The sequence below is a fragment of the Fibrobacter sp. UWT2 genome (assembly GCF_900142545.1).
Taxonomy (GTDB): Bacteria; Fibrobacterota; Fibrobacteria; order Fibrobacterales; family Fibrobacteraceae; genus Fibrobacter.
Window position 1 is genome coordinate 115,344 of record NZ_FRBF01000002.1, and the last position, 164,216, is coordinate 279,559.

The window sequence follows — 164,216 nt, forward strand, 5'->3', positions numbered from 1 at the left end:
CTAGAAAGTGGCATGCGGTCTTCCAAATTTTCTTTTGCTTTAAGGCGTTTACGCGTGCGGCAGGATTCCCTTGCTGGTTGTTCCATACGGATTTGACTTCTACAAAGACAATCGTTTCTCCGTCGCGAGCGACAATGTCCAATTCGCCGCCTTGGTAGGCGTAATTGCGGGCGAGAATCTGGTAGCCTTCGCGACTCAAGTATGCCGAGGCTAGAGTCTCGATGTAGTTGCCTTTGGGGCGATTCAATTTTTTAGGTGTATCTTGAAACATAGAGTTCCTTTTCTAAGGGTGTCTCTATGTATATACGCCGATTTTTGAAAAAGTGGCGATTTTAGGGAAGTTCCATGCCCAACAGGCGAATTTCCGAGATAGCGAAGTCTTCGTTTTCGGCTTCGTAGACGTCGTCAAGGTAGACCTTGAGTTCGCTCGTTTCCATAGCCTGGATGTTGGGGTATTGCATGCCGCGGATGTTTTCAAGCTTGACCTTCTGCTTGAATCCGTCCTTAGTTTCAAGCGTAATCATCTTGGGCTTCTTGAAAATGCGGAAGCGGTCGCCGAAGGCGTCGTCTACAGACTTCTGGTAACCGATTGCGATACCGAAGTGTGTTACGATGGCGTTGCCGTCAAAGTAGAGCGTGAGTACCGGATTCTGCGGCTTTTGCGGCATCGTGTAGAGCCACGCCGTCTTAAGGTCGTTGTCGTTTAAGTTGTCTAACGGGTAGCCACCGGAAATGTCGATTTCCAACTGCTTCGTTTCAAAATTTCCGAGAGCGTCGTTCCATTCCAGTTCGCGCAAGGTACTTTCGGGCTTGTGCGTCAGCATCAGCAAAATTAAGAGCATGATGATGAGCGGGAAAATGAAGATGGCAAGAGCCGTGAGCTTTTTTTGGAGCATGCGGGCGCGCGGCGTAATGATGTTTGCCATTTCGGCAATGGAAGCCGTGCGGCGGCGGAGCGGCGTGTGGCCCATGGTGGGGCGCTGAGCCGTCTTTTCGGTAGGGAACACTTGGTCGCAGGCGTCCAAAAATTCTTGCATGTCGTGGAAACGTTCGTTCAGTTTTTTCCTTAAGCACTTGAGAATCAACTTCGAAAGTCCGGGGGGCATGTCCTTGCGGAAAAGTTCCGGTGCAGGCGGCTGTTCCTGAACGTGCTTCAAGGCGATTTCTACCGGGCGATTGCCTTCGAAGGGGAGACGGCCGCAGGTCATTTCGAAAAGAATCACGCCCATGCTGTAAATGTCAGACTGAATGGTCACGTTATCGCCGTGGCACTGTTCAGGGCTCATGTATTCGGGCGTGCCCATAGTCATGCCCGTGCGCGTGAGTCTGTCCTTTTCCATTTCCTGGATGTAGGAAATGCCGAAGTCCATGATGTAGACTCGGTTGTCGCGGGTAAGCATGATGTTCGAGGGTTTTACGTCGCGATGAACAATGCCCTTGCTATGAGCGTAAAGAAGTCCGCGTGCAATTTGGCGGATAATGACTTCGATTGCTTCGAACGAAAGCTGTTCCTTCTTGTGCAGAATGTCGGCAAGGTTAATGCCTTCCACATAAGTCATGGCAATAAAGAGCTGGTTCTTTTCTTGACCGAAGTCGAATACGTGAACGATATTCTGGTGGTCCAGTTCCTTCATGGCTTGCGCTTCCATATAGAAACGCTTGATCGCTTCTTCATCGGAAGAGGCGTCCAAAATCTTGAATGCGACTTCGCGTCCGAGCCTCTTGTCTAGGGCTTTGTAAACATTTCCCATGCCCCCCTTACCGAGGGTGCCAATGAGGTCGTAGTTTTCGTTAAAAGGACGCGGAAATACTTCAGACTTTTGCGGGGCGATCATTTTGCTTTCTTAGACCAGTTTAGTTTTATTGCAACCACAATATAAAAACATAATGTGATGCCGAGGGCAAGAATTGTGTTTTCGATAGCGTCTTTGCGCTCTAGGAGCAGATTCAAAAGGCTTGCCTGGTTGTAACGGGACCAAATGACGGTTGAAAGGGCGCGGCCAATGGCTTGCATTTGGTCCAAGGGAACCAAGGCTCCTGCCAAGGCGACCTGCGGAATAATCAGGAGCGGGAGCATGGCGTTTGCCTGTCCGGCGTTTTTGGAAAGCGAACTCACGGCAAGTCCCACGGCGACAGGCGGGAGAACCATCAGCAAAACAACGGCCAAAAGCATCGGGGGAGTGGGCCAAATGTGTGTACGGAATCCGACAAAGGCAAATACAATCAATGTTTGTATGAAGGCGACTAAGGTGGGGAGCACCGCTTTGGCTAGGAGTGTTGAAAGAATGGGTACGCCTTTACGGAATTCGGCCTGCAAGATTTCTTTTTCCTGTACGATTTCTCGGATCGAAAGGGAGAGCGAAAGCCAGTTTGCCGAGAGGATGATGGCAAATGCCACAATCCAAAGCGATGTCAAGTTCGAGAATATCTGCGAGAAAAGGAATCCGATAATGAGGGGCTGCAAAAGGAGCGTGAGGAACTTGCCCTTGTCCCTAAACCATTGCTTCGCGGTAATCGAAAGCTTGTACAGGAACACGGGAGACAATCGGGTCTTGGGAAAATAGCTGGGAATCAGCGTTTCAAGAGCCGAGGTGCTTCTGATTGGTGCGGTAACGCGCTTTTGCTGGACCGTTTTCCACTGGGTGGCTGTTTCGTCGTTCAGATTCGTGAGGATCGTTTCGGGATCGTCACTTTCGAAGTAGTTGTAGGCTTCCTTGGGGCTTCCGAAGAAGGCCTGCTGCCCCTGGTGCAGAACGAGAATCTTGTCGGCGATTTCGAGGGCCTCGTAGCTGTGCGTCGTCAGGATAATCGTGTGTCCGAGGAAGGCGAGCTGCTTTAAGTGGGTGCAGAGAATCTTGGAATTGTAGGGATCGAGTCCCGAAAGCGGTTCGTCGAGAACAATCAGCCCCGGATTCCCCATAAGTTCCTTGGCGAGGGCGACTCGGCGGCATTCGCCGCCGCTGAGCGTGCGAATGGGGTTATCGAGTCTTGCGCTCAGCCCGAAAAGTTCGCTGAACTTTTCGAGTCGCCCCTGAGAATTCCGCCTGAAGTCAAGCTTCGACATCCCGACGCGGGCACCGTCCAAAAGCGTCTCCCTGACGGTCAAGTCGCGGCGCAGTTCCGGGTCTTGCTCCAAGAAGGCAATGTGCTTTCGGATTTCTTCGTTGCGGTAATCGAGTTTTCCGATACTGACGAAGGAATCTTTTCCGCTCTTATGCTTGCCTTGCAGCAAACGCAAAAGGGTAGACTTGCCTTGGCCCGAGCGCCCGATAATCGCAAGAATTTCTCCGGCGTGCAGCTTGAAGTCGATGCCCTTGAGCAACTGCTTTTTTCCGGCAAAGACATCCAAGTTTTCGACTTCTACGTCGAATCCGAGCGGCAAGTTCTTGCAGGTGAGTTCGCCTTGGGCAAAACTCATGGTACAGCCCGGAAGGCGAATCATTTTGCCTTCGTCCAGCTGGAGCAGGCGGGTAGATTTTCCTTGGATGTTGACGATCTTGTCCTTAAAGCTGATTTCTGCTTTTCCGGCATGGACTCTGGCGGAGCATCCTTCGGGAATGTCCATGTGCAGACTGTCCAGAGTTTCCCAGTTGCCGTTCAGGCTTTTGGTCTGCACCAGGTCCCGTTCCACCGATTCCATGAGCAGTAGCTGTAGGCTTCCGTGCTTGAGGGTGGCGCGGAGCTGCAAGGGGCCAATGAGAATGGTGTCGCCGTCTTCGAGGACAGCGGATTCTACATCGTTGCCGTTCACCTGAGTCACGCTATTTTGCGTAAGGCTCTTTAAGTTCCAATGCTTGTCTTCGAATTCCAGCACCGCATGGTAGCGCGAAACCATCGGGTTGTCCAGCACCAGAGAGTTGTCTGGCTTGCGACCGATGGTAAACGGCTCGCCAATCTGCGGAGTGATGATTCTAAAAGACTGCATAATAGAAGTGAGGTCAGGCTTCGCCTTTTGAGGTTTGAGTTCGGTCGCGAGCGCTCCCTTTGAGCTTGATAATCGCGCCCATGGCGCCAAATTTTTGCTCAAAGCCTTGCTTGCAAGGCGACCTCATTGCTCAAAGTGAGCCGAAGGCGAACGTGCTGAATGCTAGTTTAATTCCTTTAACCCTCCGATAAATCGGTCGCAGGCTTTCTGCAAGGTTTCGTCGCTGGCGGCATAAGAGAATCGCACGCAGCTGTCGTCACCGAAGGCTGCACCCGGCACAATCGCAAGTCCCTGCGACTGCAGCAAGTATTCGCAGAGTTCAATAGAACCGTTGATGGTCTTGCCTTCGGGCGTCTTTTTGCCGTAGAAACTCTTGACCGGAGCGAACAGGTAGAATGCGCCTTCGGGAGCGCGGCAGGGTTCCGGCAGAATTTCGGCGGTGCGCTTCAGCATATAGTCGCGGCGCTTGCGGAAGGCTGCTTGCATGGCGTGAACGTTGCTCTTGTCCATTTGCAAGGCACCGAGGGCGGCGTACTGAGCCACGTTGCTCGGGTGGTGCGTTGCCTGACCTTGAATCTTTCCGATAATCTTTGCGATTTCGGCAGGAGCGGCATCGTAACCGATACGCCAACCGGTCATGCAGTGCGACTTGGAAAATCCGTTAATCACGATGGTACGTTCGGCCATGCCGGGGAGGGCTGCTGCAGAGCAGAATTCCGTGTCGTAGGTGAAGTATTCGTACACTTCGTCCGAAATGCAATAAATGTCGCCTTCGACAATCACCTTCGAAAGAGCTTCCAGTTCGGCCTTGCTGTAAACGGCTCCCGTCGGGTTGCAGGGGTTGTTCAAGAGAATTGCCTTGGTCTTTGCGGTAATGGCTGCTTTCAAGGCTTCGGGCTTAATCTTGAATCCATCTTCAATCTTGGTGTTCACGATCACCGGCTTTCCGCCGAGCCACTTCACCAGTTCCGGGTAAGTCACCCAGTACGGAGCCGGAATAATCACTTCGTCGCCTTCGTTTACCAGGGCGGCCAGCGAATTGAATACGGCGTGCTTGGCACCGCTCGTCATGATGATTTGTTCTGGCTTATAGTCCAGACCATTTTCGACTTTCAGCTTTTCGGCCACTGCCTTGCGCACTTCGAGAATGCCTACGGGAGCGGTGTAGCGCGTCTTGCCTTCACGAATGGCGTTGACCGCAGCATCTTGAATCGGGGTCGGAGTCGGAAAATCGGGCTCGCCGGCACCGAGGCTTACAACGTCCTTGCCATCGGCAATCATCTGCTTGGCCAATGTGTCGATAGCGACTGTTAAAGAGGCGGCGATATTAAGAGTTCTTGTGGATAAGTCTTTCATGTCTGAGTTTAGCCTTTTTCAAAATGCGGTAGGCGTCCAAGGTGCTTGCCACCAAGGGGTAAATGGTAAAATGCGAAATAAAGATGCAAACCAGCCCGAGGGCTGCAATGAGTCCCAGGCCGTTGATTCCCGGATGCGACGAGAACAGCATGGCGATTGCGCCGATGAACGATGCTCCCTGTGCAATCATGACCGAAATCAATTTCGTCTGCAACACGCTCCAGGCGTTTCCGTTCTGCTTTTCGTAGTACGAAGACCAGAGCTGTAAAGAACCGTCCACGCTGGCGCCTATCAAAAGGACGAAGGCGATGGAACTGTAAGCCGAAATCTGGATGTTGAAAACGTGAACCAGAATAGTCACCCAGCTCATGGCGAATAGCGACGGCAACAGCGTAAAGAAAGCCCTGCTCAGTCTGTTGTAGAACATCAGGAGAATAATCCAAAGCAGAACCGTTCCCAAGAGAATCGACTTGTTGATGTTTCCCAGGATGGTGTCGAGGAGCGATGCTCTCAGAATGGGCGTTCCGCAAATCTTGAAAGTCTTGTCGTGGATGCCATCAATTTGCTGCAATTGCTTTGCAATATGGCGACAGGTGAGTCCGTTATTCGGGTCGGATCGAGGAATGATGAATGCGAATACGCCCGGATTGTCCCTTTTGTCTGCGAATTTACGACGAATGTTTTCGGACAGAATAAATTCCTTGATGTCGTTTTCGTAGTTGTCGAACATCTCGACAATGGCGGCGCTGTCCTTGGGGTTGAGCCTTGCCAGAACATCGTCCGAAATCAGTTTTCTTAGGGTCTCGATTTTATGTTTCTTTTCGATGCTGATTTTAGGCAAGAACTGGTATTGTGTATAAATCTTGCCCAAATCCTTGAGTCTGCCTTTCTTTTGCAAATGCTCGAAGTTTTCGACTAGGTCGTCGTTGTAAGACGAATCGGGGAGCATGACGATAATGGGGTCGTAGGTGGAAAAGCCCGTTTCTGCAATCAGGGCTTTTGCCTCGCGTTCTTCGGTTTGCAATTCCGTCTTCTTGAAATCGTAAAGGAAGGAAAGATTCTTGCCGCTGTAGAGCCAGGCCGCCGCGCTCACGATGCTGATGGTTACGATGATAATCCAGTTCGTCTTGAACGAGAAAAGGCGCTTGCGGTGGGTGGGCGTGATGCTTTCGAATTGAATCTGGAAAGGTTTCTTGCGCTGCAGTAGCAATAAGAGCGAGGCTGTCAACAACGGACAGACAATCAGGTTGAGCACGCTTCCGATAGCGCCAAGAATTCCGAATTCGCGAAGTCCGGGCAGGGGAACCAGAATAAAGGCGATAAACAGGCTCGCCATCACAAGCGACGATGCGGCGACAACTGGCCCGATTCCAAGCAAGGCACTTTCGATACAGAGGGCGGGGCTCAGCTTCTGTTCGCGCTCATGGAAGTATCTGGTGTAGACGTGCGTCAGAACCTGGCAGGCATGCCCAGGAAGCAAAAGTCCGAGAGAAAGCGTAAACAGGTTGATTCGTCCGAACAGCAGGTAGGCGCAGGCGAGCGTGAATAAGGTCGGAAGGGCTAGCGGAACCGCCGAAATGAAGATCAGCTGCGGCTGGCGATAGAAATTGATGATTAACAGAACGAGGATAATGAGTGCAGCCATGCCGCCGGCAAATTTTGCTTCGGGGAGGAGCGCCTTTCCGACTTTGATGGAGTCGTAGACTTTGCCGGTGTAGTAGACGTTAATCCCTTTCCCGTTTTCTTCGACAAAGCGTTCCACTTTCTTCAGCAGTTCCCTGTTGGCTTGCAAGTCCGAAACAGAGGTGGCGGGGTAGATGTCGATAACTCGGATGGACCCTTGCTGGTTGGAGAAATCCTGTTGCAGGTTTTTGAAGTATTTGGCCTCGATTTGCGAAATGATTTCGATGGTGTCACGGGTGACAGGCGTTTCTTGCTCTGTCTCGGACAAGTCTACCAGTAGAGGATTGTGTTTTTTAATCTCTTCTTCTTTGATTTTGTCCAGTTTTTCGATGACTTGATCCAAGTCGTTTTCGTTGGCGTATAGCAGTCTGTTTTTCTTGAAGAATTCCAGGTCCGTGTCGTATTCGGTGTAGTGGACTGCGGGATCTTTCTCTAGATGCTGGGCGAGATTTTGGGCAAAAGCATAGTTCGCGGCGCTATCCTTGGATTGTATGACTACAATAAGGCTGCCGAGTCCACCGAAAGCTTTTTCGATCGTCTGGTAGTCCGCTTGAACTTCATGACCTTTAAGAGTGTCTTGCAGCTGGATTTCCCAACGAAGGTTTTCGATGGGATAAATGCTCAACAAGGTAATCGTAAGAAACAGCCCGATCATCATTTTGGGATAGTGGGCTATCTTTCGAATTAATTTGGCAAAAGCCGAAAACATATAAATAATATAACTATTATATTCCTTGTTCGAATTAAAAAACTAAATTAGGGGTATGGTAAAAAGGGAGTCGCGATGTCTCTTTGTTTGGGTGCTAGCTGCGCTATGGTTCTTTGGCGCTGTTTCGCTCTATGCAGAAGATGATGTTGTTGCAGATAGTACCTCTGCAGAAGCTCCCTCGAAATCCCCTTGGATGTGGCCGGTAGAACATATCATCCAGCCCTTTTTGAATGGCCTTATTTACCCGATTGCCCAACCTGTGGACTACGCCTTGAAGAACGGCATTATCGATAAGTCGGTTCAGTTGATTTCTTTTGGCGAAGACTACAAGATCATGGTTTACCCGAGTTTCAATTTCAAGCCGGGTTCGCGAACCATGGTGGGGGCGAATTATAGACACCGTAGCGTATTTCTCGAAAAAGACTACCTGGTCATGCAGGGAGAATACTACGCCAATGGTGACGTGGGCTTGACTGCCCGCTATGTAAAGCATTCCCTGTTTGGAACGCGCCTGTTTGGCGGCTTCAGGTACGATATCGATCTGGACCGCGATAAACGATTCAATATTCCTGAAACCAAGGAAAGTTACCTACAGCCCGATTCCAGCTACCAGTTTACCTGGCGCTTGGGCGCTCCTATTACCAATACGGCAAATTGGAATGCGGAACTTTGGACGTCCCTGTATTTCAGCCGGGCAAGTCACCCCGATATTCAGGATTCGGTGCTAATCAGCGATGACTTTAAAATTGAAGACCGCGGCTTGTACCAGAATGCCACCCAAGTGCCGGTGGGGCTTTCCCTGGTGTATGACAACCTTGACTTGCCCTATGCCCCTTCGCGTGGCAGCCGCGTGGTGTTGAACGGAACCTATACCTTTGTGGGCAAGTATTCCGGGGTGCGCTACGATGACTTGGGCATTTCTGTTGAAGATGGGCAAGATGAAGTTATCAAGGATGGCGGAAAGAAGCATGACTTCTATACCACGGAGTTCATTTTCCAGCATTATTTCTTGTTGGGTTCTTCGCACCAGTACGTGCTTTCGGCAAAGGAAGCTCGTGAAAATCGCCGCTTCTATACGGACTTTTCATGGGACGAGGCGGTGCGTGTTTGGCGACCGGAAAATATGCGTAACACCCTTTTTGAACGCAGGGTGATTGCCATGCAGTACCGAATGGTTTCCCTGTGGGAAGTCGAAGAGGGGGGAGCTCCTCACGATGCCTTTATCAACCTGAATTCAAAGGCGCCTCTGCGTGGCTATGACGACAAGTGGACGACACACAACCTGATGTCTTTTAGCGTGGAATACCGCTGGCCGGTGGACCGCTTGGTAGACGGCGTAATTTTTGACGAATATGCCCTGATTGCACCCAAGATCGATAAGTGGAGCTTGGACCATTATTACAATTCGTGGGGCTTCGGTATCCGTGTTCGCCAGCCCGATCTTTATCTTTTCCGCCTGCAGTTCGGCTTCCATGGCTTGCACGGCGTGAATATGATTATGACCATCGCTCCGGAATTCAAGTAATTTTCTATCTTTGTCCCTGTAAAATTTCAACAAGGACAAAAATATGCGTGATCAATTTGAAAGCCCGCTCATCAAGCGTTATGCTAGCAAAGAAATGAGCTTCCTCTTCAGCCCCCAGTACAAGTTCCAGACCTGGCGCAAGCTGTGGATTTACCTCGCTGAATCCGAAATGGAACTGGGTCTCCCGATTACGCAGGAACAGGTGGACGAACTCAAGGCTCATGCCACCGATATCAACTTTGAAGTCGCCGAAGAAGAAGAAAAGCGCCGCCGTCACGACGTGATGAGCCACGTTTACGCTTACGGTGTGCAGTGCCCCAAGGCCAAGGGCATCATCCACCTCGGCGCAACTTCCGCTTTCGTGGGTGACAACACCGACCTTATCCAGATGCAGCAGGGCCTCATCATGGTCCGCAAGCGCCTTTGCCGCGTGATGGACAAACTTTCCAAGTTTGCGATGGAATACAAGGACATGGCCCAGCTCGGTGCCACGCACTTCCAGGCCGCCCAGCTCACGACTGTGGGTAAGCGCGCTTGCCTCTGGCTCCAGGACATGCTCATCGACCTCGAAGAATTGAATTTCCTCATCGAAGTTCTCCCGTTCCGCGGCGTGAAGGGCACGACCGGTACGCAGGCCAGCTTCATGGACTTGTTCAATGGCGACGAAGAAAAGATTATGGAACTCGACCGCCGCGTGACCGCCAAGGCTGGCTTCAAGCGCGTGCTCACTATCACCGGTCAGACTTACACCCGTAAGTGGGACAACCGCGTGAACCAGGTGCTCAGCTCCATCGCTCAGTCTCTGCACAAGTTCGCTACCGACATGCGCCTCATGCAGGGTGTGAAGGAAGTCGAAGAACCGTTCGAAAAGACCCAGATCGGCTCCAGCGCCATGGCTTACAAGCGTAACCCGATGCGCAGCGAACGCATTTGCTCCCTGGCCCGTTTCGTGATGGCCCAGGTGAACAGCACCGCCTTCACGCAGGCAACGCAGTGGTTCGAACGTACGCTTGACGACAGCGCCAACAAGCGCCTCGCTATTCCGGAAGCATTCCTTGCCATGGATGCCATGCTCATCATCGCTGAAAACGTGACCAACGGCCTCGTGGTTTACCCGAAGGTTATCGAAAAGCGCATCATGGCTGAACTCCCGTTCATGGCTACCGAAAACATCATCATGGAAGGCGTGAAGAATGGCGGCGACCGTCAGGAACTCCACGAAGAAATCCGCGTGATGTCTATGGAAGCAGGCAAGGTCGTGAAGGAACAGGGCAAGGACAACGACTTGCTCGAACGCGTCTTGAAGAACGAAAAGTTCCAGAAGCTCGGCATCACCGAAGCGAAGCTCAAGGAAATCCTCGACCTCCGCAAGTTCGTGGGTCGCGCTCCGGGACAGGTCGTGAAGTTTGTGACCGAAGAAGTCCGCCCGGCTATTGAAGCCATCGAAGGGTGGAGCAATATCGACGCCGGCGAACTGAAGGTGTAAAATCGCTTTATAACACATCGCAATACTTTGTCACGCGAGCTCTCGCTGTATGTTTTATACAGCTTCGGCTCGCGTTTCGCGTCTTGCTCGGTTCTAAAGCGATTTTTGTTTTTAAAAAGGGCGCGTTATTCGTCTTAAAACATCTCGACGCAGGCGATCGCAATGCTGATGGGGTACATCAGTAGTCCCGCATAGATTCCGCCGAGCAAGTCATCGGCCATGACGCCCCATGCTCCGGGGAATTTTTCGAAACGGTGAATGCCAAGCGGCTTAAGGATGTCGAAAAAGCGGAAAAGACCGAACCCGATAAGAAGCACAATGGGACTGTCCAGTATAATGAAGGGGTTTACGAGTGCGAACGTCATGAAGATTCCGCAGACTTCGTCTATCACGATCCAGCCGGGATCTTCGGTACCCGTATCCTTCATCGCCTTGTTCACGAAGGGGATTGCCCCGAAAAAGACGATGACCGCTGCAATAAAGAATAAAGGATTGAAGTGTATGTCGCCAAATATCTTTAGCGCTAGAATGGCCATGGGGTAGGCGACAATTGCCGCAGCCAAGCTTCCCATGGTGCCCGGAGCCTTCGGGCTCATGCCTGAACCAAAGAATGTGGTGACCACTATAGACAAGAAATCGGTGCCCCGCCATTCGTGGGGCACTCGCTTTTTACCATATTTTTCTTTAAGTTCCTCGCGGTTCACGAGAAATTAGTTATCCTCGTATTCGGAGCTGCCCCAGCCGTCGAGGTCACCTGCAGCACGGCCAAGAGTTGCACCGCCGAGGATTTCGTCGATGCCCTTGTCTTCGGAATCGTCGTCCTCTTCGTCGAAGATGGAAGTTTCTTCCATTTCAAGGTCGTCGTTCGGAATGATCGGATCGTCATCCAGCGCGTTCTTGCTCTTCTTTCCAGCCATATTTTCTCCTTGCTAAAGGCGTTTTCGTATTCTTTATCGCTATATTATAAAATTTTTTGTAAAAAAGGAGATTTTTTTCAAAAAAAGTGAAAAAAAATCATTTTTTTGTACAAAATGTCCTAATTTGCTATAAATGGCCGTATTTAGGCTTCTTGATTTTGCTCAAATTGCGGCAGGTCAGCACAAACGAAGTCCGGCTTCCTGTTCTATTGAGGAACTTTACTGCGACAATCAATTTGCAAGAATAAATGGTCATGGCGCAATCTATAGGGATTTTTTGTTCCTCCGTGTCAAGCATGGCCTGTCGTAGCATGGCGCGTTCTTCTGGGAATTTGTCAATAAATTCGCTAATGATTTGCTCATGCGTTCTAGCGCCGATGGATGCCATGAAGTCAGAGAAGGCTTTGTTTGTATAAATGAACTGGAACCTCCCGTCGATCAGTTCGAACAGGGCGGTTGGCATAAAGTTGATTATCGTATTGCGGTTAATAATCAGGGGACAGTTGTCCAAAAGGTTCACGGTCCCTATCGTATCGTAGTATTTCTTGAGTTCTGATGGCTCGCTTACTTCATATCCGCAATACTTTTCCCTGTTGTTCTGATATTCTTCGACAGGCATGGGCTTACCAAAATAGTACCCCTGGATAATTTCGCAGCCGATCATTTTAAGGTATTCATACTGTTCCTTGGTTTCGACGCCTTCGGCAAGCGTATGGATGCCGAGTTTCTTGGCCATGTCGACAATCGAGGCGATAATGAGCTTGGATTTTGGGTTTGTGTCGAGTGTACGCAAAAAACTCATGTCGATTTTCAATAGATCGAAATCGTAGGACTGCAGGTTGCCGAATGAGCTGAAACCTGAACCAAAGTCGTCAAGCCAAACCTCGTAGCCGTCGGCCCTAAAAGCTTTAATGGTCTCGGCAAGGTTTGTATTTTGCGACGGAAAGGCGCTTTCGGTGACTTCTAGGTTCAGATACTTTTTGGGGATGTTGTACTTGGCGACCGCATCGTCAACAATTTTTTTGATATCACTGAGTTCAAAATCCAGTCGTGACAGGTTTACTGAAACGGGTTCGTAGGCGTACCCGCTATCCATGTCGTCGCGAATGTCTTTGCAAGCCTGTTCGATAATAAGAGCATCCAGCCTGTGAATCAGGTGGAATTTTTCAAAAATTTCGATAAAAATGAATGGCGGAATGATGCCGCGCACGGGGTCTATCCAGCGGGCGAGGGCTTCGTAACCACAGACTTTGCCTGTAAGTGCTCGAACAACGGGCTGATAAAAAACCTTGAAGTATCCTTTTTCGAACGCCTCTTCAAAATGCTCCAGCACATATTGCTGCTGTTCATGTTTCTTGTTGAGTTCGTCGTCGAAAACGGCATATTCTTTGTTGAACATCCCATGAATTTCGCGACAGGCAAGAGAGGCTCTGTCCATCATCACGATGGGTTTTTGCGGAGTTCCGTCAGCAACGTAAATACCGGCCTTAATTTGGTTGCGTAGTCCGCCTTCAAAGCGGCCCATCACCAGGTTCAATTCTTTGACTCGGGTGGCGATATCTTCAACGGTAAGATTCAAGCTAATGACGACCAGGTGGTCTGCCCCGGCGCGTAAAACGGTTTCTCCTTCGAAAAGCCCCTTGAGCACGTCCCTGAATTTGCAAAGGTAGGTGTTTCCGCCCGGGTAAGAAAATCTTTGGTTAATGGTCTTGAAGTTCATTACGTTAAAGAACGTAATGGTCGATTTGTGAAGCGGGTAAAAATTAGGGTCTTTTTGAGTTTGAGCAAAAAACCACGCCACAAGGTCCAGACCGGTTATGGGGTCGACTTTTTCGGGCTTTGGAAAAGCGGAGCCACCAGGACCTGGCCCACCTGCATATTGAGGGGGATTTGCTCCATTTGGAGGTGTCATATTGGGACCACCTTGCATCACTACCATTTTCTCCTGTATTATATCGTCAATTTAACTAAAGAAAACAGGAAAAGGGACTTTCCCTTGAAAAAAGTCCCGTTTTATTACGATTTTCTTACTCCAATTTGGAATATTCGGATTATTTGTCCCGCTTTTTAGAATTTCGGGTAGCCGTCCTTGAGACTTTCGTCATAGTGGGCGCGTTCTCCGCCGATGAATTTGGGGCGGGTGCGGGCGGCAATCAGGATTGCCTTGCCGACATGCGTCTGCTGCATGTGCAGGGGGACAGCGACTTCTTTCAGGTGCATGCCGATGAGCGTTCCACCGATGTCGAGCCCCGCATCTGCCTTGATATGCTCGATGGCGACCGGATGCTCGAATGCGCTGTAGCAGGCCGTAGCAAAAGAACCGCCTGCCTTGGGCTGCGGCACCACGTTCACGATTTCGGCGAAGGGGACTGCGGCGTGCTCGACGATGATGGCTCGGTTTAGGTGCTCGCAGCACTGCGCCGCGATGTAGATGCCGAGTGGCTTGAAAACGGACGAGAGCCCTTCGAGAATCGCCTTGCCGATTTCGGGCACGGAATGGCTACCGATGTCGTTTCCGAGCGTGGAACTCGTGCTGCAACCGATAACCACAATATTGCCCGCCGTGAGGTGAGCCTTTTCCACAAGTTCCTTCGCGGCGTTCATCGCGTCGTTACGAATCTGCTCGACAATGTTCTTGTCGTCTATTTCGTATGTAATGCCAGCCATATTAATTTACTCCCATTGCGGCGAAGCTCGCCTTACTGACGCTTACGCCTACGGCTTCAGCGTCTGCTTGTTCGCCTCGGTCATAAAAATGAGCAAGCTCATTTTTGCGACACTCGGCTCCGCGCTACTCCCACGGCGCTTTCACTTTGTTCAAGCGCGTGTTCGCGCGCCTCGGCTATGAAAACATGCGAGCATGTTTTCGCAGCACTCGGCTTACTCCCACTCAATAGTTCCGGGGGGCTTGTGGGTCACGTCGTACCACAGGCTGCCAGCACCTTCGGCTTCGAACTTGCGCCAGAGACCGGCGAGCATTCCCTGGTCGATTTCGGCGAAGTTTGCCGTCATGGCTTCGGTGGAGTTCACCGGGCGCATCACGATGCAGGGCTTATTTGCCGTGCGGAGCGGAACGAGTACGACCGGCATCTGCCAAATCTTTTCGTACAAGTCGTTTGCCTGCAGGAATTCGGTGCAGATGTTGTCGAACTTGCGGAGTGTATCGAAGTTTTCGCGGGTGGCGTACTGTTCGACAAGCTTCGGATCTTCGTCGGCGACGCTGCCAATCTGGTAGATGACGCGGTTGATTGCCTTGAAGCGGTTGGCAAGTTCGGTCGAGAACTTTTCGCAATCCTTCCAGGAAAGGCCTGGAGTGGTGATGAGGAACGGCTGTGCGTAAGTACGGCCGTCGCCCTGCACGCCCACGCTCTTGATGGGGAGCAGGCGGCCTGCAATGTTGTTTGCCTTCAGGTAGTCGGCGAGGCTGTTGCCTGCGGTGTCCTTCACATCTTCGAACTTGACCATGTCATCGGAGAGCTTGCCTTCGCTGCAGAGCAGGCGAACGCCGAGGCCCGGACCCGGGAACGGGTGACGCCACACGAGGTTGTGCGGAATGCCGAGTTCTTCGCCGAGGGCGCGGACTTCGTCCTTGTACAGGTCGGCGAGCGGTTCGAGCACGAGGCCCTTTTCCATGAGGTCCAAAACTTCTTGCACGCGGTTGTGGTGCGTCTTGATCTTGTCGGCGTTCTTGGTGCCGCCGCTTTCGATGGTGTCGGGGTAGATGGTTCCCTGAGCCATCATCCACTGGTTCGGATCGAGGTTGAGCTTCGCCATTTCCTCGTCCTTCACTGTCAGGAATTCCTTGCCGATGATGCCGCGCTTGGTTTCCGGAGCGGTCACGCCCTTGAGCTTTGCAAGGAAGTGCTCGCTAGCGTCGCGCACCTTGAGGTTGTTCATGCCTTCCTTTGTGAGGAAGTCCATAATCTTTTGGGATTCGCCGAGGCGCATCATGCCGTTATCTACGTGCAGGCCCAAGACCTTTTCCGGTCCGAGCACGCGGTTCAGGAGCACGAATGCTACGGTGGAGTCCACACCGCCTGACACGAGCAGGAACACCTTGCGGTCCTTGACCTGATCCTTGATGCGCTGCGTGATGAGCGGCAGGTAGCTCTTCATGTTCCAAGTCTTCTTCGCGCCCGTGAAGTCGATGAAGTTTTCGAGCAACTTCATGCCGAACTTGCTGTGCGTGACTTCCGGGTGGAACTGGATGCCGAAAATCTGGCGTTCGGGCTTGTCGCTATCGAAGGCGACAGCGGCGATTTCGCAGTCCTTGGTGCTGGCCACAATCTTGTAGCCCTCGGGGAGCTTCGTCACCTGGTCGCCGTGGCTCATCCACATGGGAGAGGCTTTCGGGAGGTCCTTCAAAATCGGGCACTTTTCGTCGCCCACGATAAGGTCGGCGATGCCATATTCCTTGACCTTGCCCGGTTCAACGTGACCGCCCAACTGCTGGGCGATGAGTTGGTGACCGTAGCAGATGCCAAGCTTCGGCACCGGGAGGTCCAAAATTTCGGGATTGTATTCCGGGGCGTCGGCCGCATACACGCTAGAGGGGCCACCACTGTAAATGATTCCCTTCACGCCTTCCAGTTCAGAAACCGGAGCGGCAGGGGAGTGGATTTCGGTAAACACGCCCAAACGGCGCACACGGTTCGCAATCAGGTGGGCGTACTGCCCGCCAAAGTCCAAAACGGCAATCGTATCAACGTTTTTCATACAATCCAAAAATAGAAATTTATTCTGCGGAGCTCATTTCGCGGGCGAGTTCAATCAGCGTCTGTACGCCAAAGCCGGTGGCACCATATTCAGTGTACTTCCACTTCTTATCGACGAAAGCGGTACCGGCAATGTCCCAGTGCGTCCAGGCGGTGTTTTCGGGCACGAATTCCTGGAGGAAGAGTGCTGCAGAAATGGCGCCAGCGTCGCTACCCGTATTCTTGAGGTCGGCGAACTTGTCCTTGAGGGCGTCGGCGTATTCTTCTTCGAGCGGCATGCTCCAGAACTTTTCGCAGCAGGCTTCGCCGCAGTTGATCACCTTGAGGCCAAGATCGTCATCGTTGCTGAAGAATCCCGTGACTGCATAACCGAGGGCGCGGACCATGGCGCCCGTAAGGGTGGCGAGGTCCACAATGTGCGTTGCGCCGATGAGGCCGGCTTCGGCAAGTCCGTCGGAGAGAACCAGACGGCCTTCGGCGTCGGTGTTGTCGACCATGACGGTCTTGCCGTTCTTCGCGGTAAAGATGTCGCCCGGCAGCACCGACTTATTGCCAATGGCGTTTTCGGCGAGGCAGCAGACGGCGCTCACGCGAATCGGGAGCTTGAGGGTGGCGATAGCCTGGATGGCGGCGAGCGCGGTCGCAGCTCCACTCATGTCGCTGATCATTTCGGGCATGGATTTAGGCGGTTTCAGGCAGAGGCCACCGGTATCGAAAGTAAGGCCCTTGCCGACAATCACCAAATGGTCCTTGGAGGTACGCTTGGCGGGCTTGTATTCGAGCGTAATCATGTGCGGCTCGTGAGAGCTGCCTTTACCGACTGTCACGTGGCCCATGAAGCCTTCCTTTTCGAGCTGCTTCATGTTGCGAACCTTGATGCTCAAGCCTTCGGTGTACTTGGCGACGGTCTTTGCGCGTTCCACGAATTCGGCGGGGTAGAGGTCCGAAGCACTTGTGTTGATCAGGTTCTTGGCGAGCGTCACGGCCTTCTGTTCCACAGCCACGTCTTCGGCGATTTTCTTGAAATCCTTGACATGTTCGCCGGCGACGATTTCGTAGGTCACCAGGAAGTTCGGCTTTTGCTTGCTCTTGTAGGCATCGAACTTGTAGTCAGCGTAATGCAGGCCGTGCAAAATGGCCTTGAACTGTTCATCGGCTGCATCGGCGAGGAACAGGCTCACGGTGGCAATCTGCTTCTTCATGGCGCGCTTCGCCAGGCGGTAGGCTGCCATACGCAGGTGGTCGAGGGCGGAAAGGCCGCGTTCCTTGGCTGCGTCTACAAAGAAGGTGTTGCAGCCGTCGATTTCGAGATATTCCAAATCTTCGAACGGGCCGTCATTCATGCCCTTGAGAATGGTATCGACCTGTTCTTCGCCTTCTTCGGTAAGAACGGTGGAAAATTGAATAGACTGCTTGACAAAAAAGAGGGCGTAAGCCTTGTTGTCAGTGTTTTTGAGATTTTCAGAGGAAACGATATTCAGATTCATGCCTTAAATGTAGTAAATGTAGGAAGTAGGCGGTAGGAAGTAGACAGTAGGCAGTAGGAAGTAGACGGTAGGAAGTAGGCAGTAGGAAGTCGGAAGTAGGTTGGATTATGCTTCGGGTTCTTGGTGACGCTTGATACCTTTTTATTGTCACCTCGTCACTTTTTTGGGGAGTCCTTTTGCAATTTAAATGAAAAAATGCTATAATGAAGTTGTAAAAAATGGAGGTTCAAATGAATCGTAAAATTACTGGTATTCTTAGCGTTCTTGCCCTTTCGGCATTTACCTTTGCTCAGGAACCCGCTGCCGCTACTGCAGCTCCTGCCGCTGCTCCGGCCGAAGAAGCCGCCCCTGTCGCCGTCCGTGGCGCAGATGCCGCTGCTCCCGCTGCAACTGAACAAGCAGCTCCTGCTGCCGCCGAAGCTCCCGCTGCCGCTGTTGCTGAAGCTCCTGCCGCTGCGGAACCTGTCGCAGAACCCGCTGTTGTCGTAGCCCCCAAGGCTGTGCGTGGTGCCGATAACAAGGATGTCGGTCCTTCTTCTGAAGCCGCCCAGCGTTTCCGCGATGCTCGCAATACCGTTTATTACGAAACCGTCTATACCCGTGAAGATGGCGTTCCCGTTCGTACCGTTTATGTTGCCGAACGCGAAGGCAAGGACACGGTTACCATGGATGAACTTAGGGGCCTTTATCCCATGAGCTTCAAGATTGGAGCCCATGCCTCTGTTGGTGCTTACCAGCTGGCTGGCAGTGATTGGGATAGCGACCAGTACAATGGTATGAACTGGAAAGCCGGTATCATGTCCATTATCCCGTTGAACGCCTATACAATGGGTATCAAGCTCGGTGTCCTTTTTGAACAGAGCCGCGCCAGCGAATCCTACTACGTAAACGAAGTCCCGACGAACTTCAAGTTCAGCCAGAAGAAAATCGATATCCCGGTACTCTTCACCTTCAAGGCTGCCACATCGAGAATCTTCTTCGACCTCGGTGCCGAAATGTCTATCCCGCTTTACGACAAGCTTCGCGTGTCTTATACCGACAGCAACGACAAGAAACATTCCAGCAGAACGGATATGATGGATGATTACCGTAATAACCTGGATTGGGCTTTTGTCTTTGGATTCTCGGTGATGGCTAACAAGTACATTTCTCTCGACATCTCCGCTAACCTGGGTATGTCCGATTTGTACGACGGCCACATGAAGAATCTGAACCTGAATCTGGATGCTTCTTCCTTCAACGTCGGAATTTCCGTCTACCCGTTCTAATATATGATCCTTGCCATTGTCGCTGTAATTCTTGGCCTAGCGGTTCTCGTCTGGAGTGCTGATAAATTCGTAGACGGAGCCGTAGGTATTGCCGAATTTTGCGGCATGTCTACACTTTTGATTGGTATGGTAATCGTAGGCTTTGGGACCTCTGCTCCGGAGCTTACGGTTTCTGCTATTTCGGCATCTCAAGGGAATCCCGAGCTGGCGCTCGGTAACGCCTACGGTAGCAACATTGCAAACATAGCCTTGATTCTTGGCGCAACGGCCCTGATTTCGCCTATCTTGATGCAACGTTCGGTTATCCGTGACGACTTGCCCATATTGATAGCAGTCTCCATTCTTTCGATTATCTTGGTGTGGGACGGTAGCGTGGTGCGCTGGAACGGCATCTTGCTGCTGGTGGTCTTTGTATTGGTGATGGGGTATAACAGCTGGCGCGAAATGAGGAAGGCTCATTCCGAGGCGGCTGAATCTGTCGAAGATAATTCTTCTGAAAAGGGCTCTTTGGGCAAGTCCATCTTGTGGCTTGTGCTTGGGCTCGTTTTGCTGGTGGCTAGCTCGCGCGCACTCGTGTGGGGGGCTGTCGAAATAGCCCGAACTCTTGGCGTGAGCGATCTTTTGATTGGTCTTACGATTGTGGCGGTGGGAACGTCTCTGCCGGAACTGGCCAGTTCCATTGCCGCAGCCCGCAAGGGTGAAAACGATCTTGCGTTGGGAAACATTATCGGTTCCAACCTGTTCAATACGCTGGCCGTCGTGGGCCTTGCAGCGACCATTTCTCCGATGGATGAAATCGAGAATGTGGTGACGACCCGCGATATGCCGCTTATGATTGCGTTGACTGTAGCCTTGATTGTTCTTGGCTTTAGGCGTAAGGGCGACGGTCGCTTGAATCGTATTGCCGGCGCAATTCTTTTAGCCGTCTATGTCGGCTACCTTACCCTGCTTGTTGTCCAAGCTACCTAAGCGGTAGGCGGGAAGAACAGGTACGCAATCGCGATGGCTGCAACTACGCCTGCGGCGTCTGCAATCAAGGCGCAAGTGACGGCGTGACGCGTCTTTTTAACACCTACAGATCCAAAGTAAACGGCGATGATGTAGAACGTCGTGTCGGCGGCTCCCTGGAACATGCAGCTCAGGCGGCCTGCGAAACTGTCGGGGCCTAGAGTCTTCATGGCATCGATCATCATGCCGCGGGCACCGCTACCGCTCAAGGGTTTCATGATGGCGGTGGGGAGTGCGGGAACAACGTCGTTACCTACACCGCAAAGTCCAAGAATCCAGGAAACGCCGTTCAGTAACAAGTCCATGGCACCGCTAGCGCGGAACACGGCCACGCCCACAAGAATGGCGACCAGGTTCGGGATAATCATCACGGCGGTATGGAAACCGTCCTTGGCGCCTTCTACGAAGGCTTCGTAAGCTTGAATCTTCTTGTAGACAGCCAGCCCGAGGAAGGCCACGATAATTCCGAACAGGGCGATACCGCTAATCAAAAGACTGGTGGTGCCGATGGCTTCGGCGGTCAAGTGGCTGAAGTAGACCATGATCGAAATGACGCAGGCCGAAAGACCGGCCAGCCAGGCGATCGTCACGGGGTCTTTAAGTTTGACTTTCTGGAAAAAGCTCAAGGCAAAGATGCCTGCAATGGTGCTGAAGAACGTAGAAAGCAAAAGGGGCAGGAAAACATCGCTGGGGTTAGATGCGCCCATCTGCGCACGGTAAGTCATGATGCTTACGGGAATCAGCGTAAGGCCGCTTGCATTCAAGACCAGGAACATAATCTGCGAGTTGCTCGCGACGGTCTTGTCTTCGTTCGGGTTGATTTCTTGCAGCTGCTTCATGGCCTGCAGGCCCATGGGCGTTGCGGCGTTGTCGAGACCCAGCATGTTCGCGCTGATGTTCATGAGCATGGTTCCAATCACCGGGTGGTTCTTGGGAATCTCGGGGAAGAGTCGGCTGAACAGCGGCGAAACAATCTTTGCAAGAATCTGTACGGCTCCCGCTTTTTCACCAATCTTCATGATGCCTAGCCAAAGGCTCAAGATGCCGGTAAGGCCGATAGCGATTTCGAATGCCGTCTTGGACATATCGAATGCACCGAGGATTGCCTTGTTGAATATGCCCGAGTCGCCAAAAGCGAGCCACTGGACCATGCAGGCGACAAATGCGCCAAAAAAGAAAACAAGCCAGATAATGTTTAAAACCATGGCTTGAAAAATAAAAAAAAGGCGAACCGTTTGATTTTCTCAAAGGTTCGCCTTTAATAGTTGATGGGTTTGTTTTCGACTTAGTCTTCGTCGTCGTCCATAGACATGAACTGAATCAACATTTCGCAAGTCATTTCACCTTGATAAACGTAGAAGGTGGTACTCTTGTCGCCAATGTCGCACTTCTTTCCGCCAGCGGGACACTTGTCTGTGAGGATACCATCGTTTTCTGCGTTGCATTCGCTCTTCAGCGACATGTCAGTCGTTTCGGCGCAGAATGCTCCGGACACGTCTTTACAGGCAATAATGTTGCCTGTAGGACCAGCGGGGGTATCGTCATCGATAACGGAGGGAGAATCGTTTCCGTCGTTATCAACGTTGTTGATACGTGATTCGCCAGAGCCCTTGCCGGAGCAAGCTGCCAAGGCAAGCAGGCTGAATCCCAAAATAATCTTTGCAACGGATTTCATGTTAGCCTCTCTTAGAACACGAGGAAGATGCCGAGGTTACCGACGAGGCCGGACCATGTATCGTTGTTCAGGTTGTCAGCAACAGAAGCTTCGATAACCAGGTGGTCGTAGCTGAAGCGGAGACCGGCGCTGGCGTTCGTCGTGTTGGTGCGCATAGAGATGATGGAGGTGTCGTTGTTGGCTGCACCTTCTTCGATGGATTCGGTCTTGTAGTCGATGACCTTCCAAACGAAGGCTGCGCTACCGAAGAGGATCCAGTTTTCGTTGAGGGCCATTTCGGCGAGGATGTTCGGTGTAGAGAACAGGCCGAAGTCGTAGGTGTTGGTGGTCTGGTTGCCATTTTCGATTTCATCGAAGATGTAGACCGGCAAGCGGTTGTTCAAGCCAAGGAACACCTGGGCGTTTTCAGCAGTGAAAACCGGGAAAGAGAAGTCGAAACGCGGCTGGATGAGGATGAAGGCGTTGTTGTTGGTGGTTTCGGTAGTGGTGTTACCGGCCTTCACGCGGCGGTCGCTCTTCTGGCGCAAGAAGTCGAGGCCAGCAGCCCAAGCAAAGTTCGTAGCGGACGGACCGTTAGAGAGGGTCACGCTAGCACCGAGATCCCAGAAGTCCGGATCGTCTTCGGTCTTGTTGCCGTTGTTGTCGGTTTCGACGTCGGTTTCTTCATCGAAGGTGAGCCAGTAGACGTTAGCAACGATGTCGAAGGTTCCGAGAGGAGCGCCGAACTTCACGTTGATGTAGTCGCCTGCAGCGGTCGTGGATTCGTCGCGGGTGTTCTTGACGTTGGCGGCCTTCTGTTCGTTAGAAGTCCAGGTCTTGTCGATGGCGAGGTCAACAGCTACACCGAAAGCGGGAGTAGCGATACCGGCAGTGAACATGCCGAGACCAGCTCTGTTGTCAAAAGCGAGGAGGTAGGTCATGCTGCTGGAGCCGAGAGCAAGAACGCCTTCTTCGCCAGTCGGTTCAACGTAGAACAGCTTGCGGCCGTTCATCTTGTAGACAGCGTTCATGTCGCCGTCGATGGTGGAGGCGCCGAACTGGTTGTTGACGGTGTTGTAAGCGTTACCGTGGAGAACGTTGAACTTGCCTGTAGCGGCCGGAGTCGGAACGCTTTCGGAGGCGGCAGGAGCTTCGAAGCTGGTAGTAGAAGAAGTTTCAGCTGCGGGTGCCGGTTCGGGTTCCGGTGCGGCAGGAGCTTCTTCCTGAACGCTTTCAGTAGAGCTGGTGGATTCTTCGTATTCGTCATCATAGTCCTGAGCGACGGCAGCAGACACTGCGAGCGCAGAGACGACAGAAATAAGCTTAATATTCATTCGTATCTCCTTACGAGAGTTAGGTTGGTTTTATGGCCAATATAACAAAAAGGTTACGGCGGTTCAAGCCGTAACCAAATTGTTGTACTTTATTTTCAATATGTTGTATTGAAAAAAGTTTACTTATGAGACCGCTCGTGCTAGAGTCAAATGAAAAAATATGATAAGCACTCGCTCTCGCCACCACGACTGATTTGAATCAGTCGCTTGTGGCTCACGTAAAACTACTTTAACGAATTACTTCTTCGGTTCGATCACTTCCATGCCGCCCATGTACGGACGTAGCACTTCAGGAATGACGAGAGAGCCGTCTTTCTGCTGGTAGTTGTCGCAGATACCGACCATTACGCGCGGCGTTGCAAGGCCAGAACCATTCAAGGTGTGAACGTAGACGTTCTTGCCACCGATCTTGGTCTTGATGTTGGCGCGGCGAGCCTGGTAATCTTCGAAGTTGGAGCAGGAGCTGACTTCGAGCCACTTCTTTTCGACCGGAGCGTAAACTTCGAGGTCGTAGCACTTGGCGGCACCGAAACCGAGGTCACCCTTACAGAGGGCGAGACGGTGGTAGGGGAGGCCGAGCTTTTCCAGAAGCATTTCACCGAAGCGGGTGAGTTCTTCGTGGTCTTCGTAGCTGTGATCCGGATGGGCGAAGTAAACCATTTCGACCTTGTTGAACTGGTGCAGGCGGAGAAGACCGCGGGTGTCCTTGCCGTAGCTACCGGCTTCGCGGCGGAAGCAAGCGGAGTAGGCGCAAATACGCTTCGGAAGTTCAGATTCCGGAATCACTTCGCCGGAGTAGAGGTTGGTCAGAGGCACTTCTGCGGTCGGGATGAGGAACAGGTCATCGTCCTTGTCGCAGCGGTACATGTCTTCTTCGAACTTCGGGAGCTGGCCCGTGCCGCGCATGGTATTGCGGGTCACGAGGTACGGCGGCGTGAATTCTTCGAAGCCGTTCTTCATGTGTTCATCGAGGAAGAACTGGATGAGGGCGCGTTCGAGGCGAGAGCCCCAGCCGCGGTAAACCGGGAAACCGGAACCGGAAATCTTGGCACCGCGTTCAAAGTCGAAAATGCCGAGGCGTTCGCCGAGGGTCTTGTGGTCCACGCGGGCGAAGTCATCGTTCTTGGTGTAGTAGTCGGCGGGAATCGGGCCGTCTTTTTCAACAACGTTGTCCGAACTGTCCTTGCCTTCCGGAGAACGCGGAGCGATGTTCGGCACGTGCATGAGCATTTCGGTCTGCTTGTAGTCGAGATCCTTGAGCTTCTTGTCGAGTTCGTCGATCTTGTTGCCGAGTTCGCGCGTGGCGGCCTGGGCTTCGTCGGCGTTTTCGCCCTTCTTCTTGAGTTCGCCAATCTTCTTGGACTGGGCGTTGCGTTCACTCTTGAGGCGTTCGACTTCGGTGAGGAGCGGGCGGCGTTCGTTATCGACAGCCAGCACGTCACGAAGGCTTACGGTCGTATATTTCTTTTCGGTTTCAGCAATATAATATTCCGGATTTTCGCGGATTTTCTTGATGTCAAGCATTTGATGCCTCGGTTGGAAAAATTTACGGGGGAGAATATAGCAACTTTTTGCCTGTTGTGTTTTGGTACAACGCTATTTATATGGGACTCGGCGAATTCCTGCAATTTCAGTATATATTGGATTTTAGCACATATTATCAAGAGGAGTGATTTATGAAATATGTACTGCCGCTTTTAATTGCAGCGTCGATGTCTTTTGCCCAATGGGGCGGCTGGGGCGGAGGCGGTGGAAAATCCATCAATGACTATAAAAAGGTGTCTGTTTCGGGCCGAGATGTCTACGTCTATGCTCCGTCCGGTATCGCCGACAATAGTCCGTTGCTCATGTCGTTCCACGGCATGGACCAGGACCCCAATTATCAGCAGTCCAATACCCACTGGGAAGCCGTTGCCGATACGGCGGGCTTTGTTGTAGCCTATCCCAAGGGCGCAACGGGTTACAGCACCTGGGATATCAGCGGTGACCAGGATACCAAATGGATCACGCAGATTATCGACCAGTTGGCCAACGACTACAAGATCGACAAAAAGCGCGTGTATATGTCGGGCTTCTCCATGGGTGGCATGCTCAGCTACCATGCCATGGGTAAGATCGCCGACAAGATTGCTGCCTTTGCTCCTTGCTCCGGCTACCTGATGATGGGTGCCGGCACGGCTCAGCGCCCGGTGCCTATATTCCATACTCACGGAACCAGCGATAACGTGGTGGGCTATGATGGTCTCGAAAACAACCTGAAGAGCTACCGCGACCAGTTCAAGTGCCCGTCTCAGGCGGAAGTCGAGAGCAATCACCCGAACAGCGAGAACAGGGCTACGCTTTACACCTGGGGCCCGTGCGAAAACGGCATCTATGTGAAGCACCTGAAGCTCGAGGGTCGTCAGCATAGCCCCTCCAAGGCCGATGTTTCCGATATTTGGAACTTCGTGAAGCAATGGAACTTGAATGGCCTTATCAGCGACAAGCCTGAACCGGAATCCTCTTCTAGTGAAGTCGCTTCTTCGTCTTCTGTAGCCTCTTCTTCGTCTGAAGCTCCGAAGTCTTCTAGCAGCAAAAATCATAAGCACTCTTCTTCTAGTGAGGGCACCGAAGCTTTGGCCTTAGATGTTAGCTTGGCATCGGTCTCTGTCTTCAAGTCTTCCGACAACAGCATCATGGTTTCCAATGCTGAGGGCAAGTCTATCACGGTGTTCAACAGCCTCGGCCAAATCGTCCGTACTACCCGCGGTATCGGGAACGTGCAGAAGGTATATACCGGAGCCAAGGGCGTGTACATTGTAAAGGTCGGTTCTAGGACGTTTAAGACCTCGCTCTAGGATTTAACATAATTGTTGCCTTAAAGACACTCCCTCTGGGAGTGTTTTTTTTAAATTTGCAATATGCCTTTTAGAAACGTGTCTCGTATACTTTGTTTTGTTGCAATTGCCCTGTTTGCGGGGCTTTTGAGTGGCTGCTACAGCTTTACGGCGTCGACACTTCCGAGCCATATCAAGACGGTCAAGATTCACGAAGTCGAAGACAAGACGCTTGATCCGGTGCTTGCCAACAACATCCGCGAAGGCGTGGTCGAAATGTTCCGCAAGAATGCGGGCGGCGTTCGCCTTGTGACCGGCGAAGCCAATGCAGACTTTGAAATGACCCTTTTGAGCTACACCAACAAGCCCGAAAACTATAACAGCAACAGCGATGTGGAAACCTACCGTGTCACCATTCGAGTTAGCGTGAAGTTCTTTGATAATGTCAAGGAAAAGGTTATCTACGAATCCAAGTCGCTGAGCGCCGAAGGCACCTACGATGTCCAGGCAAATGAAACCGAAGACCGTCATGGTCAGGCCCGAGCCATCGAAAAACTCCAAGACTTGATTATCACCAATGCGCTAGCTAAGTGGTAGCGTTATGCGACGCTAAAAAAAATACACCGCCTTCGATGTAATCTCGGGCGGTGCTAGGGGTTGGTTTGGATATCTATAAAGTAAACTTATTACACCGAAATCGTTGCATAAAATCGTGTAAAATATTTTTTCACAACGACTTACGTGTTTTGTTCATGCGCAAATGTAACTTTTTCCCCCGATTTTTAAAGGGAAAAAATTAGCCTTGTGTGACATCGCTCACAGTTACGGGTTCTTCGTTCAGTAGGGCTTCGGTGAGGGTGCTGCCCTTGTAGGTCAGCTTGAGTGAAAAGAAAGGCTCGCCCCTTTCAAGTAACGCAAGGAAAATCAGGTCGCCGTCCCAGTGGGGGAGCTTTGCCACGTTTTCCTTGGGTACCCATTCGAGCGTGCCTTCGTCGCATTCCTTGAGTTCGCCGGTGAATTCGGTCGCCGTGAACAGGTGCATGAACTCAGTCTGGTCCATGCCGTCGCCAATGAAGGTGACAATCCCTCTGTACTTCGGGCGAATCAGCGTGAGGCCCGTTTCTTCGAGAGCCTCGCGCTTGATGCAGTCCTCGGGAGATTCCCATTCCTCGAACTTGCCGCCAATGCCGATCCACTTGTCCTTGTTGATGTCGTTTTTCTTCTTGACGCGGTGGAGCAGCAAGTACTTGCCGTCTTGTTCGATGTAACAGAGGGTTGTGTTCAGCATTTTAGTAGACAGTAGGAAGTAGACAGTGATTAGTGTGAGCAAAAAGCGACCGGTATTAACCGGTCGTGTTTGCGATTAGCCCAAAGCCTTGATCCGTGAGCCACAAGCGGCTCGTCTTAACGAGCCGTGGTGGCGAGAGCACTTGCCAATCGTAGGTTCTATAGTAGCACTTAGGCAAGTGCGGCTATGATAGCGTCACCCATGCCGGTCGTACCGACCTTGGTGCAGCCTTCCTGGTAGATATCGCCAGTACGGAAGCCCTGGGCAATCACCTTTTCGCAAGCAGCTTCGATAGCCTTTGCAGCTTCTTCTTCCTTAAAGGTGTAGCGGAGCATCAATGCCACGGAGAGGATCTGGGCGAGCGGGTTTGCGATACCCTTGCCAGCGATGTCCGGAGCGGAACCACCGGCCGGTTCGTACAGACCGAAGGAACCTTCGGCGATAGAAGCGGACGGGAGGAGGCCCATGGAACCGGTGAGCATGGCGCATTCGTCGGTGAGGATGTCGCCGAAGAGGTTCGGGCAGAGGAGCACGTCGAATTCACGCGGGCGCTTCAGGAGCTGCATGGCAGCGTTGTCCACGTAGAGGTGTTCGAGAGTCAGTTCCGGATAGTCCTTGATGACTTCGTTCACGACTTCGCGCCAGAGCACGCTCGTGGTGAGCACGTTGGCCTTGTCGATGGAGGCAACCTTCTTGTTGCGGAGCATGGCGGCGTCGAAAGCGAAGCGAGCAATGCGTTCGACTTCGTAGCGGCTGTACTTCATGGTGTCAAAGCCGATTTCTTCCTTGGAGCCCGGAACGCCTTCGCGGCCTTTCGGCTGGCCAAAGTAAACGTCACCCGTCAGTTCGCGGACGGTGAGGATGTTGAAGCCGTCACCGACGATGTCAGCGCGGAGCGGGCAGGCGCCTGCGAGTTCCTTATAGACGCGGGCCGGGCGGAGGTTGCAGAAAAGCTTGAAGTGCTTACGGAGCGGCAGAAGTGCACCGCGTTCCGGCTGCAGGTTCGGGGGGAGGTGTTCCCACTTCGGGCCACCCACGGAACCGAAAAGAATACAGTCAGAAGCTTCACCGAGCTTGAGGGTGCTTTCCGGAAGCGGAGAACCGCTTTCGTCATAGGCGGCACCACCGACGTTTGCCCATTCGGCGTTCACGTCGAAGCCGAACTTCTTGGAAACCACGTCCAGCACGCGGACAGCTTCTTTCATGACTTCGGGGCCGATACCGTCGCCCGGAAGCACTGCAATCTTGTAATTCTTGCTCATTGTTAATCCTTGGTTTAAATTTTGACCAAGGCAAATGTAGAAAAAATGCGTCTACCGTGCAATCCGCACTTGCTTTACGGTGCCGTTCTTCACGGAGCGGAGCATGTAGATGCCCTGGACCTTGATGTCGCTAGTATTCTTGAGTATCGAAACGGCCTCGTCCATGGTGTAGGCGCGCAGACGGCCAAGGCGGACCCCGTTCAGGTCAAACACGTCGTATGCCTGGAGGGTATTCGCTTGCAGGTGGAGGCTGCTGCCGATTGCAATCGTGGAATCGGCAATAGTCGTGTCCCTCGCAGTGGTATCTTCCTGAAAATTGAAATATTCCTTGAGCCATGTCATTGCCGGGCGGTCTTCGCCATCCCTGATGAGGCCGCAACAGTTAATCCCTGGGTTTGTGATGCATTGCATTAAGGATTGCCCATAGAGATAGCCCCATAGGGTGACTCCTACTACATATTCGGTTTCCATGAAAACAGGAATATGTTCCGCGAAGCAGTTTTTTTGAATACTGTCTATTTCATTGCTGATGTTGTATTCAGAAATGAGTAGAGGAGTTTCTGTTTTCTCGTAAATCTCCTGAAGGGCGTTCTTGAGCAAGTCTGGATTGTAGCATTTCATGGGGCCGGTTCCCATCACAATCAAATCGTTGCCTTCAAGTCCGTAGGCGTCAACTGGGGCTCCGTTGTTCTTGATCGTATTGATTAGGTCGATCCCTTCATTTCTTTCCCACTGGATTGTGTTGTAGTCGTTGTAAATGAGGATTGCTTGGGGCCAGCGTTCGCGGGCCATCTTGAATGCGGTGGTTATGAATTTATAGTCTTCGTTGTCGCCGCCAAGGGCTTCGATAATTTTGTTGTTGCTGCCTATTTGTGAATGGATTCGCCTGGCTTCACTGACCACGTTGATGTATTCTAGATCCGGATAACGCTCCGCAACGGCATCGAACCACGCGGTAATGGCTTCTTTTGCTTCGTCCGCACTAAGGTCTCTAAGCCAAGAAGGGTTTCCCGAAGCCCATAATAGGGCATGAAATTTGAATGTAGCCTTGTTCTCTTTTGCCCAGTTGTAGGGGATGTCGCATTCGGAAAAATCGAAGGTGCCGCGAGTTTGTTCGACGGTTCGCCAAGTGCATTGCCTTTCTGGGGTAATCTGATTCCAATAAGTCCCGAAGTCAGAAGGGACAGGCCCTTCGACAGTTGTACTGCCGAGGAACTTTGCCGCACCGTCGGCAAGGCCAAGGGCGAAAACGCTACTCACGGCCACGCACAAAAGGGCCACAGGCGCAATTTTTAAAATTCTAGAACTCATGCTCCTCCTAAATAAATTTTTTTAGCGAGCAAATCGCACTTGTTTTACAGAGCCGTTCTTGACGGAGCGGAGCATGTAGACGCCCTGGACCTTGATGTCGCTAGTATTCTTGAGTATCGAAACGGCCTCGTCGATAGTGTAGGCGCGCAGGCGGCCGAGTCGGACGCCGTTCAGGTCAAACACGTCGTATGCCTGGAGGGTATTTGCCTGCAGATGGACTCTGCCATTGATTGCAGTTGTGCTATCTTCCTGAAAATTGAAATACTCCTTGAGCCAGGTCATTGCCGGACGGTCTATGCCATCCCTGATAATGCCGGAACAGCTGATGCTAAGGTTCGTGATACATTGCAACGTGGACAAATTGTAGAGATAGCCCCACAGGGTGATCCCCTTTACATACTCGGTTTGCATGAAAACAGGAATATGTTCTGCAAAACATTTTTTTTGTGTGCTGTCAACATCAGTGCTGATATTATATCCCGTAATGAGTAGAGGCAGTTCTGTTTTCTCGTAAATCTCCTGAAGGGCGCTCTTGAGCCGGTCTGAAGGGAAACATTTCATGGGGCCTGTTCCCTGTGCAGTCAGGTCACCGGCGTCAAGCCCATAGGCGTCAATTGGAGCACCATTCTTTCGAATCGTATAGATTAGATCGATGCCTTTATCCCTTTCCCACTGGATTGTATTGATGTCGCTGTAAAAGAGAGCCGCTTGGGGCCAGCGTTCACGAGCCATCTTGAAGGCCGTGGTTATGAACGTATATTCTCCGTCATCACCGCCGAGGGCTTTGATAAGGGTGTCCAACTGATTGAATATTAAATTAGAACGCTTGACATCACTGAACACGTTAATCAGTTCCAGGTCTGGATAATGCTCTGCAACGGCGTCAAACCAGGCGGTAAGGGCTTCTTTTGTTTCGTCGGCATTTAGGTTTCTAAGCCAAGCCGGGATTCCATAATTACACCACAATAGGGCATGAAACGTGAATGTAGCCTTATTCTCTTTTGCCCAGTTGTAAACGATATCGCATTCAGAAAAATCAAAGGTGCCGCGAGTTTGTTCGACGGTTTTCCAAGTGCATTGCCTTTCCGGAGTAATCTGATTCCAGTAAGTCCCGAAGTCAGAAGGAACCGGCCCTTCGACAGTTGTGCTACCGAGGAACTTGGCCGCGCCCTCAGCAAGGCCGAGGGCAGAAACGCTACTCACGGCCACGCCTAGGATGGCCGCAGACGCGATATTTAAGATTCTAAATGACATAGTTACCCATTATAAACATACATCAACTTTGCGGATAAATTCCCAAGGGGAGGCTGTTTGTCGTGGACAATATGTCAAAAGTGGATGTGCGGACGGTTATTTTCCGGCCAATTCTCTAGGATGGAACTGTCTATGTTCCTGCTTGATGAATTCCTTGTCGATATGCGTATAAATCTGCGTGGTGCTGATGTCGGCGTGCCCGAGGAGTTCCTGCAGAACGCGTAGATCCATGCCTGCTTCGAGGCAGTGGGTGGCGAAGCTGTGGCGGAAGGTATGCGGTGAGACTTGTTTCGAAAGGTGCATCGTATGCTGTTGCACGATTTTCCAAGCTCCCATGCGACTCATGGGCTTACCGCGGGAATTAAGGATTATGTTGTCCGTAGTCGGATGGGTGAGAGGCCTGCCAAGTTCAATCCAGGCTTTCAGATTCTCTTTCGCCTTGCTGCCGAGCGGTACCAAGCGTTGCTTGTTGCCTTTGCCGATGGGAGTAAGCCATTCGTTGTCTAGATCCAGTTGCGAAAGCTTGATGCCGAGGGTTTCCGAAATGCGGAGCCCTGCACTGTACATGAGCTCAAATAAGGCGGTATCGCGCAGCGGGTTCTTGCCGTTGGCCGCACTCTCGAACACGCTGTCGATTTCTTCGCGTGTCAGGTACTGTGGCAGGTAGCGCCCGAGTTTGGGTCGTTCGAGCATCGATTCGGTGCTGTAGTCATATTCGCCTTGGCTCTGCATGTATTTCAGGAACCCGCGCAGGCTCGAAAAATGCCTCGCGATCGATGTGGGGGAGTATTCCACCTGTCCCGCGGTGAGCGTCAGGAATTCGTCCAGCTTTTCGGGAGTCAAATCCTTGAGATCCAGGCTGATTTCGTCGAGCCAGTCTATAAAATGCCGCAAGTCCTCCTGGTAGCTCTGGATGGTGGCGGGCGAAAGGTTCCGCTCCACTCCCAGAAACGCCAAATAGGCATCCATGCGGTTTGAATTTAGGCTCATGGCCATAATATAGATTAGACGAGAGACTTGAGACGGGTGACGAGAGAAATTTTTTTGAAAAAATCCGCTTTCTCCCTTGACAACGTCCCTTTTTTATTCTATAATTGAGCCCGTCCTAAGCGACTATGGATGATTAGCTCAGTTGGTAGAGCAGCTGACTCTTAATCAGCGGGTCGCAGGTTCGACCCCTGCATCATCCACGAAAAACCGTCTCACCCCGAGGCGGTTTTCTTTTGCCTACATGTCATTCCGGCCTTGTGCAGGAATTTGCAGCTTTCACCAATAGTCATTCCGGCCTTGTGCCAGAATCAGCTTTTATGCCTTATATAATGTATTAGTTTACAACAATATTATTATTTTCGCATACCCCCGCTCTATATAAAATGCTATATTGCGAGTGTAAAGTTTTGTTTTTGAGGAATTGGATTTAATGAAGATTGTTCTGCCCGTCGCCGGTAACGGACTGCGTCTGCGTCCTTACACAGAGAATGTGCCGAAGTGCCTTCTCCCTGTTGCCGGTAAGACTATTTTGGATTGGATTGTTGAAGATTCTTTAAGCCTTAAGCCCACGGAAACGATTTTTATTACGGGTTATAAGGCCGAAGCTGTAGACTCTTTTTTGGAGAAGCGTTCTGCCTGGGGCAAGACCCGCACGGTGGTGCAGTCTAATCCGCAGGGCCTGGGTGAGGCAATTAGCCTCGCACTGCCATACGTGGATGACGATGAACCTCTCCTGATTATTCTGGGTGACACGCTTTTCGAAGCGGATCTTTCCATTCTCCATAATGTGGACGAAAATATCCTCTACACGTTCAAGGTCGAGGATCCGCGCCGTTTTGGCGTGGCCGTGACTGACGCCGATGGTCGAATCACGCGCCTGGTTGAAAAACCGCAGGAATTCGTGAGTGACGAAGCCATTGTGGGCATCTATTACATCAAGGATACCAAGGTGCTCAAGCAGAGCCTTAAGTACCTGATGGACAATGATATCCGCACCAAGAACGAATTCCAGCTGACTGACGCCCTTGAAATGATGCTTGAAAAGGGTTGCAAGTTCCGTACCGCTCCGGTGCAGAAGTGGCTGGACTGCGGCCTTGCCGAAACGCTCCTCGAAACCAACGCCCACGTGCTTAAGCGCATCGACAACTCCGCCTCGGTGAATCTGCCGGGCGTCAAGGTGATTGCTCCATGCTACATTGGCAAGGACGCAAAGATTTCGAACAGCACCATCGGCCCGAATGTGTCGGTGGGCGACGGCTGCGTCATCGAGAACAGCACCATCAGCAACGCCGTGCTGTGGGATTCCGTCAAGGTCAGCGGTCAGACGCTCGATAACGTCATCCTTCACGAGTAAATTGTATTACATTCGTCCTGAATTTTAAAAGCACCCTTTCGGGGTGCTTTTTTATGCGCGTCATAAAATGCGTAATCGTCTAGTCTTTCACGCAACGAACGCTTAGGCCTGTTGCTTTAGATAAGGAGTACGCTGAATACGATTTGGAGTCCTTCGGATCTACTTTGATATAATTGAGGGTTGGTGTAAAGTTTTGCGCCCCTTCAACTCCGTAAACGATAGCGAATGCCGAGTCGGCACTGGTGGTCGAAGAATCTCTTAGCCAGAAACCTGCCACGCGCTTCTCATACTCGAAAGAGCCGTTGACGCGGATTCCTCCGCCCCTGAATTCAAAGCCTTTGAAAATGTCCTGGGTGGTTGGAGATGATTGCCAATAATCGTTGTCTTTCAATTCTATTCTGGGCAAAATATCGTTTAGGGCGCGGTATTCGGAAATGTCGGCAGGGTGCCAGCCCGTGGGGCATGCGGCTTGGGCGGCATCCCACGTGTAGAGTCTTCCGTAGGTACCGCATTTATCTGCAGAGCCGCCGTAGCACCAGCTGTCTGTGGTGCTGTAGTTCATGTTGTCGACCATCCAAGTTTTTTCGCCCACCTTGAGAGTCCTGTATGTTTGCTGCGGTGTGCGGGTGTCGGTATAGCTCCCGTAGGTAGGCGTCCAGACGTCGTTCTTGCAGGTGTATTTGAGTCCGCTCATAGAGATTGTTTCGCTACACGGGATGCTTTTAAAATATTCTTCTTGTGTTGTGATGTCCCAAAAATGGTTCTTACAGACTCTGAAGTATTTATTGTACTGGACATACATTCCTTCTCTTTTTTGAGTACATATACCGTAAGAGTATATGACGTCTTCAAGGAGTTCCCATCTACTGTTTCCTATACACGAATAGAGACTAAAGTCGTTGAATTTGATTCTTCCGTAATCTTCTGCATTGCTGCAAGAACCGATAGAGAGGGGTTGTGTCCATTTGCCTTCGGAGCATATGTAAATGAACGAATTGGTCTTTACGACCATGCTATCATTCTCTTCGGTGCAGGGGGTGTTGAAAAGGGTGTAGTCTTGTTCCGAAATTTCGCTCCAGCCTTCCCAATAGCATCGGTAATATTTTGAGCCGGAGGCGAGCATGTCGCCGATGTTATTGTCGGTGCATATTCCGAGTTTTTTCTCTTCGGCTTTTAGCTCTCTCCATTTTCCCTTGTCGCAAATGTAGGACAGAAATATACTGTCTTGTATGCTTGCTGTGCATTTCCCTGCATCTTCTTCGAGGGTGAGCTTAACCCAACTGTATTCGCCGCTAGAAGATTGTCTGCATTGATACCCAAGAGAATCTGAGCTTGGATGCCTGATGTCATTGAGCGATTTTTCGTTGCAGTATCCATAGAGGTAGATGATTCTATCAACCTTATTCCATACGTAGTCTTCGCAGATATAATACTTTGAACTCGAGATCTTTTTTGCGCCGTTGTTTTTCTTGGTGCAGTAGGGGAACGAAGATACAGGGACTGTCAGTTTTTGCCATTGCAGGTTGTTGCAGGCGTAGGTGGCGGTATCTACGTAGACCGTGTCTTGGAGTGCCGCGGTGCATTTGCCCATAGCCTCTTCGACAGATGCCGTGCGCCAAGTTCCCTTGTCGCAAACGTATGTCGTCGTGTCCGTATGCTTGACGGTTCCTTGCGTCTTGCCGTTACAGACGCCGAGGGCGATTTCCTTTGCGTTTGCCGAAACCCAGGTTCCTCCCTTGCATATATAATCGTAGTATCCAAGATTGTAGACGGAATCGGTCTTGGTGGTGTCGCATTTACCGTAAACATCTTCGGGGTCGTAAGTCGATTTCCACTCATAGTCTTTGCAGATCAAGTAGGAATCGTTTTCGATAACAAGTTCGCCTAAGCGTTTCTTGTTGCAAAGCCCTAATCTTTTTTCCTTGTCGTTGAAGGTCAGCCAGTAACCGCTCTTACATACATAGTTGGTGCCTTCATAGTAAATGGAATCACCTGCTTTGGCATCTGTGCATTGGCCGTGAGCGTCATTAAGCGTTCTCTTGCGCCAGGAGAGCGTGTCGCAAATATAGGTGGTGTCTTTGTAGGCGATGGTATCTTTCAGGTTGGCTTTGCTGCAGTAGCCGATTCTTGCTTCGAGTTCGGTAATTTCGCGCCAATCGCCATCTTCGCAGACGTAGGGACGATTCTTGTAGTAGGTGTCACCTTCGTTTGACTTGCCACATTCGGGTTCCCTGTAGACTTCCTTGAACCATTTGCCGTAAACGCAGGTGTAGGTGCTGGAATCTTCCTTAACGAACACCTTGTTTTTCGTGTCGCAAACGCTGAGGTCGGAACCCTTCAAGACTTGGAAGGTTTCCCTGACGCAACGGACCGAGAAGTAAGAGGAATCCGTGAATTCGGATATGGGCTTTATGGTGTAGCCGTCATCGCCAATGATGTAAATCTTTGAGTCTTTGCTGGAGTTTCCTTCGCCGATGTAGTATGCTTTCTTGCCGGCGTCGGTACAAGTGGAACCGTTACATGTCCCGCCGGGTACCAGATTCAGGGCGTAGGTGCCATTGGCGCTGCCGTTCCACAGGGTGCTGGACTTGATGTATTTTAAGGATGAACCTACGTTTTCAAGGAGCGATTCCCAAGCGGTGGTGGAGGCAATCGAGAAACTGTCGGGGCATAAGGTTTCGGATTTCCATTCGCGGTAAAGGTAACCGTATTTGTCGCAATTGCCGTTTTCGACATCGTAGCACTTGCTGGTTTTCCAAGTGGGGTAGTAGTTCGCGTTTTCGGTAGTCCAAATGAAGTTGCCGACTTGGATGGTCTTGGTGTAGTTGCCTTTGTACCACACCGAGTCCAGTTTTACCGTGGCGTTCAAGTTCTTGTCGAATTCCAGATCCGGAACGACCTTGATTTCTTCACTCGAAGAAGATTCGTCGAGGTCCGGGTCAGATTCAGAAGAACAGGAGCCGGTTGCGCTAGAAGACGAGGAACCGTTGCTACTCGAGGAACTGCCCTTATAGCTTGAAGAACTGTCGTAGCTGTAAGAATCCGAAGAAAAGATTTCTTCGGTGTAGTCGGAACCGTAGCCGCTACAGCCAACAAACAGGACGGTTAAAAACAGAATGAAACTGGCGAGAATAATGGAGATCTTCATAAATTTACCTAGCCCTAAAATTTAATCATCTTTGATGCAACGAACGGAATACCCGTAGCCTTTCTCGTTTGCAAAGACATCAGGAGATTCGGGGAGAGCGTTGTACCCTTCGGTTTTAGAACCGCAGCGACTGGAAGTAGAATAGTCGGCAGGCATGCTTTCGTCTTGGAATTTCATAAAACATCCCCTATTAGTATCGTCTTCGGGGGTATCGGTCAGCCACAAGCCCGTAAGACGGTGTTCATAATCAAATGTTCCTCCCTCCGTTCTGATTCCTGCAGCCAAGATTTCAAAACCAGGGTATTTATTATTGTATCTTTCGGTCTGCCAGTTACCGTTATCGTGGTTTGAAAGGTAAATATGAAGAGAATTACTCCTTAACGAGTTGAATTCTTCGTGGCTTGGAAGATGCCAACCCTTGGGGCATGCTGTTTGGGCGGCATCCCAGGTGTAGAGCCTTCCGTATTGGGCGCAGTATCTGTCGGCGTTGTTGTAACACCAGCTGTTCTCTGTTTTATAGTTCAGGTTTTCTACCATCCAGGTTTGCGTACCTACCTTAAGGGTCTTGTAGGTGTTTTTATCGGAATCCGTCATTGAGCCATAAACCGGCGTCCATTTGTCTCCGGAGCAGGTGTATTCTTGGCCGTCAATATTAATGGTTCCACATTCGCTTTTGCTCAAGATTAAGGAAAGGTCCGGTACTCTCCACCAAGAGTATTGGCACATATAGTACTTGTCGTTCAATTTAGCGAGTTCGCCTTCGCGCGCATTGGTGCAGAAACCGAGCTGGATGGCTGCATCGTTTAGGCGAACCCAGTTGTAATATCCGCTATTGTATTTGCATATGTAAATTTTGCCCTTGTAGGCGCCGGTCTTTCCGGACTGGCCGCTATTCAAGCCACTGCAAGACGCCGTTGTATCCGTAATCGCATTGGGCGGTGTAATCCAATTGCCGTCGGAACAATAGTATTCGACGCCATCTAAAACGGAAATGATGCTGTCGCGTGAGCATTCCCCCAGGTAATACATGCTCTTGGTAATGCTTGTCCAACCGGTTGATTCGCATTGATAGTATTTAGAAGAGGTGGTTGCTTTTTCGCCAATATTCTTTTTCGAGCAATATTTGCCAATCGTTTTTTCGAGCGAAGTGGGGGTTCTCCAGGTGCCGTTGTCGCAGAGCCTGCCGACAACCATGGTATCTTGGGTCGACTCGTCGCAATCCAGGCCAAACTGTTCCTTGATGGTCATCTGAACCCACTGGTATTGGGTTCCAACCGACTTGCATATATAGCCAAGGGAATCTTTCTTCGGGTAAATCTTGTTGCCGACACTGTCGATGTTACAGGTGCCATAATTGTAGGAGAGGGAGTCGATGCTGACCCATTGATAATTGTTGCAAAGCCAGTAACTCTTGGGGGAGTTTATCTTGGCTTTTGACCCTTGATTCTTCTTTGTGCAGTACGAAAGCGAAGCGTTGGGCTTTGTCAGCCTGCTCCAGGTCAGGTTGTTGCAGACGTAGGTGTTGGAGTCCGCTGCATAGACGTATATTGTATCTTGGAGTTCTGCGGTGCATGCACCATAAGCCTCTTGCAAGGTGGCGTATCTCCATGCGTTTTTGTCGCAAATAAGCTTGTAGTTGCCCGATTTGATAAGGGTGTCCTGTTTTCTGGCGTTGCAGCGTCCGTATACAATTTCGTTGTTGGTGGCGCTACGCCAAGTGCCGCCTTCGCATACATGGTAGTAGTTCGATATAATGTAAATGGAATCGGTCTTGGTGGTGTCGCATTTGCCGATGACGTCTGCAGGATTGGTCGTCTTGCTCCATGCGTTGTTGCTGCAGATGTAGTAGTAGTTTTGTTCTGAGATGACTTCGCCGAGGCGCTTCGAGTTGCAGACGCCATACTTGTTTTCCATGCTGGTGAGCGTCTGCCAGGTGGTGCCGCGGCATATGTAGCTTACGCCGTTATGGTAAATGGAGTCGCCGGCCTTTTGTTCGTTACATTCCCCTTGGGCATCGAGAAGTGTCTGCTTTCGCCAGGTGAGGTTATCGCAAATGTAGGTGGTGTCGTTGTAGAATGCAGTTGCGTTTTGCGTGGCGCTGGTGCAGTAGCCCAGCCTGATTTCCAGTTCCTCGAGCTCACGCCATTCGCCGTCTTGGCAGACATAGGGGCGAATCTTGTAGTAGGTGCTTCCTTCGGTCGACTTGGAACATTCGGGTTCCCTGTAGACTTCCTTGAACCATTTGCCGTAGATACAGGTGTAGGTGCTGGAATCTTCCTGTACCGTCATCTTTTCCTTGGTGTCGCAGGCGCTGAGGTCGGAGCCTTTCTTGACTTGGGTCGACTGCTTGGCGCAGCGGACCGAGAAGAAAGAGGAATCACTGAACGAAGAGAGCGGCTTGGAGGTATGGCTGTCGCTGTCGATAATGAAAATCTTGGTGTCGCTTTTGCTCGTGCCTGCACCGACATAGTAGGCCTTCTTGCCGCCGTCGATGCAAGTGAATCCGTCACACATGCCGCCGGGAACCAGGTTCAGGGCGTAGGTGCCGTTGGCGGTTCCGCTCCATAGGGTGCTAGAAAGAATGTACGTATTGGAGCCTACGGCTTTAAACAGGGATTCCCATGCGGTGGCGGTTGCAATGGAGAAACTGTCGGGGCAGAGGGTGGCGGCGTCCCACTGAAGGTAGAGGTAACCGTATTTTTCGCAGTTCTCGTCTTGAACGTCGTAACATTTGCTGGTTCTCCAGGTGGGGTATTCCTTGGCGTTTTCGGTGAGCCAGATGTAGCTGCCGATCTGGATGGTCTTGGCGTAGCTGCCTTTGTACCACACGGAGTCCAGTTTAACCGTGGCATTCAAGTTCTTGTCGTATTCGAGGTTGGGAATAAAGATGGATTCCGAGCTGGAGGAATAGTAAGAAGAACTGTACGCGCTGGAATAAGCGGAGCTGGAAGAGCCACTCTTGTAACTGGAGGAGTAGAAGAAACTGAAGGAATCAGAGGAATATTCTTCTGGGGTGTATTCTGAGCCGTAGCCGCTACAGCCAATAAATATGGCGTTCAAAATCAGTACAGCACTGGCAATGACGATTGTTAACCGCATATATCCTCCTAAGCACAATGTAAATTATAGAAAATATTTGGAGGATATAACTAAAAAGCCTCTCTTTTAGAGAGGCTTTTTTAGCGGGATAGACGAGGCTTGAACTCGCAACCTCCGGCGTGACAGGCCGGTGCTCTAACCAAAATTGAGCTACCACCCCAGTGGTTTTTCGTTTGGTCAGTTTCCTAACCGAACGAGCCAAATATAAAAAGAAACCAGACGACTGTCAAGGGATATTGGCGAAAAAACTTGATTTTTAATAAAAAAATGCAGTGCGAATAATCACACTAGGGGTCAGTACGCCTTGAAATCATTATAATGATTACCTAATATTGTGTTGGTGTTTTTTTAAGAGGTGTTTGTTATGTTTGGACATCCAAAATTTGGTGTCGAAGTTTCTGAAAATAACGGTACTTTGACTCTTTCATTACATGGTGTAATCGAATCTACTACAGCGGATGCTTTTGAAGCCGAAATGGCTTCGGCTTGTTCTAAAAGCAAGAATCTCATAGCTGATTTCGCTAATGTCAATTTTATTTCGTCTGCCGGTCTGCGTGTGCTTTTATCTTCCCAGAAGAAGATGATTGCCGAGAAAGGTAAAATGACGCTCATCAACTTGCAGCAGGGTGTTCGCGAAATTCTGGAAATGACCGGCTTTATAACCATGCTGAACATTGCTTAACGATAAATTAATCTTGCACCTCTTGGTGCTGAAAATTTGAAAAACAAAACACCCCGCCACTCATCGTGACGGGGCGTTTTAATTTACCTAAAAGGCCGTAAGGCCGACCTCATCGCTCAAAGCGACGAAGTCGCGACCTCATACCTCTTACAGGCTAATCAGCCCTTCGGTATCCTTAGACATGGCGTCGTAGAATGCGTAGCGGGCGTCCACTTCCTTCTGGAGGTCGTCGGCGAGCTTCTTGGCCACTTCCGGATTGTTACGGGTGAGCTGCTTGTAGCGGTTTTCGGTGTAGATGTATTCTGCAACCGGGATCGTCGGCTTCTTGGAGTCGAGGATAAGCGGGGCCTTTCCTTCGGCGGCGAGAGCCGGGTTGTAGCGGAGCAGAGTCCAGTAACCGGAATCCACGGCCATCTTCTGGTGCTGAAGCTGGCTGTTGAGATCGAAACCATGGTTGATGCAGGGGCAGTAGCAGATGATTAGGGACGGACCATTGTGTGCTTCTGCTTCCTGGAGAACCTTCAGGGCCTGAGCGTCGTTTGCACCGAGGGCGATACGGCCCACGTAAACGTTCTTGTAGCTCATGGCGATAAGGCCGAGGTCCTTCTTGCCGGCGCGCTTACCGGCGGCAGCGAAGAGGGCGACGGCGCCACGGTTCGTGGCCTTGGAAGCCTGTCCACCGGTGTTGGAGTACACTTCGGTATCGAGGACGCAGATGTTCACGTTTTCGCCCGTGGCCCTATGATGACCGTTCGCGCTAAACTCTTGTAAGACACTCCGATCGGCGCTCACTCTCGCCTCCGACGACTCGTTAAGACGAGTCGCCTACGGCTCACAGCGTGGTCGAGACCACCGTAACCGATATCTCTTGGGCGTTCCCGCACATATATGTGCGGTCGGGCTATATTTTAGGGGCTGCCGCCGTCGCTTCGCTTGCCACCAGCCTCCTAAAACCAAGCCCCGCTGTGCGGGTCTTGTCCCCAAAGGGGTCACTATCCCTAACGCGAATGCGGTTATGAAATTTTCCTTCCCTATTCGTCGGGAGTATTCGCAAGCCTGATGAACTTGTCGAACGCTTCTATTATCATTGCCGTATTACCGTAGGACTTGCGGATTATCAGGAGCGAATAGGACTCGGAACCGCTGACGGTGATTTCTCTGGGTTCTATGATAAAGTCGTCGCTGGCAAATGTGCTGAACCAGGACTTGAACAGGCGGCTTCTAGCCTTGCCCTTGTTGTCGGTCGAGGTGTCGATGAATGCGACGAGAGCGCAGTCGAACTTGTCAAAGAAGCCCTTGATTATGGAAACAATTGTGTCCCTGGTCGCAGACCCGGACAACTCGTTGGTATGGCTGCTTGAAACAATCTGGTTGTAGATGTCCACGCAATAAATCGGGAATGCAGTCCCGAAAGTGTCGGTCAGTTCGGTGAATTCGACCGAGACCCTGTTTCCTGTCTCTATCTCGAAATAGAAGACGCAGTTTTCTTCGTTTATGGGATAAAGCACGAAAAACTACTTTGCCGAAACAAAGCCCTTCAATGTGCCGTTCGCCTGAAAGTATTCCGCCTTCTTCTTTTTCTCGGCGAGAATATCCTTTATCAGTTTTTTGGCTTCTGATGGCGTAAACTGCTTCATATCTGTGTCTCCACACCACAATATACATAATTACTCGGGAGAAAGCAAGATTTGCCGTTCCCATGCCCGGTTTTCCCATATGTTTCACAGTGAGTCATATGGGGGAGTTTGGGTGGATGGGGGTGGCGTATGTTTACAGAAATTTACACTGGGGGGGGTGTCGGGGTTGAATGTGGGGTGGGGAATTATTTATTTTTAGGGGAGAGATTTAGTGTGGGGATGTCCTATGAAAAAGTTCAGCGTGTTGGTTGCCCTGTCGGTGTTCTGCCTTGGGCTGGTTGTGGGCTGCGATGATTCTTCATCGGCAAGTGATGATAACAATGAAACATCCGCTGTTGAATCGTCTTCAAGCGTAAAGGACTCTGATTCCACTGAAGAATCGTCCTCTTCGATTGATAAGAAGTCGTCGGGAAACGAAACCAAAGACAAGTCATCGAGTAGTGAGAATAAGTCTAGCAGTTCCGCAAAAGAAACAAAGAACTCATCTGATTCCAAGAGCTCCAGTTCTGTGAAAACTGATGACTCATCCAGCAGCAACAAGGATAAGTCTTCTTCAAGCGAAATGCAAAGTAGCAGTTCTTCCGTAAAACGGTCTTCTTCGTCTGTGGCTAAGTCTAGCAGTAGTGGGGAGTATGTTCCATATGCTCATACGGCGGATCTGGGACCCTTATGGTTTGATGACGTGTTTAAACAATTTGTGGACACAAGGAATAATCGGTCCTACTATTATTTAACCATTTACAACAAGGATCATTCAGATTCGTTGACTGTGTTTGCGGAAAATCTGAATATTGGTGAAATGGTTGAGTTTATAGATAGCACATCTTTTCAGTCAGACAACAAAAAAATTGAACGTTTTTGTTATGACAATGATACGACCAACTGTGACCGTTATGGGGGACTTTATCAGTGGGCGGAAATGATGGGATTTAATGACAGCTGCAATACCAAGAGTTGTGCTCATTTGATTCAAGAGGACCATCAAGGAATCTGTCCGAAAGGATGGCGCTTAATGACCTATGATGATTACAAATTTGTCGCTCAATCGGAAAATGTTATTCATAATAGCTATGAAGATATGAGAACGCAAAATGGCTTTAACGGCTATAATGCAACCGGATTCAGTCTTGTGCCAGCAGGGTATATTTGGTCAAATGGATTTAAAAATTTGCGAGAGGCAACATACTTCCATTATCCTGCAGAAAGTGTAAAATTTGATGCAAACAAGTTTTCAAGGGGAGGGTATGCAGGAATGTCAGGAGGAGGCCTTAACGAACAGAATACAAAAAAAAGATATGGTCTCTCGGTTCGCTGTGCTATGGTAACAAATAAAATCGGAAACAATTAATACGGGTAAAGGTTTCATATGTCTAAGGCAAACAATAAAAAGAACAGAATTAACAAAAAATCTACAAATAACTTCCGCATCGAGTCTCTTGAACCGAGGTTCATGATGGATTTTGCGGTATAAATTCCATATTCCATATTTCACATTGCTTGGTTTGTGGGTGGTGAAAATTTTTACAGGAGATAATGGTATGAAGTGTGTCAAGTGTCTTGGTTTCTTGTGGGTGGCGGTGCTCGCGGCATTCTTCGCCCTTTCCGCCTGCGATGACTCTTCGTCGGCTAGTTCCGACGAAACCGGTACTTCCTGTTCATCGGTAGAGTCGTCTTCTTCGAGTGTCACCCTGAGCGGAGCGTCAGCGGAGTCGAATGGGTCTAGTGACGAAAATATGGAAAAAGACAAGTCTTCCAGTAGTGTCAAGGGATCTGAGCCTGTCGAAGTATCTAGCAGTTCCGCGAAAGAAACAAAGAATTCGTCCGACTCCAAGAGTTCAAGTTCCGTGAAGTCGGGTGAATCTTCTAGCAGTAGTAAGGATAAGTCCAGTTCGTCGGAGAACTCGTCATCAAGCGAAAAGCAAAGCAGTAGTTCCTCCGAGAAACAGTCTAGTTCAAGTTCTGTCTTGCCTAAATCCAGTAGTTCCGTTTTTGAAGTTGACTCTTCCAGATTATGCACGCCTGGGTATGATTATTGTTATCGTCCTTTGGGAGCAGATAGTTTACAGGCGGGAGCGTATAAAAAATTTAAGGATACTCGCAATGGACGAGAGTATTTCTATTTGACAATAAATGGTAAAGATACAAGTGGAAAAAAGGCTTCTGTAACGGTATTTGCGGAAAATCTGAATATAGGTGAAATGGTTGACGGTTCAGAAAACCAATCGGATAACGATAAAATAGAACGTTACTGTTATAACAATGATACGACGAACTGTGTGGAGTATGGTGGGCTTTACCAGTGGGCGGAGATGATGAACCTTCCGTTCGAATGCAATAGTAAGAGCTGTGCCGACTCCATTAAGCCGAATCATCAGGGAATTTGCCCAAAGGACTGGCATCTTATGACATATAATGACTTTTATATTGTAGTTCACGCAGATGGAAATGATGCGGGTGTGAAAGGTGTTAGATCAATGGGTTTTGGCGGCCTTAACTATACAGGGTATAGTTTAATTGCCGCTGGATATAATTGGGCATATGAGTTTTCGGATCTTAATGATTACACATATTGGTTTTATCCTGAAGAATCAAAGAATTATGCACAAGAGGGGGCTGTTGCCGGGTCACAGGGAAAATCGTCTACGGGCAATTCTCGTTCCGATCAATATAAGACATATGGCTTTTCCGTTCGTTGCGCAAAAAACAAATGAAAAATAAAAGTAAGAGAACTCTTTAATCACAACATGTCAAAGGGCTTGAAATATGTCTAAAAACAACTATAAAAAGAGAATCGGTGAATTTAACTACAAGATCGAATCTTTAGAACCCCGGTTCATGATGGATTTTGCGGTATAAATTCCATATTCCATATTTCACATTGCTTGGTTTGTGGGTGGTGAAAATTTTTACAGGAGATAAAGGTATGAAGTGTGTCAAGGGTCTTGGTTTCTTGTGGGTGGCGGTGCTCGCGGCATTCTTTGCCCTTTCCGCCTGTGACGATTCTTCGTCGGCTAGTTCCGACGAAACCGGTACTTCCAGTTCATCGGTAGAGTCTTCTGATTCGAGTGTCACCCTGAGCGGAGCGTCAGCGGAGTCGAATGGGTCCAGTGACTCCAAGAACGCCGACAAGGACAAGGTAAATTGTTCAGCTCTTTTGGAAGAAACTGGTTGGAGTTGGGATGTGCCGAAAGAATGCCGCTTCAATCCCAATATTGACTATGGTTTCTTGAGCGACAGTCGCGATGGTCAAGTCTATAGGACGGTGAAAATTGGTGACCAAGTATGGATGGCGGAAAACTTGAACTTTGACCCTGGTCAGGGTGGTTCGGATGAAAATAAATATGATTGGTCTTGGTGCTACAACAATGAGCCGAAAAATTGCGATGTGGCTGGTCGTCTTTACACCTGGGCTGCGGCTATTGATTCGGTGAAACTCGCTAATGATATAGAAAAACCATGTGTTTGTGGTTTTTACAAAGAGTGCACTAACATTGAACCTATCCAAGGTATTTGTCCTAAAGGTTGGCATTTGCCAAGCAGGAGCGAGTGGGACACTTTGTTTACGACTGTTCACGGTTGGTCCACTGCTGCCGCCAAACTCAAGGCCCAGAGTGGTTGGAATGGTAATGGAAACGGCGATGACTCATTCGGATTTACCGCTATTCCTTCTGGCATCCGTACATTCTCTCAGAGATTTGACCAGGTTGGTCACTATGCATATTTTTGGAGTTCTACTGATGCCGGCGGCGCTTACTACGGTAACAGTGCATTTGGTATATACCTGATCGATTATGACAGATCAAGGTACGAAAAGCGATTCGGCAAGGATGGCGGGTACTCCATCCGTTGCGTTAAGGACTCTGACTAACCCGCCGATAAACAATCATCCCACACCACACACTACACACTCCACACTGAAATCGCGTTAGGGGGCGTCGCACCGCCACGTGGTGGCGAGACTTGCCGTGGACCCTATCGCTTCGCTCCAGGGTGACAGAGCGGCAAGGCTCGATGAGCCGACCCCGGATCAGGTCCGGGGTGACGAGAGGCGAGCAGCACCCGCCCCGGCCCCCCTTCGGCAGGCTCAGGGACCTGGCCGGGGAACGCCCAGGTCATTTCGGATTTAGAGAAAAGACTGCTTGTAATCGGTTGGCATCACAAAAAAAGACGGGTGATTGTTCATCACTCGTCTTTAAGTTTTAAAAGGAGATCCCCGCCTTCGCGGGGATGACATCCTTGCGGCTTACAGGCTGATCAACCCTTCGGTATCCTTAGACATGGCATCATAGAATGCGTAGCGGGCGTCCACTTCCTTCTGGAGGTCGTCGGCGAGCTTCTTGGCCACTTCCGGATTGTTACGGGTGAGCTGCTTGTAGCGGTTTTCGGTGTAGATGTATTCTGCAACCGGGATCGTCGGCTTCTTGGAGTCGAGGATAAGCGGGGCCTTTCCTTCGGCGGCGAGAGCCGGGTTGTAGCGGAGCAGAGTCCAGTAACCGGAATCCACGGCCATCTTCTGGTGCTGAAGCTGGCTGTTGAGATCGAAACCATGGTTGATGCAGGGGCAGTAGCAGATGATTAGGGACGGACCATTGTGTGCTTCTGCTTCCTGGAGAACCTTCAGGGCCTGAGCGTCGTTTGCACCGAGGGCGATACGGCCCACGTAAACGTTCTTGTAGCTCATGGCGATAAGGCCGAGGTCCTTCTTGCCGGCGCGCTTACCGGCGGCAGCGAAGAGGGCGACGGCGCCACGGTTCGTGGCCTTGGAAGCCTGTCCACCGGTGTTGGAGTACACTTCGGTATCGAGGACGCAGATGTTCACGTTTTCACCAGTTGCCATCACGTGGTCGAGACCACCGTAACCGATGTCGTATGCCCAACCGTCACCACCGAAGATCCACACGGACTTCTTCACGAGGTAGTCGGCGAATTCGTCGCGGAGGCTTACAGAAGCTTCGTCGGTTGCACCGGCGAGAGCAGCCTTAAGGGCGGCGACGTTTTCACGCTGGGCCTTGATGCCGGCTTCGTCGGACTGATCCTGGGTCGTGAGCTTTTCCTTGAGTTCGGCAGGAACGTTCACGGCTTCGAGAAGGCTGAGAGCCTGCTTGGCATGCTTCGTGATAGCGAGGCGCATACCGAGACCGAATTCGGCGTTGTCTTCGAAGAGGCTGTTGGCCCATGCCGGACCGCGGCCTTCCTTGTTCTTTGCCCACGGAGTGGTCGGCAGGTTACCGCCGTAAATGGAGGAGCAACCCGTAGCGTTGGCGACAACCATGCGGTCACCGAACAGCTGGCTGACGAGACGCACGTAAGCGGTTTCGCCGCAGCCTGCGCAGGAGCCGGAGAATTCGAACAGCGGTTCGAGGAGCATGGCCTGCTTGACGAGGTTCTTGTTGACCTTGGTGCGGTCGAATTCCGGGAGATCGACGAAGAAGTCCCAGCACTTGCCTTCCTGGACCTTGATGGGTTCCTGCGGCACCATGTTGATGGCCTTCTTGGTTTCGTCGGCCTTGTCCTTACCGATACAGGCCTGCGTACAAACGCCGCAACCCGTACAGTCGTAGCTGGACACGGAAATGGCGAACACCGGCTTTTCGGAACCTTCGAGCTTGAAGCCCTTGGCCGGGGTGTACTTGAAGCCTTCCGGAGCGTTCTTCACGGCAGCTTCGTCCACAACCTTCACGCGGATGGCTGCATGCGGGCAGACCATGGCGCACTTGCCGCACTGCACGCAAGCGTCCGGATTCCAGGACGGGATGTTGAGGGCGAGGTCGCGCTTTTCGTACTTGGTGGTAGCGGTCGGGAACACGCCGTCGCAAGGCATCTTGGAGACGGGGAGGAGTTCGCCGTTGCCCTTGATGATTTCTGCGGTGACTTCGTTCACGAACTTCGGAGCGTTGCCGTGGATCGGAGCGCGGAATTCCTTGGTGCTGGTGACAGTAGCAGGAACCTTGACTTCGAACAGGTTAGCAAGAGAGGCGTCGATAGCGTCCCAGTTCTTCTGGACCACTTCCATACCCTTCTTGGCGTAGGTCTTTTCGGCGTACTTCTTGATGTACTTGATGGCGGTTTCGGCATCGAGCACGTTACCGAGCTTAGAGAAGAAGCAGGTCTGCATCACGGTGTTGATGCGGCGGCCCATGCCGGTCTTTGCGGCAACGGCGTAGGCGTCGATTACATACACCTTGAGGTGCTTCTTGATGATTTCTTCCTGCACCGGACGCGGGAAGGTATCCCACACGGTGTCGGCGGAGTGCGGAGTATTCACGAGGAAGGTTGCGCCATCCTTCGCGTACTTCAGCATGTTCACGGATTCCAGGTGCGGAGTGTGGTGGCATGCCACGAAGTCGGCTTCGTTTTCGCCAATCAGGTACGGGGCGTCGATGATGCTCTTACCGAAGCGGAGGTGAGAGGTGGTCATGGAGCCGGACTTCTTGGAGTCGTAAACGAAGTAGCCCTGTGCGTAGTTGTCGGTTTCGTTACCGATAATCTTGATGGAGTTCTTGTTGGCACCCACGGTACCGTCGGAACCCAGACCGAAGAACATGGCCTGGAAGAAGTCGCTTTCCAGCTTGAAGTTCGGGTCGATGGTGAGGCTCGTGTGGCACACGTCGTCGTTGATACCGACGGTGAAACGTGCCTTCGGGTCGGCCTTGGCGAGCTCGTCGTAAATGGCCTTGACCATGGCCGGGGTGAATTCCTTGGAAGAGAGACCGTAGCGGCCGCCGATCATCTTCGGCATTGCCATCTTGCCAGCCATCACGGCTTCGCTGATTGCGGTCAGGGCGTCCTGGAAGAGCGGTTCGCCAGCGGAACCCGGTTCCTTGCAGCGGTCGAGGACGGCAATCTTCTTGACGGTCTTCGGGAGGGCTGCAACCACGGCTTCCATCGGGAACGGACGGTACAGGCGGATGTTCACGAGACCGACCTTTTCGCCCTTGGAATTGAGGTACTTGACGGTGTCACCGATGGTGCAAGTCGAAGAACCCATGGAAATGATCACGCGGTCGGCGTCGGGTGCACCGACGTAGTCCACGATGTGGTACTGGCGGCCAGTGTAGCTTGCGACCTTGTCCATGTACTTCTGGACAATTTCTGGAACCTTGGCGTAGAACGGGTTCACCGTTTCGCGGCCCTGGAAGTAGACGTCCGGGTTCTGGGCGGTACCGCGCATGGTCGGGCGGTCCGGAGTGAGGCAGCGTTCACGGCAAGCCTTCACGTACTTTTCGTCGATGACGTTACGGATAACGCCGTCTTCGAGAGCTTCGATCTTCATCACTTCGTGAGAGGTACGGAAACCGTCGAAGAAGTGCATAAACGGAACGCGGCTTTCGAGAGTGGAAGCGTGGGCCACGAGAGCGAGGTCCTGGCATTCCTGCACGCAAGAGGAGGCGAGCATGGCAAAGCCGGTCTGGCGGCAAGCCATCACGTCGGAGTGGTCACCGAAAATAGAAAGGCCCTGCATGGCAAGGGCACGGGCAGTCACATGGAAGACCGTGGGGGTCAGTTCGCCCGCAATCTTGTACATGTTCGGGATCATCAAGAGAAGACCCTGGGATGCGGTGAAGGTCGTGGTCAAAGCACCGGCCTGCAAAGCACCGTGAACGGTACCGGCAGCGCCACCTTCGGACTGCATTTCAAACACGCGGGGAACCTGTCCCCAAATATTCTTCTTGCCTGCAGCACTCCAGTTGTCGGCGTGCTCAGCCATAGGACTAGACGGTGTAATCGGGTAGATAGCCGCAACTTCGCTAACAGCAAACGCTACGCTAGCGGTGGCTTCGTTACCATCACACGCAATCATCTTTTTTGCCATGTGTGTCTCCAATTTTTAGGTTTTTTCGAAAAAATCTGATTTAAGTGCACTTTCGGCCCATTTGGAGCCAAAAGCGAAAAATCCAAGATGAAAAATATAAAGATTAAGGGGAATTGAACAAGGAATTTTTGAAAAATTGCGTAAATCTAGGGGGTGTTTTAAATTCTATATTAAGGCCGATGAACTACTTAGCCCTTGATTATGGTGAACACCGCGTCGGTGTCGCATTTGCCGATTCCGAGTTCCGCATGGCTTTTTCGCGAGAAACGATTGACCAGAAGACGACAAACCTGTTTGTTCGCCTAGACGAGTTGGTGAAAATCAACAAGGTCGACGCTTTTGTGGTGGGAATGCCGTATCACCCCGATGGCCGTAAAGACGGCAAGAACGTGGTGGTGGAAAAGTTCATCGAAGACTTGAAAACGCGTTTTCCGGGCATGCCCGTGTACACGCAGGACGAATCGTATTCCAGCGTGCAGGCGCAGGAACGCACCTCTTACTTTAGCAAGAAGAAAAAGCAAAAAAATAAGGCGGTCATCGATCAACTCGCTGCCGCCATTATATTGCAGAGGTGGTTAGACGAGCAGGCATAAACTGCCTACTGCCTACTGTCTACTTCCTACTTCCTACTTCCTACTCTCTATATTTCTTAATAATCACGACTCCGTTGTGACCGCCGAAGCCGAGAGAGGCGGAGGCGGCGACGTCGATGTTCCCTTCGACACCCTTGTTCGGGACGTAATCCAGGTCGCATTCCGGATCCGGAGTCTCGTAGTTGATTGTGGCGGGGTAGAACGAGTCGCGAATCGCAAGAGTCGAGACGATAGCTTCGCACACGCCGGCGGCACCCACGCAGTGACCCGTCATGCTCTTGGTGCTAGACACCTTGATCTTGTAGGCATGTTCGCCGAGGGCGACCTTGAGCATTGCGGTTTCGGTCGCATCGTTCAGGTGCGTCGAGGTACCGTGAGCGTTGTAGTAGTCAATGTCCGTCGGGGCTATGCCTGCGTCCTTGATGGCGCGGGTGAGAGCCTTCGCGCAGGTTTCTCCACCCGGGCGCGGGCTCGTGATGTGGTAGGCGTCTGCAGAAGCACCGTAGCCAGCGAGTTCGGCGTAAATCTTAGCGCCGCGGGCCTTGGCGTGTTCCAATTCTTCGAGAATCAGCACGGCACCGCCTTCACCCATCACGAATCCGGAGCGGTTCAGGTCGAACGGGCGAGAAGCCTTTTCAGGGCAGTCGTTGAATTTGTCGGTCAGGGCGTGCATGCCGGCGAAGCTCTTGATGCTGTAATCAGTAATGCCGCTTTCGGAACCGCCGGCAAGGCAGATGTCCAGGCGACCCGAGCGGATGGCGTCGAGGGCGACACCGATGGCGTCGGTGCCCGAGGCGCAGGCGGTGCAGACCGTGTGGGCCTGACCCGTGATGCCGAGCGCGATAGAGACGTTTGCGCCTGCTTCGTTCGGGATCAGCTGGGGCATGGCGAGCGGCGAAACCTTGCGCTTGCCGCCGTTCATGTACTGCGTATAGGTTGAATCGACGATGTCGAGGCCGCCGAGACCGGTACCTGCCACGATACCCGTGGTATCCTGGGCGAGGTCTTCAGGCGTAAGGCTAGCGTCTGCAACTGCTTCCTTGGAGGCGGCGAGCAGAAACTGCGTGAAGCGTGCCATGCGGCGGGCTTCCTTCGGGTCAATATCGTGTTCTTCGGGCTTAAAATCCTTGACTTCGGCAGCAATCTTTACCGGGCAATTGCTTGCGTCAAAAAGGGTGATGGGGCCGACACCGCATTTGCCTGCGCGAATAGCCGCCCAAAAATCGTTAATGTTCTTGCCAACGGGAGTCACGGCTCCCATACCAGTAATTACTACGCGTCTTTTAGTCATGACGGTGAATATAGAAAATATTCGTTGCCACTCCAAAGATGATTTCCCGTTTTTTATCTATACTTACAAGTAAGATTTATGTGAGGTTAAGAGATGTCGAGAATAAAGACGTTATTTGGTATTTTGATGCTGCTTGCTGTACTTGTGGAAGCCGCAGGAACGATTACCCCCAAAACACCTGTCACGCTCAATGGGTGCTACCATATTACGAGCAAGGAAGAACTTTACGGCTTTGCGGCTATCGTAAATGGTTCTGAAAATGTGGCGCCGAAGCAGGCGGTGTGCGCAAGGCTCAATAATGACATTGAAGTGAATAAAGATGTCTTGACATCCGAAGGTGATCTTAATGTAGCGGATACTTCGGAATTTGTCCCGTGGACGCCTATCATGAATTTCCAAGGAACCTTCAATGGACAGGGATTTACGATATCGGGTCTTTACTACAATGACTCCACTAGAGTCAATGTCGGTTTTTTCAGCAACATTGTTTCTGAAACAAATGACAGAGATGTTTCTGTCAAGAATTTGGGCGTTTTTAATTCTTACTTAAAAGGCGGCAATTCTGTTGGTGCCATTGTCGGTAATGTGAGTGCTTCTGAAAGCGCCCCGGTAGTTATTTACAATGTTCGCAATCATTCTCGAATCGAGGCAAAAGGGACTGTTGCGGGGGGAATCGCCGCTCTTGCAGTTGGGAATGTTCAAATTGGAAATAGCGTCAATACGGGATATGTCGCAGCAAAGCATGTTGTGGGTGGAATTGTTGGGCTCTTGTCTGGAACTTCGGCAACGATAACCAACGCCTTTAGTGTGGGTGTGGTGGAAGCCTTCAATGAACTTGAAGACAAGTCGATTGCAGGGGGAATCGTTGGCCAGGCGGGCGGCGAATTTGAACTGAAAAATGTCTATAACCAGGGGTATGTCGTTGGTTCCAACGTTATGGGGGGAATCGCGGGATCCTTGAGCGGAAGTTCCGTGTTGCTGGTGAACGCTTATAATGCGGGAATCATTTCGCCGTTAATAGAAGAATACGAAAATGTCGGCTCGATTTTAGGACTTTATGCGGGCAAGGACAAGGCTGAAAATTTCACCTATGCCAACGTCTATTATCAGAAAGATGGAATTAGTGACATTCACGGGATCGAGGTTCCTGAAAAAATGATGACCGATGGAACGGTTGCCTACCTGTTGCATAATTACTATTACGAAGGGTTGGACGCCTCCATTTGGGGACAGGTTATTGGAGAAGATCCTGCGCCCGATTTTTCTGGAAGCATAACGGGGGATTTGCCCCTGGTTTTTGAAAAAATGACCTTGCATACCTACGAGGGGGATGCCTCGGTCCTGCCGGAAAAATATGTTCCCGGTTACAGATATGACCTTCCCTCTGTCTCCCGTGAAGGCTATGAGTTTTCTGGCTGGTATGATAATGCCGAATTAAAAGGATATCCAACGAAATTTATTTCGGCCATTATCAGTGAGGAGCAGGAGTTTTGGGCGAAATACACTCCGGTTTATAAAATATCGTACGTGACCGGTAGCGGAACGGTCACCTTTGACGAGGAAGTCTTGTCTTATGTGGAGGGTGTAGGGGTCGTGTTGCCTAAAAATGTGACTTGCACCGGAGCCATTTTTAGAGGTTGGTACAAAGACAAGAACTTTAAAGGGGATCGCCTGTATGAAATTGGCTCCGAAGAATCAGGGGATGTGGTTCTGTATGCAAAATGGCTCGAGAAAAAAGAACCGTCAAAAGACGACGACGGATGCTATGTCATTAAGGATGAATCTGACCTGTATGGCTTTGCAGCGATTGTGAACGGTGCAGACGGCTTTTCGAAGAACACGTCTCCCTGCGCCTACTTGGATAATGATATCGTGGTGAACAAGAATGTGCTGAAGAGTGATGGCTCGCTCAATGTCGCTGATTCTGCGGGCTTTGCACACTGGGTTCCCATCAATGGGTTCAACGGCGTGTTTGACGGAAGAGGACATTCGGTATCGGGTCTTTATGTAAAGTGCGATTCGGTGCGGGAATCCTATGATGGGTATCGCGGTTACGGCTTTTTCGGGTCGCTTGGTATTGTTGGTTCGAACAAAAACTCTATTGTTGTCAAGAATATCGGTATCGATGCTTCGTACTTTGAGGTCAAGGGTGACTTTGAAAAGGTGGGGGCTTTGGTCGGTGTTGTCAATGGAAATGCTCGGACGGCGTATTCGAATATTGAAATCTCGAATTGTTATAATACATCAACGGTCAATGCGGTTAGCTATCCGGGTGGAATAGTAGGTGTCATTAATTCTTACAGCAATACGATTATTGAAAATTGCTACAATACCGGTTCAATTGAAGGCAAACATAACAATGCCGGCGGTTTAGTCGGTTCTATCAAGTATGACGCTAAGGTGAATATTGCGAATTGTTACAATGTGGGACGTGTCGTGTCTTACGGCACGCAACAGGACAATGATGCCTTGGTGGGAGAGGTGAAGTCGGTTGTTGATGTGGCGAATTGCTATTACTTGAAAGTTTCCGGCGTTAAAGCATCTTATGGAAAGTCGACCGAAATGACTCAGTTTGAAAATGGGGATGTGGCATACGCCTTACATAATGGGGAGAATGGCTCTATATGGGGGCAAGATGTGGGCGTTGATCCGTTGCCGAATTTCAGCGGAAAACTCAAGAATTACTCCTCTGAAGAATCTTCTTCAAGTGTGGTTTCATCGAGTTCAAGCAGTGCTGTAAAATCTTCTTCGAGCGAGGCGAAGTCTAGTTCGAGTGAAGCAAAATCTAGCTCAAGTACAGAAGCAAAATCCTCCTCTAGCGAAGTCAAGTCTAGCTCCAGCAACGCTGTAAAATCCTCTTCGAGCCAGTTGGAAATCTACTGTAATGGCAAGAAATGCAGCGAGGTGGTGCTTGATACTTGGGAAGCTCCGCGTTTCCAGGTGATGGTTTCTGGTAGAACGGTGCTGGTGACGGGTGCGCGTAGCGGTAGTCCGTATGCCGTGCTAGATGTACAAGGTCAGGTGCTGGCCACAGGCCGTGTAGACGGCAGTAATCTTTCGATTGTATTGCCGCATTCGGGAAATTTCCTGGTGCGTGTTGATAGGCAAATCCGACGAATCTCGGTTAAGTAACAACTTGCTTAAAATGCAAAAGCCCGCCTCGAAAGGCGGGCTTTTTCGCAGATTCTTTATCTTACTTCTCTGAATTTTCGGAGGAGGCGCTTTCGGCTTCCTTCGCTGCGTCATTTGCTGCGGCGTTAGCTGCGTTAGCGTCTTCCTTATCCTTGTCGCGGATAGAGGCGCGGCGGATTTTTCCGCTGATGGTCTTCGGCAATTCAGACACAAAGTCGATGATACGCGGACTCTTGTAAGAGGCGGCCACGTTCTTTGCGAACAGCTGGATTTCCTTGGCCAAGTCCTTCGAGGCTTCATAGCCCTTCTGGAGTACGACGGTTGCCTTCACGGCCTGGCCGCGGGACTTGTCTTCGACACCAGTCACAGCAACTTCCAAGACGGCGGGGTGCTTGTGGAGCACTTCTTCGACTTCGAAGGGGCTGATGCGGTAGCCGGAACTCTTTATCAGGTCGTCAGTACGGCCCACGAACCAGAAGAATCCGTCCTTGTCGCGAGTAGCGGTGTCGCCAGTGTGGTAGACGCCGCCCTCGAATACTTTTTCGGTGCGTTCTTCATCGCGGTAGTAGCCGCCGAACATGCCGAAGGGCTTGCCTTCGTCAATCTTGATGATGATTTCGCCGACTTCATCGGGGCCGCAGCTGTTGCCGTCGGCATCCACGATATCCATGCGGTAGCCGGGGGAGGGCTTGCCCATAGAACCGGGGCGCGGTTCCATCCATTCGAAGTTGCCCGTCGTAAGCGTCAGTTCTGTCTGGCCGTAACCTTCGTGCAGACGGAGTCCCGTCTTTTCGAAGAACTTCTTGTAAATGTCGAGGTTCAACGCCTCGCCTGCGGTGGTGCAGTACTTGAGGCTGGAAAGGTCGTACTTTTCGACGCCATGCTGCAAGATGTAGCGGTAAACGGTCGGTGGCGCACAGAAGGTGGTCACCTTGTATTCCTGCATCTTTTCGAGCAGCTTGCCCGGAATGAACACGTTCATGTCGTAGGTGAATACGGCAGAACCTGCAATCCACTGGCCATAAATTTTCCCCCAGAGCGCCTTGGCCCAGCCGGTTTCGGCAACGGTCAGGTGGCGGCCTCCGTCAATCACGTTCTGCCAGTACTTGGCGGTCACGATGTGGCCAAGCGGGTAGCTGAAGGTGTGGGCGACCATTTTCGGGTTGCTGCTTGTGCCGCTGGTAAAGTAGACGATCATGATGTCGTCGTTGTGCGTGGCGGCATCGCCTGTGGGGCGCGGGAAACTTGGCGGGCAGATTTCGTAGTCGTCGTAGAAGTTGATCCAGTTCTGACGGGACTGCCCGATGGTCACGAGGGTTTCGACAATGTGCGTGTGTTCGCAGGCGGTGTCGATTTCCTTTTGGAGCGCCGGATCGTCGTAAGAGACGACCATCTTGATGTCGGCGGCCTTAAAGCGGTATTCCAGGTCTTCGGCGGCGAGCATGTTGGTTGCCGGAATGGCAATGGCTCCGATACGGTGGAGCGCCAAGAGGAAGAACCAGAATTCGTAGCGGCGGCGCAGAATCAGCATCACGCGGTCGCCTTTCTTGATTCCCTTTTCTACCAAAAAGTTCGCGGTGCGCTGCGAGGCAATCGAAAGGTCCTTGAAGGTAAAAATATGGCTTTCGTCGTTGTCGTCGCACCAGACTAATGCTTCGCGCTTGGGTTCGGTCTTCGCGTATTCGTCGACCACGTCGTAGGCGAAGTTAAAGTCTTCGGGAATATTGAGCTTAAAGTTTTCGTAGAGGTCCTCGTAAGAGGAATACTCGGTTCGTGCTAGGAATCTATTGAGTATCATTTGTGTCTCTCCGGTCTCTTATAGATCCTGGTACATGATCTTTTCGCGGTGGTTCGAGGCAAATTTTACGAGCGAGAGAAGATTTTGTTCGCCCATGGCCTTCATGTCACCGGCGTGAATCACCAGGCGGGGGGTTCCGCGGTAGAGGAGTAGTGCAATGCGAGAAAAAACCTGCATGGCACCGAGGAGTGCCTGCGGGAAAATAGAGAAGGTCAAAATCTGCGAGAACGACGGCTTGACTTTTTTACCGACCTTGCGGTAAATGTAGAGCATGTCTTCGTAGAAGTTGAATTCTTCGAGCACCTGTTTTTTGAGGTGCTTGTTGTCGAGCCAGACTGGCGCGATAAATCCGGAGGGGCGGCCAAAACCGTGGGCCTTCCAGAGGGCGATGCTACGGTTTAAAAGCATCTGGGAAACTTTCTTGTTCAGGCCCGCAAATTCGGCACCATTGTGCGAAATGGCGAGAGCGAGTTTACCGATGGGGTTACGCTTGATGAACAGGTCTGCATTATGGCGCACGCCGTGGAGCAAGATTTCGTAACCTTCTTGCACGAATTTTCCGATTTCTTCACGGAAGGCGTCGGCTTCGGATTCAGGGACGCCCCCGATAGAGGGAACGACGGCAATCGAGATAGGCGAACCTGCGGCGGCGGCAATCTTTCGGATTTCTTCGGCAGATTTCTTGCAGTTCTTCACGTTAAAATTATGATAGCACAGCAGGTACTTCTTCTTTTTATGAAGAATAGCTTCGGCGGCGCGGATGTCGGCAATGTCCTTGTTGATTTCCATAAGGGTAACCTGTTTTGTTTTTTACGCCATATATATAGAAAATGTGGCTAGAATAGACTAGTTTGGACCGCTTCGGTTTGGTTGAGCGGTTGCGAATTTGGGGTATTTTCGGCGATTTGGGCAAGGAGCCAAGCTTCGTCGTGTACAGGAATCCCGAGTTCATTCGCCTTGGTGAGCTTACTTCCGGCGGCCTCGCCGGCCAAAACCCAGCTGGTTTTCTTGCTAACAGAACCGCTGACTTTACCGCCATTTTCTTCGATGAGCTTGCGGGCTTCATCACGGTCCATGGTCGGGAGCGTGCCGGTAATGACGGCGGTTTGACCTTGGAACAAGGTCTTTACGACGCCCTTGAATTCGGTGGGGCAGCCCAGCGCAATAAGTTCGTCAATTTCCTGCGTGTAGCGTTCCGTGTGGAAGAAGTCGTAGACGGACTTTCCGATGCGTTCGCCGACGTCGTTTACGTTCTGTAGGTCTTCGACGGTGGCGGTACGGATCGCTTCGAGAGTGCGGAAATGCTTAGCGAGGTTTCGGGCACTGGTGCGGCCCACGAACCGGATGCCGAGACCGTGCAACAGGTTTTCGAGGCTACGCTCCTTGGAGGCGGCAATAGCGTCGTAGACGTTTTTGGCGCTTTTCTTGGCCATGCGTTCCTGCGATTCCAGGTCTTCGAGCGTGAGGCGGTACAGGTCGGGTATGCGCTTGATTTTTCCTGTGGAAATCAGGCTTGCGATGAGAGCGGGGCCGAGGTTTTCGATATTCATGGCCTCGCGGCTCACGAAATGTTCGAACAGGCATTGTACCTGCGCTGCACAGTGCATGTTTTCGCAGCGGAGAATGACTTCGTCGTCGATGTGGGTGAGCGGTTCGCCGCAAACTGGGCATTTGTCGGGAGCGGTCACAGGGACGGCCCCCGCCGGGCGGAGTTCTTTTTTGACATCGGTGATTTTCGGGATGATTTCGCCGCCCTTCTCGACGCCGACGGTGTCGCCGAAGTGGAGGTCCAGTCGGGCGACTTCGTCAAAGTTGTGGAGGGTGGCGCGCTTGACGGTGGTGCCTGCGAGGCGCACGGGGGCAAGGTTCGCGACCGGCGTCACGGCCCCGGTGCGGCCCACCTGAAATTCTACGGAAAGGAGCGGGGTGTAGGCGCGCTCGGCCTTGAACTTGTAGGCGATGGCCCAGCGCGGGCTCTTGCTCGTGGTGCCGAGGGCGCGTTGCATAGCAAGGTCGTTCAGTTTCACGACCATGCCGTCGATTTCGAAGGGGAGGCTGTCGCGGCTCGCGCCAATCTGCTCCGAAATCTTCATGATTTCGTCGGTATTGTCTGCAGTCCAGTAGTCGTTCGTGTGGAACCCGAGCTTCTTGAGCTGCTGCAGGTTCTCTTCGTGCGTCTTGTTGTCGCTCTGCGGAATGTGGTAGGCAAAGAAACGCATCGGGCGCGTCTTGCATTCGGCCACGCTCTTGAGCTTGAGCGAACCCGAGACCGTATTGCGCGGGTTCTGGAAAATTTTCTTGCCTTCCAAGATGAACTGCTCGTTCAGGCGTTCGAAGGCCTCGCGTTCCATGTAGACTTCGCCGCGGACTTCAAAAGTGCCCTGCGGAATTTCGCTGGGGTCGATTTTTAGCTTCTTTGCGTCCAAGGTTTCGGGAATGTCTGCAATCGTGAGCGCGTTCAATGTCACGTCATCGCCCTGGGCTCCATCGCCGCGGGTGGCCGCCTGCTTCAAGCGTCCATTCTCGTACACAATCGAAAGACTTACGCCGTCAATTTTCCGCTCGCAGATCCAAGTATGAGGTGTGAGGTCGCGACCTTCGGTCGCTTTGAGGTTTGAGGTCTGTGTCTCGTCTAATGCAGCGATTCCTTCTTCGGCAGCCTTCACGAACTCCGCCATTTCTTCGGCGCTGTACACGTTAGCGATGCTGAGCATGGGCACGGCGTGTGCGACCTTTGCAAAATCGTTGGTCAAGTCACTGCCGACCCGCTGCGTGAGCGATGCATTGCCGCGAAGTTCCGGATACTTCGCTTCGAGCGCTTCCATCTCCTTGAGGCCAAAGTCGAAATCCTGGTCGCTCATGGGGGAGACGCCTTCTTTGTAGTAAAGGCGGCTTGCTTCTTCTAGCTGTTTCTTTAGCTCAAAATACCGGGTGCGGTCAATGTCTTTCTGATCCATAAAATGCAATATAGAAAGAGGTGCTGTACTACGATTCTTTTTTACTCAAACCTCATACCTCAAAGGGCGCTTTGCGCCCGTCCTCGTACCTATATAAACATTTTAATTCCAATCGCAATCAGGATAATCCCTGCGATGATTTCAGGAATCTTTGTTTTGAAACGTTTGGCGGCGTGACGGCCGATTTCGTAGCCGATAACGCCCATGATAAAGCTTGCAAGCGCAATGGCGCTGGTGGCAAGAACCATGTTCGCGTTCAGGAATGCAAACGAAATTCCGACAGCGAATGCGTCAATACTTGTCGCGACCGAAAGCAGCAAAATGTTTGCAATCGTCAAGTTTTTCGCGGCAATCTGTTCGCCTTCTTCTTCGCCCGCATCACCACGGACGGCTCCCCAAATCATGCGCCCGCCCAGAATGCAGAGGATGGTGCAGGCGATAGGAGTGCCCACGGAATTGATCCAGCGCTCGGCAAAACTCCCGAGAAAGTACCCGAGCAGCGTCATGCCGCCCTGGAAAACGCCGAAGCTTACCGCCTGGAGCATGGCGCGGCTGTACTTGATTCCTTTCTTTGAAAGTCCCGTGGCAATTGCGACGGCAAAGCAGTCCATCGCCTCAACAATCGCGATAATAATAATTTCGATAATGCCCATAACTACTTCGTAAACTTGTAGCGACCCAGCAAATCGAAGTACCTAGCCTTCGGCGAAATCTTTACCGCCGGACGCTGTTTGTGGATAGCGGTGGCGTTGTTTGGATCAACGAAAAAGAGTTCTTGAACGACTATATCGTTTTTAAAGACCTTTACAGAAAATCCCTTTTCATTCTTATTATAGACCATTACATGGTCTAAAGAGTCGTTACTATATTCATAGCATTTTAGGTCATCAGCAGGATCTTCTATAATGTAGGCATATTCTATTTCTCGATCTGCTTCGGAACTGTAGTTATCTATGTAGATATAAATAAGGGAATCATTTCTAGAAAGATATTCGTAATAGTAATCGAAGGTTGAATCCATGCAGGAGGAGAAGAATTCTGTTTCTTTATAAAACATAGCTTGGTCAAGTTTGCCATTGATATAGTGCTTTCGAACCCAAAAAGTGGTGTCTCCAACAGTTGAATCAGAAATTAGCCCTTCCAAGCCTTTTTTAGAAAGGACACTTTCATCTTTGGATACATGGATGTAATCAACATCAAGATAGATATTTACAATTTCCCCGACATAGCCGTTGATTATTTTTTCAAGGTAGCCATTGTTGTAAGAAAGTTTGACATATCGTTCTTCTCTTATAGAGTCCAAAGATCTATTCAAGTATGCAGAATATACAGAATCAAGGTATGGAGTATTTTGTGGGGTTGACAAAAAATGTGTTTGGGCATTGAACCACGCTTCGGTGCACGTATTCGCTGCGGCAAAACCCGCCAAAAGCATTAGGCAGAATAAGAAATTTTTCATTTGTGTCTCCTAAACCTAAAAATAGGAATATATTTGAAAAAAAATGTTTATATTTAAGACGAATCTTGTATTCAAAAGGATGGTGTTTTGAAACTGCGGGTGGTAGTCTTCGTTTTTGTGGCGGTATGTGCTTTATTTGCGGTGGAGGCTTTTGTGCTTCCGCCGGTTACGCCCGAACTCAAAACACAAGCTCACGAATATTTTGAAAACGAATGTCGCGGTTGCCACCGCTGGGCTCGCAAGTTTGCGGCACCCCCGATGCGCGACAATGTGGCAAATTATGCCGAAAATCCGGAAGGCATGGTGCGTTACCTGATGCACCCGACTCCGCAGCACCCCGAAGAATGGCCCGCCATGGAAATCACTCCGCTTACCGAAGAGCAGGCGAAAATGATGACGGCGTGGCTCTTGTACATTCTCAAGAATCCCGATGATCCAGGAAGGCCGAAGTAGGTGTGAGCGATGAGGTTGCTACGCTCTGAGCTATGAGAAGAGAAAAGGGAAAAAATACAAGAATATTTAAATGGTCGGCGATTTGTTTTGCCGTCGTGTTCTCTTTTTTCTTGGCGGATTTCTTAATGGGGGAGCCGCGCGTTCCTGAACGTGCCGTGGGCTCGATTCCTTTTGACCATGCGTTGCACGGCGATTCAATCGGCTTGGACTGTGCCGCCTGTCATACGGGCTCGCGCGCCTCGGCGAATGCTTTTATGCCCTCGAAGGCAGACTGCATGGACTGCCACAGGCTCCCGCTGACCGAAAATCCGGGAATCGAGACGCTGGATTCCGTACTTGCAAAAGCCGATGACCGCCCGTGGTCCCACAAGCGCCATTTGCCGGACCATGTGGTATTTCACCATGGTGTGCATGCTGCTGCTGGCGTCGCTTGCGCCGATTGTCACGGCAAGGGCTACATGCAGAACCGCTACGGCGCAGAATTGTTCAATATGCAAAGTTGCCTCAAGTGCCACAGGGGCGAAACTTTCAAAGAAAAAGGCTTTAAGCCGGCGGCCACGTACTGCGCCGCTTGCCATCGCTGATTCGTGAAGGTATCTTATGGGTATGGATCGTCGCGAATTCATCAAGAGTTGTTCTCTGGTAGCGGTAATGGGGCTGCTGTTTGGCTGCCGCAAGATTCCGCTCGAAGAACTCGCCGGCGATTTGCCTAGCCTCAAGCGTTTTGAAGACGAAGTCAAGCTTGCTCTGTCGCAGGCGAAAAAATCTCTCGACCTCGTGAAAATCCCGACTCCGGGGGCACTCAAGATTCCGGGGGCCTCGACCATCAACCGATTCGGTATGGCCATCGACCTGGATGCATGCGACGGTTGCGGCAAGTGCATTCTAGCCTGCAACCTTGAAAATAACGTGCCGCTGGTTCCCGACGAAGATGCTGCCCGCGGGCGTTTTATGCACTGGGTCGACATGCGCGGCAGCGCCCCCTTCATGTGTGCGCACTGTGGCAATGCCCCGTGCGAACGTGTATGCCCGACGGGGGCTGCGAATCACACGCCCGATGGCCTGAGCGCCATGATGTACAAGCGTTGTACGGGTAGCCGTTTCTGCGGCGCAAATTGCCCCGTTCAGGCTCGAAAGTTCAATTTTAACGACGCCCAGAAACTCGGACTTGCCCGACAGTTCAATCGTGAAGTTCCGCTCCGCGACAAGGGCGTCATGGAAAAATGCAGCCTTTGCCTGCACCGCCTGCAGAACGACCGCCTTAAATTCAAAACGTCGCTTACCGTTGGCGTCACCGCCGAAGAATGGCGAGGTCGCGGCGTCAAGACCGCTTGTGCCGAAGCCTGCCCCAAGAATGCTATCATCTTTGGCAACTGGCTCGATGAAAAGTCGCCGCTGGTAAAGCTGACCAAGGATCGTGTGCTGTATGCGCCCCGTGAACTGGCGAACCTTGATCCTTCCGTGGTATTTATACGGGGGAGGCGTTAATGTTTCGCTACCTGATGATTTTGGGACTGATGCTGTTTTTGCCGGGGCTTTACGCTCTGGGTTACTCAGTTTATCAGGGACCTTCGGCTTGGATGGTGGATTCCCGTACCTTCTGGGGAACGCCCATTAGCCTGTTTGTGTTCTGGATTGGCCTGGCTCATGCGGGTACGCTTCTGTCGGCGATTTTCCTTGCGCTCGATATCAAACTTGACCGCCGCACAGCCCTGATTGCAGAACTCTCGACACTGGTTTGCCTTGTATTTGCTGGAATTTTCCCGCTCATGCACTTGGGCGTCATCGACAACTTTTACATGGTGGCCCCCTTCCTCGATGCCCGCGGCAACTTCGCCAATGTGCGTTCGCCCCTAGTTTGGGACTTCTGCTGCATTGCGGTGTATGCGCTATTGTCGCTGCTGTTCTTTGGGGTGCATTTAAAGTCCCGCGAGAACCCGCTGCTGGAACGTTACCGCAAGCCGATGGCGTGGCTTTTGTTCCCGCTGGTGCTTTGGGTGCATACGGTGGTGAGCCTGGATTTTGCAACGACTTTTGTGCCGGAGTGGCGCGGCGCATTCTTCCCGGTCTACTTTATTGCTGGGGCAATCCTTTCGGGGCTTGCGCTCATGAACCTCCTGATTTGTGCTGAAGGCTACCGCGTGCGCCTCCTGGAACGCCTGCAGCTTATATGCACCTGGATTCTTTGCGCAATCTGGATCTGGGACTTGATGCTCAAGGGCTCCATTTGCACGTGGGCTCTAGTTTTCGCCGGAATTCTTCCTCAGTTCCGCATGGTTTCGATCATTCGCGAAAACAAGTGGGGTAGAATCGCTTTCTCCGTGAGCATTTTGATTGGCCTGTTCCTTGAAAGGGTTTACATCGTTTCGCCGGAATTTGGCCTTCAGGCATCTTCGCCCTTTAATTGGATTGACTGGGGGCTTGTAGCTTTCTCGGTGGGCGGCTTTGTGTTGCTTTTCTTTGGCATTCGCCGTTACCTGAATCGCAATATGGAAGGGGCCGGCTCCTATTTTGGCGAAGTCGACGGAACCGATTTGGCGGACGCCGAACAGCAGGAGCTTGAAAAAGAAAACTCTACAGGCTTGCGTGGCGTAGAAAAACTCAAAAAGGGCTTCTACATTCAGCCTTGGTCTTCGGAAGAATACCATGTGTTGCGTTTACCCTTGCTTGTGGGTTTTGCAGCAGCGATTCTTTTTGTGGTTTGGGCTTGGGGTCAAAGCGTTTTTGCTCAAGTAGAACTTTCCATTGCGAACGTGATTCCGCTATTGTATCCAATTATTGCGGCGGTGACAGCCATTACCCTGTGTATTCGTGCGTACCTCGTGGAAAAATCGTTCGCCATGACTCGCCGAGAAAAATCGCTGTGCGTGGTGTTGTTTGTGTTGCTGGCCGCCTGTTTGGGAGCTTTCTTTGCAGGAGGATCTTCTGAAAATTCAACGAAGACGCTAGATTCTCAGCCGATAGGTGTCGATGCTCCGGTTTCTTTGAATCAAGCCCGTTTGCTTTGGAATGCCCGCTGTGCCACATGCCACGGAGCCGATGGCCGTCTCAATGAAAAATTCGTGCGCGAATTTTACCCAGTGCCGCCAAAGCTGGATGCTCAACGTCTCGATAGCCTTGGAGCGGATTCCTTGGTCAAGGTGATTTTGAATGGTCGCAGCAATATGAATGCCTTTGCTGGCCGCTTGACTCCGAGTGAAGCTTTGGGCCTTGTGAATTATATGCGAACGCTTGCCGGAGAAGATGCTTCTGAATCGGTAAAGGAGGGCGAATAATGACTGCTTTAGCCAACTCGCTTTCTTGCCTGATTGCCCTCGGTTGCGCCTCGTTCTTGTGGCGCAAAGGGTCGTCACCGTACCGCAACGGCGCTCTTCTTGCCGGATTCCTGGTCCTGTTCAGCCTGTTCACTTATTTTGCGGGCGACATCTCCGTGGACCCGACGCTGGAGCATTACCCCTTCCGTATGTTGGCCTTATGCCTTTGCCTGTCGACGACATCGCTGCCTCTTTACCGTAGACGTTATTTGGTGCTGGCGCAATCACTCTGGTGCTGGATTGAACTCTTTGGCGGCATTGCCTTGTATTACCGCGGCATCGATATTGCCTGGACTCGCATTCTTGCGGTTTTGGGCATGACTCTTTGCAGTACATTCCTCTCGAAGATTTCAAAAGAGATGGAATTTTGCCTGATGGTCTTCTGGCTTGCTGTCTGGGTGTTCTTCTAAACCGAAATTTCTTTGAGATAATCCGCGGTTAGTTTCGAGAGCGATGTTGCTTTGTCACGCTTGAACTGACGGCGTTTTTTGCCTTTGTCGATTCCCAGGAATTTTAGCAACATGGTCGGGTGACGTAAGGTGAACCCCAGCAAGAAAGAGGCGGGGAGCGTCTTGTAATAGATTTCCCACAACGGTGCGACTGCGTTTTTATCGTTGAAATAAAGCCCGTTTACCAAACTTGCCGGATCGTTATCCAAAGTCGTCACCAGGTAAGGAACGCTGAACATCTTTCCGCCGGCATGAGCCATACGGAGGGCGTAATCCACCAATCTGAATTTTGGAGGCAATTCCAGGTCAAACAGGCCTGTGCGCTGGATAATCCGGCTTGAAAACACGGCTATCAAGGGGTTGGATGCCGACACGTATCGCATCTTCTCGTTTTCTGAAATCGGAACAAATCCCTTGGCCCCATGAAGCAACAATCCGCCGTAAAAATGCTCTTTGAATTTTAGTCGCGGCGCGAAGGCGTCTACCATGGGGAACCCTTCGGTGACTTCGGCCAAGTTGTTCAGAAAGTCGCGGTCAATTTTCACTGCGGGGTGAGTGACTACCACCCATTCGGCATCAATACTTTGCAGAGGCTGGTTCCAGTCCGAACAGTGAAACCACCCTAGAGCAGGGTCTTCAAAAGGAGGAATCCATTTGTCAGAAGGGGAGGTGTTTTCGTCGAGTACAATGACGTCAAACTGCCGCATCGCACACCTGAATTAGAAGTTCACGCGAACTCCGAGCCTGTGCTCGTGGCCCATTCCCTCGGCCAGGTACGAGAAACTGTAATCGAGGGCGAACAAGTCCATGGCATAGCCAAGACCAGCACTTAACATATGGGCGTTGTTCGTTTCGTCTGGGCGGTCTTCGGAAGCCATCAGTTCCTTGGCGTCGCGAATCAAGTCGAGCCAGGTGCGTTCAAAACCTGCGCGAATAAAGAAGTGTTGACCCAGGGCGTATTCGCCACCCAGGCTCAAGAAGGCTTCCTGGTAACGCGGAAAATCACTGTCCACAAAAACCGTCAGGCGGGGGAGCACCTTGGGTCTGAAGAAGCCTGCAATAGCAAACGTCTGCGACATCGGGTAGTATTCGTTTTCGCCGTCGTCCACGTAGTCACGCAGTAGGCATCCGAAATCGCGGCCCATGAGTGTAAGTCCGTAACGGTTGCTTTGGGACTGCCAAGTGATACCCCAGTCAAAAGCGGCACCGATAGCGGTACGGTCGCCAGCCTCATCAGTTAATTTGTCGGCTGCAAACTTAAGCGTTGCGCCGAAACGAATGTGCTTGAGCGGGAAGGCGATTGTTGCCGTAGCGAGTTGGCTGAACGGTTCGTAGGACTGTCCGGTTGGTTCGCCGTATTCGTTGTAGCCGTCAATGTTGCCGTAAGAAAGCCAGTTGTACGAAACTTGGTAAATGTACTTGTTGTAGTGCCCGGTGTAGTAGATGCTTCCCTGGTTGTCGGCCATGTCGCCTGTCTGCCAGTGAACCGATGCGATATGGTTCTTGCCTTCGGGCAAAATAACTGCGGCCGGGTTCAACTGCGTAATCGTCGGATCGGTAGAAACTCCGGCACTGGCGGACTTTTCCAACGCTGCATTACGGGGGCTATCAAAGGTATTGATAAACGAGAACACTTCTTGTCCGGCATCGCCTTGGCTAAAGTAGGCATGGCTTGCTGCAGGAAGGGTGAGCAGCGCAAAAGCCGTTGTCAAAAAGTGCTTGAAATTCATGATTGAAATTTACAAATATTGTGGCGGAGAGAGTGTGAAATTCCCTAAAAAAGCGTTAAATTTTACGAATAAATGGGAATTTTGCCTTTACAAAAGGCGAAACGTTTAATATATTTGGGTGCGTTCGGGCTACTAGCTCAGTTGGTAGAGCAACGCCCTTTTAAGGCGTGGGTCGAAGGTTCGAGCCCTTCGTAGCTCAGGAAACCGGTTCTAGATTTTCTAGAATCGGTTTTTCTTTTGAAAAACGCTCCTCAAACGAATCTTATTTTATTATATTTGTCGCACTCGGGGTGTAGCTCAGCCTGGTAGAGCGTCTGCTTTGGGAGCAGAATGTCATCAGTTCGAATCTGGTTACCCCGATATAGAAAAAAGCACCCCTTGTGGGTGCTTTTTCTATATCTTAGGTAACCAGATCAGCTTCACCGAAGGTGAAGCCCGAAGGGCAAGCCGGGCAGTGAGCGAAGCGAAACCGAAGCCGGCGCAGCAATCTGGTTACCCCGATATGAAAGTCGCACCCCAAACAGGGGTGCGATTTTCATATTTGTATAGCAATTCGAACTGATCAGTTCGACTAAAACCATCGAAAACGAAGTGAGTATTGCGGCAAGAACAATCTGGTTACCCCGATTCATCATTCAAATAAGTTTTATTTGTCCCCGTAGAGAAGCTTTGCTGCAGAGGGTGCCATTTTAGAATCGGAATGGCCGACTCCCTCCACAAGTTTCTTTTCCCAAAGGAAAGGTGTGTCGCGACTAGCTGCATCAGCCTTGCAGAATTCAAAGAATTTTTTCCCGCGTTCAAGTCGCGTAAGTCCTTGAGCGTCGGCTTTCTTTGATTGATTTAATGATTCTGTACGTAAGGTGTCTGCATCGCCAAGTAGAATAATCAGATTTTTTTGATAGTATGCCGCAACGTCGGTTCCGATTTGATCGGCACTTTGGCCAATTCCATAAGGGTAATCTATTGTATCTGTCGGAATGGTGTACCAGCCCGCATTGGCGGCAATAGCCCGATCTACTTCTGGCGTCTTGTTGAATAGTAGGTATCTGTGAACAAACTGAGCTCCGGCAGAATGTCCGTAGATATTGTATTTCGTAGCCTGTGAACCAGAATTTTCAATGAAGTAATGAAAAACCTCACTAATTATGGGGTAGGTCATTGAATCTTGGGGTACAAATTCACCTGATTCGTTCAAGACATTTCCCCTTTGGTAGGCATTTTCGGAAAAATCATCTTCGCTAAATTGTGGGGCTAGTACAATGAATCCGTATTGATCGGCCAAGTCTTTCCAGTCGTCGCGATATTTGTCGCCATTGCGGTCCATGCCGTGCATTATGATTTGCACAGGCATATTTTTAATGCTTCCATCGGGGATATGGTAATAGATGTTTATACTTTTGCCTGCATATGCACCCTTGCAGGTGTAGGTTTCCATACCTGTTTTCTTTGAGAAAAGCTGATTTTCATTATTAGAAGAGTCTTCTTCATCGCCGGAAGCCGTGGTGGAGCATGCGGAAAACGTGACGGCAACAAAAAAAATCGTAAGCAGACTATAGAATGTTTTCATTTCTCCCTCCGATTAATAGATGACTTCTATGAGCTTTTTTGAAATTAGCAATTTTGCTGCAAATTTTTTTATAAATTTCCTTTCAAAAGGGAGGATTTATGAATTTAGTCTACAAATCACTTATTGGTGTTAGCATTTTATCTCTTATTGCTTGTGGCGACGATAGTGCGTCATCTGCATCTAAAGATAGCGTCAAAAAGGGGCTTCCCTCTGAGGTTTCCTCGCCGGTTGATTTAGCCTATTACGAATGCGATGAAGAACTCGAGGGCGTTTCCGTATACGTAAAATCAGCCGAAATCGATTACGTTTGTAATGGCGACGGATGGTTTAGGGCCGATGACCCTGTAAGCGAAATCCGTTATTCCGAAATAAATGGCAATTCGAAGGATTCTGTAAAGACCGATTCTACAGAAGCGACGGATCCTGAAGAAGAACCGGATGTTTCCGAAAATACCTTCACGGATGCTCGCGATGGCCAAGTCTACAAAATGGTGAAAATCGGTTCGCAGGTCTGGATGGCGCAGAACTTGAATTACGATTATCAGGTGGATGGCGAAAGCTATGGCTCATATTGTTATACTCACATGGTATCCATGTGCAGTACGTACGGTCGTCTCTATACTTGGGCCGCGGCCATGGATAGCGCAGCTGTATTTAGCGAAGACGGCAAGGGTTGTGGCAATGATGCGGCTTGTTCTTTGCCTGAACGCGTGAGAGGGGTTTGTCCGGAAGGCTGGCACCTGCCGAGTGCTTTGGAATGGGATACCTTGTTGACCTTTGTCGGAAAAACCGCAGAAGGCTATTTAGCGCTTAAGTCGACAAGTGGCTGGAGTAATGGCCGCAATGGAACGGATTCCACAGGCTTTTCGATGAAACCGGCGGGTTATAGGGACACACAAAATGCGAATGATTCGTCTCCGTTTGCTAATAAAACTGCAGGTTTTGCTGGCGAAAAAGATGTCGCTCGTTTTTGGGTGTCTTCGGGACCCTATGATGATAACGAAATAGCTAAAAGCGATTTGCAGTTTGAAGTGAACTTCACGTCCGAAGAATGGGATGATGACGGTTTTGCTGATGAAGGTATTGGTTTTACTGCAAGGCGTTTTGCCTATTCGGTTCGTTGCGTAAAAGACTAGACCATCTTCCTATCGGCAATCCACTTTCGAACAGATTCTTCGGCGCGAGCCGCAAGAATCTCTTTTTTATTCTTCTTCTTGAGGCCTTCGTGGTGGGGGAGCAGCCCGAAGTTGAAATTCATCGGCTGGAAGTCCTCGTTTTCTTCCACGAGGCGGTTCATGAGCGAGCCGATACAACTCTCGTCGGGGAGCGGGTCGGCATGACCGTGCAGAATCGTCTGCGCCATGTTCCAGGCGGCGTACCAGCCGGTCGCAACAGCTTCGGTGTAGCCTTCGGAACCTGTAATCTGGCCTGCAAACCATGTAGGCGGAATGCCCTTGGCGCATTCAAGATCTGGACGCAGGCGGAGCGTCTTGTCCAGGAACTTGGGCGATTCAATAAAGGTGTTGCGGTGCATGCAGCCGAGGCGCGCAAATTTTGCGTTGCGCAAGGCCGGCACCATAGTGAAGATTTCTTTCTGCGTGCCCCACTTGAGGCGCGTTTGGAAACCCACCATGTTGAACAAAGTCTTTTGCTTGTTTTCGGCGCGGAGCTGAATAACGGCATACCACAAATGACCGTCGTTTCCAAGCCCAAGCCCTATCGGGCGCATGGGCCCGTGGCGTAACGTTTCGTAGCCACGACGCGCCATTTCTTCTACGGGCAAGCAGCCTTCGAACAGCTCGTTCTTTTCGAACGGGCGAGGTTCCGTGCTTTCGGCTTCGCAGAGCTTGCGCACGAATTCGGCGTAAGTTTCCTTGTCCAGCGGGCAGTTGATAAAGTCTGCCGTTTCGCCCTTTTCCCAGCGGTTGCGGTAAAAGGCGTGATTAAAGTCGATGCTGTCCGTTTCGATGACGGGAGCGATGGCATCGAAAAAGTGCAAACGGTTGCTGCCGAGACGCTTGAAAATGTCGTCGGCGAGCGCGTCACTAGCCAAGGGGCCTGCCGCTACAAGTGTGGGGCAGTCGCCTTCAAGGCTCGTAACTTCTTCGCGATGAAGTGTAATGTTCGGGGATTCCGCGATCTTTTTCTCGACTGATTCGCTGAAAATATCGCGGTTCACCGTCAGGGAATCGCCTGCAGGCACGGCTGCTTCGCGAGCAGAGTCCAGCAAAAAGCTTCCGAGCATGGTGAGTTCCTGCTTCAAAAGGCCATGGGCACTTGTGATCCCCAAAGCCTTAAAGCTGTTGGAACAAACTAATTGGGCCAGATGACCGTCCTTGTGGGCGGGCGTCGGCTTGACCGGACGCATTTCATACAAATCCACTTTAAAACCGCGGCTAGCAAGTTGCAAAGCCGCTTCGCATCCGGCGAGTCCACCACCGATTACACGTACGCGTTCATTCATCAGTTCATTATGGTCTTGCGATAGTTCTTCGCGTTACCAATCCAGAGCTTCACGAGCAGTTCTTCCAGCGAGGCCGATGTCACGAACTCGGGGTCGGCGTCTTGAATCTCGTCTGAAATCATATTTGCTTGCGTGGGGTTCAACATTCCGTAATAAAGCGCTTCCATGAGCTGTGACAGGAATTCCGGTGACACGCGTGCCACGTATTCCATGTCGTTCAGCGGAGGAAGCTGGCTTTTATCCGGGCTGAACTGGTCCAGGTTGTCCATGGTCCACAGATCAGCGGCCTTACCCATGTCGGCGGTCAGCGCAACGCTTTTAATAGCGGAACGGTATTCGTTCCACTCTTTGGCGGTCGTCTTGCCGGCTTTGCGAATCTTCTTCAGAAATCCAAGGACTGTGTAATACAGATCCTTTTCTCTCCGATTGATTTCTTTTTGAGACGTGGGCATCATAGGCAATCCTTAAGGATCTTAGTGACGGAAATGCCTCATGCCGGTGAATACCATGGCCACGTCGAGCTTGTTGCACGCGTCGATGGAGAGGTCGTCCTTCTTGGAGCCACCCGGCTGCACGATGTACTTCACGCCAGCCTTGGCTGCGGCTTCTACGTTGTCCGGGAACGGGAAGAAGGCGTCGGAGCCCATGACGACTTCGCCGAATACCTTCTGTTCCAGAGCCTTGAGACCGGCCTTGTCGATGCACTTGCCTTTTTCGTTGAAGAACTTCTGAGCTTCCTTCATGCGGGCAACGTTGTCGCGCACGCGGGGCTGGCAGAGGCGGAGGTTAGAGTCAATGCGGTTCGGCTGGCCGGGGCCGAGGCCGAGAACCTGGAAGTAGCCGCGGGCGTATTCGTAACCCATTACGATGGCGTTAGACTTGGTGTGCTTGGTAACAATCCAGGTGAAGCGGGCGAGGGCTTCCTTGTTCTTGGGGAACTTCTTCTTGGTGACGCATTCGAACTTCTCATAGACGTCCACGTCGCGGTCCTGGACGAGCATGCCGCCAATCACGTGCTTGTAAACCTTCATCTTGGTGGCCTTCTTGATTTCGCCCACTTCCAGGAGGCGGATGTCCTTGGACTTGTTCTTGAGAAATTCGAGAGCATCCTTTTCAAAAGCCGGAGCGAGGAGGATTTCTACGAAACGGCCCTTGAGGAGCATGGCAGTCTTCAGGTCAACCTTCTTGGTCACGGCGATCACAGAACCGAAGGCCGACACCGGGTCACCTGCCCAGGCGGCTTCGAAAGCCTTGTCGAGGGTCTTGCCGGTTGCAAGTCCGCAGGGGTTCATGTGCTTCACGATGACGACAGCGTTTTCTCCGGCGAATTCGCGGGCCATCTCGAGGGCGGCGTCTGCGTCGACGATGTTGTTGTAAGAAAGTTCCTTACCCCAGAGCTGCTTTGCGGTAGCGAGGCTTGCTTCGGTGCAGGTCGGGTCGCGGTAGAACACCGCAGACTGGTGGGAGTTTTCACCGTAGCGCATGGGAACGGGGTCAACAAATTTCAAGACGAGATCTTTGGACATAAGGTTTCCTTTGTTGTTTTCAAACTTTAATATAAAATTTTAGAAAAGGCTGGGGGGAGGATTGTTATCGTCTAATCCAGCCAAATTTCGGTCAGCATCAGACATTTCGTTCTGCTGAATGTTGTCGAGCGGGTCTTCGGGTTCCACAATCAGGTTGTAGTACACGTTGTTCTTGAGTTCGTCTTCGATATAGAAGAGCGTTCCGCCCATGGCAGAACCGCAACCGGCGCAGGCACCCTGGTAGCGGATTTTCAGGCGGTTGTCTTCGGTCAAATCGAGAATTTCAACGTCGCCACCGTCGCCCTGGAGCATACCGCGTACGGACTGGTGCAGCCAGGCTTCAACCTTTTCGATTTTCTGAATCTTGGTGAGGGCGTTCCATTCGGCGTCCGCTTCGGCACGGCCTTCGGCGGTTTGCGTGCGGTACTTGATGCGTTCCATCTTTTCGCGCACCAGAATGGCGGTTGCCTTCTTTTCGGGGTACACGTCGTAAACGCGCTTGATCAGCGTGTTCATCTGCTTGATTTCAGGAGCGTTTTCGGCAATGGCCGGTACGTCCGGCGTGTCGCGGAGCTCGAGTTCCAGACTTTCGGCGGTAATTGCGCAGGCTTCGTCGATGGTTGCCATCTGGATCTTTTTGCAGAAGGTGTCTGCAAGGGCGGTAAAAATCGGGCCGCCGTAGGTAAAGAATCTCGTTTCCAGAATCTTGTCGCATTCCGGATCAATCATCAAATAAACTTTAAGGCTAGCCTCTTTGACATCGACCAGGGCGAGGCCTTTTTCGTCGGCTTCGATTTGGAAGATGGCTCCACGGTATTTGGGGGCCTTGGCTAGTTCTTGTAACTTTTTCGATAAATTTGCGCACAGTTCTTCGCTCATATGCCCAAATTTAGAAAATTTAAGCCGTTTTGGAGTTCTTTTTAAGGTGTTGTTGGTGAGTTAAACAACAGATTTTCCTTTGCAAAAGGTCCTTTTTTCTTACGAAAAAATATTTTTCTCGTAGAATTCTCAAGGAGTGATAATATGAATTTCAAAAAATTTGGTCTTGCGGTTCTCGCCGCTTCCGTTTTCACTTTCATTGCTTGCGATGATTCCGCTTCGGCAAGCAGCGATGACGCCAAGGGCGATACCCCGCAGACGATCGTTTCTAGCGATTCGAATGCTGGTACCGACAATACCGCTGTCAGCTCTTCTAGCGAAGCAGGCGCTACGAATACGGAAACTCAGAATGCAGGTGGCGACAGCGAAACCAATCCGGGTACAGAAACTAATCCTGGCGCTGAAACGAATCCGGGAACGGATACGGAGCCTGCGGTCGCAAGTTCTTCGAGCGATGGCGGAGCCACTTTTACTCCGGATACAAGTTTCAATTACACGGATTACCTGAAGTGTGACGAAGAAGGCGCTACCCAGGAACAGTTCGGCATGACGCAGACTTGTAAGGATGGTCAGTGGACGGTGGACTCCACTGCAATCTTGGACATGATGAAGTGCGATGAAGAAGGTGCTACTCAGAACATGATGGGCATGGCAACGATGGTTTGCAAAAACGGCCAGTGGGAATATGATTCCACGGCAACTGCTGAAGCCAACAAGTGCACTGAAGAAGGTGCTACGAAGACTGAAACCATGATGGGCGCAATGGAAATGACCTATGTCTGCAAGGATGGTCAGTGGACTATCGATATGTCCAGCTTCGGCAACATGTTCGGCGGCGACAGCACCGGTGGCTTTAGCTTCGGTGATTTCGGCGGCGGTGATTTCGGTGGTGGCGACATCGACTGGAGCCAATTCGGCGGTGGAGACTTTGGTGGTGGCGCTGGCGAAATTCCTGAACAAACCCCTGGCTTAAAGTAATTTTCCTCACTCATAAAACCAAAGCCCCGACAATGTCGGGGCTTTTTGAATAGGTTTAGAAAGACGTTTATGCCTTAATAATGGTATCCTTTGCAAGAACCACGATTCCGGATTCGGTCACGTGGAAGAGCTTCTTGTCTCGTTCCAGGTCGTAGCCAATCTGGAAGCCGGCCGGAATGTGCAGACCCTTTTCGATGATGGCGCGGCGCACCTTGGCGCCAGGGCCAATCGTCACGTTCGGGAACAGTATCGATTCTTCGACCAGGGCGTCTTTCTGGATAGAAACACCGGGGGAGAGAATGCTCTTGACAACGGTACCGCCGCCAATGATACAGCCCGAAGACACGATGGAGTCGATGGCTGCACCCTGGTGGGCATTGCCGTCGCCAGCAAAGAATCTTGCAGGAGGCTGGTTCCAGTTGAAAGTACGGATCGGCCAGTAGTTGTTGTAAAGGTCAAACGGCGGGTTTTCGGAGCAAAGGTCCATGTTCGCTTCGAAGAAGGCGTCGAGCGTTCCCACATCGCGCCAGTAACCCTTGGTGCTGGCCTGTTCGCCGCGCACGATATTGGTGTTGAAGTCGTACACGTAAACGGGGTAGTCCTTGTACAGGCTCGGAATAATGTGCTTGCCGAAGTCGGTCGCGCCGTTTTCGGCACCCTTCAAGAGTTCACGCACCAGGAACTTGCTCGTAAAGATGTAGTTGCCCATGCTCGCAAGGCAGTAGCCGGGGTTGCCGGGCATTTCTTTGGGGTTCTTGGGCTTTTCTTCGAAACCGATCATACGGTTGTCGGCGTCCACTTCGATAATACCGAATTCAGAAGCTTCGGAAACCGGCACCGGAATGGCGGCAATGGTCAAAAGGGCGGCACGGCTCAGGTGGAAATCGATCATCTGGTTGATATCCATCTTGTAAATGTGGTCGCCACCGAAAATGGCCACGAGGTCCGGGCGTTCGTCGGTAATCAGGTTGATATTCTGGAAAATGGCGTCGGCGGTACCCTTGTACCAGTCATCACCAGTGCGCATCTGTGCAGGAACCAGGTCCACGTATTGGTCAAGACTTGCGTTCAGGTTCCAGGCTGCAGAAATGTGCTTGTTCAAGGAATCGCTCTTGAACTGCGTCAAAACCTTGATTTTGAAGATGCCGGAGTTGATAAAGTTGTTCAGCACAAAGTCGATAATGCGGTAGGTTCCGCCAAAATGGACGGCAGGCTTCGCGCGGTCGCGGGTGAGGGGCTGTAAACGGCTGCCTTGACCGCCGGCCATGATCATGCAAAGGATGTTTTTCTGGTGTTCTCTAGAATAAGACCAACTCATATAGCAATAACCTTATAATGAGGGCTAAAACGCCCTTTTCGTGTATACAAGCCTAATTTATGTAATTTTAGGCTAAATGAAAAGATTTTTACAAAAAAAATCGAATTTTTTTTGCACTTGTCTGTATAGGGCGGACTGCGTGTGGCGGATGGATGGGGTGATTTAGTTCAAAAAATTGCCAATGCCCCTGCAATTTGGACATTGTTTTTTGTAAATTTTACCGCGTTCGAAATTATCGAAACTTAACGTTAAACCAAACAGGAGCTCATAATGAGTCTTACCCTTAACGATATCAAGCACCCGAAGATCAGTACTTGGGTGAATGAAATGATTGCCATGTGCGAACCGGACAACGTCGTTGTCGTTGACGGCTCCAAGGAAGAATACGATGCCCTTATGCAGAAGTGCGTCAAGGCTGGCCTCGCCACGAAGCTCGCCAAGAAGGAAAACTGCTACCTGTTCCGTTCTCTCCCGTCTGACGTGGCCCGCGTCGAATCCCGTACCTTCATTTCCTCTGTGAAGGAAGAAGATGCAGGTCCGACCAACCACTGGATCGACCCGTCTGAACTCAAGCAGACGATGCGTAAGCTCTATAAGGGTTGTATGCATGGCCGTACCATGTACGTGATTCCGTTCTGCATGGGCCCGCTCGGCTCCCCGATTTCCAAGAACGGTATCGAAGTCACTGACTCCGAATACGTTGTTCTCAACATGGACATCATGACTCGCGCCGGTAAGAAGGTTCTCGACATCTTCAATGCAGACGTGAACGCTGAATTCGTTCCGTGCCTCCACTCCGTTGGTAAGCCGCTCCGCGAATGCGAAAGCGACAACGGCATCTGGCCCTGCGCTGACGTTGAATACAAGTACATCACTCAGTTCCCCGAAGAACGCCTCATTTGGTCCTACGGTTCGGGCTACGGTGGAAACGCTCTTCTCGGTAAGAAGTGCTTCGCTCTCCGTATCGCTACCGTTCTCGCTCGCGACGAAGGCTGGCTCGCTGAACACATGCTCATCCTCAAGCTCACCAACCCGAAGGGCGAAGTCAAGTACGTGACAGGCGCATTCCCGTCTGCTTGCGGTAAGACGAACCTCGCCATGCTCATCCCGACTATCCCGGGCTGGAAGGTCGAAACCATCGGTGACGACATTGCATGGATGAAGTTTGGTAAGGATGGCCGTCTCTATGCTATTAACCCGGAAGCCGGCTTCTTCGGCGTTGCTCCGGGCACCTCTGCAGAATCCAACAAGAACGCTCTTATCTCTGCAGAAAAGAACACCATTTACACCAACTGCGCCCTCACTGAAGACGGCGACATCTGGTGGGAAGGCATCGGCTACCCGGCTAAGGGCAAGCTCGTTGACTGGAAGGGCAAGACCCGTGACGCTCTCCCGAAGGACAAGGCTCCTAAGGGCGAAGAAATGGCTCACCCGAACGCTCGCTTCACCGCTCCGGCCAAGCAGTGCCCCTGCATCGCCAAGGAATGGGAAGATCCTGCTGGCGTGCCTATCGACGCTATCCTCTTCGGTGGCCGTCGTCCGTCTACTATTCCTCTGGTTCACCAGTCCCTCAGCTGGAACCACGGCGTGTTCCTTGGCTCCATCGTGGGTTCCGAAATCACGGCTGCCTCTACGATTGACGCCTCTCAGGTCGGTAAGATCCGTCGCGACCCGTTCGCCATCCTCCCGTTCTGCGGCTACAACATGGGTGACTATTTCAAGCACTGGATCGAAATCGGTAAGAAGTCTACCGAAGACAAGCTCCCGAAGATCTTCTACGTGAACTGGTTCCGTAAGGATGCCAACAACGAAAAGCTTCCGGGTGGCTTCATGTGGCCGGGTTACGGCGACAACAGCCGCGTGCTCGCTTGGATTTTCGACCGTTGCAACGGCGATAACTCCAACGTTGTTGAAACCGCTATCGGTTACATGCCGAAGACCCTCAACACTGACGGTCTCGCTGACTACTACAAGGAAACCCTCCCGGAAATCCTCAAGGTTGATGTGGAAGGCTGGAAGAAGGAACTCGCCGACGTTAAGGAAAATCACTATCCGAAGTTCGGCAAGCACCTCCCGAAGGAACTCTCTGACATCATCGACATGATCCAGGATCGTTTGAACAAGGCATAATAAGTTTCCTTAAGGAACTTTAAAATCCCTGCTACCATTCATGGTGGCGGGGATTTTTTTTCGTTATTTGAAAAATTATTGCCCCAAGCTTTCAATTTTTAGTTATATTCCAAGTTGGAATAGTCCAACAAGTGAATCTTAATGGATTTTTCTGGAATTAGAAGAAGGGTAATATATGAATCGTTATGACTTGGTACTTCTGGGACTGATCCTGGAGAAGCAACGCAGTGGTTACGACATCATTACCGAGGTTCGTAACCGCGAATTGGACCGCTGGGCGAACCTCAGCACCTCGACCGTTTACAACAGGCTAGCAACGCTAGAAAAACATGGCGACATTTCTGGTCAGAGCGTACGTGACGGAAACCGTCCTGAACGCGTGGTGTTCACGATTACCGAAAAGGGGCGCGACACCTTGCGCAAGGAAGTGCTTAAGCACTTGACTGGCTTTAACGATGACCCGAGAACGCTCGGCTTCGCTTTCCTTTTTGGTGCAGAGCAGAAAGAACTTATTCGATCACTTGAAGCGCATGAACGTCGCTTGGTGAAAGAGGTAGAACGCTTGGAACAGATGATTGCCGAAGAACCGCGCCCGACCCTTTTTGCAGAAGGCCCGTTCCTCAACTGCATGAGCCGCGACCACATTCTGGTGGAACTCAAGTATGTGCGCGCCGCTATCGGAATTTTGCGTGATCCGGTACGCAACAAGAAACTCGACGGCTACTTTTACATCAACTTTGGAAACCGCGATTTTGTGAATAAGAAAGACTAGTTTTTTTCTATATTTACACCCGGAATTTAACAACCCCCTCTTACGGAGAAACAATGGCTACAAAACAGACCAAGAAGAGCGCCCCGAAGGCCAAGAAGGTTACAGCTAAGGCTGCAGCTAAGTACGGCTACTTTGACGACGCCAAGAAAGAATACGTGCTCACCACGCCGGCAACCCCGATCAAGTGGTGCAACTATGTTGGTACTTTGAACTTTGGTGGTATCGTGGATACTACTGGCGGTACCCTCGTTTGCAAGGGCGACCCGGCCCTGAACCGTATCACCAAGTACATCGCCCAGATGCCTTGCTCTGACTTTAAGGCCAGCACCATCTATATCCGCGTGAAGAACGCCAAGGGTTACACCGTGTTCTCTCCGTTCGTGGTTCCGACTCTCACCAAGATGAAGAAGTGGGAATGCCACGTGGGTCTTTCTTACATGCGCTGGATCGCCGAATGCGAAGGCCTCCGTACGCAGGTGACGATTTTCGTTCCGACTGGCTCCAACACTCTCCTCCAGGACATCCAGGTCACGAACCTCGACAAGGCTTCCAAGGAAGTGGACATTATCCCGGTTTATGAATTCAGCCACTTCGAAGCTGAAAAGCAGCTCACCAACGCCGACTGGGTTCCGCAGACCATGACCCTCAAGGGCCACTGGGAAAAGGACGGCCACGTGGTGCTCGAACAGTACGCTTACATGAAGCGTGACTTCGCCGTGAACTACGTGACTGCTAACTGCAAGGTCGGTAGCTTCGATGGCGACCGCCGCGTGTTCCTCGGCGCAAACGAAATGGGTTCCTGGGCCGCTCCGCTCAGCCTCGCCAACAAAGAACTTTCCAACAGCGAATGCGATCGTGGCGACAACATTGCCGCTCTCATGATCCACGCTGGCAAGATTGCCGCCGGCAAGACCTTCCGCACCTGCACCCAGCTCGGTCAGGAACAGAGCCTGAAGGTTGCCTCCAAGGCAATCGCCAAGTACCGCGACTTGAAAAACGTCGACAAGGCTTTCGACGAACTCGCCAAGTTCTGGGAAAAGTACCTCTCTACGATCCAGGTGCAGACTCCGGATGCAGCGTTCAACTCCATGGTGAACGTGCACAACCCGCGTCAGTGCCACACCACCAAGAACTGGAGCCGCTACCTGTCCCTGTATCAGCTGGGCTACGGCACCAGCCGCGGTATCGGTTACCGTGACTCCAGCCAGGACCTTATGGGCGTGATGAGCCACATGCCGGAAGAAGCATTGGAACTCGCTCTGAACCTGCTCTCTGTGCAGCGTCCGGAAGGTAACGCTATGCACCAGTACGCTCCGCTTGCTCTTGCTGAAGACAACGGCAACGAAGCTAACGCCGGTGACTCCCGCGAAAAGAAGGGCGTGCTCGACGAAAACGGCAACCCGGCTTACGCTGATTGGTACGGCGACGACCACCTGTGGATCGTTCTCACTATTGCAAACTACCTCAAGGAAACCGGCAAGATGGACCTCCTCAAGAAGGAAGTTCCGTTCTACGAAGCCGGCAAGAAGCGCGCTCAGCGTGAAAAGGGCACTGTGCTCGAACACCTCAAGCGTTCTCTCAACTTTACCCGTACTCACCTCGGTAAGCACGGTTTGCCGCTCCTCGGCTTTGCCGACTGGAACGACTGCATGAACCTCCCGCTCGGTGCAGAATCCTCCTTCAACACGGGCCTCTATGCTAAGGCTCTCCTTGAAATGATGGACATCTGCGAAGCTCTCGGCGACACCAAGTCTGTCGAAATGTACAAGGGCTGGTACGAAGACGTGAAGAAGGCCTTCAATGACAGCGCTTGGGACGGCAAGTGGTGGGTCCGCTGGTTCGACAAGCAGGGCAACGCCTACGGCACCAACAAGGCCAAGTACGGCAAGATTTACTGCAACAGCCAGTCCTGGTCTGTGATTTCTGGCATTGCTACTGGCGATCGTGCCGTGATGGGCATGGACAGCTTGAACAAGCTCCTCAACACCGCCAACGGCGTGAAGAGCTCTACTCCGGGCTACCGCGGCTTCGACCCGAACGTGGGTGGCATTTCTACCTATCCTCCTGGAGCCAAGGAAAACGGCGGTATCTTCCTCCACACCAACCCGTGGGTGATGATTGCCGAAACGATTCTCGGCCGTGGCGACAAGGCCTTCCAGTATTACAGCCAAATTAACCCGGCTGCCAAGAACACCAAGCTCGACGAGTTCGAATCTGAACCGTATTGCTATCCGCAGAACATCCTCGGTGACGAACACAAGCAGTTCGGTATGGGCCGTAACGCATGGCTCTCCGGCACCAGCTCCTGGACTTACCAGGCTGCAACGCAGTTCATCATCGGTGTCCGCGCAAGCTTCAAGGGCCTCATCGTGAATCCTTGCATCCCGAGCACTTGGGACGGCTTCAAGGTGACCCGTAAGTTCCGCGGTGCTACCTACGAAATCGAAGTGGAGAACCCGAAGCACGTGTGCAAGGGTGTCGCCGAGATGATCGTGGACGGCAAGAAGATTGACGCCGACGTCGCTCCCATTTTCACCAAGGGTACTCATAAAGTAGTGGTTACCCTCGGTTAATTTGAATTAGAATTTAAGTTCTAATCCAAATTCTGTTTCTTGGATAAGAAATAATCTTTTAAAAAGTCTGCTTCATGCGAAGCAGACTTTTTATATTTGTGCGCATCATGAAACTCGATACGACGCTTTTTTTTATTACCGACAGCACGACAGTGCCGGAAGATCGTTTTTTGCCTGTGGTGGAGGCTGCTTGCAAGGGTGGCGCGACCATTATTCAGTTGCGCGAAAAGGATCGGTCTACCCGCGAATACTTGGAGCTTGCTAAGGCGACGCACGAGATTACGGCTCGTTACGGGATTCCTCTGATTATTGATGACCGCGTGGATGTGGCCTTGGCGATTGGTGCCGAGGGCGTTCATGTGGGGCAAAGCGACATGCCGGTGCGTTTGGCCCGTAAGCTCATGGGCGAGGGCAAGATTATCGGCGCTACCGCCAAAACGGTGCCGCAAGCGCTTGAAGCTTATGAGCAGGAGGCCGACTATCTGGGTTGTGGTGCAATCTATCCGACCACGACTCATGTAAAAACGGTGATTACTCCGGTTGAAACTTTGAAGGATGTTGTGAAGGCGGTGCCGATTCCGGTGAATGCCATTGGCGGGCTCAACAAGGACAACATCTTTGTGCTGAAAGGCTCGGGCATTGCGGGCATTTGCGCCGTGTCGGCGATTATGAAGGCGGCCGACCCGGAAAAGGCTACGCGAGAATTGAAGCAAGCTTTTCTAGAGCTTAAAAAATCGGTATAGATCCTTCGACAAGAAACCTATGGTTTCTTGCTCAGGATGACACAATGAGTCATTGTAATGACACATTGTGTCATTTACTGCCGCGGAGTTTCTGGCCAGCCTTGAGCGGAGCGCCTGGGACCAGCTTGTTAATGCGGCAAAGCGATTCGATTGAAATATTGAACCAGTTGGCGACATCCCCTTGGGAATCGCCTGCTTGTACAACGTAAAAGTTGTAGTTAATCAGCTTGCTCTGGATTTTACGGTGCTCGCTTCTAGCCTTTTTCATCGAGAATTTGTCGACGCCAGGCTGCAGCGCCCAATGCGGGAAATCGATGACGGTGGTGGGGTCGATGTTCACTTCGCCGTAGCGGATTTCAAAATGCAAGTGTGCTGCAGAAGACCTGCCGGAGTTACCCGCGAGGCCTACGATATCGCCGGGGAAAACTCGGTCGCCGACCTTGAGTAGGCGCTTGGAAAGATGCGCATACAGAGTCTCGATGCCGTTCGGGTGCTTAATCAGAATGTAATGGCCGTAGCCGCCCTTATTGTAGCGGGACATCGTGACTTCGCCGGGGTAGGCGGCCACGACGGGTTCATCCTTGATGACGTTCACGTCTACGCCACGGTGCAGGCGATGGCTGCGGATTCCATAGGGGGAGCCGATGAGCGCCTCGTGCGTGATGGGCGGGAGAATGGTCGAAAAGTCGAATGTCTCAATTGTTTCGTCTACTTGCGCGGCTTGTTCCGCCTGCTTTTTTTGCTTGGCCCTGGCGCGTTTTTTCTTCTTGGATTCTACGATTTCGTATTCGACGCCCTGCTTGTCGTAGAGGAGCGCCTTGGTGAATGCCTTCGGATCGTCTTCGCTGAGTTTTACCTTTTTAGACTTCTTGGGCTTAGGCTTTTTAGATGATTTCTTTGCGGATTTTTTGGAGTCGGACTTGCTTTTTGAGCTTTGAACAGAAGATTCTTTGTCGTTGTTTTTGGCTGCCGAGCTTTTGGCGTAAGTGGGAGCACTCGTAAAAGCGATTGCCACGAGAATCGTGACAAAGATGCCTGTCCACTTGTGAAGTCCCAAAAAGCTCATTTTATTTAAAGAAAATTCTAGTGTGAGAAGTTTACTTTAAAAAGGCGAAGAATACGGCTGCCACAATCAAAACGAAGGCGACAATGTGGTTCCATTGCAGGGCTTCGTTGTTGAAAACGGTCGTCGCAATGACGGTGAAGACCGTCAAGGAGATTGCTTCTTGGATGACCTTCAGCTGCATGAGGGTAAATGGCCCCCCGTTAATGCGGCTACCCATGGTGTTCGCGGGAATCATGAAGAAGTATTCGATGAGTGCCACGCCCCAGGAGGCCAGGATTACGAGAATCAGCGGCCAGTCGGTGCTGATGTGCATTTCTTTGAGTTTGAGGTTGCCGTACCAGGCGGCGGTCATGAAGACGTTACTGATAATCAGGAGAATGACTGTAAAGATTCCGGCTTTCATAATATAGTAGACAGTAGGAAGTAGACAGTAGTCAGTGGTTGGGGGTTAGTGATTGGCGCGCAGGCGGTAGGGTTTGCCTGTGCTGAGTTGGTAGGCGAGGCGTGCGCGGACTTGTTCCAGGTACTGGATGTACTTTTCGCTTTGATAGTCGCGGTAGGTCCAGTCGAAGGCGTGGAAATGCCCGTCTTGGAAGTACAGCGTGGGTTCTACAAAAATGCCTCGTTGCATGTACACGCGCTGGCGCTGATCCTTGGTGGTAGCCAAGAAGAACTGCCCGAGCGTCATGTAGCCTGGGTCAAGATTTACGGGGCGTAGTCCCGGCGTTCCATTCTGCTTGGCGATTTCCAGTTCCACGTCGTTGCTCCAGAGCTTGATATCGACGATGTTTTCTCGGTCGACTAGAGTCTCGTAGCTGAAAAAGGCTCGCACAGGGGCGCTGCCGATTTCGTCGACGTAGTAATTGGTAAAGGTGAACGGGAACGGCGGGAGGGCTAATTCTTCTTCGCCAAAATGGTCCTGAAGTATGCCTCGGACACCTTCAACCGCCTGGGCGTCCTTCGCAAGGATGCCCACGATGATTTTTACTTTTGCCGGTGTCCTTAACTCACCCATGGCGTGCAATTTAGAAAAAAAGACGAGAGAACGGACCTTCGGTCCTACAGACGAAAGACGAAAGAATTATTTTTGATCAAAAGAAATTCTAATTATGGTTATTAAACATCTCACATTCTCAATTTTTGTCCTCTCGTCTCTCGTCTTTAGTCTTTCGTCTAAATCCTTCGCAGAAGCTCCTCGTGTGGTTCCTGAAATTTTGGATTCCATTCCTCACGAAAAGACCCATTTTACGCAGGGGCTGTTTTTTGACGGAAAAGAACTGATTGAAACGACGGGGTTGTATGGGCAATCAGGCCTGTACCGCCGCACGCTTGATGGCAAGATCCTGGATTCAGCAAAACTTGCGGATAAGTATTTTGGCGAAGGTTCCATTGCCGTGGGTGACGATATCTTTTACTTGACTTGGAAATCCAAGAAGGCTTTCATTTACAGCCGCAAACCTTTCGCAAAAAAAGGCGAATTCAGCATTCCTACCGAAGGCTGGGGCCTCACTTATTGGAAAAGCGCCTTGCTCATGAGTAACGGCTCTAGCGAACTCCTGCAACTTGCCTTGGGCGGATTCAACGTGGTGGGAGTCATTCCCGTAACTGATGGTGGCCGCCCGGTAAAGCTCTTGAACGAGCTTGAAATCGTAGGGGATACCCTGTACGCCAATATTTGGCAGACGGGGGCCATTGCGGTTATTTCGCTCCCCAGCGGCAAGGTGGTTCGCTATCTGGACTTAAGCCGTAAGGTGGCTGAAATTCAGCGCAAGCACCCTGACGTAGACGTGCTGAACGGCATTGCCTATGACGGTAAGAACCTTTGGGTGACAGGTAAGAACTGGCCGTGGATTTATAGGCTTAAGTGAATAATGCTGATGCCGGATCGGAGTCCGGCATGACTGATGCTGAGACAAGCTCAGCATGACGAGTCGGGGGCCGGTATGACTTTAGTGGCTAGTTCCGGAAGGTCCAGACGATGCCGTAGGCGAAGCGGAGGCCTTCGGGGGTATAACCGCTGGCGGGCATGTAAATGCTGTGGTTGAAGTTCTCGATGCGGGTGTAGAGCTCGAACGAAAGGATCTGCATACGGGCTTCAAAGTCGAGCGCCAGGTATTTCTTCATGAGTTCCAGTTCGGGATTGCCGTTTTCGTTGATAGTGCAGTCGTAGCGTTCGCCGAACCACTGCCAATCCACACGCACGCTTACACCGAGGCGGTCCGAAACAAAGCGGTTCTGCCAGTGGATACTGCCCTTATAGTAGAGTTCCGGCGTATCCAGAAGCTTGAAGCTGCGATCCAGGGTTTCGCCGCGTTCCAAGTAGAATTTCCAGTTTCCGAGCCTGAAGCCAATCTGCAAAAGCCAATCCAAACTGTTCACATTATGGATATTGGTCCAGGTATAAACTTCGTCTATGGCGCTGGTGGAATCCACGGCACCCCATTTGACCCAGCGGGGCTTGATCAGGTTGTCCACGTTTTCGTAGCGTAGGCCAAGCCCATAGAAGACTTCTCGCTGCTGGTAACCCAAGTTCAAGGAATAGCGGTCACGTTCTTCGTATTGGAGTTCCTTGCGGTGGAATGCCAGACGGCCTGTTTCGTCGATTTTAAGCTGGCCCACGTCGGGGAACTTGTTGTCGTGACGCATACCGGCGCTTGCTCGTAGGTGGTACGGCAAGAAGGCGAGTACGTCGGCCGAGTAGGCGGGGGCATAATCAACAAGATTGCGAACAGAACTGTTTCTCTGCAAGCCGGTCTGGGTTCGGAAAATAACCTTGTTCCAGAGGGTGTCCTTCAGTTCCAGGTAACCCGTTTCACGGTCTTGGTAGTACGATTGTGTGGTATCGTTGTCGCCGGTGTTGTCGGTGTTCAAAAATTCGTACTTGAACTTGATTGCCGGGTTAAAGATGGTGTGGTAGGCGATGCCGAAATTACCCAGCATGGATTCGTAGGTCGTGGCTCGGAGGGTATCGTAGAAGAGCGAATCTTTTCGGGCGATTCCCAGAGTGTCTACGTATTCATGAGTTTCCCTATAAATGCGGGAAAGTGAATCCAGCTCGATTTCGTGTTCGTTATAAATGAAGTCTGTAGAGAGGGTGAGTTTTTTAGTGGGGTAGACCTCGATGCCGCCGCCGTAGCCGAAGGTGTGAATTTCCGTCACGTAGGGGTCGGTCTGGAAGGTGCGAATGGACTTGTCGAGCGTATCCAATAGAACCTTGTGGTTCGTATTGTCGGCGTTTCGAAGGTTCACGTAGTTCAATTTGGCGAATGCTTTACCGTACCCGAATCTCCAGGTGAGAATCGGCTGAATATGCATGCTGTTCATGGCGATGTTGCGACCGCCAAAAGGAATCTGCGTGGAGTCGCGACCCAGCGAGAAGTACGGCGAGTGGGTAACGTTCTGGTAGGTATATTCCTTGGAATCTACGTCGGAGTGGCTGGCAAGCCCGAATTCCAGGGAAACGGAATCGGTTACCAGTCTGCGGAAATCGAGGCGGAGGGCGTTGCCGCCGAAGGCGGGGCGTTCCCAGTTCAAGTCGGTAATCGGCGTGTCGACAGGGATTCCCTTGCGTTCTTCAAAGAGAATTCCGTTTTCGCCGTTAAGCCCCAAGGTGGTTGCATCGTAGCCGAGGCGAGTGGTAAATAGGCCTGCCAATTTGGTCGGGTAGCGGGTCTGGATCGAACCCATGCCCATGTGGTCGGGGTCCAGTTCGGGGGCTCCGAGAATGGAGGTTCCCAGCAACCACTCCGATTTTTGGCCGGAAATATCGTAGGTGCGCTGCATGAGTTCCCGATGGGGCAGCACCCAGCGGCCCGCATCAGTTTCACGAGCGGCAGGGTCAATACCCCAGGGAGTCTTATAGACGGAATCTTGAGCAGACGGTTTTGTGTACTGGTCCGGCTTTAGCGGTTCAGCAAACAGAGATGTCACGAAGAAAAGAACAAAGAGCAATGAACAACGAACAATGAACAATCCCATTTCATTTTTTTCATTATTAATTCTTAATTCTTCATTATTCATTGTTTTTTCCAAATCTCTAATTCCTCACACCTCATACCTCAAAGCGGCAAAGCCGCGACCTCATGCCCAACCACTTCCTACTGCCTACTTCCTACTTCCTACTCTTTAGTACCATTCCGCTCTCAGTTTTTCGCGGCGTTCACGGAGGGCGTTCACGACGGAATAAGGCATCTTCATGCAGTTGGGCGGGTAAGCGCCAGATTCGGTATGGAAGTCCGAACCGCCGGTGCCCACAAGACCGAATTTCTGGGCCATTTCCTTATACTTGCGGCCCACGGCTCCCTTCTGGGCGGGACTATAGACTTCAATCCCTTGCACGCCCCATTCCACCATATTCTCGATGAATTCATCGGAAAGGCCCGACTTGTAGGGGTGGGCGAGTACGGCGATTCCGCCGGCATTTTCGATGAGTTTGATGGTCTGCTGTGGGTTCAGGCCCTTCTTTTCGACAAAGGCGACACAGCCGTCACCTAGGTACTTGGTGAAGGCTTCCGAGAAATTGGAGATGTATTCTTCGTCCACCATGGACATGGCGATGTGCGGGCGGCCAATCACTTTACCCTTGCAGTAGCTCACGACCTTTTCGTAGGTAATGTCGATACCCAGGGCGTTCAGCTTCTTGATGATTGCCTTGGCGCGAGTGACACGCTGTTTGGCAAAATCCTGCAGTTCCATGTTCAGGGCGAGGTTCGTCGGGTCGCAGAAATAACCGAGGATATGAATGTCCTTGCCCTGCCACACGGCGGAAATTTCGATGCCAGGAATGATTTCGAGGCCGATTTCCTTGGCAGGTTCTACAGCCAGGTTGTAGCTGTCCAAGTTGTCGTGGTCGGTAATGGAAATGCAACGGAGCCCCTTGCGCTTGCAAAGGGTCAGCAGTTCTTCGACCGAAAGGTTACCATCCGAGAGCTTGGTGTGCATGTGGAGGTCCGCATAGCCACCGCTTTCGGTTATGATGGTGGAATACCCTTTTTGCATCACTTGGCCCCGTAGTAGTATTGGCTAATCAAGGCCGCTTCGCTGGATTGGGCAGGTTTCAGGCACACGTTCAAGAAGGGGAAACAGTTTTCGTCGGCAAAGCCGATTCTGCAACCTGCGCCACAGACTTTAGCCAAGTAAAGGGTGGGGAGGAAGGCTTCGCCCAGGTAAATGCATACATCCGGCTTGTAGGCCCTGAATTTGTATTCCAACTCTTCGAAGGCGTTTTCACCATAGCGACATTCCAGGTCGGTATAGTAGACAGCGGTTGCACGCCTAGCAGAAATCAGAACTTGCTGCGATTCGTGAGCGCAAAGGAGGGCGTTCTTGAAAAATACATCGGGCATAGCACGCACGAATGCGGCCGTTTTTTCCAAGTTACGGTCCAGAAAAACGAGAGTTTTCGGATTCCCTTTCAAGGATGCCGGAAAATCGAACACACCGGAGTCTTCGCCAGCTTGACTTAAAAACCATTTAAACAACGATTCCTTTTTGCTGAATCGTTTAAAAAAGTATTTAAAACTATCCTTAAAATACGGTGACGGTTTCACGTAAACTCCAGTACAAAATTCAACGAAAATATACTAATTTTGCGCCATGCCTAAACAGAAATTCTATGCGATAAAGTCCCCGAACGAAAGCAAAATCGTCATGACTTGGGCCGAATGCGAAAAATTGACCCATGGGGTCAAAGGAGTGCTCTTTAAATCCTTTGGTTCCCGTGCCGAAGCGGAAGCATGGATCTCTGGAATGGAGGCTCCCGTGCCCGAAGGCTTACGCGTTTTTGTAGACGGATCCTTCTCGCCGGGATTTGCGAAATCGGGTTGGGCATTCGTTGTGACCGAAAATGATAAAGAAATCGCCCGCGGTTCTGGCATTACGGCTTTTGATGCTGAAAGTCGTAACATAGACGGCGAAGTGATGGCCTCTTACCAAGCCATGCGCTGGCTCGATGCCAACGACAAATGCGGCGTCATTTGCCACGACTATGAAGGCATTGCGCGTTGGGCCAAAGGCGAATGGCAGGCCAAGAGCAATATCGCCAAGCGTTACGTGGCGGCGGCACAGCCTTACTTGCACCGTGTGAGTTTTGAAAAGGTGGAAGCCCATACCGGTGTCAAGTGGAACGAACTTGTGGACAAACTAGCAAAGGATGCCATTGCCCGCGCCAAGAAATAATTCTTGCAAACAAAGTTTGACGAATTGTAAAAAATGAAGAATCCTGCAAATACTTGTTTGCAGGATTTTGTGTTTTTTTGCAGTTTTGGCCGGTCTGTGACTAAATTTGTTTTGCCGATGTATGTCGGCAATTTGCTATCCACCCGATGGCGAATTTTCAGTTGGGAAGCTCCGCCAGATTCTAGATGCGGCGGGGCTTCTTTATTTCTTGCGGTCTTGCCAGGTGCTTTCGTTAAAGAGCTGACCTTCGGAAAGGCCGTACTTTTCTTGAATTCCGGCCTCGCGGATTGCGTCTTCGATGGTGATTTTTCCGCGAATGGCCTGCGTGTAAATGACAACCTTGCGGCGCACGGTTTCGGCGTCTTCGGTGAGCATTTCAAGGCGGTAGTGGTTGACTCCGGCGGCGTTGAGTTTTGGCAAAAGCTTTAGCGCCGATTGCGGCTTACCTACAAAGAGCGTGTTGCGGCATTCAGCGTCACTCTGCAAGAAGTGGCGTTCGCCCTTATGGTCCAGGATTTCCACCTTATGCTTGGTGCAAATTTTTCCACATTCGGGGAAGCGGCGACCCGTCGTGAGCGCGCGGGCGAAGGCGCAGTATTCCGAATGGAAGGCGGGCATGTACTGGTGCAATGTGAGTTCTAGGCGCTGTCCGTCGATGTTTTCGAGAAGGTCAAAGAGCTGCGTGCTGTTAAGGTCCCAAGAGGGGTGGAGCGTCGAAAGACCCTGCGAAAGGAGCCAGTCGTAGCTTGCGCTGTTGGCGGCGTTCAGGCTGTAGTCGCCCGTGAGCGGGATTCCGCTTTCTTTAAGGATGGAAAGCGCCCCCAGATTTCGCACCAGTGCAAAGTCCGGGCAAAGCCGCAGAATATTCTTGAGGTAATGGCTTTCGCCCGGCTTGTGGATGCGAAGCGTCGCCATGCCCGCCTTGAATCCGAAGTCGCGAATCTGCTGCAGGGATTCGTCGTATTTGACGCCCCAGTCGAAATCCATAATGACGCGGTCAATGTCGAGGCCCTTGAGGGCGGCAATCTGGTCGGGGTTGCGGACGAGTACGCTGATGATCGGGTGCTTGGCGTCGGTGACTGGTGTAGCGGACGCAAAAGTCGTGCCACTGGTAGATGCGCCGGACTTGAACTTGGCGCGGGTGCTTTCGAGGAATGCCTTGCCATCATCCGCCTTAGGCGAAAGAACCTTCCATTGGCAGCGAATTTCATCGAGCTTTTCGGCGGCATTTTGGCGCAGTGTCCTCAGGACTTTTCCCGGGATAAATGCGCCGCGGTCCACTTGAATGTCCAGGTGCTTTAGCTGGTAAGCGGTAGCACTAAGGCCCGAAAGTTCCTTCTGCGCCAAATCATGGAGGGCCTTGTCCGCTTCGTTTTTGCTGCGATTTTCACTGTTGCGTGCGGCTTCAAGGGGTGTTTCAGCCACGACTTCTGCGGAATGATGCAGCCCGTCGCTCATTGTAAGCTTCAGGGGTTCGCCGATTTTCCCGGAAAGAACCATGTTCACGGGGATGCGTTCTTCGAGATTGCGGTCCGTGAAAGTCTTTCGCAGTTCACGTTCGAGCGCAGGGGAGTCGTTGCGGTAAACCTGCATGCCGACAGCGATTTGGCGGGTATCGAAATCACGCCCGAATTCCATACGCAGGTACTTGGGCTCGCCGCGCTTCGGGTGCGGCAAATGGGTGACTTGCGCGGCGTAGAGTCTGCTGCCGATACTTACGCCCAATGCTGCATTTTCGAAGAGGATGCCGTCGCCGGGTTGCGGGTAGGTGGAGCCAACCGATTCATCCAGGGCGACGATAATCTGCCCGCGGTCGGTTTTTGCGACTTGCCCGAGGGCCATGCCATGGTGATTGCTGAAGGTTCCGTTCACCAGCTCCTGATGGTTATCACCATCGAGCCAGCCGGTATTGAGTCCTCGGCTGAAAAGCACTTCTAACGGTTCCATGTCCTTGGAATCGAGCGGAATCTGGTTCAAAGCCTTGCGGTAGGCGCGGGATACGGCAGCAACATATTCGGGGCTCTTAAGGCGGCCTTCGACTTTTAGCGAATTTACGCCGATTTCTTCCAATTCGTCCAATTTCGGAAGGGCGCACAGGTCGCGAGTGCTAAAGAGGTATTGGGCGTCGGTGTCGCGGAATTCCTTGCCGTCCACAAAAATGCGGTAGGGAAGGCGGCAACTTTGGGCACACTGGCCGCGATTGGCGCTGCGTCCGCCAAAATTTTCGCTGGTCAGGCACTGGCCCGAATAGCTCACGCAAAGGGCCCCGTGAATAAAAACTTCGAGTTCCAGGTCGGTTCCACCCTTGATGGCTGCGATTTCTTTGACCGAAAGTTCGCGGGCGAGAACGGCGCGGTTAAAACCGATGGATTTTACCAGATTGACGCCTTCGGCGCTTGCAAGCGTCATCTGGGTGCTGGCATGAATCTCTTGCTGCGGGGCAATGGCACGGATGAGTCTGGCCAGACCGATGTCCTGAATAATGAAGGCATCGGGCTCCAGGGAGATGATTTTCTCCAGAAATTCGGGCAATTCCCAAAGTTCTCGCTCGAAAACCAGCACGTTCATGGCCAAGAAGGTGCGGACCCCGCGAATGCGGGCGTAGCGGATCATGTCACGGACATCGTCGAACGTAAAGTCTTCGGTGCGGCCTCGGGCGTTCCAGTGGGGGACTCCAAAGTAAACCGCATCGGCTCCGTTTTTAACGGCGGCTTCGAGCATTTCACGGGTTCCCACCGGCAAAAGCAGTTCCGGCGATGTCGTTGCGCTAATCATATAGACAAAGATAGAAAACTTGGTATAATTCTTCTTTTTTTTTCTATATTCTGCGCATGAAATTCAAAATTACTTTATCTGCAATCCTCTTTTCTGTTTTCGCTGTTTTTTCCCTTTCTGGCTGCACCGACGAGGCCACTTTGGCCGAAATGAACCGTCTTGCACAAGAAAATGCGATTCTTTTGAATAAGGTGGATTCTTTAAAGAAAAACCTCGATTCTTTGACCGCTTACGGCGATTCTGTCAAAAAATCGCTCGAAAAGCTCGATATGCATCCTTAAACCGCCACCGGCAGAGCGGTTTTGGGGATATTTCTTAACCGTCAATCCCCAATCATTTAACAGTTTTGTTATATTTGCGCCCGTGGCTCACAATGGCCTTCTGCTGCGGCAGAGGCCCCTTAAATAGTTTCGCTGGCCCAATTTGCCCGAAACCTTATCGCCGTCAAGCCTCTCAGGAGGCGCTAGTAAGATGGCTTTAAGCACACACAAACACGAACCAGCCACACCGCCTGCGGGTTTATTTCCAGCCTGCACCTGCGGTCAACCCTTACTTATGAGGTGCCCCGAATGGAATACATCGCACTCGCACTCTCACTCGTTGCAGTGATTCTGTGCATCGTTATCCTCACGAAGGTTAACAAGCTCCTTACCATGCTTCGTACCCCGATTTTCAAGAAGCTCACCCCGGACATGAACTTGAAGCCGGCTTCCCGTCGCCCGATCAGCGCACAGGAAATGGCTCAGCGCGGTGAACGCAAGGAAAATCGCCAGAACAACAATGGCAAGGACCGTCCTGCTAAGGAAAATCGCGAAAATCGCGCCGCTGACAAACAGCAGCAGCCCGCTCGCGACCGTAATGAACAACGTGACCGTGGCAACCGCCGCGATCGTCGCGACCGCCGCGAAGGCCGTCGCGAACAGAACGTTGAAGCTCAGAACGTAGCTGCCGAAGCCCAGGCTCCCGCAGCTGCAGCTCCCGCCGTCGAAGCCGCTCCGGCCGCAGCTCCTGAAGCTCGCCGCCCGCTCGCTCCGCGTATTCCGGTTGAAACTCCGGCCGCTCCTGCCGTTGAAGCCCCGGTCGCTGCCCCTGCAGCACCTGCCGCTGAACCCGCAGTCGAAGCCGTCGAAACCACCTTCGATCCGTCCAAGGTCCGCTACGGCCGCCGCAACGTGATCAAGAAGGCTCCGGAACTCGCCGACGAAGACTAATTGAGCACGCGTTTATAACGCTAAAAAATCCCTCGGTTCTTACCGAGGGATTTTTAATTTATATAAAGCAGCGGCGCGACGATTATTCCTAACCACTAACCACTGTCTACTGCCTACTTCCTACTAGAATTCCACGAGGCCCTTGTCGGCGTCGGCGAGAATCACCTTGGTCGCCATGCCCACGAACAGGCCGTGGCCCACGATACCCACGATGTGTTCCAGGTCGCGGGCGAGCTTGTCCGGATTCTCGATAATGCCGAACTTGGCGTCTGCAATCAGGTTGCCGCTGTCGCTAATCACCGGGCCGTCCTTGCCGGGAGCACCCATACGCACCTTGAGGTCGCCGCCGAGCTTCTTCACTCGTTCGGTCACCACGGCGATAGCGCCTGGGATGATTTCCAGCGGTACTGCGAACTTTTCGCCGAGCTTGTTCACCTTCTTGCCGCTGTCCGCGATAATCACGTAGTTGTCCGTCATCGAGGCAACGATCTTTTCGAGCAGGTGGGCAGCGCCACGGCCCTTGATCAAATTGCGCTGGTCGTCGATTTCGTCGGCACCGTCGATCACCATGTCCAGGTGAGAAACTTCGCCCATTTCCTTCAGCGGAATGCCGAGGCTACGGCACTGCAGCGTGGTGCTCCAGCTCGTGCTTACGCCAACCACATGCAGGCCTTCCGTCTTGATACGCTCGGCAAGGCGGTTCACCATATGGGCGGCGGTGCTACCCGTTCCAAGACCCACGGTCATGCCGTCTTTGATCATATCTGCCGCGCGAACGCCTGCAGCCTTCTTGAGTTCGTCCATCGATGCCATTAGCGCCATCTCCTGTTGTGGTTGTTGTCGTCAAAATCTTCGCCGTCGGCTCCGTCGAAGCCGTCGTCAAAATGGTCAAAATCTTCTTCGCGGTCGGGGTAGCCGGTTTCGAGCTCGGTAAAACTCGGTTGCTCGATAGCGACCACCGTCACGTCAAAAGTCAGGTCCTTGCCCGCAAAGGGGTGGTTCCCGTCCACGACCACCGTGTCCTTCTTGATTTCCTTAATCGTGTAGATTCCGTCGGATTCCTCGTCGTCGTCCAGGTTCAGCCCGTCCACGAACTCATCGGCCGTTTCCGGCAGCTGGAATTCGCGCACGTCCTCGTCCATGTACATCTCGAGCTCCATGCCGAGCCAAATTTCGCCCACCTCGCGGAGTTCGTCCTTCGGGACCTCCATCACCAAGTCGGGGCGGTAGGGGCCATAGCCCTGTTCGAACGGAATATCGACAGAAAAACTTTCATTCAAGTGACGGCCTTCCAGCGCGTCTTCAAGCCCCGGAATAATGTTGTTGAACCCGTGAATGTACACGAACGGGTAGCTCGTGGGCACTTCTTCGAGAATCTTTCCGGTGCGTTCCTTCAAGGAATAGGCAATGCTGACCTTCAGCTTGTCTTGAATCATTTCCATACGCGCGCAAATATAGTTAAAAATGGGGGGGAAGAATCCGCCTGCTCCGCACGCCATATATGGAATCGGCGGCCTTTCGACCGCCACGTTTGTTTAAAGATTTACTTCAAGTTGCGAATTTTAGCTTCCGGAAGTCCCGTATAAGAAACAATCTTTTGAAGAGGCTCTTTATTTTCAAGCATTTTCTTCGCAATATCCATTTTCGTCGAATACTCGGCTACAGCCCGGTCGAAATCGCTCATGTCTACAGTCATAAGATACCTCGAACTGAAATTACATAATTTCACCTCGTTTTGCAAGAGCTTGAACACGGGATCGTTCGCAAATTCACTGAAATCGGCTTCGCGATTCAACGTGTCAATAGCACGGAGCCACTGAGCCAAGCGGCAGTTGTCGCCGACATAGTCCTTCGCGTTCTTGAGAAACTTCGCCACTTCAACCAACGTCACTGTCTGGCGGTCAAAGTAAACCTCCTGTTCCTGATTTTTTAGCTGCACCGTATGGCGATAATTCGGCGACTTCGCGAACGCGTCAAAGAACTGGAAACTGACCACGTGCAAGTTTTCGAGTTGCGGAACTTCGCCCTGTTTCACCATATTGTTTGTAAGGCGGGCCACGTAAAGGACAAGACGATCCTTGAACAAGGAATTGCTGTCCTCGTGTTGTACCTCAATCGAAATGCGGTCACGCGGTGCATCTGATCCGCGATCATTCGTCAGCAAAATGTCCGGTTCGATACTGTGGTAACCAAGCTCGCCAGGAATGAATGGGTTCACGAGCTTCGGATTAGCGATGCGGTCCGAGCCGATCAAGCCCAGAGCCGCATTCACAAGGTCCGTCGTGAGAATCAGGTTCTTTTCATTGGCAAGGATTTTCTTGATGCATCCGTCGTTGTAGAAATACACGTTCCTGTGTTCGTATTGTTTGACAAATGCGTCGATGTCCTGCCCGTTATCGTTTGCGTTCCTGAGTTTGCCGAGAAATTGAGCAAAATCGTTTCTTTCCATTATTTTTTCCTAAACCGGGGAACAGCCCCCGAAAAGCGAATAGAGAGTTGTCCCTATCTTTATATATACACGCTTTTTTAGGCAAAATTGAGACTGAATTCAATGTAAAAAGATGTTAAATCCAGTTCTAGCGAAGCCAAATCTTGCTCAAGCGAACATACAACCTTCGTTGGATTTTCTAATGGCCAGTTGCAAGTATCTGCAATGTATGAAACTGATGTACGAGTATATCCGCAAATCTATACTTCTAGCAGTTTTCGACCAATTTTATGGATTTCGTCACAAATCATTTTCTGACGTTCCGGTGATGGGTGCTTTTATTACTATATTACAGCCATGCTATACGGTATTTGTTCTGATATCCATTCTAACGCGGTGGCTTTCGAGGCGGTTCTTGCCTCTATGAAGGACAACGGGGTAGAACGGAGGGTTTGTCTTGGTGATTTAGTGGGTTATGGTGCTGATCCTGACGAAAGCGTTCGTCTGGCTCGCGAAAATATGGACATTTGCATTATCGGTAACCACGACAGCGTGGCGATCAAGCATGAGTCCAGCGCCGGATTCAACCCCTATGCCAAGCAAGCCATCGAATGGACGCAGAACCACTTGTCGGAAGATTCGATTTCGTATTTGCGTTCGCTGCCGTACATTTGCGAAGAAAACGATATTTGCTTTGTGCACGCCTCTCCGCTTTCGCCTGCGGACTGGGTGTACGTGACCGAACTCGAAGATGCTCTCGATGCCTTTGAGCATTTCAAGGGCCGCTACTGCTTTGTGGGCCATACGCACAGTCCGGTAATTGTGGCGAGCCGCCCGAACGCAATCCCCAAGATTCTGGACGAATACGAATACAGAATCGAGGACACGGAACGCCTGTTGGTGAACGTGGGCAGCGTAGGCCAGCCGCGTGACCGCGATCCGCGCTCCTGCTGGTGCCTGCTGGATACTGAGACCATGTGCGTGCGCTTGATTCGCGTCGATTACGATGTGTTCGAAACGCAGGAACGCATGAGAAAGGCCGGCATGCCGAGCTTCCTCATCGACCGCCTCAGTGTGGGCAGGTAAATAGTAGACAGTAGGAAGTAGACGGTAGACAGTAACTTCCTATTTCTAACTTCCAACTTCCTACTTCTAACTTCCTACTAAATCATGAAATGGGTTCTCGCTGTTTTTGGTAAGGCTGGTTCGCCGTTCATTGCCGACGAGGTCGACAAGTATGTCAAGCGTTTGCGTGGGGGAATGTTCCCGCTCGAAGTCGTGGAACTCAAGGAATCCAAGATAGACGACCGCGTGCAGGCGTTGGCGCAGGAAGCGGCCCTGTTCGACAAGAAATTCCCGAAGTCCGAATACAAACGCGTTATTTTGTCCGAAGAGGGCAAGTTGATGGACACGGTCAAGCTGTCGGATACGCTCCGGGATCGTTTTCCGGGAAATATCGTGTTCTTGATCGGATCGGCTTACGGCATCGACGAGAACCTGAAAAAGACGGCCGACTTGCTTCTTTCGCTTTCGCCGTTGACGTTTACTCATGACCATGCCCGCGTGCTTTTCGCCGAACAGCTTTACCGCGTTCAGATGGTCATGCAAAATCATCCTTATCACCATAGATAATCGCCTGCGCTAAACTAAATTTTTTTGATTTTTATCAAAAAATCCCTTGACAAGACCCCTAATTAATTCTATTATTGTGCGCGTCCTAAGCGACTATGGATGATTAGCTCAGTTGGTAGAGCAGCTGACTCTTAATCAGCGGGTCGCAGGTTCGACCCCTGCATCATCCACGAAAACCTCTCCTCACGGAGAGGTTTTTTACTATATTTGGCGCCATGAATTCCGAAATCGAAAAACGCCGCACTTTTGCTATTGTCAGCCACCCTGACGCGGGTAAGACCACCATCACCGAAAAGTTCCTCTGGTACGGAAACGTGATTCGCGAAGCGGGCCACGTGCGCGCCAAGGCAAACCGCAGCTACACGGTGAGTGACTGGATGAAGATCGAACAGCAGCGTGGTATTTCGGTTTCGAGTTCCGTGCTGAATTTCCCGTTCGAAGGTTGCATGTTCAACCTGGTCGATACCCCGGGGCACCAGGACTTCTGCGAAGACACCTACCGCGCCCTGACCGCTGTGGATGCCGCCCTCGTGCTTATCGATAGCGTGAACGGTGTGGAAAAGCAGACCATCAAGCTTATGGACGTGTGCCGCATGCGCCATACGCCCATCATCACGTTCATCAACAAGATGGACTTGGATGGCCGCCACGTGCTCGACCTGCTCGACGAAATTGAAAGCATCTTGAAAATCAAGGTCGCCCCCTTTACGCTCCCCATTGGCGTGGGTAAGCTTTTCAAGGGCGTGTATTCCATTGCCGAAAACACATTCCATACCTTCAATAAAGAAGAAGGCCATCAGGAAATCATCCAGATGGATGGCCCGGACGATCCGCGCCTCGTAGAAATGTGCGGCGAAAACTGGGTCGCTCAGTTCAAGGAAGAATACGAGATGGTGACCGGTGCCATGGACCCGTTCGACCACGAAAAGTTCCTGAAGGGCGAAATGTGCCCCGTGTTCTTCGGTTCTGCGGTGAACAACTTCGGTGTGCGCCAGCTGCTGAACGCCTTTGCGAAGCTTGCGCCGCCCCCGATGGTGCGCGAAACCGACAAGCGCCCGGTAAGCCCCGACGAAAACGCCTTCAGCGCCTTCGTGTTCAAGATTCAGGCCAATATGGATCCCAAGCACCGCGACCGTACAGCATTCCTGCGCATTTGCTCGGGTAGCTTTACTCGTGGCGAAAAGGTTTTCCATGTGCGTACGGGCCGCGAAATCCGCTTGGCTGCTCCGACAGCATTCCTCGCCAAGGACAAGGAAGTGATCGATCACGCCTGGGCGGGCGATATCGTGGGTATTAACGACCCGGGTCTGTTCCGCATTGGCGATACGTTGACTGACGGCGAAAAAATCAACTTTACCGGCATTCCGGATTTTGCTCCGGAACACTTCGCCCGCGTAACGCTCCTGAACCCGCTTAAGTCTAAGCAGATGGCGAAGGGCCTTGCCGAACTGAGCGAAGAAGGTGCAACCCAGCTGTACGAACCGCTCAAGTCCGCTATTCCTGTGATTGGCGTGGTGGGCGAGTTGCAGTTCGACGTGCTCAAGTTCCGTCTGCAGAGTGAATACGGCGCCGACGTGTCGCTGGACCGCGTGCCTGCTCACGGAATCCGCTGGGTGTCTGGCCCCGAAAAGGATGTCGCCAAGTTCGCCGAAGAATACGCGATGGACTGCATGATGGACAAGGAACGCAACCTCGTTTGCCTGTTCCCCAACGAATACCGTCTGAACCTCGCTATCAAGAACTACGAGAACTTGACGTTCGCCGCTACCTCGCAGGGCTAGATTTAAGGTAAAATTGAAAATTTTACTTGCATAGGCTCCGGTCTGAATATACATTTAGAATGGTGTTCGGATTGGAGTCTTTATGAATTTTACGGGGTCGCTTAAACTCCTTACTGTTTCTGCTTTTTTGACGGCTTGCCTTGCGGGCAATGCCTTTTCGGCTGTTGAATACACTTTGCACAAGTCTGCGAATCCGACTGCCGACGAGCAAGATGCCTACAAGCGAATCACGACGGTAATGGATTCTGCAGTCAAGCTTTACAATACCTATTCGAATCTTTCGAAGTACATCAACGTGTATTACGCACCGGGCGTGCCCACGGCCGAAGCCAGCAGCAACGGTGACTTGCGCTTTGGTGAAAACCGCAGCTACATGGTGGTACCGACAGCCATGCACGAGATGGGACACACGATGGGTATCGGGACCACGTCGGAATATGCGGCAACGTGTGTAGATGGAGTCTTCAGGAACGACAAAGTTCAGGCGAAACTTCGTGAGATGGATGGCCCGAACGCGGAACTCCATTGCGACCGTCAGCATATCTGGCCCTACGGTTTGAACCAGGCGAGCGAAGCCAAGTCCGAGCAGGACCTGATCAACCATGTGATTCTCGTGGAAACCATTTACCAGCAACTGTTCAAGGTGGCGTTTTTCAAAGAGGGGAGAATCAAGTCTCTTGGCGATACCAAGAAGTGCATGGGGATTACTTCGAGTAACGCTCTGGAATTGATGGATTGTAAGGATACGGCGACCTTCGTGAAGATTTTCTCGGTGGGCGACAACCCGGTTACATACTACATTCAGCTCGGGAACCGCGTCGTGGATATCCCGAACGAATCCACAGCGGCTGGCATTAGAGCGGCGACCTACGGTTACAATGGCGGCGCTCACCAGCGGTATGTATTTGAAGGCGCTCCGGTCAATACACCGAACGCATTCTACCTCAAGAATTACAAGAGCGGGCATTATCTGCAGTCGGTGGAAAATACCGTCGTGCAGAATCCGAAACAGCAGAACGATTCGTTCATCTGGCAGATTCAGGAAACTATCGAGGAAGATACTTCGGCTACAGACACTTCAGCTGCAGATACCTCTGTCGCGGATACGAGCAAGAAGGATACTTCCAAGACGGCTATTGCTGCAAGGCAAATTGTACACACGCAGCAGCTCCGGTTGCCGACGAGAACCTTCGACCTGAAGGGACGCGCCGTTCGCAAGCAGACGCTAAGCCGCGGGCGCGGAACGATTCTATTTAACAGGTGAAATCAATTTTAAAAGCTAATTCCGAACCAAGTTCAGGGTGACTTGAAAAACGAAAAAGACCTTTCAGAGAAAGGTCTTTTTTCGCGGGATAGACGAGGCTTGAACTCGCAACCTCCGGCGTGACAGGCCGGTGCTCTAACCAAAATTGAGCTACCACCCCAAATCGTTTCCGATTTTCGGTAGTGGGCGATAACGGATTCGAACCGCTGACATTCTGCTTGTAAGGCAGACGCTCTGAACCAACTGAGCTAATCGCCCGAAAGGGTTTACTTGTCCTGATTCTTGCCCTTCCAGAGGATTCCGACCGGAATCACAACCAGGTAGGCGGCAACCAAGATAAGCGGTGCAACCGTGAGGGAAACCGGATTGTCTGCAGGGCCAGTAGCGAGGCAGATGAAACCGATCACGAGGAGCAACACACCGAGAGCAATCAGAATGATATTCTTTTTATCCATCAGTAAGTCCTCATCTCAAGATTACGAAGCCAAATATACAAAGTTTACGGCGCTTGTCAACCGATTTACGGCTAAAAAACGCACTTTTTTTGCTCTGTGAGCAATAAACGCCTCGTATTAACGAGGCGTGGTTGCGAGAGCGAGCGCTCGGGGGACGTACTTAGTAGATTGGGCGCGAGCGGTCTATTTTTGTCCGGGGTACTTCACGCGAGTATGGTACGTTCCGTCCAAACTATCCAGGAATGCCCGTTCGAGCTTGAAAAGTTCCCTAATCGACAGGTTACATTCGTTGAACTGGCCTTCAGTAAAGCGGCTTTCAATGGTCTTGTGAATCATCGCAGCCAAGGCTTCCGGGCTAGTATCCGTCATGGAGCGGCTTGTAGCTTCAATGATGTCTGCAAGCATCAGAATGGCAGTTTCCTTGCTCTGCGGCTTCGGGCCCTTGTAGCTATAATCTTCGACCTTGACTTCTTCGCCGGTTTCCTTAGCGTTTTCAAGAGCCTTATGGTAGAAGTACTGAATAATCGAAGAGCCGTGATGTTCGCGAATACCGGCAGCCACCAGCGACGGAATGTTGTATTCATTAGCAAGGGCCGTACCCTGTTCTACGTGTCCGGTAATAATCTTCACGGACTGCAGCGGGTCGATGTTGTTATGCGGGTTGATTCCCTGCTTCTGGTTTTCAGTGAAGTATTCAGGGCGCATCGTCTTGCCGATATCATGATAAAGCGCCATCACGCGCACCAACAGGGAGTTGGCCCCGATGCTTTCGGCGACGTGTTCAGCAAGGTTCGAAACCTGGATACTGTGGTGGAATGTACCCGGAGCGTATTCGGAAATACGCTTGAGGGCCGGACGGTTAAAGTCCGACATTTCCATAAGCGTAAGCACCGTGGTGATACCGAAGATACGTTCCATCAAGTGTATCAAAGCCACAGAAGTGAGGGCGTAGCAAAGCACGATGTTGGCACTGGCAGCAATCAGGTTCTGGTAGAAGGCTTCCAGAGAAAGGCGGTTGCGCAGCAGGAACATGACGCTAATGGCAGCGGCCATGGCGAGAATACCCACGATAATTCCATACACGAACTGGACTCTGTAACGCATACGGGCAATAGGAGCCGTCGCAACAAAGGTCACGGCAATGGCGCAAATCATAGCGGCCAAGTCGTAGCCGTTCAAGATGCCAAAAATCATGGACGAGAATACGGCGAAGGCAATGCCGATGCGGCGGCCGTAAAGCACCGTAGCCGTAATGGGAGTAAAGGCAAAGGGGTAAAGCCACATGAAGTCCAGGTTCTCGGGAATAATCGAAATCTCGAGGCTTTTGATGCTTCCGGACATGTGGTGGAATCCCCAGAAAGTGAAAATCTGCAACAGGGCCAGCGCAATCAAGCTCCACAGCTGACGAGAGGTCCTGAACATTCCGCGAGACGGGGAATTATAAAGGAACAAGAAGAAGAACGTGACAATCAGAACGAAGATAAGTGCGTTACCGTAAATAGCGGTAAAGGTCTTGGAGTTTTCTTCTTTCTGCTGGGCGCGTTGCAAGGCGTCGATCTTTTCGAGGATTTCCTTGGTGATGGGCGCACCTTGTGCCACGATTTCCATGCCGCGCGGCACCATGCCCTTAATGAGGGTCACCTTGTTACGGGCTTCTTCGCGGCTAGCAATCGTTTCTTTTTCGAGGTAGAAAACGTTCGGCATCATGAACACGAACAGCGTTTCGTAGAAGGCACTCAAGAGGCCCTGTTCGTTCGGGAAACTCATCTGGAGCTGAGCGAAAGCTTCGTCGATGCGGCGGCGGAGGGGCTGGATGTTGCTTGCTTCGATGGTAGTCTTTTCGTTATCCTTGATTAAAGTAATGTTCGGCTTGGAATAGACGATGTACTTGAAATCTTGCAGGTTATAGTTATCGCGGTAAAGCTGGGCAGCTGTTTCGGTACTGGCGATAAAGGTATTCGAAACACCTGCCTGAAGCATGCGGTTGAATACGTTCATGAGCGAGTCACGGGCCTTGGAATTCAAGCTCAAGGGCTTAATTGCCGATGTAGAAATACGCTGCTTCAAGACTTCGTAGATGCGGGATGCCTGTACCACCTTGGACTGCAGCGTCGAATCGCTTTCGCCGCTGGCAGTCAGCTGGTTGATTTGAATCTGCAGGGATCCGTACTGAGCGAGTTTGTGCAGGAACAGTTTGAGATCTTCGGAAACGCGATTGGTTTCGTCGCTGTTGTAACCGAAAATGGCGTTCACCTTTTCGGCGGCGCGAGTCTTTTCGGCTTCGATTTCCTGTTCCGACTTGGGAACTTCGAAGTTGATGGGAGCGACAATGGTACGCGTACTCACCTGGCCCAAATGCGGGCGTTCAGACTGGAGCGCAATATTCTTATCGGGGAAAAGGAAGATTGCCGCGGCGACAACCAGGACCCAGCCGATAATTAAATGAAATCTCATCTGTTTCTTTTTCATAGGAGCTTATTTCTCCTTTTCATATGCGTTCAAAATATCTTTCACGAGCGGGTGGCGAAGCACGTCGGTGGCTGTAAATTCCACTTGCGCAATTCCATGAATTCCCTTCAGAAGTTTCATGGCGTGCATCAGGCCCGACTTTTGGCCCTTGCCCAAATCCACTTGGGTGGCGTCACCTGTAATAATAGCTTTGCTGTGCGGACCAAGGCGGGTAAGGAACATTTTCATCTGTTCCGGCGTGGTGTTCTGGGCTTCGTCCAGAATGATAAAGGCCCGTTTGAGGGTGCGTCCGCGCATGTAGGCGAGGGGAGCCACTTCAATGGCCCCGGTTTCTTCGTATTTGCGGAGCTTTTCCACAGGCAAAAGTTCCGACAGGCTGTCGTGGATGGGGCGCAAGTACGGAGCGATTTTTTCTTTCAAGTCACCGGGCAGGTAGCCCAGAGATTCTCCGGCTTCGACGGCCGGGCGGACAAGGCAGATTCGTTCTGCCTCGTGGCGTTCCAAGCTGGAAACCGCAAGAGTCACCGCCAAGAAGGTCTTGCCGGTTCCGGCAGGGCCTTTCGCGAAGATGATGTCATTATGTTCGACTGCCCGTACCAGTTCGGCCTGGGCTTTGGTCTTTGCAAAGACAGAAACTCCCATGCGGTTTCTGAAAATGGGCGTAGTGGGAATAGCCCCGCTATGGTCATCAAGAGAAACATCGGTGGGGTCAAGCATGCGTTCCAGTTCGGTGGCGGTAAGCACCTTGCCGTGTCGGGCAGCCATTTTCAGTTGATCTAGAACGGCAAATACACCCGTCGTATCGCTATTTTCGTTTGCGATAATCCTAAGCCCCGGAAGCCTTGTCTGTATTTCAACACAAAAACGGCTCTCCAATAAGCGGAAAACCGTTTCGTTTTCGCCTGAAATCGTTCGTTTCAGGTCGTCCGATAATGAATAGCGTAATTCGTTCATCGAGAACGTGTCAGCTATAAATTATTCCTCGGAAGCAGGAGCTGTAGAGATACCGAGCTTGTTTTTGGCTTCGAAGATTTCCTTGCGGAGCTTGTGGTTTTCTTCGGTAATGGCGACAGCTTCGTCTTCGGTCTTTTTCAGCTTGTTTTCGTCAATCTTTTCCTTCGGAGCAGATCTCTGAGCGGAGGGCGTTCCGCTATCGTCGCCATAATCTTCGTCGCTAGAAGAACCACCGGAAGAGCCGGCGCAAGCGGTGAACAGTGCTACAGTTGATGCTGCAAGGATCAATTTCCAATTTTTAAAAAGAGACATTTAATCAGGCTCCATTCTAGTCTGTGATGCCTCAAATGTATATAATTTAAAGCAAAAGCGGTGCGAAAAAGGTAAATTTATACCGAAATTTTACCTATTTAGAGGCAAAAAAATGGTCGAAAAGTCAATTTATAAGCCCTATTCGCAAGTTTTTATATCGTCTGACCGCTACAATTCCAAGAATTTGTACAGAAAACGCCGCAAGGCCATGCTCAAGGAACTCGATTCGTTCTGCGTTTTTGCAGGAATCCCCATGGATCCCGGTACTGAAGAAGCTTACGTGCAAATTTGGAATAAGATGGTGCAGGAACCGGCCTTCATGTTCCTGACAGGAATCAATCAGGCGGGTTGCTACCTGCTGCTCGATCCGATGACCGATGAAGAAATCCTATTCGTGCCGCCCAAGGACCCGTTCAAGGAATTCTGGAACGGCAAGCGCCTGGGCTTTTTGGAAGGCGATAACGAAGTTGCCCGCATTACGGGAATCCAAGATGTTCGCCCTGTAGATGAACTCATGGATACGGTGGTTGCCCGCGCGAAAAAGCTTCCGAAGGGGAGCTACGCTTACGCCTACTACTTTGAGAAGTTCAAGGAAGACCACAACGACCGGTTCAGGCACCAGCTGCTCAAGGCGCTCAAGCCTACAGGAATCAAGCTCAAGAGTGCAGCTGCTCTGCATTGGTCGCTTCGACTCCCGCTGGAACCTGAACGCATTATGGATGCCGAGGCGGCGCAGGCGGTAACGAATAACGCCTTCCGTAAGGTGCTCGCCGAAATGAAGACTTTCAAGACCGAACGCGATTTGGGCTTGAAGTTGGATTATGAAATGCAGCGTGAAAGCGACGGTGACTTGGCTTTCCCGACCATTGTGGCTGGCGGCGCAAATGCATGCTGCTTGCACTACGTCAAGAAAGACGAACCGTTGAAGGCGGGGGAGCTGGTGCTCTTGGATTTTGGCATTCGCATCGGAAGCCTGCATAGCGATATTTCCCGCACCATTCCTGTCTCCGGCAAGTTCAGCCCGCTACAGAAATTGCTGTATCAGATAGTGCTTGATTCTCAGGTTGAATACCAGAAGCATGTGCGCCCGGGCGTATCTCTCAAGGAAATCGGGATGGTTCCTTGGGACTACATTATGCAGGAATTGGAAACCCGCTTGGTTAAAGGCGCGAAGGGTTCGTACAAATTATTGTATGACAAGCGCCCGCACGGGGTAAGCCATTTTATCGGCGAACAGATTCACGAAGGCGAACCGGGAACCCGCTCCTTGGATACTGTCCTCAGACCGGGAATGCTGATTTCTTGCGAGCCGGGGCTCTACGGCGAATTCAAGGCGACCATTGCCGGCAAGACTTACCGCGAAAAAATCGGTATCCGTATCGAAGACGACCTGCTAATTACCAAGGACGGATTCAGGAACATTTCTGAAGATATCCCAAAAACGGTCGATGATTTGGAACGGCTGATGAAAGGTTGATTTTTTATCGGTTTCTCTCGTCTCTCGCCTCTCGTCTCTCGTCTAATTTCTAAATTTAGCCCGTAAAATTTTAAAAGGCAAAAACCATGAAACTCTCCAAGTACTTTTACGTGACGCTCCGCGAAACGCCGAGCGATGCCACCATGCCCTCCCACATCTTCCTCATGCGCGGCGGCTACATCAAGCCCGTCTCTACCGGTATCTACTCCATGATGCCCATGGGTTTCCGCGTGATCCAGAAGATTGTGAACATCATCCGCGAAGAAATGAACAAGATCGGTGGTATCGAAGTGGACCTGCCGGTGGTGCAGACCGCTGAACTCTGGAGCGAATCGGGCCGTTACCAGGCCATCGGCGAAGAACTGCTCCGCTTCAAGGATCGCAACAACCACAACATGGTGCTTGCCATGACGCACGAAGAGGCCATGACCGACCTCGTGCGCTACGTGCTCAACAGCTACAAGCAACTGCCGGTGATGCTCTACCAGTTCAAGACCAAGTACCGTGACGAAGCCCGTGCCCGCGGTGGTCTGATCCGCGTCCGCGAATTCTTGATGAAGGATGCCTACAGTTTCCACACCAGCCAGGAAGACCTCGACCGTCACTACCAGGAAGAATACGACGCCTACCTGCGCATCTACCGTCGCGTGGGCATTGAACCGGTGGTGGTGCAGAGCGATACGGGCATTATGGGCGGTAAGGTCGCTCACGAATTCATGCTCGACACTCCGAACGGCGAAGACTACTTGATTCTCTGCAAGAAGTGCGGCTACCAAGCCAACCGCGAAATCGCCAAGTTCCAGCGCGTGCCGTTCAAGGGCGACGAAAATGCAGCCCTCGAAAAGGTCGCCACGCCGAACAGCGAAAGCATCGACGAACTCACCAAGTTCCTGAACGTGCCTGCCGAATCTACTGCCAAGTGCGTGTTCTTCGACTTCGAAGGCAAGCTCATCACGGTGGTGGTTCCGGGCAACCTCGACGTTTCCGAAATCAAGCTCCACAACCTCTTGAAGGCCAAGGAACTCTACCCGGCCGAAGACAGCCTCATCAAGGCCTGCGGCATGGTTCCGGGCTTTGCTTCCCCGATTAACGCACACGACACCCGCATCATCGTGGACGAAGCGATTGCCGATTCCTTCGACCTCGTGACGGGTGCCAACGAAGAAGGCTTCCACTTCAAGCATTGCAACCCGAAGCGCGACTTCCCGAAGTTCGAAGTGGCCGACATCGCCGAAGCATCCGAAGTCTGCAAGTGCCCCTGCTGCGGCGAGCTCCTCACCGAGACCCGCGGCATCGAAATGGGCAACATCTTCAAGCTGGGCACCAAGTTCTCTGAATCCATGGGTGCGAAGTTCCTCACCGCCGAAAAGACCACCGCTCCCGCCATCATGGGCTGCTACGGCATCGGCGTGGGCCGCCTGATGGCATCCGTCGTGGAAAACAGCCACGACGACTTCGGACCGATTTGGCCCAAGTCCATCGCTCCGTTCCAAGTGGAAATCGTCCCCATCGGCAAGGAAGCTGAACTCGTTGAACTCGCCGAAAAGTTCGAGAAGGAACTCGAAGCAGCCGGCATCGACGTACTCGTGGACGACCGCGACGAACGCCCGGGCGTGAAGTTCAAGGACGCCGACCTCTGGGGTTCTCCGGTGCGCATCGCCATCGGCAAGAAGGGACTTGCCAACGGCGAAGTCGAATGGAAGTTCCGCAACGAAAAGGAATTCTCCATGGTCAAGGTCGAAGACGTTGTCGCCAAGGCCAAGGCTTACTTCGCTGAATAATCCTAATTTATAAGCAAACAACCCCCTGTAGTAGCCCGCTACAGGGGATTTTTCTATATTTCCTCTCGAAAAAATTTCTCTAAGGAGATTCAAATGGACATGAAGAAGATTGCTCTTGGTTCTGCAGCATTGGCTGCATTTGGTCTTATGGCTTGCAATGGTGAAAAGGCTATTGAAAAAGCTCCGGCCTCCATTAATGCCAATACGACTGATGACCAGAAATTTGCCTATATGCTGGGTGCCCAGTTCGGTGGCCAGAACTTCACGATTATTCCGCGCCAGATGGGTGAAGAACTTTTCCAAGACGCCGTTATCCAGGGTGTTCTTGACGATGTGAAGTCTAGCAAAGACACGAACTTCAAACCCCAGATGATTCCGGATTCCCTGCAGGCTATTAGCCAGCGCTACTCTACGATCGCTCGTAAGCGTTACGAAGAAACTCGCCCGGATAGCGCTATGATGGCCGAAGGCAATAACGAAAAGATCAAGGCTTACATTGATTCCGTGGCCCGCGCTCAGCCGATTGCAAAGGCTCCGGCTTCTACTGGTGCCGCTATTACTATTGCTGCCGATTCTCCAGACAACACCAAGTTCTCTTACCTGCTCGGTCTTCAGTTTGCACACCAATTTATCAATATCGGTAACCAATTCCAGACCGAATTCGATGTGGACTACTTTATTTTGGGTATCAAGGAATCTGCCGCCAAGGTTGCTGATTCTACTTACACGCTCCAGCTCCCGCAGGATTCTCTCAATGCCATTGGCCAGCGCTACCAGCAGAAGATGCAGGATTTGCGCGCTGAAGCCATCAAGAAGCAGCAGGAAGAAGAAGCCAAGCTGAAGGAAGAAATTGCTCCGCTCCGCGGCGATACGCTTGCTAACGGTATGCCGCAGAAGTTCAACACGAAGGTAAAGGCTACCAAGATTTCTGTGGACAAGACCATTGCAAAGGATCTTGAAAACCTCGAACCGTTTGCAGGCAAGCCGCTCCTGGTCATGTACTTCTCTGCCACTTGCGGTCACTGCGCTCACGCAGCACCCGAAGTGCTTGCCATGGCCAAGGAATTTGCTCCGAAGGGCTTGATTACGCTCGCAGTGGCTAGCGGCGGCAACCAGAAGGTCGGCATCCGCAAGTTCATGGACAACGCCAAGTGGGACGAAACCATCAACGTTGTTTGGGACGAATCCCGCCAGTTCGGCGAACTCTATAGCGATGGCTACGTTCCGAAGGTCTACGCTGTGAACCCGGACGGCACTTACAAGATGTATGCCGCCTTCGAAAGCGAAAAGGAACAGCTCAAGAAGGACCTCGCTGATCTTGTCGCTGGCAAGAAGGTGGAATGGAACCCCGAAGCTCCGAAGACTGAAGAAAAGAAGTAATCGCTTCTAATGTCTCTCGTTGCAGAATTTGACGTAGTCGTTGTCGGTGGTGGGCACGCTGGAATTGAAGCGACCCACGCCGCATGGAAACTCGGTGTAAAGACCGCCATGCTCACGATGGATATTAACGCCATCGGTCGTATGAGTTGTAACCCGGCCGTAGGCGGGGTGGCGAAGGGTCAAATTGTCCGCGACATCGATGCGCTCGGTGGTCTGATGGGACTTTTGACCGACAAGGCGGGCATCCAGTTCCGCATGCTCAATATGAGCAAGGGGCCGGCCGTGTGGGGCCCGCGTGCCCAGTGCGACATGAAGTACTACAGCGAAGTGGCCCGCGAAGTCATCACAAACCTTCCGGGGCTTTCTGTGATTCAGGGTGAACTCGCTGCCTTTACGCGCATGGCTGACGGTCGCCTGGAACTCACGCTCTTGAGCGGTGAACGCTATATTACCCGTTCGCTCGTGATTACGAGCGGAACATTCCTTGCCTCCAAGATGTTTACCGGGCTTGAAACGAGCATCGGTGGGCGAGTGGGCGAACCCAGCGCCGACAAGTTGTCGGAATGTCTGGCTCGCGAAGGGATTGCGCTCCGTCGCCTTAAGACGGGTACGCCGAGCCGCCTGGACCCCGATTCCATCGACTTTAACGAATGTGACGTGCAACGCGGAGATGATACTCCGTGGCCCATGAGCGACCGCCATTTGGCAGAAACCGTTCCTGGCCGCGATGCAAATTATTTCTGGGGCGACCCGGCAAATAAATTTATCCGTAACGATTGCGTGTGCTGGATTACCCGCACCAACCTTAAGACGCACGACATTCTGCGCAGCGGCTTTAAGGATAGCCCCATGTTCAGCGGCCGCATTCACGGCAAGGGTCCGCGCTACTGCCCGAGTATCGAAGACAAGATTAACCGCTTTGGCGACCGCGACGGTCACCAGTTGTTCCTTGAACCGGAACAGGCGGATATCGGTCGTGTCTACATCAACGGATTTAGTTCTAGCTTGCCGGCAGACATTCAGTTGGCCGCTATCCACACGATTCCGGGGCTGACCCACGCACGCGTGTTGCAGATTGGCTACGCCGTAGAATACGATTCTGTCGACGCCACGCAGTTGTTCCCGACATTTGAATGCAAGAAGGTTCCTGGGCTCTATTTTGCTGGCCAGGTCTGCGGCACGAGCGGTTACGAAGAAGCTGCCGGTCAGGGACTTTTGGCTGGCATTAACGCCGCCCTCAAGATCAAGGGCGAAGAACCTTTGATTCTTGGACGTTCGGATAGCTATCTGGGCGTGATGGCCGATGACTTGGTGAATATTTTGCTCGACGAGCCTTACCGCATGTTCACGAGCCGCGCCGAATACAGGCTGTTCCTCCGTAGCGATAATGCGGAAACTCGCCTGAAGGAACGCGCCCATAAGATTGGTATGATTTCGGACAGCGACTACTCCGATTGGAAGCGCCGTCAGGAATTGATGGCGACTGCCCGCACCCGCATGACCGAAGAATCGGCAACGCCCGACCAGGCAAATCCGATTCTCGAAGCCGGAGGTCAGGCTCTTTCGACCGAGCGCACCCGCTGGATTAACGTGCTGCGCCGTCCGGGAATCGATCCGGAGCAACTGTTCCGGACCGCGCTGCCCGACCTGAATCTGACCCGTCGCGACCAGTGGTTCATGTACGCCGAAGAAATCTACGCAGGCTTCTTCGACCGGCAGGCCCGCGAAATCGACGACCAGAAGAAGATGGAGTCCGTGCGCCTGCCCGTCGACTTCGACTACATGCAGGTGACCGCCGTCAGTATCGAAAGCCGCCAGCGCCTAAACGCCCACAAGCCCCTTACGCTTGGCCAGGCTAGCCGTATTCCCGGCGTCCGCCCGGCCGACATAACCGTGCTTGCCCATTGGCTCGAAAATAGGCGTTTTTAGCTTAAAAAAGCATAATTTTTAGTTGCAAAACCTAGGAACGGGCGAAAATTTTACTATTTTTGCGCCGTCAAATTAACAATATTTCCAAGAGGTCTATTATGTCAGAAGAAACTGAAGTCAAATCCACAGAAGAAGTCAAGCCTCAGGAAACAAAATCCCAAGAAAAGAAGGCCCCGGCCAAGAAGAAGCGCCCCCTGAACGCCAAGCGTAAGGGTCCTGCCGCTCCCAAGAAACCGGCTGTCTTTAGCGATTCCCTGGAAGAACGTTTCCCCGCCCTCGCCGCCAAGCTCAAGAAGCAGATTGAAGACGGTATCAAGCAGAAGATCAAGGATGCCCAGAACGACCCGAAGGTCAAGGCAGCCTCTAAGAAATTCGCTGATAAGTAATTCCGGATTTTCTTCGACAGATTTAAAATACCGTCGCTCTTTGGAACGGCGGTATTTTTTATATATTTGTAAAAAATTTTCAAGGAGAAATCTAATGCGTAAATTGTTTGCTATTCTCGCTCTCGGTTGCAGCCTCTGCATGGTCGCTTGCAGCAGCGGTGGCAAGACCGTCACTCGTATCGACACGAATTCTACAACGGACCTTTCGGGTAAGTGGAACGACACGGACTCCCGCCTGGTTGCCGACGAAATGATTACGGGTTGCTTGGGCAGCGCCAAGATCGAAAAGATTATCGGCGAAATGGGTCGTACCCCGACCGTCGTAATCGGCAAGGTCCGCAACAAGAGCCACGAACACATCAGCGTCGAAACCTTTATCAAGGACATGGAACGTGCCCTCTTGAATTCTGGCGCAGTTGACTTTGTCGCCAACTCTGCCGAACGTGCCGAACTCCGTGAAGAAGTCCGCGACCAGCAGGGTAACGCTACTGAAGAATCCGCCAAGGAACTCCACCAGGAAACCGGTGCTGACTGGATGCTGACCGGCACCATCAACACCATCGTGGACCAGGAAGGCGGCCAGTCCGTGATCTTCTACCAGGTGGACCTCGAACTCACCGACCTCCAGAGCCACAAGAAGCTTTGGATGGGCGACAAGAAGATCAAGAAGTTCATCTCTAAGGATTCTGTGAAGCTTTAATCTTCAAGCCTTCACGCGTAACCATTAAATAACCTCGGGCATCCGGGGTTATTTTTCTATCTTTAGGCCGTTCCCAAAAAAGTTTTAGATTATGATTAGTATTACCAAGCTCTTGATGGATACCCCAAACTATGGGGATCAGCTGCGTTACGAACCCAAGGCCCATGAATGCAAGAACGGCGTTGCGCCGGGTCGCGGCCCTGTGGTGGTGTGGAACTGCACCAAGACCTGCAACCTGAGTTGCGTGCACTGCTATGCCCGTTCCGAGGCCATCAAGTACCAGAACGAACTGACCCACGAAGAAGGCTTGGCTTTGATCGACCAGTTGGCCGATTTTAAGGTGCCGGTGATTCTCTTTAGCGGTGGTGAACCGCTTTTGCGCCCGGACTTTTTTGAATTGGCAAATTATGCAGCCTCTAAAGGCATTCGCCCGACCATCAGTACCAACGGTACCTGCATTACGCCCGATGTCGCTCAAAAGCTCAAGGACATGGGCGTGGGCTACGTGGGCATCAGTCTGGACGGCTGCGAGGCGACGCACGACAAGTTCCGCGGCAAGGAAGGCGCTTACAGGCTCGCTCTTCGCGGTATCCGCAACTGCGTGGCTACGGGCCAGAAGGTGGGCCTGCGCTTTACCATTACCCGTTACAATGTGCAAGACTTGAACGCCATTTTCGACTTGCTCGAAGCCGAAAACATCGACCGTGTATGCTTCTATCATTTGGTTTACAGTGGTCGCGGTTCTGCTATGGTACAAAACGACTTGAACCATGAAGAAAGCCGCAAGGCAATGGATCTGATTATCGACCGCACACTCGACTTCAAGAAGCGCGGAATCAATAAGGAAATCCTGACGGTGGACAACCACGCTGATGCAGTCTACCTGTACCGCCGCATGCTGCGCGAAGACCCCACCCGTGCCGAGAAGGTTCTGGAACTCATCCAGCGCAACGGTGGCAACCGCAGCGGCATGGCATTTGGTAACATCGATAGCATCGGTAACGTTCACCCCGACCAGTTTACGCAGTACATTACGCTGGGCAACGTGCGCGAACGTAGCTTCGGCGAAATCTGGAGCGACGAAAGCAACCCGATTATGGCGGGTCTTAAGAATCGTAAGCCGTTGCTGAAGGGACGCTGCCCCAAGTGCGCTTACCTGAACCTTTGTAACGGCAACTTCCGTACTCGCGCCGAGGCGGTCACCGGCGACTTCTGGGAACAGGATCCGGCCTGCTACTTGACCGACGAAGAGATTCGTTAGTAGACAGTAGGAAGTAGACGGTAGACAGTGGCTCAAACGAAACTCGAACAACAGCTTCTCGCCATCATCCAGGATGCCTTTCCGCTGGAAGATCGCCCGTACCAGGTACTGGCGGAGCAGCTTGGCTCCGACGAACAGAGCGTTTTCGCCGCGGTCGAGAATTTGCGCCGGTCGGGTATAATCCGCCGTGTTGGGGGAGTTTATGATTCCAAGGCGCTCGGTTTTATTTCGCGCCTGTGTGCGGGCAAGGTGCCGACGGCTATGACTGGGGCTGCCGACGATTCTGCTCTAGAAAAATTTGCTGCCGTTGTTAATGTGATTCCTGCCATTACCCACAATTACGTGCGCAGCCACGAATACAACGTGTGGTTTACGGTCATGGCTCAATCCGAAGCGGAGATTCAAAAGATTGTCGATGAAGTTTGTGCGAATACGGAACTGCACGATGTCCATATCCTAAATGCGACCGAGAAGTTCAAGATTAACACGGTGATGAAGGGCGCTGGAGCGCCAGTAGACAATAAACCGTTGGCAGTAGGTAGGAAGAATGCTGTTGAATCGTGTACGGAACTTTCCTCTTCCGACCACGTCCGTATTCGTATTGCTTGCAACGACATTCCGCATACACTTACCCCGTTCAAGGATTGGGACGTTTCTTGTGACGAACTACGCGAGGACTTGGCGTTAAGACGTATGCGTCGCTTCGGGGCGATTCTTCGACATCAAGAGGCCGGTTTTGCTTTTAACGCCATGGTCTGCTTTGCGGAAACAGTAGACAGTAGACAGTGGTCAGTAGACAGGAACTCGGTTAATCCTGCTGGGGCAATTCTTGCAAGCAAGCCTTACATTTCGCATTGTTACAATCGCCCGCCCTTCGAAGGTTTCCCGTACACGCTGTATGCCATGATGCATGCACAGTCAGCCGAGGAACTGGAAAGCTATATTAAAGAGGCTGCCGAATCGATTGGCAACCCTGATTTTGCCGTCTTGCATTCCATTCGTGAACTCAAGAAAACGAGCTTCCGCTTTTTTGCCTAATTGGGCGACTATCTAACTTTCATTTCGATTCCGATACGGTGGCCTGTTTCGAATCCGAAGAGCGTCCCGTCGTGAATTTCGTAATTGAGCCCGAATCCGGTAGAAAAACCTGCGATATTGAAGTAGCGCATGGCATCGAATTTCATTTTCATGCCGCGATACTTGTCCTTCATGCCGCAATAGCGTTTGTCTAGGTTCCTGTTTTCAGATTCTTTGAATCGTGCCTGGTAAAGAATGACTTCGCTGAATTCCCAGCCTTTTTTTAAAGAATCATTCCAACCCGGTTTCCATACAAATGAAGCCTTGAATCCGATTTCATCGCCGGGCTTATAGTTTTTGTCTTCGAGGAACGTATTGTAGCGAAACGCCGTGCCAATCGTCAGGCTTCTAGAAACCTGCAGCAGACTGAACGGCTCAACATTCAAGCGGTGAAAGCGGTTGTTTTGAGAGCCTTCGCCAGGCGGGAATCGCCAGCCGAGATTCAATCCCAAGTAAGGGAAAATCAACCCTTTTGCGCCCACATAAGTTTCGTTAAAGCCGTTCACATGTAGGTTGCAGTAATTGTGAACGTAACCGCCGGTGGCATACTCGTAGCTGTAGCTTAAAAAGCGGAATGCGCCGTCGACGTAAAGGCTAAAGCGAGGATGCAGGGCGTATTCAGCAGAAACTTCCAAGTCGCCGCTGTAGACGTCTTCATCGAGTTCAATGGTGCCTTGTACGCCAAAATTAGTTGCCGGAGCTATAATCGGATGCAGATTTTCCGTGGCAAAACTTGCCACAAAAGCAATAGATAAAATGCACCCGAAGAATTTGTTCATACACTGAAATATATAAAAGTATACAGTAGGCAGTAGGAAGTAGACAGTAGACAAGTGAATAAAAAAGTTTGTATTAATCGAAAAAGCAATTTCACGTTACAGAAATCACAGCCGTATGACCCGTAAAAGAATTATATTTCGGCTGATGCGTTTAATGGCCCGCAAAATAAACTTGTTCAAACTACTTGCCGCATTTCTCTGTTGCATCGGTTTGTACGCATGTTACTGGGCTGAACCAGAAAATGATCCCGAAAATTTGCCTATAGACGATTCCATGTATCCTTATGCCGGACTCCCGAGAATCGTAATTGAAACCGAAGACTTTGCAGGTGTTCGTGACCGAGAAACCGAGATTCCTTCGCACCTGCAAATCTATGGCGAAAAAGCCCCCGAAAGCGAAGTCTACGAACTGACCGTGCGCGGCCGCGGCAATTCCAGTTTTAAAATGCCCAAGTACGGCTTAAAACTTGAATTTAAAGACAAAGTAGAACTCTTTGGAATGCCCAAGAACCGCGACTGGGCTCTCATTGCCAACTATGGCGATAAAACCCATTTGCGCAATTACATGATGACCCGCCTTTCTGAGTGGTTGGGCGCGAAATATACCACAAAAATGCAATTTGTAGAGCTCTATTTGAATCGAAAATATATGGGGCTTTATTTGCTTTCCGAAACCATCAAGGTGGCCAAGAAGCGTGTTAACATCGAAGAAAACGACACCACATTCCTTGTCGAAAAAGAAGATTCCAAAAAATTTGATCCGCCCTACATTCAGACAGATAAAAACGGGTACTATTACCACATTAAATCTCCCAAGAATCCGTCGCCCGAAACAGAAGAACTTTTGAAAAACCACTTGAACGCTTTTGAAAATTTCATGGCGGAACAATACCTTCATAAGGCAAGCGAAATCAAGGACTGGATTGATATCGACGACTACCTTCTCTGTTACTGGGTGCAGGAATATTCTAAAAACGAAGACGGCAATTACGCCCGCAGCGTTTTCTTCACCTGGAAAAAAGGGGAGCCCATTCATTTTGGTCCCTTATGGGATTTTGACTTGGCCTTTGGAAACGCCTCGCGTGAACAGAATAAAAATCCGGAAGATTGGTATATTCGCAGGTACCGCTTAAATTATTACATCGTTCACAACTCTTTAGTCAACAATGCCGCTATCAATTATTGGAACGAGCATCGTGAAACTTTTAGGGAACTGATTGACAGCATTCCTGTTTACCGATCCATGATTGAAAAGGCCATTAAGAACGAATACCGTCGCTGGCCCATTATCCGGAATACAGAAAACTGGGCGCTCAAGGATCCGTACGATTCCTATGACGAGGCTGTTGAAACGATGACGGAATGGATGAAAAAACGTTACCAGTGGATTGACAAAGAAATCGGCTATTGAGATTTTTCTAAATTTAGTCCATGCGTAAAATCTATATGGCAGGCATGAGCCACAAGGTGGCCGAAATCGCAGTCCGCGAAAAGTTCTACATCCCGATGGATGTCAAGACCAATGCATTGAGTAATTCTCCTTTTGATGAACTTTTGATTCTTGCGACCTGCAACCGCACCGAAGTTTACGTGGCCTCTGACCGCGACCTGACTGACACTGAACTTGTCCAGTACGTTTGCAAATTGGCAGGGCAGTGCTACGACGATTTTGCGAAATTCTTTTATTTTAAGTCGGACGACGAGGTGGCGCACCACGTGATGAACGTGTGTGCGGGTCTTGATTCGGTGGCAATGGGTGAAGACCAAATCTTGCACCAGATTGGCCGCGCCTACGAAACGGCGCACCAGTTGCACGCAACGGGAAACACCCTGAACAAACTCTTTCAGAGTGCCATTCACACCACCAAGCGCATCAAGACCGAAACCAACTTGAGCAAGCTCAGCTGCAATATTCCGTTCCTGGCCATGAAACAGGTGCAGCACACTTTCGATGACTTGGAAAATCGAACGGTGTACATTGTGGGCCTCGGTGAAATGGGCTCGCTTATGCTCAAGTACGTGCAAGAAAATACGACCAAGATTTTTGCAAGCAGCAAGACTTTTGCAAATGCAGAAAAATTTGCGGACGTGCTCACGCCGGTTAAGTTTGAAGACCGATACCAGGTGATTGGCAAGTGTGACGTGGTGATTCTTTGTAGCGCATGCTCCGAACCGATTGTCACGAAAGAGGAATTCGCCGAGGCTTGCGGATTTGTTAAAAGTATCGATAGTTCTACCGCGAAAAAGGGTGCACTCGATGTCGTGTTCGAGCGCCATTGCAGCAAGGTCGCAGAACACCCGGGCGCAAGCGCTAACGCCAAGCGCTTGGTGATTGATTTGGGTAGCCCGCGTAATGCAGAAGCAAGCATCGGTGAAATTCCGGGTGTGCAATACGTTTGCGTTGATGATCTCGAAAAAGTTGTCTCTGAAAATCGCCGCCTGCGCATGATTGAGCTCGAAGCCGCCCAGAAGATTTTGAAAGAAGGCATCGACGAATTCTTGCAGTGGATGCGCATGGACGAAGTCTCGAAGCAGATTAGCGTGCATGCCGAAAGAATGTTGAAGTCGGCGAACGAAGAATCCGAAAAATTGCTGCGCTCGATGCCGGATTTGCCCGAAGAAGACCGCCACCGCGTGCAAATGATGTACGAACGTTTTGCCAAAAAGATGGCGAATGATTTTTTGTACAAGGTCAAGGCCGAAAATTCGCCCGAAGATGTGCAAGTGTTCCTCAAGTGCTTGGGGGCGAACAATGACTGAATGTAAGCTGCGTGTTGCAACTCGAAAGAGTGCGCTTGCCTTGGCGCAAACGACCATGGCTGCCGATGCCATTGTGGCGGTGAATCCGGGACTGAGCTATGAACTTGTCTCGATGACGACCGAAGGCGACCGCCGTCTTGATAAATCTTTGGCTAGCTTTGGCGGCAAGGGCGTTTTCATCAAGGAACTTGAAGTTGCCCTTTTAGAAGGCCGCGCCGACATTGCCGTGCACAGCCTGAAGGACATGCCGGCAGAAGTTTTGCCTGAATTCAAACTTGCCGCCGTATTGAAACGCGAAGACCCGCGCGATACCTTTATTGCACGCGGGGGAGTGGACGGTATCAAATTCATGGATTTGCCTGCAGGGGCCCGCGTCGGCACCGGTAGCATTCGCCGTGTGGTGCAATTGAAGGCGCTTCGCCCGGATTTGGAATACGTGCCGATTCGCGGGAACATCCAGACTCGCCTCGGTAAGCTTGCGGAACTCGACGCTGTCGTGCTCGCCGCCGCCGGCCTCAAGCGCATGGGCCTTGCCGACCAAGTGACAGAATACTTTAGCACCGAACAAGTGCTCCCGGCATCCGGCCAAGGCATCCTTGCCATCGAAACGCTTTGCTCGCCGTCCGATGAACTTGTCAGCCAGTTAGCTCGTGTCAACGATGCTGAATCGTATGCCATCGCCGTCGCCGAAATGGCTTACCTCAAGGCACTCAATGCAGGCTGCCAGTTCCCCGTAGCCAGTTTCGCTGAATTCGCCAACGCTGCCGCAACTGCCGACGACTCTAACTTCATAATCCGCGGCATCTACTGGGACGAATCCAGCAAACGCCTGCTCCGCGCTCAAGTTTCGCAGTCTCTTGACGTCCGCGCCGCCGACTCTGTTTCACAGGCCCGCGCCGCCGGCATCGCCCTTGCACAAAAAATCCGCGAACAACTTTAATTTCGGATTGTCTCGTGGAAAATCGCAACCCCTTCGAACTTCTGGCAAAATCGCCACGCAGCAAAGCCCGCCGCGGACGCATCCGCACGGCTCACGGCGACATCGAGACGCCGATTTTTATGCCGGTGGGGACTCTTGCGAGCGTGAAGGGACTTTCGTCGCGAGACCTGCGCGAAATGCAGGCGCAGATCATTCTCGCGAACACCTACCACCTGTACCTGCGCCCGGGCACCAAGCTCATTGCCGAGGCGGGCGGCGTGCAAAAGTTCATGGGCTGGAACGGCCCCATGCTCACCGACAGCGGCGGATTCCAGGTCTGGAGCCTCAAGGATTTTCGCCACATTACCGAAGACGGCGTGGAATTCAAGAGCTTGTTGGACGGCAGCCGCCACAAGTTCACGCCCGAATCCGTGATGCAGGCCCAGCGCGAAATTGGGGCCGACATCATTATGGCTTTTGACGAATGCACGCCTTACCCGAGCACCGTCGAGGAGGCCTCGCACTCGCTGGACCTGACGCTCAAATGGACCCGCCGCGCCATGGACTGGCTCGCCGCAAACCCGCCGATTCTTGGATACCCGCAATACTTTTTCGGGATCGTGCAGGGCGGCATGCACAAGGAACTCCGCAAAAAATCCATCGAGGCGCTCAAGGAACTCGCTCCCGACGGCTATGCGATGGGTGGCCTTTCCGTAGGCGAACCCGTAGAAACCATGTACGAGATTGCGGATTTTTGCACAAACTACTTGCCCGAGGACCGCGCCCGCTACGTGATGGGGGTGGGCACGCCCTGGAACCTGCTTTCGCTTGTTGCCCGCGGGGTCGACATGTTCGACTGCATTTTGCCCGCGAAAAATGCGCAGGACGGCCTCGTTTATACCAGCAGGGGTGTGCTCCGTTACAAGAATGCCAAGTTCGCGCACCAGCACGATGCGCCGCTCGACCCGGAATGCGACTGCTACTGCTGCCGCAACTACAGCCGCTCCTACCTGCGCCATCTATTCAAGAGCAAGGAGCCCCTCGGCTGGACACTTTCCACCATCCACAACCTGCATTTTTACCTGCACCTGATGCAGCAGGCCCGCGACCACATCGAAGCCGGCGATTTCGAAGAATGGTCTGCAGAAATGATCCCGCAATTACAGCGCGAAGCGGAATAATTTTAATGCGAACCAAGTGACAAGGCAATCTTCTTGCATTTGGCAATTTCTTTGGGCGTAAGGCCGGGCCTCTTATGAGTTGCACCTTTTTGAATCACGCTTGCAATCTTGAATCCGCTCCAGCATAGCACTTCTTTCAGGGCGCGGACGGTGCCCGCCGACTGCTTGAAAATGAGGTTGAAAGGCCATTGGGTAGTGCATGTCGTCACAATGACAGCTTTCTTCCCTTTTAACAGTGGAATCGGGTAATCGCGTTCGCTGTGGTCCATCATGCCGTAAACCCAGCGGTCGAATAGCATTTTGAGTTGCCCCGTCATGTTGCCCCAATAGCAAGGCGAACCGACCACAAGGGCGTCGCTTTCTTGCACCAAGCGCAGAATCCGCTTCGCATCGTCCTCCGGCATCACGCAATCGTGAGCGCTACGGCATTTCATACAACCGATACACGGGCGAAATTCCAATTTGCAGACATCAATGATTATCACCTCGGAGCCTTTTTCGAACAAGGTATCACCTATGATATTCAGCATCTGGCTGATGTTTCCGTCTTTGCGCGGGCTTGCATTCAAAATGACAACCTTTTTCATTGTGTCTCCATCCAAAAGAAATGTTCGTCTATAAACCATTCTCTTGTTAAACACCTCAGAATCTAGAAAATGTCACTCATGCGGAAATCTTTCAAAAAATATGGGGAAAAGCTTTATATGAAAGAAAACGCCGAGATTCCGCCGTCTATTCGTTACTTCAAACTGAACACCGCCACCGACAAACATAAAAAGTAAATTGGCCTGCAGACCAACACTTTCCATAAATCCCACTTCTCTCATATCCCGACCGCCATCCTTTACCCACCATTCAAATAAATGATTTTCAAATGCGGCTAGGCCGATCATGTTGTTCCCCAAAAATGCATAATAAGATGTACCCGAAGAAAGCCATAATGATCCGAAAACAATGTAGTAGGCAACAGATTTTTCTTCTTTTTCCTCTTTGTAGCTTTCATTGGCTTGCAATATTAGATTTGCCGTGCCTGCAATCGCAAAAACACTTAAGCTACCATAAGATGTCTCATCAGCATCTAACCTTAAATCTAACCGTGGGGAATATTCAAGATATAAGCCTATGTTTTTAAACGGCTGAAATCCATTTAAAATAAATCCTTCGATTGCAATTCTGTCTAGAGAGGAATATCCGAAACCTCCCAAAATAAGGGCGGGGTCAATTTGCCTTTTTCTATCTACTTCGGGGGCTACGCCATCTTCGTCCGCAAATGCGATGGTGCATATTAAAAGTACGATGGCGATGAATTTGTTCATGAATGTAATTATAAAAAAATCCCGGGCATTGCTGTCCGGGAGAATCTTTTTTGGGGATTTCGGGGCGACGCCCCGTCACTTCCTACCGTCTACTGTCTACTTCCTACTTGAAAAGATTCTTCATCTTCTCGAGGAAACTCTCTTCCTGCGCGGTTTCTTTGTCGTGCCTGAGTTCCGCGAGTTTCTGGTAGAGTTCCTTCTCTTCGCGGCTCAAATCCTTCGGGATTTCCACGCCGATGTTTACATAGAGGCTTCCACGGTCGCCGCGCTTGTTCAGCGGGTACAGGCCCTGTTCGCGCAGGCGCAAGATGCTCCCGGCCTGAGTGCCGGCCGCAATCTTGATCTGCACTTCGCCACCGTCCAGCGTCGGGATTCGCTGCGTTCCGCCAAGCACCAGCTTGTGGACCGGCACCTTGATTTCGCAGTGCAAATCGTCGCCTTCGCGGGTGTAGAAGTCGTCGGGCTTTTCGGCAATGACCGCCAGCAAGTCGCCGCAGGCACCGCCGCGAGGCCCGCAGTTGCCTTCGCCACGCAGGTTCAGGTACTGGCCCTCGGCAACGCCCGCCGGAATCTTGATGGAGATTTCTTCGGTTTCCTGCACGCGGCCCTCGCCGCGGCAACGGCTACACGGGTTCGCGATGACTTCGCCCATGCCGTTACAGGTGGGGCAGGCGCTCTCGGAAACCATCTGGAAGAATCCGCCAGATACGCGGCGCACGCGCCCCGTACCCTTACAGGTTTCACAAGTCTTGATGTCAGTGCCGCCCTTGCCGTTACATTCTGTACACGGCGTGTAGCGTTTCAGGCGAACCTTCTTGGTGCAGCCCTCGAAGATTTCCTTGTAGCTGAGCGCCACCTTGATCTGCAAATCGTTTCCGCGCGGAGGCCCGGCCTTGCGACCGCCTCGACGGCTGCCGCCAAAACCACCGAATCCGCCACCGAAAATATCGCCGAAGTTCGCAAAGATATCTTCGAAAGAGAATCCCTGGCCGCCGAATCCGCCGCCACCAAAGCCGCCACCGGGGGCGTTAAAGCCGAACTGGTCATACTGCTTACGCTTCTCGGGGTTGCTGAGCACGTCGTAGGCCTCGGCAGCCTCCTTGAACTTCTCTTCGGCTTCCTTGTCGCCCGGGTTCTTGTCCGGGTGATACTTGATGGCAAGTTTCTTATAGGCGTGCTTGATCTCGTCTGCACTCGCGTCCTTGCCGACGCCTAGAACTTCGTAATAATCTCTTTTTTCAGCCATTTTGCCCTCCGGGCAAACTCGTCATATAAAAAAACAAGAATCGTTACTTTACAACAAAAGGATTGCCCCTTTTTGAGAGGCGAATCCTGTTCAATTTTTTAAGGTTGAAATTAGTCAACCACTTCCGCGTCGACGACTTCCGGACCGTCGCCCTTCTTGTCGGACTTCGGCTGTTCAGAAGCACCCGGCTGCGGACCCGGCTGGGCCTGGTTTGCACCGGCGGCCTGGGCCATGGAGCTGATCATGCCCTGGAGCTTGTCCATAGCGGCCTTGATCTCTTCCTTGGTGCCGTTGTCCTTCTTGGCCTTGATGTCGTCGATAGCAGCCTGCAGCTGGCTCTTGGTGTCGGCCGGGAGCTTGTCGCCAAATTCCTTGAGCTGGCCTTCAGCCTGGTATGCCATCTGTTCGGCCTGGTTCCTGATGTCCACCAGTTCGCGCTGTTCCTTGTCCTTGGCAGCGTTGGCTTCGGCATCCTTCACCATCTTGTTGATTTCGTCTTCAGACAAGCCGCTGGAAGAAGTAATCTTGATGGACTGTTCCTTGCCGGTTTCCTTGTCCTTGGCAGACACGTGCACAATGCCGTTCGCGTCGATATCGAAGGTCACTTCGATCTGCGGCACGCCACGCGGCTTCTTCGGGAGGTCGGTCAGGTCGAACTTGCCGAGCGTACGGTTGTCGCGGGCAAATTCGCGTTCGCCCTGGAGCACGTGAATCGTCACGGCCGGCTGGTTGTCTTCGGCAGTAGAGAACACCTGGCTCTTCTTGGTCGGAATCGTGGTGTTACGGTCGATGAGCTTGGTCATCACGCCACCGAGGGTTTCGATACCCAAGGAAAGCGGGGTCACGTCGAGGAGCAACACATCCTTCACGGAGGAGTCTCCGCTAAGCACGGCACCCTGGACGGCAGCACCGATAGCCACCACTTCGTCCGGGTTCACAGTCTTGTTCGGTTCCTTGCCGAAGAACTTGCGAACAGCTTCCTGAACGGCCGGGATACGGGTAGAACCACCAACCAAGATGACTTCGTCGATTTCGCTCAGGGAGAGGCCGGAGTCCTTGATAGCCTTGCGGCAGGGTTCCATGGAGCGTTCCACCAGGTGTGCGGTCAGCTGGTCAAACTTTGCACGGCTGAGCGTGAGGTCCAAGTGTTTCGGGCCCGAAGCGTCGGCAGTGATGAAGGGGAGGTTGATGTTCGTAGAAGTCGTAGCAGAAAGGTCGATCTTGGCCTTTTCGGCGGCGTCCTTCAAACGCTGCAGGGCCATCTTGTCCTTCTTCAGGTCGATGCCCGGATTGTCCTTCTTGAATTCGTCGTTGATCCAGTCGATAATCACTTCGTCGAAGTTGTCACCGCCGAGCATCGTATCGCCGTTGGTGGCCTTCACGCTGAACATGCCGTCGTCGATTTCCAGGATAGAGATATCGAACGTACCGCCACCGAGGTCATACACGGCGACCTTTTCGCTCTTCTTGGAGTCAAGGCCGTAGGCGAGGGCCGCAGCCGTCGGTTCGTTCACGATACGGAGCACTTCGAGGCCGGCAATCTTGCCCGCGTCCTTCGTAGCCTGACGCTGGGAGTCGTTAAAGTAGGCGGGGACCGTAATCACGGCCTGCGTCACCGGCTGGCCCAGGTAGTCCTCGGCAATCTTCTTCATGGTCTGGAGAACCATGGCCGAAATTTCGGGAGGAGCGAACTGCTTGTCGTCCACCTGCACGCGCACCGGGTCGGAACCCGTGCCCACCAGCTTGTAGGGCATGTTCTTTTCGGCAGCGGAGCATTCGCCAGCCGTACGGCCCATGAAACGCTTGATGGAGTAAATCGTCTTTTCGGGGTTGGTGATGGCCTGACGCTTTGCCACGTGGCCCACCAGACGTTCGCCGTTCTTGCCGAAAGCGACAATGGACGGGGTGGTGCGGAAACCTTCCGCGTTAGCGATGACGACCGGCTTGCCGCCTTCCATCACGGACACGCAGCTGTTGGTCGTTCCCAAGTCAATACCGATAATCTTGCTCATAATGAGTCTCCTATTTTTAAATTCTTTAGCCCGTAGGCCTTTTTACGCCCATTTATAAGCAAAACCCGTGCCAAATGCTAATAACTGGCAAAAAACGGCCATTTTGTTTCGTTCTGAAACAAGAAAACGGCCTAAAAAGGGGTAAAACTGGCTTGTTTCATTATGAAATGGTAGGAAGTAGACAGTAGGAAGTAGACAGAGGATTGTCATTGCGAGGAGCGAAGTGACGAAGCAATCTCAAAAAAAGCGGGGAGCAGGATTGTCATTGCGAACCCCGAATAGGGGTGAAGCAATCTCTAAAAGGAGGGGAGGGGGAAGCCTCCCCCTGGTTCGCACTCCGTTGCTCACCACCCCCTCGCCTGATGTGAACCCCAAAAGTTGGACACAACTTTTGAGGATTTATGAATCACTATAAAGAAGCCGAATGGCAAAAAGCCTTTGATTTATGCAAGGAAGGCGTAAATCCTAGGTCCATATCAAGAATTGTGGGTCTTTCAGAGCGAGACGTCAAGCATAGGTGCCGGATGTATCATCTTACCGGCATATTCCAAGTCAAGCCCCGCATAGGGCATCCTACGGATTGGAAAACAAGAAAGTCCGCGGTTGATTCGGTCATAAAGAAATCGCTATCTTATGTGGAAACATGCGCCAAGTTCGAAATAAGCAGACATACGCTCAAAGATTGGCTGAAAAAATTTCGACAAGGCGGCTATGACAATCTTAAAGACAAAAAGCCTCAAAGGGGCCAACCAAGGATGCCAAGACCGAAGAAAAAACGTGACGGGATGACCGAACTCGAGCTGCTCAGGGAGGAGAACCAGTACCTTAAAGCAGAGGTCGCCTACTTAAAAAAATTGAAGGCCCTAGACCAAGAAGAAAGTACCAGGATGTTCGGTGTAGGGCCGAAATCGTCCGAAGACTGAGCTCCGAGCATGCCTTAAGACACCTGTTGAAAGCTAGCGGTCTGTCTCGTTCTACCTACTATTACCATATTCAAGAGAGAACGGATCGCTACGAAACCGAACGGGCGAGAATAAAGGCTGTTCATGCGGAGAATAAAGGCCGGTACGGTTATCGTCGCATTACGATGCAGCTTCGCAACGAGGGGTTCAAGGTGAATCACAAGACTGTCTACAGACTCATGAAAGAGGAAAGCCTGAAAAATGTTCGCAAGCGCTGTTCGTACCACTCCTATCGAGGGGAGACAGGAGTGGTCGCCAAGAACATATTGAACAGGAACTTCAGCGCTACTGCGCCAAACCAGAAATGGACCACCGATGTGACACAGGTAGACATCAACGGAAGCTGGTGTTACCTGTCGCCGATATTGGACATGTACAACGGAGAAATCGTGTGCTATACTTTATCTGACCGGCCAAACCTCAATATGGTCATGAAGATGTTGGAAAAAGCCTATGCAACCAGGGATATAAAGAAAGGCCTGGTGTTGCATTCCGATCAAGGATGGCATTACCAGCACTACAACTACCAAATGTCACTCAAGCAGCACGGCATTATCCAAAGCATGAGTCGCCGGGGTAATTGCCTAGACAATGCCATGATGGAAAATTTTTTCGGGATAATGAAGTCGGAACTCCTTTACCCGAACACATTCAAGAACATGGAACATTTTAAACAGGAGTTAAGGAAATATATCGAATACTACAATAATGATCGCATAAAACTGCGGTTAAAAGGAATGAGCCCGGTGCAATACCGAGTCTGCAACTCATTTTTATCCTAATTTTAAAATGTCCAACTTTTTGGGGTCAGTTCACGCCTAAGGGGACACCCCTTAAAAACCCCGGCTCCCTCATAAAAAATAACGCCGGGGGAGAGCCCAGCGTATTCTGTCGATTGGAATGTCGTCGTTTAGGATTGGATCGGAAGCCAATGGCCTTGTTCCTTGTAAACGTCGGGCCAGAAAAGGATTTTTTTCTTGTCTGCCATAGCACACCTCTAGAGTTTAATTATCCTTGACACAGCGAACAGGATATGCATATCCACGACCTACACTTTGAAAAAGAACATCGCTTGCATAGCATCCAAAATTAACTATACGTGCATGGATTGTGCTAAACCAAAACCCTTCTGCCCCCATGTTACCCATATTAGCATAAGTACCATACATTGACTTGTTTCCTCCTGGTAAAACTGAGAAATTATAAACATCATTTCCGACATCACAAGACTCATCCCATGGCGGTGATGACATAAGGTTGATTTTTCCTTCAACATATGAAAGTAATGTTCGCCATTCCGTAGAATCTGGAATGTGCCAATTTTCTGGGCAGATTCCCCGCGCGTTTTTTTTCAAAGTACAGTTATTTATATTTTCATCACCACAATTCTTACTAGTATTACTGTAAACAGCCGCGCTATCCATTGCAGCCGATTTAGTGTACAGCCTTCCGTAATTGTTGCAGTATTTTATTGAATCATTGTAGCAATAACTTTTAGCAGAACCTTTATTATATTTAAGGTTTAAATTCTCAGCCATCCATATTTGAGAGCCTATAGTAACGGTTCGGTAAACCTGATTATCTCGCAAATCGGTCAATGTGTTATTTTCTGCATCATAAATACTCATTACTGCTGGCGTTTCGGAACTTGATGACAAAGTAATAGAACTGGATGATTCTGTCTCTAAACTTGAACTGCTTTCCAGCACGCTTGAAGAAGATTCCTCTATAGATGACGAAGACGGCACCTCGCTAGACGAACTTTCAATCGACGAAGAGGATTCCGTCACGCTCGAAGAACTTTTTTCCGAAGAAGACGACCCCGCGACAACATCCGAAGAACTGCTGCCAGCCGTCCCCTCGCTCGACGAGGACTTTTCGCCCTTGCCGCTGCTGCTGGACTCAACTTTTCCGGAACTCGACGAGGCTTTTCCGTCGCTGGAAGAACTGCCATCGACCGCCTTCTCGCTCGACGAAGACCCATCCGACTCCGCCGACTGCGGAGCCTGCCCAGAACTAGTCGACGGGCTCTCGGTGACACTTGATGATGAACTGCTGCCAAGGGCAACATCGTCGCTGGAGGAGGAGAGGGTAACCTCGCTATCCGCAGGCCCCGCCGGGGAATCACTCGAACCGTCGTCCCCGCAAGCATTGCCAAGCAACGCCGCCACCACAACCATTCCCCCCAGAACAAACTTCTTCATCATAAAAAACCTCACCCCTAAATATAACCCAAAACCACCCCAAAATCAACCACCCCGCGACCCAACACGCCGACATCTCAAGAAAAATGCTATAAAAATGCGCTTTTACAAAGAATTCGGCATTTTTCTTCCAAAAATACAAAACAGAATTGAACAAAAATACAAAACAAAACTTGACAATTTTACAAAACAAATATATATTGGTAAATATGAAAACGTATTTTCCCAGAATGGTTGACGACGAACTGGACCTGAGGCTTCGTTCCTCGGGTGCCGTTCTTATAGTCGGTCCTAAATGGTGCGGCAAGACTACGACGGCAGAACAAAAAGCCCAAAGCGTTGTCAAGATGCAAGATCCCGACTTCAGGGAGAGTTATCTTGCAACCGTATCGATTAAACCGTCTTTATTGCTGAAAGGGGAAAATCCTCGATTGATTGACGAATGGCAGGACGCCCCTATTCTGTGGGACGCCGTCCGCACGGAAGTGGACCGTAGGGGAGAAGACGGGCTCTTTATCTTGACGGGTTCTTCCAGTTTTGATCTTTCAAAGACAATCCATTCGGGAACGGGGAGAATATCACGATTGAAGATGTTCCCCATGAGCCTTTTCGAATCACAGGAATCCAATGGCCAAATATCACTTTCAAAACTGTTCGACTCCCCCGAAAGCGATATTGACGGGATTACGTCAAGCCTTTCGATAGAGCAACTAATTCATGCCGCTTGCCGTGGCGGGTGGCCGGCCGCTCTTTTCAAGAAAGGCGATGATGCCCAGCTTGTCGTCGCGCAAGACTATCTTGAAAACATCTGCCAGACAGACATATCCACGGTTGACGGAGTCGAAAGGAACCCCAAATGGACAAAGGCTATCCTAAAATCGTACGCCCGGAATGTCTCAACCTTGGCAAAGACCTCCAGCATCCATAAGGATATTCTATCGGAATCGGACAATTTTTCCATAATAACACTGGATTCCTACTTAAACGCGCTACGCAGACTATTCGTCATAGAAGATCTGGACGCCTGGAGTCCCTCCATCCGTTCCGCCACATCTATCCGTTCAGGGAAGAAGAGGGAATTTTCCGACCCATCAATTGCCGTCGCTGCGATGGGCGTCTCTCCCGAATACTTCTACACAGACCTGAAAACTTTCGGTTTTGTTTTCGAGACGCTTTGCATCAGGGACTTGAAGGTCTATTCTCAAAAAATACGTGGCGAACTTTCTTATTATCGCGACAGGACCGGGCTCGAGGCCGATGCCGTGTTGCATTTGAATGACGGACGCTATGCCTTGATAGAATTTAAGCTGGGGAGTCGCGAAATTGAGGAAGGAGCAAAGCACCTGACGACTTTAAAGGAACTTATACGGGAACATAATAAGAAAAGCGACCAAATTCAACTTCGTGAACCGGACCTGCTGATGGTTGTCACGGGTGGGCAAATGGCATATACGAGACCTGACGGTGTAAAAGTCGTCCCGATTGGCTGCCTTAGGGATTAAATAACGCCGGGGGAGAGCCCAGCGCAATCAGTCAATTGAAATGTCATCGTGTAGGATGGAGTCGGGGGCCCGCGCCATTGTTATTTCGGGATGTCAGACCAGAGAAGGAAGGGGATGAACGTAGGATGGTTCTTTTCTAATTCTTTATGCAACGAACAGAGTATGCATTATAAGTAACATCGTATGCTACAGTATAATCATTTGTTTTGCTAGACATACTTATTCTATAAGCAGCATCTGGTTTATAAAAATCTGCCGTCCAATATCTGGTATTTTCACCTAAGCCATAAAATTCATAGCTTTGTCTATTTCCCGCAGGTTTTGCAGAAAAGCAGACTGCGTCTATTCCCTTGGTATCTTCTTTCTCTCCTATCCATTTTTCAGTACTTTTTAGCATTTTGGGCGCCTTGCCCATTCCTCCAACAGACGATGTTAAGGTATCCCATTCGGCCCTTGTTGGAATATGCCATCCTTCTGGGCACACACCTTTCCATTTTGAAGGCAATGAACAATTTTTTTCATTAAAACCACATTTTATACCATAAGCACTATCCAAGAAAATGGAATCAATTGCTACGGTCCATGGATAAAGTTGACCGTACTCATCGCAATTAGCATTTTCCCCATCGAAACAAACACTTCGAGACGAGCCCGTTTTTCCCTTTTTATAATTATAATTCAAATTCTCCGCCATCCATTCTTGATTTCCAATCTTCACGGTCTTATAATCTTTTTCATCTCGTGTATCGTGTATAGGTTCTCCATAAATACATCCAATAGAGCTACTAGAAGAACTTTTTTCAGATGATGAGGAACTGGTTTCTTGTACACTCGATGAACTTTCTTCTGACGAAGACGAATTTTCTATCGGCCCAAGGTTCTCGGAACTGCTGCTTGAATATTGAGTAACAATGCCAGAAGAACTGCTCTCCGACGAAGATGTTTTCGCCTTGCTGCTGCTAGATTCTACGGGTTTGTCAGAACTAGATGATTGAACATTCTGGGAACTTGATGACACATCATCCTTACTGCTGCTAGACTCTACCTTACTGGAACTCGATGATTCTTTCACGTTTACAGAACTAGAGGAACTCTCTATTTTAGTTGAACTTGAAGACACGTCTGTTTTTGAAGAGCTGGACGATTCAACCTTCTTGGAACTTGAGGACTTTTCGTCCTTGTCGCTGCTACTGGAAACAACGTCGTCGCTGGAGGAGGAGAGGGTAACCTCGCTATCCGCAGGCCCCGCTGGGGAATCGCTCGACGCGTCGTCCCCGCAAGCATTGCCAAGCAACGCCGCCACCACAACCATTCCCCCCAGAACAAACTTCTTCAGCATAAATAACCTCACCCCTAAATATAACCCAAAACCACCCCAAAATCAACCACCCCGTGACCCAACACACCGGATTTCACCCCATACCGCAAGGCTTGTCGCTTGTATAGGGATGAGTTATAAGTCTGATTATCTGCACCCATATGTGCAAAATTTGCACATATGAAATCCTTTTCCATAAAAAATGCCCCAAAAATTGCTTTTTTCAAAAATCAAGTATCGTTTTCAAAATTTAGGGACATTATTTCGTCTTTGAAATACTGCAAAGCGGAATACCGAATTACCGGTTTATCGAGATTTTCCCCAGTCTTTATACAATCGAGATAATACTTCAAGAACGCCCGGAACCGCGCTTCAATCGTTTTCATATTGTCGTGCATTTCGATGAATTCCGCATGGTCGATAACCGCATCCTTGCCGATATCCCGTTCAGTCACAACGACTGCTTTTGAAAAATCCAAAGCAGGAATTTTCCCTTCCTTGCTTAGACTGCGTCGGCCAGATGTCGAAAAGAAGAAACAGTGCGATATTTTACCAAGTTTTGGACGGTGTGCGCTGGTGCGAAATGGAACGGCAAAGGTGAGCGCCCCAACCTGGATAACCAGCACGAGATGAGGCCTTTCCTGCTTGCTTAATATTTCAGCATGGTCCTTATGACGTTCAAAAAACTCGGCGTTTAGCCGGACAAGAGAATGATTTTCTAGCATATTTTCCTCAAAAAAAAATGCCGTCTTTTATACTTTCATATAAAAAACGGCATCAAATTGGTCTTTCTTTTTTATCTCAGGCAGCGACCTACCGCCCTGTTTCATCAAATTGGTCTTTCTTTTTTTCTCAGGCGGCGACCTACCGCCCTGTTCTGTGCTTAATATACAAAAATTTCTCTGACAAAGCAAGTGAAATTTCGAAAAGGTTCTAAAAACGCAAAAATCCTCCGTAGGGGAGGTCAGCACAAAAAGGGCCTAAAATTTCTTCCTTACGTCTGCAGCATAAAGCCACCCGCCTTGCTCGGCGGATCGTTCGCCCTCGGCAAGAGCCTTCTGGAGTTTCATTTCTGATTGAAGAAAGTTTGCATATTCCTTTTCGAAAGCCACTTTCTGCTTCGGGTCATCCATAATTCTATCAAATGTCGATGTTGGTTTTATCATCATACCTCTAATCTATTTTCAGATTATCCCATTGTCAAGAGATTATTCTAATCACCCAAAAAATTTGGGGGCATCAAATTGGTCTTTCTTTTTTATCTCAGGCAGCGACCTACCGCCCTGTTCTGTATCAAATAAAAAAAATCTCCGTGGGGGAGATGTTCCCCTTTCGTTTTTTTTCAAGCATTGGTGCTTTCCTGTACTTTCTCGATAACCTCCTCAGGGGTCACAAAGTTCAGAACGCTATAAGCGGTCATTTCATTGCCCATATCTTTGAAACTAGCCCCAAAGTGATAGACTGTGTCATCAATCAGCAGGAACCGGTCGTGAATCGTCCGCATCGTCTTTAAATCTAGGTCAGGATATTGCTTTTTGTGCAAGGCTACAGCCTCCTTGAATTCGGGAGTGATTCTTGGAGAATAAATAACGGCCTTGACGCCCTTCATACGCATCGCCGCAAATTTCAGTACTTCGATTGTGGCATACGGGTCAATAAAAACTACAGAACGCTTCGCCGACTTCACGAGATCAGCAATTAAAACGAGCCCGTCAAAACGTGTTCCAGTCGCAAGTATGCCTCCTGTAGGAGTTTGCGAAGCCTTGACGAAGAAATCGATGCGTTGTTCGACCGCAGAAAGGCGGGAATCCTGTTCGGCTATGGATTTTTCCACACCTTCAATTTTTACATTTTGGTCCTCAATTAGCTGCCGCTGCTCATGCAAACGGTCTACAATTTGCAAGTCTGTTGCAATTTTTCGTTGGTTTACGGCGTACCATTTGCCGATTTTACACGATAACCCACAGACAAAATCATGTCTAAATCATAGTGCTCAACTTGATAAATTTTGCCGTCATCGGCAGTTGTCGCAAATTTTGCGACAACTGAATTTTGACATTCTTCCCTCAAAGCATTTGTGATATGCTTACCTACCGTTTTAATGTCACGATTGAACAATAGCGCCAATTGTTGACGATTCAGCCATACGGTCTCGTTTTCAACACGAACCTCCAACCGGACTTCACCATCCGGCTGGTAGAGCACAATTTCACCTTTTTCTTCTTTTTTATCCATTTTTTACTCCTATAAACAAAAAAAGCCGGCTTTTGATATATAAAACTCCCAGAGTCCTCTGGGGATATAACAAAAGTCGGCTTTTCTAGTTGAACGTGGCTTGTAGACGGAAATCCGCTACCAGTGCCTGTCTAGGATAATATACAAAATTAGCGGAAGGAAAAAAATATTTGGGGAGGAACTTGATCTCTATTTCCTTGACATTTCACTGTTATAAATGTACTTTAGACCTTGGTCTAGACTATGCTTCATGTGACTGACGCGAAATATATTGGCGATTACAAGATATCCGTCGAATTCAATGACGGATGCCGTTTTGTCGCTGATTTCGAAAGCGTCATCAAGTCGGACCACCGCCCCATCGTGCAGCAACTAGCAGACATCAATACCTTTAAGGATTTCACATTGCAAGCGCACACAATCACATGGTCAAATGGCGTTGATTTTGCCCCGGAATACATCAAGAGCCTTCAGAATTCCGAATCCTATCCAGCTTGATTTGTGGAATTTTTTCGAAATATATTGTTTTTTGTTAATGAATAATGTATATTTGGGTTAGATAGGGTGGCAGAGTATCCACCTGAGAAAAAAAGAAAACTCAAATTGATGACAGGGTGGTAGAGCGACCACCTGAGATAAAAAAGAAAGCTCATTAGATGAAGTCGTTTTTATATATCCATATAAAAACGGCTTCTTTTTTATTTGGATAAAAAAGGATAATTATGAAAAAAGAAGATGCTCCAAAAGTTATGTTGCTGTCACCAATATTTTATGAAAGGTATGCTGATAATACAGAAATTCTTGCGAAGAAAAATCGTCCGTATTTAGTCTTGCTTGTGGAATATCGTTCCCTAAAATTTGCGATTCCGTTTAGATCGAATATCCAGCATACGCATGCGTACAAATTTGAATGCGAAAACGCAAAGCGCACATCATCGGGTCTAGATTTTAGTAAAAGTGTCATCATATTCAATGAAGATGAAGTGGGGATGCCGGCGCATATTGACTCAAAAGAACATACGGAGCTGATGAAACGCTATGTGTTTATTGTGGAAAAATTTCAAAAGTATATAGATGATTTTATAGAAGGCTTGAACAAAGAGCCTTTGCCTCCTAAATACAATTTTTCGTCATTAACCTTTTATCGAAGTTATTTGATAAAAACGGCCAAATAGAGCAAAAAATGAAAAAATCCTCCGCAGGGGAGGATTTTTAATGCGGGGGAGGCTGCGCGCGGTTTAAGATCCGCGGGAACTTATTCCCCGACTTGCAATTTCAGGGTCTTTCCGGCGGGATTACGGACGACGTAGACGCCGCTCCCGAAGCCGGCAGTCTTGAGGCCGGCCTTGAGGTCCGTGAGCGTCGCGCCGGCGTTCAGGCGGATGTTCCCGAGCTCGGAGCCCATCAGGTCGAATACCCTGTAGCTGCCCGCGGCCCTCGCGAAAGCGTTTGCCATGCCCGCGGCTCCGGCGCCGTTTAGGGCGAACTTCGGCTTTATGCCCGTGGTCGGGCAGCGATCTTCCGCAGCGCCCTTCTCGCTTTCACCAAAGGCAATCCAGTCGAGGTTCACGTAGTCGCCGGTAATCAGCACCTTGAACACGTGCTCGCCCTTCGCAAGCGCCTTCGTGGTCTTGCCCTTCAAGGTCGTGTAGGTGTCCCAATCCCCGGTGCTTTCCAGTTTCAGCGTGTCGGTGACGGCTTCGCCGTCCATAAAGAACTGCACGCCAGAACTTTCGGAGCCAGATGCGTAATGAAGTTCGTAGGGGAGGGCTCCCTCGGCCTTGACGTTTACGGTATATTCCATCCATTCGCCCTTCTGGGTGTAGCCCACGGCGAGACCCTTGCCGCACCCGTCTTCCATGGTGACAATATCTACGCGGTCTTCGCGGTATTCGCCGCCCTGGTTCTTGGTGTCCATGTCGTAGTAAGCCTTGCCCGCACCGCCCACATCGTAGTTCTCGAAGTCGATGAAGTTGGCCGTGCCCTCGACCTTCGCGCCCACAACCGGCAAATTGCATTTTGCCTCGGGGTCGTTGAGTTTCGCCTTGCAGAACGGCCCCTGAGGAACTGCGGTCTTGCTGTCTTCAAATTCCCAGTAATCGGCTTCGAAATCACCTGCGAACATGAAGAATACATCATGCTTGCCAACTGCACCTTCGGCAGGCACGGTCACCAGACCGTCCTTACTGAATTCAGCCTTGGCAACCACGGGGCCATCCACCTTGTCCAGGCGAACCGTAACGGAGGATGCCCTCTTAACGCTCAAAACGGAAGCCGAGAAGGATTCTGCGCCGGCGTCACCGAATTCCACGCCGCTAATCTTGGTGTACTTGCCTTCGGTAAGGTTGGTGAGAACCGTATTGCCGGCAGCACCGCTCTTACGGACCCTCACTTCTTCGCCCCAGGACATGGTTTCCGCTTCCACGCGCTTGTACGGGTCAAAATCTTCCAGCTGGGCCACACCATTATCCGGCCACCAGTCAATCTTCTGGATGGTTCCGTCGGCATTATACTTCATCTCGGCAACGCCAACAGAACGGCGTTCCTTGTGCTGGAACTTAAGGCCCATTTTATCGGATTTCTGGTGCCAAAGCTGGTAATGATGGCCAAAAACGTATGATTTTCCCTTGTAATCGATGATTCCCGGGTGGTTTCCATTACTGCGGGAGGAATGAGGCATAATGTCGCCCTTGTAGGTCCAGGGGCCCGTGGGGGAGTTGCTCATGGCGTAACCGATGCCTTCGGCACAGCAGGTGGAAGCAAAAGCCATATAGTAATGGTTACCGTGCTTGTAGAGCCAAGGGCCTTCCTGGTAATCCTTGATCTTGGGGTAGGTAACAATATTGCCGGAAGTACTGATCATGTCTTCGTTAAGCTTGATCATATAGAGGTCGGGATTTCCCCAGTACAAATAGGCCTGGCCGTCATCGTCAATCCAGACGGTGGGGTCGATGTCGTTCCAATGTTGCCGCTGCCAAACCAAGGCCTTGTTCAGAGGTTCCTTGAAGGGGCCGTAGGGACTATCTGCCACCAGGACAGAAATTCCGTTACCATGAATGGGGACGTACATGTACCATTTGCCATTGCGAAACACAACCTGCTCGGCCCAAGCGCCATTGGTCTTAGTACTCCACTTGATATCGTTCAGGGAGGCCACAGCCCCGTGGCTAGTCCAGTTGACCATGTCTGTAGACGTGTGTAACAGCCAGTCGTACATGACGAACCCTTCGGCATTGTCCTCGTCGTGGGTCGTGTACAGGTAAACCGTATCCCCATGGACATAGGGCGCCGGGTCACACGTGTAGTTGGTTGTAATGATTGGTTGCTGGGCAAAGGCCATTCCAGCCAAAGCCAATACAGAAGTAACGGATAAAATATTTTTCATCTTAATCTCCAAACATGTTTAACACCAGAGATAAAGATATATTGCGAAAAGCCCCGCGGAACGCCCCGGGATTAACTTATCATTGACATTTTTACAAAAGTGGGCGGGGGAGTCTCGTGGAATTACTTGCCGGACGAGACAATCACCTTCGCGGTCTTCAAGATTTTGTTCTTGAGCTTGTAGCCCTTCTGGAACACGGTCACCACGTGGCCTTCGGGCACGGTCTCGCTGGGCTGCTGCATCAGGGCTTCGTGCATGTTCGGGTCGAATTCGGCACCCGTCGGGTCGATTTGCTCGAGGCCCGCATCGGTCAAAATCTTTGCGAACTGGTTGTAGATCATCTGCATGCCCTTCTCGAAGGCTTCCAAATCCTGGGCCTTGTTTTCGCTCGCGAAAGCGCGCTCGAAGTTGTCCTGCACTTCAGAGAGCTTTTCAAGGAGCTTGCCGTTTGCCGTTTCGATGAGTTCGAGCTGTTCCTTGGCGGTACGACGGCGGTAGTTGTCGAATTCGGCCATCAGGCGCAAGTTGCGGTCATTAGCGTCGGCCAGTTGCTGCTTCAGGACTTCTGTCGGGTCCGGAGCCGCGGCTGGTTCCGCAGGCTGTTCAGCAGATTCAGCGGGTTGCTCGGCGGTAGCTTCGGCCTGGGCTTCGTCAGCCTTGTTGGCTTCGGCTTCCATCTTCATGGCTTCTTCGGCGGCCTTGAGCACGTCCTGTTCGAATTTTGCCTTTTCTTCGGCGGTCGGTTCCTGCTGATTCAAATCTTCTGCCATTTCTAAAAAATCCTTTTAAAATGCCTCACATTGATATGTCGGGGCTCTGTTTTACATTTTCCGTGCCATATTTAGCAATTTTCATGCCAAGTGCAAAGATTAGAAAGTTGTTTTGTTTTGAAACATACAACGACTTTTTTACAATTATTTGAACAAAAATGCTTTTTCATGAAAAAAGAGTATATCTTTGTAAATAAAAGTTATAAGAAGGACTCCATATGAATACAGAAACACCGAATCGCGGCCCGAATCCAGCCCAAATGAAGGCTGTCGGCCTCAGAATTTCATTTATGATGGCCCTATGGATGAGCTTTACGCTCAGCATATTTGGTACCGCTACGGCTGAACGCCCTGCCGGCATGCCTTTGGCCCCTATTATTATAGGTTGGTTCGGCAGCTTTGTCTTGAGCTTTGTGGTGAGCTTCGGCATCGGTTTTGTGGTGCCCATGGGCAAGGTGAATGCCGCTCTTGGCCGAAAATTCCACCTGCAGCCGCGAAAAATAACCACTCACATCATTGAAACCTTCGTTTCCAACCTGATTTATACGCCGCTCATGACGGCCGTCATGGTAACTTTTGCCTATTTCGTGCTGATGCCGCCTGACCACAAACCGCCTTATATGCCCATGTTCGTGGGTTCGCAAATTGCCTGTTTTGTATTCGGCTATATCATGATTTTCATTGCGATGCCCTTTATCGCCAAAAAAGCCTTCAAATCGGCAGGTGTGGGCATGCCTCCCAAACAATAGTTGGTTAAATTTTTTGTTACATTAAAACTTTCAAATAGCCTATTTCAATAAATCCCCGGTCAAGCTGACCGGGGAAATTTTTAAATTTGACATCAAAGTTTAATTCCCCTTTTTAAAGGTGATGTATGTGGAAAGCTAAGGGTGCAACCCGCTACTTTTTGTCTATACTAGCAATGACCTTTGTGCAAATGGGTGTGTTCATCTATGCACAAAAAATTCTGTCCGGCTCCTTCGTCAATGTGGAATCAGGACAGACCTGGCAAGCATTCATGCTCCAAATCTTCTTCCTCGCGCCATATATTCTAATGGTATTCTTTGCGGGGTTCTTCACCAACAGGTTCTCTAAAAACAAGGTGCTGGCTTGGTCATCCCTAACGATGACACTCTTCGTGATCGCCCAGGCGGTGTTGGTCACCTGCAGCTGCCCCCGCGTGGCATTCTGGTTGTCCATTGGCCTTAGCTGCGGTTTTGCGGTACATAGCGCCGCCAAATACGGCATTCTAAAAGAAATGTTCGGCGTTCGCAACCTGAGTTTCGCTAACGCATTCCTGCAAATCTTTGGTCTGGGCGGCATTATTTGCGCCTCCTGGCTTGCAGTGGTGGGGGTGAACCTCATTAACCTGGAATCCCTGCAGTCTTACGCCGCAGTCCATCGTATCACGTCGGAATCCCTTGTCATTCCCTGGATTTTGGCCGGAGTGGGCGTGCTGGGTACAGTATCCAGCTTCCTCGTGCCCAAGGTCAAGTACGAAAACAAGAACGTGAACATCCAGAACGTGAAGAAGCATTTGAGCCTGGGTTGGCGCGTGCCGACTCTCCGTGCATCCATTATCGCCCTTTCCATGTTCTGGGCATTGGCCCAGGTGTTCGTACTGATGTTCCAGGATGTGTCCGGTTCCTATGCCATCGACACCATCCAGAATTACCTTGCATTCGCTTTCGTGGGCCTTATGGTGGGCTCCATTATCGCCGCAACCAAGTCCCGCGACTTTATTGAAACCGGCTTTATCCCGATGGGTATGATCGGCGTGTCCGTTTGCATGTTCCTGGTGCCGTTCTTTGTGAACCCGGTGGCTTTGGTGATTCTTTATTCCTTGACGGGTATTTTCGGCGGCCTGTTCCTAGTGCCGGTGAACGCCCTTTTGCAGTACAATACGCGTCCCAACAACTCGGGTTCTGTGCTGGCATTGGCAAACATGATCCAGGCTATCGTCCTGATTGCCTTCCTGTTCCTGTTCTCCATGATGGTCCATTACACCGATATCCGCCCGCAGCTTTACTTCTTGGGCCTCGCTCTTGTGTCGCTGGTGGTGTTTGTCTGGACTATTTCCAACTTGCCCCAGGCTTTGCTCCGTACTCTGCTTAAGCTGGTGTTTAACCGTTACCGCATTCGCGTGCTGGGTGTGCAGAACATTCCCAACGAAGGTCCGGTACTCTTGGTCGGTAACCATCACAGCTTTATCGACTGGGCCATGCTCCAGATGGCATCTCCGCGTCCTCTTTGCATTGCCAGCAACAAGGACCACTTTGAACGTTGGTACTTGCGCTCGGTGTTAAAGCGTCTCGGCATGATCCGAATCGACAATAACAATCCCAAAGAAGCTATGGACAAGGTCCATGAGGCACTTCTGGCCGGTAAAGCGGTGGTCATTTTCCCGACAGGCGAAGTGTCCAAGTCCCCGCACGTGGAACCCTTTACCATTGACTATTCTTCGGCTGTTGACGAGACCGACGCGGTGATAGTCCCGTTCTACATTCAGGGCCTCTGGGGCACAAACTACAGCTATAGCGGCTCCAACATGTATGGCGCGTCTTCGGACCGTTCCGTGACAGTTGCCTTTGGCGATGCCATTCCCGCAACGACGCCTCCTAACGAGATTCGCGCCATTGTCCGCAAGATTTCGATTGATGCCTGGAAGTACGCCGTCAAGTTCGTGCACCCGATTGCGTCGTCCTGGATTCGAACCTGCAAGCGTTACGTGAAGCATGGCCCTGCTATTTACAGCCCCGACGGCAAACACTTTTCGGGTTACAAGCTCATGGGTGCCGTTATGGCATTCCGCGGGCTTTTAAGGAAAAAGCTTGGCAAAGATGAACAGAATATCGGTATCATGCTCCCGCCGAGCCCCGCTGGCGTCATCGTGAACCTGGTACTCTGGGTCATGGGCAAGACGAACGTGAACTTGAATTACACCTCGTCGGTCGAAAACGTCAAGTACTGTTGCGAACGCGCCGACGTGACGACGGTCATTTCGAGCAAACAGTTTATCCAGAAACTGAAGGGGAGAGGGAACGACTACTCCGAAATTGCCTCGGACAAACTTCGCATTCTTTACGCCGAAGACTTGATGAAAGAAATCCCGAAGGCAAAGATTGCGGCATTGCTGCTTACCTGTATCGTGCTGCCCTCGTGGCTCATTCGCTTTATTTTCTGCAAGCGTACCAAGATTGACGATACGGCTGTCATTGTGTTCAGTTCCGGTTCCGAGGGAACTCCGAAAGGCGTGATGCTCAGCCACAGGAACTTGATGGGTAACATTCAGCAGCTTGCGTGCATTATTAACGTAAGCCGCGGCGACGTGATGCTTTCGGAACTTCCGCTGTTCCATAGCTTCGGCCTTACCGTAACCACGCTTTTGAACTTGACCGAGGGTTGCCCGATTGTGGCAGTGGCAGACCCCACCGACGTAAAGACCATGGCCCGCGTATGCGCCGAATTCCATGTGACATGCTTGGTGGCAACGCCTACGTTCTTGCGAGCCTTTACGGTGAGCCGTTACGTGCATCCGTTGGTGTTCAAGTACGTGCGCATGATTATTGCCGGTGCCGAAGCCTTGCGCCCGGAACTTGCAACTGCATTCCGCCTCAAGTTCGGTAAAGAAATCTACGAAGGTTACGGCTGCACCGAAACGGCTCCGGTGGCCTCGGTGAATACCGAAAACACTCTGCACAACGACTACACGACGCTCCAGATAAATAATAAGCCGGGTACCGTGGGTCCTGCGCTTCCGGGAACACAGTTCCTGATTGTAGACCCCGAAACGAACATTCCACTCCCGACAGGCGAAGCGGGTATGATTCTGATTGGCGGCTGCCAGGTGATGCAGGGCTACCTCAAGGACCCGGACCGCACAAATAGCGTTATCGTGAAAATCAACGGTATTCGTTACTACCGCACCGGCGACAAGGGATACCTGGACGAAGACGGATTCTTGACGATTGTGGACCGCTACAGCCGATTCGCAAAGCTCGGCGGCGAAATGGTGAGCCTGGGTGCCGTCGAAAAGAAGATTCAGGATACGCCGGTCCTGGAAGGCTGCGACTACTTGGTGACGACCATTCCGGATTCGGCCAAGGGCGAAAAGATTGTTCTTTTGTACCAAGGCGAAAAAGACCCGAAGGACGTGATTTCGGAATTGCGCGCAAGCAACTTCCCGCCGATCATGCTCCCGTCGCTTGCCTTTGCGGTCGAAAAAGTGCCTAAGCTCGGTACGGGCAAGGCAGACTTTACCACCGCGAAGAAGGTCGCCAAGGAACTCGCCGGTGTAAAATAATGTGCATAAAGGAGATGTGTGATGTGAAATTTTATAATTTATCATCACACATTTCACATTACACATTAATAATCGCTTATGAATCTTGAGCAACAAAATACAGGTTTGACCCCGGTACGAACGGCACGGTTAATTTCGTCGCTAATCGCCCTAGTGGGCATGGTTTTCTTGTTCCTGGAACGGGCGCTTGCTGCCGTGCTGCAAATGGCATCCGAAGGCGTTCAGCTTGGCCTTACGCGCTATGACAGCTTTACCGGGCGTATGGCGCTTCAGAACTTTGCCGAAGACCGTCAGCTGTTCAAGATGCTTCAAGACGTCCAAGAACTGCTTCCGTCAGCGGAATCGGCCTTGACCGTTTTCTTGTTTATTGCAATCGTGTTGTTGGCTATTGCTGTGGTGGGGCTTGCTCTACCTAGGTTCTTTGTACATATTCTTGTGGCAATCAAGCTCCTTAAATGGGAAACTGATGAGACCGAAGAAGATGGTGAAGAAACATCTTTCCGTGAAATTTTGACCAACATCGGGGAGATTCCGCTTAAAAAGCTTGCCATCCCGGTTGCCGTAATCGTCGTTTTGGTGGGCGGTTTCGCAGGGATTCGTAGTTGCCAGGAATCTGCAAAGTTTGCTTCTGTTGATTCTGCAGTCGAAGATTTGGAACAGCACACGCTGGACTACATCAAGGCTCAAAAGGCCTATTTCGGCAAAACGAAGACTGTTGGTGGCCCCAAAGCCCTCCAGTTGCCGGACACATCTTCTACTGATTACTTTGAATACAAGATTACCGGAGCTAGGTTTACCGCCATTTCGAGAGTACCTATCGAAGGTTGCCCTGCCGGTACCAAATGGAGCGTCTATTCTGAATCCAAGGGCGTTTTCAGCAAGGAATTGGCCCTGTACAGACAGCCACCCAAGATTCCGGCCTGTATAAACATTACGCCGAATTACAAGAACATTGGTCGCCCCGAGAAGACCAAGAAAGTGGAAGATCCGAAGGCAAACGAACAGAAATCCAAGGATTCGACCGCCAAAGACCAAAAGGCAAAAGAGCCTGAAAAAAAGTAATTCTGGCGTTGAACCTTGTTCACCGGCATAATGTTTAATTTCGTATACAAAAGCTCGTTTTAGTTAAACGAGCTTATATTTATTTATAGCGCCCATGTGGGTGTGTTGTTTGGGAAAAATGTATGAAAATCAATCATGGTATAAATTTTGCCATGGCGGTATTTTGCGCAGGTGCCGTAAGCGCGAACGCCGCCATTGAATGGGTAAACCAGTGCACCAGTAACGGCTTTACGCTGATTGCCGAGTCGGCGCACTTTGAAGTCTGCAAGAAGCCGACGACGGATGACGGCCAGGCGAACAACGTTTCCATTCCGGATGCGGATGCGCAGGGCGTGCTCACGTCGCTCGAAAAAGTTTATTCATTCTATATCGATTCGCTCGGCTGGATGTTGCCCTTCCCGAAAAGCCCGGATAAAAAGCTCAAGAGCAACATCTACGTGTTCGACAATTCCGTGATGGCGGCGCTCTACGGCGGGCAGGACTACGTGAAAGGCTTGAACAACGAATTCGGACCGGGCATGTGGATTGGCGTGGGCTCGCTGAAAGATTATTGGGGCACGTCGCACGAATTTGCGCACGGTCTGCAGGGAGTCGCCGGCTGGATGGGCAACAACAGCCATTCGGGCTGGTTCGCCGAAAGCCATGCAAACTGGATGGCGCACCAGTACAATCCGAACGACGCCCACTGCGCCGAATACCTCATCAATTACCCGTATCTGTATTACGGCTCCACACGCGACCGCTACTGCAACTGGCAATTCCTGGAACACCTCAAGGAAGAATTCGGCGGCGGCAACAAGGGCGCACACGAGGTGAACCGAATTTGGATGGAATCGATTCGCGACGGGGAAGATGGCCGCATGGAGCAGACACCGTTCTCCGCGATGATGATGGTTTACGGCTGGTCGCTTGATAGTTTGAATGCGCAATTTGGCAAATTCGCCATGAAAAACGCGACGCTTGAATATGCACCTGCAAAGAAGACGCTATACAAGAAGTCCTGGGGCGATTATGAATTCAAGACGCGTCGTGACGCCAGCTGGGGCGACAATTACCGCAGACACACGCGCGTGACCATGCTGAACAAGATCCCGTGTCCGGATTATTCCCCTCGCGAAGGCATGGAAGAGGAATGCCCGGAACAATACATTTCGCCCTCCTACTGGGCGCCGCAGCGCTGGGGCTACAATCTGGTGCGACTCTATCCGGATTCCGCCGGCAAAGTCACGGTCAAGTTCCGCGGCATTGTGCAGGAAAAGCCGACGGTTAGCGGTTACACATGCTTTGGCGACAATACGGACTACTACAAGGGCAAAACCTACAAATGGTGCAATTACGCGCCCGACAAGCTGCCGGACCCGGCCTCGGGCTGGACAGTCGGGCTAGTCGCGGAGGGCGCGGACGGAACGCCGCGATACAGCGAAATGAAGCACGGTACAGGTTTTAATATTGAAATTGAGACGAAGGCAAACGACAAGGCATTGTGGCTTGCCGTGACGGCGACTCCGACCGAGATGCAGACGATTTTGTGGGACCAGTTCTACTACAGCGTTTACCGCTACCCGTACATGATCGAGGTGGTAAACGGTGCTCCCGAAGGCTACAATAAGGACTTCTGGAAACCCGCAAATGCAAGCGGATATACGAAACACAGCAACGGCGGCGGCCTCGTGAGCAGCAAAGCGAAGGTCGATGCGAGCGTGTACGTGGGCCCCAATGCAGTCGTGAACGGCGGCACCGTTTCTGGAAACGCCCGCATCGAAGACTTCGCGGTCGTAGACGGCGGCACCATCAGCGGAAATGCCATTGTCCGTGGTCGTGCGCTCGTGACTGCAGGTACCATTGGCGACGATGCCGTGCTCGAAGAAGACGCGTGGCTCGTGAGCGGAAGCATTACCGGTAAGGCAAAGGTCGGCGCGCTCTCGATTATCGTGAATACGACGGTGACGGACGATGCGCAGGTCTATGGCGTGATGTGGGCATTAAACGGCAAAAAGCTCTCTGGCACGGCGCAGTTGCGCGGTGACCTCGAAAACAACTTCGACAAGGAAATTTCGAAGGGGATCTTCTACGGCATGGTCGACAACGGAATGCTTAACAATGCAAACTACGGCGCAAACCTTACGACTCCGCCAACCGATGCGACCGCAAGCCTGGATAAGGCCGTATGGTATGCCGTGGCCGACGATTCGACTGAAACGGGTCCTTCTAAATTAATCAATACTCAACGCCTGCGCCTGAATCTCGAGGACAATGCTTTCGATGTGTTCAATTTGAACGGCAAGCACCTGGGTGTCGTTAAAAACGGAATTCAAGGTCAAATTTCGCTGCAAGAATCTTTGCGCAAGGCGGGCCTGAACGCGGGCACATACCTTATTCGCGGCAAGGAATCTAATAAAATGCACCGAGTGAACTTGCGGTAAACAGCCTCAGTGCATCAAAATAAACTTATTTAGAACGAATGAAAAAACTCTTTTTCATTCGTTTTTATTATCTTCAATACGTTTGGTGTGGAAAAAAAGAGGTTTACATGTTTGGAAAATCCCTATTTTTAACGACGGCGCTTTGTGTGGCCGCCTTGGCTCAAGACCCTAATCTGCATATCTACCTGGCCTACGGACAATCGAATATGTCGGGGCAGGCAACAGTGACCGATGCGGATCGTCAAACAAATCCGCGGTTCCAGGTACTGCGTGCAGGCAACCATTCCGGGCAAACCGTGGGCGAGTTTTACCCGGCGGCACCCCCGATGGGGCATAGCGGTTCCAAGGTCGGCATTGTCGACTTTTTCGGTCGCAAAATGATCAAGGAATTGCCGGATAGCATTACTGTGGCTGTCGCGAACGTGGCGATTGGCGGCCAGAGCATTGACTTGTTTGACAAGGATCGCAATGCGGCTTACGTGCAGAACGCCAAGAACAAGAACGATACCTGGTGGATTCCGTATCTTGAAGAATACGGTGGCGATGTGCACAAGCGCATTGTCGAAATGGGTAAAATTGCTAAACAGAAAGGCGTCATCAAAGGCTTCCTGTTCCATCAGGGTGAAGCGGATTACCAGATGAAGGACTGGCCGGAACGCGTCAAGAAGGTTTACGACCAGTTCATTGAAGAACTTGAGCTAGATCCGGAAAAGGTTCCGATTTTGCTTGGCGAGCTTGCGCCGACAGGTGATTTGGGCTGGCGTAACGACGCTGTGAAAGAGGCGGCGGACTTGATTCCGAACGGCTATGTGATTTCCGCCGAAGGTTGCCCGGCCATCAAGGAACCGAACTACACGTTGCACTTTACGCGTGATGGTTACCAGACTTTGGGGGAACGCTACGCCGAAAAAATGCTTGAACTTCTGAAGGCTCAAGAAGTCGCTCCCGATACGTCCGCAAAAGATACCGTGAAGACGGACTCCACACAACAAGACTCTTCAAAAGTTGATTCGGTCAAGACGGATTCGACGGCGCAAGACAGTACGATTGCAATCCGTAGCTTGCCGCGCCTGCAGGCTGTAGAATCGGAACAGCCGAAGCTCTATTACGACAAAAAAGAACAGGCGCTATTTGTTCGCTTCAAGAAAAATGGGCGAGAATTCCGTTACCGCGTCACTGGTAGCAAGAACTAAGAATCTTCGTTAACTTACAATGCAAAAAACCCCGGATTCAATCCGGGGCTTTTTAAATGATTGTCGAACGGAATTAGCCGTTTACCTTCGGAAGCTGGGCGAGGCTCTTGGCGATGTCTTCATCCGTCGGGATGTAGTCGCTCATTTCGCCGTCGTTGAACTTCTGGTAGGCAACCATGTCGAAGTAACCCGTGCCGGTGAGGCCGAACACGATGTTCTTGGCCTGGCCAGATTCCTTGCACTTGAGGGCTTCGTCGATGGTAGCGCGGATAGCGTGGCTGGATTCCGGAGCCGGGAGAATGCCTTCGGTCTGGGCGAAGAGCTTGGCGGCTTCGAACACCTTGGTCTGTTCCACAGACGTTGCACGCATCAGGCCCTGATCGTAGAGTTCAGAGAGGATGCTGCTCATGCCGTGGTAGCGGAGACCACCGGCGTGGTTGGCAGACGGGATGAAACTGGAGCCAAGGGTGTACATCTTGGCCAGCGGGCAAACCTTACCGGTATCGCAGAAGTCATAGGCGTACTTACCGCGAGTGAAGCTCGGGCAGCTTGCCGGTTCCACAGCGAGAATATCGTAGTCGGCTTCGCCACGGAGCTTTTCACCGATGAACGGGCTCACGAGACCGCCGAGGTTAGAACCACCGCCAGCGCAACCGATGATGAGGTCGGCCTTCACGCCGAGCTTGTCGAGAGCGGCCTTGGTTTCGAGACCGATCACGGACTGGTGGAGGAGCACCTGGTTCAGCACGGAACCGAGAACGTAGCGGTAACCCGGCTGCTTCACGGCAGCTTCCACAGCTTCAGAAATAGCGCAACCGAGGCTTCCGGTGGTGCCCGGGAATTCGGCGTTGATCTTCTTACCGATTTCGGTGTTCATGGAAGGAGACGGAGTCACAGAGGCTCCGTAGGTGCGCATGACTTCGCGGCGGAACGGCTTCTGTTCGTAAGAAACCTTCACCATGTAAACCTGGCAGTCCAGTCCGAAGAAGGCACTGGACATCGAAAGGGCGGTGCCCCACTGGCCTGCACCCGTTTCAGTCGTCACGCCCTTGAGGCCCTGCTTCTTGGCGTAGTAGGCCTGAGCGATGGCGGAGTTGAGCTTGTGAGAACCCGAAGTGTTGTTGCCTTCAAACTTGTAGTAGATGTGAGCCGGAGTGCCGAGGGCCTGTTCGAGGAAGTAGGCGCGGACCAGCGGCGACGGACGGTACATCTTGTAGAACGTGCGGATGTCTTCCGGAATTTCGATGTACGGAGTGTCGTTATCGAGTTCCTGCTTGATGAGTTCGTCGCAGAAAACCGGCTGCAGGTCTTCGAAGGTCACCGGCTTGCCGGTACCCGGATTCAGGAGAGGAGCGGGCTTCTTCTTCATATCGGCACGGACGTTGTACCATGCCTTCGGGAGTTCATCTTCTTTAAGGTAAGTCTTGACCTGACCTTCGATCTTGAGCGAGTTTCTCATATATGTTCCTTTTTTGCGGTCCGCCAGGGGCGCAACCAAAATTTTGCCCTAACAATATAAAAAAAACGAGTGTAGCCCAAAGGAAGTAGTTCTCACCAAGTAGTTTAATTTGGAATGGTTGACAGAAAAAATTTTTTTAGTAAATTCAAAGTATGGCTATCAATCATAACCTATTTACTGGGCAGACAGAACTAGCAGGGGAGGTCCGCGTGTCGCATGCTGGCGAGGGCGCAAAAACGCTCCCGGTCCACAGCGGTAAGAAATTCATTAGACTCCGCCCGCATTCCCGTAAACCCAAAGCACAAAATAAACAGACCAAAGAGGTATGAGAACTCCAAAAGGTTAGTCAGTCTTTGGTCTTCCTTCGCTTTGATAACAGCTTAATACCTGTTACCAAAGCTCGGCATAATAAACAGACCAAAGAAGTATGAGAACTCCAAAAGAGTTTGCCAGTCTTTGGTTAACATCGTTTAAAAAGCACCTCGGATTTCCGAGGTGCTTTTTTTACAAATTATGAAAACTTATTCTAGCAGGAGTTCCTGCGGGATTGCGCCTTCGATAACGAGGAGTCTCCGCTTGAGATCGAGCCCCAGGGCGTAGCCGACCAGGCTTCCGCCCTTGCCCACCACGCGATGGCAGGGGAGGATGATCTGTAGCGGGTTCGCGCGGAGGGCGGCGCCCACGGCACGTGTGGCGCGGGGCTCTCCAACCGCTTCGGCCACCTGCTGGTAGGTACGCGTTTCTCCATAAGGAATCTGGGTGATGGCTTCCCAGACTTTCATCTGGAAATCGGTGCCGTACACCTTGAGCGGGAGCGAAAATTCCTGGAGCTTTCCGGTCAAGTACAGGTTCAATTGCTGTACGGCCTTGCGGTAGGCGCGGGCCACCGTCGAAGATAAAGTCTGAACCATATCCGGCTCGGCATAGGCGCAGGCCTGAACCGAACTCGGAACACCTTCTCCCGTATAGCGCAAGCTACACAGTTTGGATTTTTCGAACACGAATGTCCATTCGCCCCACAAGTTGCGGTGCGCAATCGTCGTGAATCTTGAATCCGAGAAGTTCATGGTATGAATATAAAAAGGTGTTCAGTTTCAGGCAACAAGTTTTTGTAGGAAGTAGGCAGTGGTTAGTAAGAACTTAGTTGGTAGAACTTAGAACTCAGACTAATTACGAAAAAAAGCCTATTTCTCTATACTCTAAGCTCTAAGTTCTAAGTTCTGTTTTCTAACTTTCCTAGCATGGAATCTTACTTTTTTATCGGTGTTGCGGGCGTAGGCATGAGTGCCATTGCCCAGTATCTTGTTGGCAAGGGTGTAGCAATTAGCGGTTCGGACCGCCAGTTTGGAGCGGCAGAAAAGCCCCTCGTTATGAATCAGCTTGAAGAATGCGGCGTCAAGTGCTTTCCGCAAGATGGCTCGGGTGTAGTTGCAGGCCTGAATGCAGTGGTCGTCAGTACCGCAATCGAAGACACGAACCCGGACTTGAAGCGCGCCAAGGAACTGGGAATCCCGGTGATGCACCGCAGCGAAATGCTCGCTAAGATTTCTAAAGAAGCGAAGACTATCGCCGTCAGCGGCACCAGCGGAAAGTCCACCGTGACCGCTATGATTTATCACATTCTGCAATACGCGGGCCTCCAGCCCTCCGTAATGACGGGTGCAGGCCTCGTGAACTTGCAGAAGGAAGGCAAGATCGGTAACGCCGTGTCCGGTAAGGGTGAATGGCTCGTGGTCGAAGCAGACGAAAGCGACGGAACGCTGGTGCGCTACGAACCCGAAATCGGCCTGATTCTGAATGTGGACAAGGACCACAAGGAAATGAGCGAACTCCAGGAAATCTTCCTCAAGTTCAGCCACAACATTTTGGACAACGGCAAGATTCTGATCGTGAACGACGCGCATCCGCTTGCCAAGAAGTTCAGCGCCGGCCGTGAATTCGACTTTGGCTTTGAAAATTACGTAGGCGTGCAGGGCACGGACTTCAAGTCTGTCGGAACCTCGATTCAGTTCCGCGTACGCCATCAGGCTGAACTGGTAAAATTCGTCGTACCGCTCCCGGGCAAGCACAATATGGAAAACGCCTTGGCCGCAACGGCTGCCGCACTCCGCGCAGGCGTAACGCTGCATACCTGCGCCGACGCCCTTGCCACATTCCCGGGCGTGTTCCGCCGTCACCAGATTCTCGGAACCTTCAACGGAGTGACTCTCGTAGACGACTTTGCTCACAATCCGGCGAAGATTGCCGCCAGCATCAAGAGCGCCCAGGACTTTACCGAAGGCCGCGTCATCGCCTGGTTCCAGCCTCACGGCTTTGGACCCACGCGATTCCTTCGCAAAGACCTCGTGGAATTTATCGCTAGAACGCTCCGTCCGAAGTCTATTGACGAAGACCGCGAAAACGATGTGATGTTCTTCAGCGAAATCTACTACGCAGGCGGCACCGTCACCCGCGACATTAGCGCCGGTGACCTTGCCGACGATCTTTTGATCAAGGGCTGCGAAGCCATCTACATCGAAGACCGCAACAAATGCGCCGAGAAGATGGTCGAATACGCCCAGCCCGGCGACACCATCCTCCTGATGGGGGCCCGCGACCCGAGCTTGCAGTCCTTTGCACAACACGTGCAACAATTATTAGAACAAGAAATCATGTAATTCTTGTAAATTATAACACTTCAAAAACTGTGATTTTCAAGTCACAGTTTTTTTGTTGTGAGGATAAATAGTTAAAAAGAACAAATGTTCTTCATCGACAAGGTCCTGGCTGCGTCGGCCAGGGAAGGGGAGGGTGCAGGGAGGGGACCGGGCGGCCTTCGCAACTCCGAGCTGGGGCCCCTCCCGCATTATAAAAAAGATTTTTAAGGTTTTCCCTTAAAGACTTTCATGCTTACTCATGCAATGCAAGCTGCCGCCCTCTTCAATCACAGTGCGACAGTCAAGCCCGATGACCTTGCGGTCCGGGTACACGCTTTCAAAGTAAGCCTTGGCCTTCGCATCATTCGGCGACTTGTACTTCGGGAAAATCAGCGCGCCATTCACATAAATGAAGTTCATGTAGCTGGCCGGCAAAATCTGCCCGTCGTCGAGCTTGCGCTGCGGCGGCAACGGTAACGAATCCACCTTGGCCTTGTTACCGTAATGACTCTTGAGCCAGGTTTCAATCAGATACTTCGCTTCAGTCAGAATGATGTTGTTCGGAGAACGCTTGTCCGTCGCTTCGCACATCACGATGCGATCCTTAGCCACAAAACGAGCCACGTTATCGATATGGCCGTCCGTATGGTCGCCATGCAATCCGTGGGGGAGAATCAGCATGTCGCGGAGACCGAAAGCCTTGCAAAGGGCCTTGACCACCTTCTTGACGTCCTTCAAATCATTGCGGTTCTTGCCCGTCAGACAATCCAGCGTGGTAATGCCAAGACCGTCGCCGTTGACTTCAATAGCACCGCCTTCAAAAATGTAGGGGACACTTGAGCCCTTCTTGTATTCGAAAATATCGGCAATGCGTTCAGGAATCTGGTTATCGTTTTTCCAAGGCGGAAATTTTGCGCCCCAGGCATTAAAAACCGTTTCCGAAACAATCGTCTCTTTTCCTTTTTTCAAGAAGAACGGACCGTAATCGCGAATCCAGATATCGTCAGTCTTGATAGTAAAGAAACTGGCCGGGAAAGGGCGGTCTGCGACAGCAATTTTTTCCGGCGTCGTCAGAAAATCCTTTTTAGGAACCAGTACATTCACGGGCTGAAATTCGCTAATCGTGCGGATTAGATCGATATAGAACTTGCGGATCATTTCTCCGCGTTCACCGTACCAATTCTTTTTATTATGCGGAAAAGCAAGCCATGTTGCAGCCTGATCTTCCCATTCAGCAGGGTAGCGAACATTTGTTTTTGCCATAAAAAATCTCTCGTCTGTAGGGCAAAGCCCGTTCTACTTGTCGCACCAAATCTTGAGAATATCGCCATAGAGGTCAACGCGGCGATCCCTGAAGTGCGGCCACCAGCGGCGATTTTCTTCAGTTTCCTTCAGGTCGATTTCCACAATGCTTGCGCCCAGGAAATCGGTATCGCACTTGTGAATCAAGTAACCATCGGGAGCAGCCACGAACGAAGTTCCCCAGAAGGTGAGTTCGCCTTCGGTACCGATACGGTTTGCCGAAAGCACGAAGGTGCGGTTCGCAATCGCGTGTCCGCGCATCACCGTGACCCAGCTGTCCTGCTGACGCGGGTAAATTTCAGCCGGTTCAGACTTCATCCAACCAATGGCGGTGGGGTAGATAAGAATGTCTGCACCCTTCAGGCTCATAATGCGAGCGGCTTCAGGGAACCACTGGTCCCAGCAAATCAGCACACCCAGCGTACCTGCCGAAGTCTTAATCGGTTCAAAACCGGTGTCGCCCGGAATAAAATAATACTTCTCGTAAAAAGCCGGATCATCGGGAATGTGGCTCTTGCGGTAAAGGCCCGCAATGGAGCCGTCGCGTTCAAAAACGAATGCGCTGTTGTGGTAAATGCCACGAGCGCGCTTCTCAAAGAACGGGAAAACGATAACGGCGTTAATTTCTTTGGCAATGCCCTGCCACTGCTTGACAATGGGGCTATCCTTTTCGATGGCCATGTCGAAAAAGTCGGCATTTTCCTCAAACGGGAAATACGGCGTATGAAACATCTCGGGGAGAACGACCAGGTCGATTCCCTTGCCCTTAAGCGCTAGAGCCTGTTCTACGTACCATTGATTATTGCTTTCGGGATTCCCCGTCCACTTGCCCTGCAGGGTTGCTGTCTTGATTTTGTTCATGTTCCAAATTTAGATTATTATTGTTCAATTTCAAGAACCAATAGTCTTCACTATTGATAGAACTCGCGTTTAGAATCGGGTCATTTTCCGGATCGATCATCATTACCTCAATGTATCGCGAACAAAACCATCTTCGGGCGGTTCGTTAAAGACTTCGAAGGTGCCCGAGCCAATCACGGCCCCGTTCTTGTACGCGATTTCGACGCGGTACTTTCCAGGAGGCACATTTTTCTTGCGCGTAAAGGTCCTGAAGCCAGATTCGCGACCGCCGTTAATTGTCATGCGGCCCGAAGAAATACGGTCGGTCAGTGAATATTTTCCAGTTTTCGGATCCTGATAATACCACAGGTATTCCAGTTCGGCCTTGAGTTTTGCCGGTGCATAGACCGATGTCAAGAAGTACACTTCGCTGCTGTCGACACGGTGCACGCTCGGAATCTTGAGTCCTATTGTCTGCAACAAGCTAGGATCATCAATATCGCAGCTGTAGCTTTCCTTGTCGAAGTTCTGACAGGCGAGTTTCTGCTTGAGCACCAGCGGTACGGGCGGCACCCAGTTCATAATGTAGGCCACAATCAAGAAAATACTGATGATGGCGGGAGCTACCAAAATGCTCTTCTTGCGGTGCGAAAGTTTCCAAATCAAGGCGCACATGCCAAAAGACAATAGCGTACTAATCAAGAACCAGATGAATCCGATGCGGTGAACCAAGTGCGGAATCGCAAAGTTCATGAACATGGTACCCAGCAAACAGAAGAAGGCGAGACTCACGCCAAAGCTTTCGTACTTCTTTTGCAGGAATTCGTTACCGACAAGCAAAATGGCAAGCAAAATCACCAGCAAGAACGAAGCGAGCGAACCGCTACTCTTGAAGTAGCAAACCACCAGGGCGCTGAATAAGCCGCCAAAGAAGAACTGCACGGCCCAAGTAAAGCGCTGCTTCCAAGTTTCGCTCCATTCACGATCTAGGAAACGGTGACGAACCACGATGGCGTTTTCAGGAATCGCCGTAGATTCGTAGCCCACATTCTTGGCGAACTTGGTGGCGGCACCCTTAGCCTTGACGGCAGCATCTTTGGCTTGGGCAGAAGCCTTGGCGGCGGCTTTAGCAGCAGCCTCTTTAGCCTTGGCAGACGCAATGGCTGCGGCCTTGGCCGTTGCTTCTTTTGCTTCGAGGGCGGCACGGTTGGCCGCTTCCTTGGCGCGGGCAGGCGTTTTCTGAGCTATGAAATTAGCAGCACGTCTAAAACGAGATTCTTCCGTTTTAACTTGAGAATCTTCTTCAGGTTCTGCAATAGGTTCTTCTGTTACGCTGTTTTCGACAACAGGTTCTGCAGGCTTTGCTGGTTTTTGTGCGGGGGCCGCCTTCGGCGTCGGCTTTGACTTGGCTTGAGCACTAGCCAGAGCCTGCAACCTTTCAGGGGTCCAACCTTCAGGGTGTTCCAACTGGGCAGAAAGCAAAAGAACTAGAATCAAAGCACCCGTGTAGTAGGCGAGCAAAATCAAAATATCGGTGCCATAGACCATTCGGCCAAGCGTTATGGAATCCCACGTAAAACCGCCCAAAAAAGCTATAGCCGGAAAAAACTTCTCTAATTTTTGAACAGCGGGTTTTTCCCGCAATTTTTCAACGAATTGCATGACCATAAAATAAAAAAATAATGGCCACGGGCTAATCTATCCATCACACTGTTTTTTATAGTACAGTATGTACTATATACAAAAACATTTCGTTTATACAATCAAAAAAAGTTGCTATTTTTACATAAAAAGTTGAAAATTGTACTATAAAAGCATTGACTTTGTTTTTCAGAGAAAATATATTTGATAGTATGAAACCGATTGTTGAATATCAAGATTACCACGCTTTTTTAAGCGACTACTACGAAGAGCGCAAGCGTACTTCGGCGTTTTCGTGGCGTGAATTCGCAAAAATAGCCGGTTTTGTTTCTCCATCGTACCTTAAAATGGTATGCGAGGGCAAGACAAACTTGAGTCGAGTGACCATAGAACGCGTTGCACAAGCGATTGGACTTGTAGGGTTCGAATTGGACTACTTTAAGGCCATGGTGAATTTTGGCAACGCTAAAAAAGACGTTGTCAAAAGGCGCTACTTTGACGAAATGCGCTCCATTGCAACGGAGCACAAAGTGCGAGTCGTCGACAAAACCGCATTCGAATTTTACGACAGCTGGAAAAATCCGGTAGTGCGAGAACTTGCACCCATGATGCCGGGAGCCATGCCGGGCGAAATTGCAAAGATGTGCAACCAAGATATCTCCGCCTACGAAGTTCGCAAGTCGCTCCTGTTTTTAGAGCGAGCAGGACTTCTGAAAAAAATCGGTGAAGAAACCTACGTGCAAACCGAAAAGTCCGTCATCGGTTCCAAGGAAGGGCTTCCGCTCGCCATCCGCACCATGCACCGGGAAATGGGCCGACTCGCCGTCGACTCCCTAGAAAAATTCGATTCCAACGAACGCAACGTAACTGGAATTACGATGGGCTTGAACCGGGAAGCCTACGAAAAGATTGTCGAGGAACTTGACGCCTGCCGCAAGAAAATAGTGGCAATCGCCACGGAATGCGGCGAACTTGATCAAGTTTACAGGTTAAATTTACAACTATTCCCTCTGACCAAGCAAGTCAAGGGGTCCAAGGAGGCTTAAGATGAATCAGAAACTGTATATGGCATGCGCGGGAATTTTCTCGCTTGCTATGCTTGCTTGTTCAGAATCAACAAATTCTCCGGTTTCGGGAACTGCCGAAGAACCCAATGTACTGACAGCGGAGAACGACATTTCCAGCTCTTCGATAGAGATTCCCGCTTCGTCCGCCGAAATACGCGAACTGTCGTCCAGTTCAGCAGAACCTCCGATTTTGTCATCAAGTTCGGAAATACCTTTACCGACATCCAGTTCTAGCGAGCCTCCTATTCCAGAATCAAGTTCTTCATCGCATTCCATTCTGTGTAAGACAAATGGCGGACCGTGTGGGGGACCCGGTGGTGGCGATTTGTGGTTCCCGGCCTACGATTACGACCTAATTCAGACTGACCGATATGCCGAAGACAAGTCCGTATTTGGAGAAAAAGCAGGAACATGGTTCTTGGAGACAGATTCTTCTGATGGCGGAAAATCCACCATTCAATGGGGTCTTGAATACATGGACATTGATTGGGATGGACAATCTCTCATCCCCGTCATTGAAGAATGTGACGGTCTATGCGGTACGTTTGCTTTAGACAAAGGTGATCTTTCTTATGATCCTTTTATAACAATTGGATTCTATGTTGCCGGTTTTGATTCTAGTGGAAATCCGTTGTCCGCAGACGTATCGAATTGGCAAGGCATCTGTATCGCTTTTAGCCTTTCTGGAGCGCCCGCAGATGTGCAACTTAGCATGGGTGATTCCCTTGACGAAGCAATGGGATACGCGCTTCCAGAAGAAGTTCTGGGAAAATCTTATGGGAGATCGAGTTGTTTTGAATGGAGTGACTTTTTGCAACCTACCTGGAAAAGCAAAGACGCCTTGACCGTATCAGGAGAAGAGGCGGCCCGTCGGCTCGTCAAAGTGATTATCAGAATTCAGGGAAAATCTGGATCAAAAGGCGAATTTATTATACAGGGAATAGGCACCAACATCTAAATTGATTTTCCAAATCCATATTTTTCTACATCCCCAATTTTTGTATATTTGACGCAATTACAGGAATTGGAGGATGATTTATGCTTAGATTAGCTTGCAAAGCCGCCCTCGGCTTTGCACTCGTTTTTACGGCTTGCGGTGACGATAAAAAGATTGTTTCACCAGAACCAATTGCGGACGTCTCAAGTTCATCCCGTTTTGATGTGTTGACTTCATCTAGTGATCATGAATTAACTTCATCTAGTTCTGAAGAAAAAAGTTCATCTAGTTATGACAGAATAAGCTCATCTAGTTACGATGATGAAATTGAATACAGTTCGTCTTCTGAATCAGAGAGTGAACGCTATCGCAGAAATTGCATGGAGAATTCACCAATAATAATTTATTGTAATATGAATAGATTCATGGACGAATTCCCGGAATGCAAAGCCGAAAATGAAGGCCAAATCGATTCAACATTTATCGTGACAGATCCTCCAACATATTATCGTTGCGAGCAAGGTTCATGGGTAGAAAGAAATTCAAGTGTTTTATGCGATACCGTTAATAAATCGGAAGGGGATGTTTGCATCCGTACCAAAGAAAGCCTTCCCACCGCACGATATGTATACGCAGGTAATGGCGTTTGGTACGATATCGACAGTCTTGCAAATGCGAATCCAGAATGCAATGCAGAAAATGACAGTTTAAAACAAAAACTGACTTATGGAGAAGATTCCAACACGGTAACCATTTATCATCGTTGTTATAATGGATTCTGGAGCAAAATAACTGAATTGGAATATTATTGCCCAACGGAAAACATGGCTGTCAGAGACACGTGTTCGTATGAATTAGACGGTCAAATGCATTACTATTTGTATGAACAAAAGAGCCAAAATGGCGAAAATGTATGGATGAAAAGCAACTTTGACCCCAAATTGGGTTATTGCCCTATTGACATTATTCTAGATAAATATTTTGTCGAATCTGAAGGCGAATATTATACATGTGAATATGGTGAATGGAAAAAGATAACCATCGAAAAAAAGTAAAATAATTTACCGACATCTTGCTTTTTTGTGCAGTTGTACTTATATTTAGTAGTGAACAAAGGTGCAACTAAACAAAAAGGCATTTATGGATATACGCGAAAAGTTGAACATTCTTTCGGCAGCGGCCAAGTACGACGTGTCATGTTCTTCAAGCGGATCCAAACGGCAAGCGCCTAAAGGCGGACTCGGGAGCGCCTGTAGCGCGGGCATATGCCATACCTGGTCATCTGACGGGCGATGCATTTCGCTTTTGAAGGTGCTCATGAGCAATGCCTGCAAGTACGATTGCGCCTACTGCATCAACCGACGCAGCAATGACATTCCGCGCGCCACATTTACCCCTAAAGAACTCATCAACCTGACTCTTGAGTTTTACCGTCGCAACTACATCGAGGGCCTTTTCTTGAGTTCTGCGGTGGTGGGGTCGCCCGACCGAACCATGGAAATGCTGATTCAGGTGGCCAAGGAACTGCGCACCGTCCACAAATTTGGCGGCTACATTCACCTGAAGGCAATTCCCGGGGCCAGTCGCGAGCTTTTGTACCAGGCGGGACTTTATGCCGACCGCAGCAGCGTGAATATCGAAATTCCAACCGATAGGGCGTTACAATACCTCGCCCCCGAAAAGAACCACGCCTCCATCATGACTCCCATGAATTTTCTTGCCGAAAAGAAGATGGAATATAAGGCGGATCATTCCCGCTATTCGCCGAAGTTCTTGCCGGCAGGTCAAAGCACCCAGATGATTGTTGGGGCAGCAGGGGAGTCGGACTTGCAAATTCTGACGCTTTCCAATGGATTCTACAAGCAACAGCAAATGAAGCGCGTGTATTTTTCAGGCTATGTACCGATCAACGCCGACAAGCGTCTCCCGGCGCTCACGACCAAGCCGCCCCTGGTGCGCGAACACAGGCTTTATCAGGCCGACTGGCTCATGCGTTTCTACAAGTTCGGTTTTGATGAAATTGTAGACAAGGCCAATCCGAATTTGGACCTGGACTTGGATCCGAAAGCGGCCTGGGCATTGCGCCACCCGGAATTTTTCCCTATCGACATCCAAACGGCTGACTACGAAATGCTCTTGCGCGTGCCGGGCATAGGCGTAAAATCCGCACAACTCATTGTCTCGGGACGCAGATTCTCCAAAATCCGACTGGAACAGCTAAAAAAGATGGGGGTTGTCCTCAAGCGGGCTCAATACTTCATTTACCACCCGGATACTCCAGCTTGTTTGCGCAGGCTATACCCCGAAATGGTGCGGCCTCTGCTGTTGCCCAAGCCCCAGCCGTTGCAACTGGATTTATTTACCAACCAACCCCTCGCACTCCCTGCTTAAACCAGCCAACTCCCAACTGTCTACTGCCTACCATCTACTGTCTACTTCCTACTGTCTACTACCATGCTTTCCATTTCTTACGATTCAACCTTCGATGGCTTCTTGAGTGTCGTATTCGAGATTTACCGCCAGCACCTAGAAGTGGGCGAGATTCATGGCGACCGCAGTACATCGCCTTGCAACCTCTTTATGCAGCCATTTCGCATCGAAACCTGCGAAGAAGAGGCGGCAAGACTCAAGCGGGCTATCGAAAATTACGCCAGCGCCGATATCCTGGAACTTTTGCATGTAGCTTTCCGCTCCGAAGAAGAGGGCATCGAGATGAAGATTCTTGCCTATCTACGCAAAGTTTTTGACGGCAAGGATCCAAAATACGCCAAGAACCCGACCTCCGACGAAATGCTCCCGCTGTTCATGACTGCACGTGCCGTGCGTCACGAAGCTGGCGGAATGCTCGGACTTGTTCGCTTCAGCAAGACATCTGACGGCACGTATTTCGCCGAAATCGAGCCCAAATACGACATTCTAGATCTGATTGTGGGGCATTTCCGCGGGCGGTTTGCTAACGAAAAGTGGGCGATTTACGATTCCAAACGCGGTTTTGGAGTGTATTACGCAGGCCATGAGCTAGCAGAAATTACCATTCCGAACATGGATGCCGTCTCCAAAGCCACTCCGCCCGACGAAATGGTTCGCCTCTGGCAAGATTACTACCAGTCCATCGCCATCAAGGAACGCGAAAATCCAAAACTCTTAAAGCGTTGCCTACCCGTGTACTACTGGAAACACCTGCCCGAAAGGCAATTTTCCCGCTGTTGACAGCATTCCAACCATTTTGATGCGATTTTTCAAAAAAAATGCCCTTATTTATCCAAATAATTGTATTTTTCTTTTGAAAATAATGGAGAATTTGTTGTTATGAACATGGTTTCGGCTAAACCGGGATTTTTTGTACAGGATCGTTTTTTATATAGCAAGGATAACGAAAAGGTGATTCTTCGTGGAATCAACCATATGTTTATTTGGACAGACCGCGAAGGAAAAACCATTCCCGAAATAGCCAAGACGGGAGCCAATTGCGTAAGAATCGTTTGGAATACCCGCGGCCGCGTGAGCGACCTCGACAACATTATTGCGCAGTGCATATCTAACGGAATGATTCCCATTCCCGAAATTCACGATACCACGGGCAACTGGGAACGCCTGGGCGATGCTGTCGATTTCTGGCTCCGCGAAGAAACGGTGCAGATGATTTCGAACCATCAGCAGTACTTGATTCTGAACATCGGTAACGAACCGGGTGCAGAATCCAAGTCCGCAGACGAATTCTTCACTGTCTATAATTCCATTGTCACCAGGATGCGCGCCGCCAACATCCGCATTCCGCTGATGATTGACGCCGACCAGTGGGGCCAAAGCGAAAAGAACCTGCTCAAAGTGGGCCCCAAGCTCTTGCAAGCCGACCCGGAACACAACCTTTTGTTCTCGCTGCACATGTGGTGGCCCTCGGAACGTCACGACCCGAAAGCTACGGGCTACGCTACCGTTCAAGACCGAATCCGCGGCGTGCTCGAAGCCTCCGTCGAAAAGAATTTGCCGCTGATCGTAGGCGAATTCGCTCCTGTTGCCGCAGGCGATATCAAGGAAATCCCGTATAAGTTCATTATGGCCGAAGCCGAACGCCTGAGCATCGGCTGGCTCGCCTGGAGCTGGGGTCCGGGTAACTTCGACAGCCCCGAAATGGATATGACAGTCCACAGCTCATTCAATACCCTGGTGGGCTGGGGCAAGGAAGTCTGCGTCGATAACCCAAACGGCATCCAGAACACGAGCGTCATTCCGACATTCATTCAAGAAAAGAATTTTGATACAGGCTCCCAGGCAATCGATGCAAATCTGATTCAAAACGGCGATTTTTCTGCCGACGAACCGCTAACCAACTGGCAAGTGGACTTCTGGGGCGGCAAGGCCGACGTCAAGGTCACGAACGGCGTTGTCCGTTTTGACATCAAGAAGGCTGGCAAGGAATCCTGGAACCTGCAGTTCAAGCAGAAACTTTCGCTCCGCGAAGGTATCACCTACATTTTCAGCATGCGCGCCAAGGCCGACAAGCCCCGCACCCTGAATGTGAATATCAAGCGAGATTCCGAAGAATATACGCCCTACGCCAACGGCCGTATCCTGGACTTGAGTACCAGCTGGCAGAGCTTTAGCTGGAAGTTTACCATGAAAGAAGATACGGACCCCGATGCCTTGTTGATTTACGATATGGGCGGGGTACCGATTTCTTGGGAACTCAGCGATATTTCGCTTGTGCAGGCCCGCAGCGTAGAAGACCGCCTCAACCGAACCTTCCAGCGCAATGTGCAGAAGAATTCGGGCTATTTTAACGCCCCGAATGGCCCCTGGGAATTGCATTTGTATTCCACCAAGGGTGAGCTTCTGGAGGTGCTCGACAAGGGGCGTGGTGGCGAAGGCATGCGCCAGTACCCCAAAATCGAACGCAGCGGAATCATGGTGGTGAAGGACTTATCCAAGTAACCGTCACACCTGTGAATATTCCAACTTGAACTAAAAAAAGTCTAATATTTTTTACATATAAAGCACTTTTTCAATGAAAAAGTGCTATTATAATACATAAGAAGGAAAAATATCTCTGGCGTAATACACCACGGAGGGAGTATTTATATGAATCTACAGGAATACGTCAATCAATTTGACTCAATGACCTGTATTATCTCCGTGGAGAAGTTACCCGATGGGTCGTACGGGAAAATCAGAATAGAAGTGGGGAACCCTGCGTATCTTGCCTCTTTCGAACAAAAATTCGATTCACCAGCCATGATGAATGGCGGGAAAGGATTTGTTCCCGGACTTGAATACACTGAATATCTGCCCAGAGACTTGAATTTCGAACATTTTATTCGTTCTTGCGCGGTTGACAAGAAACCGATGCATGCCTATATCCATCCGGACCGTTTCCCGGTTTGGTTCAACATTTTCAGTTTGCCGTTGAACATCGACGATCCGCATAAATGCTACTGTACCTACACGCAGGAACTTTCTACCGAGGCAAGTTCGGAGCAAATGGCTAATTTGTCTGCAAAGACAACTTCGGATGTATTGCAAACATGTATCAAGCTTCGCAGTTCCAAGAATTTCTTGAAAACGATGGATGAAATCATCAGCGATATCCGTTCGATTTGCAATGCGGAATACTGCTGTGTTTTGCTTACGGATTTCAAGGAACGCACCTGTTCCTTGCTCAGCGAAAGCATCCTTCCCGAATCTGGTTTACCGTCGTTCAAAGAATTCTTGACAGACTCATTCATCGACTTTGCCAAGTCCTGGCTGGAAACGATTGGCGGCAGCAATTGTCTGATTATCAAAGACAACAACGACATGCAGGAAATCAAGCTCAGGAACCCGAGTTGGTACCGTTCTTTGCAGTCCTCAAATGTCAAGAGTATGGTACTCTTCCCGCTCCAGTATAACGACGAAACCATCGGATTTATCTGGGCAACCGATTTTGACACCAAGGATACCGACCGCATTAAAGAAACCCTTGAACTTACGACATTCTTCATTGCTTCAGAAATTGCAAACTATCAACTTTTACAGCGTCTTGAAATGCTGAGTTCGACAGACTTGTTGACTGGAGTTCTGAACCGTAATGCCATGAACAACCGCGTCCTTCGCATGGTGTCCGGTCGCGAACGCGCGCCTCAATCGATTGGCATTGTTTTTGCAGATTTGAACGGGCTCAAGCCTGTTAACGACAAGGATGGCCACAATGCAGGGGATTGCCTGCTGAAAGAAGCCGCCTTGATTCTCAAGTTGACGTTCGAAGGGTGTGAAATTTACCGAGCCGGCGGAGACGAGTTCGTGATTATCGCCTTGGACAAACCTAGAAAAGAGATTGAATCGCTCGTCGAAAAAATCCGGAAGGACTCGGCGGACCCTCAAAATGTCAGCTTTGCGGTAGGATTTTACTATGATGACAAGGGTGGCGACATCCGTGTTGCAATGCGCGAAGCCGACGCCCTTATGTACGAAGACAAAAAACAATACTACGACCGATTCCCTGAATTAAGACGAAAATGAAAAAAGAAGAATTGCAAAAATTCGTTGAATCTTTTCCGACGATGACGAGCATCCTTTCTGTTGAAAAGACTGCAGACGGGAGTATCGGGACTATCCGCATCGAAGCGGGTAACCAGATCTATATCAAATCCATGGAAAGAAAAGACGAGGACGGCAATTCCGTATTCACCCAGACTTTTGTTCCGGGCTCCAATTATGAACGGTACATGGAAAAGGAACTGAACTTCGAGAAGTTCGTTTACCAGAGCGCCATTCTGCATAAGCCGGTTCATGCCTACATTCGCCCGGAACGCTTTAATTTTTGCATTAATCAGTTCTTGATGCCCGTCGATGTCGAAGACGACGAAAAAGGCTATTGCGTCTTTACCCTTGAAATCCAGCCCGAAGAAGACCTTGACACTTCCACAAGGCTTTCTTCTGAAATTTCGCAAAACGTACTCAAGGCATGCATCAAGCTGCGCGGCTCAAAAGATTTCAGGAAAACGATGAATGAAGTGATAGAAGACGTCCGCAAGATTTGCAAAGCAAGTTCCTGCAGCGTTCTTTTGACCGACTTCAAGGAGAGAACTTGCTCCATTTTGAGCTGTGCCCGAAATGAAAGCATGGTCGCACTTGACCTTGATCAGGTATTCAACAATGAATACATCTCTATCGCAGAATCCTGGATTGAAATACTTAAGGGAAGCAATTGCCTGATTATCCAGAACGAAGCGGATATGGAAATTATTCGCCAGAAAAACCCGGACTGGTACAAATCGTTGACAGATGCCTGTGTCAAAAGCATTGTCCTGCTGCCATTGACGAACAATGACGAATTTATCGGGTTCATTTGGGCAACCAACTTTGACACATCCAGAGTCCTGCGCATTAAGGAAACCCTTGAACTGGTGACCTTCTTTATTGCCTCTGAAGTGGCCAGCTACAAGCTGGTGCAGCGCCTTAGATTCTTGAGCAACGAAGACTTGTTGACCGGCGTGAACAACCGTAACGCCATGAACAACAGGGTGCTTCAATTTGTAAGCGGCGAAGTCCATTACAGGACTGTTTCCGTGATTTTCGCCGACTTGAACGGACTAAAGCCCATTAACGACAACGAAGGCCATAATGCCGGCGACGCCCTCTTGAAGAGCGCCGCAGAGATCTTGAAGCAGACCTTCTCGGATTGTGAAATCTACCGTGCAGGTGGCGACGAATTTGTCGTCGTGGCAATCGATGTTCCCAAGGAAAGCCTTGAAGCTAGAGTCGAAACGCTCCGCAAAAAATCCAAGGTCAAGGGCAACGTGAGTTTCGCTATCGGGTTCTTCCACGACGAAAACGGGGGAGACGTCCGTAAGGCGATGCGCGAAGCCGATGCCTTGATGTACGAAGACAAGAAGGCCAACTACGCCCACAGCCGTGGGTAAGAACACAAGACCGCTCGCGCCCAATCATACTAAGTACGTACCCAGAGCGCTCGCTCTCGCAACCGCCCCAGTTTAATAATTGGGGCTTTGTTGCTCACAAAAGACCGGGCTGGCTGCAAACAAGTCGGTTCTTACCATTGGCCAGCCCTCTCGCAACCGCCCCAGCTTAACGCTTGGGGCTTTGTTGCTCACAAAAGACCGCAAAAAAGCAATTTCAATGACTTGTATCATCGTTTTTTGCAGGTTTGTATCATAGAAAATTAGTCAAATTTAATCAAAATCAGTAATTTACACACTTTTTAAAAGAATTTTTAACTTTTTGTATCATAGCTTATTGACTTTGTTAAGAAAAGATTATATATTAAGGAACATGAAACCCGTAATGGAATATACCAGCTACCGCGTCTATATAGTTGACCCTTAAAAAGTCACTTCGCGAGCGCAGGATAAGGAGGTTCGCCGTTTTTATTCACCCCTTCCCGGCAAAGGAAGCAACAGTATAGC

At 50.9% G+C, this 164,216-nt stretch carries 138 protein-coding genes and 7 tRNA genes (1 of these 145 only partly in view); 68 read left to right on the plus strand and 77 right to left on the minus strand.

Annotated elements, in window-relative coordinates; all coding sequences use genetic code 11:
* The 5 genes from BUA40_RS01670 to BUA40_RS01690 form a co-directional block, all read right to left on the minus strand.
* Nucleotides 1–271, minus strand: partial view of a YraN family protein gene (locus tag BUA40_RS01670; RefSeq protein WP_072797600.1) — the 5' portion only. It extends 143 nt beyond the left edge of the window; 271 of the gene's 414 nt are visible here — the first part of the coding sequence; the start codon lies at nucleotides 269–271; the stop codon falls past the left edge of the window.
* A 61-nt stretch (nucleotides 272–332) separates the two neighbouring features.
* Nucleotides 333–1,835 (minus strand): serine/threonine protein kinase, encoded by a 1,503-nt coding sequence (locus BUA40_RS01675; protein WP_072797601.1) that lies wholly within the window; start codon nucleotides 1,833–1,835, stop codon nucleotides 333–335.
* On the minus strand, nucleotides 1,832–3,925 hold the full coding sequence (locus tag BUA40_RS01680; RefSeq protein ID WP_072797602.1) for an ATP-binding cassette domain-containing protein: 2,094 nt from the start codon (nucleotides 3,923–3,925) through the stop codon (nucleotides 1,832–1,834). Before BUA40_RS01680 ends, BUA40_RS01675 begins: the two co-directional genes overlap by 4 nt.
* Before the next feature lie 162 nt (nucleotides 3,926–4,087).
* Complete coding sequence (locus tag BUA40_RS01685; RefSeq protein ID WP_072797603.1) at nucleotides 4,088–5,281, minus strand: pyridoxal phosphate-dependent aminotransferase; 1,194 nt, start codon at nucleotides 5,279–5,281, stop codon at nucleotides 4,088–4,090.
* Complete coding sequence (locus BUA40_RS01690; protein WP_178299504.1) at nucleotides 5,253–7,622, minus strand: MMPL family transporter; 2,370 nt, start codon at nucleotides 7,620–7,622, stop codon at nucleotides 5,253–5,255. Before BUA40_RS01690 ends, BUA40_RS01685 begins: the two co-directional genes overlap by 29 nt.
* A 142-nt stretch (nucleotides 7,623–7,764) precedes the next feature.
* On the opposite strand from BUA40_RS01690, the gene BUA40_RS01695 reads away from it, so the two are divergent.
* Together BUA40_RS01695 and purB are read left to right on the plus strand one after the other, a co-directional pair.
* Complete coding sequence (locus BUA40_RS01695; protein WP_178299507.1) at nucleotides 7,765–9,198, plus strand: BamA/TamA family outer membrane protein; 1,434 nt, start codon at nucleotides 7,765–7,767, stop codon at nucleotides 9,196–9,198.
* Nucleotides 9,199–9,241: 43 nt separating this feature from the next.
* Complete coding sequence (gene purB, locus BUA40_RS01700) at nucleotides 9,242–10,684, plus strand: adenylosuccinate lyase (RefSeq protein WP_072797607.1); 1,443 nt, start codon at nucleotides 9,242–9,244, stop codon at nucleotides 10,682–10,684.
* A gap of 134 nt (nucleotides 10,685–10,818) precedes the next feature.
* On the opposite strand, the gene BUA40_RS01705 is transcribed toward purB, so the two are convergent.
* From BUA40_RS01705 to BUA40_RS01730, 6 genes are all read right to left on the minus strand, one after another.
* A complete protein-coding gene (locus tag BUA40_RS01705; protein ID WP_072797618.1) occupies nucleotides 10,819–11,388 on the minus strand; it encodes a phosphatidylglycerophosphatase A family protein in 570 nt (189 codons plus the stop codon).
* 6 nt (nucleotides 11,389–11,394) lie between these two features.
* A complete protein-coding gene (locus BUA40_RS01710) occupies nucleotides 11,395–11,601 on the minus strand; it encodes a hypothetical protein (RefSeq protein ID WP_072797619.1) in 207 nt (68 codons plus the stop codon).
* Nucleotides 11,602–11,728: 127 nt separating this feature from the next.
* Nucleotides 11,729–13,321, minus strand: coding sequence for an EAL domain-containing protein (locus BUA40_RS01715; protein WP_178299509.1), 1,593 nt, complete (start codon nucleotides 13,319–13,321; stop codon nucleotides 11,729–11,731).
* A 347-nt stretch (nucleotides 13,322–13,668) separates the two neighbouring features.
* The gene (locus BUA40_RS01720) at nucleotides 13,669–14,268 is read right to left on the minus strand and encodes a TIGR01440 family protein (protein ID WP_072797624.1); all 600 of its coding nucleotides are present in this window, start codon (nucleotides 14,266–14,268) and stop codon (nucleotides 13,669–13,671) included.
* 213 nt (nucleotides 14,269–14,481) lie between these two features.
* The gene (gene guaA / locus BUA40_RS01725; protein ID WP_072797628.1) at nucleotides 14,482–16,317 is read right to left on the minus strand and encodes a glutamine-hydrolyzing GMP synthase; all 1,836 of its coding nucleotides are present in this window, start codon (nucleotides 16,315–16,317) and stop codon (nucleotides 14,482–14,484) included.
* Nucleotides 16,318–16,336: 19 nt separating this feature from the next.
* Complete coding sequence (locus tag BUA40_RS01730) at nucleotides 16,337–17,803, minus strand: leucyl aminopeptidase family protein (protein WP_072797629.1); 1,467 nt, start codon at nucleotides 17,801–17,803, stop codon at nucleotides 16,337–16,339.
* 230 nt (nucleotides 17,804–18,033) lie between these two features.
* Between BUA40_RS01730 and BUA40_RS01735 the strand changes: the two genes are divergently transcribed.
* A complete protein-coding gene (locus BUA40_RS01735) occupies nucleotides 18,034–19,071 on the plus strand; it encodes an outer membrane beta-barrel protein (protein WP_072797631.1) in 1,038 nt (345 codons plus the stop codon).
* 3 nt (nucleotides 19,072–19,074) lie between these two features.
* A complete protein-coding gene (locus tag BUA40_RS01740; RefSeq protein ID WP_072797633.1) occupies nucleotides 19,075–20,040 on the plus strand; it encodes a calcium/sodium antiporter in 966 nt (321 codons plus the stop codon).
* On the opposite strand, the gene BUA40_RS01745 is transcribed toward BUA40_RS01740, so the two are convergent.
* From BUA40_RS01745 to serS, 4 genes are all read right to left on the minus strand, one after another.
* On the minus strand, nucleotides 20,037–21,284 hold the full coding sequence (locus tag BUA40_RS01745; RefSeq protein ID WP_072797635.1) for a nucleoside recognition domain-containing protein: 1,248 nt from the start codon (nucleotides 21,282–21,284) through the stop codon (nucleotides 20,037–20,039). The two genes, BUA40_RS01740 and BUA40_RS01745, sit on opposite strands and share 4 nt — an antisense overlap.
* Nucleotides 21,285–21,364: 80 nt before the next feature.
* Nucleotides 21,365–21,754, minus strand: coding sequence for a hypothetical protein (locus tag BUA40_RS01750; RefSeq protein WP_072797637.1), 390 nt, complete (start codon nucleotides 21,752–21,754; stop codon nucleotides 21,365–21,367).
* 11 nt (nucleotides 21,755–21,765) lie between these two features.
* Nucleotides 21,766–23,067, minus strand: a complete 1,302-nt coding sequence (locus BUA40_RS01755; RefSeq protein ID WP_072797639.1) for a hypothetical protein — start codon at nucleotides 23,065–23,067, stop codon at nucleotides 21,766–21,768.
* Between the two features lie 237 nt (nucleotides 23,068–23,304).
* The gene (gene serS, locus BUA40_RS01760; protein ID WP_072797642.1) at nucleotides 23,305–24,591 is read right to left on the minus strand and encodes a serine--tRNA ligase; all 1,287 of its coding nucleotides are present in this window, start codon (nucleotides 24,589–24,591) and stop codon (nucleotides 23,305–23,307) included.
* 152 nt (nucleotides 24,592–24,743) lie between these two features.
* Here serS and BUA40_RS01765 point away from each other — a divergent pair, with 152 nt between their 5' ends.
* Both BUA40_RS01765 and lptE read left to right on the plus strand, forming a co-directional pair.
* The gene (locus BUA40_RS01765) at nucleotides 24,744–25,904 is read left to right on the plus strand and encodes a T9SS type A sorting domain-containing protein (protein ID WP_083585222.1); all 1,161 of its coding nucleotides are present in this window, start codon (nucleotides 24,744–24,746) and stop codon (nucleotides 25,902–25,904) included.
* A 63-nt stretch (nucleotides 25,905–25,967) separates the two neighbouring features.
* A complete protein-coding gene (lptE, locus tag BUA40_RS01770; protein ID WP_072797647.1) occupies nucleotides 25,968–26,480 on the plus strand; it encodes an LPS assembly lipoprotein LptE in 513 nt (170 codons plus the stop codon).
* A 199-nt stretch (nucleotides 26,481–26,679) separates the two neighbouring features.
* Here the strand turns inward: lptE and BUA40_RS01775 are convergent, their stop codons facing one another.
* The 5 genes from BUA40_RS01775 to BUA40_RS01795 all read right to left on the minus strand — a co-directional run bounded on the left by BUA40_RS01775 (nucleotide 26,680) and on the right by BUA40_RS01795 (nucleotide 31,988).
* Nucleotides 26,680–27,171, minus strand: a complete 492-nt coding sequence (locus BUA40_RS01775; RefSeq protein ID WP_072797649.1) for an NUDIX hydrolase — start codon at nucleotides 27,169–27,171, stop codon at nucleotides 26,680–26,682.
* 170 nt (nucleotides 27,172–27,341) lie between these two features.
* The gene (gene leuB / locus BUA40_RS01780) at nucleotides 27,342–28,433 is read right to left on the minus strand and encodes a 3-isopropylmalate dehydrogenase (RefSeq protein WP_072797651.1); all 1,092 of its coding nucleotides are present in this window, start codon (nucleotides 28,431–28,433) and stop codon (nucleotides 27,342–27,344) included.
* A gap of 51 nt (nucleotides 28,434–28,484) precedes the next feature.
* Complete coding sequence (locus BUA40_RS01785) at nucleotides 28,485–29,744, minus strand: endo-1,4-beta-xylanase (protein WP_072797653.1); 1,260 nt, start codon at nucleotides 29,742–29,744, stop codon at nucleotides 28,485–28,487.
* Nucleotides 29,745–29,765: 21 nt separating this feature from the next.
* Nucleotides 29,766–30,998 (minus strand): endo-1,4-beta-xylanase, encoded by a 1,233-nt coding sequence (locus BUA40_RS01790; RefSeq protein ID WP_072797656.1) that lies wholly within the window; start codon nucleotides 30,996–30,998, stop codon nucleotides 29,766–29,768.
* Nucleotides 30,999–31,094: 96 nt separating this feature from the next.
* Nucleotides 31,095–31,988 carry a tyrosine recombinase gene (locus tag BUA40_RS01795; RefSeq protein ID WP_072797876.1) on the minus strand — a complete coding sequence of 298 codons (894 nt, stop codon included), beginning with the start codon at nucleotides 31,986–31,988 and terminating at the stop codon, nucleotides 31,095–31,097.
* A 127-nt stretch (nucleotides 31,989–32,115) separates the two neighbouring features.
* On the opposite strand from BUA40_RS01795, the gene BUA40_RS01800 reads away from it, so the two are divergent.
* Together BUA40_RS01800 and BUA40_RS01805 are read left to right on the plus strand one after the other, a co-directional pair.
* Nucleotides 32,116–32,188: transfer RNA gene (locus BUA40_RS01800), tRNA-Lys, on the plus strand.
* Nucleotides 32,189–32,418: 230 nt separating this feature from the next.
* Nucleotides 32,419–33,342: a sugar phosphate nucleotidyltransferase gene (locus tag BUA40_RS01805; RefSeq protein WP_072797659.1), complete on the plus strand. Its 924-nt coding sequence runs from the start codon at nucleotides 32,419–32,421 to the stop codon at nucleotides 33,340–33,342.
* 79 nt (nucleotides 33,343–33,421) lie between these two features.
* Here the strand turns inward: BUA40_RS01805 and BUA40_RS01810 are convergent, their stop codons facing one another.
* The 3 genes from BUA40_RS01810 to BUA40_RS01820 form a co-directional block, all read right to left on the minus strand.
* Nucleotides 33,422–36,490 carry an FISUMP domain-containing protein gene (locus BUA40_RS01810; protein ID WP_072797663.1) on the minus strand — a complete coding sequence of 1,023 codons (3,069 nt, stop codon included), beginning with the start codon at nucleotides 36,488–36,490 and terminating at the stop codon, nucleotides 33,422–33,424.
* A gap of 21 nt (nucleotides 36,491–36,511) precedes the next feature.
* On the minus strand, nucleotides 36,512–39,589 hold the full coding sequence (locus BUA40_RS01815) for an FISUMP domain-containing protein (RefSeq protein WP_072797665.1): 3,078 nt from the start codon (nucleotides 39,587–39,589) through the stop codon (nucleotides 36,512–36,514).
* An 84-nt stretch (nucleotides 39,590–39,673) separates the two neighbouring features.
* Nucleotides 39,674–39,749: transfer RNA gene (locus BUA40_RS01820), tRNA-Asp, on the minus strand.
* Between the two features lie 204 nt (nucleotides 39,750–39,953).
* On the opposite strand from BUA40_RS01820, the gene BUA40_RS01825 reads away from it, so the two are divergent.
* On the plus strand, nucleotides 39,954–40,271 hold the full coding sequence (locus BUA40_RS01825; protein ID WP_072797667.1) for an STAS domain-containing protein: 318 nt from the start codon (nucleotides 39,954–39,956) through the stop codon (nucleotides 40,269–40,271).
* A 147-nt stretch (nucleotides 40,272–40,418) separates the two neighbouring features.
* On the opposite strand, the gene BUA40_RS01830 is transcribed toward BUA40_RS01825, so the two are convergent.
* The 3 genes from BUA40_RS01830 to BUA40_RS14740 form a co-directional block, all read right to left on the minus strand.
* Nucleotides 40,419–41,063, minus strand: coding sequence for a thiamine pyrophosphate-dependent enzyme (locus BUA40_RS01830; RefSeq protein WP_255369160.1), 645 nt, complete (start codon nucleotides 41,061–41,063; stop codon nucleotides 40,419–40,421).
* A 239-nt stretch (nucleotides 41,064–41,302) separates the two neighbouring features.
* Nucleotides 41,303–41,779, minus strand: coding sequence for a DUF6169 family protein (locus BUA40_RS01835; protein WP_072797669.1), 477 nt, complete (start codon nucleotides 41,777–41,779; stop codon nucleotides 41,303–41,305).
* A gap of 6 nt (nucleotides 41,780–41,785) precedes the next feature.
* Nucleotides 41,786–41,908 carry a hypothetical protein gene (locus BUA40_RS14740; RefSeq protein WP_255369161.1) on the minus strand — a complete coding sequence of 41 codons (123 nt, stop codon included), beginning with the start codon at nucleotides 41,906–41,908 and terminating at the stop codon, nucleotides 41,786–41,788.
* A gap of 226 nt (nucleotides 41,909–42,134) precedes the next feature.
* On the opposite strand from BUA40_RS14740, the gene BUA40_RS01845 reads away from it, so the two are divergent.
* The 3 genes from BUA40_RS01845 (at nucleotide 42,135) to BUA40_RS01855 (ending at nucleotide 45,776) form a co-directional block, all read left to right on the plus strand.
* Nucleotides 42,135–43,256: an FISUMP domain-containing protein gene (locus BUA40_RS01845; RefSeq protein WP_083585223.1), complete on the plus strand. Its 1,122-nt coding sequence runs from the start codon at nucleotides 42,135–42,137 to the stop codon at nucleotides 43,254–43,256.
* Nucleotides 43,257–43,446: 190 nt separating this feature from the next.
* Nucleotides 43,447–44,619 carry an FISUMP domain-containing protein gene (locus BUA40_RS14185; RefSeq protein WP_083585224.1) on the plus strand — a complete coding sequence of 391 codons (1,173 nt, stop codon included), beginning with the start codon at nucleotides 43,447–43,449 and terminating at the stop codon, nucleotides 44,617–44,619.
* Nucleotides 44,620–44,831: 212 nt separating this feature from the next.
* Complete coding sequence (locus tag BUA40_RS01855; RefSeq protein ID WP_072797679.1) at nucleotides 44,832–45,776, plus strand: fibrobacter succinogenes major paralogous domain-containing protein; 945 nt, start codon at nucleotides 44,832–44,834, stop codon at nucleotides 45,774–45,776.
* 375 nt (nucleotides 45,777–46,151) lie between these two features.
* Here BUA40_RS01855 and nifJ read toward each other — a convergent pair whose 3' ends face one another.
* A complete protein-coding gene (gene nifJ / locus BUA40_RS01860; protein WP_072797681.1) occupies nucleotides 46,152–49,721 on the minus strand; it encodes a pyruvate:ferredoxin (flavodoxin) oxidoreductase in 3,570 nt (1,189 codons plus the stop codon).
* Between the two features lie 179 nt (nucleotides 49,722–49,900).
* On the opposite strand from nifJ, the gene ruvX reads away from it, so the two are divergent.
* Nucleotides 49,901–50,314 carry a Holliday junction resolvase RuvX gene (gene ruvX, locus BUA40_RS01865; protein WP_072797683.1) on the plus strand — a complete coding sequence of 138 codons (414 nt, stop codon included), beginning with the start codon at nucleotides 49,901–49,903 and terminating at the stop codon, nucleotides 50,312–50,314.
* A gap of 40 nt (nucleotides 50,315–50,354) precedes the next feature.
* Here the strand turns inward: ruvX and fabF are convergent, their stop codons facing one another.
* On the minus strand, nucleotides 50,355–51,605 hold the full coding sequence (fabF, locus tag BUA40_RS01870; RefSeq protein WP_072797685.1) for a beta-ketoacyl-ACP synthase II: 1,251 nt from the start codon (nucleotides 51,603–51,605) through the stop codon (nucleotides 50,355–50,357).
* Nucleotides 51,606–51,731: 126 nt separating this feature from the next.
* On the opposite strand from fabF, the gene BUA40_RS01875 reads away from it, so the two are divergent.
* Entirely contained in the window at nucleotides 51,732–54,737 is a 3,006-nt protein-coding gene (locus BUA40_RS01875; RefSeq protein ID WP_072797687.1) for an InlB B-repeat-containing protein, read from the plus strand.
* A 61-nt stretch (nucleotides 54,738–54,798) separates the two neighbouring features.
* Here BUA40_RS01875 and BUA40_RS01880 read toward each other — a convergent pair whose 3' ends face one another.
* The 5 genes from BUA40_RS01880 to BUA40_RS01900 all read right to left on the minus strand — a co-directional run bounded on the left by BUA40_RS01880 (nucleotide 54,799) and on the right by BUA40_RS01900 (nucleotide 60,951).
* Nucleotides 54,799–56,535: an AMP-binding protein gene (locus BUA40_RS01880; RefSeq protein ID WP_072797689.1), complete on the minus strand. Its 1,737-nt coding sequence runs from the start codon at nucleotides 56,533–56,535 to the stop codon at nucleotides 54,799–54,801.
* 18 nt (nucleotides 56,536–56,553) lie between these two features.
* Complete coding sequence (locus BUA40_RS01885) at nucleotides 56,554–57,324, minus strand: DUF2334 domain-containing protein (RefSeq protein ID WP_072797691.1); 771 nt, start codon at nucleotides 57,322–57,324, stop codon at nucleotides 56,554–56,556.
* A 47-nt stretch (nucleotides 57,325–57,371) separates the two neighbouring features.
* A complete protein-coding gene (ligA, locus tag BUA40_RS01890) occupies nucleotides 57,372–59,492 on the minus strand; it encodes an NAD-dependent DNA ligase LigA (RefSeq protein WP_072797693.1) in 2,121 nt (706 codons plus the stop codon).
* An 89-nt stretch (nucleotides 59,493–59,581) separates the two neighbouring features.
* A complete protein-coding gene (locus BUA40_RS01895; RefSeq protein ID WP_072797695.1) occupies nucleotides 59,582–60,145 on the minus strand; it encodes a manganese efflux pump MntP in 564 nt (187 codons plus the stop codon).
* Nucleotides 60,146–60,147: 2 nt separating this feature from the next.
* Entirely contained in the window at nucleotides 60,148–60,951 is an 804-nt protein-coding gene (locus BUA40_RS01900) for a hypothetical protein (RefSeq protein WP_072797697.1), read from the minus strand.
* Nucleotides 60,952–61,104: 153 nt separating this feature from the next.
* Between BUA40_RS01900 and BUA40_RS01905 the strand changes: the two genes are divergently transcribed.
* The 5 genes from BUA40_RS01905 (at nucleotide 61,105) to BUA40_RS01925 (ending at nucleotide 65,128) form a co-directional block, all read left to right on the plus strand.
* Nucleotides 61,105–61,404 carry a c-type cytochrome gene (locus BUA40_RS01905; RefSeq protein WP_143149656.1) on the plus strand — a complete coding sequence of 100 codons (300 nt, stop codon included), beginning with the start codon at nucleotides 61,105–61,107 and terminating at the stop codon, nucleotides 61,402–61,404.
* A gap of 125 nt (nucleotides 61,405–61,529) precedes the next feature.
* The gene (locus tag BUA40_RS01910; RefSeq protein WP_178299510.1) at nucleotides 61,530–61,988 is read left to right on the plus strand and encodes a cytochrome c3 family protein; all 459 of its coding nucleotides are present in this window, start codon (nucleotides 61,530–61,532) and stop codon (nucleotides 61,986–61,988) included.
* A gap of 22 nt (nucleotides 61,989–62,010) precedes the next feature.
* Nucleotides 62,011–62,892 (plus strand): 4Fe-4S dicluster domain-containing protein, encoded by an 882-nt coding sequence (locus BUA40_RS01915; RefSeq protein WP_178299511.1) that lies wholly within the window; start codon nucleotides 62,011–62,013, stop codon nucleotides 62,890–62,892.
* On the plus strand, nucleotides 62,892–64,679 hold the full coding sequence (locus BUA40_RS01920; protein WP_072797720.1) for a c-type cytochrome: 1,788 nt from the start codon (nucleotides 62,892–62,894) through the stop codon (nucleotides 64,677–64,679). The genes BUA40_RS01915 and BUA40_RS01920 overlap by 1 nt, the downstream gene beginning before the upstream one ends.
* Nucleotides 64,679–65,128, plus strand: a complete 450-nt coding sequence (locus BUA40_RS01925) for a hypothetical protein (protein ID WP_072797721.1) — start codon at nucleotides 64,679–64,681, stop codon at nucleotides 65,126–65,128. Before BUA40_RS01920 ends, BUA40_RS01925 begins: the two co-directional genes overlap by 1 nt.
* Here BUA40_RS01925 and BUA40_RS01930 read toward each other — a convergent pair.
* Nucleotides 65,125–65,874 (minus strand): hypothetical protein, encoded by a 750-nt coding sequence (locus BUA40_RS01930; protein WP_072797722.1) that lies wholly within the window; start codon nucleotides 65,872–65,874, stop codon nucleotides 65,125–65,127. The genes BUA40_RS01925 and BUA40_RS01930 overlap by 4 nt on opposite strands.
* Nucleotides 65,875–65,886: 12 nt before the next feature.
* Nucleotides 65,887–66,897 carry a PorV/PorQ family protein gene (locus BUA40_RS01935; RefSeq protein ID WP_072797723.1) on the minus strand — a complete coding sequence of 337 codons (1,011 nt, stop codon included), beginning with the start codon at nucleotides 66,895–66,897 and terminating at the stop codon, nucleotides 65,887–65,889.
* Between the two features lie 126 nt (nucleotides 66,898–67,023).
* Between BUA40_RS01935 and BUA40_RS01940 the strand changes: the two genes are divergently transcribed.
* Nucleotides 67,024–67,096, plus strand: a tRNA-Lys gene (locus BUA40_RS01940).
* Nucleotides 67,097–67,183: 87 nt separating this feature from the next.
* Nucleotides 67,184–67,257 (plus strand) — tRNA-Pro (locus BUA40_RS01945).
* A 286-nt stretch (nucleotides 67,258–67,543) separates the two neighbouring features.
* Here BUA40_RS01945 and BUA40_RS01950 read toward each other — a convergent pair.
* Nucleotides 67,544–68,464 carry a PHB depolymerase family esterase gene (locus BUA40_RS01950; protein ID WP_072797725.1) on the minus strand — a complete coding sequence of 307 codons (921 nt, stop codon included), beginning with the start codon at nucleotides 68,462–68,464 and terminating at the stop codon, nucleotides 67,544–67,546.
* A 98-nt stretch (nucleotides 68,465–68,562) separates the two neighbouring features.
* Between BUA40_RS01950 and BUA40_RS01955 the strand changes: the two genes are divergently transcribed.
* On the plus strand, nucleotides 68,563–69,600 hold the full coding sequence (locus tag BUA40_RS01955) for a fibrobacter succinogenes major paralogous domain-containing protein (protein ID WP_072797728.1): 1,038 nt from the start codon (nucleotides 68,563–68,565) through the stop codon (nucleotides 69,598–69,600).
* Here BUA40_RS01955 and trmFO read toward each other — a convergent pair.
* Genes trmFO through BUA40_RS01975 form a run of 4 tightly spaced genes read right to left on the minus strand, consistent with a single transcriptional unit; the run spans nucleotide 69,597 to nucleotide 73,333 of the window.
* Nucleotides 69,597–70,928, minus strand: a complete 1,332-nt coding sequence (trmFO, locus tag BUA40_RS01960; RefSeq protein ID WP_072797730.1) for a methylenetetrahydrofolate--tRNA-(uracil(54)-C(5))-methyltransferase (FADH(2)-oxidizing) TrmFO — start codon at nucleotides 70,926–70,928, stop codon at nucleotides 69,597–69,599. The two genes, BUA40_RS01955 and trmFO, sit on opposite strands and share 4 nt — an antisense overlap.
* Nucleotides 70,928–71,383: a hypothetical protein gene (locus tag BUA40_RS01965; RefSeq protein ID WP_072797732.1), complete on the minus strand. Its 456-nt coding sequence runs from the start codon at nucleotides 71,381–71,383 to the stop codon at nucleotides 70,928–70,930. Before BUA40_RS01965 ends, trmFO begins: the two co-directional genes overlap by 1 nt.
* Nucleotides 71,384–71,401: 18 nt before the next feature.
* The gene (locus BUA40_RS01970; protein WP_072797735.1) at nucleotides 71,402–72,454 is read right to left on the minus strand and encodes an IMP cyclohydrolase; all 1,053 of its coding nucleotides are present in this window, start codon (nucleotides 72,452–72,454) and stop codon (nucleotides 71,402–71,404) included.
* A 39-nt stretch (nucleotides 72,455–72,493) separates the two neighbouring features.
* The gene (locus BUA40_RS01975) at nucleotides 72,494–73,333 is read right to left on the minus strand and encodes a NifU family protein (RefSeq protein WP_072797736.1); all 840 of its coding nucleotides are present in this window, start codon (nucleotides 73,331–73,333) and stop codon (nucleotides 72,494–72,496) included.
* Between the two features lie 144 nt (nucleotides 73,334–73,477).
* Between BUA40_RS01975 and BUA40_RS01980 the strand changes: the two genes are divergently transcribed.
* The gene (locus BUA40_RS01980) at nucleotides 73,478–74,311 is read left to right on the plus strand and encodes a hypothetical protein (RefSeq protein WP_072797737.1); all 834 of its coding nucleotides are present in this window, start codon (nucleotides 73,478–73,480) and stop codon (nucleotides 74,309–74,311) included.
* 67 nt (nucleotides 74,312–74,378) lie between these two features.
* On the opposite strand, the gene glgC is transcribed toward BUA40_RS01980, so the two are convergent.
* Nucleotides 74,379–75,629 (minus strand): glucose-1-phosphate adenylyltransferase, encoded by a 1,251-nt coding sequence (gene glgC, locus BUA40_RS01985; RefSeq protein WP_072797738.1) that lies wholly within the window; start codon nucleotides 75,627–75,629, stop codon nucleotides 74,379–74,381.
* Nucleotides 75,630–75,899: 270 nt separating this feature from the next.
* On the opposite strand from glgC, the gene BUA40_RS01990 reads away from it, so the two are divergent.
* The 4 genes from BUA40_RS01990 to thiE all read left to right on the plus strand — a co-directional run bounded on the left by BUA40_RS01990 (nucleotide 75,900) and on the right by thiE (nucleotide 81,847).
* Nucleotides 75,900–77,759, plus strand: coding sequence for a phosphoenolpyruvate carboxykinase (GTP) (locus BUA40_RS01990; RefSeq protein WP_072797739.1), 1,860 nt, complete (start codon nucleotides 75,900–75,902; stop codon nucleotides 77,757–77,759).
* A gap of 175 nt (nucleotides 77,760–77,934) precedes the next feature.
* Nucleotides 77,935–78,531 carry a PadR family transcriptional regulator gene (locus tag BUA40_RS01995; protein ID WP_072797740.1) on the plus strand — a complete coding sequence of 199 codons (597 nt, stop codon included), beginning with the start codon at nucleotides 77,935–77,937 and terminating at the stop codon, nucleotides 78,529–78,531.
* A gap of 53 nt (nucleotides 78,532–78,584) precedes the next feature.
* Nucleotides 78,585–81,104 (plus strand): glycoside hydrolase family 94 protein, encoded by a 2,520-nt coding sequence (locus tag BUA40_RS02000; RefSeq protein ID WP_072797741.1) that lies wholly within the window; start codon nucleotides 78,585–78,587, stop codon nucleotides 81,102–81,104.
* A 107-nt stretch (nucleotides 81,105–81,211) separates the two neighbouring features.
* The gene (gene thiE / locus BUA40_RS02005) at nucleotides 81,212–81,847 is read left to right on the plus strand and encodes a thiamine phosphate synthase (protein ID WP_178299512.1); all 636 of its coding nucleotides are present in this window, start codon (nucleotides 81,212–81,214) and stop codon (nucleotides 81,845–81,847) included.
* A gap of 70 nt (nucleotides 81,848–81,917) precedes the next feature.
* Here thiE and BUA40_RS02010 read toward each other — a convergent pair whose 3' ends face one another.
* From BUA40_RS02010 to BUA40_RS02020, 3 genes are read right to left on the minus strand one after another with little or no spacing between them, the layout of a single operon-like run.
* The gene (locus BUA40_RS02010) at nucleotides 81,918–82,913 is read right to left on the minus strand and encodes a M23 family metallopeptidase (protein ID WP_072797742.1); all 996 of its coding nucleotides are present in this window, start codon (nucleotides 82,911–82,913) and stop codon (nucleotides 81,918–81,920) included.
* A gap of 31 nt (nucleotides 82,914–82,944) precedes the next feature.
* The gene (locus BUA40_RS02015) at nucleotides 82,945–83,316 is read right to left on the minus strand and encodes a DMT family protein (RefSeq protein WP_072797743.1); all 372 of its coding nucleotides are present in this window, start codon (nucleotides 83,314–83,316) and stop codon (nucleotides 82,945–82,947) included.
* 45 nt (nucleotides 83,317–83,361) lie between these two features.
* Complete coding sequence (locus BUA40_RS02020; protein WP_072797880.1) at nucleotides 83,362–83,928, minus strand: DUF4416 family protein; 567 nt, start codon at nucleotides 83,926–83,928, stop codon at nucleotides 83,362–83,364.
* Nucleotides 83,929–84,022: 94 nt separating this feature from the next.
* Between BUA40_RS02020 and BUA40_RS02025 the strand changes: the two genes are divergently transcribed.
* Nucleotides 84,023–84,781 (plus strand): glutaminyl-peptide cyclotransferase, encoded by a 759-nt coding sequence (locus BUA40_RS02025; RefSeq protein ID WP_072797744.1) that lies wholly within the window; start codon nucleotides 84,023–84,025, stop codon nucleotides 84,779–84,781.
* An 88-nt stretch (nucleotides 84,782–84,869) separates the two neighbouring features.
* On the opposite strand, the gene BUA40_RS02030 is transcribed toward BUA40_RS02025, so the two are convergent.
* The 3 genes from BUA40_RS02030 to BUA40_RS02040 all read right to left on the minus strand — a co-directional run bounded on the left by BUA40_RS02030 (nucleotide 84,870) and on the right by BUA40_RS02040 (nucleotide 88,393).
* Nucleotides 84,870–86,891: a hypothetical protein gene (locus BUA40_RS02030; protein WP_072797883.1), complete on the minus strand. Its 2,022-nt coding sequence runs from the start codon at nucleotides 86,889–86,891 to the stop codon at nucleotides 84,870–84,872.
* A gap of 147 nt (nucleotides 86,892–87,038) precedes the next feature.
* The gene (locus tag BUA40_RS02035; protein ID WP_072797746.1) at nucleotides 87,039–87,911 is read right to left on the minus strand and encodes a PHP domain-containing protein; all 873 of its coding nucleotides are present in this window, start codon (nucleotides 87,909–87,911) and stop codon (nucleotides 87,039–87,041) included.
* Nucleotides 87,911–88,393: a hypothetical protein gene (locus BUA40_RS02040; RefSeq protein WP_072797748.1), complete on the minus strand. Its 483-nt coding sequence runs from the start codon at nucleotides 88,391–88,393 to the stop codon at nucleotides 87,911–87,913. Before BUA40_RS02040 ends, BUA40_RS02035 begins: the two co-directional genes overlap by 1 nt.
* A 115-nt stretch (nucleotides 88,394–88,508) precedes the next feature.
* On the opposite strand from BUA40_RS02040, the gene BUA40_RS02045 reads away from it, so the two are divergent.
* Nucleotides 88,509–89,090: a ribonuclease H1 domain-containing protein gene (locus tag BUA40_RS02045; protein ID WP_072797750.1), complete on the plus strand. Its 582-nt coding sequence runs from the start codon at nucleotides 88,509–88,511 to the stop codon at nucleotides 89,088–89,090.
* Between the two features lie 201 nt (nucleotides 89,091–89,291).
* Here BUA40_RS02045 and BUA40_RS02050 read toward each other — a convergent pair whose 3' ends face one another.
* Nucleotides 89,292–91,865 (minus strand): U32 family peptidase, encoded by a 2,574-nt coding sequence (locus tag BUA40_RS02050; RefSeq protein ID WP_072797752.1) that lies wholly within the window; start codon nucleotides 91,863–91,865, stop codon nucleotides 89,292–89,294.
* A 56-nt stretch (nucleotides 91,866–91,921) separates the two neighbouring features.
* Between BUA40_RS02050 and BUA40_RS02055 the strand changes: the two genes are divergently transcribed.
* Together BUA40_RS02055 and BUA40_RS02060 are read left to right on the plus strand one after the other, a co-directional pair.
* Nucleotides 91,922–92,146, plus strand: coding sequence for a hypothetical protein (locus tag BUA40_RS02055; protein WP_072797754.1), 225 nt, complete (start codon nucleotides 91,922–91,924; stop codon nucleotides 92,144–92,146).
* A gap of 288 nt (nucleotides 92,147–92,434) precedes the next feature.
* Nucleotides 92,435–93,076 (plus strand): hypothetical protein, encoded by a 642-nt coding sequence (locus BUA40_RS02060; RefSeq protein WP_072797756.1) that lies wholly within the window; start codon nucleotides 92,435–92,437, stop codon nucleotides 93,074–93,076.
* Between the two features lie 123 nt (nucleotides 93,077–93,199).
* Here the strand turns inward: BUA40_RS02060 and rpiA are convergent, their stop codons facing one another.
* From rpiA to BUA40_RS02075, 3 genes are all read right to left on the minus strand, one after another.
* Entirely contained in the window at nucleotides 93,200–93,889 is a 690-nt protein-coding gene (gene rpiA / locus BUA40_RS02065) for a ribose-5-phosphate isomerase RpiA (protein WP_255369163.1), read from the minus strand.
* Nucleotides 93,889–94,518, minus strand: coding sequence for an FKBP-type peptidyl-prolyl cis-trans isomerase (locus BUA40_RS02070; protein ID WP_072797896.1), 630 nt, complete (start codon nucleotides 94,516–94,518; stop codon nucleotides 93,889–93,891). The genes rpiA and BUA40_RS02070 overlap by 1 nt, the downstream gene beginning before the upstream one ends.
* 101 nt (nucleotides 94,519–94,619) lie before the next feature.
* Nucleotides 94,620–95,525 (minus strand): PD-(D/E)XK nuclease family transposase, encoded by a 906-nt coding sequence (locus BUA40_RS02075; RefSeq protein WP_072797760.1) that lies wholly within the window; start codon nucleotides 95,523–95,525, stop codon nucleotides 94,620–94,622.
* 336 nt (nucleotides 95,526–95,861) lie between these two features.
* Between BUA40_RS02075 and BUA40_RS02080 the strand changes: the two genes are divergently transcribed.
* The 5 genes from BUA40_RS02080 (at nucleotide 95,862) to BUA40_RS14310 (ending at nucleotide 100,181) form a co-directional block, all read left to right on the plus strand.
* Nucleotides 95,862–96,590, plus strand: a complete 729-nt coding sequence (locus BUA40_RS02080; protein ID WP_072797762.1) for a metallophosphoesterase family protein — start codon at nucleotides 95,862–95,864, stop codon at nucleotides 96,588–96,590.
* 84 nt (nucleotides 96,591–96,674) lie between these two features.
* Entirely contained in the window at nucleotides 96,675–97,136 is a 462-nt protein-coding gene (locus tag BUA40_RS02085) for a 23S rRNA (pseudouridine(1915)-N(3))-methyltransferase RlmH (protein ID WP_072797769.1), read from the plus strand.
* A 97-nt stretch (nucleotides 97,137–97,233) separates the two neighbouring features.
* Nucleotides 97,234–97,306, plus strand: a tRNA-Lys gene (locus BUA40_RS02090).
* A 45-nt stretch (nucleotides 97,307–97,351) separates the two neighbouring features.
* Nucleotides 97,352–98,917: a peptide chain release factor 3 gene (locus BUA40_RS02095; RefSeq protein ID WP_072797770.1), complete on the plus strand. Its 1,566-nt coding sequence runs from the start codon at nucleotides 97,352–97,354 to the stop codon at nucleotides 98,915–98,917.
* 82 nt (nucleotides 98,918–98,999) lie between these two features.
* Nucleotides 99,000–100,181 carry an RICIN domain-containing protein gene (locus BUA40_RS14310; protein WP_072797771.1) on the plus strand — a complete coding sequence of 394 codons (1,182 nt, stop codon included), beginning with the start codon at nucleotides 99,000–99,002 and terminating at the stop codon, nucleotides 100,179–100,181.
* An 84-nt stretch (nucleotides 100,182–100,265) separates the two neighbouring features.
* Here the strand turns inward: BUA40_RS14310 and BUA40_RS02105 are convergent.
* From BUA40_RS02105 to BUA40_RS02130, 6 genes are all read right to left on the minus strand, one after another.
* Nucleotides 100,266–100,341 (minus strand) — tRNA-Asp (locus BUA40_RS02105).
* Nucleotides 100,342–100,364: 23 nt separating this feature from the next.
* Nucleotides 100,365–100,439: transfer RNA gene (locus BUA40_RS02110), tRNA-Val, on the minus strand.
* An 8-nt stretch (nucleotides 100,440–100,447) separates the two neighbouring features.
* Nucleotides 100,448–100,636 carry a hypothetical protein gene (locus tag BUA40_RS02115; protein WP_072797772.1) on the minus strand — a complete coding sequence of 63 codons (189 nt, stop codon included), beginning with the start codon at nucleotides 100,634–100,636 and terminating at the stop codon, nucleotides 100,448–100,450.
* A gap of 183 nt (nucleotides 100,637–100,819) precedes the next feature.
* On the minus strand, nucleotides 100,820–103,090 hold the full coding sequence (locus BUA40_RS02120) for an HD family phosphohydrolase (protein WP_178299513.1): 2,271 nt from the start codon (nucleotides 103,088–103,090) through the stop codon (nucleotides 100,820–100,822).
* Nucleotides 103,091–103,111: 21 nt separating this feature from the next.
* Nucleotides 103,112–104,059, minus strand: coding sequence for a PhoH family protein (locus BUA40_RS02125; RefSeq protein WP_072797775.1), 948 nt, complete (start codon nucleotides 104,057–104,059; stop codon nucleotides 103,112–103,114).
* Nucleotides 104,060–104,080: 21 nt separating this feature from the next.
* Entirely contained in the window at nucleotides 104,081–104,371 is a 291-nt protein-coding gene (locus BUA40_RS02130) for a hypothetical protein (protein WP_072797777.1), read from the minus strand.
* Between the two features lie 112 nt (nucleotides 104,372–104,483).
* Between BUA40_RS02130 and BUA40_RS02135 the strand changes: the two genes are divergently transcribed.
* The 8 genes from BUA40_RS02135 (at nucleotide 104,484) to BUA40_RS02170 (ending at nucleotide 114,323) form a co-directional block, all read left to right on the plus strand.
* The gene (locus BUA40_RS02135; protein WP_083585226.1) at nucleotides 104,484–105,848 is read left to right on the plus strand and encodes an aminopeptidase P family protein; all 1,365 of its coding nucleotides are present in this window, start codon (nucleotides 104,484–104,486) and stop codon (nucleotides 105,846–105,848) included.
* Nucleotides 105,849–105,934: 86 nt separating this feature from the next.
* Nucleotides 105,935–107,629 (plus strand): proline--tRNA ligase, encoded by a 1,695-nt coding sequence (locus BUA40_RS02140; protein ID WP_072797779.1) that lies wholly within the window; start codon nucleotides 105,935–105,937, stop codon nucleotides 107,627–107,629.
* A gap of 93 nt (nucleotides 107,630–107,722) precedes the next feature.
* Nucleotides 107,723–109,009 carry an FKBP-type peptidyl-prolyl cis-trans isomerase N-terminal domain-containing protein gene (locus tag BUA40_RS02145; protein WP_072797781.1) on the plus strand — a complete coding sequence of 429 codons (1,287 nt, stop codon included), beginning with the start codon at nucleotides 107,723–107,725 and terminating at the stop codon, nucleotides 109,007–109,009.
* 9 nt (nucleotides 109,010–109,018) lie between these two features.
* Complete coding sequence (gene mnmG, locus BUA40_RS02150; RefSeq protein ID WP_072797783.1) at nucleotides 109,019–110,938, plus strand: tRNA uridine-5-carboxymethylaminomethyl(34) synthesis enzyme MnmG; 1,920 nt, start codon at nucleotides 109,019–109,021, stop codon at nucleotides 110,936–110,938.
* 98 nt (nucleotides 110,939–111,036) lie between these two features.
* Entirely contained in the window at nucleotides 111,037–111,324 is a 288-nt protein-coding gene (locus BUA40_RS02155) for a hypothetical protein (RefSeq protein WP_072797785.1), read from the plus strand.
* 94 nt (nucleotides 111,325–111,418) lie between these two features.
* Nucleotides 111,419–112,024 (plus strand): penicillin-binding protein activator LpoB, encoded by a 606-nt coding sequence (locus BUA40_RS02160; RefSeq protein ID WP_072797788.1) that lies wholly within the window; start codon nucleotides 111,419–111,421, stop codon nucleotides 112,022–112,024.
* Nucleotides 112,025–112,115: 91 nt separating this feature from the next.
* Nucleotides 112,116–113,285: a putative heme d1 biosynthesis radical SAM protein NirJ1 gene (nirJ1, locus tag BUA40_RS02165; RefSeq protein ID WP_072797790.1), complete on the plus strand. Its 1,170-nt coding sequence runs from the start codon at nucleotides 112,116–112,118 to the stop codon at nucleotides 113,283–113,285.
* A 27-nt stretch (nucleotides 113,286–113,312) separates the two neighbouring features.
* On the plus strand, nucleotides 113,313–114,323 hold the full coding sequence (locus BUA40_RS02170) for an Lrp/AsnC family transcriptional regulator (protein WP_072797792.1): 1,011 nt from the start codon (nucleotides 113,313–113,315) through the stop codon (nucleotides 114,321–114,323).
* Between the two features lie 8 nt (nucleotides 114,324–114,331).
* Here BUA40_RS02170 and BUA40_RS02175 read toward each other — a convergent pair whose 3' ends face one another.
* A complete protein-coding gene (locus BUA40_RS02175) occupies nucleotides 114,332–115,141 on the minus strand; it encodes a hypothetical protein (RefSeq protein ID WP_072797794.1) in 810 nt (269 codons plus the stop codon).
* A gap of 145 nt (nucleotides 115,142–115,286) precedes the next feature.
* Here BUA40_RS02175 and BUA40_RS02180 point away from each other — a divergent pair, with 145 nt between their 5' ends.
* From BUA40_RS02180 to tgt, 4 genes are read left to right on the plus strand one after another with little or no spacing between them, the layout of a single operon-like run.
* A complete protein-coding gene (locus tag BUA40_RS02180; protein WP_178299514.1) occupies nucleotides 115,287–116,552 on the plus strand; it encodes a CotH kinase family protein in 1,266 nt (421 codons plus the stop codon).
* Nucleotides 116,553–116,572: 20 nt separating this feature from the next.
* Nucleotides 116,573–117,901, plus strand: a complete 1,329-nt coding sequence (locus BUA40_RS02185; protein WP_072797807.1) for a glutamyl-tRNA reductase — start codon at nucleotides 116,573–116,575, stop codon at nucleotides 117,899–117,901.
* A complete protein-coding gene (gene hemC / locus BUA40_RS02190; protein ID WP_072797809.1) occupies nucleotides 117,894–118,841 on the plus strand; it encodes a hydroxymethylbilane synthase in 948 nt (315 codons plus the stop codon). Before BUA40_RS02185 ends, hemC begins: the two co-directional genes overlap by 8 nt.
* Before the next feature lie 14 nt (nucleotides 118,842–118,855).
* On the plus strand, nucleotides 118,856–120,001 hold the full coding sequence (gene tgt, locus BUA40_RS02195; protein ID WP_072797811.1) for a tRNA guanosine(34) transglycosylase Tgt: 1,146 nt from the start codon (nucleotides 118,856–118,858) through the stop codon (nucleotides 119,999–120,001).
* 2 nt (nucleotides 120,002–120,003) lie between these two features.
* On the opposite strand, the gene BUA40_RS02200 is transcribed toward tgt, so the two are convergent.
* The 4 genes from BUA40_RS02200 to dnaK form a co-directional block, all read right to left on the minus strand.
* A complete protein-coding gene (locus tag BUA40_RS02200) occupies nucleotides 120,004–120,588 on the minus strand; it encodes a flavodoxin family protein (RefSeq protein WP_072797814.1) in 585 nt (194 codons plus the stop codon).
* A gap of 72 nt (nucleotides 120,589–120,660) precedes the next feature.
* On the minus strand, nucleotides 120,661–121,317 hold the full coding sequence (locus BUA40_RS02205; protein WP_072797816.1) for a hypothetical protein: 657 nt from the start codon (nucleotides 121,315–121,317) through the stop codon (nucleotides 120,661–120,663).
* 103 nt (nucleotides 121,318–121,420) lie between these two features.
* A complete protein-coding gene (dnaJ, locus tag BUA40_RS02210) occupies nucleotides 121,421–122,563 on the minus strand; it encodes a molecular chaperone DnaJ (RefSeq protein ID WP_072797818.1) in 1,143 nt (380 codons plus the stop codon).
* Nucleotides 122,564–122,673: 110 nt separating this feature from the next.
* Entirely contained in the window at nucleotides 122,674–124,575 is a 1,902-nt protein-coding gene (gene dnaK, locus BUA40_RS02215) for a molecular chaperone DnaK (protein ID WP_072797821.1), read from the minus strand.
* A 401-nt stretch (nucleotides 124,576–124,976) separates the two neighbouring features.
* Between dnaK and BUA40_RS02220 the strand changes: the two genes are divergently transcribed.
* On the plus strand, nucleotides 124,977–125,498 hold the full coding sequence (locus BUA40_RS02220; RefSeq protein WP_072797822.1) for a helix-turn-helix domain-containing protein: 522 nt from the start codon (nucleotides 124,977–124,979) through the stop codon (nucleotides 125,496–125,498).
* Nucleotides 125,429–126,319: an IS3 family transposase gene (locus tag BUA40_RS02225; RefSeq protein ID WP_143149659.1), complete on the plus strand. Its 891-nt coding sequence runs from the start codon at nucleotides 125,429–125,431 to the stop codon at nucleotides 126,317–126,319. The genes BUA40_RS02220 and BUA40_RS02225 overlap by 70 nt, the downstream gene beginning before the upstream one ends.
* Nucleotides 126,320–126,541: 222 nt before the next feature.
* On the opposite strand, the gene BUA40_RS14480 is transcribed toward BUA40_RS02225, so the two are convergent.
* Nucleotides 126,542–127,165: an FISUMP domain-containing protein gene (locus BUA40_RS14480; protein WP_072797823.1), complete on the minus strand. Its 624-nt coding sequence runs from the start codon at nucleotides 127,163–127,165 to the stop codon at nucleotides 126,542–126,544.
* A gap of 256 nt (nucleotides 127,166–127,421) precedes the next feature.
* On the opposite strand from BUA40_RS14480, the gene BUA40_RS14485 reads away from it, so the two are divergent.
* Both BUA40_RS14485 and BUA40_RS02240 read left to right on the plus strand, forming a co-directional pair.
* Nucleotides 127,422–127,979 (plus strand): hypothetical protein, encoded by a 558-nt coding sequence (locus tag BUA40_RS14485; RefSeq protein WP_072797824.1) that lies wholly within the window; start codon nucleotides 127,422–127,424, stop codon nucleotides 127,977–127,979.
* Nucleotides 127,951–129,243: an ATP-binding protein gene (locus BUA40_RS02240; RefSeq protein ID WP_072797825.1), complete on the plus strand. Its 1,293-nt coding sequence runs from the start codon at nucleotides 127,951–127,953 to the stop codon at nucleotides 129,241–129,243. Before BUA40_RS14485 ends, BUA40_RS02240 begins: the two co-directional genes overlap by 29 nt.
* Nucleotides 129,244–129,379: 136 nt before the next feature.
* Here BUA40_RS02240 and BUA40_RS02245 read toward each other — a convergent pair whose 3' ends face one another.
* The 6 genes from BUA40_RS02245 to rhuM all read right to left on the minus strand — a co-directional run bounded on the left by BUA40_RS02245 (nucleotide 129,380) and on the right by rhuM (nucleotide 132,796).
* Nucleotides 129,380–130,582 (minus strand): FISUMP domain-containing protein, encoded by a 1,203-nt coding sequence (locus tag BUA40_RS02245; protein ID WP_072797826.1) that lies wholly within the window; start codon nucleotides 130,580–130,582, stop codon nucleotides 129,380–129,382.
* A gap of 14 nt (nucleotides 130,583–130,596) precedes the next feature.
* The gene (locus BUA40_RS14315; protein ID WP_143149660.1) at nucleotides 130,597–130,788 is read right to left on the minus strand and encodes a hypothetical protein; all 192 of its coding nucleotides are present in this window, start codon (nucleotides 130,786–130,788) and stop codon (nucleotides 130,597–130,599) included.
* A gap of 3 nt (nucleotides 130,789–130,791) precedes the next feature.
* Entirely contained in the window at nucleotides 130,792–131,286 is a 495-nt protein-coding gene (gene tenpIN / locus BUA40_RS02250; RefSeq protein ID WP_072797827.1) for a type III toxin-antitoxin system TenpIN family toxin, read from the minus strand.
* Nucleotides 131,287–131,541: 255 nt separating this feature from the next.
* Nucleotides 131,542–131,730, minus strand: coding sequence for a hypothetical protein (locus BUA40_RS14320; RefSeq protein WP_143149661.1), 189 nt, complete (start codon nucleotides 131,728–131,730; stop codon nucleotides 131,542–131,544).
* A 173-nt stretch (nucleotides 131,731–131,903) separates the two neighbouring features.
* A complete protein-coding gene (locus tag BUA40_RS02255) occupies nucleotides 131,904–132,464 on the minus strand; it encodes a hypothetical protein (RefSeq protein WP_072797828.1) in 561 nt (186 codons plus the stop codon).
* A 23-nt stretch (nucleotides 132,465–132,487) separates the two neighbouring features.
* Entirely contained in the window at nucleotides 132,488–132,796 is a 309-nt protein-coding gene (rhuM, locus tag BUA40_RS02260) for a RhuM family protein (RefSeq protein ID WP_072797830.1), read from the minus strand.
* Nucleotides 132,797–133,039: 243 nt separating this feature from the next.
* On the opposite strand from rhuM, the gene BUA40_RS02265 reads away from it, so the two are divergent.
* Together BUA40_RS02265 and tenpIN (BUA40_RS02270) are read left to right on the plus strand one after the other, a co-directional pair.
* On the plus strand, nucleotides 133,040–133,294 hold the full coding sequence (locus tag BUA40_RS02265) for a DUF2442 domain-containing protein (protein WP_072797831.1): 255 nt from the start codon (nucleotides 133,040–133,042) through the stop codon (nucleotides 133,292–133,294).
* A gap of 224 nt (nucleotides 133,295–133,518) precedes the next feature.
* Entirely contained in the window at nucleotides 133,519–133,971 is a 453-nt protein-coding gene (gene tenpIN / locus BUA40_RS02270; protein ID WP_072797832.1) for a type III toxin-antitoxin system TenpIN family toxin, read from the plus strand.
* 80 nt (nucleotides 133,972–134,051) lie between these two features.
* On the opposite strand, the gene BUA40_RS02275 is transcribed toward tenpIN (BUA40_RS02270), so the two are convergent.
* Both BUA40_RS02275 and grpE read right to left on the minus strand, forming a co-directional pair.
* Nucleotides 134,052–136,181 carry a family 43 glycosylhydrolase gene (locus tag BUA40_RS02275; RefSeq protein WP_072797833.1) on the minus strand — a complete coding sequence of 710 codons (2,130 nt, stop codon included), beginning with the start codon at nucleotides 136,179–136,181 and terminating at the stop codon, nucleotides 134,052–134,054.
* A gap of 122 nt (nucleotides 136,182–136,303) precedes the next feature.
* A complete protein-coding gene (gene grpE, locus BUA40_RS02280) occupies nucleotides 136,304–136,951 on the minus strand; it encodes a nucleotide exchange factor GrpE (protein WP_072797834.1) in 648 nt (215 codons plus the stop codon).
* A 218-nt stretch (nucleotides 136,952–137,169) separates the two neighbouring features.
* Here grpE and BUA40_RS02285 point away from each other — a divergent pair, with 218 nt between their 5' ends.
* From BUA40_RS02285 to BUA40_RS02305, 5 genes are all read left to right on the plus strand, one after another.
* Nucleotides 137,170–137,700 carry a hypothetical protein gene (locus BUA40_RS02285; RefSeq protein ID WP_072797835.1) on the plus strand — a complete coding sequence of 177 codons (531 nt, stop codon included), beginning with the start codon at nucleotides 137,170–137,172 and terminating at the stop codon, nucleotides 137,698–137,700.
* Between the two features lie 125 nt (nucleotides 137,701–137,825).
* Nucleotides 137,826–141,254, plus strand: a complete 3,429-nt coding sequence (locus tag BUA40_RS02290) for an MFS transporter (protein WP_072797836.1) — start codon at nucleotides 137,826–137,828, stop codon at nucleotides 141,252–141,254.
* Between the two features lie 159 nt (nucleotides 141,255–141,413).
* On the plus strand, nucleotides 141,414–142,316 hold the full coding sequence (locus BUA40_RS02295; RefSeq protein ID WP_072797837.1) for a hypothetical protein: 903 nt from the start codon (nucleotides 141,414–141,416) through the stop codon (nucleotides 142,314–142,316).
* 122 nt (nucleotides 142,317–142,438) lie between these two features.
* Nucleotides 142,439–144,739, plus strand: coding sequence for a DUF6055 domain-containing protein (locus tag BUA40_RS02300; RefSeq protein ID WP_072797839.1), 2,301 nt, complete (start codon nucleotides 142,439–142,441; stop codon nucleotides 144,737–144,739).
* Nucleotides 144,740–144,846: 107 nt separating this feature from the next.
* A complete protein-coding gene (locus BUA40_RS02305) occupies nucleotides 144,847–145,932 on the plus strand; it encodes a sialate O-acetylesterase (protein WP_072797841.1) in 1,086 nt (361 codons plus the stop codon).
* A gap of 73 nt (nucleotides 145,933–146,005) precedes the next feature.
* Here the strand turns inward: BUA40_RS02305 and BUA40_RS02310 are convergent, their stop codons facing one another.
* On the minus strand, nucleotides 146,006–147,391 hold the full coding sequence (locus tag BUA40_RS02310) for a TrpB-like pyridoxal phosphate-dependent enzyme (RefSeq protein ID WP_072797844.1): 1,386 nt from the start codon (nucleotides 147,389–147,391) through the stop codon (nucleotides 146,006–146,008).
* Between the two features lie 521 nt (nucleotides 147,392–147,912).
* Entirely contained in the window at nucleotides 147,913–148,458 is a 546-nt protein-coding gene (locus BUA40_RS02315) for a methylated-DNA--[protein]-cysteine S-methyltransferase (RefSeq protein WP_072797846.1), read from the minus strand.
* A 174-nt stretch (nucleotides 148,459–148,632) separates the two neighbouring features.
* On the opposite strand from BUA40_RS02315, the gene murC reads away from it, so the two are divergent.
* Nucleotides 148,633–150,048 carry a UDP-N-acetylmuramate--L-alanine ligase gene (murC, locus tag BUA40_RS02320; protein WP_072797848.1) on the plus strand — a complete coding sequence of 472 codons (1,416 nt, stop codon included), beginning with the start codon at nucleotides 148,633–148,635 and terminating at the stop codon, nucleotides 150,046–150,048.
* A gap of 216 nt (nucleotides 150,049–150,264) precedes the next feature.
* Here the strand turns inward: murC and BUA40_RS02325 are convergent, their stop codons facing one another.
* From BUA40_RS02325 to BUA40_RS02335, 3 genes are all read right to left on the minus strand, one after another.
* The gene (locus BUA40_RS02325; protein WP_072797850.1) at nucleotides 150,265–151,290 is read right to left on the minus strand and encodes an agmatine deiminase family protein; all 1,026 of its coding nucleotides are present in this window, start codon (nucleotides 151,288–151,290) and stop codon (nucleotides 150,265–150,267) included.
* A gap of 33 nt (nucleotides 151,291–151,323) precedes the next feature.
* Complete coding sequence (locus tag BUA40_RS02330; RefSeq protein WP_072797852.1) at nucleotides 151,324–152,190, minus strand: carbon-nitrogen hydrolase; 867 nt, start codon at nucleotides 152,188–152,190, stop codon at nucleotides 151,324–151,326.
* 102 nt (nucleotides 152,191–152,292) lie between these two features.
* Complete coding sequence (locus BUA40_RS02335) at nucleotides 152,293–153,756, minus strand: DUF2914 domain-containing protein (RefSeq protein WP_178299515.1); 1,464 nt, start codon at nucleotides 153,754–153,756, stop codon at nucleotides 152,293–152,295.
* 266 nt (nucleotides 153,757–154,022) lie between these two features.
* On the opposite strand from BUA40_RS02335, the gene BUA40_RS02340 reads away from it, so the two are divergent.
* Nucleotides 154,023–154,856 carry a TIGR02147 family protein gene (locus tag BUA40_RS02340; protein ID WP_072797858.1) on the plus strand — a complete coding sequence of 278 codons (834 nt, stop codon included), beginning with the start codon at nucleotides 154,023–154,025 and terminating at the stop codon, nucleotides 154,854–154,856.
* 6 nt (nucleotides 154,857–154,862) lie between these two features.
* On the opposite strand, the gene BUA40_RS02345 is transcribed toward BUA40_RS02340, so the two are convergent.
* Nucleotides 154,863–155,153, minus strand: a complete 291-nt coding sequence (locus tag BUA40_RS02345) for a hypothetical protein (RefSeq protein WP_072797861.1) — start codon at nucleotides 155,151–155,153, stop codon at nucleotides 154,863–154,865.
* Nucleotides 155,154–155,202: 49 nt separating this feature from the next.
* Here BUA40_RS02345 and BUA40_RS02350 point away from each other — a divergent pair, with 49 nt between their 5' ends.
* The 7 genes from BUA40_RS02350 to BUA40_RS02380 all read left to right on the plus strand — a co-directional run bounded on the left by BUA40_RS02350 (nucleotide 155,203) and on the right by BUA40_RS02380 (nucleotide 163,712).
* Entirely contained in the window at nucleotides 155,203–155,835 is a 633-nt protein-coding gene (locus BUA40_RS02350; protein WP_072797863.1) for a hypothetical protein, read from the plus strand.
* Between the two features lie 80 nt (nucleotides 155,836–155,915).
* On the plus strand, nucleotides 155,916–156,869 hold the full coding sequence (locus BUA40_RS02355; protein WP_143149663.1) for a hypothetical protein: 954 nt from the start codon (nucleotides 155,916–155,918) through the stop codon (nucleotides 156,867–156,869).
* Nucleotides 156,870–156,954: 85 nt separating this feature from the next.
* On the plus strand, nucleotides 156,955–158,205 hold the full coding sequence (locus tag BUA40_RS02360; protein WP_072797866.1) for a putative DNA modification/repair radical SAM protein: 1,251 nt from the start codon (nucleotides 156,955–156,957) through the stop codon (nucleotides 158,203–158,205).
* A 63-nt stretch (nucleotides 158,206–158,268) separates the two neighbouring features.
* Complete coding sequence (locus BUA40_RS02365) at nucleotides 158,269–159,024, plus strand: TIGR03915 family putative DNA repair protein (RefSeq protein WP_072797867.1); 756 nt, start codon at nucleotides 158,269–158,271, stop codon at nucleotides 159,022–159,024.
* 99 nt (nucleotides 159,025–159,123) lie between these two features.
* Nucleotides 159,124–160,746, plus strand: a complete 1,623-nt coding sequence (locus BUA40_RS02370) for a cellulase family glycosylhydrolase (RefSeq protein ID WP_072797902.1) — start codon at nucleotides 159,124–159,126, stop codon at nucleotides 160,744–160,746.
* Between the two features lie 183 nt (nucleotides 160,747–160,929).
* Nucleotides 160,930–162,309 carry a GGDEF domain-containing protein gene (locus BUA40_RS02375; protein ID WP_255369165.1) on the plus strand — a complete coding sequence of 460 codons (1,380 nt, stop codon included), beginning with the start codon at nucleotides 160,930–160,932 and terminating at the stop codon, nucleotides 162,307–162,309.
* On the plus strand, nucleotides 162,306–163,712 hold the full coding sequence (locus BUA40_RS02380) for a GGDEF domain-containing protein (protein ID WP_072797869.1): 1,407 nt from the start codon (nucleotides 162,306–162,308) through the stop codon (nucleotides 163,710–163,712). Before BUA40_RS02375 ends, BUA40_RS02380 begins: the two co-directional genes overlap by 4 nt.
* Nucleotides 163,713–164,216 lie beyond the last annotated feature (504 nt).

Bases quoted from the DNA above. Each gene is read 5' to 3' on its own strand.
- BUA40_RS01685 (WP_072797603.1), bottom strand. From the start codon at position 5,281: ATGAAAGACTTATCCACAAGAACTCTTAATATCGCCGCCTCTTTAACA.
- BUA40_RS01735 (WP_072797631.1), top strand. From the start codon at position 18,034: ATGAATCGTAAAATTACTGGTATTCTTAGCGTTCTTGCCCTTTCGGCA.
- BUA40_RS01915 (WP_178299511.1), top strand. From the start codon at position 62,011: ATGGATCGTCGCGAATTCATCAAGAGTTGTTCTCTGGTAGCGGTAATG.
- BUA40_RS02125 (WP_072797775.1), bottom strand. From the start codon at position 104,059: ATGAACGAATTACGCTATTCATTATCGGACGACCTGAAACGAACGATT.
- BUA40_RS02285 (WP_072797835.1), top strand. From the start codon at position 137,170: ATGAATACAGAAACACCGAATCGCGGCCCGAATCCAGCCCAAATGAAG.
- BUA40_RS01690 (WP_178299504.1), bottom strand. From the start codon at position 7,622: ATGATGATCGGGCTGTTTCTTACGATTACCTTGTTGAGCATTTATCCC.
- BUA40_RS02185 (WP_072797807.1), top strand. From the start codon at position 116,573: ATGCGTAAAATCTATATGGCAGGCATGAGCCACAAGGTGGCCGAAATC.
- BUA40_RS01825 (WP_072797667.1), top strand. From the start codon at position 39,954: ATGTTTGGACATCCAAAATTTGGTGTCGAAGTTTCTGAAAATAACGGT.
- BUA40_RS01715 (WP_178299509.1), bottom strand. From the start codon at position 13,321: ATGAACTTCAAGACCATTAACCAAAGATTTTCTTACCCGGGCGGAAAC.
- BUA40_RS01975 (WP_072797736.1), bottom strand. From the start codon at position 73,333: ATGAGCGAAGAACTGTGCGCAAATTTATCGAAAAAGTTACAAGAACTA.
- purB (WP_072797607.1), top strand. From the start codon at position 9,242: ATGCGTGATCAATTTGAAAGCCCGCTCATCAAGCGTTATGCTAGCAAA.
- dnaK (WP_072797821.1), bottom strand. From the start codon at position 124,575: ATGAGCAAGATTATCGGTATTGACTTGGGAACGACCAACAGCTGCGTG.
- murC (WP_072797848.1), top strand. From the start codon at position 148,633: ATGGAATCTTACTTTTTTATCGGTGTTGCGGGCGTAGGCATGAGTGCC.
- BUA40_RS02045 (WP_072797750.1), top strand. From the start codon at position 88,509: ATGCCTAAACAGAAATTCTATGCGATAAAGTCCCCGAACGAAAGCAAA.
- BUA40_RS02300 (WP_072797839.1), top strand. From the start codon at position 142,439: ATGAAAATCAATCATGGTATAAATTTTGCCATGGCGGTATTTTGCGCA.
- BUA40_RS02245 (WP_072797826.1), bottom strand. From the start codon at position 130,582: ATGCTGAAGAAGTTTGTTCTGGGGGGAATGGTTGTGGTGGCGGCGTTG.
- rpiA (WP_255369163.1), bottom strand. From the start codon at position 93,889: ATGGCATCGATGGACGAACTCAAGAAGGCTGCAGGCGTTCGCGCGGCA.
- BUA40_RS01750 (WP_072797637.1), bottom strand. From the start codon at position 21,754: ATGAAATCCGTTGCAAAGATTATTTTGGGATTCAGCCTGCTTGCCTTG.
- BUA40_RS01740 (WP_072797633.1), top strand. From the start codon at position 19,075: ATGATCCTTGCCATTGTCGCTGTAATTCTTGGCCTAGCGGTTCTCGTC.
- BUA40_RS02030 (WP_072797883.1), bottom strand. From the start codon at position 86,891: ATGGGATTGTTCATTGTTCGTTGTTCATTGCTCTTTGTTCTTTTCTTC.
- BUA40_RS02220 (WP_072797822.1), top strand. From the start codon at position 124,977: ATGAATCACTATAAAGAAGCCGAATGGCAAAAAGCCTTTGATTTATGC.
- BUA40_RS01875 (WP_072797687.1), top strand. From the start codon at position 51,732: ATGCTGCTTGCTGTACTTGTGGAAGCCGCAGGAACGATTACCCCCAAA.
- BUA40_RS02115 (WP_072797772.1), bottom strand. From the start codon at position 100,636: ATGGATAAAAAGAATATCATTCTGATTGCTCTCGGTGTGTTGCTCCTC.
- tenpIN (WP_072797827.1), bottom strand. From the start codon at position 131,286: ATGCTAGAAAATCATTCTCTTGTCCGGCTAAACGCCGAGTTTTTTGAA.
- fabF (WP_072797685.1), bottom strand. From the start codon at position 51,605: ATGACTAAAAGACGCGTAGTAATTACTGGTATGGGAGCCGTGACTCCC.
- nirJ1 (WP_072797790.1), top strand. From the start codon at position 112,116: ATGATTAGTATTACCAAGCTCTTGATGGATACCCCAAACTATGGGGAT.
- BUA40_RS01765 (WP_083585222.1), top strand. From the start codon at position 24,744: ATGAAATATGTACTGCCGCTTTTAATTGCAGCGTCGATGTCTTTTGCC.
- BUA40_RS01805 (WP_072797659.1), top strand. From the start codon at position 32,419: ATGAAGATTGTTCTGCCCGTCGCCGGTAACGGACTGCGTCTGCGTCCT.
- BUA40_RS01930 (WP_072797722.1), bottom strand. From the start codon at position 65,874: ATGCGGCAGTTTGACGTCATTGTACTCGACGAAAACACCTCCCCTTCT.
- BUA40_RS02010 (WP_072797742.1), bottom strand. From the start codon at position 82,913: ATGAGCTTTTTGGGACTTCACAAGTGGACAGGCATCTTTGTCACGATT.
- BUA40_RS02160 (WP_072797788.1), top strand. From the start codon at position 111,419: ATGCGTAAATTGTTTGCTATTCTCGCTCTCGGTTGCAGCCTCTGCATG.
- BUA40_RS01730 (WP_072797629.1), bottom strand. From the start codon at position 17,803: ATGAATCTGAATATCGTTTCCTCTGAAAATCTCAAAAACACTGACAAC.
- BUA40_RS02265 (WP_072797831.1), top strand. From the start codon at position 133,040: ATGCTTCATGTGACTGACGCGAAATATATTGGCGATTACAAGATATCC.
- BUA40_RS02275 (WP_072797833.1), bottom strand. From the start codon at position 136,181: ATGAAAAATATTTTATCCGTTACTTCTGTATTGGCTTTGGCTGGAATG.
- BUA40_RS01785 (WP_072797653.1), bottom strand. From the start codon at position 29,744: ATGAGTTCTAGAATTTTAAAAATTGCGCCTGTGGCCCTTTTGTGCGTG.
- BUA40_RS02070 (WP_072797896.1), bottom strand. From the start codon at position 94,518: ATGGAAATGATTCAAGACAAGCTGAAGGTCAGCATTGCCTATTCCTTG.
- BUA40_RS02050 (WP_072797752.1), bottom strand. From the start codon at position 91,865: ATGATTAGCGCAACGACATCGCCGGAACTGCTTTTGCCGGTGGGAACC.
- BUA40_RS01965 (WP_072797732.1), bottom strand. From the start codon at position 71,383: ATGATGCCCACGTCTCAAAAAGAAATCAATCGGAGAGAAAAGGATCTG.
- BUA40_RS02305 (WP_072797841.1), top strand. From the start codon at position 144,847: ATGTTTGGAAAATCCCTATTTTTAACGACGGCGCTTTGTGTGGCCGCC.
- ruvX (WP_072797683.1), top strand. From the start codon at position 49,901: ATGAACTACTTAGCCCTTGATTATGGTGAACACCGCGTCGGTGTCGCA.
- BUA40_RS02205 (WP_072797816.1), bottom strand. From the start codon at position 121,317: ATGAACAAATTCATCGCCATCGTACTTTTAATATGCACCATCGCATTT.
- BUA40_RS01995 (WP_072797740.1), top strand. From the start codon at position 77,935: ATGAATCGTTATGACTTGGTACTTCTGGGACTGATCCTGGAGAAGCAA.
- lptE (WP_072797647.1), top strand. From the start codon at position 25,968: ATGCCTTTTAGAAACGTGTCTCGTATACTTTGTTTTGTTGCAATTGCC.
- BUA40_RS01980 (WP_072797737.1), top strand. From the start codon at position 73,478: ATGAATTTCAAAAAATTTGGTCTTGCGGTTCTCGCCGCTTCCGTTTTC.
- BUA40_RS01680 (WP_072797602.1), bottom strand. From the start codon at position 3,925: ATGCAGTCTTTTAGAATCATCACTCCGCAGATTGGCGAGCCGTTTACC.
- BUA40_RS01880 (WP_072797689.1), bottom strand. From the start codon at position 56,535: ATGATACTCAATAGATTCCTAGCACGAACCGAGTATTCCTCTTACGAG.
- BUA40_RS02140 (WP_072797779.1), top strand. From the start codon at position 105,935: ATGAAACTCTCCAAGTACTTTTACGTGACGCTCCGCGAAACGCCGAGC.
- BUA40_RS02085 (WP_072797769.1), top strand. From the start codon at position 96,675: ATGAAATGGGTTCTCGCTGTTTTTGGTAAGGCTGGTTCGCCGTTCATT.
- BUA40_RS01790 (WP_072797656.1), bottom strand. From the start codon at position 30,998: ATGTCATTTAGAATCTTAAATATCGCGTCTGCGGCCATCCTAGGCGTG.
- BUA40_RS02375 (WP_255369165.1), top strand. From the start codon at position 160,930: ATGACCTGTATTATCTCCGTGGAGAAGTTACCCGATGGGTCGTACGGG.
- BUA40_RS01955 (WP_072797728.1), top strand. From the start codon at position 68,563: ATGAATTTAGTCTACAAATCACTTATTGGTGTTAGCATTTTATCTCTT.
- BUA40_RS01710 (WP_072797619.1), bottom strand. From the start codon at position 11,601: ATGGCTGGAAAGAAGAGCAAGAACGCGCTGGATGACGATCCGATCATT.
- BUA40_RS01815 (WP_072797665.1), bottom strand. From the start codon at position 39,589: ATGCGGTTAACAATCGTCATTGCCAGTGCTGTACTGATTTTGAACGCC.
- BUA40_RS01855 (WP_072797679.1), top strand. From the start codon at position 44,832: ATGAAGTGTGTCAAGGGTCTTGGTTTCTTGTGGGTGGCGGTGCTCGCG.
- BUA40_RS02015 (WP_072797743.1), bottom strand. From the start codon at position 83,316: ATGAAAGCCGGAATCTTTACAGTCATTCTCCTGATTATCAGTAACGTC.
- guaA (WP_072797628.1), bottom strand. From the start codon at position 16,317: ATGAAAAACGTTGATACGATTGCCGTTTTGGACTTTGGCGGGCAGTAC.
- BUA40_RS02035 (WP_072797746.1), bottom strand. From the start codon at position 87,911: ATGCAAAAAGGGTATTCCACCATCATAACCGAAAGCGGTGGCTATGCG.
- BUA40_RS14310 (WP_072797771.1), top strand. From the start codon at position 99,000: ATGAATTTTACGGGGTCGCTTAAACTCCTTACTGTTTCTGCTTTTTTG.
- BUA40_RS02380 (WP_072797869.1), top strand. From the start codon at position 162,306: ATGAAAAAAGAAGAATTGCAAAAATTCGTTGAATCTTTTCCGACGATG.
- glgC (WP_072797738.1), bottom strand. From the start codon at position 75,629: ATGAGTTGGTCTTATTCTAGAGAACACCAGAAAAACATCCTTTGCATG.
- BUA40_RS02355 (WP_143149663.1), top strand. From the start codon at position 155,916: ATGCTTAGATTAGCTTGCAAAGCCGCCCTCGGCTTTGCACTCGTTTTT.
- leuB (WP_072797651.1), bottom strand. From the start codon at position 28,433: ATGAGCAAGAATTACAAGATTGCAGTGCTTCCGGGCGACGGTATCGGC.
- BUA40_RS01950 (WP_072797725.1), bottom strand. From the start codon at position 68,464: ATGAAAACATTCTATAGTCTGCTTACGATTTTTTTTGTTGCCGTCACG.
- BUA40_RS02000 (WP_072797741.1), top strand. From the start codon at position 78,585: ATGGCTACAAAACAGACCAAGAAGAGCGCCCCGAAGGCCAAGAAGGTT.
- BUA40_RS02130 (WP_072797777.1), bottom strand. From the start codon at position 104,371: ATGTCTCTTTTTAAAAATTGGAAATTGATCCTTGCAGCATCAACTGTA.
- BUA40_RS01900 (WP_072797697.1), bottom strand. From the start codon at position 60,951: ATGAAAAATTTCTTATTCTGCCTAATGCTTTTGGCGGGTTTTGCCGCA.
- BUA40_RS02155 (WP_072797785.1), top strand. From the start codon at position 111,037: ATGTCAGAAGAAACTGAAGTCAAATCCACAGAAGAAGTCAAGCCTCAG.
- BUA40_RS01775 (WP_072797649.1), bottom strand. From the start codon at position 27,171: ATGCTGAACACAACCCTCTGTTACATCGAACAAGACGGCAAGTACTTG.
- BUA40_RS14740 (WP_255369161.1), bottom strand. From the start codon at position 41,908: ATGAAGCAGTTTACGCCATCAGAAGCCAAAAAACTGATAAAGGATATT.
- BUA40_RS02240 (WP_072797825.1), top strand. From the start codon at position 127,951: ATGAAAACGTATTTTCCCAGAATGGTTGACGACGAACTGGACCTGAGG.
- BUA40_RS02290 (WP_072797836.1), top strand. From the start codon at position 137,826: ATGTGGAAAGCTAAGGGTGCAACCCGCTACTTTTTGTCTATACTAGCA.
- BUA40_RS01745 (WP_072797635.1), bottom strand. From the start codon at position 21,284: ATGGTTTTAAACATTATCTGGCTTGTTTTCTTTTTTGGCGCATTTGTC.
- BUA40_RS02055 (WP_072797754.1), top strand. From the start codon at position 91,922: ATGAAATTCAAAATTACTTTATCTGCAATCCTCTTTTCTGTTTTCGCT.
- BUA40_RS01810 (WP_072797663.1), bottom strand. From the start codon at position 36,490: ATGAAGATCTCCATTATTCTCGCCAGTTTCATTCTGTTTTTAACCGTC.
- BUA40_RS01720 (WP_072797624.1), bottom strand. From the start codon at position 14,268: ATGGCTGGCATTACATACGAAATAGACGACAAGAACATTGTCGAGCAG.
- BUA40_RS02135 (WP_083585226.1), top strand. From the start codon at position 104,484: ATGGTCGAAAAGTCAATTTATAAGCCCTATTCGCAAGTTTTTATATCG.
- hemC (WP_072797809.1), top strand. From the start codon at position 117,894: ATGACTGAATGTAAGCTGCGTGTTGCAACTCGAAAGAGTGCGCTTGCC.
- nifJ (WP_072797681.1), bottom strand. From the start codon at position 49,721: ATGGCAAAAAAGATGATTGCGTGTGATGGTAACGAAGCCACCGCTAGC.
- BUA40_RS02020 (WP_072797880.1), bottom strand. From the start codon at position 83,928: ATGGGTGAGTTAAGGACACCGGCAAAAGTAAAAATCATCGTGGGCATC.
- BUA40_RS02360 (WP_072797866.1), top strand. From the start codon at position 156,955: ATGGATATACGCGAAAAGTTGAACATTCTTTCGGCAGCGGCCAAGTAC.
- trmFO (WP_072797730.1), bottom strand. From the start codon at position 70,928: ATGAATGAACGCGTACGTGTAATCGGTGGTGGACTCGCCGGATGCGAA.
- thiE (WP_178299512.1), top strand. From the start codon at position 81,212: ATGAAACTCGATACGACGCTTTTTTTTATTACCGACAGCACGACAGTG.
- BUA40_RS02080 (WP_072797762.1), top strand. From the start codon at position 95,862: ATGCTATACGGTATTTGTTCTGATATCCATTCTAACGCGGTGGCTTTC.
- BUA40_RS01935 (WP_072797723.1), bottom strand. From the start codon at position 66,897: ATGAATTTCAAGCACTTTTTGACAACGGCTTTTGCGCTGCTCACCCTT.
- mnmG (WP_072797783.1), top strand. From the start codon at position 109,019: ATGTCTCTCGTTGCAGAATTTGACGTAGTCGTTGTCGGTGGTGGGCAC.
- BUA40_RS02180 (WP_178299514.1), top strand. From the start codon at position 115,287: ATGCGTTTAATGGCCCGCAAAATAAACTTGTTCAAACTACTTGCCGCA.
- BUA40_RS02060 (WP_072797756.1), top strand. From the start codon at position 92,435: ATGGAATACATCGCACTCGCACTCTCACTCGTTGCAGTGATTCTGTGC.
- BUA40_RS01885 (WP_072797691.1), bottom strand. From the start codon at position 57,324: ATGGAAATCAACAAGGACATTGCCGACATCCGCGCCGCCGAAGCTATT.
- BUA40_RS02325 (WP_072797850.1), bottom strand. From the start codon at position 151,290: ATGGCAAAAACAAATGTTCGCTACCCTGCTGAATGGGAAGATCAGGCT.
- BUA40_RS02310 (WP_072797844.1), bottom strand. From the start codon at position 147,391: ATGAGAAACTCGCTCAAGATCGAAGGTCAGGTCAAGACTTACCTTAAA.
- BUA40_RS02200 (WP_072797814.1), bottom strand. From the start codon at position 120,588: ATGAAAAAGGTTGTCATTTTGAATGCAAGCCCGCGCAAAGACGGAAAC.
- BUA40_RS02365 (WP_072797867.1), top strand. From the start codon at position 158,269: ATGCTTTCCATTTCTTACGATTCAACCTTCGATGGCTTCTTGAGTGTC.
- ligA (WP_072797693.1), bottom strand. From the start codon at position 59,492: ATGGATCAGAAAGACATTGACCGCACCCGGTATTTTGAGCTAAAGAAA.
- BUA40_RS02315 (WP_072797846.1), bottom strand. From the start codon at position 148,458: ATGAACTTCTCGGATTCAAGATTCACGACGATTGCGCACCGCAACTTG.
- BUA40_RS02095 (WP_072797770.1), top strand. From the start codon at position 97,352: ATGAATTCCGAAATCGAAAAACGCCGCACTTTTGCTATTGTCAGCCAC.
- BUA40_RS01970 (WP_072797735.1), bottom strand. From the start codon at position 72,454: ATGTCCAAAGATCTCGTCTTGAAATTTGTTGACCCCGTTCCCATGCGC.
- BUA40_RS01795 (WP_072797876.1), bottom strand. From the start codon at position 31,988: ATGAGCCTAAATTCAAACCGCATGGATGCCTATTTGGCGTTTCTGGGA.
- BUA40_RS01845 (WP_083585223.1), top strand. From the start codon at position 42,135: ATGAAAAAGTTCAGCGTGTTGGTTGCCCTGTCGGTGTTCTGCCTTGGG.
- BUA40_RS02340 (WP_072797858.1), top strand. From the start codon at position 154,023: ATGAAACCGATTGTTGAATATCAAGATTACCACGCTTTTTTAAGCGAC.
- dnaJ (WP_072797818.1), bottom strand. From the start codon at position 122,563: ATGGCTGAAAAAAGAGATTATTACGAAGTTCTAGGCGTCGGCAAGGAC.
- BUA40_RS14320 (WP_143149661.1), bottom strand. From the start codon at position 131,730: ATGATGATAAAACCAACATCGACATTTGATAGAATTATGGATGACCCG.
- BUA40_RS02025 (WP_072797744.1), top strand. From the start codon at position 84,023: ATGGTTATTAAACATCTCACATTCTCAATTTTTGTCCTCTCGTCTCTC.
- BUA40_RS01925 (WP_072797721.1), top strand. From the start codon at position 64,679: ATGACTGCTTTAGCCAACTCGCTTTCTTGCCTGATTGCCCTCGGTTGC.
- BUA40_RS14480 (WP_072797823.1), bottom strand. From the start codon at position 127,165: ATGAGTATTTATGATGCAGAAAATAACACATTGACCGATTTGCGAGAT.
- BUA40_RS02075 (WP_072797760.1), bottom strand. From the start codon at position 95,525: ATGGAAAGAAACGATTTTGCTCAATTTCTCGGCAAACTCAGGAACGCA.
- BUA40_RS01895 (WP_072797695.1), bottom strand. From the start codon at position 60,145: ATGGGCATTATCGAAATTATTATTATCGCGATTGTTGAGGCGATGGAC.
- BUA40_RS01675 (WP_072797601.1), bottom strand. From the start codon at position 1,835: ATGATCGCCCCGCAAAAGTCTGAAGTATTTCCGCGTCCTTTTAACGAA.
- grpE (WP_072797834.1), bottom strand. From the start codon at position 136,951: ATGGCAGAAGATTTGAATCAGCAGGAACCGACCGCCGAAGAAAAGGCA.
- BUA40_RS02175 (WP_072797794.1), bottom strand. From the start codon at position 115,141: ATGAACAAATTCTTCGGGTGCATTTTATCTATTGCTTTTGTGGCAAGT.
- BUA40_RS01990 (WP_072797739.1), top strand. From the start codon at position 75,900: ATGAGTCTTACCCTTAACGATATCAAGCACCCGAAGATCAGTACTTGG.
- BUA40_RS02145 (WP_072797781.1), top strand. From the start codon at position 107,723: ATGGACATGAAGAAGATTGCTCTTGGTTCTGCAGCATTGGCTGCATTT.
- serS (WP_072797642.1), bottom strand. From the start codon at position 24,591: ATGCTTGACATCAAGAAAATCCGCGAAAATCCGGAATATTATATTGCT.
- BUA40_RS01910 (WP_178299510.1), top strand. From the start codon at position 61,530: ATGGGGGAGCCGCGCGTTCCTGAACGTGCCGTGGGCTCGATTCCTTTT.
- BUA40_RS02295 (WP_072797837.1), top strand. From the start codon at position 141,414: ATGGTTTTCTTGTTCCTGGAACGGGCGCTTGCTGCCGTGCTGCAAATG.
- BUA40_RS14185 (WP_083585224.1), top strand. From the start codon at position 43,447: ATGAAGTGTGTCAAGTGTCTTGGTTTCTTGTGGGTGGCGGTGCTCGCG.
- rhuM (WP_072797830.1), bottom strand. From the start codon at position 132,796: ATGGATAAAAAAGAAGAAAAAGGTGAAATTGTGCTCTACCAGCCGGAT.
- tenpIN (WP_072797832.1), top strand. From the start codon at position 133,519: ATGAAAAAAGAAGATGCTCCAAAAGTTATGTTGCTGTCACCAATATTT.
- BUA40_RS02330 (WP_072797852.1), bottom strand. From the start codon at position 152,190: ATGAACAAAATCAAGACAGCAACCCTGCAGGGCAAGTGGACGGGGAAT.
- BUA40_RS01755 (WP_072797639.1), bottom strand. From the start codon at position 23,067: ATGAATATTAAGCTTATTTCTGTCGTCTCTGCGCTCGCAGTGTCTGCT.
- BUA40_RS01920 (WP_072797720.1), top strand. From the start codon at position 62,892: ATGTTTCGCTACCTGATGATTTTGGGACTGATGCTGTTTTTGCCGGGG.
- BUA40_RS02370 (WP_072797902.1), top strand. From the start codon at position 159,124: ATGAACATGGTTTCGGCTAAACCGGGATTTTTTGTACAGGATCGTTTT.
- BUA40_RS02345 (WP_072797861.1), bottom strand. From the start codon at position 155,153: ATGGAATGCGATGAAGAACTTGATTCTGGAATAGGAGGCTCGCTAGAA.
- BUA40_RS02120 (WP_178299513.1), bottom strand. From the start codon at position 103,090: ATGAGATTTCATTTAATTATCGGCTGGGTCCTGGTTGTCGCCGCGGCA.